General features: G+C 44.2%; 190 protein-coding genes, 1 tRNA gene, 1 other RNA gene and 1 pseudogene (2 of these 193 running past the window's edge). 85 read left to right on the top strand and 108 right to left on the bottom strand.

Annotated elements, in window-relative coordinates:
- The 3 genes in view from kynU to HYN43_RS09395 are tightly spaced (at most 12 nt apart) and all read left to right on the top strand, a layout consistent with a single transcriptional unit that may run on beyond the window.
- On the top strand, positions 1-800 hold the 3' portion of the coding sequence (gene kynU / locus HYN43_RS09405) for a kynureninase (RefSeq protein ID WP_119411455.1). The gene continues 484 nt to the left of window position 1, outside the view; the window shows 800 of its 1,284 coding nt (coding positions 485-1,284); its start codon lies beyond the left edge, outside the window; its stop codon occupies positions 798-800.
- A 12-nt stretch (positions 801-812) separates the two neighbouring features.
- Positions 813-1,661: a bestrophin family protein gene (locus tag HYN43_RS09400; RefSeq protein ID WP_119411454.1), complete on the top strand. Its 849-nt coding sequence runs from the start codon at positions 813-815 to the stop codon at positions 1,659-1,661.
- An 8-nt stretch (positions 1,662-1,669) separates the two neighbouring features.
- Positions 1,670-2,572 carry a histone deacetylase family protein gene (locus HYN43_RS09395; protein ID WP_119411453.1) on the top strand — a complete coding sequence of 301 codons (903 nt, stop codon included), beginning with the start codon at positions 1,670-1,672 and terminating at the stop codon, positions 2,570-2,572.
- Here HYN43_RS09395 and HYN43_RS09390 read toward each other — a convergent pair.
- From HYN43_RS09390 to HYN43_RS09375, 4 genes are read right to left on the bottom strand one after another with little or no spacing between them, the layout of a single operon-like run.
- Positions 2,569-3,948: an MATE family efflux transporter gene (locus HYN43_RS09390; protein ID WP_119411452.1), complete on the bottom strand. Its 1,380-nt coding sequence runs from the start codon at positions 3,946-3,948 to the stop codon at positions 2,569-2,571. The two genes, HYN43_RS09395 and HYN43_RS09390, sit on opposite strands and share 4 nt — an antisense overlap.
- Before the next feature lie 49 nt (positions 3,949-3,997).
- Positions 3,998-4,630, bottom strand: a complete 633-nt coding sequence (locus HYN43_RS09385) for an AlbA family DNA-binding domain-containing protein (RefSeq protein ID WP_119411451.1) — start codon at positions 4,628-4,630, stop codon at positions 3,998-4,000.
- Positions 4,631-4,645: 15 nt separating this feature from the next.
- Positions 4,646-5,107 carry a GNAT family N-acetyltransferase gene (locus tag HYN43_RS09380; protein WP_119411450.1) on the bottom strand — a complete coding sequence of 154 codons (462 nt, stop codon included), beginning with the start codon at positions 5,105-5,107 and terminating at the stop codon, positions 4,646-4,648.
- A 6-nt stretch (positions 5,108-5,113) separates the two neighbouring features.
- Complete coding sequence (locus HYN43_RS09375) at positions 5,114-5,557, bottom strand: DUF4442 domain-containing protein (protein WP_342633831.1); 444 nt, start codon at positions 5,555-5,557, stop codon at positions 5,114-5,116.
- Between the two features lie 204 nt (positions 5,558-5,761).
- Between HYN43_RS09375 and HYN43_RS30265 the strand changes: the two genes are divergently transcribed.
- Positions 5,762-5,959: a hypothetical protein gene (locus tag HYN43_RS30265; RefSeq protein ID WP_162996396.1), complete on the top strand. Its 198-nt coding sequence runs from the start codon at positions 5,762-5,764 to the stop codon at positions 5,957-5,959.
- Between the two features lie 91 nt (positions 5,960-6,050).
- Here HYN43_RS30265 and HYN43_RS09370 read toward each other — a convergent pair whose 3' ends face one another.
- The 9 genes from HYN43_RS09370 to HYN43_RS09330 form a co-directional block, all read right to left on the bottom strand.
- A complete protein-coding gene (locus HYN43_RS09370) occupies positions 6,051-6,845 on the bottom strand; it encodes an SDR family NAD(P)-dependent oxidoreductase (protein ID WP_119411673.1) in 795 nt (264 codons plus the stop codon).
- A 251-nt stretch (positions 6,846-7,096) separates the two neighbouring features.
- The gene (locus HYN43_RS09365; RefSeq protein WP_119411448.1) at positions 7,097-8,359 is read right to left on the bottom strand and encodes a tetratricopeptide repeat protein; all 1,263 of its coding nucleotides are present in this window, start codon (positions 8,357-8,359) and stop codon (positions 7,097-7,099) included.
- Between the two features lie 9 nt (positions 8,360-8,368).
- Positions 8,369-9,487: a tetratricopeptide repeat protein gene (locus tag HYN43_RS09360; RefSeq protein ID WP_119411447.1), complete on the bottom strand. Its 1,119-nt coding sequence runs from the start codon at positions 9,485-9,487 to the stop codon at positions 8,369-8,371.
- Positions 9,488-9,490: 3 nt separating this feature from the next.
- Complete coding sequence (gene gyrA / locus HYN43_RS09355) at positions 9,491-12,088, bottom strand: DNA gyrase subunit A (RefSeq protein WP_119411446.1); 2,598 nt, start codon at positions 12,086-12,088, stop codon at positions 9,491-9,493.
- A gap of 160 nt (positions 12,089-12,248) precedes the next feature.
- Positions 12,249-12,647, bottom strand: coding sequence for a hypothetical protein (locus HYN43_RS09350; RefSeq protein ID WP_119411445.1), 399 nt, complete (start codon positions 12,645-12,647; stop codon positions 12,249-12,251).
- Positions 12,648-12,702: 55 nt separating this feature from the next.
- On the bottom strand, positions 12,703-13,617 hold the full coding sequence (gene hemF / locus HYN43_RS09345) for an oxygen-dependent coproporphyrinogen oxidase (protein WP_119411444.1): 915 nt from the start codon (positions 13,615-13,617) through the stop codon (positions 12,703-12,705).
- Between the two features lie 279 nt (positions 13,618-13,896).
- A complete protein-coding gene (locus tag HYN43_RS09340) occupies positions 13,897-15,129 on the bottom strand; it encodes an MFS transporter (RefSeq protein WP_119411443.1) in 1,233 nt (410 codons plus the stop codon).
- Positions 15,130-15,248: 119 nt separating this feature from the next.
- Positions 15,249-15,446 (bottom strand): cold-shock protein, encoded by a 198-nt coding sequence (locus HYN43_RS09335; protein ID WP_090525558.1) that lies wholly within the window; start codon positions 15,444-15,446, stop codon positions 15,249-15,251.
- Between the two features lie 140 nt (positions 15,447-15,586).
- Entirely contained in the window at positions 15,587-16,222 is a 636-nt protein-coding gene (locus tag HYN43_RS09330; protein ID WP_119411442.1) for a peroxiredoxin, read from the bottom strand.
- A 146-nt stretch (positions 16,223-16,368) separates the two neighbouring features.
- On the opposite strand from HYN43_RS09330, the gene HYN43_RS09325 reads away from it, so the two are divergent.
- A complete protein-coding gene (locus HYN43_RS09325) occupies positions 16,369-18,153 on the top strand; it encodes a glycoside hydrolase family 15 protein (RefSeq protein ID WP_119411672.1) in 1,785 nt (594 codons plus the stop codon).
- 145 nt (positions 18,154-18,298) lie between these two features.
- Here HYN43_RS09325 and HYN43_RS09320 read toward each other — a convergent pair whose 3' ends face one another.
- The 7 genes from HYN43_RS09320 to ppk1 form a co-directional block, all read right to left on the bottom strand.
- Positions 18,299-19,147: an N-acyl homoserine lactonase family protein gene (locus tag HYN43_RS09320; RefSeq protein ID WP_119411671.1), complete on the bottom strand. Its 849-nt coding sequence runs from the start codon at positions 19,145-19,147 to the stop codon at positions 18,299-18,301.
- 181 nt (positions 19,148-19,328) lie between these two features.
- A complete protein-coding gene (locus tag HYN43_RS09315) occupies positions 19,329-21,536 on the bottom strand; it encodes a bifunctional alpha,alpha-trehalose-phosphate synthase (UDP-forming)/trehalose-phosphatase (RefSeq protein WP_119411441.1) in 2,208 nt (735 codons plus the stop codon).
- A 156-nt stretch (positions 21,537-21,692) separates the two neighbouring features.
- A complete protein-coding gene (locus HYN43_RS09310; protein ID WP_119411440.1) occupies positions 21,693-22,169 on the bottom strand; it encodes a hypothetical protein in 477 nt (158 codons plus the stop codon).
- 224 nt (positions 22,170-22,393) lie between these two features.
- Positions 22,394-23,206, bottom strand: coding sequence for an SDR family oxidoreductase (locus HYN43_RS09305; RefSeq protein WP_119411439.1), 813 nt, complete (start codon positions 23,204-23,206; stop codon positions 22,394-22,396).
- 122 nt (positions 23,207-23,328) lie between these two features.
- Complete coding sequence (locus tag HYN43_RS09300) at positions 23,329-23,892, bottom strand: UbiX family flavin prenyltransferase (protein WP_119411438.1); 564 nt, start codon at positions 23,890-23,892, stop codon at positions 23,329-23,331.
- A gap of 175 nt (positions 23,893-24,067) precedes the next feature.
- The gene (locus HYN43_RS09295; protein ID WP_119411437.1) at positions 24,068-24,946 is read right to left on the bottom strand and encodes a Ppx/GppA phosphatase family protein; all 879 of its coding nucleotides are present in this window, start codon (positions 24,944-24,946) and stop codon (positions 24,068-24,070) included.
- 4 nt (positions 24,947-24,950) lie between these two features.
- On the bottom strand, positions 24,951-26,993 hold the full coding sequence (gene ppk1, locus HYN43_RS09290; RefSeq protein ID WP_119411436.1) for a polyphosphate kinase 1: 2,043 nt from the start codon (positions 26,991-26,993) through the stop codon (positions 24,951-24,953).
- Positions 26,994-27,186: 193 nt separating this feature from the next.
- Between ppk1 and HYN43_RS09285 the strand changes: the two genes are divergently transcribed.
- Both HYN43_RS09285 and HYN43_RS09280 read left to right on the top strand, forming a co-directional pair.
- Positions 27,187-27,678, top strand: a complete 492-nt coding sequence (locus HYN43_RS09285) for a YajQ family cyclic di-GMP-binding protein (RefSeq protein ID WP_119411435.1) — start codon at positions 27,187-27,189, stop codon at positions 27,676-27,678.
- A gap of 181 nt (positions 27,679-27,859) precedes the next feature.
- Positions 27,860-28,633, top strand: a complete 774-nt coding sequence (locus tag HYN43_RS09280; protein WP_119411434.1) for a hypothetical protein — start codon at positions 27,860-27,862, stop codon at positions 28,631-28,633.
- Positions 28,634-28,707: 74 nt separating this feature from the next.
- On the opposite strand, the gene bioB is transcribed toward HYN43_RS09280, so the two are convergent.
- Both bioB and HYN43_RS09270 read right to left on the bottom strand, forming a co-directional pair.
- Positions 28,708-29,712 carry a biotin synthase BioB gene (gene bioB, locus HYN43_RS09275; RefSeq protein ID WP_119411433.1) on the bottom strand — a complete coding sequence of 335 codons (1,005 nt, stop codon included), beginning with the start codon at positions 29,710-29,712 and terminating at the stop codon, positions 28,708-28,710.
- Positions 29,713-30,259: 547 nt separating this feature from the next.
- Positions 30,260-30,364 (bottom strand): GxxExxY protein, encoded by a 105-nt coding sequence (locus HYN43_RS09270; RefSeq protein WP_245447273.1) that lies wholly within the window; start codon positions 30,362-30,364, stop codon positions 30,260-30,262.
- A 63-nt stretch (positions 30,365-30,427) separates the two neighbouring features.
- Here HYN43_RS09270 and HYN43_RS09265 point away from each other — a divergent pair, with 63 nt between their 5' ends.
- Positions 30,428-31,573, top strand: coding sequence for an IS481 family transposase (locus HYN43_RS09265; RefSeq protein WP_119409009.1), 1,146 nt, complete (start codon positions 30,428-30,430; stop codon positions 31,571-31,573).
- 17 nt (positions 31,574-31,590) lie between these two features.
- Here HYN43_RS09265 and HYN43_RS09260 read toward each other — a convergent pair whose 3' ends face one another.
- From HYN43_RS09260 to ribD, 5 genes are all read right to left on the bottom strand, one after another.
- Entirely contained in the window at positions 31,591-31,890 is a 300-nt protein-coding gene (locus HYN43_RS09260; RefSeq protein ID WP_119411432.1) for a GxxExxY protein, read from the bottom strand.
- A 750-nt stretch (positions 31,891-32,640) separates the two neighbouring features.
- Complete coding sequence (gene mgtE / locus HYN43_RS09255) at positions 32,641-33,993, bottom strand: magnesium transporter (RefSeq protein ID WP_119411431.1); 1,353 nt, start codon at positions 33,991-33,993, stop codon at positions 32,641-32,643.
- Between the two features lie 82 nt (positions 33,994-34,075).
- Positions 34,076-34,690 carry an IMPACT family protein gene (locus tag HYN43_RS09250; protein ID WP_205589906.1) on the bottom strand — a complete coding sequence of 205 codons (615 nt, stop codon included), beginning with the start codon at positions 34,688-34,690 and terminating at the stop codon, positions 34,076-34,078.
- Between the two features lie 8 nt (positions 34,691-34,698).
- Entirely contained in the window at positions 34,699-35,574 is an 876-nt protein-coding gene (locus HYN43_RS09245) for an EamA family transporter (RefSeq protein ID WP_119411429.1), read from the bottom strand.
- Positions 35,575-36,630, bottom strand: a complete 1,056-nt coding sequence (ribD, locus tag HYN43_RS09240) for a bifunctional diaminohydroxyphosphoribosylaminopyrimidine deaminase/5-amino-6-(5-phosphoribosylamino)uracil reductase RibD (protein ID WP_119411428.1) — start codon at positions 36,628-36,630, stop codon at positions 35,575-35,577. It lies immediately after the preceding gene.
- Positions 36,631-36,663: 33 nt separating this feature from the next.
- Between ribD and prmC the strand changes: the two genes are divergently transcribed.
- Entirely contained in the window at positions 36,664-37,548 is an 885-nt protein-coding gene (prmC, locus tag HYN43_RS09235) for a peptide chain release factor N(5)-glutamine methyltransferase (RefSeq protein WP_205589905.1), read from the top strand.
- Between the two features lie 64 nt (positions 37,549-37,612).
- Here prmC and xerD read toward each other — a convergent pair whose 3' ends face one another.
- The gene (gene xerD / locus HYN43_RS09230) at positions 37,613-38,512 is read right to left on the bottom strand and encodes a site-specific tyrosine recombinase XerD (RefSeq protein ID WP_119411426.1); all 900 of its coding nucleotides are present in this window, start codon (positions 38,510-38,512) and stop codon (positions 37,613-37,615) included.
- A 40-nt stretch (positions 38,513-38,552) separates the two neighbouring features.
- On the opposite strand from xerD, the gene aroQ reads away from it, so the two are divergent.
- Both aroQ and HYN43_RS09220 read left to right on the top strand, forming a co-directional pair.
- Entirely contained in the window at positions 38,553-38,969 is a 417-nt protein-coding gene (gene aroQ, locus HYN43_RS09225; protein ID WP_119411425.1) for a type II 3-dehydroquinate dehydratase, read from the top strand.
- Positions 38,970-39,144: 175 nt separating this feature from the next.
- The gene (locus tag HYN43_RS09220; protein ID WP_119411424.1) at positions 39,145-41,691 is read left to right on the top strand and encodes a mechanosensitive ion channel family protein; all 2,547 of its coding nucleotides are present in this window, start codon (positions 39,145-39,147) and stop codon (positions 41,689-41,691) included.
- Here HYN43_RS09220 and HYN43_RS09215 read toward each other — a convergent pair.
- Both HYN43_RS09215 and HYN43_RS09210 read right to left on the bottom strand, forming a co-directional pair.
- Positions 41,663-42,700 carry a glycosyltransferase family 2 protein gene (locus HYN43_RS09215; protein ID WP_119411423.1) on the bottom strand — a complete coding sequence of 346 codons (1,038 nt, stop codon included), beginning with the start codon at positions 42,698-42,700 and terminating at the stop codon, positions 41,663-41,665. The two genes, HYN43_RS09220 and HYN43_RS09215, sit on opposite strands and share 29 nt — an antisense overlap.
- The gene (locus HYN43_RS09210) at positions 42,697-43,581 is read right to left on the bottom strand and encodes a lysophospholipid acyltransferase family protein (protein ID WP_119411422.1); all 885 of its coding nucleotides are present in this window, start codon (positions 43,579-43,581) and stop codon (positions 42,697-42,699) included. Before HYN43_RS09210 ends, HYN43_RS09215 begins: the two co-directional genes overlap by 4 nt.
- A 14-nt stretch (positions 43,582-43,595) precedes the next feature.
- Here HYN43_RS09210 and HYN43_RS09205 point away from each other — a divergent pair, with 14 nt between their 5' ends.
- Both HYN43_RS09205 and corA read left to right on the top strand, forming a co-directional pair.
- Positions 43,596-44,228 (top strand): WbqC family protein, encoded by a 633-nt coding sequence (locus tag HYN43_RS09205; protein ID WP_342633827.1) that lies wholly within the window; start codon positions 43,596-43,598, stop codon positions 44,226-44,228.
- Entirely contained in the window at positions 44,229-45,353 is a 1,125-nt protein-coding gene (gene corA, locus HYN43_RS09200; protein ID WP_119411420.1) for a magnesium/cobalt transporter CorA, read from the top strand. It abuts the gene before it with no gap.
- 219 nt (positions 45,354-45,572) lie between these two features.
- On the opposite strand, the gene HYN43_RS09195 is transcribed toward corA, so the two are convergent.
- Genes HYN43_RS09195 through HYN43_RS09185 form a run of 3 tightly spaced genes read right to left on the bottom strand, consistent with a single transcriptional unit; the run spans position 45,573 to position 47,899 of the window.
- Positions 45,573-45,827, bottom strand: coding sequence for a DUF3820 family protein (locus tag HYN43_RS09195; RefSeq protein WP_119411419.1), 255 nt, complete (start codon positions 45,825-45,827; stop codon positions 45,573-45,575).
- A 34-nt stretch (positions 45,828-45,861) separates the two neighbouring features.
- Positions 45,862-46,557 carry a response regulator transcription factor gene (locus tag HYN43_RS09190; protein WP_119411418.1) on the bottom strand — a complete coding sequence of 232 codons (696 nt, stop codon included), beginning with the start codon at positions 46,555-46,557 and terminating at the stop codon, positions 45,862-45,864.
- Positions 46,550-47,899 carry a sensor histidine kinase gene (locus tag HYN43_RS09185; RefSeq protein WP_119411417.1) on the bottom strand — a complete coding sequence of 450 codons (1,350 nt, stop codon included), beginning with the start codon at positions 47,897-47,899 and terminating at the stop codon, positions 46,550-46,552. Before HYN43_RS09185 ends, HYN43_RS09190 begins: the two co-directional genes overlap by 8 nt.
- Before the next feature lie 132 nt (positions 47,900-48,031).
- Here HYN43_RS09185 and HYN43_RS09180 point away from each other — a divergent pair, with 132 nt between their 5' ends.
- Complete coding sequence (locus HYN43_RS09180; RefSeq protein WP_119411416.1) at positions 48,032-48,709, top strand: peroxiredoxin family protein; 678 nt, start codon at positions 48,032-48,034, stop codon at positions 48,707-48,709.
- A gap of 174 nt (positions 48,710-48,883) precedes the next feature.
- Here the strand turns inward: HYN43_RS09180 and HYN43_RS09175 are convergent, their stop codons facing one another.
- Positions 48,884-49,828 (bottom strand): MBL fold metallo-hydrolase, encoded by a 945-nt coding sequence (locus tag HYN43_RS09175; protein ID WP_119411415.1) that lies wholly within the window; start codon positions 49,826-49,828, stop codon positions 48,884-48,886.
- Positions 49,829-49,987: 159 nt separating this feature from the next.
- On the opposite strand from HYN43_RS09175, the gene HYN43_RS09170 reads away from it, so the two are divergent.
- Positions 49,988-50,227 (top strand): hypothetical protein, encoded by a 240-nt coding sequence (locus HYN43_RS09170; protein WP_119411414.1) that lies wholly within the window; start codon positions 49,988-49,990, stop codon positions 50,225-50,227.
- A 58-nt stretch (positions 50,228-50,285) separates the two neighbouring features.
- On the opposite strand, the gene HYN43_RS09165 is transcribed toward HYN43_RS09170, so the two are convergent.
- The 7 genes from HYN43_RS09165 to HYN43_RS09135 all read right to left on the bottom strand — a co-directional run bounded on the left by HYN43_RS09165 (position 50,286) and on the right by HYN43_RS09135 (position 59,648).
- A complete protein-coding gene (locus HYN43_RS09165) occupies positions 50,286-51,578 on the bottom strand; it encodes an MFS transporter (RefSeq protein WP_119411413.1) in 1,293 nt (430 codons plus the stop codon).
- A gap of 21 nt (positions 51,579-51,599) precedes the next feature.
- Positions 51,600-52,262, bottom strand: coding sequence for a bifunctional 4-hydroxy-2-oxoglutarate aldolase/2-dehydro-3-deoxy-phosphogluconate aldolase (locus HYN43_RS09160; RefSeq protein WP_119411412.1), 663 nt, complete (start codon positions 52,260-52,262; stop codon positions 51,600-51,602).
- Positions 52,259-53,290 carry a sugar kinase gene (locus HYN43_RS09155; RefSeq protein ID WP_119411411.1) on the bottom strand — a complete coding sequence of 344 codons (1,032 nt, stop codon included), beginning with the start codon at positions 53,288-53,290 and terminating at the stop codon, positions 52,259-52,261. Before HYN43_RS09155 ends, HYN43_RS09160 begins: the two co-directional genes overlap by 4 nt.
- Positions 53,291-54,691 (bottom strand): glucuronate isomerase, encoded by a 1,401-nt coding sequence (uxaC, locus tag HYN43_RS09150; RefSeq protein WP_119411410.1) that lies wholly within the window; start codon positions 54,689-54,691, stop codon positions 53,291-53,293.
- A gap of 305 nt (positions 54,692-54,996) precedes the next feature.
- Positions 54,997-56,703, bottom strand: coding sequence for a sodium/sugar symporter (locus tag HYN43_RS09145; RefSeq protein WP_119411409.1), 1,707 nt, complete (start codon positions 56,701-56,703; stop codon positions 54,997-54,999).
- Between the two features lie 47 nt (positions 56,704-56,750).
- On the bottom strand, positions 56,751-58,079 hold the full coding sequence (xylA, locus tag HYN43_RS09140) for a xylose isomerase (protein ID WP_119411408.1): 1,329 nt from the start codon (positions 58,077-58,079) through the stop codon (positions 56,751-56,753).
- Between the two features lie 90 nt (positions 58,080-58,169).
- Positions 58,170-59,648: a xylulokinase gene (locus HYN43_RS09135; RefSeq protein ID WP_119411407.1), complete on the bottom strand. Its 1,479-nt coding sequence runs from the start codon at positions 59,646-59,648 to the stop codon at positions 58,170-58,172.
- 121 nt (positions 59,649-59,769) lie between these two features.
- On the opposite strand from HYN43_RS09135, the gene HYN43_RS09130 reads away from it, so the two are divergent.
- The 3 genes from HYN43_RS09130 (at position 59,770) to HYN43_RS09115 (ending at position 63,828) form a co-directional block, all read left to right on the top strand.
- On the top strand, positions 59,770-60,801 hold the full coding sequence (locus tag HYN43_RS09130; protein WP_119411406.1) for a LacI family DNA-binding transcriptional regulator: 1,032 nt from the start codon (positions 59,770-59,772) through the stop codon (positions 60,799-60,801).
- Between the two features lie 696 nt (positions 60,802-61,497).
- The gene (locus HYN43_RS09120) at positions 61,498-62,805 is read left to right on the top strand and encodes a cytochrome ubiquinol oxidase subunit I (protein WP_119411405.1); all 1,308 of its coding nucleotides are present in this window, start codon (positions 61,498-61,500) and stop codon (positions 62,803-62,805) included.
- Between the two features lie 12 nt (positions 62,806-62,817).
- Positions 62,818-63,828, top strand: a complete 1,011-nt coding sequence (locus HYN43_RS09115; protein WP_119411404.1) for a cytochrome d ubiquinol oxidase subunit II — start codon at positions 62,818-62,820, stop codon at positions 63,826-63,828.
- Between the two features lie 192 nt (positions 63,829-64,020).
- Here HYN43_RS09115 and HYN43_RS09110 read toward each other — a convergent pair whose 3' ends face one another.
- Positions 64,021-65,679 carry an alpha-L-rhamnosidase-related protein gene (locus HYN43_RS09110; protein WP_119411403.1) on the bottom strand — a complete coding sequence of 553 codons (1,659 nt, stop codon included), beginning with the start codon at positions 65,677-65,679 and terminating at the stop codon, positions 64,021-64,023.
- Between the two features lie 140 nt (positions 65,680-65,819).
- On the opposite strand from HYN43_RS09110, the gene HYN43_RS09105 reads away from it, so the two are divergent.
- Positions 65,820-66,848, top strand: coding sequence for a GntR family transcriptional regulator (locus tag HYN43_RS09105; RefSeq protein ID WP_119411402.1), 1,029 nt, complete (start codon positions 65,820-65,822; stop codon positions 66,846-66,848).
- A 242-nt stretch (positions 66,849-67,090) separates the two neighbouring features.
- Here the strand turns inward: HYN43_RS09105 and HYN43_RS09100 are convergent, their stop codons facing one another.
- The 3 genes from HYN43_RS09100 to HYN43_RS09090 form a co-directional block, all read right to left on the bottom strand.
- On the bottom strand, positions 67,091-68,452 hold the full coding sequence (locus HYN43_RS09100; protein ID WP_119411401.1) for a 3-keto-disaccharide hydrolase: 1,362 nt from the start codon (positions 68,450-68,452) through the stop codon (positions 67,091-67,093).
- Between the two features lie 130 nt (positions 68,453-68,582).
- Positions 68,583-69,911 (bottom strand): Gfo/Idh/MocA family protein, encoded by a 1,329-nt coding sequence (locus HYN43_RS09095; RefSeq protein ID WP_119411400.1) that lies wholly within the window; start codon positions 69,909-69,911, stop codon positions 68,583-68,585.
- 448 nt (positions 69,912-70,359) lie between these two features.
- The gene (locus tag HYN43_RS09090) at positions 70,360-71,391 is read right to left on the bottom strand and encodes an aldo/keto reductase (RefSeq protein ID WP_119411668.1); all 1,032 of its coding nucleotides are present in this window, start codon (positions 71,389-71,391) and stop codon (positions 70,360-70,362) included.
- A gap of 149 nt (positions 71,392-71,540) precedes the next feature.
- Between HYN43_RS09090 and HYN43_RS09085 the strand changes: the two genes are divergently transcribed.
- From HYN43_RS09085 to HYN43_RS09070, 4 genes are all read left to right on the top strand, one after another.
- Positions 71,541-71,768 carry a hypothetical protein gene (locus HYN43_RS09085; protein WP_162996395.1) on the top strand — a complete coding sequence of 76 codons (228 nt, stop codon included), beginning with the start codon at positions 71,541-71,543 and terminating at the stop codon, positions 71,766-71,768.
- 98 nt (positions 71,769-71,866) lie between these two features.
- Positions 71,867-72,091 (top strand): CDGSH iron-sulfur domain-containing protein, encoded by a 225-nt coding sequence (locus tag HYN43_RS09080; protein WP_119411398.1) that lies wholly within the window; start codon positions 71,867-71,869, stop codon positions 72,089-72,091.
- 97 nt (positions 72,092-72,188) lie between these two features.
- Positions 72,189-72,986 carry a tRNA pseudouridine synthase A gene (locus HYN43_RS09075; protein ID WP_119411397.1) on the top strand — a complete coding sequence of 266 codons (798 nt, stop codon included), beginning with the start codon at positions 72,189-72,191 and terminating at the stop codon, positions 72,984-72,986.
- A gap of 81 nt (positions 72,987-73,067) precedes the next feature.
- Positions 73,068-74,363, top strand: coding sequence for a DEAD/DEAH box helicase (locus HYN43_RS09070; protein WP_119411396.1), 1,296 nt, complete (start codon positions 73,068-73,070; stop codon positions 74,361-74,363).
- 158 nt (positions 74,364-74,521) lie between these two features.
- Here HYN43_RS09070 and HYN43_RS09065 read toward each other — a convergent pair whose 3' ends face one another.
- On the bottom strand, positions 74,522-74,734 hold the full coding sequence (locus HYN43_RS09065) for a VF530 family protein (protein ID WP_119411395.1): 213 nt from the start codon (positions 74,732-74,734) through the stop codon (positions 74,522-74,524).
- Between the two features lie 176 nt (positions 74,735-74,910).
- Between HYN43_RS09065 and HYN43_RS09060 the strand changes: the two genes are divergently transcribed.
- From HYN43_RS09060 to HYN43_RS09010, 10 genes are all read left to right on the top strand, one after another.
- Positions 74,911-79,215, top strand: coding sequence for a hybrid sensor histidine kinase/response regulator (locus HYN43_RS09060; RefSeq protein WP_119411394.1), 4,305 nt, complete (start codon positions 74,911-74,913; stop codon positions 79,213-79,215).
- A gap of 239 nt (positions 79,216-79,454) precedes the next feature.
- Positions 79,455-80,810 (top strand): Gfo/Idh/MocA family protein, encoded by a 1,356-nt coding sequence (locus HYN43_RS09055; protein WP_119411393.1) that lies wholly within the window; start codon positions 79,455-79,457, stop codon positions 80,808-80,810.
- 65 nt (positions 80,811-80,875) lie between these two features.
- Complete coding sequence (locus HYN43_RS09050) at positions 80,876-81,922, top strand: DUF6807 domain-containing protein (protein WP_119411392.1); 1,047 nt, start codon at positions 80,876-80,878, stop codon at positions 81,920-81,922.
- Between the two features lie 286 nt (positions 81,923-82,208).
- Positions 82,209-89,297: an IPT/TIG domain-containing protein gene (locus tag HYN43_RS09045; RefSeq protein ID WP_119411391.1), complete on the top strand. Its 7,089-nt coding sequence runs from the start codon at positions 82,209-82,211 to the stop codon at positions 89,295-89,297.
- Positions 89,294-89,995, top strand: a complete 702-nt coding sequence (locus tag HYN43_RS09040; protein ID WP_119411390.1) for a fibronectin type III domain-containing protein — start codon at positions 89,294-89,296, stop codon at positions 89,993-89,995. Before HYN43_RS09045 ends, HYN43_RS09040 begins: the two co-directional genes overlap by 4 nt.
- A gap of 207 nt (positions 89,996-90,202) precedes the next feature.
- Complete coding sequence (locus tag HYN43_RS09035; RefSeq protein WP_119411389.1) at positions 90,203-90,775, top strand: RNA polymerase sigma-70 factor; 573 nt, start codon at positions 90,203-90,205, stop codon at positions 90,773-90,775.
- Between the two features lie 345 nt (positions 90,776-91,120).
- Entirely contained in the window at positions 91,121-92,095 is a 975-nt protein-coding gene (locus tag HYN43_RS09030; RefSeq protein ID WP_162996394.1) for a FecR family protein, read from the top strand.
- 202 nt (positions 92,096-92,297) lie between these two features.
- Positions 92,298-95,639, top strand: coding sequence for a SusC/RagA family TonB-linked outer membrane protein (locus HYN43_RS09025; protein WP_245447220.1), 3,342 nt, complete (start codon positions 92,298-92,300; stop codon positions 95,637-95,639).
- A 14-nt stretch (positions 95,640-95,653) separates the two neighbouring features.
- Positions 95,654-97,456 carry a RagB/SusD family nutrient uptake outer membrane protein gene (locus HYN43_RS09020; RefSeq protein ID WP_119411386.1) on the top strand — a complete coding sequence of 601 codons (1,803 nt, stop codon included), beginning with the start codon at positions 95,654-95,656 and terminating at the stop codon, positions 97,454-97,456.
- Between the two features lie 288 nt (positions 97,457-97,744).
- Entirely contained in the window at positions 97,745-98,629 is an 885-nt protein-coding gene (locus tag HYN43_RS09010) for an AraC family transcriptional regulator (protein WP_119411384.1), read from the top strand.
- A 178-nt stretch (positions 98,630-98,807) separates the two neighbouring features.
- On the opposite strand, the gene HYN43_RS09005 is transcribed toward HYN43_RS09010, so the two are convergent.
- Entirely contained in the window at positions 98,808-99,467 is a 660-nt protein-coding gene (locus HYN43_RS09005) for a YceH family protein (protein WP_119411383.1), read from the bottom strand.
- 99 nt (positions 99,468-99,566) lie between these two features.
- Between HYN43_RS09005 and HYN43_RS09000 the strand changes: the two genes are divergently transcribed.
- Complete coding sequence (locus HYN43_RS09000) at positions 99,567-100,379, top strand: MBL fold metallo-hydrolase (RefSeq protein ID WP_119411382.1); 813 nt, start codon at positions 99,567-99,569, stop codon at positions 100,377-100,379.
- On the opposite strand, the gene HYN43_RS08995 is transcribed toward HYN43_RS09000, so the two are convergent.
- Both HYN43_RS08995 and HYN43_RS08990 read right to left on the bottom strand, forming a co-directional pair.
- Positions 100,372-101,163 (bottom strand): M90 family metallopeptidase, encoded by a 792-nt coding sequence (locus HYN43_RS08995; RefSeq protein WP_119411381.1) that lies wholly within the window; start codon positions 101,161-101,163, stop codon positions 100,372-100,374. The two genes, HYN43_RS09000 and HYN43_RS08995, sit on opposite strands and share 8 nt — an antisense overlap.
- A 4-nt stretch (positions 101,164-101,167) precedes the next feature.
- Positions 101,168-101,872, bottom strand: a complete 705-nt coding sequence (locus HYN43_RS08990) for a DUF92 domain-containing protein (RefSeq protein WP_119411380.1) — start codon at positions 101,870-101,872, stop codon at positions 101,168-101,170.
- 160 nt (positions 101,873-102,032) lie between these two features.
- On the opposite strand from HYN43_RS08990, the gene HYN43_RS08985 reads away from it, so the two are divergent.
- The 3 genes from HYN43_RS08985 (at position 102,033) to HYN43_RS08975 (ending at position 104,715) form a co-directional block, all read left to right on the top strand.
- Positions 102,033-102,725 carry a class I SAM-dependent methyltransferase gene (locus HYN43_RS08985; protein WP_119411379.1) on the top strand — a complete coding sequence of 231 codons (693 nt, stop codon included), beginning with the start codon at positions 102,033-102,035 and terminating at the stop codon, positions 102,723-102,725.
- 67 nt (positions 102,726-102,792) lie between these two features.
- Complete coding sequence (locus tag HYN43_RS08980; protein WP_119411378.1) at positions 102,793-103,647, top strand: pirin family protein; 855 nt, start codon at positions 102,793-102,795, stop codon at positions 103,645-103,647.
- Positions 103,648-103,740: 93 nt separating this feature from the next.
- Entirely contained in the window at positions 103,741-104,715 is a 975-nt protein-coding gene (locus HYN43_RS08975; protein ID WP_119411377.1) for a YeiH family protein, read from the top strand.
- Positions 104,716-104,865: 150 nt separating this feature from the next.
- On the opposite strand, the gene HYN43_RS08970 is transcribed toward HYN43_RS08975, so the two are convergent.
- Together HYN43_RS08970 and HYN43_RS08965 are read right to left on the bottom strand one after the other, a co-directional pair.
- Entirely contained in the window at positions 104,866-106,458 is a 1,593-nt protein-coding gene (locus HYN43_RS08970; protein ID WP_119411376.1) for a SusD/RagB family nutrient-binding outer membrane lipoprotein, read from the bottom strand.
- A 25-nt stretch (positions 106,459-106,483) separates the two neighbouring features.
- On the bottom strand, positions 106,484-109,540 hold the full coding sequence (locus tag HYN43_RS08965; RefSeq protein ID WP_119411375.1) for a SusC/RagA family TonB-linked outer membrane protein: 3,057 nt from the start codon (positions 109,538-109,540) through the stop codon (positions 106,484-106,486).
- 455 nt (positions 109,541-109,995) lie between these two features.
- On the opposite strand from HYN43_RS08965, the gene HYN43_RS08960 reads away from it, so the two are divergent.
- Together HYN43_RS08960 and HYN43_RS08955 are read left to right on the top strand one after the other, a co-directional pair.
- Positions 109,996-110,769 carry a ThuA domain-containing protein gene (locus HYN43_RS08960; protein WP_119411374.1) on the top strand — a complete coding sequence of 258 codons (774 nt, stop codon included), beginning with the start codon at positions 109,996-109,998 and terminating at the stop codon, positions 110,767-110,769.
- A 254-nt stretch (positions 110,770-111,023) separates the two neighbouring features.
- Complete coding sequence (locus HYN43_RS08955) at positions 111,024-113,936, top strand: ligand-binding sensor domain-containing protein (protein WP_119411373.1); 2,913 nt, start codon at positions 111,024-111,026, stop codon at positions 113,934-113,936.
- A gap of 18 nt (positions 113,937-113,954) precedes the next feature.
- Here the strand turns inward: HYN43_RS08955 and HYN43_RS08950 are convergent, their stop codons facing one another.
- A complete protein-coding gene (locus HYN43_RS08950) occupies positions 113,955-116,609 on the bottom strand; it encodes a glycoside hydrolase family 78 protein (protein WP_119411372.1) in 2,655 nt (884 codons plus the stop codon).
- 239 nt (positions 116,610-116,848) lie between these two features.
- On the opposite strand from HYN43_RS08950, the gene HYN43_RS08945 reads away from it, so the two are divergent.
- The 4 genes from HYN43_RS08945 (at position 116,849) to HYN43_RS08930 (ending at position 120,357) form a co-directional block, all read left to right on the top strand.
- A complete protein-coding gene (locus tag HYN43_RS08945) occupies positions 116,849-118,117 on the top strand; it encodes an Hsp70 family protein (RefSeq protein WP_119411371.1) in 1,269 nt (422 codons plus the stop codon).
- Between the two features lie 66 nt (positions 118,118-118,183).
- On the top strand, positions 118,184-118,738 hold the full coding sequence (locus HYN43_RS08940) for a dihydrofolate reductase family protein (protein ID WP_119411370.1): 555 nt from the start codon (positions 118,184-118,186) through the stop codon (positions 118,736-118,738).
- The gene (locus HYN43_RS08935) at positions 118,731-119,096 is read left to right on the top strand and encodes a DUF2200 domain-containing protein (protein ID WP_119411369.1); all 366 of its coding nucleotides are present in this window, start codon (positions 118,731-118,733) and stop codon (positions 119,094-119,096) included. The genes HYN43_RS08940 and HYN43_RS08935 overlap by 8 nt, the downstream gene beginning before the upstream one ends.
- Positions 119,097-119,721: 625 nt before the next feature.
- Positions 119,722-120,357 carry a substrate-binding domain-containing protein gene (locus HYN43_RS08930; protein WP_162996393.1) on the top strand — a complete coding sequence of 212 codons (636 nt, stop codon included), beginning with the start codon at positions 119,722-119,724 and terminating at the stop codon, positions 120,355-120,357.
- Between the two features lie 528 nt (positions 120,358-120,885).
- On the opposite strand, the gene HYN43_RS08925 is transcribed toward HYN43_RS08930, so the two are convergent.
- From HYN43_RS08925 to HYN43_RS08915, 3 genes are all read right to left on the bottom strand, one after another.
- Entirely contained in the window at positions 120,886-123,312 is a 2,427-nt protein-coding gene (locus HYN43_RS08925) for a tetratricopeptide repeat-containing sensor histidine kinase (RefSeq protein ID WP_119411367.1), read from the bottom strand.
- A gap of 572 nt (positions 123,313-123,884) precedes the next feature.
- On the bottom strand, positions 123,885-124,115 hold the full coding sequence (locus HYN43_RS08920; RefSeq protein ID WP_119411366.1) for a hypothetical protein: 231 nt from the start codon (positions 124,113-124,115) through the stop codon (positions 123,885-123,887).
- Between the two features lie 316 nt (positions 124,116-124,431).
- Entirely contained in the window at positions 124,432-126,612 is a 2,181-nt protein-coding gene (locus HYN43_RS08915; RefSeq protein WP_119411365.1) for a tetratricopeptide repeat-containing sensor histidine kinase, read from the bottom strand.
- 1,340 nt (positions 126,613-127,952) lie between these two features.
- Between HYN43_RS08915 and HYN43_RS08910 the strand changes: the two genes are divergently transcribed.
- Together HYN43_RS08910 and HYN43_RS08905 are read left to right on the top strand one after the other, a co-directional pair.
- Positions 127,953-129,353: an ATP-binding protein gene (locus HYN43_RS08910; RefSeq protein WP_119411364.1), complete on the top strand. Its 1,401-nt coding sequence runs from the start codon at positions 127,953-127,955 to the stop codon at positions 129,351-129,353.
- A gap of 41 nt (positions 129,354-129,394) precedes the next feature.
- Positions 129,395-131,059, top strand: a complete 1,665-nt coding sequence (locus HYN43_RS08905; RefSeq protein ID WP_119411363.1) for an NAD(P)/FAD-dependent oxidoreductase — start codon at positions 129,395-129,397, stop codon at positions 131,057-131,059.
- Positions 131,060-131,535: 476 nt separating this feature from the next.
- On the opposite strand, the gene HYN43_RS08900 is transcribed toward HYN43_RS08905, so the two are convergent.
- From HYN43_RS08900 to HYN43_RS08840, 13 genes are all read right to left on the bottom strand, one after another.
- Positions 131,536-131,940, bottom strand: coding sequence for a DoxX family membrane protein (locus tag HYN43_RS08900; RefSeq protein WP_342633830.1), 405 nt, complete (start codon positions 131,938-131,940; stop codon positions 131,536-131,538).
- A gap of 336 nt (positions 131,941-132,276) precedes the next feature.
- Complete coding sequence (locus HYN43_RS08895) at positions 132,277-132,819, bottom strand: nuclear transport factor 2 family protein (RefSeq protein WP_245447218.1); 543 nt, start codon at positions 132,817-132,819, stop codon at positions 132,277-132,279.
- Positions 132,816-133,475: a YoaK family protein gene (locus HYN43_RS08890; RefSeq protein ID WP_119411361.1), complete on the bottom strand. Its 660-nt coding sequence runs from the start codon at positions 133,473-133,475 to the stop codon at positions 132,816-132,818. Before HYN43_RS08890 ends, HYN43_RS08895 begins: the two co-directional genes overlap by 4 nt.
- 30 nt (positions 133,476-133,505) lie before the next feature.
- Positions 133,506-133,940, bottom strand: a complete 435-nt coding sequence (locus HYN43_RS08885) for a DoxX family protein (RefSeq protein WP_119411360.1) — start codon at positions 133,938-133,940, stop codon at positions 133,506-133,508.
- A gap of 10 nt (positions 133,941-133,950) precedes the next feature.
- Positions 133,951-135,726 carry an amidohydrolase gene (locus HYN43_RS08880; protein WP_245447216.1) on the bottom strand — a complete coding sequence of 592 codons (1,776 nt, stop codon included), beginning with the start codon at positions 135,724-135,726 and terminating at the stop codon, positions 133,951-133,953.
- A gap of 168 nt (positions 135,727-135,894) precedes the next feature.
- Entirely contained in the window at positions 135,895-136,650 is a 756-nt protein-coding gene (locus HYN43_RS08875) for a M17 family peptidase N-terminal domain-containing protein (protein WP_119411666.1), read from the bottom strand.
- Between the two features lie 11 nt (positions 136,651-136,661).
- A complete protein-coding gene (locus tag HYN43_RS08870) occupies positions 136,662-138,047 on the bottom strand; it encodes an alginate export family protein (protein WP_205589903.1) in 1,386 nt (461 codons plus the stop codon).
- Positions 138,048-138,078: 31 nt separating this feature from the next.
- Positions 138,079-138,711, bottom strand: coding sequence for an isochorismatase family protein (locus tag HYN43_RS08865; protein WP_119411357.1), 633 nt, complete (start codon positions 138,709-138,711; stop codon positions 138,079-138,081).
- Positions 138,712-138,917: 206 nt separating this feature from the next.
- Entirely contained in the window at positions 138,918-140,543 is a 1,626-nt protein-coding gene (locus HYN43_RS08860; RefSeq protein WP_162996391.1) for an amino acid ABC transporter ATP-binding/permease protein, read from the bottom strand.
- 1 nt (position 140,544) lies between these two features.
- Positions 140,545-142,248, bottom strand: coding sequence for a thiol reductant ABC exporter subunit CydD (cydD, locus tag HYN43_RS08855; protein WP_119411355.1), 1,704 nt, complete (start codon positions 142,246-142,248; stop codon positions 140,545-140,547).
- Between the two features lies 1 nt (position 142,249).
- On the bottom strand, positions 142,250-143,518 hold the full coding sequence (gene cydB, locus HYN43_RS08850; protein ID WP_119411354.1) for a cytochrome d ubiquinol oxidase subunit II: 1,269 nt from the start codon (positions 143,516-143,518) through the stop codon (positions 142,250-142,252).
- A 3-nt stretch (positions 143,519-143,521) separates the two neighbouring features.
- Positions 143,522-144,910, bottom strand: coding sequence for a cytochrome ubiquinol oxidase subunit I (locus tag HYN43_RS08845; RefSeq protein ID WP_119411353.1), 1,389 nt, complete (start codon positions 144,908-144,910; stop codon positions 143,522-143,524).
- 129 nt (positions 144,911-145,039) lie between these two features.
- On the bottom strand, positions 145,040-146,170 hold the full coding sequence (locus tag HYN43_RS08840; RefSeq protein ID WP_342633826.1) for an NADH:flavin oxidoreductase: 1,131 nt from the start codon (positions 146,168-146,170) through the stop codon (positions 145,040-145,042).
- A gap of 364 nt (positions 146,171-146,534) precedes the next feature.
- On the opposite strand from HYN43_RS08840, the gene HYN43_RS08835 reads away from it, so the two are divergent.
- Positions 146,535-146,771: a hypothetical protein gene (locus HYN43_RS08835; RefSeq protein ID WP_119411352.1), complete on the top strand. Its 237-nt coding sequence runs from the start codon at positions 146,535-146,537 to the stop codon at positions 146,769-146,771.
- A gap of 383 nt (positions 146,772-147,154) precedes the next feature.
- Here the strand turns inward: HYN43_RS08835 and HYN43_RS08830 are convergent, their stop codons facing one another.
- Complete coding sequence (locus HYN43_RS08830; RefSeq protein WP_119411351.1) at positions 147,155-147,628, bottom strand: Dps family protein; 474 nt, start codon at positions 147,626-147,628, stop codon at positions 147,155-147,157.
- A gap of 93 nt (positions 147,629-147,721) precedes the next feature.
- On the opposite strand from HYN43_RS08830, the gene HYN43_RS30260 reads away from it, so the two are divergent.
- Positions 147,722-147,964, top strand: a complete 243-nt coding sequence (locus HYN43_RS30260; protein ID WP_162996390.1) for a hypothetical protein — start codon at positions 147,722-147,724, stop codon at positions 147,962-147,964.
- 122 nt (positions 147,965-148,086) lie between these two features.
- Here HYN43_RS30260 and HYN43_RS08820 read toward each other — a convergent pair whose 3' ends face one another.
- Both HYN43_RS08820 and HYN43_RS08815 read right to left on the bottom strand, forming a co-directional pair.
- A complete protein-coding gene (locus HYN43_RS08820) occupies positions 148,087-149,082 on the bottom strand; it encodes an SLAC1 anion channel family protein (RefSeq protein WP_119411349.1) in 996 nt (331 codons plus the stop codon).
- 382 nt (positions 149,083-149,464) lie between these two features.
- A complete protein-coding gene (locus tag HYN43_RS08815) occupies positions 149,465-150,406 on the bottom strand; it encodes an alpha/beta fold hydrolase (RefSeq protein WP_119411348.1) in 942 nt (313 codons plus the stop codon).
- 531 nt (positions 150,407-150,937) lie between these two features.
- On the opposite strand from HYN43_RS08815, the gene HYN43_RS08810 reads away from it, so the two are divergent.
- The 3 genes from HYN43_RS08810 to HYN43_RS08800 all read left to right on the top strand — a co-directional run bounded on the left by HYN43_RS08810 (position 150,938) and on the right by HYN43_RS08800 (position 154,154).
- Complete coding sequence (locus tag HYN43_RS08810) at positions 150,938-151,729, top strand: alpha/beta hydrolase (protein WP_119411347.1); 792 nt, start codon at positions 150,938-150,940, stop codon at positions 151,727-151,729.
- Between the two features lie 108 nt (positions 151,730-151,837).
- Positions 151,838-152,962: an alkene reductase gene (locus HYN43_RS08805; protein WP_119411346.1), complete on the top strand. Its 1,125-nt coding sequence runs from the start codon at positions 151,838-151,840 to the stop codon at positions 152,960-152,962.
- A 190-nt stretch (positions 152,963-153,152) separates the two neighbouring features.
- Positions 153,153-154,154: a zinc-binding alcohol dehydrogenase family protein gene (locus HYN43_RS08800; protein ID WP_119411345.1), complete on the top strand. Its 1,002-nt coding sequence runs from the start codon at positions 153,153-153,155 to the stop codon at positions 154,152-154,154.
- A gap of 77 nt (positions 154,155-154,231) precedes the next feature.
- Here HYN43_RS08800 and HYN43_RS08795 read toward each other — a convergent pair whose 3' ends face one another.
- Positions 154,232-155,380, bottom strand: coding sequence for an alkene reductase (locus tag HYN43_RS08795; RefSeq protein ID WP_119411344.1), 1,149 nt, complete (start codon positions 155,378-155,380; stop codon positions 154,232-154,234).
- Positions 155,381-155,515: 135 nt separating this feature from the next.
- Here HYN43_RS08795 and HYN43_RS08790 point away from each other — a divergent pair, with 135 nt between their 5' ends.
- Positions 155,516-155,950 carry a winged helix-turn-helix transcriptional regulator gene (locus HYN43_RS08790; RefSeq protein ID WP_119411664.1) on the top strand — a complete coding sequence of 145 codons (435 nt, stop codon included), beginning with the start codon at positions 155,516-155,518 and terminating at the stop codon, positions 155,948-155,950.
- A gap of 22 nt (positions 155,951-155,972) precedes the next feature.
- Here the strand turns inward: HYN43_RS08790 and HYN43_RS08785 are convergent, their stop codons facing one another.
- The gene (locus tag HYN43_RS08785; protein ID WP_119411343.1) at positions 155,973-157,124 is read right to left on the bottom strand and encodes a sensor histidine kinase; all 1,152 of its coding nucleotides are present in this window, start codon (positions 157,122-157,124) and stop codon (positions 155,973-155,975) included.
- Positions 157,125-157,191: 67 nt separating this feature from the next.
- Positions 157,192-158,211 (bottom strand): class I fructose-bisphosphate aldolase, encoded by a 1,020-nt coding sequence (locus tag HYN43_RS08780; RefSeq protein ID WP_119411342.1) that lies wholly within the window; start codon positions 158,209-158,211, stop codon positions 157,192-157,194.
- 442 nt (positions 158,212-158,653) lie between these two features.
- Between HYN43_RS08780 and HYN43_RS08775 the strand changes: the two genes are divergently transcribed.
- From HYN43_RS08775 to HYN43_RS08710, 14 genes are all read left to right on the top strand, one after another.
- Positions 158,654-159,199, top strand: a complete 546-nt coding sequence (locus HYN43_RS08775; RefSeq protein WP_119411341.1) for a carboxymuconolactone decarboxylase family protein — start codon at positions 158,654-158,656, stop codon at positions 159,197-159,199.
- Positions 159,200-159,255: 56 nt separating this feature from the next.
- Positions 159,256-159,684 carry a nuclear transport factor 2-like protein gene (locus tag HYN43_RS08770; protein WP_119411340.1) on the top strand — a complete coding sequence of 143 codons (429 nt, stop codon included), beginning with the start codon at positions 159,256-159,258 and terminating at the stop codon, positions 159,682-159,684.
- Positions 159,685-159,732: 48 nt separating this feature from the next.
- Entirely contained in the window at positions 159,733-160,692 is a 960-nt protein-coding gene (locus HYN43_RS08765; protein WP_119411339.1) for an MBL fold metallo-hydrolase, read from the top strand.
- 100 nt (positions 160,693-160,792) lie between these two features.
- A complete protein-coding gene (locus HYN43_RS08760) occupies positions 160,793-161,227 on the top strand; it encodes a DUF983 domain-containing protein (protein ID WP_342633825.1) in 435 nt (144 codons plus the stop codon).
- Between the two features lie 29 nt (positions 161,228-161,256).
- Positions 161,257-161,820, top strand: a complete 564-nt coding sequence (locus HYN43_RS08755) for a DUF417 family protein (protein WP_119411337.1) — start codon at positions 161,257-161,259, stop codon at positions 161,818-161,820.
- Between the two features lie 9 nt (positions 161,821-161,829).
- Positions 161,830-162,318 carry a DUF302 domain-containing protein gene (locus HYN43_RS08750; RefSeq protein WP_119411336.1) on the top strand — a complete coding sequence of 163 codons (489 nt, stop codon included), beginning with the start codon at positions 161,830-161,832 and terminating at the stop codon, positions 162,316-162,318.
- A 251-nt stretch (positions 162,319-162,569) separates the two neighbouring features.
- A complete protein-coding gene (locus HYN43_RS08745) occupies positions 162,570-164,804 on the top strand; it encodes a sigma-54-dependent Fis family transcriptional regulator (protein WP_119411335.1) in 2,235 nt (744 codons plus the stop codon).
- 34 nt (positions 164,805-164,838) lie between these two features.
- Positions 164,839-167,133: a tetratricopeptide repeat-containing sensor histidine kinase gene (locus tag HYN43_RS08740; protein ID WP_119411334.1), complete on the top strand. Its 2,295-nt coding sequence runs from the start codon at positions 164,839-164,841 to the stop codon at positions 167,131-167,133.
- An 81-nt stretch (positions 167,134-167,214) separates the two neighbouring features.
- Positions 167,215-169,506 carry a histidine kinase dimerization/phosphoacceptor domain -containing protein gene (locus tag HYN43_RS08735; RefSeq protein WP_119411333.1) on the top strand — a complete coding sequence of 764 codons (2,292 nt, stop codon included), beginning with the start codon at positions 167,215-167,217 and terminating at the stop codon, positions 169,504-169,506.
- A 295-nt stretch (positions 169,507-169,801) separates the two neighbouring features.
- Complete coding sequence (locus tag HYN43_RS08730) at positions 169,802-172,147, top strand: sensor histidine kinase (RefSeq protein WP_119411332.1); 2,346 nt, start codon at positions 169,802-169,804, stop codon at positions 172,145-172,147.
- 170 nt (positions 172,148-172,317) lie between these two features.
- On the top strand, positions 172,318-173,697 hold the full coding sequence (locus tag HYN43_RS08725) for a sigma-54-dependent transcriptional regulator (protein ID WP_119411663.1): 1,380 nt from the start codon (positions 172,318-172,320) through the stop codon (positions 173,695-173,697).
- 851 nt (positions 173,698-174,548) lie between these two features.
- A complete protein-coding gene (locus tag HYN43_RS08720; RefSeq protein ID WP_119411331.1) occupies positions 174,549-175,547 on the top strand; it encodes an alpha/beta hydrolase in 999 nt (332 codons plus the stop codon).
- Between the two features lie 54 nt (positions 175,548-175,601).
- Positions 175,602-176,663: an alpha/beta hydrolase gene (locus HYN43_RS08715; protein ID WP_245447214.1), complete on the top strand. Its 1,062-nt coding sequence runs from the start codon at positions 175,602-175,604 to the stop codon at positions 176,661-176,663.
- 31 nt (positions 176,664-176,694) lie between these two features.
- Complete coding sequence (locus HYN43_RS08710; protein WP_162996389.1) at positions 176,695-177,129, top strand: nuclear transport factor 2 family protein; 435 nt, start codon at positions 176,695-176,697, stop codon at positions 177,127-177,129.
- Positions 177,130-177,181: 52 nt separating this feature from the next.
- Here HYN43_RS08710 and HYN43_RS08705 read toward each other — a convergent pair whose 3' ends face one another.
- From HYN43_RS08705 to HYN43_RS08680, 6 genes are all read right to left on the bottom strand, one after another.
- Positions 177,182-179,629, bottom strand: a complete 2,448-nt coding sequence (locus tag HYN43_RS08705; RefSeq protein WP_119411329.1) for a tetratricopeptide repeat-containing sensor histidine kinase — start codon at positions 179,627-179,629, stop codon at positions 177,182-177,184.
- A gap of 211 nt (positions 179,630-179,840) precedes the next feature.
- The gene (locus HYN43_RS08700; RefSeq protein WP_119411328.1) at positions 179,841-182,105 is read right to left on the bottom strand and encodes a sensor histidine kinase; all 2,265 of its coding nucleotides are present in this window, start codon (positions 182,103-182,105) and stop codon (positions 179,841-179,843) included.
- An 87-nt stretch (positions 182,106-182,192) separates the two neighbouring features.
- Complete coding sequence (locus HYN43_RS08695; RefSeq protein ID WP_162996388.1) at positions 182,193-182,669, bottom strand: cytochrome P460 family protein; 477 nt, start codon at positions 182,667-182,669, stop codon at positions 182,193-182,195.
- Between the two features lie 4 nt (positions 182,670-182,673).
- Positions 182,674-183,621 carry a heme-binding domain-containing protein gene (locus HYN43_RS08690; RefSeq protein ID WP_119411661.1) on the bottom strand — a complete coding sequence of 316 codons (948 nt, stop codon included), beginning with the start codon at positions 183,619-183,621 and terminating at the stop codon, positions 182,674-182,676.
- A 64-nt stretch (positions 183,622-183,685) separates the two neighbouring features.
- Positions 183,686-183,991, bottom strand: coding sequence for a hypothetical protein (locus tag HYN43_RS08685; RefSeq protein ID WP_119411326.1), 306 nt, complete (start codon positions 183,989-183,991; stop codon positions 183,686-183,688).
- 35 nt (positions 183,992-184,026) lie between these two features.
- Complete coding sequence (locus HYN43_RS08680) at positions 184,027-184,914, bottom strand: pyridoxamine 5'-phosphate oxidase family protein (RefSeq protein WP_119411325.1); 888 nt, start codon at positions 184,912-184,914, stop codon at positions 184,027-184,029.
- A 1,050-nt stretch (positions 184,915-185,964) separates the two neighbouring features.
- Here HYN43_RS08680 and HYN43_RS08670 point away from each other — a divergent pair.
- From HYN43_RS08670 to istB, 5 genes are all read left to right on the top strand, one after another.
- Positions 185,965-186,273 (top strand): hypothetical protein, encoded by a 309-nt coding sequence (locus HYN43_RS08670; protein WP_162996387.1) that lies wholly within the window; start codon positions 185,965-185,967, stop codon positions 186,271-186,273.
- Between the two features lie 319 nt (positions 186,274-186,592).
- Positions 186,593-188,008 carry an aldehyde dehydrogenase family protein gene (locus tag HYN43_RS08665; RefSeq protein WP_119411322.1) on the top strand — a complete coding sequence of 472 codons (1,416 nt, stop codon included), beginning with the start codon at positions 186,593-186,595 and terminating at the stop codon, positions 188,006-188,008.
- Positions 188,009-188,151: 143 nt separating this feature from the next.
- Positions 188,152-188,955, top strand: a complete 804-nt coding sequence (locus tag HYN43_RS08660) for a helix-turn-helix domain-containing protein (protein ID WP_119411321.1) — start codon at positions 188,152-188,154, stop codon at positions 188,953-188,955.
- 415 nt (positions 188,956-189,370) lie between these two features.
- On the top strand, positions 189,371-190,900 hold the full coding sequence (gene istA, locus HYN43_RS08655; RefSeq protein WP_245446919.1) for an IS21 family transposase: 1,530 nt from the start codon (positions 189,371-189,373) through the stop codon (positions 190,898-190,900).
- Positions 190,901-190,920: 20 nt separating this feature from the next.
- Positions 190,921-191,682: an IS21-like element helper ATPase IstB gene (gene istB / locus HYN43_RS08650; protein ID WP_119407387.1), complete on the top strand. Its 762-nt coding sequence runs from the start codon at positions 190,921-190,923 to the stop codon at positions 191,680-191,682.
- Positions 191,683-191,761: 79 nt separating this feature from the next.
- On the opposite strand, the gene HYN43_RS08645 is transcribed toward istB, so the two are convergent.
- Both HYN43_RS08645 and HYN43_RS08640 read right to left on the bottom strand, forming a co-directional pair.
- Complete coding sequence (locus HYN43_RS08645; protein ID WP_119411320.1) at positions 191,762-193,027, bottom strand: tyrosine-type recombinase/integrase; 1,266 nt, start codon at positions 193,025-193,027, stop codon at positions 191,762-191,764.
- Positions 193,028-193,211: 184 nt separating this feature from the next.
- Positions 193,212-193,285, bottom strand: a tRNA-Ile gene (locus tag HYN43_RS08640).
- Positions 193,286-193,534: 249 nt separating this feature from the next.
- Here HYN43_RS08640 and HYN43_RS08635 point away from each other — a divergent pair.
- Positions 193,535-194,167: an HAD family hydrolase gene (locus HYN43_RS08635; RefSeq protein ID WP_205589901.1), complete on the top strand. Its 633-nt coding sequence runs from the start codon at positions 193,535-193,537 to the stop codon at positions 194,165-194,167.
- 19 nt (positions 194,168-194,186) lie between these two features.
- On the opposite strand, the gene HYN43_RS08630 is transcribed toward HYN43_RS08635, so the two are convergent.
- Positions 194,187-195,392, bottom strand: a complete 1,206-nt coding sequence (locus HYN43_RS08630; protein WP_121540030.1) for a proline dehydrogenase family protein — start codon at positions 195,390-195,392, stop codon at positions 194,187-194,189.
- A gap of 58 nt (positions 195,393-195,450) precedes the next feature.
- Here HYN43_RS08630 and HYN43_RS08625 point away from each other — a divergent pair, with 58 nt between their 5' ends.
- The 10 genes from HYN43_RS08625 (at position 195,451) to HYN43_RS08580 (ending at position 205,684) form a co-directional block, all read left to right on the top strand.
- Positions 195,451-195,657, top strand: a complete 207-nt coding sequence (locus HYN43_RS08625; protein ID WP_119409057.1) for an RNA-binding S4 domain-containing protein — start codon at positions 195,451-195,453, stop codon at positions 195,655-195,657.
- A gap of 2 nt (positions 195,658-195,659) precedes the next feature.
- Positions 195,660-196,715, top strand: coding sequence for a 3-dehydroquinate synthase (gene aroB / locus HYN43_RS08620; protein WP_119409056.1), 1,056 nt, complete (start codon positions 195,660-195,662; stop codon positions 196,713-196,715).
- Position 196,716: 1 nt separating this feature from the next.
- On the top strand, positions 196,717-197,643 hold the full coding sequence (locus HYN43_RS08615) for a sterol desaturase family protein (RefSeq protein WP_162996386.1): 927 nt from the start codon (positions 196,717-196,719) through the stop codon (positions 197,641-197,643).
- Positions 197,644-197,690: 47 nt separating this feature from the next.
- The gene (locus HYN43_RS08610) at positions 197,691-198,527 is read left to right on the top strand and encodes a PH domain-containing protein (RefSeq protein WP_119409055.1); all 837 of its coding nucleotides are present in this window, start codon (positions 197,691-197,693) and stop codon (positions 198,525-198,527) included.
- Between the two features lie 281 nt (positions 198,528-198,808).
- Positions 198,809-199,717 carry a prephenate dehydratase gene (locus HYN43_RS08605; RefSeq protein ID WP_119409054.1) on the top strand — a complete coding sequence of 303 codons (909 nt, stop codon included), beginning with the start codon at positions 198,809-198,811 and terminating at the stop codon, positions 199,715-199,717.
- Positions 199,718-199,809: 92 nt separating this feature from the next.
- Positions 199,810-200,940 carry a chorismate mutase gene (locus tag HYN43_RS08600; protein ID WP_119409053.1) on the top strand — a complete coding sequence of 377 codons (1,131 nt, stop codon included), beginning with the start codon at positions 199,810-199,812 and terminating at the stop codon, positions 200,938-200,940.
- Positions 200,941-200,947: 7 nt separating this feature from the next.
- Positions 200,948-202,249 (top strand): 3-phosphoshikimate 1-carboxyvinyltransferase, encoded by a 1,302-nt coding sequence (gene aroA / locus HYN43_RS08595; protein ID WP_119409052.1) that lies wholly within the window; start codon positions 200,948-200,950, stop codon positions 202,247-202,249.
- A gap of 287 nt (positions 202,250-202,536) precedes the next feature.
- A complete protein-coding gene (gene aroC / locus HYN43_RS08590) occupies positions 202,537-203,631 on the top strand; it encodes a chorismate synthase (RefSeq protein ID WP_119409051.1) in 1,095 nt (364 codons plus the stop codon).
- A gap of 180 nt (positions 203,632-203,811) precedes the next feature.
- Positions 203,812-205,044, top strand: coding sequence for an MFS transporter (locus HYN43_RS08585; RefSeq protein WP_119409050.1), 1,233 nt, complete (start codon positions 203,812-203,814; stop codon positions 205,042-205,044).
- Positions 205,045-205,054: 10 nt separating this feature from the next.
- A complete protein-coding gene (locus HYN43_RS08580; protein WP_119409049.1) occupies positions 205,055-205,684 on the top strand; it encodes an HAD family hydrolase in 630 nt (209 codons plus the stop codon).
- Positions 205,685-205,877: 193 nt separating this feature from the next.
- Here HYN43_RS08580 and HYN43_RS08575 read toward each other — a convergent pair whose 3' ends face one another.
- Positions 205,878-206,393 (bottom strand): DinB family protein, encoded by a 516-nt coding sequence (locus HYN43_RS08575; protein ID WP_119409048.1) that lies wholly within the window; start codon positions 206,391-206,393, stop codon positions 205,878-205,880.
- Positions 206,393-207,403, bottom strand: coding sequence for a glycosyl hydrolase (locus HYN43_RS08570; RefSeq protein WP_119409047.1), 1,011 nt, complete (start codon positions 207,401-207,403; stop codon positions 206,393-206,395). The genes HYN43_RS08575 and HYN43_RS08570 overlap by 1 nt, the downstream gene beginning before the upstream one ends.
- A gap of 128 nt (positions 207,404-207,531) precedes the next feature.
- Here HYN43_RS08570 and HYN43_RS08565 point away from each other — a divergent pair, with 128 nt between their 5' ends.
- Positions 207,532-209,073, top strand: coding sequence for a L,D-transpeptidase scaffold domain-containing protein (locus HYN43_RS08565; protein ID WP_119409046.1), 1,542 nt, complete (start codon positions 207,532-207,534; stop codon positions 209,071-209,073).
- Positions 209,074-209,136: 63 nt separating this feature from the next.
- On the opposite strand, the gene HYN43_RS08560 is transcribed toward HYN43_RS08565, so the two are convergent.
- From HYN43_RS08560 to HYN43_RS08550, 3 genes are all read right to left on the bottom strand, one after another.
- On the bottom strand, positions 209,137-209,928 hold the full coding sequence (locus HYN43_RS08560) for a murein L,D-transpeptidase catalytic domain family protein (RefSeq protein WP_119409045.1): 792 nt from the start codon (positions 209,926-209,928) through the stop codon (positions 209,137-209,139).
- A 222-nt stretch (positions 209,929-210,150) separates the two neighbouring features.
- Positions 210,151-210,732 carry a nitroreductase family protein gene (locus HYN43_RS08555; RefSeq protein WP_119409044.1) on the bottom strand — a complete coding sequence of 194 codons (582 nt, stop codon included), beginning with the start codon at positions 210,730-210,732 and terminating at the stop codon, positions 210,151-210,153.
- A gap of 73 nt (positions 210,733-210,805) precedes the next feature.
- Positions 210,806-213,241, bottom strand: a complete 2,436-nt coding sequence (locus tag HYN43_RS08550; RefSeq protein WP_119409043.1) for an alpha-ketoacid dehydrogenase subunit alpha/beta — start codon at positions 213,239-213,241, stop codon at positions 210,806-210,808.
- Positions 213,242-213,377: 136 nt separating this feature from the next.
- On the opposite strand from HYN43_RS08550, the gene HYN43_RS08545 reads away from it, so the two are divergent.
- From HYN43_RS08545 to ssrA, 3 genes are all read left to right on the top strand, one after another.
- Positions 213,378-213,776: a DUF1573 domain-containing protein gene (locus HYN43_RS08545; RefSeq protein ID WP_119409042.1), complete on the top strand. Its 399-nt coding sequence runs from the start codon at positions 213,378-213,380 to the stop codon at positions 213,774-213,776.
- Between the two features lie 134 nt (positions 213,777-213,910).
- Positions 213,911-215,140, top strand: coding sequence for a pyridoxal phosphate-dependent aminotransferase (locus HYN43_RS08540; protein WP_119409041.1), 1,230 nt, complete (start codon positions 213,911-213,913; stop codon positions 215,138-215,140).
- Between the two features lie 122 nt (positions 215,141-215,262).
- Positions 215,263-215,631: a transfer-messenger RNA gene (gene ssrA / locus HYN43_RS08535) on the top strand.
- Positions 215,632-216,203: 572 nt separating this feature from the next.
- Here the strand turns inward: ssrA and HYN43_RS30950 are convergent.
- The 20 genes and pseudogenes from HYN43_RS30950 to HYN43_RS08435 form a co-directional block, all read right to left on the bottom strand.
- Positions 216,204-217,142 (bottom strand): annotated as a pseudogene (locus HYN43_RS30950) (recombinase family protein); the annotation flags it as partial.
- Entirely contained in the window at positions 217,126-217,401 is a 276-nt protein-coding gene (locus tag HYN43_RS08525) for a hypothetical protein (RefSeq protein ID WP_162996385.1), read from the bottom strand. The pseudogene HYN43_RS30950 and the gene HYN43_RS08525, both read right to left, overlap by 17 nt.
- Before the next feature lie 144 nt (positions 217,402-217,545).
- Positions 217,546-218,157, bottom strand: a complete 612-nt coding sequence (locus HYN43_RS08520) for a GNAT family N-acetyltransferase (RefSeq protein ID WP_119409039.1) — start codon at positions 218,155-218,157, stop codon at positions 217,546-217,548.
- A gap of 114 nt (positions 218,158-218,271) precedes the next feature.
- A complete protein-coding gene (locus tag HYN43_RS08515) occupies positions 218,272-218,577 on the bottom strand; it encodes a hypothetical protein (protein WP_119409038.1) in 306 nt (101 codons plus the stop codon).
- A 46-nt stretch (positions 218,578-218,623) separates the two neighbouring features.
- Entirely contained in the window at positions 218,624-219,085 is a 462-nt protein-coding gene (locus tag HYN43_RS08510; protein WP_119409037.1) for a PH domain-containing protein, read from the bottom strand.
- The gene (locus HYN43_RS08505) at positions 219,057-219,665 is read right to left on the bottom strand and encodes a hypothetical protein (RefSeq protein ID WP_119409036.1); all 609 of its coding nucleotides are present in this window, start codon (positions 219,663-219,665) and stop codon (positions 219,057-219,059) included. Before HYN43_RS08505 ends, HYN43_RS08510 begins: the two co-directional genes overlap by 29 nt.
- Positions 219,665-220,441 carry a DUF4099 domain-containing protein gene (locus HYN43_RS08500; protein WP_119409035.1) on the bottom strand — a complete coding sequence of 259 codons (777 nt, stop codon included), beginning with the start codon at positions 220,439-220,441 and terminating at the stop codon, positions 219,665-219,667. The genes HYN43_RS08505 and HYN43_RS08500 overlap by 1 nt, the downstream gene beginning before the upstream one ends.
- Positions 220,442-221,617, bottom strand: a complete 1,176-nt coding sequence (locus HYN43_RS08495) for a zincin-like metallopeptidase domain-containing protein (protein ID WP_119409034.1) — start codon at positions 221,615-221,617, stop codon at positions 220,442-220,444.
- Positions 221,556-222,038, bottom strand: a complete 483-nt coding sequence (locus HYN43_RS08490) for a M23 family metallopeptidase (protein WP_119409033.1) — start codon at positions 222,036-222,038, stop codon at positions 221,556-221,558. The genes HYN43_RS08495 and HYN43_RS08490 overlap by 62 nt, the downstream gene beginning before the upstream one ends.
- Positions 222,035-222,442 carry a hypothetical protein gene (locus HYN43_RS08485; RefSeq protein ID WP_119409032.1) on the bottom strand — a complete coding sequence of 136 codons (408 nt, stop codon included), beginning with the start codon at positions 222,440-222,442 and terminating at the stop codon, positions 222,035-222,037. Before HYN43_RS08485 ends, HYN43_RS08490 begins: the two co-directional genes overlap by 4 nt.
- A gap of 54 nt (positions 222,443-222,496) precedes the next feature.
- A complete protein-coding gene (locus HYN43_RS08480) occupies positions 222,497-222,910 on the bottom strand; it encodes a hypothetical protein (protein ID WP_119409031.1) in 414 nt (137 codons plus the stop codon).
- 1 nt (position 222,911) lies between these two features.
- Complete coding sequence (locus tag HYN43_RS08475) at positions 222,912-224,909, bottom strand: type IV secretion system DNA-binding domain-containing protein (RefSeq protein ID WP_119409030.1); 1,998 nt, start codon at positions 224,907-224,909, stop codon at positions 222,912-222,914.
- A 77-nt stretch (positions 224,910-224,986) separates the two neighbouring features.
- Positions 224,987-225,214 carry a hypothetical protein gene (locus tag HYN43_RS08470; protein WP_119409029.1) on the bottom strand — a complete coding sequence of 76 codons (228 nt, stop codon included), beginning with the start codon at positions 225,212-225,214 and terminating at the stop codon, positions 224,987-224,989.
- 13 nt (positions 225,215-225,227) lie between these two features.
- On the bottom strand, positions 225,228-226,022 hold the full coding sequence (locus HYN43_RS08465) for a DUF4138 domain-containing protein (protein WP_162996384.1): 795 nt from the start codon (positions 226,020-226,022) through the stop codon (positions 225,228-225,230).
- A 46-nt stretch (positions 226,023-226,068) separates the two neighbouring features.
- Positions 226,069-227,259 carry a conjugative transposon protein TraM gene (traM, locus tag HYN43_RS08460; RefSeq protein WP_119409027.1) on the bottom strand — a complete coding sequence of 397 codons (1,191 nt, stop codon included), beginning with the start codon at positions 227,257-227,259 and terminating at the stop codon, positions 226,069-226,071.
- A 6-nt stretch (positions 227,260-227,265) separates the two neighbouring features.
- The gene (locus tag HYN43_RS30255) at positions 227,266-227,676 is read right to left on the bottom strand and encodes a hypothetical protein (RefSeq protein WP_119409026.1); all 411 of its coding nucleotides are present in this window, start codon (positions 227,674-227,676) and stop codon (positions 227,266-227,268) included.
- Entirely contained in the window at positions 227,654-228,268 is a 615-nt protein-coding gene (traK, locus tag HYN43_RS08450) for a conjugative transposon protein TraK (RefSeq protein ID WP_119409025.1), read from the bottom strand. The genes HYN43_RS30255 and traK overlap by 23 nt, the downstream gene beginning before the upstream one ends.
- Before the next feature lie 108 nt (positions 228,269-228,376).
- Positions 228,377-229,534, bottom strand: coding sequence for a TraJ family protein (locus HYN43_RS08445; protein WP_245447210.1), 1,158 nt, complete (start codon positions 229,532-229,534; stop codon positions 228,377-228,379).
- Positions 229,531-230,307 (bottom strand): hypothetical protein, encoded by a 777-nt coding sequence (locus HYN43_RS08440; protein ID WP_119409024.1) that lies wholly within the window; start codon positions 230,305-230,307, stop codon positions 229,531-229,533. The genes HYN43_RS08445 and HYN43_RS08440 overlap by 4 nt, the downstream gene beginning before the upstream one ends.
- Positions 230,304-230,686: the 3' portion of a hypothetical protein gene (locus HYN43_RS08435; protein WP_119409023.1), read on the bottom strand. Its footprint extends 295 nt past the window's final position; the window shows 383 of its 678 coding nt (coding positions 296-678); its start codon lies beyond the right edge, outside the window — the gene reads right to left on this strand; its stop codon occupies positions 230,304-230,306. Before HYN43_RS08435 ends, HYN43_RS08440 begins: the two co-directional genes overlap by 4 nt.

Genomic DNA, 230,686 nt, shown 5'->3' with positions numbered 1-230,686 from the left:
AAGGCGAGTTTACATTACGCACGGAAGATATCATCAGCACAATCCACCAAAACCAAAATGAACTGGCTTTGGTACTGTTTGGCGGAATTAATTATTACACCGGTCAGTTTTTTGATCTGAAAGCCATAACCGACGCCGCACACCAGGCCGGAGCTTATTCAGGTTTTGATTTGGCCCATGCAGCGGGCAATGTGCCGCTAAAACTTCACGAATGGGGTGCCGATTTTGCCTGCTGGTGCTCGTACAAGTACATGAATTCGGGCCCCGGCGGCATCAGCGGTATTTTTGTACACGAAAAGCATTTCACCGATGGGCAGCTTAATCGCTTTGCAGGCTGGTGGGGATACCGGCAGGATAATCGTTTTTTGATGGCTCCCGGCTTCGATCCTGCTCATGGTGCCAATGGCTGGCAGGTAAGCACCAGTCCTATTTTGCTTTTGGCGCTATTTAAAGCCTCTATGGCGATTTTTGATACCGCGGGCGATATAAGTATCCTCCGAAGAAAAAGCGAGTCTCTAACGGGCTATTTGGAGTTTTTAATAAATGATATTAATACAAACCAAAACGAGGAAGTTTTCAAGATTATCACTCCTGCCGCTCCGGAAACCCGTGGCTGCCAGCTCTCGGTGGTTTGCAAGCGGAACGCAAAGGCTACTTTTAACTTTCTTGCCGAAAATGGCGTGATAGGAGACTGGCGCGAACCCGATGTTATCCGCTTAAGCCCGGTGCCGCTGTACAATACTTTCGAAGATGTTTACAAGACGGCTGCGTTATTAGCCACTTCAATTACTACTTTATAAAAATATCATAACATGGTGTATTACAATCCAAAAGAGTGGTTTTTCTCGATTTTTAAAATAAACAGGGCCGATACTTTACGGGAGCTCTTTCCGCTTATCGTAGCCGTAAGTGCCTATGCAGGTCTGGTTACTTATCTGTTGATCGACGTTTGGGAGCTGCCCGATACCAGCCTGCTGAAAAAGGTGAGTTTTATACATCAAACCATCGGCTTTGTGTTTTCATTGCTGCTGGCTTTCCGTATCAACTCGGCTTATGACCGGTGGTGGGAAGGGCGAAAGATTTGGGGGAGCCTGGTAAACAACAGTCGTAACTTTGCTATTAAGTTAAAGCATTTGGTTAGCGAGCAGGATCTGGCTTTCTTTAAGTTTGCCATTCCGTTTTACGCCCGGTCGCTAAAAAATCATTTGCGCGACGAGTATGTGCATGAAGAACAGCAGTTTGTTTCTATCGATTCAACTAAGCATGTGCCAAACCAGATAGCATCTGCCATGATCGAAAAAGTTTATAAACTAAACCGGGAAGGCGTGATAAACCCTGAGCAATTGTTTAGTATAACTACCGAAATAACTTCTTTTACAGATAATTGCGGCGCCTGCGAGCGAATCAAAAAAACGCCCATTCCGTTCTCGTATAATGTTTTTATCAAGAAATTTATCTTCACTTATATCATGACCCTGCCTTTTACCTGGGCTTTTGAACTTAAGTATCTCATTGTACCCATCATCGGTTTTGTGCTTTTTGTATTCGCAAGTATCGAGATCCTGGCCGAGGAGATTGAAGATCCGTTTGGTCGCGATGCGAACGATTTGCCGCTGGAGGGAATTTGCGATACCATCAGAAAAAACGTTGAGGAACTATAAGGTAACAGATGCTTAAAATTGCTTACGACCCGATTTATGCTCATCCTTTACCTGAGGGTCATCGCTTCCCGATGTTAAAGTATGAGTTGATTCCGGGGCAATTGCTGCATGAAGGGATAATTACGCCGGCCAATCTGTTTTCACCGGGATTACCGGATGAAGATCTTATCACTCAAACGCATGATGTTGCTTACTGGCATCAATTACGTGATTTAACGCTGCCCGATAAAGAACAACGCCGAACAGGCTTCCCGTTATCGGCAAGGCTTATTGAGCGTGAAATGAGGATAGCCAAAGGCACAATCGATGGCTGCAGGTTTGCATCCGAAAGCGGGGTAGCATTCAATGTAGCCGGCGGCACTCACCATGCAGGCAGCAACTGGGGCGAAGGATTCTGTTTACTTAACGACCAGGCTATAGCTGCTAACTATTTATTAAATAATAGCTTATCTAAATCTATCTTAATAATTGATTTAGATGTGCACCAGGGAAATGGCACTGCAGAGATCTTTGAAAAAGAGCCCAGGGTATTTACATTTTCAATGCATGGAGCCAATAATTTTCCATATCGTAAAGAACGATCAAATTTGGATATCCCTTTGCAGGATGGTGTTTCGGACGACGAGTACCTCGGTATTCTTGTTAAAACTTTACCTCAGTTAATAGCAAACCGTAAACCTGATTTTATTTTTTACCTATCCGGTGTGGATATTTTAGCCACAGATAAACTCGGCAAACTTGCATTAAGCAAGGAAGCTTGTAAAGCCCGCGATCAGTTTGTTTTTGAACAATGCATAAAATACAGCATTCCGGTGCAGGTAAGCATGGGTGGGGGATACTCGCCCGATATTAGGGATATTGTGGAGGCGCATTGCAACACCTTTAAGGTTGCTGTTGATTTGTATTTTTAACCGGCAACTAATTTTGGTTCTTCGTCGGGTTTACAGGTTTTACTGATGATATTGAACCGGATAAACAGCAACACCGAGGCCGTTGCCAACCCCAACACCAACCCATACCAAACACCGTTAATACCCCAATGAAGTGTAATACCCAGCAGGTAACCAATAGGCAAGCCAATCACCCAATACGCTAAAAAGGTGATGAGGGTTGGAATGTTAACGTCGCCCATACCACGAAGTACACCCAAGCCAACAACCTGTGCGCCATCAAATAACTGAAAGAATGCAACAATGATAAGTAATTGTACTGCAATGCTTATTACCTCCTTATCAGAAGTATAAATCCAGGGCAGATATTCCCGGAAAAAAGTAAACATCAGCGCCGTAATGCTCATAAAAATTAATACAATATGGTAGTTGGCAATTGCGGAGTAGCGTAATTCCTCACGTTTGCCTGCTCCGAAATAATTTCCCGATTTGATAGCAGCTGCAGCAGAAACACCACTTGCCGTCATGTACGTCATAGACGCCAGGTTGATGGCTACTTGATGTGCAGCTTGCTGCACAAGCCCGATGGTACCGACCAGAATGGCGGCCCCGCCAAAGGCACTTATTTCAAAAACGTATTGCAAGGCCACGGGTGCACCAATTTTCATAATCTGTAAACCCCTCATCTGATCGATGTTTTTAAGGGCAAAATCATACAAGTATTCTTTAAAGTTCTTTGATCTCAAAACATAAATTGTCATCACGGTAGCCATCACGCAACGGTCTATCAGCGTGCTGTAACCAACGCCCTTTATTCCCATTGGATGGATGCCGAACATCCCTTTAACAAAAATAATCCCAAGGCAAATATTGAGCACATTGCCCCAGATGGATATCATCATAGCCTGCCGGGTAAAGCCCAGGCCCTCGGCAAATTGTTTAAATGTATTAAATACCAAAAGCGGGATCAGCGACAAACTTAACAACAACAAATATGGCTTGGCTTCGGTTACCACCGCCGGCGACTGGTCAAGATGCCCGATGAGCAACATGGTGCCGAAATAAATTAATGCAAACAACGAGATGCCGCTAAGCATGTTCAAAAACAAACTATTTGAAAGCAGCATGCCGCATTCGCGCTTATCACCCCGGCCATTGTTCTGAGCAACAAGGGGAGTCAGACCATACGAAATCCCCATCCCAATTACCAACGGCACCATAAACAAACTGTTTACCAGCGCCACTGCCGCCAACGATGAAGTGCCCGCAAAATGACCTACAATAATTGTATCAGATGTTTGTACCAGGGTATGGCCCAGGTTTGAAAAAACAACCGGAATAGCCAGTTTCAAACTCTCGCTATAAAAAGGTTTATATTTCGAAAAGATGCCGGTCATTACATTTGGTGTGGGGCGCCAAAAGTAACAATTTGCCTGCTAACAAAAGTCAGCAGGCTGTATAATATTCTTCTTTCTCGGTGGTGTTGATTTTTATGATGCCCGAAAGAATTAAATCTACAAGCAAACCCTGGGCCCTTCGACGGCCAACTTTTAAAAGCTCTGCGCACTCTTTTATAGTAACGCGGCCAGCCTTTTCAAGGTGGCCTAACAAGGTACGTTCATTATCTGAGTATTCAATTAAAACGCCCTGATCATTTGATGAACGCTTTAGCACTTCCAGTACAATTTTGCTGGCTAATACACTTTTATCCTTCACGCGTACGTAAGCCCACCATTTGCCGTCTTCGGCTAAGGCGTAGTGAGGTTTAAGGTCGCTCGCGGCAATATCAACAAGCAGCACTACCTTATCATCAACATAAATCTCTTCAAATACAGGGTCGAGGGCCGGGCGCGAAAAAAGATGCGCGGCACGGGTGATCATGTACTTTTCTTCCTCTTCAGATTTTACACCTTTTATAGTGCCATCATCGGCAACACCGATCAATAATTTGCCGCCTTTATTGTTGGCGAATGATACCATGGTGCGGGCTATTTTTTCGCAGCTTGTAATTGTTTTTTTAAAGTCGAGCGTTACGCTTTCTCCTTCAAATATCAGCTTCCTTACATTGGTTTTGTTCATAGCCGTAGGGTTAAATTATTGAGGTTTGATGTATGGGGTATAAATCTCCATCCAGCTTTCGGGCTTGGCAAGCGGCGAAAAGCCAAACTGGTTGTACAAATTGTGCGCATCTGCCGTAGCGAGCGACCATCGCCTTAAACCTTTCAAATCGGGATGTTTGATGATAGTTTGCACCAGCCATTTTGATAAGCTTTTACCACGGTAGTCCGGCAAAACAAACACATCGCAGATATAGGCAAATGTGGCATTATCGGTAACCACGCGGGCAAAGCCTGCCTGCTGGTCGTTAAAATAAATTCCAAAACACATGGAGTTTTCAATGGCACGTGCCAATTTCTGACGGGGGATACCCTTGGCCCAGTACGAATCGTTATTCAAAAAATCATAAATAACATCAACATTGAGCAGGTTTTTATCGGTAGATATTTTAAAGCCTCGTTTTTCAAAGGCATCGTCATTCATGATCACTGTAGTCATCAGTAGCTATATATTAGTATCAATAAAGTTTAAGTTCCGCACGTACACCTCGTTCATCAGGGATACGCATATTTCGCCATCTTTATTGTAAATGTCAATAGGGAAGGTGCTAATAAATTTCCCGCTGGTATTTAAAATGGTTTCTGCATCGTCGATATCATTGTCGCTCAGGCTGATATTGAAAAATAAATTTGTAGTGGCCGGTTTGATATATTGTATCGATGCCGATTTTGACCATACCATCAGTTTATATCCCTTACCCGTAAAAATCTGGTGAAAGAGCAGGGGATAGAAAGGATCAGCAGCCGAGAAAAGCGTACCCCCGAAGATGCTATTATTGTAATTTTTATTCAGAAAACTTTTACGTATCCTTACTTCCACGCCACGGTATCCTTTTAAAAATTTAACAACCCAAATACGTTGAAAGAGGAGAGGGGGGTATAACCTCATCACCCATTTCAATAATCGTTCGGATACAACCATAACGCTTAAATATCAGAAAAAATGCCGGATTATGCCCGCCAATGTTAATCAAAACAGGCAATGTTAAAAAAAATACGGGCTTTTTAAACATTGGTTAAACAATAAGCTACCGGGAGGGTTTATAGTATGGTTCACAACATATTGATAATTAATTTTCTAAAACAAATAACTATGAAAAAGCAAATTTTAAGCTTCGCGCTTGTCGCGGCAATGATTGGTGGAATTGCTACGGGCTGCAGTTCTGAAAAAAAGGCAGGCGACGGATCTGATACCACCAAAATGGATACTGCAAGCCAAAGCACTCCGGCACCTGCAGCCACCGATACTGCTAAAAAAGACACAAGCAAAAAAGATACTACCAAAATGTAATCCGGATAGTATTTCCATAAAAAATCCCGTATCCATGTAGGTACGGGATTTTTTTATTTCGTCAAATGACGATTTAAAATGAAATGACGATTTAGAATGCCGTTTTTATAACGCCGCCGTCGGCACGCAAAGTAGCGCCATTAGTGGCTGCCGATAACGGGCTGGCTACATAAGTTACCAGGTTGGCAATTTCATCGGTTGTAATAAAGCGTTTTAACAACGATGTACCACGGATATTGGCGAAGAAATCTTTTTCAATTTCGCTTGTGGTAACGCCCTGGCCATCGGCTAAAGCCTGCACAAAATCGCCAACACCTTCAGACATTGTTGGACCTGGCAATACGGTGTTTACGGTTACGCCGGTGTTTGTGGTAAGTTCGGCAAGGCCACGTGCAACAGCAATTTGCGCAGTTTTGGTCATACCATAATGAATCATTTCTGTAGGGATCTGGTAAGCCGACTCGCTGGAAATGAAAATTATACGGCCCCAGTTTTTGGCCAGCATTTTATCAAAATATGCCCTTGATAAGCGTACACCGCTTAAAACGTTCACTTCGTAAAATTTAAACCAGTCCTCGTCGGTTATTGCGGCAAATTCTTTAGGTTCAAAAATGCCAACGTTGTTTACCAAAATGTCAACCTCCGGCAATTGCTCTGTTAGCGCAGATATCTGTGCAGTATTCGCAAAATCAGCCGCGATGCCTTTAATATTTTCATTTCCTGTTTCTTCAATCAGTTTCTTTGTGGCTTCATCAACCTTGGCCTGGCTGCGGCCATTTATATAAACGTTAACACCTTCGGTTGCTAATGATTTTGCAATAGCATATCCAATGCCGGCTGTTGATCCGGTAACGAGCGCGGTTTTGTTTTTTAAATTAAGATTCATGGTTTGTTTGTTTTTTGGTTTGGCTTTTACAAGTGTAATGCCGTTTTGTAGCATTGCCAGATTTTGTACTTACAAAATTAAATTCGCTTGACAATCGTAAACTTTTCTTACGCTGATATGCGTTGAAAATTCCAAATAACGGCCTCGTAATATCGCTCTGTTTTGATTTGTTTTATTTTACTATAATTAACATTATGTTAAATAGCTATTTTAAAGAGAAAGGCTTTTGTAAGCCTCTCCTCTTATTTTTGTTATTGGTTAGCTGGTAAAGCGTCAATCTGCGCTTTAATTTTGGCAGCATTAGCATCATCCCTTACACCTTGATAGTAAGTTCTTAAGTTTTGTAATGCATCTAACGATTTTGGCTGAAGCTCCGCAGCTTTAACCAGGTACGGTTTAGCCAAATCAAACTGTGCTTTTGCTTTGGCAACAGCGGCATCATATTCTTTTTGCTTGTTGGCCGGTAATTTATTAGCAGCGTTGTAAGCATCAATTGCCGGGCTTAAAATAATGTAACCAAGGTTCAAATTCGCTTCAAAATAGTTAGGATCAATTTCCAGTGCTTTTTTGTACATCTCACCCGCTTTGCCGTAAGCTTCGGCTTTTGATGCCTGCAATTTTGCTTTTGCAGCCGGGTCTTTTGCAGCTTTTTGCGCGTTTAAATAACCATCACCTGCCTGTGAGTAAGTCAGGCCTGCATAGTAATACAAAGTTTTATTTTTTGGATCGTTAACCAAAGCAGCCTGGATTTTATCAACAACCTCTTTTTCTTTACCTGTTTGCAAACTGATCTCAATTTCGCGTTTACGCAATTCGCTGTTGGCCGGATATTTTGCTACACCATCGCTTGCGGTTTTTAACGCATTAACAGTATCCCTGTTGGCTAAATACAACGACGACAGATCAAGATATGTAGTTTGGTTTTTTGAAAAATTGGTAGTAAGTAACTTGCTGTAATTGGTTATTGCTGCAGGATAATTTTTAGCGTTTGCAGCGGCCAAACCGGTATAATAAATGGCGTTAGTATCTTCAGGAGCTACAGTGCGGTAAAAATCAAAAGCTTTGTAAGCCAGATCGTATTTACCGGCCGAATATTCTTTTACACCTTTGGTAAGCTGGTATTGAGCAAGGTTTAAATAAGCTTCGTTAATCATTTTGGTATTCTCACCTTTTGAATCAACTTCTTTAGCTTTTTTAAGAGCTTCTTCGGCGGTGTTAAATAATGGCAGCGAAGTAGCCGCTACGGTATCCTGAACGGCAAGCGCAGAATAAATTGATCCTTTAACGGCATAGGTTAACGGCAAAGTGGCTGTTTTTTCGTTAACGGCTGCTTTATCGATAGATTCTTTAGCAGTGCTCAGGCTTTTACCTGCCATTGATGCCATTGCCGGCTGTCCTCTTAAGCCAGAATATTTTTCGTATTCTTCTTTAGCTGTATTAAGCTCGCCTTTTTGTGCAAACGCCGTTGCTGAAACTAAGCCTAACAGGCCTGCCATCAAAAGTTTGATTTTCATGATGCTTTATTATTGATTGGTTAACTGTTTTAGTTTATTGTTTACTCTGTCTAACATGTCCTGGTTTTCCGACTTTTGATAAGCCAGTTGCAGCGCCTGTAAGCTTTTTACATTGTTGGGTGATATCTCATTAGCTTTTTCAAGCCATTGAATAGCCCTGCCCAGATCCTGGATATCGCTCCCCTCCTTTTTACCGGCAGTTTGTTTCAAATATAACAAGCCGAGGTTAAATGCCGGATCGAAATCGGTTCCGCTTAGTTCAATCGCACGTAAATATAGTGATTCGGCCAATTCAAATTTATTTAAATGATCGTAGCAATTTGCGGCAACAAATGCAATATCGGCGTTATTGGCATTGATATCAAGCAAGGGTGGTATCAGGGGTTCTAACGCTTTATAGTTTTTTTTGTTGTTGTAGATATTGGCCTCATCCAGCAATAAAAACCGGTCGTTAGGTAACAGCTTCCTTCCCTTTTGCAATATTTGTAAAGCTTTTGCGGTGTCGCCCAGGGCTTTATAAATGTTGGATGCCGTTTCGATATATTCGGTTTTTGCGCTATCGGTTTTTAATAAAGTGGTGTAATATTTTGCAGCGTCCTGTAAATTGCCCGCTTTATTATTGGCAAATGCTATGTAAGTATTGATCTGGTTCATGCCCGGAGCATACTTTTTAGCATTCTCAAACGATGTTTTGGCATTGTTAAAATCCGAATTGTTTACATATTCAAAACCCTTGCGGATATAAGTATTTGCCATACAGCGCTTAGTATAATCAAGCTCGGATTGATATTTGAAGATCTTATTTTTTGCTGATAACTTATCAATTAGCTGCGAGGTTTGGGTAATCAATTCAGACGGCATACCCAGTTTATTCAGCGAATCGACATACAAAATGCTCGAATTTACGATGGCCCTGTACAGGTTTTTTTCGATATCAGCGGTGTCTGATTTAGTGATGATCAAACTATCGGCCGACTTTTTTGCTGCTGCGAGGTATTTGAGATCGCCTTTTTGTTTGTAAAAGGCCAGGTTGTTAACCACAACCTTCAGCGCTTCCTTTTGGGCAAACGCGAAGGTTGTAGTAACAAATGATATTAAAACTGTTAAAAAGATTTTGCGGTAGTGCATAGTTTATTCAGTTGTATCGTCGGATGATGTTTCTGTGCTGTCATCGGCCGTATTGCTTTCACCGGTTGTTTCGCCGGTAGCATCAGTGCCTTCAGCCGCGTCAACATCGCCCTCGCCTACTTCTTCCTCTTCTTCATGCTCTATTTTGGCTACTGAAGCAATTTCGTCGTCGTTTTTAAGTGTGATGAGCCTTACACCCTGTGTGGCGCGACCCATTACCCTCAACTCGCTAACTGCAATACGGATAATAATGCCCGATTTATTGATAATCATCAGGTCTTCTTTATCTGTAACACCTTTTATGGCTACAAGGTTTCCGGTTTTTTCAGTAATATTTAAAGTTTTTACACCTTTACCGCCGCGGTTGGTAACGCGGTAATCTTCAATATCGGTACGTTTTCCATAGCCTTTTTCTGATACTACCAGTACTGTAGTGGTCTGTGTATCATCAATACTGATCATGCCAACTACCTCATCATTCTCATCATCAAGAGTGATACCGCGTACACCTGTAGCTGTGCGCCCCATCGGCCTCACAGTTGATTCGTTAAAGCGAATTGCACGGCCCGATTTAAGTGCCATTACAATTTCGCTGTTACCGCTGGTTAAGCTTGCTTCCAACAGCGAATCGCCCTCATTGATATTAATAGCGTTAATACCGTTTGAACGCGGACGAGAGTAAGCCTCAAGCGAAGTTTTCTTGATGGTACCTTTTTTGGTACACATGATAATGAAGTTGTTTTCGAGGTAGGTAGTATCTTTTAATGAAAGCAACTTAATATATGCCTTGATCTTTTCTTCTTTAGGGATATTGATGATATTCTGGATAGCACGGCCTTTTGAAGTACGTGTGCCTTCCGGAATTTCAAATACCCTGAGCCAGAAACATTGCCCCGACTCGGTGAAGAACAACATATAGTTATGGTTGGATGCGATTAACAGGTGCTCGATGAAATCCTCATCACGGCTGTTACTGCCAATAGCACCCTTACCACCCCTACCCTGGCGGCGATATTCGGTAAGCGGTGTACGTTTGATATAGCCTTCGCGCGAGATGGTGATTACTACGTTCTCGTCCTCGATGAAATCTTCAGTCTGCATTTCGGCAGATGAGTGAACCATTTCGGTGCGGCGCTCATCGCCATATTTTTCTTTAATCTCGGTCAACTCGTCCTTGATGATCTGCATCCTCATGCCTTCGTCGCTCAGGATGTTTTTCAAATGTTCGATGAGTTTCATTAAAGCAGCATATTCATCTTTGATCTTATCACGCTCAAGTCCTGTTAACCTCCTTAATGTCATATCGAGGATAGCGCGGGCCTGGATATCTGTTAAGCCGAAGCTGCTCATCAACCCTTCCCTTGCTTCATCAGGTGTTTGCGATGCGCGGATCAGGCGGATAACTTCGTCCAAATGATCTAACGCGATCAACAAACCTTCAAGGATGTGTGCACGTTTTTCAGCCTCGTTAAGCTCAAATTTGGTACGGCGTATAACAACCTCATGGCGGTGCTCAACAAAGTGATGGATCAGATCCTTCAGATTAAGCAACATAGGGCGGCCATTAACCAATGCGATGTTGTTTACACTGAATGAAGTTTGTAAAGCAGTGTATTTAAACAGATTATTTAAAACAATGGCTGCATTAGCATCACGTTTTATTTCATAAACAACGCGAATCCCTTCCCTGCTCGATTCATCGCGGATTGCGGAGATGCCTTCAATTTTTTTCTCGTTAACCAGTTCGGCGGTACGCTCAATCATCAGCGCTTTGTTTACCTGGTAAGGTATTTCGCTAACAATGATACGCTCGCGCTCGCCGTTATAAGTTTCAATTTCGGCACGGGCACGGATCACTACACGGCCACGACCGGTTTCCAGCGCCTCACGCGGGCCATCGTAACCATAAATGATACCACCAGTCGGGAAATCCGGGCCTTTTACATATTTCATTAACTCGGCAACCTCAATCTGGCGGTTATCAATCAATGCTACAGTAGCATCAATAACCTCCGAAAGATTGTGCGGTGCCATATTGGTAGCCATACCCACCGCAATGCCCGAAGCACCGTTAACCAGCAGGTTAGGGAATTTAGAAGGTAGTACGGTTGGCTCCTGTAAAGAATCATCAAAGTTTAACTGGTAGTCGATGGTATCTTTGTTGATATCGGCCAGCATCTCTTCAGCAAGCTTTTGCAGGCGGGCTTCGGTATAACGCATTGCCGCAGGTTCGTCACCGTCAACAGATCCGTAGTTACCCTGGCCTTCAACCAAAAGATAACGCAAGCTCCACTCCTGGGCCATACGTACCATGGTATCATATACCGATTTATCGCCGTGAGGGTGGTATTTACCCATTACCTCACCTACTATACGAGCCGATTTTTTATAGGGCTTGCCGTTGGTAAGGCCCAGGTCAAGCATGCCGTATAATACACGCCTGTGTACCGGTTTTAGTCCATCGCGGACATCGGGCAGCGCCCTTGAAACGATAACCGACATTGAATAATCAATGTAGGCCGATCGCATTTCCTCATCAATATTTATCGAAATTATCCTGTCTTCTGCGTGTGAATTATCGTTTTCTGTTCCTTCAGCCATTTTTAATTATTTGTAGAGCCTTCTCTTATAATTGCGTGTTAAAATTGATTTTTAAACGACCTGCGAAGTTAAAAAAATAGTTGACACCCCGCCACTTTTAGTAATAATAAACGGCGTTTTTAGGGTGTAGTATGTTAAATTTTTGTTACACTTTGCAGGTTTATCTAAGCTTAACCCAATAGTCTTCAACCTTGTTTCCGTTTGGTAAAACTGAAAGCAGTTTAAGGGTATCATTGCTTATAATATAGTTGTATTTTATGGTTTTGTTAAGCAGTTTTGACTCCTGCATGCAATAGGTTTGCGTTTCGAAGCAGGTATCGGCATTCAGACGGTAGTCGCCTTTTTCATATATCAGCGTTTTCTCGCCATCCTCTATTACTTTGGCTTTATAATGCTCATTATCGTAAACCCGCTGTAGTTTGTAATCTTTCGGCGCACCATCAAGTTTACCATTAATGATGCCGCCTCGATACTCCCAGGTACCTTTTAACGGACTGTCATCAAACCGAAAAGCGCATAGCAACAATGCAAAGATTATCGATAGAAAAGTTTTTTTCATAGGTAACGATATCAGCCAGGCTTTCCGCTTTCAGCTTTCTGCCTTCAGCTCAAGCCTAAGCCCAGTTAATTCCTTTTTTTAATAAAGATAGTGTTTTTTCTTCATCGCTGCCGGGTTGCGGATGGTAATCGTAAACCCACTTTGCGGTTGGCGGCAGGCTCATCAGTATCGATTCAATGCGGCCATTGGTTTCCAGGCCAAATTTGGTGCCGGCATCATAAACGAGGTTAAATTCGGCATAGCGGCTGCGGCGCTGGTATTGAAATAATTGCTGAGCTTCTGTAAATTCTTTACTTCGGTTACGGTTTACCAATTCGGTATATAGCGGAGCGAACGAGCGGCCAACTGATTTTGAAAACTCAAAAATCTGCCCCCAGCTCAGGTCGTCGTTGGCGGTAAGCCTGTCGTAAAATATGCCGCCTATGCCGCGGGTTTCGTTGCGGTGTTTGATGTAGAAATAATCATCAGCCCACTTTTTAAAGCGGGGGTAAAAATCGGCATAGTATTGATCGCATACTGCTTTTAAGCCACTATGAAAATAGCGGGCATCATCCTCAAAAACATAATGCGGTGTTAAATCGATACCGCCGCCAAACCAGCGTACGGGCTTGCTTTCGCCGGCCATGGTTGATGGCATTTCGAAATAGCGGATATTCATGTGGATGATGGGCACCAGCGGATGATTGGGGTGGATCACGATGGATACGCCGGTGGCAAAAAAATCGTCCTGCTCAACCTGCAGGGCTTTTTTCATGGTATCGGGCAAATGACCGTGAACTGCCGAAAAGTTAACTCCTCCTTTTTCGAGGATTGTACCGTTTTGGATAACGCGGGTACGGCCTCCACCCCCACCTTCGCGCTCCCAAAGTTCCTGCTCAAATTTGGCTGCACCGTCTAATTGTTCAAGCGCGGTGCAAATTTCATCCTGTATCAGTTTATAATCTTCGGCTATTTGTTCTTTGCTGATCATAGGGTGTAAAAGTAGTGAATTTTGAGGATTGCCGGGGAAGTATCACAAGCTGTAAAACAGGTACAAAAAAATACAGGTGTTCCAATTTTTGGGGTGGAACACCTGCGAAAAATCAATACATTGATAATCAATTATTTAAGTGTTCCACTTTTTTAAGTCGAAAATACAAGTGACTGATAATCAATATTTATCATTTTCGGCAATCAGTTGTGGAACACTTTGGAACACCCCGTTTTTAAATTGGAACACTTGTTTTTTGAAAATGGAACACGGGGGTTTTTAACTTATTTCGAGGTAATCCAAATCTTTACCAAAGGTTTCTTTAAGCTGGCTTAATGCAAACAAGGAAATTACGGTAAGTATCGCCATCATAATATAACCGGCATGGATATATCCGTATTTGTCTTTAAAAGCATTAAATGCAAATGTGATTGGAATAAGCGATCCGCGTACAAAGTTTGGTACGGTAGTGGTAACCGTAGAGCGAATATTGGTGCCAAACTGCTCGGAAGCGATGGTAACAAAAGTTGCCCAATAACCAACCGTACAACCCATAAAAAAGCTCAGTACCGCAAACCTTTCGGGAGTGATGCCGGTATCGCTCAGGTAGAAATGAACGCTTACCAACGAGAGTATTAAAAATACAGCCATGGTTAATTTGCGCGACCTGGTAAATTGGGCAAGCAAACCAGCTACGATATCACCGATAGCAATACCTATGTAACTGTAAAATATTCCGTCGCCGGGTTTAATTACTGTTGTCGCCCCCAGGGCTGCACCAAATTTATCCGAAAAACTGATCAATACACCAACTACATACCATAATGGTGCACCGATCAAAATACAAAACAGGTATTTTTTCAGGCGTTCCCAACTGGTAAAAAGCATCCACATATTACCCTTGGATACATCACTTTTTTCTACGTTTTTAAACATGCCCGATTCGAAAGTGCCCATGCGTAACAAAAGCAAGAGTATGCCTAAGCCACCGCCTACAAAATAAGCGTTACGCCAGCCAAATTTGGCAACTGCATAAGCGGCCGTAGCGCCAAACAAACCTATTACGGCCACCATCATAGTGCCGTAACCGCGGTTCTCTTTGCTTAACGTTTCGCTTACTAAGGTAATTCCTGCTCCTAATTCACCGGCAAGGCCAAGCCCGGCTATAAATCTTACCAATGCGTAAGTATTAACATCGTGCACCAAACCATTAGCAAAGTTGGCCAATGAGTATAGCAATATCGAACCAAAAAGTACTTTAATACGGCCAAGTTTATCACCAATAATACCCCATATAATGCCACCAAGCAGCAATCCGGCCATTTGTACATTAATGATAAACAATCCCTTATCTGTTATTTCCTGTTCGCTTAAACCAATGCTTTTTAAGCTGGGGATCCGCACTATCGAAAAAACCAAAAGGTCGTATATGTCAACAAAATAACCCAGCGAGGCTACAAGCACTAAAAAAAATGCATTCCGCGAAGCTTTGGAAGCGGCAGTATCAGTCATATAAATTATAAAAATTGGTTGGCTAAAGTAGGCGATTTATACTACAAGCAAAAAAATTTCGGCACAAAAAAAACCTCCGACAAGGCAGAGGTTCCTGTGAGTAAAGTTTATCAATAATTTTATGCTTTTTTTACGTTAACGGCCTGTAATCCTTTTCGTCCTTCTTCCACATCGTACGTAACGCTGTCGTTATCTTTTATGGCATTTACGCCGCCCTGTACATCTTTAAAGTGAACAAAAAGGTCCTTACCTTCTTCGGTAATAATAAAACCATATCCCTTTTGTGTGTTAAACCATTTTACTTTTCCAGTTTTCATAATTATAATAATCGTAATAAAAAATTCAATTTAAGATTGACTAAAACCAAACTGAAAATAACTTAGGTTTATATTGTTCAGGAGAATTAGATATTCAGTCTTTACCAAATATATAAAATTATTAAATAAACCAAATAAAATTATTTATTTGGTTGAGGTGTTATGCGTAAATAGGGCTTAACTGCAGTATAACCTTTCGGAAATTTGGCCGGGATGTCTTCAGTTTTGATTGCCGGAACCACTACTACGTCCTCTCCTTCCTTCCAGTCGGCAGGTGTGGCTACGCTGTAATTGGCAGTTAACTGTAAAGAATCTATCACACGTAAAATCTCCTGGAAATTACGGCCGGTTGAAGCAGGATAGGTAATAATAAGCTTCACCAGTTTATCCGGACCTATGATAAACAACGAACGCACGGTGGCATTTACCGAAGCATTAGGGTGGATCATATCATAAGCTTCAGAAATTTTGCGGTCTTCATCGGCAATAATCGGGAAGTTTACTTCAACGCCCTGCGTTTCGTTAATATCATTGATCCAGCCATGGTGCGATTCTACCGAATCAACACTCAGCGCCAATACTTTAACGTTGCGCTTTTCAAACTCGTTTTTCAAGGCAGCAGTTTTGCCCAGCTCGGTAGTACAAACCGGTGTGTAATCGCCGGGGTGCGAGAACAATACGCCCCAGCTATCGCCTAAATATTCGTAAAAGTCAATTTCGCCTGCTGATGTTTTTGCCTGGAAGTTTGGCGCTTTATCGCCCAATCTTAAACTCATAATTGATAGATTTTAATGTTGAATTAATACGACTAAGTTACTATACATTGTTAAACAAATGCAAACAAACTTTAAATAATCCTATTATTTACGCCAACATTACAAAGCCTGTGTTGTTGACTTTTGAAAATAACACAAAGCTACCAATGAGCAAACACACCTATGATACCGGCATTATTGGCAATTGTGCCTTTTTAGCGCATATCAACAAAAACACCAATGTAGATTGGCTTTGCTGGCCCCGTTTTGATAGTACATTTATCTTCGGCGGGTTGCTTGATAAGGAAAAAGGCGGCGAGTTTTCTATCCGTCCCGAAGGCGAATACCAATCGCAGCAGCATTACCTGGAAAACACCAATGTACTAATTACCGAAATTACGCCCGAAAGCGGCGGCAAATATCGCATAACTGATTTTGCTCCACGCTTTTATCAGCATCAGCGTTATTATAAACCCCTGATGCTGATTCGCCGGATTGAGGCCATTGAAGGCTCGCCCCGTGTTGTTGTTAAATGCGAGCCGGTATCTGAATACGGCGCAGTTAAATTGAGCGTTAACCGCGGCAGCAACCACATTCAATACCAGGGCGGCGAAGAAAACATTCGTCTTACCACCAATATCCCCATCAGTTATATTTTTGATGAACAGGCCTTTGTGCTTAATGAAACCAAATATTTGGTAATGACCTATGGCGAACCGCTCGAAGCCCCGCTAAACAGCACTGCCGAACGTTTTTACTCAGAAACCGTGCAGTACTGGCGCACCTGGATCAAGCACTCATCCATCGCCACGTATTTTCAACCTTTTGTGATCCGCTCGGCTTTAGCTCTTAAAATACACCAGTTTGAGGATACCGGCGCTATTATAGCGGCCAGTACCACAAGTTTGCCCGAATCGCCGGGGAGCGGCCGCAACTGGGATTACCGCTATTGTTGGCTGCGTGATACCTATTACGTGATTACGGCGCTTAACCACATAGGCCATTTTGAAGAGATGGAAAAGTATTTCAGCTATGTTACAGATATCACTTTTTCTGAAATGGAACGTTATCAGCCGCTATATGGCATTACCGGGCAAAAAGATCTGGTAGAAAGCATTTTAACCGATTTAACCGGCTATATGGGCAACCAGCCGGTGCGTATAGGCAACCAGGCATCCGAGCACATCCAGAACGATATTTACGGACAGGTGCTCATTTCCCTCCTGCCCCTGTACACTGATCATCGCTTTGTATTTTCGGAGCGGAAAGACTCGGTGCACTGGATTGAATTTCTGCTGAGTAAAATTGAACATACCATTGATGAAAAAGATGCCGGCATCTGGGAGTTCAGGAATATGGCCAATATTCATTGTTACAGCAACCTGTTTCAATGGGCCGGCGCTTCGGCTGCCGAAAAAATGGCACGAACCATTCAAAACCAGGATTTAATTGATAAGGCTATCTCATTAAAAGAACGCGCCGCCGCACATATTGAAAGCTGTTACGATCCGGTTAGGAAAGTTTATACCAATTCGGCCGGCAGCAGCAACCTTGATGCCAGTACGCTGCAACTCATTATGATGAATTACCTTGATCCAAATTCGCAAAAAGCCAGGGATCATTTAGCTGCACTGGAGAAAGAATTAAGAACACCCAATGGTTTATTTTACAGGTATTTATATGCCGATGATTTTGGTAAACCTAAAACCACTTTCCTGATCTGCGCTTTTTGGTATGTTGAGGCGCTGGCGGCTGTTGGGCGTTTGGATGATGCACAGCGCGAGTTTGGTAACTTATTGCAATACTCAAACCATTTGCAGCTTTTTAGCGAGGATGTTGATGAAAACGATGGCAGCCAATGGGGCAATTTTCCGCAGGCCTACAGTCATGTGGGCTTGATGAATGCGGCCTACCGGATTGCGATGAAGTTGGACAGGCCGATATTTTTGTAGGTACTTGATGCCGCTGTTATATTGCATTCTTCTTGCGGTTGTTTGCAACGGGTGCTTGATATGGATTGGCGATTGTATCGCCCGTTGCGTTTTAAACGCGAACCCACATTACTCACCCGTTGCAAACGAGCGCGGTTTTTTTTGGCTACCTAATCTCCACCACCCCATCCGCAACTTTAGGAAAAACCTCCAATTGCTTCCCGTCGTGCCCCGGAATAATGTATTTTACATCACTGGCAAGCGTTTTCATCCGCTGCATAGCCTTAACATATCCTTTCGGATCGAGCGTACCGCCTTGCGAAGGCGGAACTAAATGTTGAAGGCTGTAATAAATCCAGATATTATCTGATGCCAGTATCACTTTTTTGCTCCCCGATTGCACCAGTACATATTGCGAATCATAGGTATGTTTTGAACCTGTATAAACTTTTATCCCTTTAATGATCTCCTTGTTATCACCATTAACTAACTTAAGCCTGCCAGCTAAATTTAAGTTTACAGCGGTAATTACATCGCGCTTTGCAAAACCGCCTGCTTCACCCTTTTTTTGCCAGGCTGCCCCGGTAAAAAACTCATAATCCAGCTTTTGCATCCAAACCTTTGCTTTCGGAAAAAGGCTTAAGCCATCAAAATGATCCCAATGGGGATGACTTACAATAATATCGGTAATATCATCCTGCTTTACCCCGAGCTTTAACAAGGCCGAATCCGGTCGCTGGTATGTTTTTAGCTGAAAGTTTTTGGCATCTTCTATATCACCTAAAAAACCGGCATCAACCAAAATGTTTTTACCATTGCTCCCTTTGATGAGCCATACCATGAAATCAATTTTAACGGGCTGGTTTTTAGGGCCGTTCAGCGCCCAGTCGCCTACTTTAAATGGGTAGCCAGATTCGGCAAATTTCACGGCGTAAACTTTATAAGTTGGCGTTTGCGCACAAGCCGCCAGGCTTACAAATGAAAGAATGAGAGTGAACAGGTTAATTTTTTTCATAAAAATAGCAGGATAGTGCGCCATCAAACCTACATTGATTTCCGGATTAAACGCGTTCCCGAATATAAAAAATGCCCGCGGCTAATTGCGGGCATAAATTAATTATCTGAATAATTGCTGTCATGTCCCCGACGACGAAGGAGTTGAAAATACTGCCACTTAAAAATGCAACTGCCACTCCCTACTTCTCCACGTCCATTTCGGCAGGGGTATATCTGGCAAAACTGGTTAAAAGCTTCCTCACCTCAGCCGGGTTACGCAGGTAAAATTTAGCCGCTGATAAGTTACTGCCTACCTTAATGGTGATGGCACTTTCGGGCAGGGCCTTAAAAATATCTTCGTCGGTATAGTCATCGCCAAAGGCTATTACAAAATCATAATCTTTACCCTCGGTAAGGGTTAAAGCTGCCTTGCCTTTGTTGATATCCATATTCTTCACTTCCAGCACTTTATCACCTGCCAGCAGTTGTAAGCCTTTATCACTTGCCAGGTACTTGAGGTTGTTCATCAGTTCGTTTGCCCTTAGTTCACCAAGACCGGCCTGGGCTTTGCGGTAATGCCAAACTAATGAATATGTTTTTTCTTCGATGAAAGAACCGGGGGTGCGGTCAACATAGGTTTCCAGTATGGGGTAAATGTCGTGCTTCCACTGGTCGCTCAGCCCTCCTATTTTATGCCACGATGTGCCCTGTTGTTTAAACCATGAGCCGTGTTCGGCAATCAGGTAAATATCATTATCCTTAAACCAGGAATCCAGGTTTTCGTGCTTGCGGCCGCTTATTAAAACCAGTTGATTTGCAGGATCTTCCGCCAGTTTATTAATAATGTTATACAACTCCTTATCCGGACTGGCCTGATCTATATTCGATTTAAAGTTTACCAGCGTACCATCATAATCTAAAAATATAATGCGCTTTTTGGTTTTGATATAGCGGTTGATAATGCTTTGCTCGGTGGTGTTACTTACATGCCGGGCCTGGAGCGAGCGCTGCATCAGTTTCACTTCCTTCAGCCTGTCCATAAAAATTTTCACCCAGTGCGATGTGTTGAACTTGGCCACCAGTTGCCGCATCGGGATCATGCGGCGGCGCTGCTCTTCCGGCTTCATGTTAATGGCCTGCAAAATAGCGCGGCAAACCTCGCCCATGTTGTTGGGGTTTACAATAATGGCTTCTATCAGCTCTTTAGATGAGCCCGCCATTTCGCTCATAATCAGCACACCATCGTTATTGATCCGGCTGGCTACATATTCCTTGCTTACCAGGTTCATACCATCCCGCATGGGCGTAACAAGGCACACATCGGCCGAGTAGTATAGCGCCGAAAGCGTTTCAATAGGGAACGAACGGTAGTAATAATGCACCGGGCTCCAATCCATGGTGCGATACAGCGCATTAATTTTGCCTACCTTTTTATCTATTTCGTCGCGTAGGTGGGCATACTGCGGTACCGTATCGCGCGAGGGTACCACAATCATATACAGGGTGATATTTTCCTTACATTCCGGGCACATTTCCAGCAAAAGCTGAAAGGCTTCGAGGCGCTGCAGGATACCCTTGCTGTAATCAAGCCTGTCGATAGAAAGAATGAGCTTTTTGTTTTTGAAATTTTCTTTGATTAACCCTATCTGTTCTTTTACTTCATCCTGCAGGGGCAGCGAAGCGTATTTTTTCTCGTCGATCCCCATCGGAAACGATTCTATCACCACCGAACGTTCGCCGTTACTGATGATATTGGCGTTTGAGGATACCGGCAACAAACGTGTTGCTGCCCCCAAAAAATGACGCACATCGTCAAAAGTATGGAAACCGATCAGATCGGCGCCTAACATTCCTTCCAATAATTCCGAACGCCATGGAATCAGCCTGAACATCTCGTTGGATGGAAACGGGATGTGTAAGAAAAAACCTATCGAAACATCAGGCATTTGGGCACGCACAAGTGCAGGCAACAATAAAAGCTGGTAATCATGAATCCAGATTACATCGCCCGGTTCGGCCACACTCAGGATCATATCCCTGAATTTTTTATTTACCGTTTGATAATAATCCCAGTTTGATTGCTTGTAAGCCGCGTATGTTGAGGCATAGTAATGAAAAACGGGCCAAAGCACCTCGTTACTAAAACCTTCGTAATATTGGTTAATCTCTTCCTGGTCTAAAAAAACAGGAATCAGATTTAGATCTTTTAATTCGGCTGTGATCTGATCCCGGTCGTCCTGCGCGGTGATTTCTACGCCAGGCCATCCTATCCACACATTATCGCCTTGTTTATATATTGAACCTAAACCGGTTGCAAGTCCACCTTCGCTGGGCGATGAATGATAGGCATCATCAACTCTCGAGATTTTAACGGGCAATCGGTTTGATACAATTATCGTTTTCGGCATATCATCTAAATATTAATTAATATTTATTTAAAGGCGAAAACAATGCTTTTGTTTTGACACAAAGCCCCTGATGAGGCTAAAAGCGTGATTTTTAAGCACAAAAAAGCCGCTCCCGGTATCAGGAGCGGCTTTTTTGAAGATCGTGTGCAGACCGAATTATTTCACTTGTTGGAAAAACTCGATGTTAGCTTGCTGAGTGATCCTTACCAATACTTCGTGGTTGTCGTTTTTCAGGTCAACAAAGTATGAAGTTGGTTCGATAGAATCGTTAACGTCTGTGTTAGCCTGGTAAACGATAACTTCGCCTACTTCGTAACCTTTGTATTCTTTAGCAATTTGTTTAAGGGCTTTAGCAGGGATAGCTTTGTTATCAACACGTTGAGTAGTACCTAAAAACTCACCTTGCAGGTTGTAGAAAGCAGTTTTTTGAACGCCGTCAACAGTGAAAGTAGCTTTTTGAGTGTTTTTAGTTACAGTCCAGTTTACGTTGGTAGCATCAGCAAAATCAGCGGTGAAACCGTGAAGAGCGATGTAAGAAACGTTGGTGCCACCATCAGCTTTTTTGCCACCATCGGCGAAAGCGTTAACAGTAAATAATGCAGCAGTTGCGATTGTTAAAAATATCTTTTTCATGTTCGTTTAAATTTTAAATCCGCAACAAATATACGCCTGTCTTATCAATATTTAAAATTTAGCTGAACTTTTATGAATATTTAATAATTACAGGCTTTTATAGCCTCAAAATTTTCATTTTGTTAACTACCTTAGTGTATATTTTACAATATGCCAAACAAAAAACGCCGTATAAAAGGCGTTTTGGTTTTGCTAAACCGATTTTTGTGTCATAAAAAAGTCATTTAGCCATTATCTGCGAAGCCCGGATACAAGGTCATGCCTCCATCCGAGAAAATAGTTGTGCCGGTGATGTAATCCGACTCATCAGAAGCCAGCCAAACCGCCAGTTTGCCGATGTCATCGGGCTGGCCTATGCGGTTATAAGGTATGAGCGTCAATAGCTTATCAAGTGCTTCGTGTGTTTCCCAGGCTGCTTTATTTATCGGCGTTTGAATGGCCCCCGGCCCTATTCCGTTTACGCGGATTTTATGCGGAGCCAGTTCCTGGGCTATGCTTTTCATAAACATCATAATGCCGCCTTTACTTGCTGCATAGTTTACGTGGCCGGCCCAGGGTATTACCTCGTGCACACTGCTCATGCAGATGATCTTGCCGGCTGCTTTGCTTCTCTCTTCCACAACACCGCGCCTTATAAACTCACGCGCTGCCTCGCGGGCGCACAAAAACTGCCCGGTAAGGTTAACGCTGATCACCTTATTCCAGTCATCGAGCGACATATCTATAAATTTTGAGTCTTTTTGCAAACCTGCATTGTTTACCAATATATCAATGGTTTGGTAACGGGCATACATGGTGGCAAACATTTGTTTAACCTCCTCTTCATGGCTCACATCGGCCTGAAAGGCAAAGGCCTCGCCTCCAGCCGTATTAATTTGCTGTACCACATCTTCGGCCGCATCATGGTTGCGGGCATAATTAATAAGCAGTCGGGCGCCTGCGGCGGCCAATGCAAGGGCCACTCCTTTACCTATGCCGCTATCGGCACCGGTTACCAGCGCGGCCTGCCCTTTTAATAATTGTGTATTGTTGCTCATGGATAAACGTTTTGGTGTTTAATATAAGCAATGAAATTGGCGGGATATGGTTTTAATTATTTTGTGACGGTTTTGGGATAAACAGGTAACATTTTGGCAGAGCTTTATGAATGGAAAGAATTCTATATCCCCTTCCACTCGTAACTCTCGTTTTCCAGGCCTGCCAAATCAATAACGCGGTTAACTACCGTCATAGCCAGTTCTTCGATGGTTTGTGGCTTGCTATAATAAGATGGTATGGCCGGGCAAATGATACCACCTGCCTCGGTAACCGTGGCCATATTGCGGATATGGATCAGGTTAATCGGCGTATCGCGGGCTACCAATATCAGTTTACGGCGTTCTTTCAGGATCACATCGGCGGCACGGGTAATCAGATCATCAGAGATTCCGCCGGCTATGCGGCCGAGCGTGCCCATAGAGCATGGCACAATAATCATGGTGTCAAACTTTGCCGACCCAGATGCAAAGGGCGCCATGAAATCATTTTTGGCGTAAAATTTAAAGGGGAGTTGGGTGTAATCGTCGTTATCGAGCTCAAAACGCCAAACGTCTTTGGCATTATCCGACATTACAATGCCCACTTCGGCTACCTGATCCCGTAACTGAACAAGCTTTTTTAACAGCAAACTTGCATATATCGAACCACTGGCCCCGGTAATAGCAATAACTATCTTTTTCTTCATCGATTTTCCTTCAGCAACACTGCAAACGCACAAAATTCAGGGGCACAAAAAAGGGTCGAATAACTTGTACCCGACCCTACATCTACCTATGAAAAACATGCCCTTGAGAGGGCAATACAAATGTACAAACAGTTTTTAAATTATTAAACAATTTATTAAAATAATTTTAACCTGTTTATTGAAGATTTTTTTCTATTAAAGTTTGGATAATACCATCAACCATACCTACCCGCGGCACGTAGATGTTTTTGATGTTGGCATTCTTCATTACGGTAAGGTAAATTTCGCAGGCAGGAATGATCACATCGGCCCTGTCCTGGTTGAGGCCCAGCACGTTAATGCGGTCTTTCAGCGAGAATGAACTCAAGTACGTATACAACTGCCTCAGTTTGGCAAAGCTAAGCGGCAGGCCCTCCTTTTCTTCAGATAAACGGAACAATTTGTTAATGTTACCGCCGGTGCCTATGCCTGATAGCTGCTTAAAGTTGCGGGTATTATCGCGCACAAAATCGCGCATATCATTCCAGGTCTCTTCGGTATCCTGGTTATCGAGGATACGGATGGTACCAATATTGAATGAACGGGATACAATCATCTCGCCGGCAGAGAACAATGACAGCTCGGTGCTGCCGCCGCCGACATCTATATAAAGGTAGTTTTTGCTCTTGTCGATATTTTGATCTATATGGCTGGCGTAAATTACGCTTGCTTCCTTTGAGCCGTGTACAATTTCAAGGTCGAGGTTGGCTTGCTCTTTAATGGATTTAACCAGTTCGTCGCCGTTATCGGCTTCACGCATAGCCGATGTGGCGTAGGCCAGGTAATCGGTAACCTTATAAACATCCATCAGATTGCGGAATGCCTGCATTGCTTTCAGCAGTTCGGCAGCTTTTTTATCAGAGATATGTTTCTGGATAAAAGCATCGTCGCCAAGGCGCAGCGGTACACGGATCAAAGTGTTTTTTTTGAACGAAACCGAACCCGTGTTTTCAATTATGTCGGCAATTAACAGCCTCACGGCGTTCGAACCTATATCAATGGCGGCGTATCTCAATGTTTTATTTTTTGTTTTTTAGATAATTATATATTTCAATCTGCGCCCTGTGGCTTTCGGGGGCATCTGTTTTATGATACTTATTGGTGTTCTGGCTGTTGATCTCGCGAGATTTGGTGTTATCCGCCAGTTGGATATCAATAATATCCCTTATCTCTTTCTGTAATTTAGGGTCGTATATCGGGAAACCAACTTCCACCCGGTTATCAATATTACGGGTCATAAAATCGGCCGAGGTAAGGTAAATCAACTCCTCGCCGCCGTTACAGTAAACATGTACCCGGGCATGCTCCAGGTATTTATCAACTATACTGATCACCTGTATGTTTTCGCTGTAGCCCTTCACCCCTGCTATTAAACAGCACATTCCGCGGATGATCATTTTTATCTTTACCCCGGCATTGCTGGCCTGGTAAAGCTTGTTGATCATGTCCTCATCGGCAAGGCTGTTCATTTTTAATATCATGTAGGCCTGTTTACCGGCTTTGGCATTTTTTATCTCGTTATCAATCAGCTTATAGATTGCCGGGCGCGAATCAATTGGCGATACAATAAGGCTTTTCAGGCCTTTAGGCAATAATCCCCTGTTAACTGCTTTGAAAACATTCACCAAATCGTCGGTGATTTTTTTGTTGGCCGTAAGCAGCGTATGATCGGCATAAATACGTGCCGTTTTTTCGTTAAAGTTACCGGTTGAAAGGCAGGCATAGTAAGCCGGCTTTCCTTTTTCGGTACGGCTCACGAGGCATATTTTAGAGTGTACTTTATATCCGGGGATCCCGTAAAGTACGTTTACCCCCTCCTCTTCCAAACGGTTGCTCCAGTGAATATTGTTCTGCTCATCAAAGCGTGCCCGCAGCTCAACAAGGCAATTCACCTTTTTACCGTTTTTTGCAGCATTAATTAAGGCATGGATCACCCTCGAATCTTCGGCCAAACGATACACAGCTATGCTGATCTCTTTTACTTTCGGATCGATAGCTGCCTCACGTAAAAAATGGATCACATAATCGTACGATTGATATGGTGTGCTAACCAGGTAATCTTTTTTTGCGATAAGATCGATCAAACTTTTGCCAAACGAAAGATCGGCCACCGGAAGCGGTATGTACTTACTGTATTCCAGCTCAGGCCCGCCAACGTTTGGAAACGAGATGAAATTTTTGAAGTTATGATACCTGTTGCCGGGTATAAGGCTCTCGCCATGTAAACCCATTTTGTTAACCAGGTATTTCAGCATATCCATCGGCATATCCGAATCATACAGCAAACGCATGGGTTTACCCTTTTTACGTTTCTGTAAACTTTTGGATAATGAATCGATAAATTTATCGCTTACTTCTTTATCCAGATCAAGCTCGGCATCGCGGGTTAGCTGTATGGAAAAAGCCTCGATACTATCGTGCTCAAAAATGAAAAAGATATCTTCAAGGCTATACCTGATAATATCATCCAGCAGGATAATAAACTTCAGGTTATTGGTATCAGGCAACTTAATAAACCTTGATAGGTTATCCGGAAACTCGATCAAAGCATATCTTACCTTTTTATTGGTGGTTAGCTTCACAAAAAAGTAAATCGCCCTGTCTCTAAGCTCGGGCAAAGGCAGCGCATCATTAAGCATGATGGGCACCAGCGTAGCCAATAACTTCTCCCTGAAATAGTCCTTTACGAAAGCACCGCGCGTTACGTTAAGCTGCTTGTCGTTCAAAATAAAAATCTTCTCTTCGGCAAGCTGCTTTACAATAATATTCTCGTACAGGTTGTTAAACTTACGCTCCTGCCTTACTACAATGTTTTTAATCTGGTTGAGGATCTTTTTAGGATTATAACCCAAAATCTCCTTCGATTTTTCGTTCAGCGCAGCAAGGCGACTTAAGGTGGCTACCCTTACACGGTAAAATTCGTCCAAATTGGACGAAAATATGGCCAAAAACCTGATTCTGTCTATCAGCGGAACTGTTGGGTCGGCAGCTTCCTGCAAAACCCTGTCGTTAAAGTAAAGCCAGCTTATTTCTCTGTTAATTAAGGGAGCCTGTTTATCCATAAGTATTGTTGCCTTCCGGCCACATATTTACAAAACTGCTTATTTATTTGTTAACTTAATATTAACTCCTTTGCAATTCAGCAGTTTTTATTCATTGTAATTTATTGCAGAAGTTAAACAAATTGTTGCAATATTGCACCTATTGTTAACAATAGTTTAGCTTTGCAAAGTATTTATAAACAACACACTACTTATGCCAACTTTTGATATAGTAAGTAAGATAGACGGACAAACGCTGGATAACGCTATCAACACAGCCAAAAAAGAAATTCTGAACCGTTATGATTTTAACGATTCGAAAAGCACAGTTGACCTTGATAAAAAAACCAACACGATAACTATAGTTACCGAAAACGATATGCGCCTGAAAGCCATCCAGGATAGCATCATCAGCCGTATGGTAAAGCAACACCTCGACCCTAAAGCGCTTGATTTTGGTAAAGAACAATACGCATCGGGCAATATGGTGCGTAAGGAGGTAAAGATTAAGGAAGGTATTGATAAAGAAGCAGCCAAAAAGATAGTGAAGAAAATAAAAGACAGCGGCCTTAAAGTACAGGCTTCTATTATGGACGACCAGGTACGCGTTCAGGGCAAAAAAATTGATGACCTGCAGGCCGTGATCAGCCTTTGCCGCGCCGACGATTTTGGCCAGCCACTACAGTATATCAATATGCGCGACTAAACTACATTAACCCGGACGATAGAAAAGGACGCATCGGACATGTGTCCTTTTCTATTTGAAAAATATTCGGCTGTTAATCAGCATACTATTACTTAGGCGATAGGCAGCTTTAAACTTTTACGCCGGTTTGTGCATCATATAACTACAAACCGGTAACAAGCCGGATAAATTTTAACACAACATGCTATCTAAACCTTTATTAATAATAGCCTTCCTTTTGAGCATTGGCGCATTTTGCCAGGCACAGATCAGTTCAGACACCCGCACCGAGCTCAGTAACCGGGGTAAACGGCCAACACGCGGCGAGATCAGCAATGACGACGTTATCCTGTATCTTTTTATAAAAGGCCAGATCCCGTTAAAAGGCGACGACCGACGAATTACTTACCGCTCGCAATATGATGGCTTTGACAATGTTGGCCGTGTAAAATCTATCGGCAATATTCAAATCACTTATTACGACCGGTTTGACATGGATAACCAGGGCAAGCTGAAAACGGTTGGCGATACCCGTTTTACCTATTACGACAGGTTTGACATAGATAACCAGGGCAAACTGAAATCTGTAGGAGACATCGCCATTAAATGGTACGACAGGTTTGACGCACAAAATCTGTATGGCAAATTAAAATCAGTAGGCGGCCTGCCCGTAATAAGATATGATGAATTTGACGGCCGCGAACTGGCCGGCAAAATAAAGGCCATTGGCGATACAAGGTTTACTTATTACACCCGCGCCGATGGTTTTGACAATGCAGGCAGGTTAAGATCAGTTGGCAGCACCCGGATCCGCTGGTACGACCGCTTTGACGACCTGGGCGAGAACACCGGAAAAATCAAATCAATTGGCAACGCCCGCTTTATTTACTTTGACAGCTATGATGTTGACGCAAAAAAAGGCGAGCTGAAAGCAATTAAAGGAGATCTTACTCCGGATGCAGATGATTATAATTAATGAACTTATTAGGCATTAAAAAAACGAGGCTATCCTGTTCAGGATAGCCTCGTTTATTATTATAAATGAGGTGATTAGCCGGCTACTTCAGCTTCTTCTTTCACCGTATTCGGTCGGCCATTTTTGAACGCTTTACGTGGCGTTAAACCAAGCAGTTCAAACATTGCCATATCTGTATCAAACGATGGATTTGGTGTGGTTAACAATTTCTCACCTGCAAAAATTGAGTTGGCTCCGGCCATAAAGCAAAAAGCCTGTTCAACGGTACTCATCTCGGTACGACCTGCTGATAAACGAACCACAGTTTTAGGCATAATAATACGCGTGGTAGCCACCATACGCACCATATCCCAAACAGATACACGTGCCTGATCGGCCAGCGGGGTTCCTTTTACAGGTACCAGGGCGTTAATCGGCACTGATTCAGGGTGTTTAGGCAGGCTTGAAAGCGTTTTAAGCATCGAGATCCTGTCAGCCACTGTTTCACCTAAGCCAATAATACCACCACTGCATACAGTGATTTTTGCTTTACGTACGTTTTCGATGGTTTTTAAACGCTCATCATAGGTACGGGTGGTGATAATGCGTTTGTAATCTTCTTCGGATGTATCAAGGTTGTGGTTGTAGGCATATAAACCGGCATCGGCCAAACGTTGTGCCTGGCTTTCGGTAAGCATACCCAGCGTACAGCACACTTCCATATCCAGTTCGTTCACTGCTTTTACCATATCAATAACCTTATCAAAGTCGCGGTTATCGCGTACTTCGCGCCAGGCTGCACCCATACATAAACGTGAGGCACCACCGGCTTTAGCTTTTTCGGCAGCGGCTATTACTTCGTCTTTAGGCATGATGGCGTGTACGTCTACCCCGGTGTTGTAGCGGGCAGCCTGAGGGCAATACGCGCAATCTTCAGAGCAGCCACCGGTTTTGATAGAGATCAGTGAGCTGATCTGCACTTCCGAGTAATCCTTGTTTTCGCGGTGGATGGTTGCGGCTTTATAAACAAGATCGAGTAGTGGTGTATTGTATATTTCTGCTATTTCTTCTTTGGTCCAGTCGTGTCTAACTTCAGTCATTAGTTTCAGATTAAATTCTTCCCAATAGTGTTATTTAGTAATTGCGAAAAAGCAAATATCAAAGATTATTTATAAATATAACATTTTTGGTTGGTTAATGTGTGGAAGGTGTTAAGAGGCAATGGGTTTCGTTTTGATTTTGTTTGGTGGGGTTGTGAGTTTGGGCGCGCAAAGGCGCAAGGGCGCTAAGATTTTTTTGTGGTTGGTGGGTGAGTTTTAGGCGCGCAGAGGCGCAATGAAGCTAAGATTTTCTTGTGGTTGGTTGGTGAGTTTTAAGGTCGCAAAAAGGCTAAGGACGCTAAGTTTTTTGTGGCTGGTTGGTGGGTTTTAGTCGCGCAAAGGCGCAAGGGCGCAAAGATTTTTTTGTTGTTGGTTGGCGAGTTTTAAGGTCGCAAAGAGGCTAAGGACGCTAAGTTTCTTGTGGTTGGTTGGTGAGTTTTAGGCGCGCAGAGGCGCAATGACGCTAAGATTTTCTTGTGGTTGTTGGCGAGTTTTAAGTTCGCTAAGAGAGCTAAGACGCAATGTTTTTGTTTAGAGGGGTGCGCTGCTATAGATTGTTTACTATTCTGGTAATTCCTGATTTGATTAATTTATCGTTGAAATTGATTAGAAGGCCAAGTTTACAGCCGGATAATTTTAGATAGGTTAATATGAGATAGTCACAATTTAATCTGACAGTTACGATTAATTAACGCACGTAACAGAGATTAGCATTATGACAACCCAAGCAAAGATCATCAAAAACAAGATGGGCATATTGGAGCTTGCCCAGCATTTAGGTAACGTATCACAGGCCTGTAAAGTGATGGGCTATTCCCGTGATAGTTTCTACAGGTTCAAGGAACTTTACGAACAAGGTGGCGAACTGGCCTTACAAGAGATTAGCAGACGGAAGCCGATTTTAAAGAACCGGGTAGAAGAGCATGTAGAAAAAGCCGTTGTTGAAATGGCTATAGACCAGCCGGCCTTAGGTCAGTTGCGGGTATCCAATGAACTAAAAAAGCAAGGCATATTAATATCTCCGGGAGGCGTAAGGAGCATATGGCTTCGCCACGATCTGCAAACATTCAAGCTTCGTTTAAAGGCATTGGAAGCTAAGTCGGCACAGGAAGGATTAGTATTAACCGAAGCACAGGTAATTGCTTTGGAGAAGGCTAAAGAGGAAAAGAAAGCCCATGGCGAAATAGAAACGCATCACCCCGGCTATCTGGGTGCACAGGACACTTACTATGTCGGTAACATCAAAGGTGTCGGCCATATTTATCAGCAAACATTTATCGATACTTATGCTAAAGTAGCCTTTACCAAGCTATATGACCGCAAGAATGCACTCGTGGCGGCAGAGATGCTCAATGATAAAGTGGTGCCGTTTTATGAGCATCATGACCTGCGCTTATTAAGAATACTCACCGATAGAGGTACAGAATATTGCGGGTCAAGAGAGCAGCACGAATTCCAGTTGTACCTGGCTATAGAAGATATAGACCATACCAAAACAAAGGCTAAAAGCCCTCAAACCAATGGAATCTGTGAGCGCTTCCACCGCACTATCCAGGATGAGTTCTATGCTATCGCTTTTCGAAAAAAGATCTATCGCAGCATAGCTGAACTCCAGGCAGATCTGGACAGATGGATGTACAATTATAATAATGAACGGACACACAGCGGGAAATACTGCTTTGGTAAAACGCCCATGCAAACGCTCATCGACAGTATACCAATGGCACAGGAAAAGTTATTGGAGAGGCTCGCCGATGACCAGATTCTTCAGAGCCCTCACAAAAAGGGCTCTGAAGAATCTGAGTCGATGCATTTACACGAGAAAAAACTATATTCACAAATTCAATCTGACAACTTATAAAACACACAACTGTCAGATCAAATAGTGGCTATTACAGTTAATACCTGTTTGGGATGAACCGGTAATATTTCTGAAACTGATTTTATCTCGATGATAACTTTGTTTTCAACTATTAAATCGGCGCGGAAACCAACTTCCATTTTAATTCCTTTCCAAAGTACGTCTATGGCTTTTTGTCGTTCTGCTTTTAAGCCCTTGCTTGTTAGCTCAAAATATAAAATTTCCTCATAAACAGATTCTAATAGTCCCGGCCCCAATTTCGTATGAATCTCGTAGGCCGCATGTACTATTATTTTTGAAATTTCATTTTCGTCCATAAAAAAATCTTTAGGTACTTAAATCTCAAACTATTTACCTTAAAAATCTTGGCTTTTTTGCGAACTCAAAACTCACCCACCATCCACAAAGAACCTTGGCGTCCTTAGCCTCTTTGCGCTCTTAAATATTCTTAAACTATTTATTCTTAAAATCTTTGCGTCCTGGCGTCTTTGCGTGCCCAAACTCACCCACCAACCACAAAAAACCTTAGCGTCCTTAGCTTCTTTGCCTCCTTAAAAATCTCAAACTATCTATTCTTAAAACCTTTGCGTCCTGGCGTCTCTGCGCGCCCAAACTCACCCACCAACCACAAAAAATCTTGGCGTCCTTAGCTTCTTCGCGTCCTTAAAAATCTCAAACTATCTATTCTTAAAACCTTTGCGTCCTGGCGTCTTTGCGCGCCTAAAACTCACCCACCAACCATAAAAAATCTTGGCGTCCTTTGCTTCTTTGCGTCCTTAAAAATCTCAAACTATCTATTCTTAAAACCTTTGCGTCCTGGCGTGCCCAAAACTCACCCACCAACCACAAAAAATCTTAGCGTCCTTAGCTTCTTCGCGTCCTTAAAAATCTCAAACTATCTATTCTTAAAACCTTTGCGTCCTGGTGTCTTTGCGCGCCTAAAACTCACCCACCAACCACAAAAAATCTTGGCGTCCTTAGCTTCTTTGCGTCCTTAAAAATCTCAAACTATCTATTCTTAAAACCTTTGCGTCGCTGCGTCTTTGCGTGCCTAAAACCCACCCTGCCTACTTCAACAGCAACTTGGTAGCCAAATACAAAGGCAATAAAAAACCAATACAGTCGGTAAATGTAGTAATGATGATGGACGATGCCACAGCAGGATCAATCCCTACCCTTTTCAAAATTAAAGGAATAGAGGCACCCGTAAGCCCGGCGATGATGAGGTTGCCGGTCATGGCTAAGAAGAGTACCAGCCCAAGCAGCGGGTTGGCATCGTAAAAGAAAGCTACTATAAAAACGATGAGTCCGTTGGCGGCACCGTTAATCATGCCTACCAAAAACTCTTTTAAAACAGTGTTATAGGCCTGTTTATCGGTTAGGTCGCTTAGTGAGATACGACGGACGGTTACCGCGAGGGCTTGTGTGGCCGCATTGCCGCCCATGCCGGCGATGATGGTCATGTAGGCAGAGATAATAGATAGTTTGGCAACTGTAGAGTCGAACGTACGAATGATGGATGCAGCAAGGAACGCAGTACCCAGGTTAATCACCAGCCAGGGTAAACGGCTTTTAACGGCCTCAAGCCAGTTACCGCTCAGTTCCTCGTCTTCAGATACACCCGAGATCTTCAATAAATCCTCGGTGTTCTCTTCCTCCATTACGTCGATAATATCATCCACCGTAACGCGGCCCAGCAGTTTCATATCGTCATCTACAACCGGAACGCTGGTGAGGTTATACTGTTTAATAAGGCGGGCTACTTCTTCCTGGTCCAGATCGGCCTTAACAAAAACAAAATCGGTGTTAACCAGGTCGCTCACTTTGGCGTCGGCGCGGGCTTTGATCACAGTTTTGATCGAGAGGATACCTTTTAGTATATCGTTGTCATCTACCACGCAAATGGTATAAAATTCCTCCATCTCTTCCGATTGACGGATAATCTCGTCTAAAGCATCCTTTTTATCCAGGTTGATGTTTACTTTGATGATCTCGGAGTTCATCAAACCGCCGGCGGTATCCTCGGCGTAGGTCATCAAGGCGCGGATATTGCTTGCGTCTTCCTGGTCAAGATCTTCTAAAATCTCCTGCTGATCTTCCTCATCAAGCTGCGAGATGATGTCGGTAGCATCATCATAATCAAGCTCCTCGATGATCTCTGTACGTTTTTCCGGTTCGAGGTTTACAAGTAGTTCGGCCGGGCCGTGCTCCTCGTCCATTTCCGACAAAACTTCCGATGCCACATCGGTGGGAAGGATATTAATGATCCTTTCCTTTTCTTCCTGCTGAAGTTTCCCGAATAGTATAGCAATCTCCGAAGCGTGGTATTCCTTCAGAACAAGCTCTAACTCAGCATCATCGGCTTCGAGGGCCGTTTTAATGCGGAGCAGGTCGGTTTTATCTAAGTCGAAAGATTGCATACCCGACTAAATTAAAACAAATAAGGCACAATCAAGGAATTAAATCGGCACAAAAACAGCGCCAAAAGTAAGGGGGCAACCGTTAAAGACTATAATCGTATTTTACCTTTACGCCGTTCACTTTGCCCAATTTAAACAATGCCTGCTCCACCTGGGTTTTGCGGATAGAAAGCTGGATGTTGCAATCATTATCAAACTGTTGGTTCAGTATCAAAAGATTTTCTTCCTTAATTACCCGCATTACATCATTCATCTGCAAATACTCAAACGAAGCCGTGTAAACATCATTAACGGTTTTACTGGTTACTACAGCTTGAGCTAAAGCCTCTTCGGTAGCAACTTTATAAGCATTGATCAACCCCGGAACACCCAGCAGCGTACCGCCAAAATAGCGCACCACAACCACCAGGATATTGGTGAGATCTTTTGATAACAGAGTGTTCAGAATAGGCCTCCCCGCGGTACCGGATGGTTCACCATCGTCATTCACCCGAAATACCGATCTGTCAATGCTCAGCCTCATGGCCCAGCAATGGTGGTTGGCCTTGGGGTGTTCGGCCTTTAGTTGGGTAACTATGCCCTTGATGTCGTTTTCGGAGCTGATGGGATAAGCGTAAGCTAAAAACTTGCTGCCGCGATCGCGAAAAATACCTTCGGCGGGTTTCTCTATCGTTTTATAAGTATCGTCAAAAAGCATTATTACAATTACAGGTGCAAAAAGCCCAATGTTTGCGGGAAATAAATAATTACAATAGCCAATACCGCCACCGCGATGCCAATTTTATTAAGCAGGCTTAGCTTCTCTTTAAATATCAGGGTACCTATCAGGGTGCCAACTATAATAACCCCGATATTCATAGACGAGAATACTGCCGAAGGGCTGTTGGCCAAAGCTTTGTGCGCTTTTAGATAAAACAGGATATTGCCAAAATTGGCGGCACCTAAAATCCAGCCGATAAGGATATGCGGCCACGAAAATTTCATTTTTTTGGTGGCTACCTGGTAAAGCAAGCCAATAAAAGTTAATGCAAATGCAATGATAAAAATGGCGAATATGGCCGTGGTAAACGGCACGTTGTTAACCTTGGTGAGCTGTTTAAGCAGTACATCAATAACACCGAAACCGATAAAAACAATAAGCAGGTACCCCCAGGCACCCTTTTCGGTTTTACTGCCCGATTTTTGCCAAGGTATGGAGCATACAATAGCAATAAATGCCAGCATTATACCAATAACCTTCACCGTACCGGTTGCCTCCCCAAATATCAGGAACGCCGCTATGATGGGGATGAATAATGACAGACGCTGGGCGATATCTGTACGCACAATACCCGCTTTGCGCACCGAGGTTGCCATAATAATAAACAAGGCCGGAAACAGCACACCTAACGCTGTATAACTGTACACAGGCGCACTTTGCAAAGCCCCCAATTGCGGCTTGTAAAAAATCCAGGTAAGCAGTATCGCCATCGAATAATTCCAGGTGATGGCCTGGTAAACATCGATATGGTACCGTTTAGCCAGTTTTAATAAAACGGATACAAGTACACTACAGCAGATACTTAAAAAAACGAACAGCATTTATATAGCAGGTTTATGATAAAATAATTGCAGGCGGTCGGCACCCACGGTGTCTTCGGTTGCAAGTATACCTGTTATTTGCGGTGCTTTTATACCCTTTGTTAAAACTTTGTTACCTGTAAACACCCTGGCTTCATCCCAAAGCCCGGCTTCGATAAAGGTATTAAGTGTATGCGCGCCACCCTCGATAATAACCGACTGCACATCCTGCAGGTATAACTGGTACAAAATATATTGCGGCACAAAGCGCTCAAAATCTTCAAGTGCTATGTATTTGTTGTTCCCGTCCACATCAAACTTAACCTCATTAAATATCAGGGTTTCTGCAGAGTTATCGAAAACATTTAACCCCTTATCCAATTCCAGTCTGCGGTCAATCACCACACGTTTTGGCGATGGGCCATCCCAGTAGCGGGTGTTTAATTGCGGGTTATCGGCCAGTACGGTGTTCTTGCCTACCAGTATGGCATCTTCCTCGCTGCGCCATTTGTGTACCAGCTTGCGGGCTTCCTCGCCGGTTATCCAGAATTGGCTGCCATCGGCCGGGGCAAAAAAGCCGTCCTGGGTTTGCGCCCATTTTAATATAATATAGGGCCGATGCTTTTGCACTTTGGTAAAAAAACGGCGATTAAGCCAGCGGCATTCTTCTTCTAAAACTCCGGTAATTACTTCAATACCAGAACGCTGCAATTTTTCGATGCCTTTGCCATCTACCTGTGGGAACGGGTCACGGCAGCCTACCACAACATTGGGGATGTGATGTTTAATGATCAGATCGGCGCAGGGTGGCGTTTTGCCGTAATGCGCACAGGGCTCTAACGAAACATATATGGTTGAGTTTTTAAGCAGTTCGGCATGGTTATCAAAACGTTGGGTAACCTGGGCAATGGCATTTACCTCGGCATGGGCCTGGCCGTATTTACGGTGATAGCCCTCGCCTATTATTTTGCCATCATTTACTACCACTGCGCCAACAATGGGGTTCGGGCTAACATAACCCGCGCCTAATTGGGCAAGTTCCAAACAGCGGCGCATATATTTTTCATGTTCAACCATGCTGCAAAAGTAGCTTTTATGTTACTTTGTTGCATGATGAAGATTAAGGATGTTTTTGAAGATTACCGTAAACAGATAAACGACGTGTACGATGCCAATGAAAATGAGGCTATTACCCTGCTTGCTATTGCCGAAATTACAGGTATGTCGAACGCATCTATCAAAGCCTTCCCCGATAGGATATTGAGCGAAGAACAGGTCGAGCGGGCGAAAAGCGTACTTGCCGAACTAAAGACCGGCAAGCCCATCCAATATATTTTCGGCATAACCGAATTTTATGGCCTGCCGTTTAAAGTTAACCCCTATGTGCTCATCCCCCGGCCCGAAACAGAAGAGTTAGTGGAGTGGATTATTTCATCAGTTGGCAGTTGGCAGTTAGCAGTTGGCAGTAACCAAGCGCAGAAAACTATACTGGATATTGGCACCGGCAGCGGTTGTATCGCTATCAGCCTGAAAAAGAATTTATCTGAGGCTGATGTTTCCGCTATCGATATTTCGAAAGGTGCTTTGGAAACGGCTAAAAGTAATGCTGAGTTGAATAAGGTAGTGGTTAATTTTATTGAGGCTGATATCCTGAATGTAGAGTCCGAAATCGAAATTCCCAAATTCGATATTATCGTAAGCAATCCACCGTACGTTACCCTTGAGGATAAAAAGCAGATGCATACCAATGTAACAGATTTTGAGCCGTATACTGCTTTGTTTGTGCCCGAGGATGATCCGTTGCTGTTTTATCGGGCTATTGCTGATTTTGCATTAGGGAATTTAAATCCTGGTGGGCAATTGTTTTTTGAGATAAATGAAAGCTTGGGCAAGGAAACTGTTCAATTACTGGCTGATAAAGGGTTTAAGAATATTGAATTGAGGAAGGATATGAGCGGCAGGGATAGAATGATTTTTGCAGGTTGGCAGTTTTGAGTTAGCAGTACGCAGTAGCTTTTTAATTGTTTTAACTGCGAACCGCCCACAGCAAACGGCAAACTCAAGACCGCGGATGGAACTGGCTTATTGTACTTTTTAAATATTCCCTATCCAAATGGGTATAGATCTCTGTAGTGGTAATACTCTCATGCCCTAACATTTCCTGCACCGCACGCAAATCTGCCCCGCCCTCAACCAGATGTGTAGCAAAAGAATGCCTTAGCGTATGCGGACTTATCTTCTTTTTAATGCCAACCGTAGCTGCAAGACTTTTCAAGGTCAAAAATATCATCTGCCGGGTAAGCTTCGCTCCGCGCCGGTTTAAAAAAACATAGTCTTCCTGCCCTTTTTTTATCGGGGTGTGCACACGTACCTGCTCAATCCATATTTTCAGCGCTTTGATGGCCTCCGTGCCAATGGGCACCAAACGCTCCTTATTGCCTTTGCCGGTTACTTTTATAAATTCGATATCGAGGTACAGATTGGATAATTTCAAATCGACGGCTTCGGATACACGGAGACCGGAGCCGTACATGGTTTCGAATATGGCTTTATTACGTGGCCCCTCGGGTTTCGACAGATCGATAGCGGCAATGATGCTGTTAATCTCATGAAAGCTTAAGGTATCCGGCAAAGTGCGCCTTATTTTGGGCGCCTCCAACAATTCGGACGGATCGATGCTGATCATGTTCTCCATCAGCAGGTATTTAAAAAACGCCTTGCAACCCGATAAGATCCGCGCCTGCGACGATGGGATCATGCCAATTTCAACCACCCATACGATAAAATCGCGCAGGTTGGTTAGCGTGATGGTTTCCGGTTTTAGTTTAACCTCACGCGATTCGGAAAACTGGTATAGCTTTTCAATGTCGCGGCTATAGGCCTCGACCGAATTAGCCGACATGGATTTCTCTAACCGGAGATATGCCTGGAAACCTTTTATTGCCGAACGCCAATCCAAATTGATTTATTTTTGATGATTTATAGCTAAGTTTGAACTGATGAAGATACAAATTATCAACGGCCCAAATTTGAACCTGTTAGGCGTTCGCGAAAAATCCATTTATGGCGATGCCAGTTTTGAAACCTACCTCGAAACTCTTCGCGCCCGTTTTGCCAACATCAGTATCGATTATTACCAAAGTAATATCGAAGGCGAAATTATAAATAAACTGCATGAAATTGGCTTCGGTTACGATGGTATTGTGATGAATGCCGGCGCGTATACCCATACTTCTATCGCCATTGCCGATGCTATCGCCGCTATCAATACGCCGGTTATAGAGGTGCATATTTCTAACGTGCATAAACGTGAAGAATTCAGGCATAAATCAATGATTGCCGCTAATTGCAAAGGGGTTATTGCCGGTTTTGGGATGGATAGTTACCGTTTGGCGTTGGAGCATTTTATTTTGTGATTTTTTTTGTGATTTCATTGATTTTTTTGATTACACAGATTACGTTGATTGTTCTCTATTTTTAATAACTACTCCAAAAAAATCAGTGAAATCAAAAAAATCATCCTAAATCAAAAAAAATAAAAACGGTTTGCCGCCTATATTGTTAACTCGTTGCTTTCAGCTTTAACTGCAGATGAACAAAATATTCAGAGTTGCCGCGTTTAGCGTGTTGTTTTTTTCGATGTTGTTTAGTTTAACAGCATCGGCACAAACCAAAAAGAAAAAAACACACTCCGTACGCGACTCCCTGCGGGCAGCCATCCTTGCCCGCGATTCGGTGATGCGCTCGCTTAAGCGCTCAGATACCTCGGTGAATAACCTGCTTCAAAAAGTTGAATATTATACATCTGCTTTTAACCAGATTAAGGCCAACCTGTCTAAAAAGCTCGATACGTTAGAAATCAGCACCAAACTCACCTCGTATGAAAGGCGGATCATCCTCATCAAATCATTAATTGATAACGATAAATCGAGCACTTTAAGGTACCTGTACACCATCCGCGATATCCTTACCCGCAGCGATGATCAGCTGGATATATGGCAGGAACAACTGGCCGATATCAACAGTAAATTAACTCAAAATCAAAATGATCTGGATGCTATTTCGAAGGATAGTGTTTTGAAAATCCTCCCTGCCGATAGCTCACTTGCCACAACTTATCTAATTCAAAAAATAGCTATTGATAGCAAATACCACCGCCTGGATACCACCAATAAAAAAGTAACTGTAAAAGTAGGTTTGCTGCAAAACCGGGTTTCGGCGGTTTATATTTCGGTGCTTGATATGAAAGATCAGATCGATTCGAAGATCAGGGATTTCAGCGAGCGGGCCGTTTCGCAGGAGTTTAATAATATTTGGGCGATGGAAGCCGATGAGGGGAACAATTTCGGAACAGCCACAAAGGCAACGAGTGATATGAATATTAAGCTATTCAACTTTTTCATCGGGCGCGATATTCTTATCCATATCTCGGGTTTGATTTTATTGTTTGCCTTTTTTGCCTGGGTACGCACCAGCAGGCGCAGAATATTGCGGGACAATGAATCGGCCGATGATGTTTTAAGTCAGGCGAATTATGTGGTGAAACATCCCTTCGTATCATCGCTCATTGTAACTTTTACCCTGTTACCCAATTTTTACGATCATCCGCCCGTAGTTGTGCTTGAAACTTTCTTCGGTATTCTGATGCTGGCCATCCTCTACCTTGTTAAAAAGGCTTGTCCGGCAACTATGTTCAGATATTTGGCTGCCATTTTTGCCATCACTTTTGTTTACAGCCTAAGTAATTTGTATATCCAGGTAACCATTATTGATAGGGTGACTATTCTTGTTTTAGCGTTGGCGGCCTGTGTAGTTAGCATCAGGTTTTTGCAACAGGTGCGCAAGGCTAAGGATGAGTACCTCCCTTACACCGCTTTTATATTAAAGGCTTTCATCTTTCTGCAGGCCGTGTCGTTTTTATGCAACGTATTTGGCCGGGTGAGCCTGGCTAAAATTATTGGGGTTACCACCATGTATAACCTTTGGCTGGCGCTGGCTATGTATTATATAGTGCATATCGTGATGGAGGCCCTGTTTTTGCAACTGGAAGCCGGCAAAAACAGCAATAATCTTACTTCATTTATCGATTACAAATTACTCAAAAACAAATTCAGGAGTGTATTAAGCGTTTTGGTTACCCTGCTATGGCTGGTAATGCTTACCCAAAACCTTAGCATTGAAGATACGGTTTTTGATTTCCTTGGCAATTTTCTTACCAAAAACCGCAGTATAGGTGGCACCAATACACAATTCACCTTTCAAAGCGTAATTATATTTGTCGCCGTGATCTGGCTCTCGTCCATCGCTTCAAAAATTATCAGTTACCTGTACGATGTATCGGCCAAACACGCCAACGATATTGATGTGGCCAAGAAAAAAAACCGCACCTCTACCCTGCTCATCCGCATTGGCGTCATCGCTTTGGGCTTCTTTCTGGCAGTTGCGGCATCAGGTGTCCCTATCGATAAAATCACAATCATTATCTCAGCATTTGGTATCGGTATCGGTTTTGGTTTGCAGAATATTGTAAACAACCTGGTATCGGGCCTTATTCTCGCTTTTGAAAAACCGATACAGGTAGGTGATATTATAGAGGTAGACAGTCGCTCGGGTACAATTATGGACATCGGTATCAGGGCCAGTAAAATCGCTACATCCGATGGCGCGGAGGTGATTATCCCCAACGGCGATTTGATATCGCACCACGTAATTAACTGGACGCTAAGCAACAACAACCGCCGCGTTGAACTGCTGGTAAGTGCGGCCTACGGCTCGGATATTGAGCAGGTAAAAGAAATACTGCTTAACTTGCTGCGCGGCCACGAAGGTATTATGACAGAGCCCGCCCCTTCTGTATTTGTACATAGCGTTAGCGAAACTTCGGTTGATTTCAGGGTGTTTTTCTGGGCTGATGACATTAATACGTGGCTTGGGCTCAGGAGCCGGGTATTGGTGAGTGTTCACGATGAATTTAGCAAAGCAGGTATAGAAATTCCATCTACCAGGAAAGACATAAAAATTGTTTGGCCCGACAATATGCCACCTATAAAAATAGACGGCGCGTTGGTATCAGAAGCTAAACCAGAAAAAGATCAGACTAAAAAGCACACTAAAGCTCCGAAGGATCAAGATCAGTAAAACGGGTTTTCTTTTTAACAAAGAAAGCCCAAACAATACTGGCCTTGAAAATGCCTTTAGTGTTTGGCTCGGCAACACCTTTCGGCTTTAACCTTTCGCCTTTTGCCTTCTTAAAAAGGCTTACCACAATGCTTTGGTGCGCGCGGCTCACTGCCCAGGCATCTTTGCGTTTACCTTCCATTAAAAAGCGAAACAAGGCCAGCAGGTCCATTATAAAACGGAGACTGATAACGTAGAACGCCCTCCAAAATGGCAGGTTCTTTTTAATAAGCAATAGGTTGTTCCTGAAGTTAAGATAAGTTTTAAATGGATTTTCTGCATTGAGCGTTCCTCCGCCAACATGGTAAATGGTTGATTTCGCACAGTACATCACCTTATAACCCATATTTTTCAACCGCCAGCAAAGGTCGATCTCTTCCATGTGGGCGAAGAAACCTTCGTCAAAGCCGCCCGATTCATCCCATACCTGTTTTTTGATGAATAGCGATGCCCCGGAAGCCCAGAAAACCTCGCCCGATTCATCGTACTGTCCATTGTCTTTTTCCAGCTCGTAAAAAATACGACCGCGGCAAAACGGGTAGCCATGCTTATCAATAAAGCCACCGGCCGCACCGGCATGCTCAAAATATTCTTTTTGCGCGTATGAGCGTATTTTAGGAGCAGCGGCAGCTATCAGGCTATCGCTTTCCATCAATTCGATAACGGGCTCAATCCAATTTGGGGTTACCTCTACATCCGAATTAAGCAGGATGTAGTAATCGGCCTCCACCTGCGCCAGCACCCGGTTGTAGCCGCCCGTAAACCCGTAATTTTTATCGTTTTGAATGATCCTTACGGATGGATAATTCTCGCGCATAAAAGCAACGGAATCATCCGACGAAGCATTATCACCCATCACAATATCCAGGTTGGGCCAGGTAGATGCTAAAACCGAGGGGAGGAATTGTTTAAGATATTTTAGGCCGTTCCAGTTTAAAATAACTACAGCAACTTTGGGTTTATGGGTCATCTATGTAAATCCTCCGGCTTAAACTTCCACCTCCTGTGCGACCATAGCCAGTACTGTGGTTCCCTCCTGATCACTTTTTCCAAATATTGCACGTGCATAACAGTTATTTCGTATTCGGCTGTTTGTTTAGGCGTTTCTGTTAAGGGTATCAGCGTATATTCATAATATCCGCGTTTTACCCGGCGCATGTCGTAAAAAACAACGGCTGCATCAATAGTTTTGGCAATTTTTTCAATCCCAAGAAAAACCGCTGTTGGCTGGTTTAAAAAATTGGTAAAATAGTTTACTTCGCTCATTACCGGGGTTTGGTCGCCCACCAAAACACTTACGGTAAGCTCCTTGCGATACTCGATCATTTTGCGCAAGGTTTGCTTCATGGCTATCGGTTGGCCACCAAAACGCGAACGGATCTCGATAAAAAAATCATTAAACGTTTTATTGGTAAGCGGCTTGTAAACAATCATAAAGCGCTTATCGGTAACAAAATTAAAGTTAAGCGCCGCCATTTCCCAGTTGCAATAATGACCGGCCACTGCTATAATGCTTTTACCTTTTTCAAAATATTCAAAAACCAAATCGGAGTTGGTAGCCACTACCCTTTTGCGCATCTGCTTTTCTGATACGGTGATCATCTTAATAGTTTCCACCATCAAATCGGAAAGATAGCGGTAGTATTTACGTTCGATATCCTGGCGCTCTTTTTCTGATTTTTCGGGGAAAGCGTTACGAAGATTTTGCTGTACCACATCCCGGCGGTAATGCACCAGGTGATAGATGATAACGAATGAAATATCGGATAAAATATATAAAAACCAAAAGGGAAGCAGCGAGATCAGATATAAAATTAATATACCTAACTTATCAAGACCCTTTTTTATCATTATTTTAACCAATTTTGAACACAAACATAAAATATATGATTGAAAAAGGTGCTGTGTTACCCATGTTTTATCTTCCGCCGATAGAGTATTTTGTACAGTTAAACACGTACAAGCCTGATATACTGATAGAAAGAGAAGAGCATTTTCCTAAACAAACTTACCGCAACCGGGCAAACATTTATACCCCCGATGGCGTACTGGCCCTGGTGGTACCCGTTATAAAAGGTTCAAAGAACCATACCGTTGTAAAAGATGTAAAAATAAGTTACGATTTCAGGTGGCAGCGCCTGCACTGGCAAAGCCTTCAGGCCTGTTACCGCCGCTCGGCTTATTTTGAATATTATGAAAACGACTTCGCGCCGTTTTATGAAAAACAATTTGAGTTTTTATTTGATTATAACCAGGAGCTTTTCAACCTGCTGCTAAAGCTCACTAAAATAAAAACAGAAATAACGTACACGGATGAGTACAAAGCTGATTACGCCAACCTGCACGATTTTCGGCATGCTATTCACCCTAAAAAAGAAACGGAGATGCAGCAGAAACCCTATTTCCAGGTGTTTGAAGACCGTCAGGGCTTTAAAAAGAACCTAAGCATTGTGGATTTGCTGTTTAACCAGGGACCGCAAACCATAAACTATTTGTAAATGAACGGGATGAAGCGTTTACGCTTTAAAAAACACAAGCGTGCAGGCGAAGTTGGCGACAGGCCAGGCATGATCAGGGTGGCCGAAGATGCCCTGAAGCCTATAATATCAGCTTATTCGTACAATAAAGATGAACTTGTAACCTGCGAAGGCCGGGATATTAAAGCTGTTTTAAAGCAATTAAACAAATGCGATAACCATACCCACTGGATAAAAATAAACGGACTGGGCGATGCATCATTAATTGAACAGATTGGCGAGCATTGCAGCATCAACGCGTTGGTTCTGGAGGATATTGCCAACACCCACCAGCGGCCAAAGTTTGATGAGTACGATGAATATGCCTTTTGTACCAGTCGTATAGTTCATTTCAGTAAAGAGGGTGAGATTGTTAACTGCCAGTTTTCGGCTATCATTAAAGATAACATCATCATCAGTTTTGAGGAGGATCATGACGATAATCGTTTTGAGGCTGTAAAAGCACGATTAAAAGCTGGCAAAGGTTCTATCCGCACGGCTGGTCCGGGTTACATGTGTTATGCGCTTACCGATACCATTATTGATAACTATTTTGTGTTGCTGGCCGAAATTGGCGACCACCTTGATGCGCTTGAAGACAAGCTTTACCTGAGTGCCGATAAAACCATTATGTTTAATGCCCAGCAACTGAAGCGCACCCTTATTGTGGTACGCCGCGCCAGCTGGCCCGAGCGGGACAAGATCAATGATATGATCCGGTCGGAAAGTCCGCTGATTACGCCTGAGGTGAAACTTTACCTGCGCGATGCTTATGACCATTGCATCCAGGCTATGGATTTGATTGAGAATTATAAGGAGGTTACTTCAAGTATTATCGATCTGTACCTATCGATGGTAAGCAACCGCATGAACGAGATTATGAAGGTGCTCACCATTATCTCGGTAATTTTTATCCCTCTTACTTTTATAGCAGGTATTTACGGGATGAACTTTGCCCGGCAGGATGACAAAGGGCATATCATTCCGGATAATATGCCCGAGCTTTACTGGCATCATGGGTATATTTATGCCATTGTATTTATGCTGCTGATAGCCGTTGTACAGATATTTGTGTTTTGGAAAAAAGGATGGTTTAACAGGCTTTGAGTTTAGTTTGCGGTGTTCAGTATCCAGTTTGCAGTAAGCAGTATCCAGTTTGCAGCATTCAGTTTGCGATTTTTTTGCCGATTTCCTTTTTATTATAAGGCTACCGCAAGCGTCCCCGCTTGTGGTCATCGTGCTAAGCTATACAACAGGTTTATCAGGTTGTCCACTTGACTAAACGGCACACGCGGCACGCGTGCACCAGCAACGGACGCGGTAAAATTACTTTGAACCTTTATTTGCCTGGGCAAGGTTTTTCTTCACCATAAACAAAATCTCGCTTAGGCCATTGGTTTTGATCTCGAACGTAGTTGAAAGCAGCATGCCCAGCTTGTCTTTGGTAAATCCTTTGCCGGCCATCCACTCTAAATAACTGATAGGGATATCGGCAATAATAGTGCCTTTATACTTACCGTAAGGCATGCGGGTTTGTACAATATCAATTAATACCTGCGGGTTGGGTGTAATGTTTTCCACGGAGGCAAAGGTAAGTTTTAATCGCTTTTACGGGTTATTTACTTTCCAACAGCTTATAGCCGTGGCCACGGATATTAATAATTTCGAGCGATGAATCGCCTTTGATGAATTTGCGGAGGCGTGTGATATAAACATCCATGCTGCGGGCGTTAAAGGGGCTGTCATCCCCCCAAAGTTTCATTAATGCAGTTTTCCGTTCAAGGAGGCGATTTTTATGATCTATCAGTAATAACAGCAAATCAGCTTCCCGTTGCGAGAGGTTGCAGAAATTTTCGTGGCAGTAAAACTGGAGTTTTTGATAATTGAAAAAACTATTGCCGATGCTGATTTCCTCGGCCGTATTATGCAGTACGGGGCGGGCTGCCTTACGACGTACAAGGGCTTTTAAGCGCACTATCAGCTCTTCCATGCTGAATGGCTTTTTCATATAATCGTCGGCACCTATTTCAAATCCTTTTAAAACATCTTCCGTTTGGGTGCGGGCCGTTAAAAATATAACCGGTACCAGCTCATCAACCCGGCGAATATCCTGCACCAGCGAAAAACCGTCTTTACGCGGCATCATTACATCTACCACGCATACATCTGGTTTGTTTAAATTGAACATGCTCCATCCTTCCACCCCATTGCCGGCCACCGTTATGGCAAAGCCCCGGGTTTCTAACGATTCGCGCACTATCGAAGCCAGCACCGGCTCATCCTCAACCAATAACACTTTTATCTTATCCATTAAGCGGGAATTGAATGGTGAACGTGGTGCCTTTGTTTAACTTGCTGGCTACGGCGATAGTTCCGGCTAATGTATTAACCAGTTGTTTAACATAACTTAGCCCGAGGCCATACCCTTTTACATCATGCAGGTCGCCGCTTTGGATACGGTAAAACTTGTCAAATATATACGGCAAATGCGCAGCTGATATGCCAGGGCCGGTATCAGCAACCTGCAATTGCCAGCCGTTGGCAAGCGCGGTTACGTCGATTCGGATCTCTACCTCTGCACCTCCGTACTTGATGGCGTTATCAATAAGGTTACTCAATATGGTATCAATTATAAAGGCATCAGTTACCAGGTGATCGCTTTGAATATCATATTGCAATTTTATCGTACTATCGTACAAATTAAAACGCTCAATAACCCGCGTTATCAACAGGCAAAGGTTTACGCTTTGCAGGTTTGCCGGTTTCACGCCCTGTTCGTAGCCGGTAATTTCAAGCACCCTATCTACATTACTTTCAAGCTTATCTAAAACTGCCGTGTTTATTTTAAGGTACCGCTCAAGTTTCTCCGGATCGGCAGCGGCGCCAAACTGGGCCATCGCTTCGTTTGATGACTTGAGGATGGTTATAGGTGTACGCAACTCGTGGGTAATGTTGTTGATGAAATCATTTTTGATACCATCCAGTTGCATCTGCCGTTTAATAACAACACCCATATAAAACAGGCTCCCAGCCGAAAGCAGGATGAGCACCAGCGAAACCAGGGCAGGCATAACATTTTGGGCCAGCAACAGGCTATTGCTATTTACCTCTGCTTTAACAACTACCGGCGACTTATAGAAATTAACAACTGCGGCAATTTCGCCGGGAGGTATTTTAAGCTGATTACGGAGAATGACCAGCTTAAAAGGAATATTGATATTTTCTTTTTTCAGCTCGCCTTTAAAAACATGGGTTAAAGTATCCAGGTTAAGTGGTTTATGTAGTTGCTGCGACAACAGACGCGCTACCATTGCTTTCACTACTTGTAAATTATTTTTATCTATTGCTACAGTTAAAAACTCGGCATTAAACCTCTTGAGTACCTTTGATGAATCGAGGGCTATTGCATCGCGATTAGGTATTGTTCGCCTAAAAAATGTTAAGGTGGGCACTTTGTATTTTAACGAGGTGGGTAATTCGTTTTGTTGTAACTGATACGTTTCAATGCTGCGTACCAAGGCATTGGTAGCCGTATTTTTAAAGTTACGTTCGCCGGTTTTATACGAATTATAAACCCAGTACACCTGGAACAGGATAATACCGAATGCCGTTGATGCCGCCGCTATAAAAATAAATACAAGTCTCTTTTTCACTATACACAAAGATATGGCTAACAGTTCGTTATTTATTTAGGGTTAACATTAGTTAACACTAAACTTTGCACTGTTAACATTGCAGGCTGCCACCGGTGGTAATTTTGTATCAAACAAAATCAAATTAGCACCATGAAAAAAATTCTTTTACTTGCTTTATGCAACTGTTTAATATTAGGCGCTATGGCCCAGGGCCTGCCCGATAATGCTAAATACATTTTGCCAGATGGTAAGGTGGTAACTGCTAATAAACTCGACAGTGTTGAAAAAGCCTGGGGGAACCGTGGTTTTATGATGAGTCATGACGATAAACATCCTGATGAAATCCACATTACGCCCATGACGGATGAGTTTTTAAAAGAGGCTGCCGCAAAGAAAGCCAATCTCGAAAAAATGCTTAACCAGCCAGCCCCCGATTTTAGCCTTACTGATATCAGTGGCAAAAAATGGTCGATGGCGGCGCTTAAAGGCAAAACTGTAGTACTTAATTTTTGGTTTACTACCTGCGTGCCCTGCATTGAAGAGATGCCAAAGCTAAACGAAATTAAAAAGCAATACAGCGCAGCCGGTGTTGTTTTCCTGGCAATGGGGCGTGATGACAGCGCGGCTATAAAAACATTTTTAAAAGCCCATCCGTTTGAGTATGCACTGATTCCTAAAACAACCGAGATTGCCAGGGCTTATCATGTATCAAACTACCCTACCTCGATGGTAATTGATGCTAAGGGGATTATCCGCTTTTTGCAGTTAGGTGGAAATGATATTGGCAAATCATTACCGGCGGCTATTGAGGCGGCTCAGAAATCGTAGTCATTACAAAATATTGGCTTCAAGTAACGCAGCGATTTTACTCACTCCGACATCGCTGCGCTTGTCACCCTCTTCTACGCTGGCGCGTAAAGAGGGGATTTTTTTTCTTCGTTCCCTCAGGGTCTCTCGGAGAGCACCCTTAGGTTCTACGGCGGGCGAGTAGTTATTATTGGATTATAACTTATTCTGTAGCCCTCTTATAACAAAAAACGCCGTTAAAGCCGCCGCCACTCCCACCGTTGCCTTCAGCAAACCGCTGCTTACACGCGGCGGAATAAACTTCACCCCCATTTCATCTGCTGTAGCCGGATGCCCTACATAACGCCCAACGGCAGGTATGGCTATCTCCTCAAAATAATCGGCAAGCTCGCGCAGGTCATCCTGAAACTCCCGCCCACGCATCACCGGGCCGTGGCCAGGGCCAACTGTACGCGGGTGTAATGCCGCCAGTTTACGTACCGCTTCGGCAGCTGCCTCCCAATCACTTGTAAGGTATCTTGGCGGGCCGGTGAGCTTTTTGATAGAGCCGAATGAATAAATGGCCGATTCGGCTTTGGTGGTTGAAAACGCATCGCCAACTATCAGGGTTGAGTTTACCGGCAAAAACAACGAAATATGGCCCGGCGAATGACCGGGCGTATGTACAACTCTCCACTCCGGCAGTTCGGGGATGCCCTGCTCCATATCAATAGCCTTTATCCTGCTGCCAAAATTAAAGGGAGTAAGCGGAAAAAATGCCGATAACACACTCATTAAGCCATCTTTTAATGACGGATCGGCGGGCGGATAGGATGACAAGCCGGTTAAATAAGGTAATTCCATAGCATGCGCATAAACCGGAACGTTATTCCATATTTTTAAAAGCTCGTCAAGGCCGCCTGCATGGTCGGCATGCCCGTGGGTAAGTACAATGGCTGCAGGGCGTGTGCCGGGGCCAAACAAATTTTCGGCCATTGTAATGATTTTATTGGCCGAACCTTTTAAACCTGTATCAACCAACACCCAGCCTTTTGCTGCACCGGGGCGGTTGGCTATCATATAAATGTTTACAAATAAGAGTTTGGTTCCCCATACCCTCTGTGATACCTGGAAATATTTTGTACCGAGCCTGCTGTTCATGAGGTTTATAATTGTTAACCTAACGTAAGCAATATATTAAAAGTTTTGATTTGCATAAATTTTCAGTTTTTAACATTTACACAACCAATACAATACAAATGATAGTTTGGCTGTAAAACAGAAGCAAAGGATGCTTGTTAAACTGATAAAACAGATACTATGGAACAACAATTTGAAGCCGCCCTTACCGGCACCGACAGTACAATAGATGGAATAGTAAAGCCGGTAAGTACAACGGATTACAAGGAAGCTTATGAATTTAAATCGATAGATGAAACGCTGCACCTGGTTATAGCTAAAGACAGTGATGGAGAATGGATCAGGATAGATGGTACAGAACCGTACCTTTCAAGCTGGATAGATGAGCTTGCTGAGCAGGCGGTAGGCCTCTTCTTATAAAAAGGAAAATCGTCGTTGATTTACTCAGGGACGATTTTTGTTTTTATGAATTTGAGGGTTAAAGATTAACCGGTTTCATTTTTGGTGATAAAAGATGCATTATAATCCAGGCCAATAAATATGCGCAACCACAGATAATGAAAATAATATTATAACCTACGGTGATATGCCCTGCCTTTTTGTAAAATTCCAATATATTTCCAACCAGTAGTGGAAATAATATACCTCCTACAGAACCGGCCATCCCTCCAATTCCCACTACCGAGCTCAAAGCTTTTTTAGGAAACATATCCGATGCGGTAGTAAAAATATTGGCACTCCAGGCCTGGTGAGCAGCTGCTGCCAAACCAATCAAAGCCACAGCCTGCCATACATTAGTGGCATACATGGCTAAAATTATGGGCAGCACGCATAATGCGAATATAAACATAGCTGTTTTACGGGCTTTAAATACCGGCCAGCCTTTTTTAATAAAATATGAGGACAAATAACCGCCCCCGATACTGCCAATTGATGTGGCAGTATAAACTAAAATGAGCGGCAGGCTTGGCTTTTTAAAATCAAGATTAAAGGTACTTGAAAAGTAAGAAGGCAGCCAAAACAGAAAAAACCACCAGATAGGATCGGTAAGCAATTTACCAATAATAAAAGTCCACGTTTGCCTGATTCCAAAAAGACTGATCCATTTTACCTTGCTTTCATTTTCGCTTGTCGAAGCAACCTGTTCGGCATCACTATGTATATATTCATATTCGGCCTCTTGTATTTTGGAATGCCTGGAGGGAATTTCATAGCAAAACCACCAAAATATTAGCCATACAAAGCCAATGGCGCCGGTAACTATAAAGGCCATTTGCCAATTATAAGCTCCAAGCAGCCAGGGTACCATTATTGGCGCTACCACGGCCCCAATATTTGCTCCGGAGTTAAAAATGCCTGTTGCAAGCGCCCTTTCCTTTTTTGGAAACCACTCGGCAACTACCTTTATAGCTGCCGGAAAGTTTCCAGATTCGCCAAGACCCAACACGGCGCGGATGGCACCAAAGCCAAAAGTACTGGTAACTGCGGCATGCAGCATAGCCGCTAAGCTCCAAACAATAAGCGATATGGTATAGCCCAGCTTGGTACCAATTTTATCAATAAAATTACCAAACAGCAGCAGGCCAGCAGCATACGCTGTTGCAAACGCCATCACAATATAACTATAATCTGTTTCAGTCCAGCTAAACTCCTTTTCAAGTGTTGGCTTAAGTAGGCCGATAACCTGTCTGTCGAGATAATTGATTGTGGTTGCAAAAAATAACAGGGTAACTACAACCCATCTGTAGTTACCAACTTTTCCTTCTCTCATTTATATATTGGTTTTAACTGGCTATTTACTGGCTTTTACTATTTCAAGCAGTTTAACGGTATCGGCATACAACTGATCGTACTGTTGGTTTTCCAGTACCGCTTTGCTGATGAGTTTACTGCCCATGCCCACCGCGCAAACCCCGGCTTTAAACCAGGTACTGATGCTTTCGCTGCTCAAATCAACCCCACCTGTTGGTATGAACAATTGCCCGGCAAACAAATCGCGGATAGATGATACAAACTCCGGCCCTAAAATATTGGCCGGGAATATTTTTATTAAGGCAGCACCATTTTGCTGCGCGGTATAGATCTCGGTTGGCGTCATACAGCCGGGAATCCAAAGCAGGTCTTTTTCGGCCGCCAGCTTGCCAACCTCCGGGTTAACTATGGGCGATACAATAAAATCGGCACCCGCCTCAATAAAGGCTTCGGCTTCTTCAATGCTTTTTATAGTACCAATACCCAGCACTAAACCCGGCATTTCGCCATCGGCCAGGGCCTTTTTCAGGATTTTGAAATTTTCAAGCGCAGCTGCCCCGCGGTTGGTGTATTCAAATATCCGGATGCCGGCTTTGTAAAGCGTACGGGTTATCTGCAGGCTCACCTCCGGATCTTTATAAAAAAATAAAGGGAGTGTACCTTGCTCAACTATCGCGGTTAATGCAATATCTTTTTTACTCATTGTTTCATTATGTTATAAATTTCATCAACTGTTTGCGTTGTGGCATCGCCCAAAATGGATAGTTTACCCCAGGCGGCGGCGGTTGCAAAATCAAGCAGTTGCTGCGGATCCTGTTTGTTGTAAAAACCATAAATTAAACCGGCCATAAAACAATCGCCGCTGCCCACTTTATCAACCACGGTATCGGTTGTGTAGGTTGGCGAGTGATAAAAACGGTTACCGGTGTAAAGTGCAGTATAGTATTCGATGCCCCTGCCTGCATCAAAGCGGAAAGTATTGGCAACGGCCCTGCAGCGCGGATAAGCATCCATTATTCTTTCGGATGAGTAAAGCGCTTCTTTTAAATACACACTTTGCTGGCCCGATTCATGCATTTCGGGAGTTACTTCAATGCCCAGCATAGTTTCTTCGGCCCATACATTGCCCATAATGATATCAGCATATTGTATCAGCTGGGGCATAATTTCAACCGGTTTTTTGCCGTATTGCCATAATTTAGGGCGATAGTTAAGATCAACCGAAATGGCGATATGTTTGCGGCTTGCGGCCTGTAAAACCTCCAGGCAAACATCGGCAGCCTGCTGGCTCAAGGCCGGGCATATCGCACTGAAATGGAACCAGCTTACGCCTTCCAGTACTGCATCCCAATTAACCATACCAGGTTTAAGATCGGCAAAGGCCGAGTCTGCACGATCATAAACAATAGCATTGTTCTTTACATCCTTGCCCTGGGTTAAATAATACAAACCCACCCGCCTGCCATGTTTGTAAACGGCAGACGTATTGATTTTTTTGGCCTCGAGAAAATCCAGGATCTGGCTGGTTAACTCATTTTCGGGCACGGCGGTAAAGTACTTAACAGGTAAATCCCATAAGGCAAGGGCATTTGCCACGTTCAGTTCGGCTCCTCCTATAAAACAAGGCAGTTTGCTCTCGGCCAGCCATTGGCCGCCGCCATCGGGACACATGCGCAGCAACAACTCGCCAAATGATAAGATGCTGCCTTTGGTATTTTGATTATCGCTCATTTAAAAATCGAAATAGTTTTTGGCGTTAAAATAGCAAATATCACTCACTATCTTACCTGTCCATGCTATATCATTCGGCAGCTCGCCGTTCTCGATATCGTCCCCTAACAGGTTGCACAATAGTCTGCGGAAATATTCGTGCCGCGGGAACGACATAAAGCTGCGCGAATCGGTAAGCATCCCCACCAAGCGGCTCAGCAAACCCATATTTGACAGAGCATTCATCTGCTTAATCATCCCATCCTTCTGATCCAAAAACCACCAGGCCGAACCAAACTGCATTTTACCGGCTACCGAACCATCGTTATAGTTACCCACCATGGTGGCAAAAAGCTCATTATCGGCCGGGTTAAGATTGTAAATAATGGTTTTAGCCAGTTGGTTGGTAGTATCCAACCGGTTAAAGAATTTAGACAAGGCCCTACCCTGCGTAAAATCGCCTATCGAATCCCAACCGGTATCCGGACCTAAATTGGCTAAGGCACGTGCATTATTATTGCGCAAAGCCCCAAGGTGAAACTGCTGTACCCAACCTTTTTCATGATCCCAAACAGCAAATTGATACAACATGGCCGATTTAAATTTCAGGATCTCCAGCGGTAACAATACTTCATTGTTTCTTATTTTATTGAAGATGGAGGCAATCTCAACATCAGTATAATCCTCGGCATAAATTTGCTCCAAACCGTGATCTGATAACTTACAGCCGTTTTCGGCAAAGTAATCATGCCTTGCTTTCAGTGCCGATAAATATTCATCGATGTTGGAGATTGAAACGTTTGCAACTGCCTCCAGCTGATCGATGTATTTATTTAAACCGGCAACATCATCGGCATTCATAGCTTTGTCCGGGCGGTAGGCCGGTAATATTTTTACGCTGTAGTTGTCCTGTTTTAGCTTCTGATGATGAGCAAGATTATCCAGCGGATCATCAGTTGTGCCTACCACCTCTACATTTTTACTTTTTAAAATATTACGCACACTAAACTCAGGCGAACGCAGTTTCTCATTACACTCAGCATATATTTTTTGTGCCGATGCAGGGCTGAGTAATTCACTAATCCCGAAATACCGTTGTAATTCAAGATGCGTCCAATGGTACAAGGGATTCCGTAATGTATACGGAACGGTTTCAGCCCATTTTATAAATTTCTCCTGGTCGGTTTTATTTCCGGTGATGAAAGCTTCATTAACACCGTTGGCCCGCATGGCCCGCCATTTATAATGATCGCCATAAAGCCAGATGCGGGTGATGTTTTCAAAGTTGACGTCATCTGCAATCTGATCGGGCGGCAGGTGGCAATGGTAATCAATAATAGGCTGATGGGCGGCGTACTCATGATACAGGCGCTGTGCCGTTGGGGTATTGAGCAAAAAATCCTGGTCTAAAAAGTTTTTCATGGGCTGTTAACTGGTACTGTAGCGCGGTTAGCGGTACATAGGTTATGCTTGTTGAAGGGGCAAATTACATATCATAACACTTAGTTTAAAGTAACCGGGCCAAACAATCAACGAAAACGTTTGCGTGAGGGTGCAATTAACATTAAATGTCATGCCGAACTTGTTTCGGCACCCCACACGTGATGCCGCAATGCATGTAGACGACCTGTGGGTTCCTGAAACAAGTTCAGGATGACGGGAGGGCAGTAAACAAAAACGGCGATGAAACTTAATCCATCGCCGTTGTATACTAAAGTAATGATCTGCTACCAGAAAATTGAGTACAATGCCACAACAATACCGGTTACAATTAAAGCACCGGCTGTAAAGGCACGTGACGTTTTAAACATCGAAGTATCAACCACCAGCCCGTTTGGCACAACACCGCGGGCGTTTTCAATTTTTGAAATGATATACATACCAACAACACAAAGCACAAATACAAAACCCATACGATCAAGGAATGGAATTTCGTAAAGCTGGGTCACTTTATCATCCTGTAAAGCCAGTTTAGAGAAACCGTAAGGCGACAGGAAGCTCAGATCAATAAAACGTGGACAAAGTTTAAAGAAACATGAAAAGATAAACCCGCCGATGGTTGCAAACAGCGCGGCATTTGAGGTAGCCTTTTTCCAGAAGAAACCAAGGATGAACATGGCAAAAATACCCGGAGATACGAAGCCTGTATACTCCTGGATGTACTGGAAGCCTTGTTTACCCTCGCCCATCAGTTTTTCACCAATCAGGAACGATAACAGGATGCCTAAAACCATAGCCACCACAACCGACCATTTACCCAAGCTAACCAGTTTTTTATCGGTAGCCTCGGGGTTGATAGCTTTTTTGTAGATATCTAAAGTAAAGATGGTAGCAATACTGTTGGCTTTACCAGCTAATGACGCTACGATGGCAGCTGTTAAGGCAGCAAACGATAAGCCTTTTAAGCCGGTAGGCAACAGGTTAAGCAAGGCCGGATAAGCCTTGTTAGGATCGGTTACGCCCGAGTGGCTCATCATTTCCTGATGGAACATACCTTTTTGGTACAACAGGTACGCAGCAATGCCCGGCAATACTACGATAACCGGCATTAACAGTTTAAGGAAAGCCGCGAACAGGATCCCGCCACGGGCAGTTTTAAGGTTTGCACCCAAAGCACGCTGGGTAATATACTGGTTACAACCCCAATAGTTAAGGTTGGTGATCCACATACCGCCAATCAATACAGTTAGGCCCGGCAGGTCCATGTAGTTAGGATTATCCTTTTTGAAGATCATGTGGAAATGATCAGGAGCTTCTTTTTTCAGGATAGCGAAACCGTTTAATAAGCCATGGGTACCTTCTTTTTCGCTTAAGAGCGTCAATGCAAGGTATGAGGCCATTAAACCGCCCAAAATCAGTACCGCAACCTGGATAACATCGGTATAACCGATAACCTTCATACCGCCCAGCGTAATGATAACCGAAAACGCAGCCAGCGCGATGATACAGAAGTTGATATCCAGACCAGAGATACCGCTGATAGCCAAAGCACCAAGGTAAAGGATTGACATCAGGTTAACCACGATGTAAAGCAGCAACCAGAATATCGCCATAATCATGGCTACCGTACCGTTGTACCTTTCGTGCAGGAACTGCGGCATGGTGAAAATTTTGTTGCGCAGGTAAACCGGGATAAAGAAAACTGCCACAATAACCAGTGTAATTGCCGCCATCCACTCGTAAGTTGATATGGCCAAACCCATTTTAAAGGCCGAGCCGCTGGTTCCGATAAATTGTTCTGCCGAGATATTTGAGGCGATGAGCGAAGCTCCGATAGCCCACCAGGTGAGCGACCCTTCGGCCAAAAAGTAATCTTTCGAGGTGGCATCAGCGTTGTGCTTTCGCTTATACACCCAGAAGCCGTACCCGGCCACAATAATAAAGTAAATGAGGAACACAGCGTAATCGCCGATAGAAAGGGTTTTTTGGTTCATTGTTTTGGTTTGTCTTTGGTTTAATATGTATGATTGACAATTATAAACTATATATATCGATTTATCAAGTTTTCGATATATTCTTGTTTACCGCTTGTCACGTTAGGTTCGCCGTTAGCTATCGCATAGTTACGCAAATCTTCCAAAGAAACATTACCGTTTTCAAAATCTTTTCCGGTACCGGCGTCGAATGAAGCATACCTGTCGGCACGCAGTTTTTTGTATTCTGATTTTTGCAGGATGTTATCGGCAGTTACCAAAGCCCTTGCAAACAGATCGATACCGCCTACATGCGCGTAGAACAGATCGGCAGGATCGGTAGAGTTACGACGGATCTTGGCATCAAAGTTAATACCACCGCCCTGGAAACCACCTGCTTCAAGGATAATCAGCATGCACTCGGTAATTTCGTTGATATCGTTCGGGAACTGATCGGTATCCCAGCCATTTTGCGAATCGCCGCGGTTAGCATCTATCGAACCCAATAAACCCGAATCGGCAGCTACCTGCAACTCATGCTGGAAGGTGTGACCTGCCAAAGTAGCGTGGTTAACTTCCAAATTCAGTTTAAAATCATTGATCAGATCGTATTTCTGTAAAAAGCCTAATACGGTAGCGGCGTCATAATCATACTGATGTTTGGTTGGCTCGCAAGGTTTTGGCTCGATAAAGAAAGTGCCTTTAAAGCCTTGCTTACGGGCATAGTCTTTAGCGGTATGTAAAAATTTAGCCAAATGCTCCTGCTCGCGTTTCATATCGGTGTTCAGCAGGCTCATATAACCTTCACGGCCACCCCAGAAAACATAATTTTCGCCGCCTAAAGCGATGGTAGCATCCAAAGCAGCTTTTACCTGCGCGCCTGCATGGGCCAATACATGAAAATCAGGATTGGTTGAAGCGCCGTTCATGTAGCGTTTATGGCTGAACAGGTTGGCTGTACCCCAAAGCAGTTTTACACCACTGGCAACCTGTTTCTCTTTAGCATAATCAACCAAAGCCTGTAAACGGCGTTCGTTTTCAACTACGTCGTTGCCGTAATCAACCACGTCAACGTCGTGAAAACAGTAGTAAGGCATGTTCATTTTGGTGATGAACTCAAACGCGGCATCCATTTTATCTTTAGCGCGCTCAACAGCATCCGCCTTTTCATCCCATGGGAAAACATGCGTAGCACCACCAAACGGATCGGCACCGTTACCGCAGAACGAGTGCCAGTAAGCACAGGCAAAACGCAAATGATCTTTCATGGTTTTACCGGCCACTACCCTATCCGCATCATACCAGCGAAACGCCAGCGGATTGTCTGATTCAAGGCCTTCAAATTTGATCTGGCCTATTCCTTTAAAAAATTCTTTTTCGCCTGTTATTATGCTCATATTATTTTAATTAGTGAATTAGTGAGTTATTGATTTAGTGAGTTGTTTTGTTTGATAGTTGTAAGTGTTTTTAGTTTTCAGCCTTTTGCTTTAAGCTTTCAGCTTCGCTTCAAGCAGTAATTTCCAATCCTGGTAAACCGGTTCAAAAGCATCAGTTGTCGGTTCGATAAGCTTTATTGCCTGGATATTGCTGAATGCTTCGGTTGCTGATTTAAAAATGCCCGCACCAATCCCTGCGCCTAAAGCCGCGCCTACGCTGCCATCGTTATTGTAAAGTTCAACCGGTACACCTGTGGCGTTAACAAAGGTTTGGGTAAAAAGGTCGCTCAAAAACAGGTTGCTTTTGCCTGCACGGATTACGGTTGGATTCATGCCGTTGCTGCGCATAATATCAAACCCATAGCGGAATGATGATGCTATACCCTCCTGTACAGCCCGGAAAATATGCGCCGGGGTATGCAGGTTTAAATCGATATGCTGGAAGTGCGCGCCTATCTGCTTGTTGTTCAGCATTCGCTCGGCACCATTCCCAAATGGTAATACCTGTAAGCCTTCACTGCCTAATGGAGCTTTTTCGGCTTCGGCATTCATTTGGTTATAGCTGTAGCCGGTGCCAAAAGTGTTTTTTACCCAGCGATACAGGCTTCCGGTTCCGTTAATACACAACAAAACCCCAAGTCTTTTCTGCTCATCGGCGTAGTTAACGTGGGCAAATGTGTTGATGCGCGATTGCTGATCGTAGGCCAACTGATCGCTCACACCATATATAACGCCCGATGTACCGGCCGTAGCGGCCACCTCTCCGGGGTTAAGTACATTTAATGATAAAGCATTATTTGGTTGATCGCCCGATTTATAAGTCACCGGGATACTGGTTTTTAACCCTAATTTCGTGGCGATAGATGCCTGTAATGTTCCGTGCGATGAAAACACCGGGTTGATAACCGGAAAAAGCGCCTCGTCAAAACCAAAGTATTCTACAATCTCTTTGGAGATACTGTTAGTTTTAAAATCAAAGAACACCCCTTCAGACAAGGCTGATACGGATGTGGTGATCTCTCCGGTAAGTTTCATGGCGATGTAATCGCCGGGCAACATGATCTTATCTATCTTCGTGTAAGTTTCAGGCTCATTCTCCTTAACCCAGGCCAGTTTCGAGGCGGTAAAATTACCGGGCGAGTTAAGCAGGTGCGACAGGCAAAACTCCTCGCCTATTGCTGCAAACGCTTTATCGCCAATTTCAACGGCGCGGCTATCGCACCATATAATGCTGTCGCGCAAAACGTTCTGGTCTTTATCAACCAAAACCAATCCGTGCATCTGGTAAGCTATACCGATTGCAGCAATATCCTGCGGGTTGTACTCTCCTCTGGCGTGACAAAGCCACAAAGCTTTTTGAAACTGCTCCCACCACATGGATGGCGACTGCTCGGCCCAACCCGGGTGCAATGCTTTTATTGGCGATTCCTCATCCGGGTATTGTGCCGAGGCAAGAGCTTTTTGTGTGGCAGCGTCAACAACGCTCACCTTTACCGACGAGGTACCTATATCGATCCCTAATAATAGCATAGCTTTTTAGTATGAATTTTGGTTGTTTTGTTTAATTGGTAACTTAACGCAACGAAAATATGTAAATAAATGAAAATTGCAATCGATTGCGTAAAATATTTTTTCCAAATTGCACCTATCAATGAAGAAAGTTAAACGCACCACCATTTACGACATTGCCGCCAAACTCGGCATCACCGCCTCGTCGGTATCCCGCGCGCTGAACAACAGCAGCCAGGTGAACGAAAAAACCCGCGAGCTCATCATCAAAACAGCCGATGAACTGAACTACAAGCGCAACACGCTGGCCTCCAACCTGCGTAAGGGGCATTCAAAAACCATTGGCGTGGTGGTGCCGCGCATTAACCAAAACTTTTTCAGCAATGTGATTGCCGGTATTGAAGAAACTACCTATCAAAAAGGGTATAACCTCATCATCTGCCAATCGGGCGAAGTGCACGATAAGGAAATTCAGTGTGTTAACACGCTCATTAACCAACACGTTGATTGTATTGTGATCTCAGTTTCGGCCGATAGCTATGATTACCAGCACCTGCAAAACGTAATAGACCACGGCATCCAGCTTATCCAGTTTGACCGTGTGGCCGAAGAACTGGAAACTCTTAAAGTAATTAACGATAACGAGCAGGCTTCCTTCGAGGCGGTATCGCACATGATAGATAATGGTTACAAGAGAATCGCACTATTGGAAGGCCCGCAAAACCTCAATATTTTCCGCCAGCGTAAAAACGGCTATCTCCGGGCTTTAGCTCATCATAAAGTGGCTGTTATTGACGAGCTGATAGTTGAAAACGCCTGGACAAAAGAGTTAGGTGCCGAGGCCACCCGCAAACTCCTCAACCTCCCCCAGCCTCCCGATGCTATATTTGCTTCAACTTCAGATTTCTCGGCGTTAGGTGTATTAGAGGTTGCTAACGCGATGAGTATTAAAGTACCATCAGAATTAGGCATCTGCGGATACTCGAACGAGGCTTTTACACAAATCACCAGTCCGTCGATCACTACTATCGATCAGTTCAGTGTTTACATGGGCAATACTATTGGTAACCTGTTTTTCCAGGAAGTAGCCAACAGCGATGTTGCGGTAAAGCCGAAAATCATCAGCATTAAACCGGAGTTGATTATCAGGGGATCGACAGCGAAGAAAGCATAGAAATACATACTTTAGCCCAACAAAGCAATCGGTTTGGGCTGAAGCCCCTTTTTTTTATCACTGCGCATAATTCCGTTGGTTAAAACCAACGGCAATGAAGTATTGTATACCTGCAAATGGCCCTAAACATTTAAAAAAAAGGCTTTGTCACTTTTGCGCACTTAAATTCTACAACTATCCGCAAAAAACCTTTGCGACATGGCTCCTTCGCGCGCTTAAAACTCTCAACCATCCACAAAAAACCTTTGCGGCTTAGCGCCTCTGCGTGCTTAAACCTCTCAAACTATCCGCAAAAAACCTTGCGACTTGGCTCCTTTGCGTGCTTAAAACTATCAAACCATCCACAAAAAAATCTTTGCGGCTTAGCGCCTCTGCGTGCTTAAACCTCTCAAACTATCCGTAAAAAACCTTTGCGGCTTGGCTCCTTTGCGCGCTTAAAACTCTCAACCATCCACAAAAAACCTTTGCGGCTTTGCGCCTCTGCGTGCTTAAAACTCTCAACCCTACATAAAAATCAAAACTTTGCGACTCAATTACTTTGCGTGAAAATCAAACACCAATTTCACTACTAAATATTCCCCACTAATCCAATTCATCCCCACAAAAAATCCTATTTTAAATTCAATATCGATAAGCAATTAGTTACAAATTTGTTACATTATGCTTTAATTTCAGCCATTATTTAAGTATACTCCTATGGATGATTTTTTAGCGGCCAGATCCCAGATGGCTTTATCGTTAGGGTTTCATATTATATACTCCTGCATTGGGATGGGGATGCCGGTTTTTATGGCCATATCACACTTTAAATGGATTAAAACTCAAAACCCGGTTTACAAAAACATTACCGTGGCCTGGAGCAAGGGCGTAGCTATTTTCTTTGCCACCGGTGCGGTATCAGGCACCATGCTTTCGTTTGAGCTTGGGCTGCTTTGGCCTGGCTTTATGAAACACGCCGGACCGATTTTCGGGATGCCTTTTTCGCTGGAAGGCGTTGCTTTTTTTATTGAGGCCATTGCCCTGGGATTGTTCCTTTACGGCTGGAACCGTTTAAATAACTGGGTGCATTGGACGGCCGGAATAATTGTAGGCGTAAGTGGTGTTGCATCAGGCATTTTGGTGGTTTCGGCCAATTCGTGGATGAACAGCCCTTCGGGCTTTGATTTTGTGAACGGACAATACATTAATATCGATCCTGTAAAAGCCATGTTTAATGCGGCCTGGTTTTCCGAATCATTGCACATGATCATCGCGGCGTTTTCGGCAACGGGTTTTGCTGTGGCGGGGATCCACGCGCTGATGATCTATCGTAAAAAGAACATTCAGTTTCATACCAAAGCATTTAAAATAGCCATCATATTCGGCGCGGTAGCAGCAATCATCCAACCATTAAGCGGCGATTTATCGGCCAAAAATGCTGCTAAACGCCAGCCGGCCAAGCTTGCCGCGATGGAAGCCTATTTCCACACGCAGGAGTACGCCCCGCTGGTTATTGGCGGCATCCCGGATACGGCTGCTAAAAAAGTGAACTACGGCATCGAAATCCCTGGTTTATTAAGCTTCCTGGTGCATGATAATTTTAAAACACCTGTAAACGGCCTGGATAAAATCCCGGTAAAAAACCAGCCGCCGGTAGCTGTAACGCACTATGCCTTTCAAATTATGGTGGGTATTGGTGTTTTGATGATGCTGATAGCCATGGTTTATTTTTATGAATTATGGAAAAAGAAGGATCTGCTCAGCAAGCCATGGTTCCTGAAATTATTTATCTGGGCAACCCCGCTCGGTTTTATAGCCCTTGAGGCCGGGTGGACGGTTACCGAGGTGGGTCGGCAGCCCTGGATTATTCAGGGTGTAATGCGCACAAGCGAAGCCGTTACGCCCATGCCGGGTATTCAGTACTCGTTTTACCTGTTCAGCTTTATTTATTTTACGCTGAGTGTGGCCGTTATATTTTTATTGAAAAGGCAGATCCAGATGGTGCCTGAATTGTACGACCGTTAAAACCCCGAGATCATGCTTTACATCGTCATCCTTTTCCTTTTCGCCGCCATCACCCTCTATTTTTTACTGGGCGGGGCCGATTTTGGTGCCGGCATTATCGAGCTTTTTACCTCGACAGATAATAAGCACCGCACCCGCAAAATTATGTACCAGGCCATAGGCCCCATTTGGGAGGCTAACCACATGTGGCTCATTATTACCGTGGTAATCCTGTTTGTGGGTTTCCCTGTTATTTACAGCGAAATGTGTATTTACCTGCACATCCCGCTGCTTATTATGCTGTTAGGCGTAATTGCCCGCGGCACTGCCTTCTCCTTTCGTAATTATGATGCGGTGAAGGATGAGAAAACACAGGCTTTTTATACCCAGATCTTTGTTTACTCAAGCTTTGTAACACCGCTGTTTTTAGGCATCATAGCAGGCAGCGCACTCTCGGGCCAGATCAACCCCAAAGCAACCGATTTTGCCCATGCATATATTTTTAGCTGGCTTAACTGGTTTTCGGTAGCGGTGGGCTTTTTTACGGTGGCACTGTGCGGCTTCCTCGCTGCCATCTATATTGTAGGCGAAACTGATGATGTAGACGAGATTAAGCGTTACATCCGCAAAGCCAAAATCATGAACATAGTGGCCGTAATTTGCGGCGCACTGGTATTCCTGGCTTCAGGTTATGAAAAAGTTCATTTAGCCAACTGGATTTTTGGAAACCCCGTAAGCTTAGTTGCGGTAATTGCGGCAACTATTTCATTAGGAGTACTTTATCTGATTATATCCCACAAACGCAACCGGCAATGGATCAGGCTTCTGGCCGCTTTCCAGGTGTGTATGATTTTGATATCGGTAGGTTTTTCGCGCTTCCCGAGGTTTGTTATTTTTAAAGATGGCAGCTCGATGTCGCTGCTTACCGAGCATGCCAACGACAACAGTATTGACGATTTGGGGATAGGTTTGCTGGTGGGTAGTTTATTTATTTTGCCGGCGCTGGGGTATTTGTACTACGCATTTAAAAAGAAAGACCGTTGATTGAGTTTTGATTACGTTGCTTCCGCACCGTTGATTTAGTTTTGATTACGTTGCTTCCGCACCGTTGATTCAGTTTTGATTACGTTGATTTCGCTGATTCCTTGCAAGTGAAGTGTGGGTTGAATCAAGTTTAAATAGCAGGTTGCCTTTTTAAAAATCAGCGAAATCAATGTAATCATTCCTATCAACGGTTCAGTTTTGAAATGTATCCGGGTATTTCCTGATAAAATACACCGGCGTACAGCTCCAGGCATGGCAATAGCTATTCACTGGGTAAAAATTATAAGGCGATTTCAGCTCATCGTTGGGGTCGTATACCTCCCAAAATGTATCGGCGCCTTTTTTTACCATATCGCCCCAGTAGTTTTGCAGTGCTTCTTTTGCTTCTGTTTTTAATCCGCTTTCAATTAAGGCCGCCATATAATAGTGATACATGTATGGACCGCCCGGGTGCACTGCATTGGCCACACCGGGTAAAGCTTTCAGGGCTTTTTGGGCTTCAGCTTTTGATGCTACGCCGCTCAATATCATCCAGGCCTGCGTTCCGTACGAGATTTGTTTATCCGTACCGCTTACAAATAAGCCCTGCTTTTTATCGTACAGGTTTTTATGGGCGGCATCTTTCAGCTTTTTTGCCAATGCAGGAATATCGGCTACTTCATTTTCCTTGCCTAATAATTTTGCCAGCTGGTAGGTTTGGTTGAGGGCATAAACGGTTAATCCCTGCAGCGGGCCTTGTTTATCCAGCCCATCCTTCCAGTCAAAAAACACCCACCATTCCTTGCCTGCCTTTACATAATCCATCATGCCGTCTGCCCCGGCATATTTACGGGCAATGTCGAGTTGCTTTTTTGCAACAGGCCATAACTCCAGGCCGGTTTGCTTATCATTGGTGGCTGCTACGTACTCCTTTAACGCTACATTATAAAGAAAACAATAATCAAGCAGGCGGTTACCAACCTGTGCATGCGGTTCGGGCGTTTCAAACACGTTGGAGATCAGGATGCCGTCATCGCCTGATAAACCTGCCAGCAGGTAAAAACAACGGCGGGTTAGATCATAGTTTTTAAACGAATACATGTTGGCGAGCGATTCGAGGTACAGGTCGCCTATCCAAAGGCGGCGATCGCGTTTGGGGCCGTCTTCATACACGGTTTGCATACACTCCTTCAAAGTAGTAAGCCCTACCCTGTCAATATCATTAATCATTGGTGATGTACCTGCAGCTAAACCGGCCGGCGTGGTTGTAACCGAAGTAGTTGCTTTAAACTGGATTTTGGTGATATGGAAATCAAAATATGATGAAGCACCCAGCAGTTCAATTTTCACGTAACGGCAAGCCAGCCTGCGCGGTATGGTAATAGTGGCAGGCATTTCGGTAACGGTTATAATTTCGTCCTGCAGCCATGCCCGGCTTAAGCCGCCGGGGTACGGATCAAACGGTACCGAAAGCTCGGCCGGTACCTCTCCAAAAGTAAACTTCAATCGCACCGGTGCATCCTGGGTTCCCCTTAAGGTGTTAATGGTAAAAGTGCAATAGCCGGTTAAATGCTCGCCAAAATCGGCAACAACGCCGCTTTGTTTTTTGAATGATTGGTTATAAAGCGAATCGATACCGTTGCCTTTTACAGCTTTCCAACCCTGAAAAGCTGATGCATCCTTTTCCATTTTTACAAGGCCGATGGGTTGTTTTACCGTTTCGGTGAGTTTGGGTTTAAAGTCTTCCGCTTTTTTTAGCCAGCTTTGCCGGTATTGGGCATAAATGTCCTGGGCTTTTACGCTTGCGGTAAAAAGCAGCATGCAGGTGACGGCTACAAAACAAATTTTGCTGTGGTTGTGGTTTAATGCCATTGGTTTAAATTAGGTTTATCCGCAATAAGTAGCTGCGGATGATAATTGGTTAAGCAAGATAAACACACCTTGCGGCTTAACTATCTCTATCTGTCTTTTTTACACAATGAGAATGTGCGGGCAAATATTACATTTGTGATGTGAAGAACTATCTGAAAATATTATCTATCGATGAGTACTCCATCACCCCGAAGTACCTGCAACTTTCTAACGCCATTATCAGGGCTATCGAAAGCGGGCAGATAGTGAAGGATGATATGCTGCCATCTATCAATGATTTGAGCTATGCGCTGGATACTTCACGCAATACTATAGAACGCGTTTATAAAGAACTGAAAGACAAGGGAATTGTAAGTTCAGTTCCAGGTAAAGGTTTTTTTATTTCGAATACCGATTTTCAGAAACCGCTCAAAATTTTCCTGCTGTTCAATAAATTAAGCGCCCATAAAAAGATCATTTATGATGCCTTTGTGGCTACCATAGGCGAGCAGGCGGCTGTAGATTTTTATATTTATAACAACGATTTTTATTTTTTTAAAAAGATTATTGCCGAGGGAATCCAAAGTGATTATGCCAAATTTATTGTCATACCCCACTTTTTGGATAATGAAACCAAGGCTCACGAAATCATCAACACCATCCCCAAGGATAAACTGATTTTGCTGGATAACCTGGTGCCGGGCGTTACGGGCAAATTTGCGGCGATATATGAAGATTTTGCCACCGATGTTTACGAAGCCCTTAAAAGCATGCTCGAAAACCTGAGCAGGTATCATACGCTCAAGCTGATCTTCCCCGGCAAAACCTATCACTCAAAAGAGATTATGAAAGGCTTTGTAAATTTTTGCCGCCAGTATGCTTTTGAGTACGATGTGGTTGAAACTTTAGCTGCCGAAAATATCCACAAAGATACCGTTTATATCAGTCTTACTGAAGATGACCTGGTTGAACTGGTAAAAAAGATCATCGCTTCAGATTTAAAAGTAGCCCAGGATGTAGGCGTGATATCTTATAACGAAACCGCGCTTAAAGAGATCATTCTCGACGGTATTACCACCATATCAACCGATTTTAATCTGATGGGCATCAAAACTGCCGAATTTGCGCTGAGCAGCTGCCACGAGCATTTTGCGGTGCCGTTTACGGTGAGGTTGAGGAAGTCGTTGTAGCCCCCTAACCCTCTAAAGGGGGAACAATAGTTTGTGCTTCAGCAGGCTGCTGCTCATAACATAACAGTAATTAAGGTCATGCTGAACTTGTTTCAGCACCCCACTGGCTAAGCAGCCTTGCTGAGCAAGCGGGCTACCTGTCTTGTGGGATGCCGAAACAAATCGGTATGACGGAGAAATATGTCATCTCATCTTCAAAGGTCCCGGTTTTCACTACCGGCAAAGAGATGGCAGGGGTTTTCTTACTTCAAATTCCTCACCTTAATACTCCTGAAAAACACCTCGTTGCCATGATCCTGTAACAACAAATGCCCCTCAGCTGCTTCGCCAAAGTTTTTCCAGATTTTGTATTTGCTGATGGCTACGAGGTCGCGGTAGGCTTGTGAGCCGCGGTCGTATTCAAGTACTTTAATACCGTTCAGGTAGTGTTCAACATGGTTATTAGGATAAACCACTACCCTGCCTGTGTTCCAGGCACCAATCGGGTGTACAAAGCGATCCTGTTTATTGGCTTTAATCAAATCATACAGCGAAGCAAGTGTGCGGTCGCCGTCGCGGCCCAGCTTGGCATCGGGATGCAGTTTATCATCAAGCACCTGGTATTCCAAACCGATGGCCGAACCTTTGGTAACTTCAGAAAGGGTGACAAAATATTTAACACCGCTGTTGGCACCCGGCGTAAGCTTAAACTCGAACGAAAGATCGAACGCGCCGTAATTATCATTGGTTACGATATCACCACCGCCCGATTCTTCCTGCCCGGCCGAAGGCAGCACGTGCATAGTACCGTTGGTATATTCCCAGCCTTTGTCGGGGAAGCCTTTTAATGTGGCTCCGCGCCAGCCTGTATTGGTTTTACCATCGTACAGCAGTTTCCAGCCGGCAGCTTTTTCGGCTCCGGTGATGCTGTTTGGGGTAAGGTTTACCACGTACACATCTTTAGGAAACGGCGTTGATTTTAAGTTGGTGGTTTTAAGGTTGAGGTTTTTAAAGTACACCTTTTTACCGGCCTGTTTTTCTTCGCTCACGGCATGCACCTGCAGGGCTATAAAACCTTTGCTGTCTATGGTGTCAACCACATCTCCTGCAGGTACCCCGTTTATCCAGGTTTTCATTTCGTTGCCTATGCATTCAATTTTAATGTGGTTGTACTCGCCAACTTTAAAGGCATCTTTTGCTTTCGGGTTCAGATCGAGGGGGTACAGCCAATCGCGGCGGCCTTCGTCGTAAATACCGCCGGTCCACTTACGGCTCGAAGGGTCAATTTCAAACTGGCGGCCGTAAACTTTCCCTTTGCCTTTGTTGCCTTCGGGATCATAATGGCTGCGGGTTTGCACACCCGAGTTACTCAGGTCGCTTTCAATTTTGGCATCCAGCTCCAGGATAAAATCGCCGTATTCCTTTTCAGTAACCAGGAATGAGTTGCCCGAGTTTAATACGGTGGTGCCAACGATGGCACCGTCTTCAACTTTATAATCGGCAGTGCCGGCAAGACGTTTCCAGCCGTTAAGGGTTTTGCCATCAAATAATTTGGTCTGGGCCTGTGCGGGCATAAATGCCGCCGAGGCAAAAAGTGCAATTGCAGGGTATAGTATTTTTTTCATAGTTGATTGTTACTTTAAAAAATCGTCATTGCGAGGAACAAAGCAATCCCCGATAAGCAGAGCGGCCATGCGAGTTCCCTGTATAGTTTGGGATTGCTTTGTTCCTCGCAATGACGTGTTTTTTTATTTCTTAAACTTTCACTTCCCACCCTTTCTCATACTCACGGCTCCAAAGCTTTTGCGCCTCGGCATCATTTAAAATATGACCGTTATTGGGGTCGATATGCAATACACGGTCAACCCGGTACGAGATATTGCCTAATTGTGGCAGCAGGGTTGATTTAAAGCCGGTTTCTATCGGGCAGTTCAACTTATCAGTTCCTCTAACCGAGTCGGCAAAGTTTTTTAAATGGAAGCCGTCTAAAGCCTCGGTGGGGCTTACTTTGTTGGTGGCATCCACTTTGGTATCATCCTTAATTTCCTTTACCAGTTTGCTATCGCCATCGTAAACACGGTAGCCATTACCTCCATCATAAAACAAGGTGCCTTTATCGCCATAAAATATCACGCCCCTGCCCAATTGCTCAATATTGTAGCCATTGCAGCTGCGGCTTTCCCATTCGGCGGCTGTATTGTTGGGGAAATTAAAAAGAATGTTCTGGGTATCGGGCGTTTGCCAATCATCATTAAAATGAAAACGGCCTCCGGTTGATACCACCTTGCTGGGGTAATCAACCCCAAGCCCCCAGCGAATCACATCCAGCTCATGCGTACCGTTGTTCAGGGCCTCGCCGGTTCCCCAGTTCCAAAACCAGTGCCAGTTGTAGTGAATAAGGTTATCCTGGTAGGCTTTGCGCGGTGCCGGCCCCTGCCACAGCTCATAATTTAAATTTGCAGGAACAGGCACCTGCTTACCTTTGCCTATGGTAGCCCGGTGATTGGTATACCAGCCCTTGGCATAATAAGCCCGGCCGATAACACCATCATGCAACTCTTTCACCATAGCCTGCACGTTTGAGAACGAGCGGCGCTGGCTGCCCATTTGCACCAGCCGGTTATATTTTTTTGATGCGGCAATGGCCAGTTCACCCTCGTGCGGGTTATGACTGCATGGCTTTTCTACATAAACATGTTTACCCGCCTGGCAGGCCATAACGGTGGCCGGGGCATGCCAGTGATCGGGCGCGGCAATAACTACGGCATCAACATCTTTTATCTCCAGCATTTTGCGGATATCGGTAATACCCTGCGGCTTTTTGCCGGTTTGCTTGTAGATGGCCTCAATTGTTTTAGCAACAACATTTGCATCAACATCGCATATATAGCCTATCTCTACATTGGGTATTTTGGCAAAGCTTTGGGCCAGGTACAGGCCGCGGCTGTTGGTACCCATCATACCTAACACCACTTTATCGTTTGGCGAGCCTTTAAATATTCCCGAAGCATTTGATAACTGCGGCGCAAGCACAAAGCTGGTACCGGCAAGGGCTGTTGACTGAATAAATTTTCTTCTATCCATAGATAGGAACAGGTTAGTTGGTTTATAGATAGCCTGGCGGGCCGGGCCGCAAATTAGCTAAGTTTTATAAAGGGTTGAAGAAAAGGGCAGGATTTTTTTAAGTGCAATTGTAATTTAACTGTTACTTAAAAAACAAAAGCCCCGGTCAGGGGGCTTACGGGGGTATTAATAACTGAATTAGCTTTGCACATTACAGGATAAAAATCAGGTGATATACTGTGCCTTTATATTGAATCTTCGGTGATTTATGCTGTATACTGATTTAATACAAATCAGTATCGTAATAATTAAAGGCAATTATCTACCAGGCAAATATAAACCGGAACCTATCATTAACACTGCGTGCTGGTACGGAAAAAGCCATGATGGCTCGCGTATTTCTACGCATTTTAGGAATACGACGTACAAGTGGTCTCAGCCCTTTGCACATCGTAAAATTAAGTCTCTCTTAGTATTGTATCGGCAGCGGAACCAGTTTCAGGTTTTGGCGCTGGTGCCAGTACGGATATATCGGGTCAACCTCGCTGGCGGTATCCAGTTTTTTAACCTGTTCGGTGGTTAAATTCCAGCCTATGGCACCGAGGTTTTGTTTTAATTGTTCTTCGTTGCGGGCGCCTATTACAATGTTGGCAACGGTTGGGCGTTGCAGCAACCAGTTCAAAGCTACCTGCGGTACTGATTTACCGGTTTCTTCGGCAACCTCATCCAAGACATCAATAATATTATATAAATGCTCAAAATTGGTAGCCGGGCCGTGAGCACCGCCCTTTACTGTTCTCGAGTCGGCGGGGATAGGTTGCCCTCTCCTGAATTTACCGCTAAGCTGGCCTGATGACAGCGGGCTCCATACAATAGTGCTCACTTTTTGATCGATACCAAGCGGCATTAGTTCCCATTCAAACTCGCGGTTTAATAAGGAGTAATAAGCCTGGTGAGCAACATAACGGCTCCAGCCATATCTTTCGGACACAGATAACGATTTCATGAGGTGCCAGCCCGAAAAGTTGGAGCAGGCTATGTAGCGCACTTTGCCGCTTGTAACCAGGTCATCAAGCGCACGCAGGGTTTCTTCAACAGGTGTGGTGGCATCAAAACCGTGCATGTGGTAAATATCAATCCGGTCGGTATTTAAGCGTTTCAAACTTTCTTCGGCCGATTTAATGAGGTGGAAGCGCGATGATCCAAAATCGTTAACGCCGCTGCCCATGGTAAAAGTAGCCTTGGTTGAGATCAGCACTTCGTTCCTGATCCCCTCAATGGCCTTGCCCAAAATTTCTTCAGAAATACCGTGCGAATAAACATTGGCGGTATCAAAAAGGTTAACGCCGGCATCGAGACATAGGTTTACCAGCTTTTTGGCTTCATCAAGCTGGGTATCGCCCCAGGCTTTAAAAAATTCGTTACCGCCGCCAAAAGTGGCCGTGCCAAAGCTTAATACGGGCACCCGCAATCCTGATGCTCCTAATTGTTTGTATTCCATAGTGTAGTTTTTATTTTTTTGCAGGCGATGTTGCCCCGGTAACAAATTTATAATTATTGTCTTCGGGATGTCCAATTTTACAGATCATATAAATGTCATTTGTGCCCGGAGCTGCTGCCTCATAAAGCAAAGAAATATTAGTTTTGGGTATGACTGCCGACCCAATCAGTATCTCTCTTTTTGAAATGAGGCTGGAAGAAATTTACCACCGCGACCCGGTACTGAAATACCAGATTGGCCTGCGCGATTTTATAGCCCTGTTTCCTGTAAAAATTAAAAACGACAAATTGCTAAAGCCCGAACCACCGGCCACTCTCGCATTAGACCGTGATGTTTTCCTGCAGATCCTGGTTGCTTTTAATCAATCTTTTGCCTGATCCCCCTGCCCTTTTTAGTCCAATCAGGAACACTTCTAAATAACAAATAACCCATTTTGGCGTTACCTCAATCTTTATTTTTGGCCAAAATTTAATTCATGGAAAAAACTAAACTTACTATTAATAATAACGGCTCGGTGAAAATTGAGGGCGATTTTGAAATTGTAGATATGCAGGGCAATGCTTATGGCTTGCAGGGTCGTACGGTAGTTTCGATATGCCGCTGCGGCTTATCGCAAAACAAACCATTTTGCGATGGTTCGCACAAAGGCCATTTCGAGCATAACGCTATTGCTTTTGATCTTCCTCCAAAAAAAGTGTAAACAATTGTTATTTATATACAAAGCCTGGTGTTTAATTGCGCCGGGCTTTTGTTTTATAAAATAATCTGCATTTTTGGCCTTTATACCCTGATAAATTATGCGCTACTTTTTTCATATTGGTTATCACGGCACACGATATGCAGGCTGGCAGAAACTATCCAGCGCATTAACCGTGCAGGAAGCCATTGAAACGGCACTCAAGCGCATTTTTAAATATGAAGTAAATATAGTGGGCTGCGGCCGCACTGATGCCGGGGTACATGCCAGCCAGTTCTTTTTTCATACGGAAATAAACGCTGAGCCTGATTTTGATCTGCTGTTTCGCCTTAATAAGGTGCTGCCCGATGATATAGCCGTATTTGATATTATCCCGATGCAGGGCGATCCGCACGCGCGTTTTGATGGCGTAAAGCGCAGTTACGATTACTTTATCCATAATTATAAAGACCCTTTCCTGAGCAAATTCAGTTCTTTTTATCCCGATCAGGACCTAAACTTGGAAGCCATGGCTAAAGCGGTTTCCGTGTTGCCAAAGTATAACGATTATCGTGCGCTATGCAAAATGCCCGACAGGGTTGACAATACCCGCTGCAATGTAATGTCGGCCGGGTTATATATCGATGAAAACGGGTATAAACTCAGGTTCAGTATCACTGCCAATCGTTTTTTAAACCGGATGATCAGGATCACAGTTGGTCGCTTACTGGAAATTGGCCGCGGTGAAATGAGTGTGGATGAATTTGAGTTTTATATCGCCAATAAACAAACCCCAAAAATCATTATACCGGCAAAACCCGAAGGCCTTTACTTATCTAAAGTAACCTACCGTTACCTGGATTTGGAGCCGCGCTCGGCATTTTCGTTGCTTAGTAATAGCGAGTGGCAGCCTTTATAAGCCTTATCCGTCGATTTTTATAAATCACAACTATTAAATTGGTAATTTTGCACCCTCGTTTTAAATTTTAATAGTATCCTGATGGCGTGGTCTGATAAATTGAAGCTTAACAAGCAACTGGTACGTTCGGTAAATGAAGCCGGCTTTGCAAACCCTACCGAGGTTCAGCTTAAATGTATTAACCGCATTATTGGCGGGCAGGATATTATTGTTGTTGGCCCCGAGGGTTGTGGCAAAACCACTACCTATGTTTTAACTGTTTTAAACCGCTTTAATTACGCCCCGGAGGGTGTGCCCCGCGTTTTAATCCTGGTGCCCGATAAAGAGCAGGTATTTGAGGTGATTGAACAGTTTAATAAACTGAATAAAAACCAATCCATCAGGATAGTGCCTTTGTACGTAACACCGGGCACCGAAGCGCAGATGGACGACCTGGCCGATGGTGCCGATATTGTAGTAGCTACTCCTGATCGTGCCCGGGCCATTTATCTTAAATTAGGTCTCAATCTTAATAAAGTGGACATGCTGGTTGTTGACAACGCCGATCAGATTGTAGCCAAAGGCCTGCAGTTACCGGTTGTTGAACTGGCCAACAGTATTGATAAAGGACAGCATTTAATATTTACTGAGGTACTGCATGCCAAACTCGAAAAAATGATCGATCCGTTTATGAGGCAGCCGGCCCTGATTGAAATAGATGAGTTTGGCGATACCGCTATCGAAACCAATGAGCAGTTGCTGTACAACGTACCTAATTTTGGCACCAAGCTTAACCTGCTTAATTTATTTATGTATGATGAGGAGCTGTTTACCAAAACAGTTGTATTTGTAAATACCCAAACCACTGCCGAAACCATATTTCAAAGCCTTAAAAGCCGCCTGCGCACAGGCGTGGCTTACTTTAACCCTAAGTTTTTTGATATTAAAGGTTTTAAAAACATTGGCGATTTTAAGGCCGATAGCGCATCGCGCATCCTGATAGCAGTTAACGAAAACCAGGATGAAATTGATCTGAGCGGAATCCCGTTTATTATCCAGTTTGATATTCCTGAAGATCCTGATCAGTTTATAGGGCGCATTAATAAGGCCAAATTTTCAGACGCGGTCGAAACCATGGCTATTACCTTTGCCACGGATATAGAAATGAGCGCGCTCAAGAAAATTGAGCAGCTGATAGGCAAAAAAATACCAGCCACCGATTTGCCTGAAGACCTGGTGATTGTAACTGAACCCAAGGTAAAAAAAGCAGAAAAGGAAGATAAAAAGCCTTCGTGGGCTGGCGAAGCTTTTCACGAAAAAAAGGCATCAAACGCAAAGGATTATAATTTTAGCGCCGGCACCAAGGCTAAAATGAATAAGAAGAAAAAGCACGGGTAATATTATTATTCACTTTCTATTGCTGTCCGAAGTAATTGCTGTCTATTGCTATCCGAAGTCTCCGACTTCGGAGGAAACCTCAGGGTCCTCTGTGAGAGACCCTGAGGGGAAAAGACTAAATATGTTTGCAAAACACATCAGGCAATCAAACAATCCCGTCAATCACGGTTCAAATATAATTCTTCAACCTTTTTCCTCGCCCAATCAGTCTTCCTTAAAAACTTCAGGCTCGATTTAATGCTCGGGTTATCATTAAAACAATTGATGCGGATGCGCGCGCCCAGTTCCTTCCATCCATAATGTTCTACCAGTTCGGTTACTATAGCTTCGAGGGTTTTACCGTAGAGCGGATTGTTGGGCTGTTGCTGCATGGCGCAAAGGTATATGTTTGTTTTGTTAAAATAATATAACCAAATCTGTTAACATTCCGTTTAAACATGAAATGCTTATCAGTTGATATTTAATAAATAATTAAATTTTATTAAATTTAGAGCAGCGATAGCACCTGATTAAACCGCGTCTTTCAAAGTTGCCCAAATATATTTTAATGAATAGCTTTAAGTGTTACCTTGTTTTGCTGTTGCAGGCTGTTTCACTATGCGCGTTTTCGCAAAACCGTCCCCTCCACTTTCAACATATCGGCAGTAATGAGGGGCTTTCCGAATTAAATATCAACTGCATTATACAGGATAGCCGCGGCTTTATCTGGGTGGGTACCCGCGATGGGCTAAACCGCTACGATGGCAATAAATTCAAAATTTTTAAAAACATTGTTAATGATGCCACCAGCCTGAGCAATAGTTTTGTACAGGACATAGTGGAAGACCCAAAGGGCAACCTCTGGATCTCGACCAGCGGCGGCGGCCTCAATATGTACGATCGTAAAAAGGATCGTTTTATTCATTATCGTCACAACGAAAACAACACCAACTCCCCTGCCAGCGATATCCTGGTTAAAATAGCACTTGATAAAACCGGCAGCCTCTGGATCTGTAACCAGAAAGAAGGGCTTGACAGGTTTGACATCAGCAAAAATAAATTCAGCCATTATAAATATAACCCGGCCGATAACAGCAGCCTGAGCGATAATAATACCCGCGTACTTTGTGTTGATAAAGCGGACAACGTTTGGGTTGGCACAACCTATGGCGGGCTTAACCTGTATAACCGGCAGGCCAATAATTTTACCCGTTTTATGCAGGATGCAGGTAATCAGGCTTCACTGTCATCCAACAAAATAAATACAATTTTTGAAGATAGTGGCCGCCGCCTGTGGATAGGCGTTAGCGATGGCGGTCTTAACCTGTATAACCCCGATTCCAAAACATTTACGCATTTTAAAAACGATCCGTATAACAATAACTCACTTTCGTACAACAGCGTGCAGGGTTTGGCCGAGGATAGCGGCGGTAACCTTTGGATAGGCACTGAAAACGGAGGGCTCAGTATTTTTAATTATGCCGCCAATAAGTTTAATAATCATTTTCAGGATGATGTAGATAACAGTAGTATCGCCAATAACTCGGTTGATGTTATTATGCGCGATAAAAACGGCAATATGTGGATCGGGGCTTTCGCATCGGGCCTTAACTTTTATAAAAAAACGCGCGAAAACTTTGTTCATTATAAACATAACGCAGCCAAAACCAGCCTGTCGAACAACTTTGTGCTGAGTGTTTACAAGGACAAAAAGGATAATGTATGGCTGGGGACCGATGGCGGCGGCCTCAATTTGTTTGATGAAGAAACCGGTAATTTTAAAGCCTACAAACACAGTGATAATGATAAAAGCACCATTTGCGGCAATTATGTACTTGCCATAAAGGAAGATGCTAAAAACAACCTTTGGATAGGCACCTGGGGCGATGGCGTAAGCATGATGAACCCGCAAACCCGCACGTTCCGCTCATACCGGCATAATGATAAGGATACGGGCAGCATCAGCGGAAATAATATTTACGCCATCGAGAAAACACCCGATGGTAAGCTGTGGTTCGGCACACTGGGCACCGGGCTTGATCGCTTCGATCCTAAAACCAATAAATTTATCCATTACCGGCATAGTGCCGCTAACCCTAAAAGCATCAGCAGTGATAATATCAACTCGCTGCTTGCCGATTCAAAGGGCAACTTGTGGGTGGGTACCAATGATGGCGGTGTTAACCTATACGATACCTTAACCAACTCGTTTAAACCGGTACAATACGAAAAACTGAACAGCGCCCTTGGCAATAATACCGCGCTCGATCTGTTTGAAGATCATCTGGGTAATATCTGGATCTGTACTTACGGAGGCATTTATCGCTTAAATCCGGCTACGGGTAAGGTTGCCAATTTTAAAATGCAGGATGGTTTACCGGCCAATTACACCTATGCTGTTGAAGAAGATAACAGCGGCAATATGTGGATCAGCACCAATAAGGGCCTTTCCCGCTATAACCCAAAAACCAATAAAATCAGGAATTTTACTATTGAGGATGGCTTGCAGGCCGAAGAGTATAAGCCTCATTCGGCAATGAAGGGGCGCGATGGGATGCTTTATTTTGGCGGGGTTAACGGCTTTAATATGTTTAGCCCGGACAGCATCAGGGATAATGTTTACGATCCTACCCTGGTACTTACCGATTTTCAAATTTTTAATAAATCCATCAGGGTGGCTCAGAATAATGACGATTCCTCTCCGCTAAAGGAAGATATATCTGAAACAAAATCCATCACCTTATCGCATGCCCAATCTGTAATCTCGTTTGAGTATGTATCGATGGATTATGCCCTGAGCAATAAGAAATCGTATGCCTACATGCTGGAAGGGTTTGACAAAACCTGGAACTATGTCGGCAATAAAAATTCGGCCACGTACACCAACCTCCCTGCGGGCGATTACACCTTCAGGGTAAAAAGCCAGGATGCCGAAGGGCGCTGGTCTAAACATGAAATAAGCCTTAAGGTAACCGTATTGCCTCCGTTTTGGCTTACCTGGTGGTTTGTAAGCCTGGCTATGTTATTTATCGCAGCCCTTATTTACGCGGTTTACCGGTACAAGGTTAATTTGCTCATCAGGCAGAAAAAACTGCTGGAAGAACAGGTTACCGAGCGCACTGCCGAGGTGATGCAGCAATCGGAAGAGTTAAGGGCTCAATCAGAAAACCTGCAGGTGCTTAATGTGGAGTTACAAAACCAATCGGAAGAGTTGCAGGCCCTGAATGAGGAACTGCTTGCCCAATCAGAAGAATTGCAGCTGCAAAAAGAACAGGAACAGGAGGCACGCGAAGAAGCCGATAAAGCCAACCAGGCCAAAAGCATTTTCCTGGCCACCATGAGCCACGAGATCAGGACACCTATGAACGGGGTTATAGGCATGGCCTCCTTATTGGGCGAAACCGAACTGAATGCCGAGCAACGTGATTATACCGATACCATCATCTCCTGCGGAGATAGTTTGGTGAACGTGATCAACGATATTCTCGATTTTTCGAAGATTGAATCGGGTAAGATGGACCTGGAGCAGGAAGATTTTGATTTGAGACTTTGCATTGAGGAGGTGATGGACATTTTTTCGCAAACTGCTGCCAAACGCGAGCTGGAACTGGTTTACCAGATTGACCCTGCCCTGCCCCATCAAATTATAGGTGATAGCCTGAGGCTTAAGCAGGTGCTTACCAATTTAACCGGCAATGCCATCAAATTTACCGAGCGCGGCGAGGTATTTATAAAAGTGTTCCTGTCAAAAACCATAAATGATAAAGATATTGAGATCGGTTTCAGCGTGATGGATACCGGCATCGGCATTCCCGAAGATAAGTTAACCACCCTGTTTAATGCTTTTACGCAGGTTGATTCGTCAACCACGCGCAGGTATGGCGGCACCGGGCTTGGCCTGGTGATCAGCGAGCGCCTTGTTAAATTAATGGGCGGCGAAATTTGGGTGGAGAGTGTTTTTGGCGAGGGATCGGTATTTGTGTTCACCATCAAAACAGCCATCAGTAAAAAACAATCTAAAAACGTACCGATAGCTTTTAACGCCGCCGAACTGGAGGGTAAAAGTGTATTAATAGTTGACGATAACAAAACCAACCGTTTTATATTGCAAACCCAGCTTGAGCAATGGGGCATACAAACAGTGGCAGTACCATCGGCCAAACAGGCTTTGGAAATTTTAGCCGATACGGAAGGCTTTAACCTGGTAATAACCGATATGGAAATGCCCGAGATGGATGGTGTAGGGTTGGCCAAAGTTATTAAAGAGAAACATAAAGAACTGCCGGTTATTATGCTGAGCTCCATTGGTGATGGATCAAAACGTAAATATCCCGGTCTGTTTTCAAGCATATTAACCAAACCTGTAAAACAGGCGCAACTGGGTAAAAGCATCCAGGCCGAATTTCAGGGTAAAGTATTTAACCCTCCCGCTGAGGTTAAAACCGATAAACTGCTTGATGCAGATTTCGCGGCCGAACATCCCTTAAACATCCTGGTGGCCGAAGACAATACCGTAAACCAAAAACTCATCAGCCGCATGCTCGAGAAATTGGGTTATCACTTTACATTAGCCCAAAATGGTTATGAAACCCTCGAAAAATTAAAAGCCAATCCGGAAATTGATGTTGTTTTTATGGATGTGCAGATGCCCGAAATGGACGGGTTTGAAGCCACCCGGCACATTCGCGAATACGCTTTTAAACAGCCCTTTATCATAGCCATGACTGCCAACGCAGGCCCCGACGACCGCGATTTATGTATTGCCGAAGGCATGGACGATTACATTGCCAAACCCATGAAAACCGAGGCGCTGATTAACGTATTAAAGGCGGCGTACAAAATGATGAAACGACCTAACGGTAAATACGTTTAAACCGGGCATTGTTATATCTGCTTATCGGTTTATGAAGGATAAATTTATACCTCACCACAATTGTTACATTAACAGTTAAAAACGCTATTGCTTTTCAATCCAATTCTTCGATATTTGATTTAGATGTGTGTAAACGCATCGGTTAAACCAATTTACCTTTAATAATAAGCAAAATAGCGGGTGGGCTTAGTCTTTGCCATTAGAGCTATATCAAAACCTGCAAACCAAAAATCTACCGTATGGAAAAATCACGTCGCACATTTATCAGGCAGGCCGCTTTGGCCGGAGCCGGGGTTATTGTTACTTCAAAAGGTTGGAGTGCCCAAAGTTATAAACGCATTATCGGCGCTAACGACAGGGTGCGGGTTGGTGTGGTGGGCTTTTCAGATCGCCATAAAAGCTCGCATGTACCCAGCTTTATGAACCACTATAAGGAACTTAATTTTGATGTGGTGGCTGTATCCGATATATGGAGCAAACGCCGTGAAGAAGGAGCCGCCCTGTGGACGGATAAAATGCAGCACGACGTAAAAGCCTATCGCAATAACGAAGAATTGTACGATAGTAAAACGGTTGACGCGGTTTTTATCAGTACCGCCGATTTCCAGCACGCGCGCCATGCAATAGAAGCCGTTAAGGCCGGATGCGACGCCTACGTTGAAAAACCCTTTGCCGAGACCATGGAAGATAACCGCGCCGCTTTGAAAGCGGTTAAAGAATCGGGTAAAATAGTGCAGATTGGTTCGCAACGGCGCAGCGGGGCCAATTATCATGCCGCTAATGAGTTTATCCGCTCGGGCAAATTTGGCCCCATAACCATGGTTGAGCTTACCTGGAACGTGAACCAGCCGGGCCGCTGGCGTAGACCAGAGTTGCTGAGCCAGCTTAAAGAACAGGATACCGATTGGAAACGCTTTATCATGAACCGCCCGTATGAGGCTTTTGACCCACGTAAATATCTTGAATACCGTTTATTCTGGCCTTATTCGTCGGGTTTGCCGGGGCAATGGATGAGCCACCAGATTGATACCGTACACTGGTTTACCGGTTTAAAACATCCGCGCAGCGTGGTTGCCAACGGAGGCATTTATATGTGGAAGGACGGCAGGCGTAACTGGGATACCATTTTGGCAGCATTTGATTACGGCCCGCTTGATGACCCTAAAACAGGTTTCCAGGTTACTTTCGGCTCGCGCATGCACAACGGGGATGAACACCCTGCCGAGATCTATTACTCTAACGGTGGCGAACTTAACCTCAACACCAACAAAGTATCGCCCGAAGGCGGGCTTACCCAAAAAATGGCCGATGCCATGCACATGAACGCCAACCTGCTGCCCGAGCTTAGCCTGGCCAATACCGAAAAGGTAGTAGCCTCGGCCAATACCGGCGGCGATGTGCTTACCTCCAACCACGTACGCAACTGGATGGAATGTGTGCGGAGCCGTAAAGAACCCAATGCCCCGGTTGAGGCAGGCTACAGCCACTCTATTGCCAATATCATGACCAATGCCGCCGTACATACCGGTTATAAAGCCACTTTTGATGAGGCTACACAGGAGGTAATGGCTAACGGCAAAGTATTTAAATATTAATTCTGCGCTCTTTCCCGGATCGGGTTGTTTCTGATAACCCGATCGGGTTTAACCTTGCATCACCAATGAAAATATCAAGCAAACCTGTTCTTGCTTTTGCTTTAAGCATGACTGTCGCGGTTACTGCCCGGGCGCAAAAGGCGGAGACAGTATCCATCAGGCAAACTGAAAAAAGTAAAATTGAAATTGTAATAGGCGGCAAGCCATTTACCAGCTTCCTTTATCCCGATACACTGGAAAAGCCTGTGCTCTACCCTATCCGCTCGGCAAATGGCACATTGGTAACACGCGGCTTTCCGCTGACAACACGCCCCGGCGATCCTACTGATCATCCTCACCACATCGGTTTATGGTTCAATTTCGAAAACCTGAACGGGCTCGATTTCTGGAATAACTCGTATGCCATCCCCGCCAATAAAAAAAGCGGCTATGGCTGGATCCGTACCGACCGCATTACAAAAATACAAAGCGGCAAAAAAGGTATCCTCGCTTATCATGCCAACTGGACCAACCAGCAAAAACAGGTGATATTAGAAGAGAGCACCCGCTTTGAGTTCAGCGGCACTGCTGCAGACAGGATCATTGACCGCATCACTACCTTAACCGCCGATACCGACGCATTTTTTAAAGATGCCAAAGACGGCATGCTTGGCCTGCGCCTGGCTCATGATCTGCAAATCCCAGATACTGCCGATCAGAAATTTACTGATGATAAGGGCAATGTAACCGTGGTGAAAGGCGGTGCCGATAAGGTAGCCAACGGCACCTACCTCACAAGTGCAGGCAAAATGGGTAACGATGCCTGGAGTACCCGCAGCGTATGGTGCAAGGTATACGGCAAAATGGGGACCGACTCGGTAAGCATTACTATTATCGATCATCCTCAAAACCCTAATTATCCTACCTTTTGGCATGCCCGTGGCTACGGTTTGTTTGCGGCCAATCCGCTGGGTGAAAAGGTGTTTACGAATGGTAAATCAGAGAAAAACCTTAGGCTAAAAAAAGGAGAATCGGTTACGTTCAGGTACAGAATTGTGGTGCATAGCGGAAAGGGAACCAGTAGTACCGAAGCTTTAAACAATGAAGCAGCGATCTTCGGAAAAACTAAATAGCAAGAATACAACTACCTTGAGGCCCTCTTTTACTGTAGGTTAAAAGAGGGCTTTTTATTTTACGGTGCCATGAGTTGTTGCAGGCAACTAATCTTTAATTAACGGGCAGATATCGATTTAGTTAAAACAATCGGCTTATTTTTGTTCTCATATTTTGCGTTAATTTGCGGCGCTAACAGTATATTTACGCTAAATAATTAAATCTTTATCACACAAAATATTATAAATGCGCCCGTTACCAATGTTTAAGTAACATTGTACTCAACCTTAACTTTTTCACAATTCCATGTATAAATCACTGTTATCCGCGTTTATTTTAACGCTGTTGTTTTCGGCTAAGCTGTTTGCGCAAAAGCCGGTTATCAGCTATCCGGCCGTACAAACGCTTTACCTCGGCAAAACCATCACCCCTATTTCTGTAACCAACACCGGCGGTGCGGTACCAAATGTATATTATCCGCAGGTAATCCAGGTAAATAAATGTATTGGCGGGGTTCAGTACTTTGTTAAAGCGCCCTCGGGCGATTACTATGCCTCATCATACGGATCCATCCTCCACATAAAACCCGATGGCAGCTATACCAAACTGGCCGGCAACAGCGGCAACTATGGCTATGCCGACGGCAAAGGAGCAGCAGCTTTTTTTGGCGAAACCGGAGGTATAACTATCGACAAAGACGGCAATTTATACGTAACGGATCTGAACATGCGCGATGGGGAGAACTCGCGGGTACGAAAGATCACTCCCGATGGTGTGGTTAGCACCTATGCGCAAAAATTAATAGCACCCAGTGATATTGTTATAGATCCAAACGGTATAATTTATGTTTCTGAGCCCACCGGCAGGATAATGAAAATTGCCAAAGATGGCAAAACATCAGTATTTGCCGGGAAAATAGGAACCGGGGCAGCCGACGGGTTGGGCACCAACGCATCTTTCAATAATCCCAAAGGTTTGGCGATAGATAAATCGGGGAACATTTACGTTGCTGATTTTGCGAATAATATGATCAGGAAAATAACCCCTGCCGGACAGGTTACAACCCTTGCAGGTACTACCAGGGCCGGCAGTGCCGACGGTTCGGGCGCAAACGCCTCATTTAATCTGCCTGAAAGCATCATCATAGATTCGAAAGGATATATTACTGTTGGCGAAAAAGAAGGCTCGCTGCGAAGAATTAATCCGGCCGGACAGGTTACAACCTTGCCTACACCTTATTATGATGATAAGGGCGATATATATCCTCCTCCCCTAACGCACATGATGATAGCTGATGAAAATGATGATTTGATCGTTTTTGGCTCTAACGGCAGCATTAACACCGGCTTTTATAAAATATCAACCGCAGGCTATCACGTTGCCCCTTCATTGCCCGCCGGCTTGGTATTGGGCCCCGATGGCACAATAACCGGCACGCCAACATGGCTTACGTTAAAAAACAGGTATAAAATATCGGCGGCCAACCAATCGGGTGTTGGTGCGTTTCTCATCACGCTGGAGGTTGTTTTACCTCCCGATCCGCCGGTTATCAGCTCATTTAGCCCCGCTGCCGGTTATCCGGGTATGGCAATAAACATCACCGGTAGTTACCTATCGGCAACAACGGCTGTAACAATAGGCGGTAAACCAGCGGGTTTTACCAATATATCCCCCACAAGCGTAACGGCTTATGTACCCGAAGGAACCACCTCCGGCGATATTACGTTAACAACGGCAAAAGGGACATCCCGCATTTCGGGGTTTACACTTATCCCCCCACCGGCGATATCATCGTTTTCGCCAACTACGGGCTGGAAAGGGGCAGTAATCACTATAACAGGTACAGGTTTTTCAGATGCTACAAGAGTAACATTTGGCGGTACTAACGCTACATTTAAGGTTACTTCACCAACTACGATCGAGGCAGTTGCGACCGAAGGCTCGTCCGGAGCGGTTTCGGTTACCGCACCAAGCGGTACAGGAAGCCTTCCGGGCTTTACTTATATCAGTGCGCCTGTTATATCATCTGTATCTCCTTCGTTTGCTGCTGCCGGCAACACGGTAACCATTACAGGCAGTAATTTCAGCAATGCCACATCGGTTAAGTTCGGCAGTGTGGCGGCAACTTCTTATACAGTTGTCTCGCCAACCACAATCTCTGCAGTTGTTGCCGCCGGTTCATCCAACGGCGTTACGGTAACCACCCCGGGCGGATCATCAACTTATAATGATTTTAATTTTATCCCACCGCCGGTTATCACCTCCATATCCCCTTCAAAAGGCGGTAATAATTCATCTATTTATATTTATGGATCAAATCTTGGCTCCGCCCAGGTTACCATAGGCGGCGTAGCGGCTGCAATAAGTTCTAATTACAACGAGTGGATAGTTGCCATGGTTGGCGCAGGCGCTACCTCGGGCAACGTTACCGTAACTACAAAAGGCGGAACAGCCAGTTTACCGGGCTTCATTTTTGTACCGGCTCCGCAAATTACCTCATTTACGCCGCAAAGCGGAGGAGCCGGAGATAAGGTAACCATTACCGGAACTAATTTAACCGAAGTGGATAACGTTTCCTTTGGCGGAGTAAGCGCGGCTTTCAATGTATTGTCGTCAACCACTATCGAAGCAACTGTTGGCAGCGGTGCCAGCGGCGATGTACGGATAGCATCTGAAGGAGGAAGCGCAAGCCTACCCGGATTTACACATAGCGGACCATCAATTACCTCGTTTTCGCCGGATAACGCCGGTTCGGGTGAAACGGTAGTTATTAAAGGGATTAATTTTACGGGAGCAACCTCGGTAGATTTTGGTGGTGTACCGGCCACGTCGTTTACTATAACCTCGCCCACCGAGATCAGTGCAGTAGTAGGCGCCGGAAAATCTGGAAATGTGACAGTAAAAACATCTAAGGGAAGTGCATCGCTTGCCGGTTTTAAACATCCCGGCCCGTTTATCCAGGCGTTCAATCCAACCTATTCGGGGCCCCTGGCAACAACACCGGTAACTATTACCGGCAGTAATTTTGGCGAAGCTACGGGTGTAAGTTTTGGTGGCGTTCCGGCAATATCGTTTACTGTTGTATCTGCAACTACCATTACCGCAATACCTGCTACAGCCACCACATCGGGTAATGTTGTTGTTACTACCCCCAAAGGCACTGATAGCGCACCCGGCTTTACCTGGGTACAAAAGCCAACTATCAGCTCGTTCACGCCTTCATCGCAAAAAAACGGCGGCACGGTCACCATCACAGGCGAAAACTTTATCGGCGTTACCTCGGTTAAATTTGGCGGACAGCCGGCCCGGTATTTTTATGCACTTTCGGCAACTTCAATAACCGCTAACGTGGGCAATGGTGCAAGCGGCGATGTATCAGTTACAACCGTTGGTGGTACAGCCACCATGAGCGGCTTTAGTTACACTTCGCCTGTAATTACGGCTATCAGTCCTGTTTTGGCGGCGGCTGGTCAAACGGTTACAATAACCGGCACCAACCTGGATGTTGTACAATCAGTACGATTCGGATCGGCCAATGCTGCATCATTTTCTATTATATCGCCAACAAAAATTCTTGCTGTTGTAGCCACCGGCGAAACCGGCGACGTTACTGTGGGCAGTCCGTTGGGTGATGCCTCAATAGGCGGATTTACTTATTTGCCCCCTCCTTTTATTTACTCATTCTCGCCAACAGAAGGAGGCATGGGCACGCCGGTAACCATCAGCGGTATTAACCTTTTAACCACTTCGGAAGTGACTATCGGTGGAATACCGGCAATCATAGTAAGCGTTGGAAATTACCAGGTTACTGTTAAGGCTGGTGCCGGAGCTACGGGTAAAATATCCCTTAAGACCATAGCAGGTACGGCAGAATTTAACGGCTTCACCTGGTACCCCGCTCCTGCTATAACTTCGGCAAGCCCGATGAAAGCTAATGCAGAAACGACGGTAACTATTAACGGCAGCAACTTTACAGGTGTATCGCAGGTTAAATTTGGATCGTCGTTTGCTGATTTTACCGTTGTTTCGCCAACCGTAATAACAGCAAAACCTATAAACGGCGAATCGGGCGATATTACGGTAATAACCCCCGGTGGCACCGCAACATTACCGGGCTTTATTTTTATACCTGCACCTGTAATCACTTCGTTCACAAAAACCGGCGACGGTTCAAGTGCTCTTGTAACTGTTACAGGCAGCAACTTTACTGATGTTACCGAAGTGTCCTTTGGTGGCGTTGCTGCAAAATCATTTAAAGTTTTATCCTCAACAAGTATTACTGCTACGCCTGGAGCAGGAGCAACCGGTGCTATTACTGTTAAGGCGGCAGGCGGTATTGGTACAAAAAGAGGCTTTTTGTTTATTGATCCTCCGGTGATAACGTCTTTTTCGCCTGCTTTCGGCCCTATCGGCACCACTGTAACTATCAAAGGCGATAATTTTAATCCTGTGGCCGATAAAAACGTGGTTTACTTTGGCCCCGTAAAAGCCCAGGTTAAAAGTGCAGCCAAAAATCACCTGGAAGTGATTGTACCTGCCGGTGCCAATAAATTAATTACAGTAACAAATACTGATAAAAAATTATCTGCGAGTTCAAACCTTCAGTTTATCGTAACCAGCGATAAGGGTGCCACCAGTTTTTCAAATAAATTTGTGGTGAAAATTAACGGAGGTTTTGATATCGACGATTTTGATGGCGACGGAACCCCCGATTTCCTGGTGAACAGCGGCGACTCACTGTATATATTGAAGCATGGTCCTGATCCTTTATTATCTAAATCCTCGTTTACTCAAAAATTACTAATTCCCACGTCCCGACACGTTAACAGTAAGGTTATAGGTGATGTAGATGGGGATGGTAAAAAAGATATTTTATTTAGCAGCGGAATCATTGTTTTCATGCATAATACTTCGACAAATGGTAATGTCTCGTTTGAAGAAAAAGTATTGGAAGATTTGGATGGCAATTACGATAAAATGGAGCTCAGGGATATGAACGGAGACGGGCGACCGGATCTGATCATGTATGATAGCGCGTTCGATTTTTATTATTATCCCAATACTACCAATGGTTCAAACGTATCATTTGGGCCAAAAATGCGGCTTACCGAATCGTCATCGGGCACTAATATTTCGTTAGCTATTACTGATATCGACGGCGACAATAAGCCGGATCCTATTTATGGCTGCTCATCGGCCGGGATATATTTGTATGAAAACAATTCGTTGCCTGGCGATTTGTCGAGCAATGATTTCTCAGTTAATTATATTACCGGTCCGGTATACAACTACACCGCTTGGTATACGGCGATCGCCGATTTTGACGGGGACGGTAAAGCTGATTTGGCGGAGAATGATATTTTTTCCGAACAGTTCCTTGTATCCAGAAATGTTTCGGAAAATGGTATCATCAATGGTCATTCGCTCGAACCTCCCAAGGCATTCTCAAATGCTTCGATGGTGGGTTATACGGAAGTTGGAGACATGGATGGCGATGGAAAAATGGATTTACTCGGGTTGTCTTATGATGGGGTTTATTATGCCCGTAACCAGTCCGTTAAAGGTAATATATCAATGGCCACACCTGCGCGGCTCATAAATATCTATGATTTAAGCGAAAAAATCACCTTAAATGATATGGATGGCGATGGGAGAATGGACTTGATAGTGTTTGTTATTGGTAGCAAAAACCAACTTACAATATACCACAACGGCCCGGTTACTGAAACACAAATTACCGCAGTAACCCCATTGGCAGCCACCACCGGCACCAAAGTAACCATTACCGGCAAAAACTTTAGCGGAGCAACCGTAGTGAACTTTGGCAGCAAAGCAGCAAAATCATTCACTGTCGAGTCGCCGGAAAGCATTGCCGCTATCGTTGGTGAGGGCGAAACAGGTGCAATATCAGTTCAAACCCCGAATGGTACCGCCACGTTCGCGGGCTTTAAGTTTGTGTTACCGCCGGTAATAACAAAAGCCGAGGCATCGCCAAACGGTAATGGCAAACTGGTGATAACCGGCAGCAACTTTACAACTGCCACAGGTGTAACCATTGGCGGACTTGCCGCACTATCTTACACCGTAGATTCGGATACCAAGATAACAGCCACCTTTGCCGGTGTAAGTGGAGATTTGGCTGTGACCACCGCAGGCGGTACAGCAACCCTACCCGCAGTTACCGTTAAAATAAACCAGGTTATTACCTTCGATGCTTTGGCAACGCACACTTATGGCGATGCTGATTTTGCATTAGCCGCCACAAGCAGCAATAACACCATACCGGTTACCTACAGCGTAGATAACAACAGTATAGCCTCTGTAACCGATGGTAAAATACATATCCTTAAAGCGGGGACGGTTACCATTACCGCATCGCAGGCAGGCGACCTGCTGAATAACGCTGCTGCCGATGTGAAACGCGTGCTTACTATCAGTAAAAAAACTTTACAGGTAAAAGCTCTCGACCAAACACGGGTATTTGGAAAAGCTAACCCTGATTTAACGGCCAGCTACGATGGCTTTGTAAACGGCGAAAATGAAAGTAATCTTACAAAGGCACCAATTGTAGGCGCTACCGCCACAACGCAATCGCCTGCGGGGATTTATGATCTTACAGTCAGCGGAGGCCTTTCTGATAATTACACGTTTGTTTATGGCGCCGGTAAGTTAATGATTACCCAGGCTGCAAATAACTTAAAAGTAGCCGCCAATAGTGTAACCTGCAAGGGCCAGAATAATGGATCAGTAAGTATAACGGCAGAGCAAACTGCAAATTATACAGCCGTGATTACCGGCAACGGGATAAACAAGAACTATACTTTTACAACCGCTACAAGTATCAGCAACTTATTGCCCGGAACATACAATGTATGTGTAACCAACGCCGCACTGCCCGAAAACAAGCAGTGTTTTGACCTGGTTATTACCGAACCTAAAGATCTTTCGGTTTATACAACTGTAAACAAACTTAATAAAGTAGTGAACATTACCCTTGACGGCGGTGCTGCCTATAACATCAGGCTAAACGGGGTTAACTATCAAACAACACAAAGCAGTATAACATTGCCGCTTAATACCGGCAGCAACAGTTTATCGGTAAGCACCGATAAGCTTTGCCAGGGTGTTATAGATCAGGTTATCAACGTAGCAGGGATTATTCCATACCCTAATCCGTTCCAAAACACCATAAATGTTAATATCGGGCAAAACGTAGCTGCAAAGGCTACCATAAGGATTTATGAAATAAACAGCGGTGCGCTTAAGCTTACAAAAGATTATTTCAATCAATCGGGAGTGCTTAGCATCGATGTTTCAAGCCTTGGCAGAGGTATTTATTCTCTTAACTTAACCATTGACGGTATCAATTCAGTTTATAAAATCATCAAACAATGAGAAAAGTAATATTCTTCTTTTTCAGTATAGCCATTTTATCTGCCTGCGGATCACATAAAACCGATAATCCGGCTCCTCCTCCGCCGCCGGCCGGCCCGGGTAAGCCAACGCTCATTGCGCCTGCAAGTAATGAAGTGTGTACGCAGGGCACCGTTATATCAGCAACGCAAAGCACGGTAACGCTTAAGTGGAGCGCAGCCGACAATGCTACCGGTTATGATGTGACCATTAAAAATCTTGATGACGGTACCAGTGCTTCTTTAAGTACAGCCGCTACCCAGGTTAACGCTATTTTAAAAAGAAATACGCCCTACTCATGGACGGTTTCGGCAAAATCGGCAGCGGCAGCAACCAGCAAAAGTGATACATGGAAGTTTTATAATTCGGGGCCTGCAACAGTTAATTATGCACCTTTTCCGGCCGAGATTGTTGCCCCGGTAATGAACCAGACGGTAACTGTTACTAACGGTAAAATGGATCTATCGTGGAATGGTTCGGATGCGGATAATGACACTATTTTGTACGATATTTATTTCGGCGATTCGTCTTCACCGGCTTTACTAAAAAACAAAGCCTCAGAAAATATACTGAAGGACGTAGCCGTGGTGGCCGGGAAAACCTATTACTGGAAGGTAATAACTACCGATTCGAAAGGAAATACTTCAGATTCGGGAATTTATAAGTTTACTACAAAGTAGCATTAGTTAATGTTTGTAAAACCCCATCAGGCATATTGCCCTGATGGGGTTTTATTTGGTTTTAAATTTTGGAAGATCCCGTAAATCAACATAATATCCTGAATACAAAAACTGATCAAACTACAACCGGCTATTAAATTATTTTTAACAAAACAGATATTTAGTGTTAAACTTCGTAATTTAGGGAGATCAATAACGCCCTATTTAATGATCAGTTATAATAAACTATCCGACGAGGAATTACTGCAACTTTTGGTTGAGCAGGATACCCTCGCCTTTAGTGAAATTTATAACCGGTATTGGAGCAAGCTCATCGCAATGGCCTATAGCCATACCAAAGAAAAATTTGCGGCCGAAGAAATTGTGCAAGACATTTTTTTAAGCGTTTGGACAAGGCGGGATATAATCCGGATCGATTCGTTAAAGGCATACCTGGCAACGGCTGTTAAATTCTCGGTGTTCAAGCATCAGTATAATAAAAACCGCCAAACCAAAGTGTTAGGCGAACTCCCACACCAGGCTGCTCCCCTTACCGACGAAATTGTGCACGCCAAATTTTTGGAAGAGTACATTAACGGCATAGTTGAAGAATTACCCGAAAAATGCCGCCTGATTTATAAACACAGCCGCCACAAAGGCATGTCGGCAAAAGATATCGCCCAGGAAATGTCTATTGCCGAAAAAACAGTGGAGGCTCATCTCACCAAAGCCCTGAAAACTTTGCGGCTTAACTTAAAAGGTTTCTTATTTTTGCTGACGATATTGCTGAAGCTGCTTTAAATCTTTAGTTTTAAATAATCCAGATTCCACCAAGGAGTTTTCTCAGATAATCCAGATTCTACCAAGGGGTTTTCTCAGAAGCAGCTAAAAACGATTGAATACAACCGCTTTATCCCACACGTCATTGCGAGGCACGAAGCAATCCCCGACTTTACAGGGCGGATTTGCATAGCCTCCTCGCCTCTCGGGGATTGCTTCGTGCCTCGCAATGACGACTTTTATATACATTCAAACAACCTATCAGATATTTTCAAAATAAACCGGGCGTTAACAAATTTTTATTTTTTTCATTTTACACTAAGGGTAAACCGGCGGTTTAAGTACTTCCATATAATTACACAGAAAATGGAAAGCGCTAAACTGAACGAGCTGATAAAAAAATACATGGACGGTACCGCCACAGCAGCCGAACAGGACGAGTTGCTGCAATGGTATCGCCGGGATGAAGCAAGCGAAGATTTGCTATCACCTTATGAAAACGTTAGCAAAGAAAACGAAGCGAAAGCAAGGCTTTTAAACAACCTTTTTCCGCAACTTGCCGGTGACGCTCGTCCGGTACCTCGCATAGGCCGCAACAAGCCTGTTTGGTATAGCGTTGCAGCAGCAGTTTTGATTATGATTGGCGCGGCGGCGTTTTTCATTTCGAAAAACAGCGGCAATAATAATGCAGATAACCTAAGCTATAGTGTAATTAAAACCGCGCGCGGCGAGCATAAAAAACTTACGCTTGCTGATGGTTCAGTAATTTGGCTGGGACCGGAAGCCAGTGTAAAATACCCGGTAGCATTTTCGGGTGATACCCGCGAGATTGACTTTAGCGGTGAGGCCTTTTTCGATATCGCTAAAGACAAACACCACCCCTTTATTGTGCACACCGGCAATACCAGTGTAAAAGTGCTTGGTACCACCTTCAATATCAACACTTACCACAACCTTACGGTATCATTACTAACCGGCAAAGTGGCCTTTGAGGCAGGCGCGGCTAAACAGCAATTAACTCCCGGACAAAGAATTGTTTATACACGCGAAACAGGCGCGATCAAAACAGAAAACATACCCGATGCCGAAAGCATCGCCGCAAGGCGCGATGGCTATTACGAGTACAAAAACATACGCGTGGCCGATGTGATAGAAGACGTTAACAGGAATTTTAACACCAATATTAAGGTAGAGGGAGGTGTTAAAGACTGCCTGTTTTACGGCAGGTTGAAAACCGGCGAAAGCGTGAACCAGTTTGTAGTAAAGCTGGGGAAAATTGTAAACGCCCAGGTAATTAACGAGCCTAACATTTACATGATAAAAGGAGGAGGTTGTAACTGATAAAAATTTACAGATAAGATAAACTCCGGCAAGGTGACCCTCAGAGGGCCACCACCGAAATCAAAAAATGTCGAATTCATGATAGCGGTATACTCCAAAGGTTTGGTCGCCAGAAGTATACGCTAATTTTTAAACATTTTATTGAAGTGAATATATGAAAAATATAGTCCCCGGCCAACGGGTGCTTAAGTTTATCCATTTTATGAAAATCAGCACACTGGTTTTAGCGCTATTGTGGTGTTTGAGTTTTACCATTATTGCAGGCGATGCCAGCAGCCAGGAAGTGCTGAAAAAGCACCTTACCATCAGCTTTAAAAACGAGCGGTTGGGCAAGGCCCTGGATGGCATATCCAAAGCAACAGGCGTAAAATTTACCTATAACGGCTCGGTAGCGAATAGTACGGTTAAGGTTTCGGCTGCTGTTAATAACCAGTCGCTTAACATACTGTTGGATAAACTTTTACTAAGCACCCCCTATAACTATGAGGCTTTGGGCGACGAGATTTTCATCTACTTTGATAAAAAGAAACCTGCCGTAAAACCAACCAGGCTTTTAACCGGCTTTGTATTTAACGATCAGGAACAGCCGCTTGCCGGTGCCGGCGTTAAAATAACAGCATCGGGCAAAGGTGTGGTTACCGATGGTAATGGCAGTTACCAGATAGCGGTGGAACATGACGACGACTTACTAACATTCACCTACGTGGGTTTTAAACCCCGGCAGGAAAAGGCCGGGCAAAACCTTACACTCAACGTTAAGCTTGAAGCCGATACACAGCAAAGCAAACTAAACGAAGTGGCCGTGGTAGCCTACGGCACACAGCGTAAAATAAGCCTGATAGGCGCGCAATCAACCGCCGATATTGATGACTTGAAACAACAACCGGTTGCCAGTTTTACCGGTTTACTTGCCGGCAGGGTTTCGGGCATTGTGGGCCTGCAACTATCCGGCGAACCGGGCAAAGATGCCTCGAGTTTTTACATCCGCGGGCTTTCCAGCTTTATATCCAGCAGCAATATTTCGCCTTTAACTATGGTTGATGGTGTTGAAAGGGGCATTGATATGCTGAATATTGATGATGTTCAATCCATCACTATTTTAAAAGATGCCTCGGCAACGGCGGTATACGGCGTAATAGGTGCCAACGGCGTGGTTTTAGTACAAACCAAACGCGGCAAACCAGGCAACACCCGCATCAATGCCGATTATTATGAGGGCCTGAGCAAATTTACCCGCACCCCGGCTATGGCCGATGGCATTACCTATATGAATGCCGTAAACGAAGCGCTTACCACCCGCGCGCAGGCACCGAAATATGCGGCCACCTACATAGCCAATACCCAAAGCGGTACAGACCCGCTGCTTTACCCCAACGTAAACTGGCTTGATGTTTTGTTTAACAAAACCAGCCATAACCGCAAGGGCAACGTCAACATCAGTGGCGGTTCGGCCAGTATGGGGTATTATATTTCGGCCAGCTATCTTAACCAGACGGGGCTGCTTAAAAACGATATGCGTACCGGGTATAACTCGGGTATTGATTATAAGCGGTACAACTTTGTAGGCAATTTTGATTTTCAGGCCACCCAAACAAGCCGCATAGCGGTTAGCATTAATGGTTATGCCAACAAGGGCAACTACCCTTCACAAACACCGGCAGCTATTTTTGGATATGCCATGACGGTGCCGCCAACCGAGTTCCCGGCCGAATATCCGGGCGGCTTTGTACCCGGTCGCACAGCCAACGGCAGCGAACCTAACCCCTACGGGCAATTAACCCAAAGCGGCTACTCGGTTGAAAACGACAGCCAAACCAACGCGCAGGTAAGGTTTACCCAGGATTTAGGAGTGTTGACCCAAGGCTTGAACCTATCGGCCATGTATGCTTATGACGTTAACAGCGCCACATCCATCAACCGGTACAAAAACCCGGATACCTGGCACCCCGATCAGCAAAACCCGTACAATGCCGATGGCTCCCTAAACCTGGTAAAAACATCAACCGGCACAGGCGATGCGCTAAGTTTTAATTCGGTAAACAGCGGTTATCGCAACAGCTACGCCGAGGCATCGTTAAACTATGATAATACCTTTGGCAAAAGCCGTTTCGGTGCCCTGGTCTTGTTTAACCAGCGTTCGGCGGGCGTATACCCGGCAAGTGCCTTTGGCGATTACATCCCTCAGCGCCGCAGGGGTTTAGCGGGCAGGATTACTTACGCGTATAACAACAGGTACTTTGCCGAAGTAAACGTAGGCTACAATGGCTCCAATAACTTTGCCCCCGGTAACCGCTATGGATTTTTCCCCGCTTACGGCGCAGGATGGATGATCTCGGAAGAGAGCTTTTTCTCAAACTTAAAAAAAACGGTTTCGATGCTGAAAATCCGCTATTCCGACGGTTATGTGGGCAGCGATGATACGGCTGGGCCAAGGTTTGCCTATTTAACTATTTTGCGCGAGGGAAGCAGCGGCTACACCTTTGGGCTTAACCGCGAGGGGCTTGCGGGCATTTCGGTAGATACTTATGGTACCAACAGCAGCTGGGCTACATCGCACAAACAAAACCTGGGTATGGATATCGAACTGTTAAACCAGCTCAATTTATCGGTCGATTTTTTTAAGGAGTACCGCGATAAGGTAATTATGCAACGTACCTCCATCCCTCTCTTCGCGGGCCTTACCACACAGCCTTTTGCCAATGTGGGTTCGACAAGGAATAAAGGCTTTGATATAACCCTGTCGGGCCGGTTTAAACTGGGCAAGCTTACAACGCAAATTAACGGCACATTATCATACAGCAACCCTAAAATAGTTAACAATGATGATCAGCCCCCGCCCTACCCGTGGATGGATAAAAGGGGGCACTCGCCCATTGCTACCTATGGTTATATTGCCGATGGCTTGTTTACCAGCCAAAGCGAAATTGATAACAGCGCCGTGCCGGTTGATAAAACGCTGATAAAGCCGGGCGATATCAAATACCGCGATCTTAACCACGACGGCAAGATAAACGCCTATGATGTCACCGCCATAACCGATGGCGGCTTGCCGCCCTTAATCTGGGGGCTGGGCTTTAACTCAGCTTATCAGAACTTTTTTCTGAGCGCTTTTTTTGTTGGCAACCAAAATATCCGCAAATATCTTGGCGGCACAGCCATTCAGCCATTTTCAACCAACGGGGGCATCAGCAATGCCTACGCCAACATTACCGACCGGTGGACGGAAGCCAACCCGCGCCAGGACGCGTTTTATCCGCGCCTTGCCTATGGCAACGCCCCTAACGTAAACAACACCGTGGTTAGCAGCTGGTGGGTTAAGGATCTGGGCTTTATCCGCCTTAAAACACTCAATTTTGGGTATAACCTGCCAAAACTGTTGCTCAGCAAACTTAAACTTAAAAGCGCTGCGGTTTACCTGGAAGGTTACAACCTGCTAACCTTCAGTAAATTTAAACTGTGGGACCCGGAAGAGGGAACCATAAACGGTACCCAGTATCCTAATGTTAAAACCCTTGCCCTGGGCTTAAGAGCGGCGTTTAATTAAATTTTAGCCGGCAAATGAAATCGATAAAAAAAATAGCACTGGTATTGTTGCAGGTAAGTTTAAGCTTATCATGCGGCAAAGGCTATTTTAATGAGATTCCGGACGATCAGTTAACCATCGAAAAAACGTTTCAAAGCAAAGCTACCGCCGAAGAGTTTTTGGCCAATGTATACTCGCAAATGCCCGATGAAGCACATGCGCACAGCGCCCCCGATAAAAACGCGGGCCCCTGGATTGCCGCAAGCGACGAGGCTGAATATTGCTGGGGATATATGGTTAGCAACAACATCAATATCGGTGCTTATGATGCTTCGAGCAATTTTGTGGCTGCTTATTGGGGCAATTTTTACCAGGGGATAAGGAATGCCAGCGTGTACCTGTTAAATATTGACAAGGTTACCGATATGACATCGGCATTAAAGGTAAAACGCAAGGCCGAAGCAAGGGCGCTGCGGGCCATATACTATTTTAACCTGATGCGCATATACGGCCCGATAGTTTTACTGAATAATGTTATAGCACCCGATGAACCTTTAAGCAGCATGCAGCTATCACGCAGCTCGTTTGACGAATGCGTAAGCTACGTTACCGCCGAACTTGATAACGCGGCCAAAGATTTACCCGCACGACCCGATGCCGACGAATACGGACGGATAACCAGCGGTTACGTTCTGGCCATCAAATCGGAAGTGTTGTTGTTTGCGGCAAGTCCGTTGTTTAATGGCAACCCGGCATTTAGCGATCTGATTAATAAAGATGGGAAGCGACTAATATCCGGCCAGTACGATGCCAATAAATGGAAACTGGCCGCCGATGCTGCAAAGGCATTTATGGATGCCTACGTACCATCGGTTTATAACCTGTACCGTGAAAATGATACTAAAGGAAACTACAGTCCCTACCTATCCTGCCGCGATGTTTTCCTGGTTGACTGGAACCCGGAAGTGATTTACGCCAGAATTGAGGCCAGCATTACCGACAGGCAATACGACACTACACCGTACCACCAGGGATCGCCGGACGCGGTGCGGGGGGCAAGTTCGTTAGGGGCTACCCAAAACATGGTCGACGCTTATTTTATGGCGAATGGCCGCCCGATTGACGACCCGGCATCAGGCTACGTTTCAACCGGCGAATCGATGTTTAAAGCCCCGTTTGACGATCAGCAACGGATGACTTATAACCAATGGGCCAACCGCGAGCCTCGGTTTTATGTAGGTATCACCTATAATGGTGCCAGGTGGCTCAATCCGAACGTACCGGGCTTAATTACCGGGTTATATGTTGATGGCAATTCGGGCCGTGCAACGGGCGGTAATGATTACTCGGCTACCGGCTACATTGTACGCAAAAACACCACCACGGGCGACAGGACAGTTGGTGGCCGGACATGGGTAATGTTAAGACTTGCCGAGATTTATCTTAATTATGCCGAAGCACTTAACGAATATAATCCCGGCAATCCCGATATTTTGAAATACCTCAACCTGATTCGCAGCCGGGCAGGCATTACCACCTATGGCGATGGCATCCCGGTACCGGCAAGCCAAACCGAAATGCGTGAGGCCATCCGCAAGGAGCGCCGTGTTGAGCTGGCTTTTGAAAATAACCGCTATTTTGATGTACGCAGGTGGATGATAGCCCCCGAAACCGATAACGGCCCCATCTACGGTTTAAACATCAACGCCCGTCTGCCCGAGTTTTACCAGCGCACGGCCTTTGAATACCGGGTATTTCAAAAACGAAACTACTTTTTCCCTATACCACAAATAGATATAAATAATGATAAACAGCTTGTTCAAAACCCCGGCTGGTAATCATTAACCCATTTTTCTGTGAGCAATTAGCCGATCTGACCAAATCGGCCTAAAGCGTTCATTTTAACAAAACAGTTTACCCAAAGGTAAAAGCAATGCAGGTTCCGGCTGCCCAAAACGGCCGGAGGTGGCCACGCCTTTACCCTAAAAGTTCAGAAAAACTATTGCAAACTATTACTAAAAGAATCAACATGAAAAAGATATTAATGTTCCTGGCATTTGCATCGATAACCAGGGAACCAGGTAGTTACGTATTTATTAACCGTGTTAATTGAGGAGGACGTAGCTATGAAACCAAAGTTTTTAAAACTCTCAACCGATCCGGTTTACTCATTCAGTTGCCGCCGTGATAAGATGCCCAACGTAAATAATTACTGGCACTGTCACCCCGAGCTTGAACTGATTAAAATTGAAAAAGGGGCTGGCAGGCTTTATATCGGTAATAAGATCATCAATTTTCAGGATGGTGATATGATCCTGATCGGCTCGAACGTGCCCCATTACTGGAAATTTGAGGATAAATATTTCGAGCAATACGATGCCGGGATCATCGACCTTGTTGTCGTTCATTTCGGTGAGAAATTCTGGGGCGAAAGTTTTCTAAACCTGCCCGAAAACCGGGCGCTGAAAACGGTGATCCAAACATCAGGACAAGGCATCCTGCTCCGAAACAAATTTAAAACAGAAACCGCCAAGCTATTCAACGCCTTGCATGGCGCCATCAATACCGAAAGAATCCTTTATTTACTCCAGGTATTGCTTTTATTTGCCAAAGCGGAGGTATCCTATATGATGCCCGTAAGCTATAAGCCAGAAACCACACGCTTTGTAAACGAACGCATTTCGGTAATTTATGATTACCTGCTTAAGAACTTCAAAAACAATATCCAACTGGTTGATGTGGCCGGCATAGCCGGTATGACGCCCAACGCCTTCTGCAGGTATTTTAAAGCAGCCACCGGAAAGAAGTATTCGCAGATAGTGATCGAACTGAAAATTGAGTACGCCTGTAAGCTGTTGATAGAAAACAACCTCAACATTAAATACATCGGCTTTGAAAGCGGCTTTAACAACCTGGCCAGCTTTTATAAAAACTTTAAAACGGTTACCGGGAGTAGTCCGCTCAGTTATCAGAAACAGTTTAATGTGAGTAATAAAACTACGGCTGCATGAGGGAGTGTTTCCTGCATGCCTGGAAACGTTATTGTCGCAGTTGAATCCAGGAATTTTGAATAGAAATGATATATCACTCGCTATATCATTTCTATTTCACCATTGTCGGGTAAAAAAAGACAAGACCATTCGGAAATGACGGGCTTGCTGTTCAAACGCTCAGAGTCTTTTTTCTGATCTACTCAACCCCTAATTCCTTCATCAACCTGGCCACAGTCTCCTTCAAACCTGACAATTCCTGTTCAACCGCAGCAAGCCTTGCCTCAAGCGCCGAAGACGATCTGCCTGAGGATGCTTCAACCTCCGGTTCGTCTTCATTATATTCAGGCGTGCCGCCAAGCAGGTGGGCATAACGCACTTCCTTTTGCCCGGGGCGTTTTGGTAGTTGTACAAGGTAGGGTACTTCTTCGCCGGCCAGTTTATCCAACACTTCCTGCACTTCCTCTATCGATTCAAACTCGTACATCCGGCCGCTGTTTGTATTTAGCTCGCCGGGAGTTTGCGGGCCGCGTAATATCAGCAGGCAAATAATGGCAACTTCGGATGGGATTACCGGGTAAACAATAGCAAAATTGTGTTTGTATTTTACTGCACGGATAGAGCCACCGGTAGCTGTCGAGATCAGTCCGCGTTTTTTTAACGAGTTAAGAGCGTTAATAACCGTATCATCATCATAATTAACCACGGGCTTGCGCGATGTTTTCTGGTTGCAGGCAGCTACAAGGCTGTTAAGCGTCATGGGGTAATAATCGGGCGTGGTTTTGGCTTTTTCCATCAGGGTGCCAAGCACGCGTAATTCTTCGGCATCAAGTACGGGTAAAGTTTGCGGTGAATCCATGGCTAAATATAAGCAGGTTTTTATAGCGTCAAAAAAAATCGCAAATTTTTAAATGCTAAAACCTTTAGGATTTTAAATATTTGCTTACTTTGTATCTTCATGGGGTTATTCATTACATCATTAAATTCGGGAAGTAACGGCAATTGCTATTACGTGGGGAACGATCAGGAAGCGGTATTGGTTGATGTAGGCATCTCCTGCCGCGAAACAGAAAAACGCATGGCACGCCTTGGCCTGTCCATGCAAAAGGTTAAAGCTATTTTTGTATCTCACGAGCATTCAGACCATATCCGCGGCATTCCTGTTTTGGCAAAAAAATACAATTTACCGGTATACATCACACCGGGAACTTTGCTGCACCTAAGCGGTACAGATTATTTTATGGTTCATCATCTCAGCGCCTTTCAAACCGTTTATATCGGAACACTGGAAGTTACTTCTTTTCCTAAAATGCACGATGCTACCGAGCCTCATAGCTTTATAGTGCAATGTAACGATGTAAAAGTGGGTGTATTTACCGATCTGGGCATAGTGTGCGATCAGCTGATCCGCTATTTCAGCCAGTGTCACGCTGCTTTCCTCGAAGCCAATTATGATGATGATATGCTGGATAAAGGCGGTTATCCTTACCATTTAAAACGCCGGATCCGGGGTGGCAAAGGTCATTTATCAAACAAACAGGCCCTAAGCTTATTCACCACGCATCGCCCGGCGCACATGACCCACCTGCTGCTCTCCCACCTCTCCAAAAACAATAACGACCCCAAACTGGTGGAAGACCTGTTTAAAGCCTGTGCCGAGGGCGTGGACATTATTATCGCTTCGCGTTACGAAGAAACACCGGTATACCATATCAGTGCCAATGTAATTCAGCACGAGCCCTTGGGGCAACTGGATCTCGGTTTTAACTAATCAACATATCATCGCCACCTGCAGGATCCTGCGAAAAAATGCGGCTCAGCATATCATACAATTCAGGGTGTTTATGTTTAAGCTGATCAGGCTTCTGGAAAAAGTATTCTGATACCACAGCCAGAAATTCGGCCTCGTTGGTAATGGCATAGGGATTGATATCCGATTTGCCACGCTCTATTTTATTGATCTCCCTGTGGATCATTTTTACCCAGGGCAACACATATTCATGGGCCAGCAGGTTTTCGGGCACGCCATCGGTAGCACCATCGGCCTTATCCAGCAGGTGCACAAACTCATGAATAGCGGTATTCTCCTTTCCTGCCGATTTGCCGAAACCTTTTAATAAAGCTGCCCGCGAGAGGATCATTTGCCCGTTCATATAACCGGTACCAACCATGCCCAAAATGCTCCGGTTTTCGCCCTCAAACTGAAATTCACTGTCGAACGTATCCGGATACAGGATCACATTGGTAAGATTGCGGTATTTCCAATCGTTAAAACCAAAAATCGGGATCACCGCGCTTGAGGCTATCATGATCCTGTCTGCGTCATCAACCGTTGTGCCTACACCTTCAATGGTTATTCCGGATAAAAATTCTACGACTTTTTGCTCAAATACAGCTTTGTTTTCATCATCAAGTTTTTGATAATAAGGAATATGTGTGCTTAAAAGCTGCTTAATATTAAGGGGCGGCAATGATAGTATATCCGCTTTCTTTTTATTCCTAAAAAAATAAAAAACAATGAAAATCAGAATAATAGCGATAATTACCGGAAGCATTTCTTTAAAAAATTAAATAAAATAATAACATAAAAAGCGCGGCGGCAAGGGTGTTTAAAAAGTTAACCATATTGTTGCCTATAATGCCTCTGCGCTCTAAAACCGCTCCCAAAACCGAATCGGTGATATTGCCAAGCGCTCCGGCCAAAATTATCAATAACAGGCATATGCTCCATCCGTGCCCGATAGCATAAATGAGCGCGATCACAACCGCCCCGCCAATGCCTGTTAAAGTTCCCTCTATACTTATAACACCATCAAGCCCCCTCACATCCGCCTTCAGCGTAACGATATTAAAGAAACGGCGACCGTAAACCATACCAAGTTCTGAAGAAAGCGTATCGGCAGTTGCCGATGCCAGGCTGGCAGCCATCATCAGCTGAAATAAAACTGCCTGAGGTGGAATGAGTAAAACCAACACTCCGCAAATTCCGGCGGTACCGGCATTGGCCAAAACCTGCCCCGCTGTACGCCTGCCCTTCTCTTCGGCATTAATGGTTTGCTTGGCTTTAAGCTGCCAGGATGTTGCGGCCGAACCTAAAATAAAAAAGGTGGTCATCATAGCCAAACCGGTAAAACCTCCGCCTGCAAAAACCGAGCATGCTACCGCGGCACCGGTTAAGGCGGCAACTACCGTTAACTTGCGGGCCGCAATGCTGTAAGTAATGCCTGTGAGTAAAACTATGGCCAGGATTAGGTAGCTTAACATGGTTTTGTATTTAGTTTTAAATCTTCAGTCGAAAGTCCTAAGTCTTTAGTCAAAAAATTAAAAACCTCGCTACTTTCGACTGAGGACTTATGACTACCGACTTAGTACTTTCCACTTAACAAGCGGCTAAATTAAACTTTCAATTCATACTTTTGGGCACATGAAGGATATACTTGGCCAGGCCATACATGATCATTATCATCAATTGGCCAATCATAAGCTTTGGATCAATAATCAATATGGCCCTAAGGAAGAAATGCCCGTTGATATTTATTTCAGGGATGAAGATGATATGCCCGATATTGAATGGCTGGCCATGAACGAATGCCGCGGAACTGTGCTGGATATCGGCGCGGGTGCGGGCAGCCACGCGTTGATATTGCAGGAGCGCGGCTTTGATGTTACGGCACTGGATATTTCACCGATGGCCTGCGATGTGATGACTGCGCGAGGTGTTCAAAAAGTAATTAAAGGCGATATATTCAGGTACGATGAGGAAAAGTTTGATACATTGCTATTGTTGATGAACGGCATCGGCTTGACGGGCACACTCGAAAATTTAAAAGTGTTTCTGCATCATATTAAGTCGCTGCTTAATCCGGGCGGGCAAATGCTGTTCGATTCATCAGACATTGCTTACCTGTACGAAGAGAGCGGCTTACCGGAAAAAGGGTATTACGGCGAACTGCTATATCAATACCAATACAACCGCCAAAAAACCGACTGGTTCCACTGGCTTTATGTTGATGAAAAAACGCTCGAGCCTATTGTAAACGAAGCCGGGTTTGATATGGAAGTTTTATTGGAGGATGAGTTTAAGCAATATTTAGTGAGGTTAATCCTCAGTAAATAAGTTGATATACATTGGCTATTTGAATTGAATACATAACAACCTATTTTTATCAGGATAATATCCTCCCATGAAAAAAGCCATCACCCATATACTTGCCGGTCGCGAAAAAAAAATTACCGCCGAAGAAACAGTTAGGCAGCCGCTTCCGCATAAGGATTTCAGGTTTGCCAATCCATTTATAGTATTACACCATATGGGGCCGCAAGTGATTGAGCCGGGGCAAACATTACGGATCCACCCTCACCCGCACCGCGGGTTTAGCCCGTATACTATTATGTTGCAGGGCGAGGGTTATCATAAGGATAATGCCGGCAACGATAAAATAATTAAAGCCGGTGGTGTACAATGGATGTTTGCCGGCAAGGGCATTATGCACAGCGAGGGGCCAACAGAACAATTACTAAAAAACGGCGGCGTAATGGAACTGATCCAGCTTTGGATTAACGCCCCTGCTGCTAAAAAATGGGATGAGCCGTTTTACCAGGCGGCCACTGCAGATGAGTTGCCCATAGTTTTACAAGGCGATGGGCTCGATTTTAAACTGGCCAGCGGCAATTACGAAGACCAAACCGGGCCTATTGAAAACTTTAGTCCCGTTATTTCGATTGTTGGTACAGTTGCAGCCGGAAAGCAGGTTGATTTTAAAGCAGAACCCGGCTATTGGACATTACTTTATATTATTCGCGGATCAGTTATTGTAAACGATGAAGCGGTTTCCCAATACAACCTTATTGTATTTGATAAAGAAAATGAGGATATCACTGTAATTGCCGCCGAAGATTCACAGGTGCTTTTCCTTTCAGCCGAACCTATTGAAGAGCCTGTTGCAGCTAAAGATAATTTTGTAATGAACACAGCCGAAGAGGTGGATCAGGCCATTGCCGATTATCACAATGGCGTATTCGGCACATTGAATTATTAGCTACTCATTACTTTTGGTTATTGAACATTGCGTTTTATGATAAAAACGCAATCATGATTTCATTCACCTTTGTATCATCAAAACAAAGGAAAAATGAATACTCAACAACAAATAACCAATACAGGTGGGCTGCTGCTAAACCTCAATCAAAATGCACGCAAAATAATTTTCGCCGTTTGTATAGTGCTATGCCTGATGCCTTTTATGAGTCCCGCGATAGCATTATTCATGGGCCTGATTGTGGCCCAATTTTCGGGCCACCCCTATCTGCATCTCAATCACAAAGCTACTCATATATTATTGCAGGTTTCGGTAGTGGGTTTAGGCTTCGGGATGAATGTGCATAGTGCGTTGCAAGCCGGCAAAGAAGGTGTTTTGTTCACTATCGCTTCTATTATCGGTACGCTTTTGTTTGGTACGCTGATGGGCCGCTGGTTAAATATCGAAAAGAAAACTTCTTACCTTATCTCATCAGGTACAGCCATTTGCGGCGGCAGCGCCATTGCAGCCATATCTCCGGTTATTAAAGCCGAAGAAAAGCAGATCTCAGTGGCCCTGGGTTGTGTGTTTATACTTAATTCAATCGCCTTGTTTGTTTTCCCGCTAATCGGTCATTACCTCAATTTATCACAAACACAGTTTGGTTTGTGGTGCGCTATCGCCATACATGATACCAGTTCGGTGGTTGGGGCGGCAAGTAAATATGGGGCACATGCCCTGGAAGTTGCTACTACAGTTAAACTGGCGCGGGCTTTATGGATTATACCGGTGGCATTCATATCTACCTTTATATTTAAAAACCAATCGCGCAAAATTAGTATCCCCTACTTTATCGGTTTGTTTGTGCTGGCAATGCTTGCCAATACTTATCTGCCGGTTGTTAAACTAATCAGCCCGTATATAATTCACATCGCCAAAACCGGATTAACGCTTACATTATTCCTGATTGGTGCTGGGCTATCCCGCAAAGTACTGGCATCGGTAGGATTAAAACCTTTATTACAGGGTGTTACGCTTTGGGTTGCCATATCAGCAGCGGCGCTGTATGCTGTAGTGCATCTGGCATAGAAAGAATTGAGCAATGGCATGATGTGATTGTGGGTACCGATCATGACGATGTGGAACATGCCTAAGCCTAAACAGTCCAGCCACACACAACAAAAAAGCGGGCAACCATAACCGGTTGGCCCGCTTTTTATTAACCAATAAACTGATCTGTTATTTTACATCCCACCAAAGTTTTTTGGCAGGGCTGTCAACACCGCCAAATTCTTTGGCCACAGCTGCATCAACCTGCGCTTTTGACGAGTTGGTAAAAGTTGTGGTATAAGGGAAACGCCTGATGAACGCACCATTGGCTATTTTGCCGCCACTGTTATTAACCGTAATAGGATAAAGCTTTGGATAACCGGTACGCCTGAATTCGGCCCAGGCCTCGCAACCTTCAGGGAACATTGCTATCCATTTTTGGGTAATGATCCGCTCCACCTTTTTCTCGGTGGCATCGCCGTCATTCCATTTAATGGTGATGTCTGATAACGGCGGTGCGTTGTTTTTGCTGTTTTTAGGATCAACATAGGCCTCGGGGGTTGAAGTGCCATCTGCCAGGTAAGCATCGGCTCCGCTTGCACCAAACTCCGAAAATGAGGTTTTCACACCGGTTTCATAAAAGCTTTTCGCGGTACCTGCTCCCATGTTCCAACCACGCACCGCACCTTCCGAGCGTAAAAAGTAACTTTCGGCGGCGTCCATAATTTTCATTGGCGCGTTGGCAGGTACATTTATTTTTGAGAAATTGCTGTAGGTGTTAGCTGTAAGTTCGATGCCTGTGCGGATGCCCTGAATCTTTCCGCCCAGCGCTGCATCAGTAGCCGGAAGCGCCATAATTGGCAAACGCGGATCTTTGTAGCCGTTTAAGATAGAGCCTACAGGTGCACCCAAACGTAAATCGCCCCAAACATTGGTAATGGTATTCAATGGGTTTACCGTTAATACATTCATCAAAAATGAACCATCGGCAGCCTCCAGTACACCGTATTTATTACTCACGGCAGCCTCGGCCTGTTTTTTTGCTGTTGTAGGGTCAACATTTGAGATGCGCATTGCCAAACGCAGTTTTAAAGTATTGGCCGTTTTTATCCATTTGGCATAATCGCCGCCAAAGGTGCTTTTATCAACCGGGGCAAAAATAATCTGGTCTACATTCGGGGTTTTATCTTCAACTGCCGAAAGCAGGGTGATAGCCTGGTCCAGATCGGCAAAAAAAGCATTATACTCTTCCTGTACGGTATCAAAAGTAACATTGCTTGAGTTACCGAATTTGCTGTAAGGGATAGGTCCGAAAGCATCTGCCGCGCGGCTCGCACCAAATACTTTTACAATCAGTGCAATACCATATAAATCAGGATATTTTTTATCAAGGCCCTTCAGTTTCCATTGCAGCCAGGTGTTGAGGATATTACTCGACGGGGTATCCCAGATGTAATTAACCCAATCATCCACAAAAGCATAGGTTACGTTATTTACATTACCCAGAAATACCGATGGGATACTCATATAACCACTGTAATCATCGGCACCAAGGTTTTGCTGTAATTGGTAGATCCAGTCGGTTTGCGATTGGATGTTGGTCATCATACCGGGTAACAAAACGCTGGCTTCCTTTCCGTCAATTTCGAGCGAGGTTTGCGGCAAGGCTTTCAAATCCTGGTTAAGGCCATTCATATCTTTACGACACGATGTTGCAAGCGACAGCAACACCATGGTGCTCAATGCAATTTTTGCACTTCTTTTATATCTTGTTTTTTTCATTGTTGTAATCGTTAATAATTAAACATTAAAGTGATGCCTTAACACTAAAGCCGAACGAGCGGGTAGCCGGCACACCAAACGCATCTATACCCATAGTATTGGTGGTGGTTGAAATGGACTGCTCCGGATCAAACGGCGAGTTTTTGTGGAAGAAGAACAGGTTACGACCAATAAACGCCACGTTAAGGTTTTTAAATGATTTATCACCAAGTTTAAAGGTGTAGCCAAGGGTAAGTTCGCGTAAGCGGATATTGGTTGCGCTGTAAGTATACTCAGGCACCGCACCGTTATCAGCACCGCCAGATACGCGGCTGTAATAATCATGCGCGTTAACTTTCTTGCCGTTCACCAAAACACCACCTGCATCGCGCGCATCGGCCGAACGTTGTGAAGCACCTTTGTAATCCAGCCAGGTTTCGGTGTAAGAAAACACCTGTCCGCCAAAACGACTATCTACCAAAAACGATAAATTGATGTTTTTAAAACGGAAATTGTTATTGAAACCCGCAAGGAATTTAGGGTTAGGATTACCTACATAAGTTGAAGCTGCATCGGTTAATACCGGCAAACCCTGGTCATCAACCTTAATGCTTCCATCCGGGTTTTTGATGATTGCACGACCGTAGTAATCACCGAATGCACCGTATTTACCATCTTTAGGTTTGGTTAAATAGGTACCTACCAACCTCGAATCATCCGAGCTTGCAATGGTATACCTATCGGCAGTGAACAGCGGGCTTAACTGCCTTACCTGGTTAATATTGCGCGAAAAGTTTAACGCCGGAGTCCATTGCAGGTCACCAAAACGGGCGTTATAACCAATGGTGCCTTCAAAACCAAAGTTACGGATCTGGCCACCGTTCAGGATAAAGTTCTGCGCGCCCGAAGCGGTTGGCGCTGCAATGGTGATGATCTGATCGTTGGTATGGGCATCGTAATAAGCCAGATCGATATCCAGTTTATCAAACAGCTTTAACTGGGCACCAAACTCGTAGGTTTTGGTACGCTCGGGTTTTACGCTTGGATAGTAATTTTTTTCCTGGTCGAAGTACGGCAGGTTGTTGATGGCATTTGTACCGCCTGTAGTGTGATTGATTGAATATGGCGGGTTATAGTTGTTTGCTCCCCTGCCCGGTGCTTTACCTACGTTGGCATAAGTGGCGCGCAACTTGGCAAAAGACAAAATATCAGATGTACCGATAGTTTTGGTTAACACATAAGATAAACCTACCGAAGGATAAAAATATGATTTAGGCGTAGTGTACGACCATTCGTTACGGCCGGTTGCATTCAAAAACACAGTCTCTTTATAACCGATAGTAGCGGTGCCGAATACGGCCTGGTTAATACCCTTACCTTCATTTTCGTTAATATCGAAAGGATGATCCAGATCGTAATTGTTCAACGAGAAATAGTTGGCATAAGGCATACCGAACGAGTAGCTGCTACCTGTATAGGTGCTGTAATCAAAACTCCTGTCGTCACTCACACCAACGGTGGCCTCTAACGAAACATTTTTGGTGATACTGGTATTTGCCGATGCAAGGAAATCTGAATACAGGTGTGTACCATAGCCCTGGTTTACGTTGTAGGCACCGTTCCTGCTGCCCAGATCGCCGAGGATAATGGCGTCGGTGGTAGCGTAAGCCTTAAATTCGTTACGGTAATTGTAAGCGTCTAAAGTGGTACGTGCCTGGATAAATAACCATTTGGCGATATCGTATTTGGCTTTGAATGAAGATATGTAACGTGAAGAGAAATTTTCAGACAAATCGCGGTTAGCTATCCAGTACGGATTCTGGTTTGATGAAAACTCGTTTTTCATGTAAGGCCAGTTCTGTACGCTAAGTTTGCGCGACGGATCATATACCTCGAAATGATCTTTATCATACTTTGAAAAATTATCATCCGTAGGGAACAGGTACAAACCGAACATCGGGCTGTAATAACGGCCTGCTTTAGGCGGATTTTCCTGTTTCTGGTAGATGTAGTTTACAGAACCATCCAAAGTCAGTTTATCATCCAAAAATTTACCGGTACCGCGTAAAGTGAAGTTGTGCTTCAGCAGCGAATTGTTGGGAACTATACCGTTAGCTTTTGTGTTGGCATAAGATACATAAACCTGTGCCTTTTCACTGCCTGATGATAAGGAAACACTGTTTAAAAAGTTTTGACCGGTATTGTAAAAACCCTTAATAAAAGCGTTGGTAGCTCCTGATGATTTACCACCCCACATATCATTGGCACCTGGAGCAGTACGGCCGTAACGGGTTTGTGTTACCGGCAAACCAACAGCGGTTTCAAATGATGATGATGAGTTGAAATCTATCCGGGTTGCACCGGCTTTGCCTTTTTTGGTGGTGATCAACAAGGCACCGTTTGCCGCCGCACTACCATAAAGCGCCGCCGCCGAAGCACCTTTCAACACCTGGATACTTTCAATATCATCGGGGTTGAGGTTTGATAATGGATCGATACCTGCGCCATCGCCCAAACCCGAGTTTACACCGCCCGCGCCCTGGCCGATGGGAATACCATCAATCACATAGATCGGCGCACTGTTACCGCCGATTGATTTAGCACCACGAAGCTCAATCCTCGAGGCGCTACCAGGGCCGCCGGTACCTTTGGTGATTACCACACCCGCAGCTTTACCTGCAAGTGAGTTAACAAAGTTGGCGTCCTTCACTTTTTCCAGCTCGGCACCGCCAACATTTTGGGTAGCATAAGTAAGTGTTTTTGTTTTTTGCTCGATACCGAGGGCGGTTACGGTAACCATTTCGAGCATTTTTGAATCATTGGCCAGCGTAACGTTTACAACCGTTTTGCCGGAGATACTTACAGTCTGGCTAACATAGCCAATGTAAGAGAAGGTTAAAGTTCCGTTGCCCGGGGCCTGCAGACTGAACTTACCATTTACGTCGGTAGAGGTACCTTTGGTTGTTCCGGTAATTCGTACGTTAACACCCGGGAGGGGTGAGTTTTGCGAATCGGTTACGGTACCTTTAACGGTAATTTCCTGGGCTGATGCGTACATAATACAGCATGCCAGAAAAACCACTAACATGTAGAGTTTTTTCATAAACAATTAATTTTAAGAGGTGAAATGAGATATGTTGTACAGACCGAACTTACAATGAAAAACTAATGCTTACACACGTTTTGAAGGCAGGTAGTGGTAATGTAGTGGTGTATTGAAATAATAATTGTAATGGAGATGTTACAAGAGAAGACTAAGTAAAAAATTGCACTAAGCCTCCGGAAAAACCCAAGTTGTTACATTTATTTAAAAAGCATTAAAACTTGTTGTTTATTTTTAAAAACTTAATCCGAACGCACATTAAATTCAGGCAGTTAGAGTACTTCAAAATTTAATTTTGATTGTCCCTGTCCAAGGCCTTCTATTTCACCACTACTTTTCAGGGCTTTAACCATCAAATAAAAAGTTTCATCTATCATTGCAGCACCCCGCAGGTAAACAATATATACTGTGCAGGTTAAACCAATATTACCAAAAACTATCTTCGTTAAATTACTATGAAAAAACCTATTGCCTTAACACTATTATGTTTGCTGCTATTATTATATAGTATAACAGGCTACACCCAGCAGGCTGCCAAACCCAGCTTCAAGGCAATAGCTATAGCCGAAAACGGCGGAGGGCATGCCTTATTTGACGTAGCAGCTAAATCCTGGCTAAATAAGCTGGCTGCCGACAGCAATTTCACCGTCGATTACATCAGCGACACCAAACAAATTAATAAAGCGTCCCTGAAGCAATACCAACTTTTTATCCAGCTGGATTACCCTCCATATCCCTGGGAAAAGGAAGCGCAGGATGCCTTTACAGATTATATTGAAAATGGCCGGGGCGGCTGGGTAGGTTTTCATCATCCTACGCTGCTTGGTGTTTTTGATGGGTACCCGATGTGGCAATGGTATTCGGATTTTATGGGCGGTATCGAGTTTAAGCTGCATATCCCCGGCGGCACAGCTGCCGAGCTCCATGTAGAGGATGCGAAGCACCCGGTGATGAAAAACCTCCCATTAAGCTTTATAACCGAAGATGAGTGGTATATCTACAACAAGAGCCCGCGGGCCGGGGTGCACGTTTTGGCCAGTATTGATGAAGCTACCTATCTCCCCAAAAAAGATGTAAAAATGGGCGATCACCCGGTAATCTGGAGCAACGAGCATGTTAAAGCCCGGAATGTGTACATCGCCATGGGCCATTTTCCGCAGCTTTTTGATGATGTAGCCTTTACCACCTTGTTCCGGAACGCCATATTCTGGGCCGCGGATAAGCCATAGGTTGCTCCCATGGCTAAAAAACTGCCGATACGTGTTATTTTAACATTATTTTTTTGTACCACTACAATACCACTACAGCAATCCATTGCGGGTTTAAAACCAGCGTAATAAGGCAAACTGCACTTGGTTTACAATATTTAACTGTGTAGTATATGTAAAATGTTGATTAAATTACGGCTCACAATCAGCCGGCTATTACATGGCCGGGCTGTATTATTAACTGAGTTTTACTCAACCACCACAGTAATTGGTTAATGAAGAAGTGCATTCTGTTTATTCTTGTTCTACGTGCTTCTATCTGCACTTCCATCGCCCAGGTAACGCTTGGTACTCCCGCTATCAAAAACTACACCCACAATGAGTACAATGCAGGCAGCGAGATGTGGGATCTTAAACAGGGCAAAAACGGGCTCCTGTATCTTGCCAATGAGGATGGCTTACTCACCTTTGATGGCAGTTACTGGAAAACCTATCCCCTGCCCAACCGCAGCGCCATTAAATCGGTAGCTATTGACGCTGCCGGCAGAATTTACGTTGGCGGGCAGGACGAGGTTGGTTATTTTTTTCCGGATGATGCAGGCATCCTGAAATTTCATTCGCTTAAACAACTGCTGCCCCAAAAGGCAAGGCAGTTTGCCGATATCTGGGATATTGTAATTTATAACGACGAAGTTTTTTTCAGAACGATTGAGTGCATTTTCGAACTGAAAAACAACACCATGCGCACCTTTGATGCTCCGGGCGGCTGGATGTTGCTGAGCCAGGCAAGCGGGCGCCTGTTTGCGCATGATAAAGACATCGGCCTTGTTGAGTTTAAAAATGCCCGCTGGCAGGCCTGCGTGGCGCGGCCAACCAATACCATCAGGGTTACCGGCATCACCGAATTTAGCCGCGATACCTTGCTGGTCACCACACGTAAAAACGGCTTATTTTTTTTTAGTGGATCAAGCCTGTATAAAGCTCCCACAGCTATCGATGCTGCCCTGCATACCGATCTGGTAAACTTCAGCAAAAAAATAAGTAATGATCGTTATGCGATAGGTACCGCTGCCAAGGGATTATTTATTATAGACAGCAAGGGCAGCCTCATTGAACAGTTTTCCATCCGGCAGGGACTGCAAAACAACAATATCCATTGTGTTTTGCCGGATGGCGACCATAACCTGTGGCTTGGCCTCGAAAGCGGGCTCGATTTTATCAATTATAATACATCTGTTAAACACATTTATCCAAACCGCGAAAACCAGGTAAAAAGCAATGCTGTAAGTATTTTTAATAATAAGCTGTATATCGGCACATCCAATGGCTTGTATACCGCGCCGTTAAATGCTCAGCAAAAGGATATCAGCACTACAACAGGCGTATTTACCGAGGTGGAGAATACCCGCGGGCAGGTTTTAAGTTTAGCGCAGATTGGCGGGCATTTACTGGCCGGCCACCAGGATGGTATATTACAAATTGATAACAACCAGGCTAAGCCCGTAACTCCCGGCCCGGGTGCCTGGATGATGAAGAGCTTTCCCGGCTCGGCCGATATTATTGCGGGTACCTACACCGGTTTCCAACTCTTAAAGTACAATAACGGCAGCTTCAGTTTTGAGGGAAAAATAGGCGGCATTTACGAATCATTAGGCAACCTTGCCCTGGACAATAATAGCTTTATCTGGGCAACTCACCCCTACCGCGGAATTTTTAAGGTACAACTATCGGCAGACAGAAAAAAGGTTGCCAGATATACCCAGTATGTCAATAAAAGCGGGCTGCCATCCGCCCTTAATAATCACGTATATTTTATTAAAGGCAAAATCATCGCCGCAACCGAAAAAGGAGTATATGAATATAATGCCAACAGGAATAATTTCCGCGTTTCATCCTTCTATCAGCCCATTTTTACCGATGCCCGCATTGAATACCTTACTGAAGATGGCAGGGGCAATATCTGGTTCATCAGCAATCAGCGGGTAGGCGTTATTGACTTCAGCAAAAAAACAACGCTTACGCCTTATACGGTTATTTATTTCCCTGAGCTTGCCGGGCAAACGGTTAAGGGGGCCGAATACATTTACCCGCACGATCAGCAAAATATTTTTATAGGATCGAACAATGGTGTGTTTCATTTAAATTACCGGCAATACGTATCCTCAGAAAGCAAACTGAATGTTTTGCTCACCTCGGTAAAAGCCATAGCCGAAAAGGATAGCCTTATTTTTGGCGGATACTTTGTTAAAAATGGCCAGATAGTACCGGCTCAAAACACCAAACAAATAACCAGCCTATCCAACCATTGGAACTCCTTTCATTTTGAATACACTTCCACCTTATACGCACAAAAGAGTAATGAAGAGTTTACCTACAAGCTGATAGGTTTTGATAAGGAATGGTCGAAGTGGTCGGTTAAAACAGAGAAGGATTATACCAATTTGCCGTACGGTAAGTATACATTTTCGGTGCGGGCGCGGAATAACCTGGGTGCCGCTTCGGCCCCCGTTAACTATACTTTTATTGTTGAACCGGCATGGTATCAAACCATCTGGGCTTATTTAATTTACCTTATCATTTTTGGCTACCTGGTATACCTCGGCATAAAATATCAGCAAAAAAGGTTCGATCTGCACCGGCAAAGGCATGAGGAAGAGCAAAAGCGCCTTAACTACCTGCACAGCCTTGAGCTTGACCGGAATGATAAAGAGATCATGGCCCTTAAAAATGACAAGCTTGAGGCCGAGCTCAATTATAAAAACAAGGAATTGGCCACCCTTACCATGCAGATGGTTGACCGTGGTAAGCTGATGCTTAATATTAAGGATGAGTTGATGGTGCTGATTAAAAAATTGAATATCCCCGATGCATCGTACCAGTTCAGGAGCGTATTTAAATTACTGAGCGATACCGAAAAAAGCGACGACGACTGGGATAACTTCTCGATGTATTTTGACCAGGTACACAACAACTTCCTGACCACCATGAAAGCCAAGTTCCCGGGCCTCAGTTCAACCGATTTGAAATTGTGTGCGTACCTGCGGTTAAACCTCTCATCTAAAGAAATAGCCCAGCTGCTCAACATCTCCTTAAAAGGTGTCGAGATCAGCCGGTACCGGGTACGTAAAAAATTGCAGCTCGCTACCGAAACAAACCTTTATGATTTTTTAATAGAAGTAACAAAGTAACCTTGCTACTTCCGGTTGCTAACGGCTATAATGGTATTCGCCGCTGTTTACGGTAAATTTTTTATAGGTTTTGCCTAAGGCGTCCGGCACAAAAATATCGGCTACGGTATTTGGGGGAATAGTAACTGCCATATCAAGTTTGTTCCCTTCTATTTTCCATTTGCTATTAATGTGCCCATAAACACTATCATAACCGGCTTCGGCCCAGGTGAGCCCGCCGCCAATAACAGGTTTGATAATGATCTTTTTATACCCGGGTTCTGCCGCCTGTATGCCTGCAATGTTTTGATACATCCAATCGCCGATAGCGCCGTAGGCATAATGGTTATACGAGTTCATGGATGCCTCCTCAAAGCTTCCATCGGTACGGATGCCGTCCCATCGTTCCCAAATGGTGGTGGCGCCTGCCTTTATAGGATACAGCCATGATGGGTAGGTATCCTGCAGTAACAGCTTGTAGGCTACATCGGCATGATTAAATTTACCCAACACATCACATAAATAAGGCGTGCCTAAAAATCCGGTAGTAAGGTGGTAATTGTATTGCTTTATGTTTTTAACCAACCTATCAGCAGCCTGCTGACGCAGGTTTGCGGGTAGCATATCAAATTCAAGCGCAAGCACGTAAGCGGTTTGGGTGTCGGACGAGATCAATCCGTTAGGTGTAACATACTCGCTTAAAAAAGCCCCTTTAATTTTTTGCAGCAACCGGCTATAAAACTGTTCATCGGCCTTTTTATTTAAAAGTTTGGCACTGTTTATTAAAATTTGGGTTGAGCGCGCGTAGAAGCATTGGGCTATCAGGTATTTATTGGTAATGGCCGATACTCCGTCTCTGTCGTCGTTCACGCTGTAAAACAGCCAGTCGCCAAAGTGATTGCCTGATACCCATAAATTATTACGGGTTTGTTTGGTAATAAAATCAACCCAGGCTTTCATGCTTTGGTATTGATTTTCCAGTACCTGCTTATCACCATAGGTCGTATAAACAGTCCACGGTACAATGGTGGCTACATCTCCCCAGCCCGAGCTGCCTCCTACCTCGTTATTACCGGTTTTGAAAATATCGGGGATAATATAGGGGATACTACCTGATTGATATTGATCTGCTGCTACATCCTTAAGCCATTTGGTAAAAAAATTATGCACGTTCATATTAAACGATGCTGTTCGCGAAAAAACCTGCGCATCGCCGGTCCACCCCAATCGTTCATCCCGCTGAGGGCAATCTGTAGGTACATCCAGAAAATTACCACGCTGCCCCCACTGAATATTGTGCTGTAATTGATTGAGCAATGGGTTTGAACAGGAAAAGCTACCTGTAACTTTCATATCTGAGTATAAGGAAACGGCAGTAAAATCATCCGGATTCAGGTCGCCTTTGATACCCTGTACTTTAATGTATCTGAAGCCCTGCCAGGTAAACTGCGGTTCGAAAGTATGCTTTTCATTATCGTTTAATATATAAATGTTTTGAGCTTTGGCCGCCCGTAGGTTCTCGGTGTAAAAGTTACCGGGTTTATCCAGTACTTCGGCGTGTGCTATTTTGATCGAATCACCGGCATGGCCTTTAATGGTTAGCCGTACCCAGCCTACCAGGTTTTGGCCAAAATCAATAATTTTTTCGCCTTTGGGTGTGGTTATAATTTTAATCGGTTTAAATGTTTCATGTTGCCTAACCGGCTCATTAACGGTAGCTACGAGGTTACTGTTGTTGCCGGGCAGCACTTTTACATTTTGCCAGTCGTGGTCGTTAAAGCCGGCAGTGGCCCAGCCTTTTTGGTCCAGGCGGGTATCAAGCGTGCATCCGTCATAAATTTCGGCAAAGCGTAAAGCACCTGTTGATGATTTCCAGCTTTCGTCGGATACAATGAGCTTTTCTGTACCATCTGCATAAACTATTTTAATTTGTAAAAGCAGCCCAAGGCTTGTTCCATAAAAATTTGGACGCGGTACAACCGGCCCCAGCGGACTTCTATACCAGCCGCTGCCCAATGTTACCCCAATGGCATTATCGCCCTGTTTTAATAACTGTTTTACATCATAGGCCTGGTATTGCAGGCGTTTGTTATAGCTTGTCCAGCCGGGTGTGAGATACGCATCTCCCACTTTCGCACCGTTTATCTGCGCTTCGTAAAAACCGTGCGATGTAATATATGCCGTTGCCTCGCGAACCTCGCTATTTATCGAGAAAGAAGTGCGCAGCAATGAAGCAGGCCCGTTAACTACATCTGGGGCGTATGGGCCTATCCATTTAGCTTTCCAATCGGCGGGCACCAAAAGCCCCATCTTCCATGAAGCTGCTTCGCTCCAGGTCGATTGTTTACCCTTACTATCCCATACTCTCACCTTCCAGGAATAAGAACCTCCCGATTGCAGTGTTTTCCCTTTATAGGGTATATACAATGACTGAGCGGTCAACACTTTACCACCCGACCAAAATTTCCCAAGCCGGCCATGCACTACATCGGGCGTATCAACCTCAATTTCATAGGCCGACTGACTAATGTTTTTGTTATCTGCTGTAACCAATTGCCAGCTAAAACGCGGATTTGGGTTATCGATACTGATGGGATTTTTCTGCCCTTCAGTTAACAGATTGGTCACCGTTAATTGTGCCGAACAGATTTTGCAAGCTAATAAAAGGCCGAGCGTGATAATAGTTGATCTCATAGTTTTAAGACAGGGTAAGGAGTAATTGGCTACCGAAGCTAAATGAATGGTGTAAATAAACTATCCCCCTCTGTCTGATTTGTGGAAGATTAACTCTGTCGCTATCCGGAGTCCGGACAATGGCAGTAAAACAGGCAATATGCAGTAATATTTATTCAACTACATTACTGTTAGTTTGTTAGCAGCATTCTTTTTTTTACCTTCGCGGCCCTCTTGTTTTTATCACTATCTCCCCTGTTATGAATAAGTTCTTATATGGCATTGATTTCGGGACAACCAACTCGGCACTGGTTATCTACAATGAAGAAACCAACCAGATCCACAGCACCATTATCATTCCCTCGCTCATTTATTTTTATCAGCAATCCGGCCCGGGCAATACACCCAATTATGTAGTGGGCGAAGCTGCCATATCGGCTTACCTTGAAGATGATATGAAAGGGCGTTTCATCAAATCGGTTAAGCAAATTTTACCCAGAAGCAGCTTTACCGAAACCCGCATTCAAAATAAAAAGTATAATGCATCCGATCTGGTTGCGATTATTTTAAAGGAGCTGAAAGGCCGGGCCGATCAATTAACCGGGCAAGACTGCCGGAAGGCTGTAATTGGCCGCCCTGTTTTTTTTGATGACGACGACGTTAAAAAAGACACGCTTGCGCAAACCAGGCTTAACAAAGCCGCCGAACTGGCCGGTTTTGAAGAGATCCGTTTTCAGTTTGAACCTATCGGGGCCGCTTTTGCTTACGAAAAAAGCCTGTTAAAAAAAGAAAACGTATTGGTTGCCGACCTCGGCGGCGGCACCACCGATTTTACCTACCTGATGCTCGATCCTGAAAGAGCAGGGCTGAAAGACAGGCAGCGCGATATACTGGCCAACGGAGGTATTTATATAGGCGGCGATAGCTTCGATTCGGCCTTTATGTGGGAAAAAGGCACTCCTTATTTTGGCAAAAACACGCAATATGAGGCTACGCCGGGTAAGGTATTGACGGTACCGAAATCACTTTTTGCCAATATCTGCTCATGGGAGCAGATGAATTTTTTTAACAGTCTGCGCATTCAAAGAGATATTGAAGATTACTATTATTTTTCGGGCAACGATCCGCAATTCAAAAACCTGATCACGCTTATTGAAAACAACCTTGGTTACTCGGTATTTCAATCAATCGAAGAAACAAAAATCACGCTTACTACCGAAGATAAGGCCCCGTTTAGCTATCAGAAAATGGATATCACGATAGACGAAGCGATAAGCCTGGCAGATTACGAGCAGATTATTGCAAAGGATGTAGACCGGATTGCAAGTTACCTGGATGATTTTATGCAACGAAATAACATTAAACCTGAGCATATAGACAGCCTGTTTTTAACCGGCGGTACCTCCATGGTGGGCAGTATCCAAAAACTGTTTAAAAACAGGTTTCCTGATGTTAAGCTTAATTCGGGCGATAATTTTAAGAGTGTGGCTACGGGTTTGGCTTATAGTGGTTATTTGTTTGAGGAGTAGAAACCATTCGCAGGGTATGGTATGATCCTTGAATTTAATTTCTAAATTTAACTCAAAATCAACGCCATGAGAAAAGTTATGTTCGCCATGAATATCAGCATCGACGGCTGTTATGACCATACGCTTTTTATGCCCGATGCAGAACTCATGGCGTATTTTACCAACCTGATGCTGGATACCGGTGTAATAGTTTACGGCCGTAAAACCTACCAGCTAATGGTGCCCTACTGGCCCGATGTTGCCAAAAGCCAAACCGGCCCGCCCGAAGATATCGCTTTTGCTAAAGCAATGACGCCCATCCCCAAAATAGTACTGTCGCGCACCCTTAAAGTTGCTGATGAAAATACCGGTATTGTTAATGACGGTCCGGAGGACCTGATACGCCAACTGAAGCAACAACCTGGTAAAAAGATAGCTTTGAGCAGTACAAGCCTGCTTGCTGAAATGCTTGCACTCGAACTGATAGACGAACTTTACCTGATAGTACATCCAATACTTGCAGGAAGCGGCGAACGCTTATTTGAAAATTATATCTCGCCGCAAAAGCACAATTTTAAACTAACGGCATCTCAACCATTTAACTCAGGCGCTATTGCGCTTCATTACCATAAAAATGACTAACAGCAGCACACACGACGAACGCATCGCTAAAATGATATTCGGATCTGTATACCCCTTATATCTAACCAAAGTAGAGAAAAAAGGCCGCACAAAGGCCGAATTGGATCAGGTGATAACCTGGCTGACCGGATTTACTAATGCGAAGCTACAAGATTTAATTGCGCAAAAGGTGAGTTTCGAGGCTTTTTTTAGCCAGGCTTCGCTAAATCCCAATGCATCGCTTATCACGGGGCTTATTTGTGGTTATCGCGTTGAAGAGATAGAAAATCCGTTAACACAGCAGGTGCGGTATTTGGATAAGTTGGTGGATGAGTTGGCTAAGGGGAGGAAGATGGAGAAGATATTGAGGGGGAGTTGAAGAATATAATACAGAAAACGTGTTATAGCGAAACTGAGACGGTCAAAATCATTTCCATTTATGTGGATAACATTCAAGAACCTTACAATAAAAAAGGGGACTCGCTACTACGGGTTCATTTCAATGCGCCCACCTGGGCTCGAACCAGGGACCAAAAGATTATGAGTATTTTATGCTATGCTTACGAAGTAGAGTAAAAATCGCGTCCTACGATTTACAGAGGCCAATTTAAGACTATTTTTCGATTTGGTCAACATGGCTTCGTTACATATTTGTAACATGACTTGTTGGATTAATCGAATACATTAAGCTGTGAACCCGAAATACACCACGTCGAAACCATCGCTGATAGCGGCTATTTCTTACTCGCTGTTCGGCCCGGCCGCATAGGATGGGCTAAATAAGGGCTTTCCAGCTGTACTTGATACAGCAGAACCACCGATGGCCACGAGGCCGACCAAAGCCTGCTGTCAACTGTTTCGTTCATTTTGAATGGGAAAGCTAAAGAAAAGCGCATCAGCGATGAGTTGACTGAAAAGTACTACAATTTGTAAAGGAAAAAGGCTACCAACCTAATCAGCTGGCTAAAAGCCTGAGCACCGATAAAACAAAAATGATATGCCTGATGGTCGAGAAGATCTCTGATTACTTCTTTTCCCATATCGCTTTCCACTTACTTATAAGCGATGGCCTCCCGATTGTGCTTTTCGACCGTTACCTGCCAAACATTCCTACCGATTATGTGGGCCTCGATAATTATAACGGCACGTATGAGGCGGTAGCATTTTTAGTTGAAGGTTCCCGAAAAAATATTGCCCTGGTTACCCTCTCCTCCGACCAAACACAAATGGCCGAACGCCAATCGGGTTACCTCGCAGCCATGGAAGAACACGGGCTAAGTCCGATTATACTAAAAGTATCTTTTGAAAACGATACGGAAACTACAGTAGCACAATGCGTGCAATTCATCAAGGAACATCCCGGGCTCGATGCTATCATATTCGCTACCAACTACCTGTCCCTGAGCGGTATCAAGGCTATCAGTGATCGGGAACTGAAGATCTCTGCCGATATTTCGCTGATCGATTTTGACGATCATGACGTATTTAAAATCTACAACCCAACCATCAGCGCTATATCCCAGCCGCTTGATGAACTGACCAAACAACTGTTCAAAACGTTGCTTGATAAGCTCGAGAACAAAGTACGGCTCAAAGATATAAGCAAGGTGATCATACAGCCAGAGCTTAGCCGGGGTTAAACCTAAAGTCGCGGCGCTTAGCAATGTCAACGCGCTTCAGCCTGACCTCGGCGAAAATACGGTAACGCTAGCCTGCAGCCTTTCTCCTAAACCAGAAAATGGCTTGTTATTACCCGATGCCAGTAGCGGCGTTTATTACTATAAAAATAAATTTCACACTGGTTTCAGTGCAGATGTATCCTATGAGTTAACCGATTTAATGTTCGCTCCCCAAGGATTTTTTCAAGGCGCTGCATTCGGACACCCGTAGCCAGTCTGGCATGGAAGACCAAGTCAACTTTGGCATATCCTCGAATGACGATAAAAGTTTTAACCTGGAAATTATAATGAATAAATATAAATGATCGAAAAGTATTACAATCCGTCTTAAAGGCAGCCATGCGTTTTTTATATCGCACCCGGAAGAAGTTTTGGACGCAATTATCACAGCTTCAAAAAAAGTGGCCTTTAGAAAGCAACCCATGCCCGGCAATAAAACATCAGTAATTACAGCTCCTTCAATGGCAAAAATGAGATATGATTAAAAGATCAATTTTCACTGACTAAAGTTTTTGCCAAAAAAACGTTATCATGATTAAGAGGGTCAATACTAAATGCTATAGTTATTTTAGTTCCGTTATCATTATCTATACGGAAATCAGCACCAATATCCTCGCTCAATCCTTTCATGAGCTTGAATCCCAAAGAACCTGGTCTTGCCGTTTCAGTTGAATCGATCCCAACCCCGTTGTCACTTATCATTAATATTATTCTTTCAGAGATTTTGTTCATCGTTATTTCAACTAACCCGTTGCTGCGATTTGGAAAAGCATACTTGATTGCATTGGTTACAGCTTCATTGATAATTAGAACCAATGGCATTGCTTGTGAAACACCAAGTTTAATAGACTGGACTTCTAAATGAAAAGTTATCTGGGCCTTAGTTTCAAAGCTATCCCGAAGATAACCAATGAATTCATTGAGATAAGGAGACATATCGATAGTCTTTATATCTGCTGACTGGTAAAGCTTCTGATGGATCAAAGACATGGCATAAATCCGGCGCTGGCTGATCTCTATCGCCTTTAAAGCATCATTTTCCAAGTAAACGGCCTGAGATTCCAATAGGCAAATTACTGTGTGTAAACTATTTTTCACCCGATGATGCACCTCTTTCAATAACCATTCTTTTTCTGTAACCAAATTCTCCAGTTCCTTGTTCTTCCTGCTGAAGGTTTCGTTTAACTGTTGCTTTAGTCGAAATCTATTATAAAGTAATGCCGATATAAATAACAACAACAGAGATCCCGCTAACGTGATATTTTTGATGAGTCTGCTTTGCTTCAATTCGCTTTGTTGAACAAGCCCCTTTTGCTTCAGTAACTTTATATTTTCATTATTTTTCTCGGCCGCAAACTTCACACTCAGAGCGTCCAATTTTGTCCTGACGTCCACATTAGTCAACGAATCGTTATAGAACTTATACAGGATATGATTTTGGAAAGCAGATTCATAGTTCCGCGATACAGAATCGATCTTATACAGTAATAAATACTTATGATATTTTGCGTAGGCATCTGTGCGCGGGCTTGCAAGTGCTCTTTTCACGAAATATCTGGCTTTGTCTGCCTGCCCGTTTGAAATGTAGAAGCTTGCTATAGCGTAAAATGGATCCGAAAGTTCAGAAAAGTTATTGTCGTAATTCTGTGTTTGCTTAATTATCGCAGTATATTTTTCGTCCGCCTGTGTCGTTTTTCCAAGGCGGTCATAACACATCCCTTGAATATATAATGACTGGACCTTTTGGTAAATAGTTTTCGGCGGAAAATCTTTAGTTGTATTTTGGATAAGGGATATTGCTTCTGCATATCTTCCTAGATTCGTCAGGCAATAGGCCGTATTAAGTAAGCATGTAAACCAAAATAGCTGTGTATCGCTGGTTTCGTTTTCTAGGCCCTTTTTATACCAAACTAATGCGTCCTCGTATTTTCCGAACGTGACATAAGCTGAACCTTTACGCATATAAAAATTACTGGACAGTGCAGTAATTCCAGACCATTTCATATTTTCCAGCGCGGCATCAGCCATTTTGAACCCATCCAGAAACTTAGCTTGCAGTAGCAACACGTATGATAACATCGACTGCGCATAAAGGGAGTGTTTAAATCCATCCGTTTTCTGAAGCAGCAAAATGTGACGTAGGTCTCTTTCCATCAATTTTGTGTCATACTTAAAATTGCACCCCAAAATATTCCAAAGCAATTCAATTTGCTTATCTTTTATCTTTAATTTCTGGTAGATTTCCAGCGACCTGTGGTACGAACTAAGCTTCAGAGTGTCACCAAATGTCAAAACATTCCCAAAAGCCTGCCAGGTGCGGGCTAAACTTTCCATATCAGCTTCGCTCTTCTCCTTAGTGATAAGTTGAAAAAATATTTTTTTCCCCGCCAGCGTATCGCCTTTTTGAAAAGCGTATTCGCCGGTCAATTCAGCTATAACGTTTTTCCAATGGCCATAACTTTCATTTGATATTGATGTCCGCGCTTTTTGAATATAATAGTTGGCGGTATCAAGGTCTTTTTGATGATTCCCCGCCTTATGGATGTACCATATCCCCAATTCGACCAGTATTTGCAACGTCTTTTCGCCACTTTGTTTTTTAAGCATTGCCCGAGCTTTTGAAATATCCCCTGAATTTGCCCAACCTGCACCTTCGGAGACATAAGCATTCGGGAAGCTCTCATTATATGGTAAAAGGTATGACAGTCCTGTTATTTGGGAGGCCAGAATCATGACCGTGTCACGATCCAATTTACTTTGCGTAATAAAGTTTATAAACTGTGCTGTGCTAATTTCGAGCAGCCTTTTCTGAGAAATTGAATAGTTACTTAAGGTACGCCGGGCCGAATCGGTTTGACCATCAACATGCAATGTGATGAATAATAAAACAACACTCATAAATATACGTCGTGCCATAGGTAAAGCTTGCTTTAGAGAAGATCAAATTCGACTAAGCCGTGGCAAGATTTTCATTGATTGTTCATCAATTCATTAATCCCATCTTACGTGAGTACTACTTCTGCTCCTATTTTAAAACTTGTTCGTTTATCTGCCTTGATTTAACGGGCAGTAATACCCATGTGGATTAAACGTACCCTTTCAGACTTTAGCTAAAAAACGTCTACTCATAATCTCTACGCTGATGAATAAACCATAAAACCATGTTTATTTGTGGATACATATCAATTAATTTACCGGTAGAGTGGAAATCTCAATACAATTTAATTTTATTTCATCCTTAAAGAAAGTTGAACGCAAATAACACAGTTACTACCAATAGCATCAATAATGCAAGCTGATTGAAACATCGACTTCAAAGTCATTGCAAAAGCTATATGAAGATAAGCAATAAAATGGAAAAATGGGAGCCAAATGGTTGAAACCGGACACTACATTATTTTTAATTGGACGAAGTTATCCACGGGCATTTAAGATGCGATCGATAGGCGTTAATTAATGCGAAGTCAACAAATTAATTTGTGAAATAATCAATCCTTTTCCGGTGGCAATTCAGCGTCATCTAAAAATAGCGTAAAAGAAGATTCAGCAGCATCAAACGATTGCTTTAATAAATCGATAGGCGGGTCGACACTTTCTTTCCCGGGAATTCTTTCTTCGTTCAGACCATTTGAATGCACATCTTGTTGGCTTAACTGATCATCTTTGTCAGCTCCTTCCGAATCGTCAAGAGAAATCTGATCTTCAGGTTTTTTTATCATTGTTACGTTTATTAGTTAAAATAATTTTCGTTGCCACACTTCTGGCAATTTAATCATAAATAGTTTACATTCCAAATTACAACTAACTATATGTAAGCCAATTAAAAGTATTAACCCACAAACACAATGACGAATTATCATCAAAAAACGAAAAAACGATCAAAAGGAGACAGTTAGTACAAGTCACATGACTCTTTAATTTCGTTGCGTTGTCATGACTCCAGAAGACCGCTATTAACAATTAACCATGGCCGCCCCTTTGGTTTCCTGTGAGAATGTTTTATCAGATTTTTTTTTGCATTAGTTATATCAGAATTTAACCCTGATTGTACGGAAAGGTCACTTTGATTTTGGTGCCGTGGTCGTTCTCAAATAAAATTTCGCCATTGATATCCTCGCATAATCCTTTCATCAGGCTTAGGCCCAGTGAGTTCTTTTTTGGAGTGGAGTTTATGTTCATCCCTATTCCGTTATCTTCCAATGTTAAACATACCTGTCTGGCATTACAACTCATCTTAATGCTTATTTTTCCTTTATAATTGGGGCTAAAAGCGTGTTTAATAGCGTTAGAGATTGCCTCGTTGATGATTAACGCTATTGGTATGGCCTGCCCTGCATTGAAATTCAGGGGCTCAATGCAGTATGTGAACTCAATATGGGTGCTGCTTTCATGACTTTCAGAAAGGTATTTGATCAGTTCAGGCACATAAACCTCCATATTTATGGTTTTAATATCTTCGGATTGATAAAGCTTTTGGTGGATCAACGACATGGTATAAATGCGATTCTGACTTGTTTCAATAGCCTTCAGCGCATCCTTTTCAAGAAAGACGGCCTGCGATTCTAACAGGCAAATTACGGTGTGTAAATTATTTTTAACCCGATGGTGTACTTCTTTTAAAAGCCACTCCTTTTCTTCAAGCAGGTGCTGTAACTGAATGTTCTTTTGAGTAATCATTTCATGGCTTTTAAGAATGATCTTATTACTTCTTTGCTTTTGGCGATAGCTGTAATAAAATTGCCCGGCGACATGGACCACTACGATGATGCCGGCAATAGTGAAATTTCTTTGCAGATTGGCCTTCTCCACACGAGCCTGCTGTGCCAGGGCATTACTTTTCAGGGATTTTATGGTCTGTTCCTTTTGACTAGTTTCATATTTAACATTAATCTCGTTTAGTTGCCTTACTTTATCTACTGTAAACAGGGAATCTGTGATCCTTTTATGTAATTCGAAGTGATCTATGGCCGCAATAAAATTACCGGTTGCGGAATCCACTTTAAACAGTTCGTGCTGGATCTTTGCCTGCTGGATCGGTGCTATAATTTCGTTCGGGTATTTTTCAATCAGGCCGAGGTAGTATCCGGCCTTTTCATATTTACCGGCAGTGACGTAAAAATGCCCTATGCTTTGGATCAATTGCGCATACAAAAATTTCTTCTCGTGCCGTTTATCAAACTGGTTATATGAATTCAGGGATCTGGCATAATATTTCTCAGCAAGGTCATACTTTTTAATCGCAGTAAAGTAATTACCCGAGGCCTGGTTGATATATATACGGGCAGCAAAACTTTTATTGCTATTAGCGCGCTGCTTTATTAAAAACGAATTTGCCTCGACAAACTCAGCCTTACTGATTAAGGCGTCGGTGCGATATAATACCGCGGAACAATACAACATCGTTCCTACTACATTTTCACCCGCATTCAGGATCTTATTTATCCATAGCAAAGCATGGTCATAATCGCCCATAAGCTGGTGAAGATGGTCTACCGATAAATACCTCCAGTATCTTTCCGGTGCTTCCGGGTGCGCCGCATCTATTTCTGCAAGTACCGTCAACCTGTAAAAAAGTTCTTTTGGCTGATTTCCTTTTCTATAATTCACCTCTGCCAGGAGGTCATAAGGATAAGTTAAGTTGGTATAACCTACAGCCTTGAATTGTTTAATAACCTGTATCAGTTCCCGTTCGGCATCATCAAGTTTTCCCATCTGCATGTGTGTATCTGCCAGGTTCCTACGCGTTTCGATCGCATTTACCTTTTGGCCCGTCTGCAAAAATAATTTCAGCGCTGTTTCGTGATAGGCGGCGAGTTGTTTTAAAAAGGCAGGATCTGTACTGGTATAATTTAATTTCAGGGCATAATCTTCATAAATTTTTGCTTCCTGGAATTTTTCACCCTGTTTATGGTAAAAGGATACCAATTGCTCAAACGCCAATCTTGTTTTTTTCGGATCACGGCTTTCATAATAATAACCCATGAAGCAGAACAGCGTTTTATTTTGCCATGTTGCTGACCTGATACGATGGCTCAATAGATCCGCTAATGTGTAATATTTGTTGGCGCTATCCAGGTCCTGTTTATACTCATTGGGTTTAAATAGGTAATAATTGCCTAATTGTAGCAAGTAACCTATCCTGTCAGTATCTGATTTAGCAAGGTGGATCTCTCTTAACAACACGTCAGGGTTGGCAGTCTTATTTTGGGCGCTCAATGAAATAGCGAAGCATTGCAGGAAACCAAATAGAATTAGCTTATGAATCGGTCGTTGGGAGAAGTTGCTGACTATTCAAATGTATTTAAAATTTCGATAAATAAAACCTATCTAACAGATAATCAGACGATTTAAGCACTTAGTAAAAGACAAAATTTTCTGTATACCACTTTCTACGATAACAAAAAACGTGTATATTTTTTTAAAACAAATCTGTATTTTTTCAGGTATTGCTGATATTTGAAAGGATTGAAGAAAAATAGCAATGTATCATAGGCTTATACGGTCAAAATGTCGATATATAAATGACTATCAAACAATTAAATAACGATATATGATCTGACCACAAAGGAAATTACAATTCTTTTAATCATGTCCCATGAAACTGACCTATCGTGACCATTCCTGCCTTACATTCTTCGCCGGCGTTAAAAACCGATTCTTCGATGCGTTCAAACGCCCAATCATTGCCGCGCAATCAAAGTTGATGAGATCAGGCCGATTTTTTTTGCTTCGCACGCCGCTTCGACCATATACCGATGAAGTTCGCGCATTGTGGACATACTGTTACGATGGAGCCCGTCAACCGGGAACTATGACGGTTGCTCAATAAACAAGGTACCGAAATCCCCATCCGGTCAACTTGGACGGCAAATTTACTTTTAACCTTATTAAAGATCCGGTTAGTGGAAGCTCAGGTCCAACCATCAACTCGAACCTTTACGCCACCGAATGCAAAAAAGATGAAATAAAAGCAATCAGCTGTAAATCGTACGAAAGGGATGGCAATAAGATGCTTTGAAAAAGATGAGCATGTACAGCCCGGGCCAAAGGTAATGGTAAATAGCTAAACTCCTGCCTGCCAGATCCGCGGACCAAAGGCAAAATCAGGTATTAAATTAATATGAAGGTAACTGCTTATATAGAACAGAAAACACGCAGGGTTAAATTCACTCTTGTTATTTCATAAATAAGCTGGCGATCGGCGAGATATCGCAATAATAATTTCACCAACAACTAATTACTACACTCAAAATCAACCACTTAAACAAAGGCACGGGCTTTGGTTCGCTAAGGAAACTATGCTGCATACAACTAAGCTGATCCTGTTCTTAATTTTTATTACGACTTGCACTGCCCCGGGCGCAGAACCGGGATATGGTAGTCAGGCACAACTTCCCGGATAGTTTGACCCTGAATGTCCATCGTTCCTATGATGAGGTAAACGGCATCCGCCGCTGGCTGTCCGGTGAAAAGTATCGTAGAAGATGGGCTGACCGGCATTGCGTCCCGGTGAGAAATTAATACCGAACCAGATAATGATACGAGAGAGCGAAACAATGATCAAAGTTACAACCGGATCACTACAGGTGATCGACGCCCTTAAGGATGTGCCGGCAGATCAGCTGGAATGGCTGTTATCGAACAGTTATGAACAATTTCTGCCGGCAGGTGAGTTATTATTCGAACCGGGAACGCCCATAAATTTTACATATATTTTTATTTCGGGTAAAGTTAGCCTTTACGTGCTGCGTAATAATGAAGCCCGGGAATTTGCACTTGCAGAAGCATCTGCAATCCACGGTTACCTTCCTTTCTCCCGCGGTAAGATTAACTTTGCCTATGGCAGGGCACTGGAGGATACCCGCCTGCTGTTATTCCCGGCAGCCCTGATGAATGAGATGATATGTAATCATTTTGAACTTACGCAGGCACTTGTTCATGTCATGAGCAGCAGGGTTCGCGACCTGGCCACCCGGCAGCAACAGGATGAGAAAATGATGGCGCTTGGCAAACTTTCCGCCGGGCTGGCGCATGAGCTGAACAACCCGGCCACCGCGATCATGAGGGGCGGAGCAATAATGAAAGAACATCTGCAGTCGATCCGACTGACTTTTTATGAGATCCTCAAAGACAAGGTCAGCCCGGAGATGGTTGAGATCGTAAAAGCCCTTTTATCGTGTATCCAGAATGAGAAACAACGGCCTACTCCGGGCATGATGGAACGCAGCTCCAGGGAGCAGGAACTGACCGGTTGGCTGCAAAAATGGAACATCACGGCTGCTGGGGATATCGCGGATGACCTTATCACCTTCGGCCTGAATATCAGCGATGCAGAAAAGTTCCTGAACTGTATTCCGGAACCTTGGGCCTCTCAAGGCATGAACTGGCTGCGTGACAACCTCGTCATGGAACGGGTGGTAAGGGATATCGAAGAATCCTCCAGGCGGATTACAGACCTTGTTGGTTCAGTGAAGACATTTACACATATGGACCAGGGCCGTGATAAAGAATACGCCGATATCCATGACGGAATCCGGAATACGCTGGTTATGCTGCAGTACAAGTTCAGGAATAATAATGTCCGGATCGTTGAAAAATTTGATGCCGCTTTACCGCCTGTTAAAGCAATGATCGGCGAACTCAACCAGGTATGGACCAATCTGATCGATAACGCGCTGGACGCGATGGAAAGAACGCCCGGGGGGGTCCTGGAGCTCAGCACCAGGAGTGACGGCCTTTCTGTTTTTGTAACTATCGCAGATAATGGCCCCGGTATCCCGGAGGATATCGTATCGAGCGTATTCGACCCTTTTTTTACGACCAAAGCGATCGGCAAAGGAACCGGGCTGGGGCTGGATGTTGTATTACGGATCGTCAGGCAACATCGTGGTACGGTCAAGCTGGCCAGCGTTCCGGGGCGCACAGAATTCGTGGTCTGCTTTCCGATTAACGGGTAAACAGAACCGTCAGGAGTATATAAACAATTAATATTTAAGCTATGAGCCTCCCTGTGATTTTATGCATTGATGATGATCCCCATGTTCTAAGGGCGATCAGCCGCGACCTTAAGGACCATTACCGCGAAAGCTATCGCATACTGAGCACGATCTCGGTTGAAGAAGCGCTGGGCACGTTACTTGAGCTCCGTAATAAAGGGGACGCTGTGGCACTGTTCCTGTCGGACCAGCGCATGCCCGAGATGGAAGGTGTTGCGTTCCTGAAGCAGGCTGTTAAATTTTTTCCCGATGCCAAAAAGGTCTTACTGACCGCTTATTCCGATAAGGACGCAGCCATCCATGCTATCAACGAATTGCACCTTGATTTTTACCTAATGAAACCCTGGGACCCACCGGCAGAAAAGCTGTACCCTGTCCTGGACGGCTTACTGGAGGACTGGCAGCTGAGCTATCGGCCAGCTTTTACCGGGATCAAGGTGGTCGGCTTCCAGTACTCCAGACTATCACATGAGATCAAGGAATTTTTATCCGGCAACCTCTTGCCTTACCAATGGGTAGATATTCAGGCGACGGAAAACGGAGAAGAACTCTTGTTGCTGAACAAACTTGATCTGAAGGACCTGCCGGTCATATTTTTTGAGGATGGCACTTTGCTGATCAAACCGGGCATCCGGGAAATCGCTGAAAAGACAGGCCTGAGCCCGGAACTGAAGAACGATGTATTTGATGTGGTGATTATCGGCGCTGGTCCTGCGGGACTTGCGGCCGGCGTATACGGAGCTTCAGAGGGATTGAAGACTTTGCTGATCGAACGGTATTCCCCGGGGGGGCAGGCAGGCACCAGCAGCCGGATCGAGAATTACCTTGGATTCCCGGCAGGGATCAGCGGAGCGGAGCTAACTACGAGGGCGCTTACCCAAGCCAAACGTTTAGGAATTCAATTCCTCTCACCGGCAACGGTAACCTCCATCACCGATAACCAGAGCTATAAAAAACTGGAACTGGAAGATGGCAGGACCATCGATACCCGGAGCGTGATCCTGACTACCGGGGTAGAATATCGCCAACTGGAAACCAAAGGTGTGGAAGAATTTACTGGGGCCGGTATTTACTACGGATCGGCTATGACAGAAACAATGGCCTGCAGGAACAAGGACGTTTACCTGGTTGGCGGCGGAAACTCCGCAGGCCAGGCAGCCATGCACCTGTCAAAGGTAGCCAGTAATGTCTATATCATCGTAAGAAGAGATACGCTAGTGGGAACGATGTCCACCTATCTCATCGACCAGATCAAGGAAACCCCGAACATTCATATATTTGGCAAATCAGAGATCATGGAGGCAAGAGGAACCGACCGTTTGCAGGAACTGGATATCATCAACTGGAACACCCGGGAAAGAAAGATATATCCGGCCGCTGCACTGTATATTTTTATAGGGGCAAAGCCGGCCACAGATTGGATAGCCTCCGGCATCATCAAGGACCATAGGGGATTTATCGCGACGGGGCCTTCACTGAAAACCTATGAAGGTTTCAGTCAAAACTGGAAACTGCACCGTGAACCCTACGTCCTTGAAACCAGCTGTCCGGGTATTTTTGCGGCCGGGGATGTCAGAGCCGGCGCAATGAACCGGGTAGCCTCATCGGTCGGAGAAGGCTCGATGGCCATCAGCTTGGTTCACAGGTACCTGGGCGAAGTAAAATAACTTTAGGATTAGCAACTGATAATTGGCATGCTCTTTTCAACAGGTAATAATGTCAGCGAATATTTACCTGTGCGGCAGGTGGTGAGCGATCATTTTGGTAATGATCCCATAACGACCACGCTTTAAACTGCACAATCATTAGTTTTTTTCGCACCCGGGACCGCTCCTTCCATATCTTCAGACGCACGTTCCCTCCAGATATGGTTTAGATCATGGTCACTTTCTATTTCCCGTTTGAAATATCCCCGGACAGTTGCCGGTCGCGGCCGGCGGACCCGGTATATTTGTGCCATGTGATACCTGATCCTGATTATCCTCGACGTCTGGCTTAGTGTTGAATGGTGGCACAGGAATAAACTTATCCCCTGCCCATATAAATCGGTTCAAAAGCGCCGTTGTTTACCATCATTACCTGATCCTGCTGATACACCTGCCAGGCAGCATTAACAACATTTTAAATTTCCGGCGAATAAAATTTAAGCGTTGAGCCTGCGCCGATGTCTTCCGAACTTAAACCCGCCAATAAGTTTGTCCAGTGATACGGGACCTGAACCAATGACCATAAACTGGACCTGCAGGGCCATCACGAGCCCGTTCACCCAAATATCGGTATTCATGAAAGGGGAAAGAAAATCTGCAAATAATATGGATGCTGTAATAACCAGCAGCCCTATTAAAGCTGCTGCCCGTGTCATTAATCCCAGGAATATAAGTGAGCCGCTGATAAGGTAGGAATATATGGCACTATTGAGGATCAGGTTAACGTTGACGGGATCAGGATGGCCTGAACCTGACGCCATAATGACATCCCTGATATAAGGAAACTTCATCATAATCACCCATCCTTTGGCGATCAATGATAGCCCAAGGAGTATGCGGATCAGGTCTAATATCTTGGGGTGGTGTAAATCTCCCCAGCGTTACATTTTGTTTACCATATTCATCATAATGACCTCTTCAATCTTTTTAATAACTTAACGAAAACCCGGCACCTGGTTCCATATCACTATGGTAATGGCCCGATGCTGAAAATATTCAGTAATTCTATAGCTCAGAACTGCGGCATATTCCTTATCGGAATTCTCCATAAGGCAGTAAAATCCCAGGTACCCGTGAAACCATTGAGCCTGCTGCGGGTGTCTGCCTGCCGTTGCCTCGCTTTCATGTCATTTCCTCCTGCTCTGAATTATCATTTGCCCTGAAATTGTCTTAATAAATTAAACAATGTGGCGTTCTTGTTCTTTGATCGCAAGGTCGTTGATACAGGCAAAGCGTCTCCGCATCAGGCCATTATCATCAAACTCCCAGTTTTCATTTCCGTAAGCACGGAACCACTGGCCCTGAATGTCATGGAATTCGTACTCGAACCTCACGGCTATCCTGTTGCCGGTGAAGGCCCACAATTCTTTTTTTAGTTTGTAATTCAATTCTCGCTGCCACTTACTGCTTAAAAATTTGACCACGTTTTCCCGTCCGTTTATAAATTCGGACCGGTTTCTCCATTCGGTATCTATGGTGTATGCCAGGGATACCCTGATTGGGTCCTGGCTGTTCCAGGCATCTTCGGCAAGCTGGACCTTTTCAAGTGCCGTTTCCAGGCTAAAAGGCGGAATAGGGTTTCTGATTTCCATAATAAAATTTTTAAAAGTGAAACTATTGGCTACATGCGGCTCGATATCCTCCATTTCCCTTTTTAAGGATCGGCGGCGGATAGCGGGGATGTATAACCATTTTTTAACAATAAATTTGCTCAGATTCATGCCGCTGTGTATCGATAGCAAATGATGACCGTTATACCGGCCAGGGCCACGGTCCCGAAACCAAATGCTTTTCCCAATAATGCTCCGAGGATACAGCCTATTAGAAAGCCGCCTATCAAAACCAATCCCTTCCTGATATTTTGCCGGCTTTGCAAATCCTTAAATCGGTATTTCAGCAGGTTACCGAAATCCAGCGAGGCCTGGGTTACATTCCCGGTCATCATTGTGGTCGGGCCATAGATCTCCCTGGCGAATAATTTGTTAAACGCATTCTGTAAGCCCATGGCAACAACAACACACATGACCAGCGGGTAAATTCCAGGGGGCTGCCTGAAGAAAATATTAAGCAGCCACCAGGAGATGCCTGCTGCCAGCAGTACCAGGCCTTCTATTAATAGCAAATTCCGGCCGCCGTTCAGGTCCGCGGCCGCACGGCCTCCGGCCATGACGGACAGGATAAAAGTGGGAAAGGTGATCAGCTTGATCCAGGCGTTCGCATCCTGCGCATTGATGACCTGGTAAGCAAAAACAACAAAATTTCCGGTTACGTGCGCAGAAAAGATCGTGTCAGCGGTCACGAAGGTAACAGTATCACAATAGCCTGCGACGGCAGCTAATACCAACGTAAGCTGTCCTATTTTTTTGCTTTCTTCCATGATCTGATTTCTTAAATTGAATTCAAATGTTTACTTAGTCAGTGTACTCAGCAGGTAATTATCCAAAGAATAGGTTCCCGGCCCGATAATAAATAATAACAAAAAGCAAAGGGTATACATGTAAGGGATATCTCTCCGTTCTGCCGGATCATTCCGGTGGACCCAAAAATATCCTACCGCTGTGACACCTATCGTTGGCAGTATTGCCAACCTTGTAAACAAACCTAAAATGACCATCATCGGAGCAACAGTATCGGCAAATGCAGCGATCCCCTGGTTGATCGCCTTGGGGAAATGAAAGGGATTAGGAACTTCCTCTGGCTGGCCATTATTGCCTTTGAATTTTTTCAGCCCGTGAACCCTAAACAGTTCAACAGCAAGCAGTACACGGAATACCAGCATAGCCAGGTTATTCAGTGAATTTCCGGCGGTGCTCTCTAATAGAATTTTGAATAGATCGTTCATGGTGATGTTCTTAAAATGCAAAACAGGAACAGCCCAGGACGCCCCAAAAAGCTGTAAAATCGCTTACCGGCACATTGCTCAAACGGGCATATTGATGATGATGTCCATGTATGTTACAGCTGCCTGCGCATTGGTGGATAGCGGAAGCCAGATTTTTTCCGCGGCCATTTTCGGCTGCGGCAGCGGTGCCCTCATTGATCAGCGATATATCGCCTGATGGGAAGTAGCCGCTCCGGATCAGGGTGGGTGACCAGTCGGGCAATACCGGTATAGCCGGCGGACTGTGATGAGCAAAATCACCTGTAGCGTAAACGATCTTGCCGTCGACGATCGTCAGCTCGGCTTCGATATTTTTGATATCATCTTCCCTGATCTTCAAATAATCGGCGTTTAATACGGTCAGATCGGCCATGTAGCCCGTTTTAATACTGCCTTTATGCTGCTGTTCGCCGCTAAACCAGGCGCTTCCCCTTGTATAAATTTCCAGCGCGGTTTCGCGCGACAGCTTTTGCTGATCGGGATAAAGCTGTAACCCTCCGACTGTTTTGCCGGCCGATAGCCAGTAGAGCGCTATCCAGGGGTTATAACTCGCTACCCTGGTGGCATCGGTACCACCGCCCACGGGGATATTTCTTTCCAGCATTTTTCGGACCGGCGGGGTTTGCTCCGCCGCCAGGTTCCCGTATCGTTCAGAAAAGTATTCACCCTGAAAGGCCATCCGGCTTTGGATGGCAATACCGCCATTCAAAGCCTTGACCCTATCTAAATTGCGCTCGTCAATGGTTTCTGCGTGGTCAAATATCCAGGGTAACCCGTCAAACGGGATTTCTTTATTGACCTTTTCGAAAATGTCCAGGAACCTGCTGATGCTTTCATTATAGGTCGCATGCATCCTGAAAGGCCACCTGTTGGCGACCAAAAGCCGGACGACTTTCTCCAGTTCGCTCTCCATATTTTCGGGCAGGACGGGTCGGGGCTGAAGAAAGTCTTCAAAGTCGGCAGCCGAAAAGACCAGCATCTCACCGGCACCGTTATGGCGGTACATATCATCTCCCTGATGCAGCTTCACAGTCTTTGTCCAGTTCTCAAAGTCTTCAAATTCCTTTTTGGGATGCTGGGTGAAAAGATTGTAGGCAATTCGCACGGTCAATTGTTTTTCCTTATTCAGTTCATCAATGATCCGGTAGTCTTCCGGGTAATTTTGAAAGCCGCCACCGGCATCAATAACACTGGTTATACCGAACCGGTTCATTTCTCTCATGTAGTGGCGGGTAGAATTCAGCTGATACTCATAGGACAATTTAGGTGCTTTGCTTAACGTAGCGTAAAGGATCATCGCATTAGGCGCTGCCAGGATCATACCTGTCGGTTCGCCTTCCGCGTTCCGCTCGATCTGACCGCCCGGAGGTTCAGGTGTATTTTTGTTATATCCCACTGCCCGCAGCGCGGCGCGGTTCAAAAAAGCGCGGTCATAGAGGTGGAGGATAAAAACCGGTGTATCGGGCGATACGGCATTGATCTCTGCAAGTGTAGGCATGCGCCTTTCCCTGAACTGATACTCCGACCAGCCGCCCACCACCCTGACCCATTGCGGTGAAGGTGTCCGAAGAACTTGTTCCTGTAACAACCTCATGGCATCCGCAAGGGAAGGAACGCCATCCCATCTGAGTTCAAGATTATAATTGAGCCCGCCGCGGATCAAATGGGTATGGGAATCATTGATACCGGGGACCACTCGTTTTTGCCGGAGGTCGATCACTGTCGTGTTGGTGGATAATAGCTGCATGACGGTTTTGTCGTCCCCAACTTCGATAAATTTACCGTCGGCGATGGCCACCGCGCTTGCCGCGGGATTTTGATGATCAACAGTGTGGATCTTTCCGTTGAACAATATCATGTCTGCCTTTTTCATTGGACCGTTTTTCTGATAATGAATGGATAAGCCTTGAACTATTTATTTTTTGCTTGTTTGGAGCACTTCGCTGATCGCAGATGCCGAAGCATCGTAAAATGCCGGGCCGGCTAAAATGGTCATTTTTTCCAGTGGGGGAAATGTCGAGTAATTTCCGGCTTTTAGGAACTGTGCTGTCCGATAGGCATCTATGGCTCCTTTTAACACGTTTTCTACAATGAGCCCGGTTGGTGAATCCAGGCCACCATCTTTCAGGTCGCTGGCGTGGGCATAACTCCTCACGCCCAGGCGCAGGGCCTCTCCCATGCCCACACGGCCAACATCCGTCATGAGGTCCGGTGTGAAATGATTTCGGTCACCCAGTCCGATGATCAGTAGTTTTTCGGCCGGAATGGTACCCTTTGGCGGGCTGATCAACAAAGTTTCGAGCGCGTGGCCTTTGAATTTTCCTGTTTTGCGAAGTTCCGTGATCAGTCCCTTCATTTGCTGGTCAACATGTACCATCCCGTTCAAGTTCGCCGGTAAGGCCGGTGGAGAGGTGTAGATATCCCCTTCTACATATTCAAAAACGCAAACAATCTGTAAAGGGGTAAGTTCCGCCGATGGGCTCTGAACTTTCGCTTCTATCTTTATGCCTTCTATCTCCCCAAGTATAGCTGAGGTGCCGATTGCCGGCAGATTGTTAGTTGCTTTTTGCTGGGCGCTTACTTTGTTCCCGTAACTAATCAGTAAGGAACATACCAAGAGGCTAAAAAAGCGTAGCCCTGATTTAAATCGTGCTGTCAAACCCTTTTTCATAATCATGGTATTTAAAATTTATAGGATATTCTTGAATTGGTAAAAAAAGCGTTTTTAGCTACAGGCAGTTCCGTTTCGATAAAAGGCCCGGTATCAAAATACTGGATGCCGATGTCCATGCTCAGGAATGGATTGACGTTGTAGCTTATCTTACCGAGATAACTGGTTCCGATATAACGCTTATCGGATGCGGAGCCTGAAAAATTTAAGTACCCGCTTGGGCGATAGATCCCATCGCGCAGTGAATAGCGCCAGTTGAGTACCACGTCGACCTGCAACGTGAACTTAGGACTGATTAATAATGAACCATAAGGGTGTACATCAATGAGATTGACAGGGCCGACCTGGGGATCGAACCCGAAATAACCACCTTTCGGGTAAACAGGATTAAATGTTTGCAACCGCCCGTCGCCTTTTCTGCTATCGCCAGATATGTAGTCGTTCCGGATGCCAATTGCCGGTTTGGCGGCCAGGTCGCTGAATATATAACCCACGTCAAAAGAAGCGGTCCATGCGCGAACGGACTCTTTTTTAAATGAACCTGTTTGCCAGGCGGTTTCGATATCGTACACAAAGTATTTGTCGCTTTTCCAGGCCCTCAGGCCAAAAGTGTGCCTGATATCTTTACCCTGACCGTCATCAAAAACAGCATGATCGTTCCGGCTGCCGATGTAATACGTGTCGAGATGGACAAACACATTGGTACCGAAAGTGGCATAAGCGCCCCAAAGGTTCAGCTGGTGAGTGGGTTTATTATCAAATACGCCCGGATTAAATTCATCTGCTTCCATGGCAAACGCGTCCAGCGATACGGTAGGGTTACGATAAAGGAGTTTACCCCCGGTAAAATATATACGAGCGTTCGGCCCTTCCCGTACTGATATGAGCCTTCCGGCACCGTAATTCAATTCCTGCCTGCCAGCCCTGATGACCAGAGAGTCTGTGTGATTGCGGGTTATCGTATAATCGGTAAACAGGTTTTGAATACTTAACTTATCTTCATCAATCGGGCGGGGACCGTCCCTGCGCCCGTTTTCCAGCGCACTGCGCAACTGCGCAAATATCCTTAGCCGATTTCCAAAGTGCAGATCGGCATGGAGGTCATAACGCTGAAGCTGGAAGTTATTATGCCCGGTGCCAATTCTTCCCCAGTCTTCATTGTTAAAGACATCATATTCAAGTCTGGCCTCTCCCCCGAAGCTTAACCATACCCGCTGGTTTGCCGTTAGCGGATCAAATTTGAGGTGCCGGTAAAAGCATTTTGTGGTATCGCCATGGAGATAGCCATAGTTTTCGTCATAGCGCATCAACTTGAAAGTTTGCGCAATACCCTGCCCGATGAGCAGGATATTACAGCAAAACAACCACAACAACGATATGAAGAACTGGCGTTTCAAAGGTGATGATTTAACAGGTGGAACCACCGGATTAGTGTTTTAGCATGTTTTTCGCATAGTGTACGCCCAGGCCATAACCGCCGCCATATTTAACGATCAGTGCAGTAACGGCATCATAGGTTTCCAGCCTTGCCCAATCACGCTGTAATTCCAACAGGTATTGCATCGCGGTCATCGGCCTGATCCCGTAAATCAGCATCCGTTGTATGGCCCGCTCGTGCGCTTCCTTAGAAACATCCCCACAGACATCGGCAATAAAGTAAACTTCAAATCCGTCTTCAGCGGCCGAAAGCGCGGCATCCACAATACAGACGCTCGTCCAGAGACCTGCGAATACAATTTTTTTCTTACCGGTGGCTTTAATGGCCTCACATGCTCTTGCGTCTTCCCAGGTGTTCATGGTGGTCCGGTCAATATAACCGCAAGCGACCTGCGGGTAATATTCTTCTACTTCCGGAAATACCAGGCCGGAAAAGCCTTGTTCAGCCGCCGTGGTGATGATCGTCGGCACATTAAAGATTTTTGATGCACCGGCGACAATGGCGGTGTTAGTTCTCAGTTCGTTTCTGGAAATGCTTTCGATAGCGAATCCCATCTGTCCTTGTAAGTCGATCATGACCAAGGCATGGTTCTCAGGCGTTAAAAGATCTGATGCTGGTTTCATAAAAGTGTTTTTCCTACTTCGTTGCAGGTTTCATACCAGCCAATAAACTCTTATAAATCAATGATTTAAACAAATAAACACCACTTATTCGCTGGTGATATACCGCTGAAAGATATCAGTTTGTCGAATATTAAATAATTGCCTATCCCCAGGTCAGGCGACAAAAAGCTTACAAACTTTATTCATTTTTTGCCGGGCTAATTTTGTCAGAGGCTTATCCGGTGGTCAGCGATGTCAAGAAGCGCAGTTTTATGTGTTACGATCAGGATGGTCTTGTAACCTTTCCAGGACCTGATCAGTTTCAGAAAGTTATGTTCGGCCGTTTGGCTCAATCCTTCAGTTGGTTCATCCAATAAAATGATCGGCGCATCCTTCAAAATGATCCTGGCCAGAGCGATCATCCTGGATTGTCCGGTTGAAAGGTGGCGGCCGCCTGTACCCACCGGTTTCTTTAAAAATGCCATGGCGTTTTTTTCCGCTTTGAAGAGCCCTGATTTTATTGCCGCGTGAATAACCTCAGGGGTTGTGCAGCATGTTTTTGCGAGCGCAATGTTCTCAAAGATACTGCCTTCGAACAGCGCGGGCCGCTGCTCCATGTAAGCGATCTGCTCATTAAGTTTTGCGGGCTCAATTTGACGCGCAGGTGTCCCGCCAATATAGATCATACCCTGCGAAGCCTCCTGCAATCCTGCGATAAGATCCAGTAAGGTTGATTTGCCTGCGCCGTTAACCCCGGTGATTACGCTCACCGTATTTTCATGGATCTTTAAACTTAACTTGTCAAAAATACAATGCCGGCCATAAGCAAAGTTGACCTGTTCCAGTTGAATAGCATTTCCTTGAGGTAATGAACCGTATTTTCTTGCCGGTTCACCGTCTGATGAAGCCAGTAATATACGGCTGCCCGCGAGCAGGGTCCTTGCAAAACGGGCCGCCGTTTCCGGCATGGCATACAGCGTTTCATAGAGCGCCAGCAGGATCAATATGACCAGTACCTTTTCGGCGCTGCTAAATACCAGCCGGCCGGGCCCACTGATGATCAGAATTCCTATCGCAAAAAAAGCTTGAATACATATCCCAGTAATAAGGGTACGCGTGGCAATCTTTTTTAAAAAGCCAATTCGGAATGATTCGATGGAGCGGATATGCAGCAGTAAACTTTCATGATAGCGACCAAGGCAGCCAAATAGTTCCAGGTCTTTCAGACCGTCGAGATATTCCGCAAGCTCCTCCTGTAGCGCCTTCAAATGGCCAGCCCGTAGTAATTCGTGTTTTTTCCCTATTCTTAATGAAATATAGGGGATCAGGGCCCCACAGGTCATGAGCAGCAAAAACATTGCCCACGTTAACAGCGGGAGATAATAACTGATCGTCAGCGCCGTGATAGTAAAAACAATTAAGGTGCTGAGCCATGGCAGGACTGCGCTCAGGTAAAAGTTATCCATCTCGGCAACGTCACCCGTAATCCTCGCGGCCAGGTCGGTACTCCGGAATTTGACAAGTTCCTTTTTCTTTATATTCAGCAGATATTTGAATATGTTTACCCTCGCCTCACCGGCAAGACGAAGTGTGATCCGATGGGTAAACAAGCGTTCCGCGTAGCCGATCAGCGGACGGCCTACCGCCAGCATCCGGATCAATGCACCAGGTAAAAACAGGTTATAAGTCAATAAGCTGAGTACGCCTGAACCGGTCAAAGCCGTGGTCGTAATAAACCAGCCTGATATTCCGGTTAGCATCAGGCCGGCAGTCAGGTTAACGACCGCCAGTAATACGCCGGATACCTTCCCAAGGTCCGCCCTCTTATACATGTCCGGTATTTGCTTCAGCATGCTATAAATTAATTTTACGGTAACCTTTAAAAGCTTCATAACGGGCACCATGACCGGTAATGATGACCGTCATACTTTGGGTGGTTTGCTCCAGCATGCCGATCAGCTCGGCTGCCGATGTCCCATCCAAATGGGTAAGCGGTTCGTCCAGCAGCAATATTTTCGCATTTTTTACCAGTGCCCGTGCCAACGCTATTTTTTGGCGTTCACCACCGGATAAACACTTGCCGTCTTCGGCGACCAGGGTATCCAGGCCCCTGGGCATATTGTTGATCCGTTCGGCAAGCGATACCTGTGGCAGGATGTTTTCATAAAGATAGGCATCACTTTTTTCGGTTCCCATCAGGATATTCGAACGGATACTTCCGGTAAAGAGTGCCGCATGCGGTCCCACCCAACTGACCAGGCGGTAAAGGTCTTGTTCCCGCATTTCCCCTAAGGGTTGCCGGTTGAGTTGGATGCTGCCCGCGACAGGCGTCAGCCAGCGCATTAATAAAGAAAGAACGGTCGTTTTGCCCGCACCATTTTCGCCGGTAATCCATATTTTCTCGCCGGGCAGGATACTGAAAGTGATATCATTCAATACCTTCTGCCCGGGGACATAACCGAAAGTCACTTTTTGAAACATGATCACAGGAGCAGTGACTTCAGCGTCCTGCCCAGGCCTGCTGTCCCGCCCGGATGGTAGCGGGAAACTGGAATTTTCCTTAAGCAGGTCATAAGCCTGGAAGTGCATGACCGCACCAATGGCCTGCGCGCGGTCATGATAAATAACACCTAATTTTTTAAGCGCATTAAAAAATTCTGGAACCAGCAATAATATGACCAGGCTTCGTTGCAGCGTGAAAGCAGATGCAGGGCCCAGGTGAATGTAGCCGACCAGATTCAACCCGGTATAGATCGCCACGCCCGCGATCGCCACCGCGGTAAAAAAATCAATGACTGCGCTGGAAAGAAAGGCTGTCTTCAATACCTCCATAACGCGTTGGGCATAAATTTCAGAAGATCTTCCGATCAGAGATACCTCGGTATCAATGCGGTTAAAAAGCGAAAGGGTGGTAATTCCGCGTAACCGGTCCAGAAAATAATTACTCAGGAGCGACAAAGTTTGCCATTGCGCCCGACTTTTCGTTTCCGTGCCTTTTCCGATGATGACCATAAAAACCGGTATGACCGGCGCGGTCAGGAGTATCAGGATTGCGGGCAACCAATTGATCCAGGCGATATAACTGATGGTGATAAAAGGAATGGCCAGGCACTGGATGACCTGTGGAAGATAGCGCGTATAATACAGTCCGATCGCATCAGCTTCACTCATCATTTCTAAAGCAAGACCAGCCGTTATTCCGGCGTGTTTCCGGTGTTTGCTTTTGGCGTTCAGGCGCGCGATGATCCGAATGCGGAATTCTGCAACCGACAATTCAGTTAACCTTGCGGCCATGACATCCGAAAAGTAACTGATCAGCGTTCTTCCTGACCCAAATAGGAATAACCAGATCACGGGCGATAAAAGCCCGGCCGTATTAACCTGCCCAACAATTAATGTTAATATTCGGGCCAGAAAATAGAGCTGGACCGCGACCATGCAGAAGGAAGCGATCCGTAGCAGGGCGATCAGCGCAATTTTGAATTTCCATTCCCGCGCGTAAAAGTTGAGCAATTGCTGCGCTTTTTTTGCATGGTTTTTTTCGGGTGGCAGGCGCATATTAACGTTTATTTCCGGTTCTGGAAGAAACGGACTTTGAGGTATTCAGCCACCAACAAAACAGGAAGATTACCGCGAACAGGAATATCGCGGCCAACGCTGCCGCATTTCCGAGAAACCCCAGCACGATAAAGAAAAAGATCATTCCTGCCAGTGAGATCACCATCCGGATCGGCCAGGAAAGATAAACAGGCCGCTCCGGAACCAGGAGGTTTGTTTTTCTTGCACCGTTGCCCAACTGATGCAAGAATGGTGTATTGGGTTCGTAATTATTCTGACGGATCACTTTTCCGCGAAATACGGTATAGGAATAAACCAGGTACGTAAGGATGACCGGGATGATGACAAAAGCGGAGGTGAGCAGCACCGCATTTCCATAAGCGGGCGAGCCTGCATTATAAATGGTCAGGTCAGGAGGAACGATAAACGGCCAAAAACCTGCTAATATGTATATCGCTGAGATCAGCGTGAATATAATATTAAGGGTAAAGGGTAACCAGTCAGGCTGCTTACCTAAAGTCCATAACATCACAGCCAGCAACAGGGCACCGGAGAAATACCAAAGCAGTGAGGGTAACGTTAAGACGTTTTGCAGGCCGAACACGCCGAACCGGGGATTAAACAAAGGAAAATGGAACCTGCCGTAAACGATTAACAGCAGCAAAATGCCCAGTGTAAAGATCAGGATGCGGGCTATCTTTCTGGTCTTTTTTTGTAAGATTCCGCTGGTCTTAAAATTTAGCCAGGTAGCGCCAATCAAGGCATAACTTACGATAAGTACGAAGCCGGTGACCAAGGTAAAGGGCGAAAGGAAATGAAATACAGGCACCAATTTGCCGGGTGTATTCGTGTGAACTATTCCTTCCATTAAATTTCCCAATATTATGCCCTGACAAAAAGCCGCCATGACAGAACCTGCGGTAAACGCCAAAGTCCAGGAGTTCTTAAAACCTGCTGTAATAAAACGGTATTCCATGGCCACTCCCCGCAACGCAAGTGAAATGACCATCAGGATGACCGGCAGGTAAAGAGCCGGCAGCAATAAGCTGTAGGCGTTCGGAAAGCCGCCGAACATGCCCACTCCCATCAGGACGATCCAGGTTTCGTTACCATCCCACACCGGAGTAATTGAATTAACGGCAATATCACGCTCCTCTCCCTGTTTAATGAAAGGTAACAAAATACCGACCCCAAGATCGAAACCGTCGAAAATGGTATACATCGTAACTGAAAAGGCCATGATCAAGGCCCACAAAATGTGACTTTCCATATTTTATTTTATCTTTAAAGGGCCGGGAAAACCGGCAACAGAGTCGGGGTGGTTATCTTTATCTGACCGGAGGGTCCGATGGAGCTCCCCGGGGCCTTTTCTTGTCATCCGGGCAATATGACTGATATAGGCAAAGAGAAGGATCAGGTATACCACCACAAATAAAGTAAATGAAAATACAACCGCGTTGCTGTTCAGCAAAGAACTACCTTCAACCGTTTTTAACTTGCCATAAATGATATAGGGCTGCCGACCCGTTTCCGAGGTGATCCAGCCCGCTACTGTGGCGATTACCCCGGCAGGGGTCATCCACAAGCAAAGTTTTAAGAACCAGCGCTTATCATATAGCCTGCCGGTAAAGCGAAGTGCCACGCTTGTCAGGGCCACAAAAAAGATCAGCACGGCAATAAAAAACATCACTCTGAAAAAATAAAAGGTCATACCCATGCTGGGCTGTAATTCTGGCGATGTTCTCCTTAAACCCGGAACTGCACCATGCAAAGTATGGGTGACCAGGATACTGCCCAGATACGGTATGCCTATCTGCGTTTTATTGTATTGATTTTTACTGTCCGGGTTAATATAGATCAGATACGGGGCGTTGGGCGTGTCGGTCCAGAACCCTTCCAGTGCCTGGGTTTTAGCTGGCTGAAATTCCGACATCTTCATATAAAGCGTGTCACCCACCCATAGCTGCAGCGGGATCATAACGGTGATCACGGCCATCGCGATAGAAAAACTCACACGTCCGAATTCAAGATGACGCCTTTTAATGAGGTACCATGATGAAATGCCGGCGATCAGGAATGCTGATGAAAAAATGGAAGCCAGCAGCATGTGCGGATAACGAATTACAAACGCCGGGTTGAATACGGCATGCCACCATTCCGAGATAAAGAACTGGCCATTGCGAACGGTATAACCGGCTGGTGTTTGCAGCCACGAATTTGCCCCTACGATCCAGGTTGCCGATATCAATGTACCCAGCGCGACCATAAACGTGGCGAAAAAGTGGATCCCGGGCTTGACCCTGTTCCAGCCCAATAACATGATGCCTAAAAAACCGGCCTCAAGAAAAAAAGCGGTCATTACCTCCATACCGATGATACTGCCCAGTACCGGCCCTGCGGCATAAGAAAAGCGAGACCAGTTCAGGCCAAACTGGAAGGACATGAAAATTCCCGTAACCACACCTATCGCAAAGTTCAGGGCAAATATGGACGACCAGAATTTATAAATACTGAAGTAAACCGCTTTGCCTGTTTTGAGATATAACGCGTGGATCAGGACCAGGAACCAGGCGAGACCGATGGACAGCGAGGGGAAAATAATATGGAAGGACGCTGTAAATCCAAATTGAAAACGGGATAGAGATTCTGCAAGGTCTTTCATAAATCTAAATGTTATTACGGGTAAAATTGTCCTTTGCCGTTAAGGCTGTCTAACGACGATAAAAACCGGATGATATTCGATAAATTGACCCGCCGCTTTCCATCTACAAATGCCGTTCACCGGCTATGTTCAGTAATATCTGCCCAGGCTTTCCCTGCTAAAATCCCTTAATTCATCATATCTACCATCCCTCATCTTTTCTATCCAACAGGGATCCTGTAATAAAGCCCGCCCAACTGCAACCAGATCAAACTCACCGCGGTCATACCTGCGCATGAGCTCGTTAAAATCCGCTTTCCGCGCGCCCTCGCCGTGATAAAGCGATTGCAGGAATTCACCGGAAAGCCCAACCGAGCCTACCGTGATGCTGGGCTGCCCGGTGATCTTTTTTGCCCAGCCGGCAAAGCTCAGGTCGGAACCTTCAAATTCCGGCTGCCAGTATCTTCTTTGCGAACAATCAAAAATATCGATGCCTGCCTCCGCCAATGGCAATAACCAGGATTCCATTTCATTGGGTGTTAAGGCGTTTTTCGCCTCGTAATCTTCCAGCTTCCATTGCGAGAGCCGGATCAGGATGACAAAATTCTCCCCAACCACTTTTCGTATGGCTTTAACAACCTCGACCGCAAAGCGGGTTCTCTCTCCAATGGTTTTCCCGCCATAGTCGTCTTTGCGGTGATTAGTGTGGCTCCAAAAAAACTGGTCGATCAGGTAACCATGTCCTCCATGTATTTCCACGCAATCGAAACCGAGATTCTTTGCATTTAATGCCGCATTGGCAAAAGACTCAACAGTTGCCTGGATTTCCCCACGGGTCATCATATCCGGTCCTTCAAAATGCAAGGAGGGCAACCAACCTGATGGATCGGGTTTGGCTATACCGACATGCCAGAGCTGCGGCCCCATTACTCCCTTATGCTGATGAACCAGGCGAATCACCCGCTCCCAGCCTTCTAATGCCTCAGCATAAAAGTTTGGGATATCCTTAAAATGCTTGGCGGCCGGTCTTTCGATAGCCGTACTTTCAGACAGGATCAGCCCCGCGTCCATCGCGCGCCTGGAATAATACTCGGCTACATCAACTGACGGTATGCCATCGGGGGAATGCTTCCGGGTCATTGGAGGCATAACGATCCTGTTCTTCAGGGTTAAGTTTTTATAAACAAACGGGCTGAAAAGTGGCTGGATATTCATGAGACTGCGATGTTGTTTCTTTTCTATTTGATTTTCCTGCGACCCATCATTCAAAGCGAATACCATATCACAAGAACCTGAAAGTCAAAATATTACATACAACCGCACAGGTAATTTCCTCACGCCATTTCAAGAAACGGAACCCAATTGTTGAAATATCACTTATATATCATTAAATGAAGAAATAGTCTTTCTACCAACCCGGATTCCCACCATTCAACTGTTGAGATTTCTATCCGGCAAGTGCTGTTTCCATTACCATCTCAAAAGCTGCCGGCACTGTATCGAAACCGCCGCGAAATTTACTGTTGAGATTTCAATTTCCAATCGCCATTCGGCGGGATAGCATAAATCGTCACCATCGAAAACACAACAAATGCACTCATAATCAAATAATTGACACATGGCACTTAGTATGCCTGCTTCAAGTATGGATAAACGACTCAAAGTAACACCGCTGATTACAGCTATGGCCGGTAATGTTTACGGAGCCGCCGAAGCTACCGCAGCCGGGAAAACCAATAACCCCGACGGGCTGCTGATCATTGCCGTACTGATCATTTTAGGGCTGGCAGGAACCATCGGACTGCTGATCTATGCGCTGACACGTATCGCCGGGAAAGCGCGCCCGCGCTTCACCAAGAACTCACTCAATCATTTAACATAATACCTTAACATACATGGAAAGAAAACCTTCATGCAATCTCAATCCCTGAGTGCTCGAGTCAACAGTATCAAATTAGGCAATGCGTTCGGTGAAAAATTAAGGAGAACCATTTTTGATTGAACATTGTGTTAAAAGACTTTACAACCCATCCTCCCCCCCACTTGGAGAAAGCGCATTTAACTGCATTTTTAGCCCGGTTGAAAACACACCGCTGAAAACAGGGAGGCGATCAAGGCATCCGACCAAGCAATTGGCGAGATTCTGCAGTCAGACATCATCGTCATCGGAGCTCGTTAAGAGATAACGCGCTGCACAAAGAGATTGATAGTATAGAGGTATGATGCACATAAAAAGAAGGGCTGAAAAACCCTCCTTTTTTATTGTTATTTTAAATGCGCCCGTAACATCCAGGCCATTTTTTCGTGCGTTTCGGCCAGGCCGGTCATGTAGTCGCTGGTGCCCATATCGTGGAGTTTGTCAGCGGTGTAGTCGATCTTACCGCGTAGGTTGATTATCAGGCTTTCATGGTCTTTTAACAATTCATGAATAAAACCATCGCCTGTATTCTTTTCATGCAGTTGTTCGCTAAGGCGGGTCAGATCCAAAAAGCTTTTTAAGCTGGCTGGAGCATAATGCCCCAAGGTACGGATGCGCTCCGCCACGCTATCTAATATTTCATCCAATTGTTGGTATTGTGATTCAAAGAATAAGTGCTTACTATGAAAGTCCGGCCCCTCCACGTTCCAGTGGGCGTTGCGGGTTTTGGTGTACAGCAGGTATTCATCTGCCAGGACGCTATTCAGGGCGTGGGCTGCTTTTTCGAGGTTCTCGGCCGACAGGCCAATTGTTGGTTCCATATTTTATTGAATTAATGGTGAATATATGTTAGTTGCGGTTCAGGCGTCTGTCTATTAACATGCTGAAAAACGACATCCAATCCTTCGTTGTCGATGGCATATTCCCTGCCATGGTATATTTTTTTAAAATGGATAACGCTTCAGCATGGTATCCAGGCTACCTCCATTATCACCATATTAAAAATGATCGCTATCGGTCATAACAAGTTGACGATTTTCTTTGGCTGTTTTAAACAGATGACGCCGGTATTAAAATCAAGGTTTTCTTGCGGGCCCGGGTCGATAGCCGAAATGTGGTGGATATCCTTTATTAAGTGTTTCACGGGCTTTGGCTGAGTTTGAATGCCATCGTTTAAAGATATCGGGCCGGCAGCCTGCACAGCCAATTGTTACGATGCATAAGCGTAATAATAGAATTCCTCCAAAAATCAGGATCGCGGTTTTAAATGAGCATGCCATTATTTTATGAGATTAACTGGGGGTGAAAAGGTGCCTGTGATGATCTGATAAACCGTGATGATAAAAATGTAGATGATTACCAGTGTGGTTACAGCCAACAGGATACCTGCCAATAACTGGTGCACCAAACCTGTATGCGCACCTGCGTAGATCAGGGAGGTAACAGTTACCGCCGTCAGGGGGAAACTTACCGACCACCAGGAGACCTTGAATGGACAGACTTTCGGAATCAGCATGATCTTGCTGCCAAACAAAACCAGCAGGAATAAATTAAAATAAAAAAGGACGCCTGAAAACAGGTCGAGGTTTCCCGTCAGGCCGTGGTATACTGAAAATGCCAGAGCCAAAGGCCCTGTCAGGATCATGAGGGTAGGTTGCACAGCCTCGGGTAAAGGAACCTGAAACAACAACCTGGAGAAGATAATGGTCAGCAGGATTATAGAAAAAAATATCCCGATACTAAAGGCGATCAGCGAAATTTCATGCGCTGAGGGTACCGCAAGTTTATAGCCCACAATAGGGATATCCAGCGTACCGACCACCGGAAGGACCCATGAGGGGTTCGCGGTTTGCGGTTGTTGTTGATGGTCGAACCATTTTCGCAAAACATACCAGGCAAAACAAAACATCATCAGTGCGCCGATACACCATAGGGCCGTAGCGAATGCCGGGAAATAAGGTAATATAACCCCGGGTAACAGTAGCAGGCACACGATAAATGTGGCAAAAAAACAAACGGCCACCGGATCTTGCATTTCCTGGTAAATAAGTGATGGAAACCTGATTATTTTGACGGTATAAGTTATGGTCAGGGCAATAAAAGCTAATACAGCTATCAGACCTATAGCTTCCGGTAACCAATGGTTCAGCGCCCAGTGATCTGCCGCCATCCGCCAAGCAAAACATAAGCCGGTCAATCCCATAACGCCACCAAACAGGCTCACCGGTAAAAACTCAAGAAAGCGAATTCGTGGTGAAGCAGTGCTATTCATCATTTGATAATTAAATGGTAAATCTGAAGCGTAAGCATAGCCTAATGTCGGAACCAGACTATGCCTACGCTGAACATTGATTAAACAAACAGGCACTTCCTGGCTTTGACAGGGATCTTGTTGATTCGCTCAATCTTCTTCCATCAGCCAATAATTTCCGGTTCTCACAGCCATATGCGCTTTTGGAAAGGAACCTCAAGCCGCCTTGCGGCCATTTGGGAAAGTGTCGCGATTTCGGCACTCCTCAATCTTGCTGAAGCACCGGATATGATTGGGAATCCCAGCTATTGCATATATCCTCGCCTACCTGCATTTTTTTTACGGTGGTCTTCGGTGAAAACGGTTGTTATGGCCCTTTGTCACATGGTCTTTTCTGGTTTGGTCATTACTTTATGTTGTTCTTGGCTAAGAACCGGTCGATATTCTTGGCCATCTCAAAACCGTATTCCTCCAGTGCAAAGTGCCCGGTCGGCAAAAGATGTACTTCGATATTTTTCAGATCTCTTTTATAAGGTCCTGCACCCGAGGCCGGGAAAATATAATCGTTCTTTCCCCACAGGATAATGGTTGGTGGCTGGTATTTCCTGAAGTATGCCTGCCATGAAGGATAAAGTGGTGGATTGCTACCATATGAATAAAAGAGTGCCAGTTGTATATCCACATTTCCAGGGCGGTCCATACCAGCTTGGTCGATGATCCAATTGTCGGGACTGATCTTTGTTGTATCTCCCACGCCGTTCATATACTGCCATTTGGTAGCGGTTATAGTTAATATTTTTTTCATCCCGTTGATGGCATCCTCATTTTTAGGATCCTTCCAGAGCGCGCGGAATGGTTTCCAAAAATCTTCCAATCCTTCATCGTAGGCGTTACCATTTTGAATGATCAGCGCCTGCACTTTTTCTGGGTGCATGACTGCCAGCCGATAACCAATAGGAGCACCATAGTCCATTACGTAAAGGCTGTATTTATTTAGGCCTTTGGCGATGGCGAACAGGTCAACGATCTTTGCAAGATGGTCGAAGGTGTAATCAAATTCAGTTACCAAAGGCATAGAACTGGCACCATAACCTGGATAATCCGGGGCGATCAGGTGGTATTTGTCCTGAAGGGCCAGCATGAGGTTGCGAAACATGTGCGATGAAGTTGGAAACCCATGCAGTAAGAGCAACGTAGGTTTATCGGGCGAGCCCGCTTCCCTGTAAAAAATATTCAGGCCTTCGATCTTTACCGTGCCATACCTGACACCCGTAATGTTCGGGATTTGCGCGCTTACCAGGTTTACCGATAGTAAAATCGCCAATAGCATCATTAATTTCGTTTTCATGATTTTCTTTTTTGTAATAGTGTACGGATATAAATGTGATTAAATAGCCAGCTGTCACCATTCTCCGGTTAACAGCAATGGAGAACAGGTGAACATTCCCTGTTAAAGAATTTTGATGCCAAAATACAAATCGCTGTAAAATAACAAGTTACGCAAAGCTTGAATTCTTAGCGGATGCGACATATCAAGATTTAATCCGATAATCTTGAAATAACAACAATTCATCGCGAACGAAATAAAGTCAGCCGGGGCAATGAATGAACGTCAGCTAAATGACCATCAAATCAGGTTGTCCAATCGGGTTTTTAATAGCTTACCCTCAGGGCGGACCTGACGCAAGTCAGGGCGATAACCTGTTCTGTTTTCACCTTGATATTTAAACAATAACTGGATTATTATTGACATACCGTGACCAAATTTCAAGAAATAACACCATAACTAACTGAAATACAAACATATAAAAGCTGGCGTTTCATTTGAATAATTACGACTAAATGAATTCAATCAGTAACCATTCTTAATTTAATTAAAATGAAAACAAACCAATTGATCCGATGGTCAAGATTCATGATCCTGGCGGCAGCTATGTTTTGCAGCCTTGCCATTTCCAGCCCGGCGGGGGCACAGGAGACGCCAGTTAGAAATGTGGTAATCGTACATGGCGCGCTTGCCGATGGTTCCGGCTGGCAGGGCGTATTTAAAGTGCTCTCCCAAAAAGGGTACAACGTAACTGTCGTGCAAAACCCATGTACTTCTCTGAAGGAAGATGTGGATGCTACCAATTTCGCTATAGACAAAATGGATGGGCCGGTCGTTCTTGTCGGGCATTCCTGGGCGGGAACAGTGATTACCCAGGCGGGTGTTAATCCTAAAGTGGTTGCCCTGGTATATGTTAATGCGTTCCAGCCGGATATCGGTGAAAATACGGTGACCTGGGCCGGTAGCTTGCCTCCAAAGCCTGAAAATGGTTTGCTGCCGCCGGATGAAAAGGGGAATGTCTATTATGATAAGGCAAAATTCCATGCCGGTTTTTGTGCCGACGTATCTAAAGAACTGGCAGATTTTATGTTTGCTTCGCAGGGATTTATTCCCGCTGCGGCATTCGGAACTCCGGTAACAGAAGCCGCGTGGAAAACAAAACCCACATTTGGCATATCCTCCACCGGTGATAAAAGCATCAATCCGGAAATTACCATGAACATGTACAAAAGGTCAAAAAGCATTATTACGCAAATGGCTGGAAGCCATGTTGTATTTATAACACATCCGAAAGAAGTTGCGGCGGTAATTATTGCGGCAGCTGAAAAGGGTGGGACTCAATAGCCAGGCTATTGTAAAACCCCTACTAAGCATTAATTCACAGAACAGCACAGAGGGGCCTTTTCAAGTATAATTATCAATAAAGCAAATCACATTATTAGTACTTAAATTATGGAAAATACTCGGCGAGCAAATAAATTACTGGAGCCATTTGATCTCCACGGCCTTAAATTACCAAACAGGGTGGTCATGGCTTCTATGACCCGGGGAAGGGCCGCTAATATAGACCTCGCACCGGGTAAAATACAGGCCGCTTACTATGCGCAAAGGGCTTCCGCGGGCCTGATCATGGCAGAGGGGACGTGGGTAAACGAAATGTCTGTAGGCTTCATAAACGTACCCGGCCTATATACAGACAAACAGGTTGAGGGTTGGAGCCTGGTAACAGAGTCAGTCCACAAAAATGGTGGAAGGATTTTTGCCCAGTTAGGGCATGCCGGCGTCCTGTCCCACCCCGACCACCTAAATGGCTTGTTACCTGTAGGGCCTTCTGCTGTTAATCCCAAAAAGGTGGTATTTACAACTCAGGGCCCATCGGATTCAATCACCCCACGAGAATTGTCAGTTCATGAAATTAAAGAAACCGTTAACGATTATAAAAAAGCGGCGGCTAATGCAAAATTAGCCGGTTTTGATGGGGTGGAGATACATGTTCAGAATCCGTCGTTGATAAGCCAGTTTTTAAGTGACGCGCTAAATCACAGAACAGACGAATATGGCGGCAGTATTCCTAATAAAGCCCGTTTCTTTTTTGAGATTCTCGATAGTGTTTTGGAAGTCTGGGGCAGCGGAAAAGTAAGTGTAAAATTTAACCCTTACCTAAAATATCAGACAGACAAGGACGAATGGGATGATTCGCTTCCTACTTATGAATATCTCGCCGACCAGTTAAATAATTATCCATTAGCATTTTTGCAACTGCTGGACTATGCGGAAGAAGGGCTCGATCCCAAAGTACACGCCAGCCGGAATTTATTTGGAAACTTTCGTAAGATCTACAAAGGCACCATAGTAGCAAATGGTGGGTTTACATTTGAAAAAGCTAACGCCATCATTGAAAAGGGAGATGCCGATCTGGTCTCTTTTGGAGTGCTCTATATTGCAAACCCTGATCTGGTGGAAAGGATTGCCGCGAATGCTCCTTTAAATGCCAGCCAGGCGGAAACATTTTATTTTGGTGCAGAAGGGGGATATCTGGATTACCCAACGCTCAGGGAACAAAGCAATAAGATATAAAAAGGTTGATCCAGATTATAAAAACGGTTTAAACGAGCTAAAAATAAATTCCGGTTAGCCGGTCATTTATAAGAAAGATTTTGGATCATGAACGGATTTTTTGGCCCGTTTACTATTACTAACAATACTAATGATTAGCTGCAATTCGACATACCACAGCCACTGACCCTATCATTAAAAAACATGAATTATGAAAGCGCTGATCTATCGTCATAAAAACACAATGGAAAATTTCGGCCTCGAACTGGCAGATGTACCTGAACCGGAGCTCAGAGATACCGACCTGTTAATCGAATTAGTTGCGATAGGTATCAATCCGGGTGACACACAAATCCGGCAAAATACGGAGCCTGAGCCGGGCGGGTACATTATTCTCGGTTACGAATTTTCGGGAATTGTTAAGAAAGCAGGGCGACACACAAAAGGGTTCCAAGCAGGTGACCGGGTATTTGGCATTGGGGATTTCATGCGGAACGGTGCCTACGCTGAGCAAATGGCCGTTGATTACCGGAATGTGAATACATTTCCCTCCGGTTCACCTTTTGATCATGCCGCAGCTGTTCCCCTGGTTACGCTAACGGCCTGGCAGTCTATTTTCAGAGTTAACGGTCAGTTGCCCGAAGACGTCAAAAATATCATGATCGTTGGTGCGGCCGGCGGTGTTGGCTCAATGGCTCTCCAACTGTTAAAAGCTCGATCGTCAGTACGGATCATTGCAACGGCGTCCAGACCAGAATCTTCAGCCTGGTGCAGAAAAATGGGCGCTGACGAGGTGATCAACCATCACGAAGAAATCCTGCCACAGTTGCGGGCCATCGGTTTGGAGGAAGTAGACATGGTTTTTTCAGTTAACGGATTGAAAGACAGCATTCGCTGGGTTCCGGAAGTAATCAGGCCCTATGGCTATTTTGCAATTATCGATTTGCAAGGCGCAGTGGACCTTGGCAAACTGATGCAAAAATCTGTTACTATTTTCCTTGAAATGGTTTTTACAAGAAGTATCTATCATTATCAGTCCGAACTACCGGCCAAAGTGCTTGCAGAACTCATTGAATTAGTAAAGGCCGGGAAAATTAGCGCCCCGGGAACAACAATTTTCAGAGGGCTGACTGTGGAAAATATGAAAGAAGCGCACGCGATGATTGAAAATGGAAATGTGATCGGCAAAATCGTGTTGATGGTAGCGGAATAACTTCTTATCATTAAAGGCGTCAAGGCAATGCGTTCCCGTATTTGATCAGGAAGGCATTGCTTTAAAATTTCAGTTATTTACTCAGGATCAGCTTCATGAGGTATTGCGATAGCACCATTGTACCCGGCTCCCGGATAATCAGTATATCCCTTCTCTTCTCCTGTATAATAGGTGTCCGGATTACTCTCAGACAGCGGTAGTTGATATTTAAAGCGCTCTACCAGATCCGGGTTAGCAATAAATAATTGCCCAAAAGATATCAAATCGGCTTTGCCATCTTTCAGGATCATATTACCGCTCTGTTGCGTAAAACCCAAGTTAGCCACTAGCCTACCACTGTAATGATGACGGAAATGGCTGAAATAATCGTCTTGCAATGCAGCTACAGGTGTCCCTGTTAAGTCTTGTGCGGGTCCGGTGATGTGCAGGAAGGCAAGATTGTAATCGTTCAGCTTTTTCAAAATGTACTGGAACATTGGGATTGTTTCTTCATCAGGGGTCACAATGCCTACATGGGTATACAAAACCGGTGTAAACTTAATTGATACCCGGGCGCTATCCCAAACTTCTATGATCGCGTCCAGAATTTCAAAAATAATGCGTGCGCGGTTTTCGATGCTACCTCCATACTCATCCCTACGCTGATTAGTAGCTAAGCTTAAAAATTGCGGAATTAACATACCTGCCTGCGCATGTATTTCTACACCGTCGAACCCGGCATCCTTAGCATTTTGGGCAGCTTGTTTGTAATCCTGTATCGTTTGCTTTATTTCAGCAATGGTAAATTCCCGAGGTGTAAGTGTAGCCTTAAATCCTTCAGGCGTATAACACTGTGATTGCGGGTTAATTGCGGAAGGACCTGCAGGCAATTCGCCACCGAAGAAATCAGGATGGGAAGCAGAACCTATATGACCAAGCTGCGAAAAAATCAAACCGCCATGCTCATGTACGGCTTTAGTGATCAGCTTCCATCCTGCGATTTGGTTTTGCGTATAGATACCCGGTACATTAATAAAGCCAATAGCTTTCGAACTTACCCAGGTGCCTTCGGTTATGATTAAACCAGCTGATGCCCGCTGTGCATAGTATTCTGCCATAAGAGGAGTAGGTACTAAGCCGGCGTTGGTGGCACGCCCACGTGTCATTGGTGCCATCACTACCCGGTTTTTTAATTTTAAATCGCCCAATGGATATTCCTCTAATAGAGGTTGTGCTGTATTTTTCATTTCTATTTTTTAGCAAACCTCAGGAATGTGCGGCGATAACACAATATGGGGTAAACAAATGGCATAGGGATAAATTTATCCCTTATAACGAATTGAAATACAATGCCTACCTTTGTGTTAAGGTTAAACCAACATATGTACGAAAGAAAGATTCCACTCACCATCGATTGCGGCCTGCACCTGACAAAAGAGGTGCTGAACGGCAAATGGAAGCCTGCGCTACTGAACGCTATTTCCATGGATGTAAAACGTCCCAGCGAGATCCTGCGCCTACTATCAGGCGCGACCCGCAGGGTGTTGAACGTACAACTCAAAGAGTTGGAAGAGCATGGCATGATAGAAAAAAAGATCTATCCGCAATTACCGCCGAAGGTGGAGTATTCGTTAACGGAGATAGGTTGGTCATTAATGCCTATCATCGATGCGATGAACCAGTGGGGTGATACCAACAGGCAGTTCCTGGAGACCGTAATAGAGCAAACCCCCAAAACAGCCCAGGTTTCAAAATCGCCCTGCCACATTTACCGGCATATGCATGTAGCGCGTAAATCGGATGAGGTTGCTGTATAAGTGAAAAGGCTATTTGTAATAATTAAACAGGCAAACAGAAAAAGAAAGTGGAGCCTTTATTTGCTTCGCTTTTGAACCAGATCGTACCCTCGTGTTCATCGATGATATTTTTACAGAGGTACAGGCCGATCCCGTAACCGGTTATTGCCTTTTCCAGTTTATTAGCCACACGGTAATATTTATCAAAGATCTTGCAGTGTTCATTATTCGGAATTCCGATGCCATGGTCTTTAACGGATACCTGCAACCGGCCTCCTGACATTTTACAGCTGATCACAATAGCGTCAGGTTCGGGAGAATACTTTATGGCATTGATCAGCAGATTATTCACCACCTCCCCTATCCTGTCCCTGTCCGCCTGTATCATAATACCCGGAGCCGGCCGCAGGATAAGTTGATGTTCAGGATGTTTGATTTGGACCTCATCTACTACCTCCCTTAAAAGAGCCTGAATATTAAAAGCTGTTTTGGTGATGGGCATCCGGCCGGTTTGCGAATTCGGGCCTTTCAGAAAATAATCCAGCAGATTATTCGCTTTATCAACCATATCGTTGGCGCTGGTTAAAAATTTGACGATCTGTAAATCGTCCATTTTGAGCGCGATGGCGCGGCTTAGCTGTACATATAGCTTAATGGATGATAAAGGCGATTTCATTTCATGGCTGATCAGCGACAATAATTCCCGGCGACTGTTCTCCAAATTCCTGTTGGCGCTGACATCTGCCAGCGTTCCGTAAAGTTTGGTGGCCTTACTGTCAAATCCCGACACGCTAATGCCGGTAATCGCTAACCACCGTTGCTGAACAGCGGAACCGGAAAGGAGCGGAAATTGGTAATCCAGCGACCCGCCTTTTTCCCAGACAGCCCTGATCGCATGAAATATGGCGGGGACCTCGTCCCGGGGCAACAATCCGAGCACGAGATCCATTGAAGCAACCTGCGATTCAGGAATGCCAATGAGCTTTTTACATCGTTTGCATATCTTTAAAACTTTGCTTTCAAAGTCATAGCTCCAGATTCCCAATCCTGCCGATTCAAAAGCATAATCCGCATGCATGGCCATGATCGCATAACGATGTGTTATCCGACCTTTCTTTATCCGGTTATTTTGCATGAGCGGTTCCTCCTCTATCACTTTGATAGTGTTGCTGCCGGAGTTATTAAAATGAGGCATGATCAAGGTGGTGGTATGAGTGGTCTGAAATCCGTGCGTGCCTTATCGGCAGGTATGCCGGCATTATTTATCCTTCCATTGCGGCGCTATAAACGCCGCGGTTAGCGCTGCAATTCAGGGCAGCCCTTTTAACCAGCTCCTGTTGCGCGGCAGGAACATTACTTGTCTCACCTTTCCAGCATTCAAGCGCAGGCTGTTGTAAAGCCCGTGAATAGGAATAGGTGAGTTTCCAGGGCATAGAATGTTTAAACCTTTTATGCATGACATTTAAACGCGCTGTTGCCTGTTCAGGCGATTGTCCTCCGGATAAAAATGCAATACCCGGTACAATAGCCGGTACGGTTTCTAACAGGCAAAGAACGGTTGTATCGGCTATTGTTATCATGTCCGATTGATCAACAGAGGTAAGTCCGGGCAATATCATGTTAGGTTTTAAGAGTATCCCTTGCAGGTTTACACGGTGCTTATATAACTCTTCAAAGAGGAAATTTAAAGTTCGACGGGTAAACCTTTCACTGATATACAAGTTATGGTCCCCCGTCATAAGCACTTCCGGTTCAACGACAGGTACCAGGCCGACTTCCTGACAAAGTGCGGCATAGCGCGCTAACAAGTGGCAATTCGTATATATAGAAGAAGAGGAAGGCAGGTCACCTCCTATAGTGATCACCGCACGCCATTTTGCGAAGCGGGCTCCCAACCGGTAATATTCCGCTAACCTCTCACGCAAACCATCCAATCCTTCCGTCACCCTTTCGCTGGGAAAAGCTGCCAGGGGAACGGTGCCCAGGTCTACCTTTATACCCGGTACAATACCTTTTTCCAGGAGCACATCAATGAATAATTTGCCGTCTGTTACCTGCTGATGAATTGTTTCATCAAAAAGTATGGCACCGCTGATATATTCATCCAAATGCGGTGCTGTTACGATCAATTCCCTGTAACGCCGCCTCATTTCCAATGTCTGAGGGATCCCGAGCGCTTCAAACCTTTTATTACAGGAGGCAATGCTTTCGTCCATGGCAAGAATACCTTTATCCCCTGCCAGTAGTTTACTAATCGTTTTTTGTAATACCTGAATGTCCATTGACTTAAATTATAGCTACTGATATGATGAGTTAATTGGCTAAGGCTAACGAAAACAACATGCCACAATACAAAGCATTGATAATTAATTTTTTATAAAACAACCAATGACCAGACAGATTGCGATATTTCAAGAAATCCTGCTTTTTAATGAAATAACATCAAGATAAATAGTGCTCTTCCGGCCCGGTTTCCGCGTCCCCTGGTTTCCCTACCGCCATAAACTATGGCCACCAAATCCTTCGAAACCTTGCTATTTCAAGTTTTGGTAACAAAATGACGAAATGCCGCATCCATAGAGAATCAAATAAACATACAAACAGTTCAATATCAGCAAATTAACAACTGGCATCAATATTACTTCAAGCTATCCGCCGTATCAGGCAGCGATCTTTTGATCAGCGGGGACAACTTTACGTTCAACAAGTTTTATTGAAGAAAATATGAAAACTATTAAAGTACCTACACGGGATGAGGTAAAACCGGAATCGCAGTTATTATTTGACCAGGTCACCAAACACCTGGGGATGCTGCCCAATTTATACGCAACTATGGGTTATTCTCCAGGCACTTTGAAAGGTTACCTGCAGTTTGAGGCAGCTATGGTTGGCGGCGTATTCACTGTCAAGGAAAAGGAGGCGATCAATCTGGTGGTATCGGAAATAAACAATTGTAACTATTGTCTTGCGGCTCATACAATGATCGCCAAAAGCAAGGGCTACTCCCATGATGAAACCATCGGTATCAGGAAAGGTTATTCCGCCGAAAATAAACTGGATGCTGTTGTCAAATTAGCGAAAAGCATTACGGAAAATCGTGGTGAGCCGGATGCGCAACTGCTGGAGGCTTTTTTTGAGGCAGGTTATCGGGAAGACGCTTTGGTCGAACTCATCGGATTGATCACCGCTAAGATTTTCACCAATTATCTATATGCGATAACAGGTGTGCCGCTGGATTTTCCAAAAGCGGTCAGCCTGGAAAATGCCTGATCAAGTGAGCTATTCTCAGGGGTATCGATTGGATACGAAATTTTAAACCAATATTTATGAGCGCGATAACAAAATATGCTTATTCAACCATCTCCTGCGAAGAGGATAAGCTTAAACTGGGAAACCAGTTTTTATTAGCCTTCAGGGATCGTGACTGGAATCTGCTGAGGTCTATCATTACGGAGGATTGCACCTGGTGTTTGCCGGGTGAAGGGGAACTGGCCGGTGAATCAGAAGGTGCCGATGAGGTAATTGACAAAGCGAAGCAATTTGCAAAAAAGCTCAGCCTGGAACTGGATCATATACAATATAGCCTGAATTGTGTGGCCCTGGCTATCCAAAACCGTTCCCTTAGTAAAGAACCAACTGCTGATGAACATATCGCCACGGTGAACACCATACGTGATGGCAGGATCTCGGGCATCTATACCTTTTTCTCGGATGTACCGGGTATGCGTACCTATTTCGACGGAGTAGCGCATTAGGGCGCTGAAAATGATTAAATATTCACCTATATTTTTAAAACCCATATCATGGATTCAAATCAAAACAACATCAGCCGACGTAATTTTTTAGGCACCGCCGGTATGTTAACCGCTGGCGCATTATTAGCTCCCAAATTTTTATTCAGCCAGGCAAAAGCTGAAGGTCCCGTGGAGATCATCATTAAGGCCGCTGCCACTGCCAAGATCAATGTGACCAAGCTAAGAGGTAATATCTTTATGTTAGAAGGTTCAGGGGGCAATATAGCCGTTTTGAACGGCCCCGAAGGTAAGTTATTAGTAGACGGCGGTATAGGTGTTTCCAAACCACACGTACTGGCGGCGCTTAATTCCATCAGCAACCAACCGATCAAAGTGCTGATCAACAGTCACTGGCATTTCGATCATACCAGCGGCAATGAATGGCTGCATCAAGCAGGTGCCACTATCATTGCGCAGGACATTACCCGTGAACATTTAACCAGAAGTATCCACCAGGAAGACTGGAATTACACTTTTGCACCCCTGCCAAAAGCGGGCCTGCCAACCGTGCTGTTTAAAAAAGAGCACACCCACCATTTCAATGGCGAAAAAATCCATGTCGAAACCTATCGGCCGGCGCACACGGACTGTGATTCATCTATTTATTTCCCCAACGCCGACATTTTGCATGTGGCAGATACCTTTTGGAATGCCTATTATCCTATGATAGATTATTCAACCGGTGGAAGTATTGACGGAATGATCACTGCAGCCGCGCGTAACGTTGCCAGGACAACCAATCACACCGTAGTCATTCCGGGGCACGGCGCTATAGGTAACCGCGCTCAGCTGATCGAGTTTCATGATATGCTGGCAACAATCCGCGAACGCGTGAGCAAATTAAAAAATCAGGGTAAGACCCTGAATGAGGTCATTGCCGCCAAACCGACTGCTTCGTATGATCAAAAGTTTGGTGGCTTTGTGATCAAGGGCGACTTCTTTACCAAACTGGTTTATAAGGGCGTATAAAACTGGCTTAATGCGCATTGGTTATACCGGCCGGGGCTTAACTTCCTGGTCGGTCATTAAGCGTATCAAACGATTGCTTTCACCCGTTGTCAGCTAATTTATGATGGAAAAATTAAAAAAATGGCCGCTTTGGCCGGCATTGGTAAATGCAAAATGCCCACGTTGCAGAAGGGGTGATATGTTTGCAAACCAAATGTACGGGTTCCATGGCCAGGTCATGTTAAAAAAATGCAGTCATTGTGATCTGACCTATGAGATAGAGCCCGGTTATTTTTATGTCGCCATGCTTATTAGCTATGCGATGAATGTAGCCGAAATGGTCACGCTGGCCGTTGCAATTTCTGTACTGACCGGTAGTCAGAATCCCTGGCTGTACGTCATCATCATTTTATCGATAGCCTTAATGCTATCTCCCTTTAATTTCAGATATTCCAGGATCATCCTTTTATACTGGCTCACCCCGGGGTTAAGCTACCGGCCTGAAATGAGCGCGGATAACTGGCTTCAGCATGATTCGAACATTGCGCGTTCATAATTAACCCATGGCCAAAAAATCAAAAAAAGATGAAACATTCAATTATAAAATTTATCGCGGGCCTCGATCAGGCAGGGAAAAATTTGACCAGACTCGCCATAGTCATTATCTTTTTATGGATTGGCGGCTTGAAATTTTTTACTTATGAGGCTGATGGTATCGTTCCATTCGTCGCCAATAGTCCTTTCATGTCCTTTTTTTATAAAAATCCGTCGGAATATAAAAAACACCTGAACAAGGAAGGGGAATTAATCGCAACTAACCATCTTTGGCAAACCGATAACAGAACTTACTTATTCTCGAAGGGTTTAGGCATCTTTCTGGTCCTGATGGCTGTACTGGTAGCTTTGTATAAAGTGGCCCCGATCTCCAGTATGATCGCCAGCATGCTGATTATTTTATTGACGGCCGGCACCTTGTCATTTTTGATTACAACCCCCGAATCATGGGTACCCCGTTTGGGAGATGCGGATTGGGGCTTTCCTTTCTTATCAGCCAGGGGCAGGTTGGTTTTAAAGGACATTGCAATCATGGGCGGCGCTATGATAACCATGAGTGAATCGGCCGTGTTGTACCTGCGCCGCCTTAAATAACCAAATCTTATGCAGAAAAACCATATTACGGACAATGCCCGCCGTTGTTTTTTACATCAGGCCACGTTTGCCTGGCTCTGCCTTTATTTACCCACAAATATTACGAAAATGTCAGACCCAAAGGGCGTCATTATTGACGTCAGCCACTTTTCAGTTGATTTAACCGTTCAACGCTTAATTGAGTTATTAAAAAATAAAGGTGCAAAAATCTATACGGTTATCGATCAGCGGGAGGAGCTGAGCCACGCTGGCCTCCAGATTCCGCCGATGAAGTTCGTGTTATTCGGCAATCCCAAAACCGGCGGCCCGGTGATGATGGCCAATCCTGTTGCAGGTTTAGACCTACCATTAAAAGTCCTGGTTTGGGCCGATGAAAAAAACGTCGTCAGGGCTGCCTATCATGATCCGGCTTATCTGAAAGAGCGTTATAGTTTAAGCCCGCAGCTGGTAGGGATGCTGAATCTTGAACCCCTGCTAAAAGCGGTTTTGAAGGCTTAATTATCCGTCAAGATGCCCTAAACGTTTTCCGGCCCATTCTGTAATATTTCCCGTAAGCAATGAAATTAGTGATATATCCACAATGCGATCGCGCGGTTAGTGACATATCACTAAAGACGCTGACAACAAAAGCCATAACACATTGATTATCAAATAAAAATGCATGGCATTCGGTTTGCAATCTGTTTTGTGGTCACCTGACGCCTAACAGACAGACGTTTAGTTTTAATCACAATTCAAAACGCACCCATATGCCTGACACCGACAACGTAATTTCAGCTTACCCTTCAAAGATCAAAGATCTTTCTACGCTGTTTAATGAACATTTTGAATGCATAGACGGACTTGCCGAAAAATTCAAGGCGGCCTTAAAAGAGCACATCGTTTCAGATTTTTTTCAGGGTGATGAAGATGAGAAAACTATTCTGCTCGATCTGAGCAACCAAATAGCTGCTATAAAAAATAAAGACGACCTGTTCGGAGTTGTTCATGCAAGTTTAGAAACCTTATTTAATGTCCAGGGATTTGCGATCATCGTTGTCAATAAGACAAATAATATTCACCGTGTTTATGAATTCGGCCAGGAAACCTACCACCCAAACGGAAAGAGCTTAAACGACACGGCATTTGAAACCGTGTCTATTTCCAAATCTGTCTTAATGCAATTGGCCGCTATCAGCGGACCGGTTGTCATCGAACTGGCCGAAGCGATTGACTTGTTTCCGGATATGGCCTATTTACATACCTGCAAGAATAAGGGCGTGGATAAATTCGCTGTTATTACCCTGGAAGCAGCCGGCGATATCTTAGGGTATCTGTTATTAACAACGGAATTACTTGCTACCGAGGCATTGCGGATCAATCTTTTAGCGGGTGTTTGCTCGCAATTGTCCATCGCGCTTTCTAACATCATCCTAATCGAGGAAGTTTTGCGCTGGAGGAATGAAATGGAACTTTTATTGTCCGTCAATACAGCTATCGCCTCTGTCAGAAGTACGGAAGAACTGGCAAAGGTAATCAAGGATCAACTCAAGCAATTATTAGGATGCAGCCATACACTGATCGCCGTCCGAGATGCCAATAAACATACTGTCAGCGCATTTCTGCTGGATGAAGATGCCAGAGCCAAAGCTCATCCTGCCTATTCTGATGCTAAAGATGGTCAATATCCCTTAAATGACAGCGTGTTACAACAAGCGATGAATTCGGATCTGCCGGTATGGTTTGACCTTGATGAACTGGTATCACAGCCCGATGTACCGCTTTACATAAAGATCAATCATGAAAGTGGGCTGAAAGAGTTAATAATCTGCCGGTTTTCTAAAGGTGAAGATGTTTTCGGCTTTTGGCTGTTATACTTTGAAGAAAAACAACTGATCACGGAAAGTAAACTGAAACTCATACAAAGTTTGTCCTATCAGCTTTGCATTTCGGTTGCCAATATTATTGCCAACCAGGAGATAGATCGTTATAAGCGGCAGCTTGAAGAGGAAACTATTTATTTAAAGGAAGAGATAGAGGTGAATCAAAACTACGCAGAAATTATCGGCGAAAGCCCGGCAATGCAAAGGACCTTCCGGCTTGTGACACAGGTCTCCCGATCTGACAGCACCGTGCTGATACTGGGAGAAACAGGAACCGGCAAAGAATTGATCGCACGTGCTATTCACAACAATTCTCCCCGGAAAAATAAATTGATGGTCAAAGTCAATTGCGCGGCGCTACCTGCTAATCTGATCGAAAGTGAGCTTTTTGGACATGAAAAAGGCAGTTTTACAGGGGCTACTGAACGGAGGCTCGGTAAGTTCGAACTGGCCAACAACGGCACCTTGTTTTTAGATGAGATCGGCGAAATGCCATTGGAACTTCAAGTGAAGCTTTTACGCGCCTTGCAGGAAAAGGAGATCGAACGCGTTGGCGGGCGGGGCACGATCAAAGTGGATGTGAGGATTATCGCGGCGACAAACCGGGATCTTGAAAAAGAGGTGGACGAGGGACGGTTCAGGAGCGACCTCTATTACCGTCTGAATATATTCCCGATTCACCTGCCTGCGTTAAGAGACCGCAAGGAAGATATTCCGATGCTGGCTACCCATTTCATACACCGCTATTCGAAAAAAACAGGCAGGCAAATTACTACCCTCGGTAATAAGGCGCTGCAAGACATGATGCATTATAGCTGGCCGGGAAATATCCGGGAGTTGGAGCACTTGATCGAACGCAGCATTTTATTGTCGAGCGGCGATGCGCTGAAACAAATTCATTTACCAACTACCAAACCCGGCCATATAATCACCACCACTAATTGGGAGGTCCCGTTAAAGACAATTGATGAAAACGAGTGCGAGCACATTTTAAGGATCTTAAAGTATTGTCAGGGCAGGATATCCGGCCAGGGAGGTGCGGCCGATATACTGGGCGTACCGGCAAGTACGCTAAATTCTAAGATCAAACGGTTGGGAATCAAAAAAGAACATCTGGTTTAGTCCTTACATAATTAACTCAACTGCTGGATTAACTATGAAAATATTCTCCGCCATCATTGCCTTTTTGATAGTCCATTCCTGTCAGGGGCAAGATATTACCCATAATATTTCAAGGCATCAGGTGGATTCCGTAAAGCAGCATTTAGCCGGAAACAAAGCCGATACCGTCCGGATTAATGCGATGCTAACTTTAGCATCATTTAACATTTTAAAGCCCGGCGAATATAAGGCCGACCTCGACACTGCAGATTGGTATCTGTCAATGGCGGAAAAGTTAAACCTGGGAACGGCCCTACCACAACTTCAAGGAAAAATCTATTTAGTTAAAGCAAGCTTATTTCGCGAGAGTGGTAACAGAGCTGAAGGTAAAGCCGCAGCAAAAAAGGCGATTTTAATATTGAAACTAACCGATGACAAAAAGGACCTCGGGCTGGCTTACTACGAATTGGCACAATATTATAATTTCAATAATCCCATCGAACTACCTGAGAAGATCAATTTAACAGAGCTTGCAACGTCCACATTTGAACAATCAGGAAATGTAGAATTAAAGGCGTTCTGCCTTAAATTGCTGGCTGATTTGTATAACTACAATGACGATAGTTACAAAGCGTTAAAAGCGATCAACACATCGCTGAAGGCTTACCAATCCATTGGTCATAAAGAAATCCAGGGGGTCTATGATCAGCTCGGTTCGATCTACTATGTAAAGGCTGATTTTATTCAGGCCCTGAAATATGAACTGGCGGCCATCCAAACAGCACTCGGTGTGCGGGATACAACGATGCAGGTATGCGAGATTAATAATAATATAGGGTTGATCTATACCAAGCTGGAAGATAACGAAAAAGCAATTGTTTACTTCAAGAGCGCACTTGTAATTGCGGAAAAATATAATGACAACCCCAGCATTGCATTATTGATACATAATACAGTAAATAGCTATATTTTTCTTAAAAGAGCGTCCAATGCCTTAGAGTTTATTAAAAGCGTTCCGCAAAAATATATCGGATCGACGGGTATGTCGATTAATTATTATATCCCGAGAGCATATATTAATATTTATACAAGCCTTAAGGAGTTTAATGTCGCAAAGGTTTACGCAGATCAGTTACACGACATTTTGCGGCATAATAAATTCGGAGTTCACGACAAGAGTAATATTTACACCGCGCTGATACGCTATTACATCGCTTCAAAACAATATACCCGGGCTCAAAAATATTTAAATAAAAATGATACTCTTCTACAAAGTGTAAAAGACCCTAACACTATCTCCCGTAATTATGACCTGTGGGTGAGCCTGGACACCTCGCGGGGATACTATAGGGCTGCATACAACCATTTATTGTCTAAGAACAAATTGAATGACGCTGTTCTTAATGAAAATAAAATCAGGCAATTAAAGCAGATCACAGCTTTTTACGAAAGTGAAGAAAAGGAAAACGCTATACAATTACTGAAGGCCCAAAACAGGCTTCAGCAAAATAGAATTGTTCATGGCGAAACGATCCGAAAGTGGGCTATCGCCCTCGTTGCACTATTAATTGTCCTCCTTGCAGTAGGAATTGACCGCTATCGCGTTAAACGACGAATCAACAGACTTCTAGAGGCGCAGCAAGTTAAGATCAAATCAGACAACAATACCCTGGTGCTTGAAAAAAATGACCTTTTGATCGAAAAGGATGATTTGCTGACTCAGAAAGAATGGTTGCTGTCAGAGATTCATCACCGGGTAAGAAATAACCTTCATACAGTGGTTTCCTTATTGGAATCCCAAGCGATTTTTCTGAAAAACGATGCCCTGAAAGCGATCGAGAAAAGCCAGCACCGTATTTATGCCATGTCGTTGATCCATCAAAAGATATACAGCGATGAGCACCTGAAAGCGGTTGATATTTCGGCATTTATCCCTGAACTGGCCCGTTACCTGACCGATAGTTACAGAACGTACTATGAGATACTTTTTAAGTTAGCAATTGATCCGGTAAAAGTTAGTGTCGCCCAATCGATCCCCTTAGCCCTCATTATCAATGAAATTATAACCAATGCCATTGTGCATGCCTTTCATAAAAAGGCATCAGGGATTATTTCGATCAGAATGCATCAAACTGATAATCTGGTGACGTTAGTCATTGCCGATAATGGCGTAGGAATAGACCCGGGTAAATGCAGCCATCCCCCGGACACCCTGGGAATGGTACTGATCAACGGATTAAGCGAAGATATCCATGCAGAAATCAACATAAAAAATGATCACGGAACAAGTATCACCCTGGTTTTTCCTACTGAAATAGTACTTGAGCAGAAGGGCGATAATTATTCCTGAAATAGCAAGCCTAAATAACCAGAATGAATAGTTTCTAAACCTCGTTTCGCTACTAATCCTTTAAATTTTAAACTCGGTTAAATGAAAATAAGTAAAATTTTTATCTGTTGGATAATCTCACAATTGTTGTTGGTTTCCGCGTATGGACAGGATGTTACCGGCAATTTAACAGCAAATGAGGCAAATCATTTATTATTATTATTAAAGAAGAGTCCGCAGGACAGCGCAAAATTCAATTTGCTATTGCAACTCGCTCAATATAACATCCTAAAGCCAGGCGAATTAAAGGTGGATCTGGATAACGCTGCAGATTTTATCAACCAAGCGAAAAGATTGAATAAAAGACTTTTGAATGACGAGTCGGAAGGTTACATATTACTTGTTCAATCCATGCTTGTCAAAGAACGTGGTGATAAGAAAAGAGGACTAGAATTGGCTGAACAGGCTGTATCACGCCTAAAAAAAGTTAGTTTTAGCCATCATCTTGGTGATGCCTATATAGAACTTTCTACGTACTACACTTATTTTATTCAAGAGCAACTGAATAAAAAGATACAAATAGTGGAACTTGGCGTGAGTGCACTAAAGCGTGAGGGCAAAATTTTAAAATTAGCTTACAGCCAGCAACTACTCGCAGACCTTTATACTAACAACGCTGCTCAGGCGAAAGCCTTAGGTGTCCTAAACTCTTCACTTGCCAATTATAAAGCTGTTCACTATAAATCACTACAAGGTGTATATATAATTTATTCAACTGCCTATTCTCTGATGTCCGACTACAAAATGTCATTGAAATATGGCCTGCTGGCATTAAGGACAGCCGAAGAACTCCAGGACACCACAATGCAACGTTGCGAGATCAATAATATATTAGGAGTAATATTGGTTAAGATGAAGGAGTACGAAAAATCTATTGAGTATTTTAAAAATGCTTTACAGATAGCAGAACGATATGATGATCGAAACAGTATTCTGTTGGTCATTTCTAACACAGTAACAGCTTACAATAGTTTAAAGAAATATAAAGAATCATTGCATTTTATCAAAGGTATTCCATTAAGGTATTTAAATACTAAAGATCCGGCATTTTCATCAGTCATATCCTATATCTATTGTAGTATCTATATATCGCTAAAGCTTTATCCGGAGGCCAAACCTTACGCGGAACGCCTCTCCCTAATTGTCACAAACCAACCCAATATGATTGCCAATATCAATAATGCATATTTAGTATTGATAAAATATTATACGGCGACAAAACAATACAGCGCTGCGCGTAAATATTTAAATTCAGGAATGGCTAAAATAAAAAGCAACGGAGGTGAAGTCCCCTTACAAATGCAGCGATATTACGGGTTATCGTTTAAGTTAGACTCAGCAGTTGGTAATTACAAATCGGCGATCGAAAATATATTAAAGTTCAATAAGTTGAAAGATTCGATCTTCAATCAAACTAAAACAAAACAACTTAAGCAACTAGAAATTGAATACGAAACGGAAAAAAAAGCTAGTGAAATCAAGATTCTTCATCAGAAAGCTGTAATTCAACAGGAAGCATATCAAAAGGTAAGCCTGCTTAAAAATATTACGCTCGGCGGTATCTTAGTCTTGTTTGCATTTATATGCCTGCTCTACCGGCAATACAGATCAAAGCAAAAAAGTAACCGGATTGTTAATTTGAAAAATTTCCAAATTAGTGAAAAGAATAAGTTACTTGAGCATCTTCTGAAAGAAAAAGAATGGCTCTTAAAAGAAGTGCACCACCGGGTAAAAAACAATCTTCATACCGTAATTTGTTTATTAGAATCTCAAGCCCTTTACCTGGAGAATGATGCCTTGAAAGCCATTGAAAACAGCCAGCACCGGATCTATGCGATGTCGCTGATCCATCAAAAACTCTACCAGGCAGAGGACGTAAAAACCATAGATATGTCAATCTATTTGCCGGAATTTATTCAGTACCTGAATGAAAGTTTTGGCACCCAAAGACAAGTACGCTTTCATCTGGAGATCGAACCGATTCAGTTGGGCGTGTCACAGGCGATCCCATTGGCGCTGATCATTAACGAGGCGGTGACCAACTCGATCAAGTATGCTTTCACTCCTGATGTAATCGGCATAATCTCAGTTTCCATGAGCCAACACGGGCAAGAGATCACTCTGATTGTGGCTGATAACGGGATAGGGTTAGATCCCACCATTACTAATATGCCTTCGGAGTCATTGGGCCTGAAATTAATGAACGGATTAAGCGAAGATATAAATGCTCATATCTTCTTCGAAAATTACAATGGGACAAGGATAACGATCTTATTTAACGTCGACCCGCTCAATAATGAACATCATTTTTCAGGAACCTTAAATCAGGAATAAGCATGAAAAACTGTTGGGTATGGCCAACAGTTGGAATACGAACCCTTAAAAAAATAGATGTGCGGACGGAGAAGTGTAATGCGTTAAAATGTGAATAAACAGTTATATTTAACATAAATCAACCACGTAAAAATTTCAGGTTCAATTGGTTAATAAAACAATCTCTAAATTTTATGCCAAAATAAGTTGAGGATAAGCGAAAGGAATAGAAACAGGATTTGAGAAAAATACTTTTGCGGTGACGGTGGATACCGGATTAGGATGAACGATATGATATTAAATAATTAGGGTGAATATGAAAAGACCAATTTTTACCTTCTTCATGTTGTTATTTACCATAATCGCGCGTGGCCAGTATTTTTCCCGGCATGATGCAGACTCTATACGTGCAACGCTTATAAATATAAAAGCAAATAATAGCAGGATCCATTCACTGCTCAACTTAGCTAATTATAATATTACGAAAGCTGGCGAATATAAGGCCGATCTTGATAGCGCTGCGGAATTTATCAGGCAGGCTGATGCATTGAACAGGCAGCCGAGGTCGAACCATTTTTTTGGTTATTCAAACCTCCTGAAAGCAAAAATGTATAATGAATACGGCCAAAAAGCTATTGCAAAAAGTTACGCGGAACAGGCGACCACTATTTTAAGTGGTCCTGAAGACAAATTCTACCTGTTCATCGCATGCATCGAATTAACCAAGTACTATAACGTTACCGACGCCGCTCAATTAAAAACGGTTGATAGTTTAATAAACAAAGCGTTTATGCTGCAGTGGCAAAGTTTGGCTGATCAGAAAGAAACGGCTTACGGCATCGTTGAGTTTGCTAATATCTTTATACCCCGCTACAGTATTTTCAGCAAATCGTGGCAAGAAAGTTTTCTGAATAAGATGGCTGCGCTTGCCAGGCGTGTGGGCGATAAGGCCGACGAGTTATGGGCGCGACAGCAAGTATCCCAGATGCATATGAGTGATGGCAGAGTTGCCCTTGCAGAAAAAGAGGTGCTGGAGATATTGAAAGGTTACCAGGCAATACACCACCCTGATGTTTATTTCACCTATGATCTGCTGTGCCTGGTGTACATGAATAAAAGGGATTACCACAAAGCCCTTTACTATGCCTATGAAACAATAAAAAGCCCCGATGCAAAAAAAGACACGGCTGCTTTGATCAATTATTTCGCAAGATTCACAACGATTTATTCAGCTTTGGACAATCAGATTGAAGGTGTCAAATGGCTGAGAAAAATGCAGGAACTTGCCATCGCCGCCAGGCAAATACACTGGATTTATGAGACCGAACGCCAATTAAGTGCGTTCCAGATCAAGAATGGCAAAGCGGAAGATGCCCTGAAACACGTACTTTTCCTTAAAAGAAAATATCCGCCGACAACTAATGAGGACAAAAAGCTGGTAGCCGCAATTATGGGTAAATGCTTTGCGGCAAAGAAAAACTACGCGTTGGCAGAGAAATATTTTATGGAGGTTGTCAGATTATACAAACTCCAGATAAAAAACAAGGAAGCGCAAAATGGCTATTTGTTTGACTATAGCATAGCCATGTTCTATTTAGATTGGAAGCATTACACCCAGGCGGAAAAATATTTCAAACAAGTATTGTATGGCGACCCGGGCGTAAATACCAACCCTTCTTATAAAAACTTGTTCAAAGGCTTGTTTAAGGTTGATTCTGCTGCGGGAAGGTTTTCTTCAGCTATAAACTATTTACAACGTTATCAACGCCTTAATGACTCTGCATTTAATATTGCCAAAAACAGACAGGTTGAGGAGCTGGAAATAAATTATGATACCGAACAAAAGAAAAAAGACATCAAACTATTGCAGGAAAAAGCAAAATTGCAGCAGGCGATCTTGAAACATGCTGAAAATACGAAAAATTGGATCATAGCGGCTGCCGGAATACTTTTGTTGCTGCTGGGTACCATTTACAATATGTACTTACAAAAGCAAAAAAGCAATAACTTGATAACCTATAAAAATAACCTTTTGCAGCATCTGCTGACGGAAAAGGAATGGCTTTTAAAAGAAGTCCATCACCGGGTTAAAAACAATTTGCACACCGTAATATGTCTATTGGAGTCTCAAGCAGTTTACCTGGAAAATGACGCTTTGAAAGCTATTGAAAGCAGTCAGCACCGAATCTACGCCATGTCACTGATCCACCAAAAGCTTTACCAATCGGATGACATCAAGACTATTGATATGTCATTATACCTGCCAGAATTTGTCCAATACCTGAATGATAGTTTTGGCACTCAGCGACAAGTGCGTTTCCAACTGGATATAGAACCAATCCAGTTGGGCGTATCACAAGCTATCCCGCTGGCGTTGATTATCAACGAGGCTGTGACCAATTCAATCAAGTATGCTTTCGCTCCTGATACAATTGGTATCATATCCATATCCATGAACCAACGAGGGCAGGATATCTCGCTGATCATTGCGGATAATGGCATCGGTTTGAACCCCATTTTGGTCAACATGCCGTTAGAATCCCTTGGCTTAAAATTGATGAACGGACTTAGCGAAGATATCAACGCACGGATCAAGATCGAAAATAATCAAGGCACAAGAATAAGCATTGTATTTAATATCGACCAACTTCAGACGGTATGAAATATTTTAGGAATATTTAATAAGGAATTAAGCACAAGAAGCGCTATTAAATTTAATAATAATCCTTTAAACATCGAGTCAGCATTACAAACACATAGTTACCCGATAGATTCATAGTGACCTGAACAAATACACTTGTATGCACTTTAATTACGCTAATGAAAATCCAATTGAAAACTAAAATATTAATCGTTGAGGACCAGTTCATAGAAGCCAACAATATGCAGGGCATACTGGAACGTGCAGGCTACAAGGTTACCGGTATCGCGCGCTCTGTACCTGTAGCCTTAAAGGCGATCGAAAAAGAAAAGCCGGATATGGTCATGCTCGATATTCTGTTGCAAGGTACGTTAACGGGTATCGACCTGGCTGCACAACTCCGGGCGATGAATATCGCCTTTGTATACTTGTCGGCAAATTCCAATAAACAAATTCTGGATGCAGCCAAGGCCACCAAGCCCTATGGCTTCCTGGTTAAACCATTCCGGGCGAAGGATGTATTGGTTATGCTCGATGTAGCCTGGTACCTGCATAGCCAGGCCGGGGAAGAAGTGAAAAACAGGGAGGCTTATCTAAAAAGTGGAGAGCATGCTGCCGCAGGTGATCTAAAAAGTATCATCGGCAACAGCCCGGTGATGTTGGAGATCCTGAATAATGTCAAGATCGTCAGCCAGACAGATACTGCTGTTTTGATCCTGGGGGAAAGCGGCACCGGCAAGGAGTTGATCGCACAAGGCATCCACCGCCTGTCTAACAGAAAAAACAAACCTTTAATCGTTGTCAATTGCGGTGCTTTGCCGGCCAATCTAATCGAATCCGAGCTTTTCGGGCATGAAAAAGGCTCATTTACAGGGGCATTTAATAAGCGTGTCGGCAAGTTTGAACAAGCGGACGGGGGAACGATATTTTTGGACGAGATAGGGGAATTGCCGCTGGATCTGCAAGTCAAATTTTTACGGGTATTGCAGGAAAAGGAGATCGAGCGGATTGGGGGTAATGCCAAAAAAGTAGATGTGCGCATCATCGCGGCTACCAATCGCAACCTGGAGGAAGAGATCAGCGCTGGCCGTTTCCGGCTTGACCTGTACTACCGACTTAATATTTTCCCGATCCTTTTACCACCGTTACGTGAAAGGCATAATGATATCCTCCTGCTGGCCGACTATTTCCTGAAAAAATATGCCGATAAGCAGGGCAAAACAATCACCGGATTTTCAGATGAGGTGATCAGCATCATGCGCAAGTATAGCTGGCCGGGAAATGTACGGGAGCTGGAGAATATGATGGAAAGAAGTGTTTTGTTATCAATGGGAACGCTAATTAATACGTTAGTCCTGCCTAAAGATAAAGGCGCTCCTATCATAGATATCGAAGAAGATAAAGTGAAAACAATGGAGGAAAATGAACGCGACCACATTCTGGCTACGCTGGCCAAATGCGACTGGAAAGTTTACGGCGAAGGCGGTGCAGCAGAGCTTTTAAATATCAATGTATCCACGCTTAACTCCCGGATGAAAAAATTGGGGATTGATAAGAAACGTTATCATTGATAAGGCCAATTGGATTAACTCCCTGTTATCAAGTAACTGAATTAAAGTAAGCTTATCTGCAGTATGCCGCTGTCAGGAATAATGATGTCAGTTTAATCGGTCTAAAGCAGCCAGCCTGTAATTGTTTTTCACGGAGGCAATACTTATGATGGTAAACGCAGCAGGCAGAGCATTGTCCCATTGCAACCAGCGCATTTCCTAAAATACCTGAACAGGTCTTTGACGGACCGAGGATCTCCTTGTGGCCTGTAGCATCAGTGATATGCATAATAACCAGCTTGAATTTACCACTACAAATCCTAAACCCGTGATGGCGATGCCTGTTCGCCCCCGGCACGAATCTACATTGACCGGCTAAATAATCCGGGGTACCGGTCAAAGACGTTTAAGCTATGCATTTTTTTACCTTGTTTCTGATTTTTATGATCCACTCACAAATAATTAAAACCATCCTCGTTCGTAAGTAACCCGCTGTATGAATGTTCCCCCCTACCCTCTCTGAGCCAGCGACATATCGGATCTATATGGTTTAACCTTGAAATTTACACATGTTTAAGGAAACCAGTTTTGTAATTCTCTTAAAATACCTGTTACAAAAGGCAGTGCAAAAAGTATCCACAGGGACCGAATACCCGGTATGAACATGATATTTAAACAAAAACCTTCATATAGGTGATATATCGCAACCTGCCGCCGCCTCCATAAGTTATAAAATACTGTTAATCAATCGATTTAAATATGGCATCACATTGGTTTAATGAAACCGGCCATTACCGCTGCGTGAGTCTTAACAGCCGGTTATCCCTCCTACGGTAAGCCGAAAATCATTATTAATTAAAAAAAACAAAAAGATGGACACACAAAAAAATGAAGGTAAAGTCATCATACCACCATTTGCAGAAGACCCGATGTTGTCGGTTGAAGTCAGAGAATTTTTAAAGGCGCTTAATGCACCCGGGGGCGTGCCGCTCGAATCACTTCCTCCTTTAGAGGCGCGCAAAGTGCTCGAGGGAGCTCAGTTGTCCGTAGAGGTGGATATGTCCGCCGTAGATGAGTCGGAGCATACAGTCAACGCCGACGGTTTCGAGATCGTGCTGAACATCGTGCGGCCCCAAGGTGTCGACAAAACATTGCCGGTTTTTATCTTTATTCACGGCGGCGGCTGGGTGTTAGGAGACTATCCGACCCATAAAAGAATGGTACGCGACCTGGTAGTACTTTCAGGGACAGCGGGCGTTTTTGTCAATTATACCCGGACCCCCGATGCGGTTTACCCGCGGGCCATAAATGAGATTTTTGCCGCAGTTAAATGGGTGGCAGCCAACGGTTCCGAGATCAATGTCGATGGAACACGGCTGGCGGTTGTCGGCAACAGCGTTGGTGGTAATATGACGGCGGTAACCGCCCTGAAAGCTAAAGCAAACGGCGGGCCGGAAATTAAGTTGCAGATCATGATGTGGCCCATTGTAGATGCAAATTTCGAAACCTATTCATATCAGCGGTACGGCGAAGATCGGTTTTTAACTACGTCATTAATGAAATGGATGTACGATATGTATATCTCTGATCCTGAAAAAAGGAAGGATATCTATGCTTCGCCCTTGCAGGCCACCAAAGAAGAATTGACCGGTTTACCGCCTGCACTTATTCAGGTAGCAGAAAACGATGTTTTAAGAGATGAAGGAGAATCTTATGGCAGAAAACTGGATGAGGCCGGTGTGCGTACGACTGTAGTCCGTTATAACGGCGTGATTCATGATTTTGGGTTATTGAATCCGCTGGCTACCATCCATCCGACACGCTCTTTATTTGCACAGGCCGCGGCTGAACTTAAAAAACACTTGATGTAGATCAGGTGAATAAAACAACCAAGGAATGAATTTAACTTCGAAAAACACAAGAATATGAAAAATCAAAACAAAAATACATTTACAGCAGCCATCAATTGGTTTACCGGTATCCTGCTGCTGATGTTGGCCGGCAGCTTAAATACGCAGGCCCAGGTAAAGGATTATGCCACGGACGAACACCTGAGCCCGGCAGTTAAAACTTTCCTGAAAACTTTAAACACCGGTGGCCCGGGTTTGGAAACACTTAGCCCTGTGAAGGCACGTCAGGTGTTGGTCGACGTTCAGAGCGCCTATAAGGTCGATCTGTCCGGTATTAATGTATCCGAAAAAACGATTAGCAGCGGAGGTTATAAAATCAAGCTGAACATCGTGCGTCCGGCGGGATTAAAAGGCGTGTTGCCCGTATTTATTTATATCCACGGTGGCGGCTGGGTTTTAGGTGATTTTCCTACTCACGAGCGCATGGTAAGGGATCTGGCTGTGCTTTCAGGTTGTGTGGGCGTATTCGTCAATTATACCAGGACACCTGATGCCGTTTTCCCTACGCAGATCAATGAGATCTATGCTGCCACCAAATGGGTTGCAGAGCACGGGAGCGAAATCAATGTGAATGGTAAAAAACTGGCTGTGGTAGGCAATAGTGTTGGCGGTAATATGACGGCCGTAACCGCGCTTAAAGCGAAAGAGAACAAAGGGCCGCACATCAGCCTGCAGATCATGATGTGGCCTATATTGGATGCAAACTTCGAAACCGAATCCTACAAATTATATGGCGACCAAAGGTTCCTGACCACGCCTTTGATGAAATGGATGTATGATATGTATATCCCTGACGCAGGGAAGCGTACAAACATTTATGCTTCACCACTGCAGGCAACTCACGAACAGTTGAAGGGCTTACCACCTGCTTTGATCCAGGTTGCTGAAAACGATGTATTAAGAGACGAGGGAGAGGCATACGGCAGGAAATTGGAGCAGGCAGGGGTCATTGTTACCGCTGTACGTTACAATGGGGTGATCCATGATTTCGGTTTACTGAATGGCCTGGCGACTATACCACAAACCCGTTCTCTGTTTGTACAGGCGGCCGCTGAAATGAAGAAATATCTGAAATAGTTTTAAATCACCTATTTTGTATTAAATGCGAATGGAAGCTAAGGCACAAATACCATCGACCCAGGAAGTGATCAATGGATTTTTTCAGAGTGCGGCCCAACTTGATGCAGAAGCCGCGGCTTCGTTTTTTGACGAAGAGCCTGATTATTACATAGCAAAATCTCCCTTTATGCCCTGGACCGGTAAGCGCAACAAACGCCCGGAAGTGGCTGTCGCACTAAAACAGCTTTTTGATGCGCACGTACCGGGGGAAGAAAGCTTTACTATCGACCATCTTTTTTTTGATGGCCAGGAAGCCGCCCTCTTTGCCGTCGCAAGCCGGGTAGTTAAAGACACCAGGAAAAAATATTCAGCTAAGATCTGCATGCGCTTTACCGTAGTGGATGGCCTGATAACCAGGTTCCTCATCCTGGAGGATTCACGCGAGATTGAAAAGGCTTTCAATAAGGATACCGGCTACTGTTAATCCTAAACTTGAATTAAGCAATAATAACGGGCCTGGACTTCAGGTCCGTTACCTATACATTTACTGCACCTGTTTCGGGAATAAAGGAATCCATTAAAGGATCGATTTCAAATTCAATCCTGATCGTAGTTCCGTTTTCATTGGAGATTGAGATGTCTCCCTGTATGTCTTCCGTCAATCCTTTCAGTAGTTTGAGGCCCAGGGAACTTGAAGCGTAATTAATTTTCTCTGTACTTATCCCAATGCCATTATCAGCGATGATCAGTTGAACTTTCTGTTCAATATTTTTCATCGTAATCTTTATCATGCCTTTTCTACTTTTCGGAAATGCGTATTTAATTGAATTGGTTACTGCTTCGTTGATGATCAGTGATAAAGGGACAGCATAAGATACGCCTAGCTTTATCTGCTCAATGGCCAGTTCAAAATAGACCTGATTTCCAGTCCCGATGCTATCGTTGAGATAACCAACAAATTCCGGAAGGTACGTTGACATGTCCACGGTTTTGATATCTTCAGACTGGTATAGTTTCTGATGGATGAGTGACATCGCGTAAATCCGGTGCTGGCTGTTTTCAATGGCCTTCAACGCATCCTTTTCCAAATAGGCGGCCTGTGATTCCAGCAGGCAAATTACTGTGTGGAGGTTGTTTTTCACCCGGTGATGCACCTCTTTTAAAAGCCACTCTTTCGACTTTAATAATTCGTCTTTTTCATTGATCGCTTGTTGCAACTGATTGTTCTTTTTGTCCATTAGCCGCTTTTGCTTATTTTTAATATGATAGCGGTTATACAACATTCCAATGACCAACAACGATATAACTAAACCGATAATTATGAATTTTCTGATGGTATTCGCTTGTTGGATTTGCAGGGCATTTTTGGCCTGTAGTAGCTGAAGGTCTTTTTCCTTTTTCGTCATCAGCAATTGTAATTTCAGTCCCGCAAGGTTTTTCATATCCATGGAATCAACCTGGGCCTGATTATAGCGGATATACTCTTGTAAATGCCTGGCCGCCGACTCATAATTTCCACGGACAGAATCAATTTTATAAAGGAATATATGAATGTCTGCCAACGTGGCTATTTCATCCGTTTTTGGACCGGGAATTTTCAGGGCCTGCTGAAAGTACCCTTCTGCTTTATCGTACTTTTTCGTATCAAAATAGAAACGGCCTATTTTAAATTTCACGTACGCAGCACGGAAATCTTTGGTGATCATCGTGTTTTTGTCACTCAATTCATCTGCAATCAAGTAATTTTTTTCGGCTTCAGGGTATCTCTTTAAACTTTGGTAGTTTTCGGCAAGTGACATATACAAAAAGATTTTGTCCCTGGTATTACCTGGTACGTTTTTTTTGAGCGTGCTTTGCAAAAGGCCGATTGCCACGGTCGATTTACCCATTTGATTGTAGTTTTCCGCCAGGTTGAAAAGGATCGGAAAGACATCAGGATTTCGCGTTCTGTTGAATTCCTCTAACGCTTTACCGAGCCAGTAATTGGCGAATGGATAGGAAGCAGCTTTGGGTCCGTAAGTCGTATGGCCGACCCTCGCATAAAAATAAGCCAATCCTAAACTATCCCGTGTTGCAAGGGAAGACTTGACCGCCTTTAAAGCGTACTCCAAATCTTTACTGGCAGCATTTGTCGTCGCGGAGATCAGTGAAATAATATCATAAGTATAATGGACAAAAGGAAAATCGAGAGTCTTTTGAATCTGAAGCGCACTGATTGCGGCAGCTTCCGCCACTTTCATGTTTTTCATTAAAAAGTTCAAATAGGACAGGTTTAGCAAAGTATTTACTTGTTTTGCAGGCTGATTGAGCTGTTGATATAGTTCATTGGCCTTGCTAATGCTGGTTACTTTGAGTAAAATGGTGGCCGCGGACGGCGGGATGTAGCTACCTTGGTAATCCCACGCCTTCGCTTCCATTACTTTATCCTTCGTCTTTTTGCAGTTATCAAAAATTTGTGCGAAGCAATCTGTTCCTTTTTTTACCTCGTTAGCTTTGAAGTAGTTTTTACCCAATAAGCAAAGCGTCTGATTGGTCCAGAATGTCGAGTACAGTTCCGCACTTTGCTGCCGGGCCTGCAACAAAAAATGCTGCGCTCTTTCCCGGTCACTTTGATGGTATCCCGGTTGGAATGCATAATAGGCACCTAACAAAACCAGTAGTTGAACACGATCAATTCCCTTAAGAGTGGCAAGCCTTTTTTCGGCAATAGCGGGCTCCCGGGTATCTATCCATTTATTATCGGATTGAACAAGCGCATTGCCGAAATTATCGGTAATGACTGTCCAGCGGCTTAAACGATCTTTTTGGCTTACCAGCAGAAGGCTGCTATCCTGATCAACTTGGCCCTCCTTAACAACAGTATAATAATTCAGGCTCAATTGCAGTAAGAGCTGCTGTTTCTCCTGGCTTAATTTGCTCATTTGCGCGTTTGACGGAACAGTAAGCCAGAATAAAAAGTATAAGAATATTACTGTTTTTGCCATGATTTCAGCGCTATAGGAGTGATTAATCGCACGCCATGTATAGCTGAGCCCACTAATAATAAAAGGGGACGGAAGAATCTAACCTGCGATATTAATCGAATCTAAAATAAATTTAGATGACTAACAAATTGCAATCATTTTAAAGCACTAAAAATCAAGTTATTATTATTGGCTCCTAATTCAAGATATTCAGCCCTCTTAAAATGTAATATCAGGAAGCCAGGCTGTTCATAACCGTATCTATTTCAAATTCAATCAGAATTCTGGTTCCGTTGTCATTGGTAATACCTATCGTTCCCTGGATATCTTCGGTCAATCCCCGAAGTAACTTCAATCCCAGGGAATTTGACGGGGACTCGATTTTTGCAGGACTAATTCCAACCCCATTATCTGCAATGATGAGTCTGATAATTAAACCGGTTCTATACATATAGACAGTAATTTTGCCCGCCCTGTTATCAGGGAAGGCGTATTTAAGGGCATTGGTAACGGCTTCATTAATAATCAGGGATAAAGGTACTGCATAGGAAACACCCAATTTTATTGGTTCGATATTTAATTCAAACAGAATTTGGCTCCCAGTTCCGAAACTATCCTTAAGGTAGCCGATGAATTCGGGCAGATAGATGCCCATGTCAATCGTTTTGATATCCTCAGACTGATAAAGTTTCTGGTGGATCAGCGACATGGCGTAAATCCGGTGCTGGCTGTTTTCAATCGCTTTCAAAGCATCATTTTCCAGATAAACGGCCTGCGACTCCAACAGGCAAATCACCGTATGCAGGTTGTTTTTTACCCGGTGATGTACCTCTTTTAACAACCATTCCTTTTCCGTCAGCAAATGTTGCAGTAAATCATTTTTCTGAGAAATCACCTGATTGTTCTTTTTACGTTGCGCACTTTGCCGGTACAATAAGAAGGCGATAAAAAGTGTCAAAAGGATCCCTCCTATCGTTACATTTTTTACCAGCGTCAGGCGTTGCATATCGCCTTTTTCCAATGCTGCCTTCTGATTTAGCATTTTGATCTGATCTTCTTTTTTCTTCGTCTCATATTTAACATCGAAATCTTGCATATCGTGCTCTCTTTTTTCGGTTAAATACAAGTTATCAAGCGCTTTATTTTTACTCAGGTGGGTCAACGCGGACCGGTAATTGCCGGCAGCAGAGTCTACTTTATAAGCTAAATATTCTAAATTACTGCGTCGGGACAGTGGAAGTTTCTGCTTTACAGTTTTAAAAATACGGTCAAGATAGGGCTTTGCCTTAGCATAAGATCTCGTCTCCACATAAAACTGCGCCATTTCGAAATGATCGTTTTGAAATGCCTGTTTTTTTTTAAATAAATAATTATAAGACTTGAGCAAATATTTTTCCGCCTGGCTGTTATCGATCTTTTGATAACACCTTCCAAGTTCCTGTTCATATCTTGCGGCTTCTGCCGCGTCGTCCGCCGGGAACTCCCTGATGCTTTTTTGCAAAAAAGCAAGCGCTTCACGATCTCTTTTCTTATAACGAAGCATGCTGGAAATGACAGTTACCGTTTCCGGGATCTTGTTGCCAAACATACTCGGGTGAATTTTCATCTGTGTAATAGCGAGCTTTAAAAAGTCGATGCTTTTTTGCTGTTGTTTCGCATTGGCGTAAAATCGTGATAAGGCAGAATAACAATCTGCCAGTGCCAGCGGATCTTTATTTTTTTTCTCCAACTCAAATGATTTTTGAGCAAGTTCAAAGCCTTTCTCATAAAGACCATTGTCCATATAAAAGATATACATAGGTAAATAGATGTACTCCAGGTACGGGTAATGCACCTGGTTACACTCATTTATGATATCGTTATAATCTTTTTCAATTCCAGGATAGTTGCCATAATGCCTGTAATGCGTCAGGATTGTCCTGGCGATGATCTCCTTTACTTTCTGGTGCAGGCTTTTTGATGAATCCCTGGCTTGCTCTGCATATTTTAATGCATTTTTATAGTAATTGTCCGTTATATCATCGGCGGCATAAAAACTTTTATAACTCAACGCAAGTAATAAGTTAATCCTTGTCGTATCGGTAACTGTGGGCAATAAATGTTCAGCTTCTGTTACTTTACCTTTGTCGCTTAATATTTCCGCCATTCGGACCTGGGCCTTTCCAAAACCCGGCCGATAATTAATTTTCGCAGACAACTGCCTGGCCTGGTCTGCATAACGCGTGGCTGTATTTAAATCTGCGTCTTTCCTTTGCTGTTTATTATAATAAAGGTTGCTGAGATCTAAAAGTATGTTAACCCGGTCACTATCCGCTTTACTCTTTTTTAACCCTGTCAATAATTCAGCTCCTCTATTCGCAGGAACAGGTCTTGGAAACCCATAGTATTGTGCTCTGGTTATAAAAGGGCATAAAATAAAGAAAATCAGAAATGGCACAGCTGTCACGCAGCTGTATAAAATACGATTATTCCCTGATGTTTTGATGGTGCAAATCATTGGCGAATGGATTCTGCTAACTATCCAGTGAGCTATTTTCCAGTTACAACAAGCAATGCGTATATGAACAAAAACGAGGACAGATCTTTAGGGCATTATAGATGGTTTCTGATCGAGAATGTAGCTGATCCTTTTTTCAGGATGTGAGATACCGGGTTTGAACCTGAGTGTTTTACCCTCGAAAAGAGCATAGGTTATTTCCCCCTTTTTTCTATCGGCTGTTACCATCTCCACCGAAAGTAATGTTCCGGGGATCTTATTTCCATACCAGTAGCGATTGGATTGCTGCTGCCACGTAACCAGGGCCATTACTAATCCCGGTGCATGCAGCGGATCACTGGTTTTCGCAGCATTTAGTGCGATATCATTGCCGTAAACTGTTGCCATGGTAGCTTTTTTTTTGTCTATCAGCGTGCTGATCACTTTAAATCCTTGTTTGGAGAAATTAAAGTCAACAGGAAGCGAGGCTTCCACATTAACGGGTTCGTCAGCGATCGTAGGACCGGCACAGGCTGCCAATATTAGCGAATAAGCGGACAGTACCAAATAGGTTTTGATTTTCATGGCGTTAATGTTTAATAGGGATGGTAAATACATAATCTTCATCTTTCATGGGGCGGTGGCAATTGATACATTCTGAAGCGAATGAGATAGTCTTGCCATACGGTACCATCTTGAGTGTTTTAAACCGGGCAAAACCCCAACCGCCTGTAGATCTGTATTTTTTCGTATTCTTAATCATCAGATCCAACTGGACAAATGCACCGGTGCGGGTGTTCCCGGCTGTATCTATGATCTGTGTCCACAAGGCTTTGGCGATCCGCGTCCCGTCCGGCCAGGGCCGCGTATGATTGTTTTTTACCGCCTGTACGGCAATGTCATTCCCAAAAATGACCCGCATAGTTCCGCTCTCAAAACGATCACTGGTACTCAGCGGTTGCCAGTTCTTATAATCCGGGTCGTAGGAGATGCCGTTTAAAGCCACGGGTAAGGCTGTTATTTTTTGATCACCCCGAATCCATCGTTGGTATTGCAGGGCATCAGCATTGACTTTCGCGGTATCGGATGGTTTATGATCGACCAAACCCGCTAAGTAGTTTTTTAATGTGGCGACATCAGCAGCCGATACTTTTGCTGATGGATGAATAAATGTATAATTCGGGCGAGGCATAGCCCCCAGCGCAGCATGATTGATCGCTTCCCATAATTTTGTCTTTTGCTCGGCGGGCGTTAATTTATCCCATTCCGAAAAATTAAGGTGTGCCCTCGCCGTATTGATGTGCCTGGCCACCAGCCAGTAAACAGGGACGATCTGATCGGCCCAGCCTAATTCTGTTTCGTTGGAATGACAGTCGTAACAGGCCCTTTTGAAGATAGCCTTGACATTGGCCGGAACGGGAATATCCCCCGTCACGGGTCGTTTTTTTATTTCGGGGCGTAGAAACTGGATAGAGATAAAGATGATCAGTAAAATCAGCCCGATACTCACGAAAGTCTCTTTTTTAAATAGGCTCATGGTTTTAAGGATTAAATGTAAGTGCTGCATGCAGTGGAAACGATCTTATAATGATACAGCGCAGTTAAGCCTGCTTTTTGAGGCGTTCTATCACCTGCGTTGTTATTTGATCTGTTGAACTTCCATAGGCAGCTACGAAGATTCCTTTGTCACCGGTCCCGGATTCGATCGCATAAATGATCACCTCATCGGCTGGATCTGAATCACCTTCGTAACGATAGATATCCCTGATCTCAAAGTTGTCTATATTATATTTATTGCCCGGCCCGATCAGGCGGTTGGCCAGCAGATTAAAATCGATAATAAAGCCCTGGCGTTTAAGTTCGCTGATCGCTATTGCCGCAGTGTCATAGTGAAAGTTCCTTTCCATAGTTGATGTATCAGGCCGGTTAAAGGCTTGGCCCGTTAAGGGTTAAAAGTCGAAAAATCTATAAAGCGTGAACTGAAATCGAACAGGGACTGGCTATAAACCGATTTTTCGATCTTAAAATCCCAAAACCGGTGGGTGCCACCGGTAATCACATTCCCCGGCTCCTCATCCAGGTGGACTACAGCTTTCCCGCTTAACTGCAGTGTTTGACCATTGGTAAAATCCACCACCAGGAGCCCCGCGGCAGGGTTAACATGGAAGTTGCCCAGGGTGTTAAACATGCTGTTCCCGATATAGTCCGGTATGCGCAGTGTTTGTTCATCGATATATGCTATAAAGCCGGTATCACCACCCCGGTGAGAAACATCCAGGTCTCCGTCCGTGTCTGCGCTGGCCACGAAAATCGTATCTGCTTGTTTCATCCAACCTTCAAGCTCTCGGGCGGGAGGCGGGGATTCCCCGTGGTTACTGATCAGCTGGCGGCGTTGAATATATTTAGGGCAATTAGGATAGGCCTGATCAATCTGTATCCGCCAACGGCCAGCTTCGGCGAAGATGTGCCCGTTCACCCGGAACCGCCGCCGGGTAAGCAATTCGATAAAAAGAAGGCCGACACCCCGTCCGTTGCGGACGTTAGTCCAAAAGATATCCCCCGGGCTGGATCGAAGCAGCGCAGGGTCAAGGATCAAATGGTGATCCTCGTCCAATTTTAAAAAGCCAGGTTCACCGGTCAATACCGAAGCCCAAACCATACCCCGGTCATCCATGGATGACGCAAAAAAGATCTTTTGGTTTTGTATAAATATCACGGCACCTTCCGCCAGTTGGTTACTTATAATCCCCTCATTGCGCAACGCCATTGTCCTTTCGCCGGATTGCTCCTGAACAAATTTCTCTCCCAAATGAAATATGGTTCCCGACATGTTTTTTTATTTTAATATGCAATGGCCATTTATATAAGGTAAACATAGTGCCAACATTTAAATAATTAACAATCAAATAATTACATTAAAATATAATAACTACGACCTGCGATATTTCGCTTATCACCGGATGCAAATTGAAATGTCAACAATTTGAAGGGGAGCTTAGTCCGGTTATTGCCTAATAAATATTCCAGTCGGCGAGTGTGTTCTCTTTCTGCAAAGCGCAAGTTTGCCTTAAAACAATTGCCATGCAGATAAACATGATCAGCCGGGTGAGTAAAAAGATGATCGTTTCCATAATTTCGGTTAAGAGCGTTTAATTGATTCAAGCGCTGCTGAAGCGATTTTAACTGCGGAGATTTTTGTAAAACCTTTCATAATTTTAACATTTAAATGGATCATTATTCATTTATATAGTGTATAAAGCAGTTCCAGTGCATACATATAAATGACAAACATTTGTCCCTTCAAAAACCGTAGTGGTGCAGCAAGCATTGGGGCTGGCCAACGGAACAATCTCCATGACTTTCCAACAGTACTCCGGCAATCTGCCCTTGTTCCCATCGCGGCTTGTTCAGCGATTATTCTCGGCAATTCTGTCCCTGGTTCGTTGTTTGTGATTTGCATGGCTTATATCATTTTATCTGATGAAGGCAACGATTAGGCACATGCCATGCCACCAGCTCAACTTACTCACAATCAAATAATTATAAATAGAAGTAACGCCTACGAGCTTATGTCATTTCGGGAATCGGCGAAATCATAATGAAATATGAACAACTCTCGATTATTTGATGGGAAGGCGTGAAAGGCACCTCTTTCCAGTATTTAACAGATCTCTATCGGCGTTGCCTGAACGCTTTACTTATATATCGCTAATGCTGCTCCTATTTGGCGAAATAAGGCCGGACAGCAAAAACCAAGCAAGAGCATAAACACCAAACAATCAATCCATTAACTATTGGTATATCCTTTGAATGGTAGCTAATGATTGTGCAGATGGGTAAGTGGCAATTAATCTAATCATCAACATTAACAATGGTAAACATGAAAAATTCAGACGCTAAAGCCGAAGTGATCATCGATTTGCAAAACAAAGGATACGACCTTGATTTTACGCTTAACAATGAATTTCTGCGCTGTGTGCAGGATGGTGAACTGATCAGCCCGGATGATTTTGAAATTGCCGAAACCTATTTAATTCAAAGTGAAGCACAAGCCGGTATGCCATATGTCATTTATGCGATCAGGTCCCTGCACAACGGGATCAAAGGTATTTTAATGACTTCCTATAGTGGGTTTATGCATGGTATGTCCATCCGCCTGTGGTCAAAGCTTGCGGCCAATCTTAATTAATAATCACACACATTTAAAATACCTAAGTCCCCACGGTCTAACAAATCAGATTATGGAAACAGTAAATAACGAAGCAGCGACTGCCTGGCGGGTTTGTTAGATACAATTAATCGTCCACGACCACTTTTTAAACTTTCATCTTGGGGCTTATACTAAGCTATCAAATACGAGCCCGACTATTTTGAGGAAAACAAGAAGAAATTTTTATTTGGACTTCTCAGACAACAAAGATTGAACTTTTCAGACAAGTACCGGTTTCAGTTTCACAGTATTTTTGTACATGCCAAAAAAGTACTGGCAATTTTAAATTGTTAACAATATGAAAACGATAAATAAGATTTATATCAATGGGGCTTTTACAAATCCACACGGAAAGGAAATTCTCCCATTATTTAATCCGGCGACTGGCGATCGCATTGGCGACGTCTACTTAGGTGATGAAACGGACGTTAACGAAGCAGTAAAAGCTGCTAAGGCGGCCTTTAAAACTTTTTCTAAAACATCTTTGAAAGAACGCGGTGATATTCTTGTAAGGCTTTACGAAGCCATGATTGCGCGCGAAGATGATTTGAACGCCGCAGCAGTTGAAGAATATGGTTCTCCAATAGCAGCAACAAAAGGGCGTACGCGTTATTCGGCACAGCTTTTTTTGGATGCAAAAGAAGCTATGGAGAATTTTGAATTCGAGACAAAGCTTGAACATGCGCTCGTTGTTAATGAGCCCTTAGGTGTAATAGCAGCAATTACTCCGTGGAATGCAAACTATACTCATATATGCAGTAAACTGGCACCGGCAATCGCAACAGGCTGTACAATGGTCATCAAACCAAGTGAATTAAGTGCCATTCAAACACAGATATTAACAGAATGCTTTGCTTCAGCAAACGTGCCTGCAGGCGTAATAAATATTGTTAACGGTACGGGAATAACTGTCGGGGCTGCCCTCACAGGGCATAAAGACGTGGCTCTTGTATCCTTTACAGGCTCTACTAACGTGGGCAAGTTAATTGAACGCAGTGCAACAGAAACACTGAAAAGAGTCGTATTGGAACTTGGCGGCAAATCACCAAATGTATTATTGGAGGATGCAGACCTGGAGAAAGCAATTCCCCTGGCGATTGCAATCGCCTTCAGCAACAGTGGCCAGGCCTGCCATGCGGGTACGCGTTTGATCGTTCCGGAAAGAAGGATCGAGGAAATAAAACCACTGCTTAAAAAATATACTGAGGATTTAAAGATTGGCGATTTACACAGTCAGGAAACTTATATCGGTCCAATGGTAAGTCAAAAGCAGTATGAAACTGTCCAACGATATATCAAATCCGGTATTGAAGAGGGTGCTGAATTATTAGTGGGCGGCCCTGGTCATCCTGATGGATTGGAAGGTTTCTATGCAAAACCAACCGTTTTCATTAACGTGAACACAAAAATGACAATCGCTCAGGAGGAAATCTTCGGCCCTGTGCTGGCAGTTATTACCTATAAAACGGAGGAAGAGGCAATTGAGATTGCCAATGACACTATTTATGGATTATCCGCATATGTAAGCTCTTGCGATATTGATAAAGCTCGTGAAGTAGCAACTCAAATCATATCAGGCAGAGTTTTGGTTAATACTGCTATAAACAAAGAAAACAAAGCGCCTTTTGGCGGATTTAAACAGTCCGGTATAGGAAGAACCTCCGGCGCGTACGGTTTGGCAGAATATGTAGAGCCAAAAGTTATCGCTGTTTAATAAAATGATTTGATGTTTGATAAGAGGCTGCATCACTTTGGTGGGTAGCCTTTTTTTGAGTGCAAAACTATAGAGAACAGACGTAAATAAAAATCATACTTTAGTTTATAGTTAGACGGCAGTTTGAATGTAAATACCATCTTATGCAATTGACAGACCAGGGTTATAGAATTTTGTCATCAACCTATGCCACGAGTAATTCCAGCGGTGAAAATTTTATTGATGAATTTCTCTTCACTTTTCAAATATCCGGCTCTTTAATAATTAACGATGGCAAGGAAAAAAAAACGTTTAAGGAAGGCGAATTCAGATTAAGTATCAGGAACAAATTGGCGAAATTCACAAAACAGGTTCCTGCTTATGGCGTTTACCACTCGGTGTCTGTAGTATTCGACCAAACACTACTGAGAGAGTTCGCTTTGGAATATAATTATAACGCACACCCGCACTATAGTACCGAACCTGTCCTGTTGCTTAAACAGAATTCTCACTACCTGGATTATTTTAATTCTCTTACGCCATTTTTGCAGCCTAGCGCGGACTTTAGTGATTCGATAGTTAAGTTAAAAATAAAAGAAGCACTTCTGACGCTGTTGAAATTACAACCAGAGCTTAAGGATATTCTTTTTGACTTTAACGAGCCCGCAAAAATTAATATTGCCGTTTATATGGAACAAAATTTTCGGTTTAATTTAAGCATTCAGCGTTTTGCATATTTGACGGGTAGAAGTATTTCCTCCTTTAAACGGGATTTCCAACAAGTATTCGGTGTATCTCCGGGCCGCTGGCTACTTTCAAGGCGACTTAAAGAGGCTTATCATTTAATCAGCCAACAAGGGCAAACGCCTTCCGATGTATATATCACGGTAGGTTTTGAAGATATCTCTCACTTCTCACGCGCTTTTAAAAGCCAATTTGGTATTCCGCCTTCAAGATTAAATGCCTGAAGATAAGAAAGTCTATAACGAGTTCAGGTGTAGATACAATGCGATAGGTAACTAAATCATAGAAGCAAATGAATATGATAAAAACTCATTTGATGATATTTCGATAATGTTAAATTAATCATCTATATATCCTTTTCTTAAAAAGACATCATTTTCCATAATCACCAAACAATCAACAAGTTAATTTCTGGCACAAATTTTCTGAAGGATGATAATCGATATAAACGATACTCAGTCTGGAGAATTCGCTGATATTGACCACCTGATTTCGGAGGAAACTGACCACCGATTCCGCGGGAAAGTGACCACCTGATTCCGCGGGAAAGTGACCACCCCGAACGAGCCACTTATGCTGTAGAAGCAGGCCTATTTTTGAGGTTTAACAACTTCACTAATGGCCAACACTACGATAAGCATGAGTAAGATAAGACAGATCCTAAGGATGTACAGCCAGGGCCGCAGCAAGCTATCGATAGCGGCCCAGTCCGGCGTGTCACGCAATACCGCAAAGAAGTACCTTGTTGCGTTCGATGCCAGCGGCTTTACGTTCGAAGAGATCAATACCCTTAATGATAAAGAGCTGGAGGACTTCTTTGGCAAAAGCAGTGAACGCCCCCCGGACAAGCGCATGGTGGCCCTGCAGCGCTGTTTCCCGCAGATAGATAAAGAGTTAAAGCGTGTCGGCATGAACCGCCGCATCCTGTGGGAAGCTTATATCAAAGAGTTCCCTGACGGGTTCAAGTACACCCAGTTCTGCTTTTATTACAACCAGTGGAAAGCCCGCGTGAACCCCACGATGCACCTGGATCATAAAGCCGGTGATAAGCTGTATGTGGACTTTGCCGGTGAAAAGCTAAGCATAACGGACAAGGATACCGGTGAGGTCATCGAGGCCGAGGTGTTCGTTGCTATCCTTGGTGCCAGTCAGCTAACTTACGTAGAAGCTGTGCTGAGCCAGCAGAAAGAAGACTTTATAGCAGCCTGCGAGAATGCCCTGCACTTTTATGGCGGCGTACCTGCCGCCATCGTTCCCGACAACCTGAAGGCTGCCGTTACCAAAAGCAACCGCTATGAGCCAACACTGAACGAGACCTTTGCCGACTTTGCCGACCATTACGGAACGACCATCTTACCAGCGAGGGCGTACCGCCCTCGCGACAAAGCACTGGTAGAAGGAGCTGTTAAGATCGTTTACAGCCGTATCTACGCACCTGTTCGCAAAGAGGCCTATCATACCCTTGCAGAACTGAACACAGCGGTCAAAGCCGCTTTAGAAGCACATAACAGCCAGCCGCTGAAAGGCCGCAATTACAGCAGAAAGCTCCAGTTCGAGGAGATAGAACGCCAGGCTCTCTCGCCATTACCGGCATTACGTTATGAGTTCAAACGGCAGCACCAGGCCACCGTAATGAAGAACGGGCATGTTTGTCTTGGTATCGACAAACACTACTACAGCGTACCGTACCGCTTCATCGGCAGGAAGGTCAAACTGCTGTATTCCCGCACCAACGTAGAGGTCTATTACCACTACGAACGCATTGCCATGCACAGGCGTATCAAAAGCCCTTACAGCTATACTACGGATAAAGACCACCTGGCTTCGACACACCGCTTTATGACCGAATGGACACCAGATAAGTTCCTGGAATGGGCGGCATCCATTCATGAGGATGTGAGGCTTTACATCCTGAAGATACTGGACCGGAAGCAACACCCGGAACAAGCTTACCGCTCCTGTATCGGTATCCTCAGCCTGGCGCGTAAGGCAGGTAACGAAAGGCTGGCCAGCGCTTGCAGGCGTGCACTCGGTTATGGCGTTTATAACTACAAGACCATACAGCAGATACTGGAGAACAAGATGGACAGCTACGAGGATAGCTTATTTGCTGACGAACTGCCTATGCCCAGCCATGACAATATCCGTGGAGAGAACTACTATAAATAACCATTAATAAATAGATCGATATGAACACGAACACCTTGGACAAACTTCGCAAGCTGAAGTTCTTTGGCATGTACCATGCCTTTAAAAGCTGCCTGGAAACGGGCCAGACCGCTGAATACACTACTGATGAACTGCTGGCCCACCTGGTAGAGGCCGAATGGGACGACCGGCAGAACAGGCGCATAGAGCGTACGATCATGTATGCTAAGTTCCGCTATAAGGCCTCGGTAGAGAACATCCACTACCATGCCGACCGTAGTATCGACCGCAATCAGGTAATGCGCCTGGCAGACTGCCACTTTATTGACCGGAATGAGAACCTGTTGATCACAGGCAGCACCGGTATCGGCAAAAGCTATATCGCTTCTGCTATCGGACACCAAGCCTGCATACTGGGTTACCGCGTGTTCTATGCCAGCACACCCAAGCTCTTTGCTAAGCTGAAGATGGCTAAGGCAGATGGTTCCTATATGAAGGATGTCGCCAAACTGGAACGCCAGCAACTACTGATCCTGGATGACTTCGGTATACAGCCTTTTGATGCGCAGAGCAGGGCTGCACTGATGGAGATCATTGAGGACAGGCACGGTAAAACGTCATTGATCATTACCTCTCAACTGCCGGTCAGTAAATGGTATGAGGTCATTGGTGAAAAGACGATCGCTGATGCTATCCTTGACCGTATCGTGCATGATGCGCACCGGATGGAACTTAAGGGAGAGTCGATGAGAAAAAGAAGGCCGGCAGAGCCCGAAAAAAGCTATCTGCAAAACACACTTTAAATAACTACTTTTGACAACGCTTCTACAGCGTTCGCTGCGCTCGTTCGCCAGCACTTTAGGTGGTCAATTTGCCACGGAATCACCTGGTCAACTTCTCCGTATTATACACTCTAAACAGGTTAAGAACGCAGTTTTGTACTAAATCTGCCAGGCTCCAATCCTTATCTAAGTAAATGTCCGTCGTTGGATGTTCTTCATCCACATGGTTCAGGGCGAGGCCAATATCATCAGTATGCATACCGCCCTTATTGCGCGCGATATTGGCAAAGGAATGCCGTGCCCAATAAAATGTAACACCTGCTAAACCTGCAATTTTGCACAAGTCTTTCATACCGATACTCAAGGCGGTATTCAGACCATTATGAGATACGAATTTTGCCTGTAGCTTTCCGGCGTATTTTTCCAAGATGGGCCTTGCCTCATCCGGGATATAAATGCTGATAAATGCATTATCCTCGCGTATGTCGCGTGTCTTAGAACGATTATATTCCAATCGTTCCTGACCAGGCAAAAGAGGTTCCAATTGATACATATCCACGGCATTTAACCCGCACATATAAAAACTAAGCATAAACAAGTCCCTCGAAAGTTCTGACCAGCTTCCAGGTTGTATTTCGCAATCGCAGACAATCTTTACCTGTTCAAGGCTAATATTCCTTTTCCTGGTTTTGGGAGCAGCACCGAGCTTATACTTTTTAAAAGGATAGTGCTTGATTTTTAATATACCGCGTTCCTCGTCATTGTACTTTTCAACTGCAGCATTGAACAGGGTTCGCAAATCCCGCATGATGGTATAAAGTCCACCTTTTTTCATGCCTTTTACGGTTGAAATAACCTCAACGCCGCTTTTGCCTACGCGGACCTGTTCCCGATCAGTCTTCAGGTACCGTTCCCAAGAAATCAACATGTGGGAAGTAATTTCATTAATAGATACAGAATCTTTTTTGAAATAGTCGATCAGGCTGTTTTTAACCCTACGATGGTTATTTGCAGAGCCATCCCGCTTATCTTTCCTTTCCTGTCTAATGTGTTCCGTACAAAACTCAATAAAATCAACTTCCTTGTCTTTATCCCTTAAATAATCCCGAAGTTCTTCGCAGGTAAAAAAATCCAGTTTAGTTCCGAGGTTACTGATGGTAGTCCGATAATCATCGAGGGTGTCATCAATAATCTTGTTCAGGAATTTATCCTTGATTTCCAAATCAGGAGTTAATTGCCTTTTGGAAACAAAATGAATAGTATCAATATGTTTCCGGTCTTGCTGATGGTAAACAATGATCTTAACATTGAAGGTGCCATCTTTTTTCTTGTGGTGTTCATAAACTTTTGCGCTTACGGTTGCCATGATTTACATTCATTAGCACGCCGATTTGTTGTAGCATATTTGTAACAAATGGACGTGAAATTCAACAAAAAAACATGTAAATCCTGCTAAAAAGGTGCTCTAAATTAGCAGTGCTGCGAAGGTTCCTATTCCGCGTTTAGAAACAAAAAAAGCCGTCCCAATACAGAAACGGCTTTTACTGAAGTGCGCCCACCTGGGCTCGAACCAGGGACCAAGAGATTATGAGTCTCCTACTCTAACCGACTGAGCTATAGGCGCTTACGGTTTTAATCTTTTGGCCGGGGCCAAAATTTTAAGGTCTTATTTTTCTATTTGTTAATCAGAAATTTTCAAGGGTTATTTGCAAATTTCTGTGGCTAACAATCGCCAAATTTAACCTTTTTTCGCCTATTATTCAGCAAGATTATGAGTCTTCTACTCTAACCGACTGAGCTATAGGCGCGGTTATTTTGTTTTTGTTTGCGGGTGCAATTTTACATATTTGCGCCCATATCTCAAACTCTTTTTATGGAAAATATTAAAAATATCATCTTCGATTACGGTAACGTTATCTTCAGTATTGATTTTAAACGGGTTCAACAATCATGGAATCAGTTAGGTATCGCTAATCCCGAAACCTTTTTTGGCCATAAAGAGCAGGATGCAATTTTTGATAAATTTGATCGCGGCGAGGTTACCGCGGCCCAGTTCAGGGAGTATGTGAGGGAAAAAACCAATAACCCGGCCCTTACCGATGAGCAGATCGATGCCGCCTGGAACAGCATTTTAGTTGGAATTGCAGAAGGCAACCACGATTTGCTGCTCCAACTAAAAGATAAATACCGCACCTTTTTGCTCAGCAACATCAACGCCATCCACTACGATTATATCATGAACTACCTTAAAACCGATTTTGGTTTTGATGGCAACGATCACCTTTTCGAAAAAACATATTACTCGCACCTTACCGGCAAACGCAAACCCGAGCCCGCCATTTTTGAGCAGGTATTGAAAGAGAATAACCTGAAACCGGAGGAGACGTTATTTATAGATGATAGTCCGCAGCATTTGGAGGCTGCCAAAAAACTGGGTATCCAAACTTTTTTAATGACCGCACCGGATACCATCCAGCTATTTGCAAAACGGGAGCATTTAATTTAATAAATACTCCCGTTTATAATTAAGCGCTTTTGCGGCGTTTTCTTTCTTTACTGATCAGGCTTAGCTCGCGGCTCATTTGCCCGGCTATGGCCGTGTTTTCCTGCGCCCGGCGGAAAAGGTATGGTAATACAGCTTTTACCGGTCCGTAGGGTACGTATTTAGCTACATTATAATCTGCATGTGCCAGGTTAAAGCTCAGGTTATCGCTCATGCCCAGCAATTGCGAAAAGTAAACGTGAGGGTGCTTATGATCGATGCCTTTGGTGTTAAGTAATTCGGCCAGCAGGCGGCAGCTTTCTTCGTTATGCGTACCGGCTATAAAGGCTATTTCGTTGATATGGCTGGTACAATAATCAAGCGCCGAATCATAATCCAGATCGGCCGATTTTTTATCAGGTTGAATTGGCGATGGGTAGCCTTTTTCTTCGGCACGTTTACGCTCTTTTTCCATATAGGCACCGCGCACTATTTTGGCACCTAATATAAAGCCCTCGCTTTGGGCTATGGCATGGTCGTTCAGCATGGAAGCCAGTTTATCATGCCTGTACATTTGGTAAGTATTATATACTATAGGCTTTTGCTTGTTAAAGCGGGTCATCATGGTAAGGGCCAGCAGATCGATAGTATCCTGGATCCAGCTTTCCTCGGCATCAATCATTACCGGTACATTGGCTTTATATGCTTTATCACAAATAGCCAGCACCCTGTTCTGTACCCTTCTCCACTCCTCTTCTTCGGTATCGCTCAGTTTAAGGCGGGCATCAAGTTTCTCCAGCAAACCGAAACGCCCCACACCGGTTACCTTAAATACGGTAAGCGGAATGGCTTTGTCTTTGGCTGCACGCTCAATGGTGCGGATAATTTCGTCACGGGTGTTATCAAATACCGTTTCTTCCTCCTCTCCCTCTACCGAGTAATCTAAAATGGTACCTACCCGGCCGCTGTAAAGGTTTTTAATGGTATTATCGCATTCGGCAATGGTTTCGCCGCCGCAAAAATGTTTAAATATGGTAGCTTTGATAATGCTTTTAATAGGTAAGCCAACCTTCATGGCAAAATTGGTAACCGGCGGCCCAATCTTTACCAAAAAATTAACGTTGATCATTTTGAACAGCCAGTAAGCGCGGTTCAAATCAGTATCGGACGAATGGCGGAAAGCTATCTCTGTATTTTCGAAAGAGGGCGTATTTTGCCCTTGATTATTGTTATTTTCGTAAGAGGTCATCTGCAAAATTATAAAATGATAACTCATAATTGCACGAATAGTTTATTTTTGCCATCCCATGATCGAATTTAAGTTAGAAGGGGAATTTATCCCCATGATTCAGCTACTCAAAGCTGCAAACTTAGTACAAACCGGCGGCGAAGCGCAAATAGTTGTTACCGAGGGCCTTGTGAAATACAACGGCGAGGTTGACTATCGTAAACGCCTTAAAGTAAAACGCGGCGATACGGTTGAGTTTGATGGGAGTAAAATTATTGTAATATAACAATGAACACTATCCAAAGCGATAATTACGCGGTTTATTTTGATAACGCTCTTGACGAATTAGTAAAATTTATTGAAAAAGGTAAGTACACCAAGTTCTTCATCTTAACCGACGAAAATACAGGCGAACACTGCCTGCCTTTACTTACCAGCAAACTTGACGGCCTTACTTATGATCTGATCGAGGTTCAATCGGGCGAGGAAAATAAGAATATTGATTTTTGTGTTGGCGTTTGGAAAATGCTGATCGATTTTGGCGCCGACCGTAAAAGCCTGATGGTAAACCTCGGTGGAGGTGTTATTACCGATATGGGAGGTTTCGCGGCTTCAACCTATAAACGGGGGATTGATTTTGTGCAGGTACCCACTACCCTGCTTTCGCAGGTTGATGCTTCTGTAGGCGGCAAAACAGGTATTGATGTTGATGGGATCAAAAACATTATAGGCACTTTTACCATGCCTAAAGCCGTTTTTATGGCGCATGAGTTTTTGCAGAGCCTGCCGCCCCGCCAGGTACTTTCGGGCCTGGCCGAGATGTTAAAACATGGTTTAATTGTTGATGCCGGTTACTGGAACAACCTTAAATCAAGCAATCTTAAAAACCCGTCGGTTGAGTTGGTTCATCGTTCGGTGGAGATAAAGAATGAGATCACGATAGCAGATCCTCACGAAAAAGGTATTCGGAAAGCTTTAAATTTTGGTCATACTATTGGCCACGCGGTTGAAACTTATTCGTTATTGCACGATGAAGACAGCCTTACACATGGCGAAGCCATCGCAATCGGCATGATCTGCGAATCGTACCTCGCCTATAAAAAAGCTGGCCTGCCAGTGGATGAGCTTAACGAGATTGTTAAAGTATTAAGTGATCTGTATCCGAGGTATACAATTAAAGAAGAAAGCTTCGACGAATTGTTGCTCAACATGCAAAAGGACAAGAAAAACGTAGGAAACGAAATTAATTGCACCTTATTGACACACATAGGCCGCTACAGTATTGATAATGTGTGCACAGCCAACGAACTTTGCGATAGTTTAAGATATTACATTAACCTGTAACATGCTGCAACATTTAGATTCGCGAAATCAGGCTGCTTTAATGCTGATGGGCTTGCTGGTGGTTTTAACCCTGATTGAAATGGCCCTGAGCTATTGGGAAGACCGCAAATATTATGAAACCCGCGATACGCTTACAAATATCTATCTTACCTCGCTGGCCGTTGTTACCAACCTGTGTGTAAAAGTATTTACCTTTTTTGTGTTGGATTACACGTATCAGCACTACAGGCTGTTTCAAATTCAAAATGTTTTCTGGTACTGGTTTGTGCTGGTGGTAGTTCAGGATTTTTTGTATTGGGTGTTGCATTACACCGGTCACTACTGTCGTATGTTTTGGGCTATGCATGTAACCCACCACTCGTCTGAACATTTTAATTTTACAACAGGTTTTCGCTCTACGGTATTTGAGCCGCTTTACAGAGTGTTTTTTTATCTGCCGCTTGCGCTGATGGGCTTTACCGCTTTAGATATTCTGTATGCGTATCTCATCACCCAGCTTTACGGCAACCTGGTACATACTCAATATAAAATCCCACTGCCAAAATGGTACGGCTGGATTTTTGTAACCCCTGCACACCACCGGGTACACCATGCTTCAAACATTCCCTACCTTGATAAAAATATGGGGATGGTGCTGATTATATGGGATAGATTGTTTGGCACTTTTAGAGACGAGGACCTGCCCGAGCCTGTAAAGTACGGTTTAACCAAACAACCCGACGATATGGGGCCTGTAAACGTGCTGTTTCACGAGTGGAAGGCTTTGTTGCACGATGCCAAAAACGCTCCCGATCTGAAATCAAAAATAGGTTACTTCATCCACCCCCCGGGTTGGAGCCATGACGGCAGTACGCAAACAGCCCGTGTTTTGCAAAGAGAATACGAAGAGATGGAAGAGGCGCATAAAAAACACGAAACCGCCGCGTAACATTTTAAATTGGCAACGGTCTTAAACTATATAAATTACCTAAACCGATGCTTCAGCTCGTATCTAAACTACAACATAACACCTACGAAAAAGGTGAGTTTTCTGATGAACAACCGCGTGATCTGGATGAAACCATTCGTCTTATCAAAGATTTTCCCTGGGACGCCGAGCGGGCTTTGACTGATATTCAATTAACCGGGCCTTCGGTAACTATTCAGGATAACGATTTGAATTATCTTAAACTGGGATTGTTTTTTAATGGTAAGTTTTGCGTTTATTATCTCGATAATCATAATCATCTGTACGAATACCATGCCCCATCCATCGATGAAGCCTGTAACCAGATAGAAGCTTTCTTTAATCAAACCTTAGACTTAAAATCGTACGAAAAGCATTTTTTTAATATCGGCAATCAGCCACATTTTAAAACCGCCAATTTTATATATCGTGTAAACCCGTTGAAAATTTTTGCAATGGCTTCAGGGGTTTCTGTTTATATATTATCATTTATTGCTTTTACTTCTGTTGGTGTTTTTAAACCGGGTGATAAATCCGCATTAAATTTTTCAATAGTAGGTGTTATTTTGGTGGGAATGCTGATTGGTTATATTTTTCTTAGGCAAATGGAGGGCCGGCATCAATATCTGCAAATTTCGCGCGGCAAAACCTCATTCTTGTATGGCAAGGATAAAGAGCACATTCAAACTTATGATAAATTAGATATCGAGGTGATTAATTATAAAGTAGGTAACAAGGGAGCAATCACCAATATTGAAATAATATTTAAAGATGGCAGATTTATCAAACCGAGACACCTAATAGATGGGAATACGCTACTTGCAAAGTTTCCGGAAAAACTGCACATCAGGTTAAATGCAAGATAATTTAACTGTTAGCGATATAAAACAGGAGCACCAACCAAATTAAATTTGGTTGCCCTATTATTTTTAACAAAAAATAAAATTATCTATTGACAAACTCTTTTTTTACCGTACATTTACGGCGTAATAAAAAAACAACAAATGAAATTAACAGGTGCATACTTTTTTGGTTACTACTTTTACTTTACCAGTAAGAGCCGGGACTGATATGTACTAAACAAAACATATAAAACACTAAAAAGTCCCGGCCCAAAAAGCCGGGACTTTTTGCTTTAACAGGGTTTATGAAAATAGAACGACCAAAAGTTGCAATTCAGGGTATCAGGGCTTCCTTTCATGAAGAGGCCGCGATAAGGTACTTTGGCGAAGGCGTAGAAACCATCGAATGCAACTCTTTTAAGCAAACATTTGAGAGCCTGAAAAAACGCGAGGCCGATTATGTGGTTATGGCCATCGAAAACAGCATAGCCGGCAGCATCCTGCCTAACTACACCCTGCTGCTTGATTATGGCTTCCCGGTTGTGGGCGAAATCTACCTCCCTATCCAGCTGCACCTGATGGCTTTGCCGGGTGTTAAGTTTGAGGATGTAAAATACGTAACCTCGCACCCCATAGCCCTGCGCCAATGTGTTGATTTTTTTGATGAGTACCCACACCTTAAAATTGTTGAAAGTAGCGATACTGCCGCCTGCGCTAAACGCATCAGGGATGAGCAGCTTACAGATACGGTAGCAATAGCCAATGCGCTGGCTGCCCAGCTTTACGGATTGGATGTACTGGAGCGCCGTATCGAATCAAACAAAAGAAACTTTACCCGCTTCCTGATCCTTACCCAGCATGATAATATTGAAAAAAAACCTGCTAATAAGGCTTCACTGTGTTTCCAGGTAAGCAACAAGGTTGGCGCGCTGGCCAAAGTGCTTAATATTTTTGCCGAGGAAGGCATTAACATGAGCAAAATCCAGTCGATGCCGATCCTTGGAAAACGTAACGAATATAATTTTTATGTGGATGTGGAGTGGGAAGAGCAGAAACAATATGATTCGTCGATAAGACAAATCCTGAAGTACACCCACAACTTTAACATCCTGGGCGAGTATGAGCGGCATGATGATGAACCATCCTCTCCGCCAAAACAACACCGGGCCGAGCGAAGCATCCGCAAATACATAAATATCCGGAGAAACGCTTAACTCTGCGATAAAACAGAAACCAAAAAAGATCAGCATAAATAAAATTTAACAAAACTATCGGCTTTACAACCAGCCGTTTAATACAAAACACAATGAAACTAAATTTAAACATCCAACCGCTTAGCAGCTGGATCAAAACCAACAACGAACCATTAGTAATTTCGGGCCCCTGCAGTGCCGAAACCGAAGAGCAGTTAGTAGCTACCGCTCATTTATTAGCCCAAACAGGTAAAATTTCGGCTTTACGTGCCGGCATCTGGAAACCACGTACCCGTCCGGGCGAGTTTGAAGGCATCGGTAGCATTGGTTTGGAATGGTTAAAACGCGCTAAAGAAGAAACCGGCCTTCCAACTGCTGTAGAAGTTGCAACTGCTAAACACGTTGAAGAAGCCCTTGCTGCCGGTGTTGATATCCTTTGGGTAGGCGCGCGTTCAACTGCTAACCCGTTCACCGTTCAGGAAATTGCCGATGCCCTTAAAGGTGTTGACGTGCCCGTAATGGTTAAAAACCCGGTAAACCCTGATCTTTCGTTATGGGTTGGTGCTTTAGAGCGTATTAACAACGCGGGTATCACTAAACTGGCGGCTATTCACCGCGGTTTCTCATCTTACGAAAAATCTGCTTTCCGTAACGAACCAATGTGGGATGTTGCCATCAGCCTTAAAACTTTGGCTCCTGAATTGCCTATCATTAACGACCCAAGCCACATTACCGGTAACCGCGACCTGATTGGTTATATCTCGCAAAAAGCTTTAGACCTTGATATGCAAGGCCTGATGATCGAATCGCACATCGACCCAAGTGTAGCATGGACTGATGCCAAACAACAGGTTACCCCTGCTGCCCTTGCCGATATCATCAACCACTTAGCTCTACGTAAACCCGAAGTTAAAAACGCTGATGTAAACGATAAACTGGCCGAACTGCGTAACCAGATTGATAAAATTGACGACCTGGTAATCCAGAAAATTGCCGAGCGTATGCAGATTGCCGAAAAAATCGGTCAGTACAAAAAAGATAACAACATTACCATTTTACAAGTTGGCCGTTGGGACGAGATCCTGCAAAAACGTACTACTTATGGTAAAGCCTTAAAATTAAGCGGCGAGTTTACCGAAAAATTACTCGAATTAGTTCACAGTGAATCTATCCGTCGCCAAACCGAGATCATGAACGCAGAAGCTGGTCAGGGTCAGGCTGCAGAAAAACTTACACACGCTTAATTTGACAATGATGCAAAACATCATTCTTAAAAGAAACAACAAACTCGTTAATGGTACGGTTAACCTCACCGGTTCAAAAAGTGAGTGTAACCGTGCCCTCATCATCGAGGCGCTAAGCAGGGGCGCGGTAAGGGTTGAGAATGTATCTGATGCTGCTGATGCTGTGTTGCTTGCCGGAATTTTGAGAAAGAATCAGGAGATTTTAGCGGGCGATGCTTCTCCGGATAATTCCGAAATTGAAAATTGCAAATCGGATATCGTTGATATCGGTCCTGCCGGTACAGCAATGCGCTTCCTTACTGCTTACTATGCTATTCAGCAAGATGAAGTGATATTAACCGGCAGCAAACGCATGAAAGAGCGCCCGATAGGCATATTGGTTGATGCCTTACGTGTGCTGGGCGGCAATATCGATTATGAAGAAAACGACGGCTACCCTCCCATCAAATTAAAAGGTGGCTTTAAACAACAAACCAATCAAATCAGCATAAAAGGCAATATCAGCAGCCAATACATTACTGCATTGTTGCTGATAGCCTCAAGCTTGCCCGAAGGTTTGGAATTACACATTGAAGGCGATTTAACCTCCCGCCCGTATGTTGAAATGACCTTAGCGATGTTAGAAACCGCCGGCATTAAACACAATTGGGAAGGCAACGTAATTTCGATAGCCAAGCAGGATTTTGCAACTACAACGTTAAGCGTTGAGCCGGATTGGAGCGCAGCTTCGTACTGGTATGCTATTGCTGCTTTGGCTGATGAGGCCGAACTGTTTTTAACGGGCCTTACACCGTACAGTTTACAGGGTGATAGCGTCATCACCGAGATTATGGCTAACTTTGGGATCACCTCGCAGTTTAAAGATGGCGGCGTTCACTTGAAAAAGGAGAACAAACCTATCGCCCGCCGCGAATTTGATTTGAAAGAATGCCCCGATCTGGCACAAACCGTAATTGTTGTATGCGCGGCCTTAAGCCACGAAGCATCATTTACCGGCCTCGAAACCTTAAAGATCAAAGAAACCGACCGCATTTTAGCCTTACAAACCGAGCTTGGCAAAATGGGCGTTAAACTGATTGAAAAAGATGAAGTTTACACCTTAGATTGCAGCGAAAAATTTATCCCGGATAACATCTTCATCAACACTTACCATGATCACCGCATGGCTATGGCCTTCGCGCCGCTGGCTCTTGTTCTTCCAAAAATGGAATTTGAGAACGGTCCGGTAGTTGATAAATCATACCCCGCTTTCTGGACTGATCTGGAAAAGCAAGGGTTTGAAGTGGAAGAAGTTGAGGTGAAAGGATAAAGGCAAAAGCTGAAAGGTTTCCCCGTAAGATACTGAGTAGTATCTTTTGTCATCCTGAGGAACGAAGGATCTTCTACGACAAGCATGGCCGCTATGCAGGGCGGAGAAGATGCTTCGTTCCTCAGCATGACAAGGTGGCTAATGCCATTTTACTTTCAGATGCCGCGGCTTTTACTTACTCGACATGACAAACTAAATGGTCATTCAAAAAATGACCTAATGACAAACGACTTAATGACAAACAAATCGGTGTAATCAAACCGCATCGGTGAAATCCCAAAAAACACATGGCAGGTAACTCATTCGGGCAATTATTCAGGATAACCACTTTTGGCGAATCGCATGGTGAGGCCATTGGTGTAATTATTGATGGATGCCCGGCCGGTTTGCAGGTTGACCTTGACTATATTCAGGGCGAACTGGATAAACGTAAACCCGGTCAATCAAAAATAACTACTCAACGTAAAGAGAGCGATACGGTAAAGATCCTGTCGGGCACGTTTGAGGGCAAAACTACAGGTACGCCTATCGCAATGCTGATCCCTAACGAAGATCAGCGATCAAAGGATTACAGTCATAACGTGGATGTTTTCCGCCCATCGCATGCCGATTATACCTATCAAACCAAATACGGGATCCGTGATCACCGTGGTGGCGGCCGTTCATCAGCCCGCGAAACGGCGGCCCGGGTAGCAGCAGGTGCTTTGGCAAAATTGTTACTTAAAACACAAGGCATCGAAATTGTTGCCCATGTAAGCAGTGTGGGCAAGATAAATGCGCCAAACGTGTTTATTACTGATCCGCTGGAGTTTATTGAGGAACGCGAAAAAAACATTGTACGCTGCGCCGATCCGGCCACGGCCGAAGAAATGATCGAATTTATCGACAGCGTACGTAAAGATGGCGATACCGTTGGTGGCAAAATAAGCTGCTATGTAAAAAACTGCCCGGTTGGCCTTGGCGAACCCGTGTTTGACAAGTTGCATGCCGATTTAGGCAAAGCCATGTTGAGCATCAATGCCGTACACGGCTTTGAATTTGGCTCGGGCTTTGAAGGCAGCGAAATGCGTGGTTCAGAGCATAACGACATTTTTGTAAAATCGCATTTGGGCGATGTGCATACCATTACTAATTTTTCGGGCGGCATCCAGGGCGGTATCAGCAACGGTATGCCTATCGAGTTTAAAGTTGCTTTTAAACCGGTTGCCACCATCATGAAAAACCAGGCAACCATTGACAGCCAGGGCAACGCCGCCGAAATATCGGGCAAAGGCCGTCACGATCCTTGCGTGGTGCCCCGCGCGGTACCTATTGTTGAGGCCATGGCAGCCCTCGTTTTAGCCGATCATTGGCTGAGGAATAAAAACGCTAAATTGAGCTGAAAGCTGAAGGCTGAAAGCAGAAAGCAAAAATTGGGCTGAAAGCAAAAAGCTAAAAAGGCCGAAAACTTAACGCATTAAATAGGATGCTTTAAGCTTTCGGCCTTTTGCTTTAAGCTCAAATAAAAAGCTTTATGCTTTCAGCCTTCAGCTTTCAGCTCAATCCCCTATCTTTGTAAGGCTATGTTTACCACTCTTATCCAATTATACAAACAAGCCTATAGCGGACTTTCAAAAAACAGCTGGTACCTGAGTATTGTGATGCTTATTAACCGCAGCGGCACCATGGTTGTACCTTTCATGACTATCTATACTATCCGAGAACTGCATTTTACCATCGAGCAGTCGGGTTATATTATGGCCATTTTTGGGGTTGGCGCTGTATCAGGCGGATTTATTGGTGGTAAACTGATTAATAAAATCGGGTTTTATGATTTGCAGGTTGGCGCTTTGCTTACCGGTGGATTGCTCTTTTTGATACTTGGTTATCAGCGTAATTTTATCAGCATGGCCATTTTTACATTGGTTTTGAGCATCTGTAATGAATCGTTCAGACCTGCAAACTCAACGGCCATAGCTCATTACAGCACCGAGGAAAATAAAACCCGCTCCTATTCGCTCAACCGGCTGGCTACTAATTTAGGCTGGGCTTTTGGCGGTGGCTTAGGCGGATTACTGGCCTCAATTAATTATCATTTACTTTTTTGGGTTGATGGCTGCACCAATATTGCCGCAGGCGTATTGCTGTTGATATTGATGCCGCGATCAAAGGTGGCAAAAACTATTAAAGAAGCCGCCGCCGGTTTTGATGAGGTGTTTTCGTCGGCCTACAGAGATGGTGTTTACCTGGTATTTATACTATTGGCTACACTTTTCGCCACCTGTTTTTTCCAGTTTTTTATTATGCAGCCGGTGTTTTACAAAGTACAATGGCATTTTAACGAACGGCTTATAGGCTCCCTGCTGGCCTGGAATGGTGTACTGATTGTGCTGGTAGAAATGGTATTGATCAACTGGCTTGAGGGCAAAAGGCAGCCGTTAACATACATCGCATCCGGCATATTGGTTACCGGCTGCAGTTTTGTTTTGCTGAATGTTATGCCGCATGTGCCCTGGGTAGCCCTGCTTATTGTAACCATGGTTACACTTGGCGAAATGCTGAGCATGCCTTTTATGAATACGTTTTGGATAGGCCGGTCGAACGTGCGTAACCGGGGCGAGTATGCAGCATTGTACAGCATGTCGTGGGCCGGTGCGCAGATCATTGCGCCATTTTTAGGCAGCCAGGTAATTGCCTACGGTGGGTTCGAAATGCTTTGGTGGTTGTTGGGTGGTGTTTGCCTGTTTGTAGCCTGTGGTTACGTGGTGATGAAAAAGTCTAAACCGACAGATAAAAAAGTGCCGGTTTTGCCTTAAAATAGATACTATGAAAAAAGCGCTCATTTTAGATCTTGACAATACGATATACCCGGTAAATTCCATTGCCGGCAATTTGTTTAATGAACTGTTCAGTTTTCTTGATGAGCATATCAATGATATTGATCTCATCCAAAGTATTAAAGAAGACCTGAAGCGGATCCCCTACCAAAAAGTTGCCGATAAGCACAATTTTAGCGAGGACATAAAAAACAAAGGACTTGAGCTGTTAAACAATATCGAGTACAACCTGCCAATGCAGCCTTTTGATGATTACAGCCATATCCGCGAGGCAAACATCACCAGGTTTTTGGTTACCACCGGCTTTACCAAACTGCAATGGAGCAAAGTTAGGATGCTGGATATTGAAAACGATTTTGAAGCGATTCATATTGTTGATCCCGAACTTTCTCCCCTAACCAAAAAAGCCATCTTTGCACTGATATTGGAGAAATATGATTACCGGCCCCAAGACGTGTTGATTATTGGTGATGATCCGGAATCGGAAATAAAAGCCGCAAGTGAATTAGGTATCGATACGTTTTTGTACGATCCGGAAGATAAACATCCGGATGCAGAAGTAACTTATCGTTCAAAAAACTTAAGAGATGCGGCTACGATAGCTGAAAGCCGGCCATAAATCGGCAGAATACACGAGGTACCTAACGGAGCCCTCAACTATTTTTTTCCTTAGCTATAAACACATTACTCATACGGAGTGATGTCCCTACACAAAGCATACTCCGTAGGAGTAACGTGTTTATAGAGACTTAATGAAAACGTCCCGACTCCGTAGGTGTCACGTTTCTGTAAGCGACCTTACGGCCATCTTATTATCTCGCCCTAAGCACCTTTACAGTTACGATAAGCTGGCCCAAATGTCTCATCGTATGCTCTGCCGAATGGGTATATAAACCCATAACCGTAGATGGTAATTGCGCCCGCCCTACCCCACGCCATTCGGTTAAAACTAATTCATCGGTAGTTTTAAGTTGCCCAATTACCTCATCGATCTTATTATTAAAAGCATTAACTAAAGTGGTAACGGTTATCGCTTGGCCATTTGGTTTTCCTTCGGCTGCCAGATACGCCAATTGTTTTTCGCTTAATGACTCTCCTTTACCATAAGTAAAAAGCCTGTCCAGCACACCTGTTAAATGCTGTAAATGAAACCCGGGCGATGCCATACCGGCAACTTTTTCCCAAAGCAAATTATCAGGAAAACCCGTCATCAATTCGTTCAGCTCCTCGCGGGCTTGCAGCAAAGCGTGTGCAACGGGCTGTAATAAAGCAGGCACGTCATTTAATGCGCCGCGCAGCCATACTTCGGGTAGTTTATCGGCAGACATTATTTTTTGTTTAGCAAGGCTTTTACCTCTTCATGGTTAAGGGTTTGCGGTAAGCCGTAAATGGTTTTTACCCGCTCGTGTGTATTATCTGTCCACAGCCAGCTTGTCCATACCATAAACCAGGCCCATTCGGGTTGGGCGGCCAGTATTTCGGGTTTTGGCAATTCGCCGGTTTCGGTTAGGGCGATGATTTTTCCGTTGGCTACTTTGATCAGATCGTTATAATCTTTTTGCTCGTAATCAAAATGGTAAATATCGGCACCTAAAATATCAACGTAATCGGCACCTGGGTAAAAATCTTTGTAATCATACGCTTCATCTAATGGAATATCGCGCAGGCCATTGGGTCCCCAAACCCAAATCAGGTTGTTTAAATGGTGATAGTTGGTATACCTGTCGTACATCATCTTCCAGAGTTTTATAATCCCGTTGCTACCTTTTTTATTTCCCCACCAAAACCAAACGCCATTCATTTCGTGGTAAGGCCGCCATAGTACGGGTACGCGTGCATCTCTTAATTGTTTAAGGTAACCGGCAACCACATCTATCTGCGCCAGCCATTTTTTATTCAGCGCGGTATTAGGGGTAACCAATTCCTGCCATTGGGTATCGGTTAGTTTACCCTGGATGCTTTGCTTCCAATCGTACGGAGGGTTATCAGTTGGCCTGCCCTGGTGCCACATCATGGTAACAAGGTAGCCATCCTGCCATTTTTGTTTGGCCGTTTTTACCAAATCCGGCCCGAGGTCTTTATCTCCCCAAAGCATGAAATCTGAACCCCACACCGCGGGGAACTGTCCGGTAATTGCTTTGGCACTGTCTGAAAAAACGTCACGGTCGCTGTTGTAATTTTGCTGTCCCGATAAAATATGTTTGCCTTTTATGCTGTACAAAAAGCCGAGCAATTTATTTACCTCAGGCGATGCTTCTTTATTTACGGGTTTAAAACGCTGTGCTAAAGCCATGAAAGGCAATAACATGATGAAAGCAAAGGGCAACAGCTTTTTCATTTTAATTAATACAGGTTACTACTATTAAAGTTTATAAACGAATGTGTTCAAAAATAATTAAAAAGGATGGCGTTTTATGGTATGGCTATTGCTATTCATGTGCAATATTTAACTATCTTCAAAGCAATATGATACCTATCCCTATAAGAAAGCATTTTTTACCCATTATACTTTCCACGTGTTTTGTCTTGTTGCTTGCCTTACAAAGCTGTAAAAAAAAGCACTCGGTGATAGCCGATGAGATGTTCAGGGTTACTAAAAACGAAATTTTTAAGAAAGCAGATACCGCCGATTACATCCCGGTTTTCAACAAAGTATTTGCAAATTATCGAAAGAAAATAGCCAACCCGCTGGTTATCGAATCCTTCTTCAAAAAAAACGGATACGAACCTATTTTAGTGGTAAACCACCTCAACAACGGTGATCTGGACGCGCTACCTGAGTACATCAGCAGAATAAATGAACACGGCCTCGACCCATCCTCTTATCCAACGGAAGAAATTAAAACCCTCGTAGCTAAACTTAAGGATAAAGCGGCGATCAAAACCATCGAAGAGGGTTACGAAACATTGGCCAAACTTGAAATTCTCACTGCGGGAGCCTTCGTAAAGTATTCCAACGCGCTCCAGTACGGCGTAATGAACCCTAAGAAGCTTTACTCGAGATACTTTATGGCAACCCGCCGCCCGGATAGCGTTGGGATGCTGGCTACTTTGAGTACCGCTAATTTCAAAACCTACCTGGACAGCATTCAGCCTAAAAACCCTCAGTACTTAGCGATACAGAAAGCTTATCGCGATAGCGTTACGCTGAATGGCTTAAGCCGTGAGGAAAGCAAGCGATACCTACTGGTAGCCCTTGAACGCCTGCGCTGGAGAAACAAACCGTATGAGCCAAAATACGTAATTGTTAATATTCCTGATTATCGGCTTGATGTGATGGAAGATGGTAAATCTGTTTTAAACATGAAGGTTTGCGTTGGCCAGGGCCGTAACATGGAAAACCAGAACACATTGGCGCATTTTGAGGATACAGCAAGAGTTGATAAACCATACCCTCGCGAAACACCTTTGCTAAATAGCATAATTCACAGTGTGGAGGTAAACCCGGTATGGAACATTCCGCGCAGTATTGCTACCAAAGAGATCATTGTTGAAGCGGCAAATGACCGCTATTACCTCGCTAACAAAAATATTGATGTATTTAAAGATGGTAAGAGAATAGCCGACCCGGAAACGATAGATTGGTTGCAGGTTACGCCTGATAATCTTGAATATGAGTTTAAACAGCGCCCCGGCGAAGAAAACTCATTGGGAAAAATTAAATTTTTGTTTAAAAACCGCAGCAGCGTTTATTTGCATGATACACCTAACAAATTAGCTTTCAGGCACGCTATGAGGGCGGTGAGCCATGGTTGTGTGCGTGTCGGAGATCCGCTTGGTTTGGCAAAAAACCTGTTTGGCGAAGGTGCAGACCTTGATACCATTGCTAACGATATGGTAATTAATAAGCCCGAGCCAACTAATATCGGTCTGCCTAAAAAAACGCCGATATATATTACCTATGTAACCTGCTGGGCCGATGAAAACGGAGCTATCCAATACAGGCAGGATGTGTATGGATTAGATATAGTGCTTTATGCACACATGGAAAATATTGTGGCTAAATAAAAAATGCCCGGCAAACTGCTAAGTAAGCCGGGCTTCATGATTTGGTTTATATTTGGTTTGGATTTAAAATTTAACCGAATCAAATGCTGTAGTATCGGCATTGGCCATTAAGCTGAATGGCCCTGCCTCATCAAGGTACTTTGAAGTGTATGACAAATCATTTCCGTTGATAAACATCACCGTTTTACCTTGTATTGTGTTAATTATTTTATTGACCAATTTAGGCGATACCGCCGGGCAACCGAAACTACGACCCAAAAATCCCTGTTCATTGATAGCAGCCTGGCTTACGTAATTTGCGCCATGTAATACAATGCTGCGCATGCGGGCGCTGCTGTTAAAGCCCTCGTCCAATCCATCCAGGTATAATGAACGGCCGTGCCTGCCAATGTATGGCTTATCTGTAACATAAAAACCGAGGCTGCTTTGATGCGAATCATTCCTATCCGAAAAACTGTTGGCCATTTCTTCACCACTGCCCGATCCATGAGCAACCCATGTATTTAATAGCAATTGCTTACTAAACAGATCAACAATCCACATCCTCTTTTCGCGGCTTGATTGCGTAAAATCAATCACGGTTAATATCGAGCTGCTTTCCGGTACAACGTGGTTTAATTTCAGATTGGTATAACCTGTAACTGCCTTTTCAAATACATCAAATGCTAATCCGGCCTGCTGTAATTGCGCAGCCTGGTAAAGGGTATTTACATATTGATCAAATAATTCTTTAGGAGTAAACCTTCCATTTCGTCCCGCTTTCACTGATCTGTTTGCACCATCCGATTTCCAGCTTAAAATTGTTGCCGAGAAAAAGAAAACCGCCATGGTAACCCACAAAAAATGTTTCCTCATACGCTTTGCCTGAGTTTAATTTAATTTGATTAATTAGGGTATAGTAACAGGGTTTGGATATTCGGTTAACCTGCTGTTAACAGGCCGACACAAAAATATAGTTTAAAACTTAAAATGCAAGTTAATAAAACAGTATTTTTTACTAAAATGAAAATAAGTTAAAATCTAAGCAACAAACCCGGGTTTTATACGGAGCGTAAAAAGAAAAAGTTATAGGTTAAATTATTTAACCCATTTTATCTTATCCTCTAACGGAATGGTACGTTTTCCTTCGGGATATTGATCGGCATAACCAAGGTATAACACACCCATAACCACGTCTTCTTCCCTCAGTTCCAAAAACTCTTTGAAAGCCGGTTTCAGAATAGCGCCTCCTGTGCTCCAGAAAGATGCGATATTTAAGGCAGTAGCCCCTAAAAGGATATTCTGAATAGCGCTCGACGCTGCAGCGATCTCTTCAAACGGTGGAATTTTTGGCAAATCGCCACGTTTCATGATGGTGATAATGGCATGCGATACCAGGTTACCCAGGTTTTTTAGATTGTTATAAGTGGTTTCGTTAAAATCATCAACAGATACACTTTTCCTGTACACTTCAGCATGCTCGGCAGCAAATACGGTGGCGTCTTCGTATACAACAAAACGCCATGGCTCGGTAAAGCCGTGTGTTGGCGCCCAATCGGCCAGTTCAAGCAGCGCGGCAACCTGCGCATTAGGTATTTTATGACCGTTCATGGCAGCTGGTTTAACTGAACGGCGTGTTTTTATAATTTGGGCAATGGTTGAAAATGTTGCAGAATCCATAAGTAAGTCATATAGAGTTAGCAAATTAATGATATTGATCACTAATTCGCTAACTCACTAATTCAATAATTATTTAATAGATGGCCGGATATTTTGACGGATTAGCCTCGTTCATCATGGCGTAAACAGTCTCGATCACATCATCAACAGATGGCTTGCTAAAGTAATCACCATCTGAGCCATAAGGCGGCCTATGCTCTTTGGCAGTTAATGTTTTCGGCTGTGCATCCAATGAATAATATCCGCTTTGGGCTTCCAGTATTTTTTGAAGGATATAGGCAGAGCCTGCTCCGGGAAGATCTTCATCAACAACCAACAACTTGCTGGTTTTCTTTAACGAAGCACCACAAATACTCTCTGTATCAAACGGATATAAAGTTTGAGGGTCGATAATTTCAATATTGATCCCCATAGCTGCAAGCTCTTCTGATGCTTCCTGAACAATGCGTAACGTTGAGCCATAGGATACAACTGTAATGTCTGGACCTTCACGCAAAATTTCGGCCTTGCCCAAAGGAACAGTGAATTCGCCAACGTTGGCAGGCAATTTCTCTTTCAGGCGGTAACCATTAAGGCATTCAACAACCAATGCAGGCTCATCCCCCCTCAATAAAGTATTGTACATACCGGCAGCCTGTGTCATGTTGCGCGGCACGCAGATATGAAAACCGCGCATCGAACCCAAAATAACACTCATCGGCGAGCCTGAATGCCAGATACCCTCCAGCCTGTGGCCACGGGTGCGGATAATTAAAGGTGCCTTTTGGCCGCCCATAGTACGGTAGCTTAGGCTGGCAATATCATCACTAATGATCGTAATAGCGTAGATCAGGTAATCCAGGTACTGAATCTCGGCTATCGGGCGTAAACCACGCATGGCAAGGCCCATGCCCTGCCCAATAATACTGGTTTCGCGGATGCCGGTATCGCTGATGCGGATGTCGCCATATTTGGCCTGCAAACCGGCAAAGCCCTGGTTTACATCGCCTATCATACCTAAATCCTCGCCAAAGGCTACGATGCTCTTATCGCGGGCAAAGTTGGCATCAAAAGCGGCGTTAAGCACTTCACGGCCATCCATTACTTTTGAATCATCATTATAGATAGCAGGCACAACCGGCACATACAGAGGTGATTGCGGAGTACCAGTGAATAATTTCGAGTTATAACGCTCGGTGTTTTTATCTTTTTCGGCTTTTAGCCAATCAGTTAAACGCTGGCGTTCGGCATTATTTTCGTGCGTTGTTAAACGTAAAGTTTTGCGGATGGCTGTAAAGATCTCGCGCCTGCCGGCATCAAAGGCAGATCGTAAAGTTGCAGAAGTTGCTAATACAGCATCTTTTTTTGCCGGTACGGTTTCAGCAAACTGATCTATCAAATTAGCGGCTTCTTCAATCTCCGCTTTCAGAACTACGGCAAGTTCGTTTGCGGCTTCGCGCTGGCATTCGCGTACGTAACGCTTAGCCTCGCCTTCAAGTTCCTCAAGTTCAATTTCGGTAATAATGGCCGAGGCTATCATCCATTCGCGCATTTTAAGCAGGCAGTCGTGCTCCTCTTCCCAGGCCAGGCGCTCCCTGCTTTTATAGCGCTCGTGCGAACCTGAAGTTGAATGCCCCTGCGGCTGCGTCATTTCGGTAACGTGGATCAGTACCGGAACATGTTCTTCGCGGCAAATGTTAATAGCCCGCTCGTAAGTTTCGCAAAGGGCAATATAATCCCATCCCCGTACTTTAAAGATCTCGTAACCATTGCTGCCGTTTTCACGCTGAAAGCCTTTCAATACTTCCGAGATATCCTCTTTGGTAGTTTGCAGGCTTGCCGGAACCGAAATGGCATAGGCATCATCCCATATAGAAAGCGCCATAGGCACCTGCAACACGCCTGCAGCGTTAAAAGTTTCGAAAAATGAACCTTCGGAAGTTGCACCGTTGCCTACGCTGCCAAAAGCAACCTCATTACCATTAACCGAAAACTGTTTCAGGTAATCAAGCTCTTTATTTTGGCGATATAATTTTGACGCGTAAGCCAAACCCAACAAACGAGGGATTTGCCCGGCCGTGGTAGATATATCCGATGAGCTGTTCATCGTTTCGGCCTGGTTAACCCAACTGCCATCAGTATTTACAAAACGGGTAGCATAATGACAGTTCATTTGCCTGCCGCCCGAAGCCGGATCTTTTTCGATATCGGGGTTGGCATAAAGCTGCGCAAAAAACTCTTTTAGGTTGCTCATGCCTGTGGCAAACATAAAAGTTTGGTCGCGGTAATAGCCCGCGCGCCAGTCGCCGGCACGAAAAGCTTTGGCCATAGCCAGCTGTGCAACCTCTTTCCCATCACCAAAAATACCGAACTTTGCCTTGCCCGTTAGTACTTCGCGGCGACCGATTAAACTGGCCTGACGGCTCTCATAACCAATACGATAATCATCAATAACAATCTTCTTGAAATCATCAAAACTGAGCTCGGCAGCGGTAAATTTGCTGGTAGCTCGTGTTGTAGTTTCAGGCATATAAAATTTTGTTTAGACGGTAAAAGTATAAAATTCTATTTTGTATTTGGCAAACTAACAGATAAAACCCGGAGTTTGAGTAATAGTTTTGTAATTACATTAAACCTTTTATATTTGTAATAATCAAATATAACATATGAAAAAGATATTAATGATTTGCGCGGTAATATTAGGCTTTGCCTTTACCGCCTCGGCACAAGATAGCGGTAAAGCTGAGTTCAAATTTAACGAAGAAAAACACGACTTCGGCAAAATTCCGCAAGGCACACCGGTTACTACCGTATTTGAATTTACAAACGTAGGTAAAGAGCCGCTTATTTTAACAGAAGTAAGGCCAACCTGCGGTTGCACCATTGCCGATTACACTAAAACCCCGGTAAAAAGCGGTGATAAAGGTGTAATTAAAATTACTTACAACGCTGCTGCTGCACAGCCATTTAACAAAACTATCGTGGTTAAATCGAACGCGGTAACACCAGAGAAATATTTGAACATTATTGGCGAAGTTGTAGCTAAACCCGCGGCAAGCAAGTAAACTTGTATACTGATATATCCCGCCTATATCAGCCGGGGATATTTAAATAATATTTAAAAAGACCCGAAACCGGGTCTTTTTTCGTTTACAAAGGTTTTACATAACCATTATTGCATTTTTAGTAATTTTGCAGGATGCCAAAAATATCTGACAAAGGGCAACGGATGCCCGCATCACCGATACGTAAGCTAACACCTTACGCTGATAAAGCCAAGCAGGACGGGAAAAAGGTGTATCACCTCAATATCGGGCAACCTGATATTGCTACTCCAGATGGGATGCTTAGCGCCATTAAAAACATCGATTTTAAAGTTTGGGCTTATACTCCAAGTGAGGGCACACTAAGCTATCGTAAAAAACTTACCGAATATTATAATAAAATCGGTTACGGCATTACGCCTGATGATATTATTGTAACCACCGGAGGTTCGGAAGCCATCACCATTGCTATGATGGCCTGCCTTGATTCGGGCGATGAGGTGATTATTCCTGAACCTTTTTATGCCAATTATAATGGCTTTGCCAGCCAGGGCGATATTGTGGTGAAACCGATTTTATCCTATATCGATAATGGCTTCGCGCTCCCTCCTGTCAGCGAGTTTGAAAAACTGATCACAGAGAAAACCAAAGCCATCATAATCTGTAACCCAAACAATCCAACGGGCTACCTATACTCGAAAGAAGAAATGGACGCGTTGAAGGAGTTGGTTTTAAAACATGATCTGTACCTGTTTTCGGACGAGGCTTACCGCGAATTTTGCTACGATGGCCGCACGTTTATTTCGCCCATGCATCTGGATGGATTGGAAGAGAATGTGGTTGTGATGGATACGGTGAGCAAGCGCTACAGTGCGTGCGGTGCCCGCTTAGGCTGCATGATCACCAAAAATAAAGAGCTACGTACAACTGCGTTAAAATTTGCCCAGGCCCGCTTAAGCGCAGGTATGGTTGAACAAATTGCAGGCGAGGCAGCAGTTGATACCCCCGATAGCTATTTTGAAGCGGTAAATAAAGAATATACCAGCCGCCGTGATACGTTAGTTGCCGCATTGAACAAAATGGATGGCGTTTACTGCCCTAACCCGGGAGGTGCATTTTATGTGGTAGCCAAACTACCTATAGATAATGCTGATAAATTTTGCCAATGGATGCTGGAAACCTTCAGCTTAAATAATGAAACTGTGATGATGGCACCGGCCACCGGTTTTTATAGTACACCGGGCGCGGGAGCTAACGAAGTGCGTATGGCATACGTTTTAAACAATGATGACCTTGCCAAAGCCATGGCCTGTTTGGAAGAAGCTTTGAAAGTTTATCCGGGCCGTACAGTTGGCAGTGAGCAGTTATCAGTTGGCAGTTTGTAAAAGAAAAATATAGCAGGCAGCTTAAACAATATAAGCTGCCTGCTGTAAACTGAAAACAAAATCTGTATATTTGTAACCGCTTTACTGCAAACTGCCCACCGGCTACTGCAAGCTCAAAAAATGGGGTCGACCGGAATTGACAGGATGGAGATAAGTAGGTAAGCATGCAGCGCGTTGGGTGAATTAGCGCTTTAATCTGAACGCTCAAACTTACAAATGGCGAAAATAACTACGCCTTAGCTGCCTAATTTAGAATTAGCATAGCTTTTGTCCCGCCGGTTTTCTGTTTTGTTGGATCGGCAACCGGGGCATCGAAAAACGAAACTGGTTTGCTTAGGGTGTGATAAGCGAATAAGATAAAGCACCTAAGGAAGACGGTACAGGTAAGCGACTGACCTTCCCCTTCCCTACAATTAAACAGAAGCTAAGCATGTAGAAAGCTTACCTTATACCATGTTTGGACGAGGGTTCGAATCCCTCCGGCTCCACCCGAAGGGATTTTCTCAGGAAAATCCCTTTTTTTGTCTATTATCAACAGCTCTTTATCTCTCATTATCAGTTCGTTATGTGCAAGAACGGGTACCAGTGTAGGTGTTCGATAGATACCGTTTTTGTAGTACAAATTGCTGTCGAACACCTTAGAAACCAAAACTCTTTTCTCAATCGTATCTGACTGATTATAAACAGATTTCAGGTCACCTAATTGATGTAAATGCTTTTTAAGAATTTTATAACCCTGATCTTGGTTTCGCGCATACCGCTCTAGATAAGCTTTAATTGCAAATATCTCGGTGTTATAGGTCGATGACCAACGCTCATAGGTATCACGACCGATCTGGTTACCAATCCATTTTTCTTCCAATGAATGCAATTTTTCTTCCAATGTTGCCAGCTCCGATTTTTTTTGATTAATGGTTTCCCGTTGTTGTTTGAGCCTGTTTTCTAATGATTCATCGGCAGTATCTTTAATTCTATTAATTTGTGAATTAGTCAAGCTGATATACTCCAGGATCTGTTGGAACTGATCATGAGCCTTAATTGCGCTTATGTTATTATGCTTCGAATGTTTGCACTTATAGTAATAATACCAATTGCCGGCCTTTCCCCTGGAGGGGGCACCGGTAAGTGGCTGACCACAGTGACATTTAAGAATACCCCTTAATGGAATTTCATCGTCTAAAGTTTTTTTGCTCCTGTCCGGCTTTTCTAACTTCTGCTGAACTATCTGCCAGGTCATTTTGTCAATTAATGGCTCATGCCGGGCGGGAAATAAGCCTCCGGGGTGTTCCTTAAAAGGCTTCGCACGCACCATTCCTGCATATGCAGGATTAGCCAGTACTTTCTCGACAGCCGAATTTCCACCTCTGTTGAAACCCATTGATTTCGATTGCTCTTTGATGATTACCAAAGGAACATCCCTCAAAAAGGACTGAAATATATAATGTACTATCTTAGCTTGCTCTTCATCAACTTCAAGGGTCCTGTCTTTTCCCTCCCCAACTTTTCTATATCCAAACGGAGGCACGTTGCTCAGAAAACGCCCTTCCTTGGCTCTGGCGGTATAATTTCCGCCCCGGATTTTAATACTCCGATTGATATTATCTTCTTCGGCGAGCAACAGTTGCAAACCTGTTCTGAAATAGCTGCCGGGGGTATCGTAATCGAAGATTATACCCTCAGTAACGCTCACTATTTGAATGCGATATTGCCGCTGATAATTTTTTACAAGAGTCATTGCCTCGCCTGCATCCCGGCTAAAGCGATCCAACTGGTCTACGATCAGGTAGTCAACATGGCCCTGATGTTTTTTAATAAATTCCTGAAGCTTCTTAAAGTCAGGCCGGTCAAAAGTCTTGGCACTATGTCCTCTGTCCGTGAAAGTATCCACAAGTAGAACATTATTATTTTTGACCCACTGATCAGTATAGAGCTCCTGACGTTCGATTGAACCATTACTTTGCCCTAAATGACTAAATCGTAAATATCTAATTGCCCGTTTCATATAATTCTCTTAAAGTCGCATTTACAATTATTTCTGCTATTAAATTTAGCAATTCTGTTTCTTTTTCCAACTCATTTTCTGTAAAATGTGTTACAATTTGTTCGTCAAGATCCAGACGGGCCTTTCTTCGATAAATACGTTTCTTCTCGCCCGGAGGCGTAGCGATTTTTCTTTTACCACCCATTTTTAATAAAATAAAGAATTGGCCGATTGTCAACAGCTCAGATAAAAAACAATCCGGACCAACTGGAAACGGCATGAGGATTAACTTGTCGAACTGGCAGTGAATAAGCCATTCGAAATCTGGGGACACATAAAAGCGAAGTCACCGAAAACAGAGCCTTTAGCTCCGGCGGGACATTTTTTAGGATTCGTGAGTAGTTATTAAATCCCTGTATACAGGTTAGGCAGCAATAAATTTTGCTGGCCGAAAACGGTAAATATCCTGCGTAGGATCAAAAAAGTTATGATAGCTAAATCCGGAACGTTGCAGGACTTTTTGAGCTGCAATGTTCCGCCTGTTTACAACAGCTGCTATATCGCCTATTTGCTGGCTGATTAGCGATTCCAGAAACATCGGTAAAAGTGATGACATGAGCTTTTTGCTGGCATATTCTGTTTTAAGACAGAACTCGATAAAATAGGGATACTGCTTTAAATCGTAGTGTTCCCTGGCCAGGTCCGGCGAAATAATATCAATGATTCCGATGATGCGACCGTCTTCCTTTTTACGAATAAAATGAAGATAATTTCTTCCGCAATGAAGACTTATCAATGCATTTTTTAATAAAGTATCCGCGTCGTCAATGGAGTTTAGTCTTTTAAACGGCAAGTATTTTAAAGATTGTTTGTCCGAAAGGATCGCATAAATGTCGCTTACCATAGTCGGCCATCGTTGAAAATCGAGGGCGTTAAAGGATTGAATAAGTAATGTATCGTTTTCAAGATGAACAGGCTCCAGCATAGGTTGCGAATATATAGGGAAATGCATTTTAATCGCAATGACATTAAGCATAGAAGAGAGAAATTGTTTTAAAAAACAATCTTGTTGCGGGAATGATTTTTGTTTGGAGGATAATTCTAAATGGTTTCGATCGAAAAGTGCGTTAATCCTTCAGGAACCATGAATTTAAAATTGACGATAAAATGCAGAATTGCGCATGTAGTCATTAAATCTGCGCTGATATTCCCTTTCTATGGCAAGCCTCCGGTTAATAGCAGCACAGCGCCAAAAGCAGAATACCCAGGCAAGAATGGCTACTGAAAGGCAAGTCAATGTTTCCTTTCTCCTTTCAGTCATAAATGGCTCTTGATGCTTTGCAATAACAGTTTGTTTGCTATGGATGCGGGATTGCTGACTATTGCCCAATGCGCCAAATAACGCAAAAGTAGAAATTAGGCAAGCCAATAAAACATTTCTGATAATCGCTTTCATAAATCAATGTGATAAATTTACTAAATAATTTAGTAACAACCAAGTTTTAATCTACTATTTCCCAGATGGCATTATTCTTCCTGGCATCCTGAACCCGCATTCTTATGGTATCTAAAAGATCAGAGGCGGGTATACCGGTCAGTCGGCAAACCTTGCTGGTGGCATCGCTTGTAATCAAAGTCAGGTCCATGAGTTTGAAAACCTGAAAAAGCAAAGATTGTGTAACGATAAAATCTTTGATCCTGAACATCTCCAGCTGATCCGTGCGTTTAAAAAGAATCCCTGTTGTTACCCGGATAAATTCACCGGAGATAAGGAAGCGACGGCAACGGATCAGGCATAACTTGTACAGGGCCATGTTGCAGGCAGCAAGGCTCAACCAAATTAAGCAGGGAGAAAACCGCCATGCCAAAAGTAACAATGCGATTGCGGCAAGCAGATATGGTAGCGCTTTTATCAATGCGAAAATCTTTGCCGGTTTAATCTGTATGTCTTCGTGATGCATCATATTTGATTTGTTCTAAAAAAGTATTGAAGAGCTTCGGTTTCATTGTCCGGAAGTTATTCCTGATGCCAAACATGCGCTTATAAGCCACCAGGGTCAGTGATTCTGCATTGAAAAAACGAGTAGTTTCATTCTTGGAAATGGTGACCAGCTGATCATGGTAGCTTATGCGCACGTAATGTTGCTGCAGCCAGGCGGCAGCTTTTATATCAGTTATCCGGGCAGCCAGGTCATTCCCGAAAGCAAGAACGATTTTTCGCCGCGGAAAAGCCTGTCTGATCCAATCCATTTGTTCTCTACGCACCCGCGTTCCCAGGGCGATCACTGCCAAATTGTCAAGATTACTGAAGCGCTGAAAGTTTATGGTCAGCATTGCGACAGCTTCGACGACCGAATAAACGACGATCAAAGTCTGTGCATGCCGGTTTCCACCTAGCCAGACATTCCGGGTAGAGGGAACCCGGTGACCTTTTTCGTCGAAAGACTCCCTATCATTGCCATAGTCAAAAACAGCCTCAGTTGTCAAAGCAAAAAAGCAGCGGACTTCCGTGGAAATTTCGAGATCCGAGAGGACAATTGGCATCAGCGCGAAAATTCGTTACGGGAATAAGAGCGTTCGGCCTGATTTGGAGGGCCGGACCTCTGATCTTCTACGTCCCTTATTGCCGCGTAATATCCGGGGCTCAGCCTTCCGGCGGTCTTCTCATCCCGCTTTTTGTTGAACAAAGCATTGAGCCCTTTGTAGATCATATATGAAAGCCCGCCATCCATCAGTACAGAGGCTACAAGCGCAAGCCTGTCTGACCGAATGCCTTGGCGGTCGGTCCCTGAATAGTTGAACCTTGTGCCGTCTGCGATCTGCACTTCTTTTCCCTTCCGATAATTTTCTTTTTGGGCGGGTGTCAGGAATTCATTGTTCACCATATCCGGTGCCAGGATCTTTTCAGTATCCGAGACAATGAACTCCCTGGTTTCCGCATCATACTCGACCAGCAATTCCGTTTTATTCCCTTTATCGTCCTGCAATATCCGCAAGAGGTTTTGTACCTCTCCTTTCTCTAAGCGCTGCGCCTCGTTCTCTGTCAGAAAATCAGGTACTAAGGGCGTATGGTATATTGGATGGATCATCAGGTCGGTCTTTCCGCTCTCGTTCATTTTCAGGGAGATTTTGGCATGCAGGGATTTGATCCTGAGATTTTCAGCTTGTAGGTCATGCAATTCAAGTAGTTCTGTGCGGCGCCCGGAAAGCAGTGCTTTCAGATCGTCAACATTTAAAAGTAGCTGGCCATCCGAAGCGAGGCCGATGGTTTCCAGGTCTTTGACCGGAAGATCCTTTTCTTTAAAATTTAAGAGGTTCATCTATCTTTCCAGTTGAAATTCTTGTTCAGTTGTTGTTGATTGTGACTTAGTCTGATCAATAGCCTGGCCGTTACCCAGAGGGTCTCGTTTGGCTTCCAGGAGCGACTTATACAGGCCATAGTCGGGTTTCAGCGTTTTACGTGCACCATCGCTATCCTCTACGCGAATGCTTTTATTTTTATAGGTTTCCAGCACTTTATAGGTAGTGTCCATATAATCTATCCGGTCTCCCTGTTTAAAAGCGACTTCAGTCTGCTGTTTCTGTTCGCGTTTTAGGTTGGTTCCCAAAAGCAGGTTAGCTATTTTCTGTGCGTCGCGTGAAGCTTTGGCAATTTCGAATGGATCCTCCCGGAGGATCTTAGTAAAATTGTTCATGTATGCAGCCTGGTGGCCGAAGTTATGACCGACTTTCAGTTCACCTCCGATGATAATAGCTGCGATCGCTGCCCGCATTTCCTCCTTTGCGTATTCCATGGAGCCGAATTTACCCTCCATTGGCCTGTTGAGGCGGCTTTCATGCCCCGCCCAGTGAGAAAGTTGGTGTATCACCGCCTGGGCATATTTGGTCTCATTTTCAAAATGACTTTTTTCCGGAACAAATATGGCATCCCTTATTTTGTCATAATAAGCTTCCTGCCCTCCTTCAATGATTACAGCCTTGCTATCCGCAATCAATTTTTCCGCTTTTTGCAAAGGTGTAAGTGTATCGCCTTCCTGTTGCCTGGCCAAAAAATCCTTCAGGGGGGTAACATCCTTCATTTGTTCTGCATTGAAAAGAAAAGATTTAGTTGACTGAGGTTTGTCGAATTCCACGGTTTTCGTTTGTGTAACTCCTGCTCCGTCCTTGATCTTTTGTCCTTCCGCTGTGCGTATCGCTTGTATATCACTCGTTTTCTGGAACTCAATCATCGTACCCTTCTCCCCTTCCTTGACCCAGCTTCCGGCAAATCGTGCAGCATCGGCGGTTAACCATCGTGGATCATCATACCGTTTCATACCCAGGATCAGCGCATTCATAGCACTGTAGCCCTTTCCTGTTGAGGGATTAAGCGGTTTTACAAAGGCCGGCATACCATTCTCTTTTACCGGTTTCTGAAAAAGGGGTTTACCCTCTTTAATTTCCGTGATCAGCTTCTCCGAAAGCTGAACCGGAAGTGATTTGAAGTTTTTGCTCATTTTCCTTTTTGATTAGCAGTTCATATAAAAAATTGATAGGATCTATTGGTCTTCCTCTATACTTCAGGCAGAAATGCAGGTGTTCTCCTGTCACCCGTCCTGAGGAACCGGAAATACCGATGGGTTGTCCCGCCCTGACACTATCTTTCGTACCGACCATAATCTCCCTGAGATGGCCGTAGGTAGATTGAATATTTCCATGTTGCAGGCAAATGTTAAATCCCAGGTCATTGTTAAATCCGGCGGACCGGACAGTGCCATTAAGAATGGCGAAGACTGTATCGCGGCGGGCTTGAAGGTCAACTCCACCATGCAGCTGATACTTTCCTGTCACCGGGTTTACACGGTAGCCAAAGGCCGAATTGATATGCAGATGTCTTAACGGAAGGCAAAGCATTAAAATGCATACATAAGCTTTCATCGGCCAACAGCGGTGTCTATTTCCTGCCTTTGTTGAGGTATCAGCGGTTCAAGAACCCGGTCCTGCATACCAGGGTTGTCACGCGCGATGGCCAGTGCGGCAATTAAAGCCTGCGAAGTTCCCCGGTCCTGTAAGAGCATCACTTTATACATCGCTTTGAAATCGGCGATTTCCATCGAAGAACCGTTCTTATTCAGATCATTGAATACCTTTTGCTTATCTTTTAGTTGAGATATTTCGTTTGCATGGTAGTAAGCTTCACCTCCGCCCGGAAAACGAACATAGTTTTCAGAGGCGGACCTGGTATAGGTCAACACGCCGATGAGCGCAGTCGCTTGTCCTGTATCATTTCCTGGTACCGGCTTTACCAATACCGGAGTACCGTTCAGATTTTCGTTCTTCATTACTTTGTGTTTTTAATTTATCTATGAGAGGAGGCGATCCGGTGCGGCGGGGCTTCAACGTTCCATACCCGGCTGGCGGTCAATGCCGAGCAACAAGTCCAGCCGGATGGTGGCAGCATCGCGGATATGCTCATTTTTGACAACCAGTTCCATCGCTGTGCGATGATGTTTTATTGTTCCGTAGTCCAGCAGGAGTGCTATATTTTTAAGATCTTTAAAATCATTTACGGATAGCGTATGTGGTTTATCCCGGAGCAGGTCATATATCTCCGTAGATTTTCTTAATGCAAGCAGGGCATTCGCACCATGCCAATGTTCTTTGGTCCCGCCGTAATCCACAAAGAAATCGTCCCGTCTGGTATCCGCTTTGGTTATTTGCCCGATAACGCCCGCTTCATCCGAGTGCTCTGCCCACATCTTTGGGTTCATCATCACGATCTTTCCATTCAATTCCTGATCTGGTATCATTTTAGTTCAATGTGGTTTTTACCATTCCCGAAGTAGCCGGGGGCTTGAAAGCCATGACCATCTCGTGGATTTCACGGCTGATCCTGTCGAAATTGCGGCGCAGTTTTTCGTCTGCTTTCCCGTTAAAATCGTAGAAAGAGGGCAATGGCCGGTAAGCCTGCTCTTCCTTTCGGATTTCTTTGAGGTTGAGGTTAACCCGGCAGTTTATCGCAGAGGTTTCGAATTTTCCGGTATATTCTTCTTTGGCATCGGCCGCTACCATGCCAACCAGTTCGCCCGCATTAAGAGATGCGATCTTTCCTGCCGGAATCAACGCTTCAAGTTTTTCGTTCAGGGAGGTTGATGTTTTATTGCGGTCGATGGAAAGCCCCTCCCCGATCTGTTTGGATTTCCCGAGCAGGCGCTCTAGCCAGTCCAGTGTTTCCTTGTTCCTGACTGAGCCGGATAGCACCGTGCCGACCACGGCAGTTATGGTAGCAGCCGTATCTTTCCCATATTGCTGCTGAAATTGGGGCAGCTCCTGCAGGCCCATCAATACGGCAACCTTATTGCTTCTTGCTGTCGCGATGAGGTTTTCAACGCGGTGCACAAACAGCGTAGGCATTTCGTCAACGATCAGGGCTGAGGGATTATTCCCTTTCGTATTGATCAGCTTGGTGAGGCGGTTAATGACAATGGAATAACAGGCGGAGTTGATATTTTGCGTATTGGGATCGTTGGCCAATACGAGAATACCCGGACTTTCTTTATCCGATATCTTCAGGTTAAAATCGTCCCCGGAGAACACCCAATAAGTTTCCTTGGTCGCCAGGCGGCTGATAAAGATCTTGAGCGTACCGATTTGGCCTTCCAGTTGATTAAATGCTTTGGCATCATAGGCCGTCATGAACGGCGAAAGCAACGATTTTAGCTCCGGTTCTGAAATCAGGGCGTTAAATATCTCCTCGTAAGATCGATTGAGCAGCGCCAGCACATGAGGAAAGCTTGAGTAGATCCCTCCTTTGTATTTACTCATAAAGTAGATGCATGAGGCCAGAAAATTAATTGCCGATTGGGTGAAAAACTGATCGCTGCCTCCCGAGCGGTCACCTTTTTTCAAGGCTTCTACCAGCGCCTCGGCCGTTTCGGCGGCGTCGGCCAGTGACCGGATATAGTCCGATCGCCAGGGATTGATGCGGCGGCTTTTCTCTATGTCATTAAGATTGATCACATGAAAAGCAAAGCCTTTCAGTTTGCCGTTCTGTTTGCCAAGGAGATAGTGGTAATAAGCGATCTGGCCGAGGTCGGGGAATTTGAAATCATAGAGGCATATAGAGAACTGTTTAAAAATCAGCTGCCTGATAAAGGGATTGACAATACTAAACGATTTTCCACTTCCCGGAGTCCCAATAAGCATCACTGATCTGTAGACATTGCAGATATTGATCCAGCCTTTTCGGACCCGTCCCCCGTAGTAAAAGAGCATCGGAATATTAACCGAATAAGGTGTTTCAATTTTCTTAACCGGCTGCATGAAACTTTCCGCTTCCGAGTTCCATTTATCCTTACCCAGTCCCGATCTGATCAGCTTGGAAACATTGTCCATCGCCGTGCTGATCATTATTGCCCCGATAAAAGAACAACACATGTACAGCAAGTCATATCTTGTTGTATATGCGAATGCAAGCGGCGAAGCGCGCCCAGGAAATATCATGCTCCCGAAAAACAATAACAAACCCACCGTAAGGGGGTAACCGATATAGACTTTAGGATCGAAATCTATTTTCTTTTTTGCCAGCGTCCCCACACTGACCAGGCAAATGAGTCCCATTGTTGTCAGTTTGCTGTAGAGGAGCGTCGAATAAAAAACAAGATGGCCAAGCTTATGTAGTGGTGTATGAAAAATGCCCCAGAAAGGCGCATCTGGGTAAATAAAAATAGCTGCTTCCAGTAAAATCGAGACATAAATACCGCATTGAAAAAAACCATGCAGTTTTTGTTGTTCACGCGTTTCCTCCATGAATTAAGAGGTTGGAGATAAGAAAGACCACCGGCAACTGCGGGTGGCCCGATCATGCAGAAGCTAAAGCGCGGGATTTAGTTACCTGGCTCCAGTTCCTGCAGGTAGACCGCTATGATACCGATCAGCTCGTATCTGAGGAAAGGGTCATCTTCTTCAAGCCCGAGTAACAGCGGCGCGCACAATTCTATAATATTGGTGAGTTCATAATGCAGATTGCGCGTGTTGGTTAAGCAGTGATATCGGACCGGAAATTCCTGTTCAAGCACAAGTTTTACATAAGTGTAAGCTAAAGAATCAGTCATAAGCTAACATCATTTAATTGGGCAGGGTATCTGCATCAAGGATATCGTGATAAGGAATAGACAGCGTCAAAACACGGCCGGAAACCTGTTTTTCGCTTAATTCGACCTTTAAGACCTTATTTCCGGGGATAGAGAGCTTTCTGAGTACGAAAATATTCCTGTAGTTCCTTGAAAAAGCGGGAATGTCATACAATATCAGCTCTGGTGTCAAAGGAATTGACTGGCTATTTGCTGCCTTCGCGATCTTCTTGTCCTCTATACTGAAATTAAAATCAGCGATATCATACTTTATACGGGTTTTATTTCGATAAGAGATGTCCAGGAACAGGTAATCCCCGACGCTGTACACATGGTTTAAAAGCCCGCTGACCCCATAAGCCAGCGTGCGTTCCCTGGGATTTCCAGCTCTCATGGAGATCAGGTTGGTCGCCATTGACTTAAGCTGACTCTGAGAAAAACCGATGCCGGAAATATCCAGCGGATGGGTGTCCGGCGGAAGGATTTCAATCTCGGTTGGCACAGCGGTGTAACCGGGTACTAAGCGGTATTGTGCAATAAATTTTTCACCTGCCAGTGTCAGGATCGCGCTGTCGAAAGATTTTGAAGTATCTCTGAGCTTCAGGCGCAGGATATTTTTAAGCGGGAGGTCACCGGCGAGCTGTTTGCTCGAAATATCCACGTACTGGATCGGCTCTGGTGAAATAAAATGGATCGTGCCCTTTACAGGCAGGTACACAAGCGGCAACTTTTCCTGCGCACAGCATACAGATGCGAACAACATAAAATAGAGAAAAAGTATATTTTTCATAAAAAAGAGGGCATTAAATATTTGAATAGATAAGAGGTATTTCTGATTAAAGCTGTTGGGGCATTTTCCTGCCGGAGAGAATTTCCTCGTTTTTTTGAGCGGTATGCAGCGCATCCGGGTCGACGATAAACAAGTACGAGTTGTATTTCAGTTTAGCCTTGTTTTTGCGGATCAGTTCGGCAATGGCAGAAGATGTGGACTGAAACATTTTACTGACGGAGCTCATCAGGAACTGGTTGTTGCCGGTGCTGCCGTCAATAGAGAAGCCCTGTACAGTATTGCCGCCGAGATCTTTAGTAAAATCCCGAAACGCGGAGGATGGCACATAGAGACCGGGCATGCCGTCCATATCATAAATGTCCAGCTTTACCGGCAGGATCTTACCATGATATAAGATGGAAGTGATGGAGAGCGTCACGCGTTGTTCCGAAAAACCACTGATGAGGGCATAAAGGTAGGTTCCCTTGACGACCAGGTTATTCCCTGCCCGGATATCTTCCAGCAGCCTGATCCTTATCCGGGAGCCGGCATATCCGGTCAGGTTTTCATCTATGATGGCACTGATCAGTGCAGGTGGCTTTTCCGGGAGCACTGTATTAAAATCGTCCGATAAGGAATCAGCCTTGCTGACCGGAAGCCAGACCTGTTCCTCCTTCCGCCTTTTTATGGCCTCCCCGGCCTGTTTCTTCTTCATTTCATCTTTATAGTCGGGGTCATTCTGCCTGGAAATACTGTCCATAATTGCCATTTGCTGACGGAAGATTTCCATCGGGTCCTGTTCACGTACGGGGTGAGAAGCAGGCACACCTGATTGTTTCCTGCCCATGGACTCTATTGCCCTTGCCATAACCTGATCATTGCCAGGCCGGGCCGTCTTATCCGGTAAAGGATACGTTTTTTTGAGGGCCAGCTGTATTGAATCAAGCCGCTGCTTGCTACGGTCTGCAGTATTGTTGTTGAATGCTGGGTCAGATGAATTTTCTTTAGGTATTACCCCCACGGCGGTAATACCATTAGCCTCCTTATAAGCATTACGGTAAGCATCCAATTTGTCGGAAAGCTGCTTCCTGCTGATATCAGCAGACACGTTGCCTACTGTACCGTTAAATCCTGCCGACTCCTTAACTACCTTTTCAGAGCTTGATGAATTGCTTTGCCAGATATAAAAGAAAAAGCAAAGAAAGGGCAGCAGAATTGCAGGCAACACGTATTTGGGCTGTTTAAAGTTAATTTTCATAAATTTTCATTTTAAAGATTGCTTTAGCCTGGAGAGGCGATCAAGTGTACTGTCCAACAAAACACTGTCGGTTGGTGTCAACTGCTTTTTTGCAGAGAGGCTATCAACCATCCGTCTGAGCTCCAGACTCTGCCGGATCGATGTAGCTATGCTGGTGATCTGATCGAAGCCCTCCTGCACCCCCCTTGTCACCGGCTGATGTACCTTTTTTTCTGAGGGATGACGAAAAAGGGTAAAGGACAACAGAAACGACAGGATGATCAATACAGCCATGCAGCTGAACAAAAACTTCGGATAAGCTATAGATAACCGCTTAACCGCCTCTTCCCCAGCCAGGAAATAGGTACCGAACTCCCTTCTGAGTTCGCTGTACAGGGTATCCCTGGGATCCCTGTTAGAACGAATTCTTCTCAACATCCTGCAAGTCTTTATTTTCGAGCGTTTTCCAATTGGTAATTAAAACGCCGTGCGGATTATGATCACTCCTTGGTATATCCTTTAGATTACCTTCTGTAATGAGGGACCGTACCACGGTAGAGCTACGGCGATCGATTTTCAGCTTTCCATAGAAGCGGAAATATTGCTTAGGCATATTGACTACAATAGAATCCGTCTGTAGGGTAAGAACCGAGCTGGAGGAAAGGATAGAGTTGAAGAAGCCGTTCTCCTTCAAATTATTGTATTGCAGCATGCCGGATTCATCCACCAGGTACATGGCTTTTTTCATCTGGTATTCCATGTAATTATCATCCGGTGTCAGCGAAAAAAACAAGGAATGAAAGAGGTCGACGTCAGCCCTGTACTCCGCGGGCCGGTTCATCTGTACATCAGTCTGCCTGGCCAGTATAGGAATATTGTTATCCAGTATGTAAATTGTTTTTTGCGCGTTGGATACCAGCCTGAATGCATATAAGCAATTCATACCGACAATCACAAGAGAAGTAAACAGGCTTCCCGCGGCTATGAATGTCGCAAGCCGGATTTTGGCTTCGATATTTTTGATGATCATAATTTAATCTTTAAAAAAAACGCTCCTGAAACGGAACGGCTTTGGAAGTGGATTGCAAATGGCATACAATGCCAGAAAAATCAGGATTTCGGAGAAAGAACGCCTAACTCAAAAGAAGCTACCTGCGGCTTTCCTGGCAGCTGTTGTGACGGTACCGGCACTGCGCGCGAAGGTCGAAGTAGCAGAGCTGATCCCGGATGTCGAAATGATCCAGGTGGAGATACTTGGCACGGTAAACATGCAAATGGCTCCGATCAGGAAAACGATGATGACAGTACCAAAGGAAAGTACCCCGTTGCCTGCGAACCAAGCCATTTTTTCGAGGTTGGCATTGAGACCGTTCTCTCCTACCAGTTCCGTGTATTTGCTTATCTCTGATTTTAATGCATACTCCTGCATTAAGCCACAAATGTACATGATGAGGTAAGCAATGCCGCTGTACAAGTTAACCGAGATAAACCGGGCGATCCATGTGCTGAAACTATCGCGAAAAGCTGGAAGGATACTTACAGCGACAGCAAAAGGTCCTAGCATGATGAGGATCGAAGAATAAATAATCTGGATCATGAAAATCACATAAACAGCGAGCCGGAGTATCCATATCCCTAATAGCTCCAGCAATTGTGTAAACAAGAGCTGCATACTTACAGTAAGCCGGTTCTTTAGCTCAAGTAAAGGAGAAACGACACTGCTGATCCCTTCTTTAACTGTGCTGGTAACGGAATCCCATGCCTGCCCATACCAGGTATCGCTTTCTTTTTCGGCAACTTCAGTTTGCGCCTGATAGGTGTACAGGGAGTTGGCCACGGACAGCATTAGTGCTGACCTGTTAACGCGCAGGTTGTCAACAACCGTCTGTTCACTGTTAAACATTTCTTCGGTCTGGTTCGCTACCAGTTCTGTTGGAAAGGCAATCATTTGAGTAAACGGCCCCCACCAGAGGATCACCATTGACAAACCAAATGGCCTCAATAAGGGCATTATTTCCAATTGTTTATCACCTGCCATCATTTCATAAGACCTGATCGCGAAAAAGATGATCATAAATATCGCAGCGAGCGCCTTGGCATCATTAATAAAGAGATCAAAATGGCTCCATATGCTGCCTTTGAAGCCTTTTAAAAACGTCATGATACCGGATTCATATACACCGTCGCCCTGAAGATATTGTAAGGTCTTCGTGTTATCGGATGTACTGGCTACCTGCCCGAAGACTTGAACCATGGCGAGGCAGAAAAGGATCAAAAGGGCTATTTTCTTTTTCATTGAAGATGCTGTAAAACTTGTTTAGCAATCCGGACGTCGATATCAGGAGTCCAGTTGCTGACCGTCACCCGGCCAGCCTGAATGTGCTGCTGTTGAGTGGTCATACTAATCGCAGCACGGGCCGAGGAGGTCCTGATTGCCCATACCCCTGCAAGCCGCCGGTATTCCAGAAGGTATCTGTGGTAAGCCAGAATACGGGCTCCCCGGTCGACTGTGGTTGAACGCGCTCCCTCGATCCGTTCTTTCAGCATTTCCAGTTCGTTTTTATACCAATCGAAAAGCCCTTCACTTACCACCCTTTCACTTACCTCGGGTGAGAGCCCCGCAAGTATGGATGCATTGGTATAATTCAGCACCGGTTTAAGTTCGTTGCTATAGTATAATTGCCATAAGGGATCAACTTCAGAAAGTAAGCCTGACTGATTGGTGATTTCTGCCAGCGCAGTATTGCGGATGGTATCGGACTGTAATTTGTATTTACCGTCTGTGCTGTTCATGGCAGCAACCAGCGCCAGCCGCCGGGTCTGCGGCCCGTTTACGCTCAGCGGGCGCAGGTCTTTCTTGTGGTAGTCAGGATGGAAAAGGCCCCATGTCAGCCAGTATAGCGGATTGAGGCTGAGAAACCCCGCTTTTGGCGTAAATTTATTCTGGTCCCATTGAAGGTAAACCATGCGCTGCTGCTGGTAGCGAACACTTTCATCATTGACCTTTTTCTGCGCCAGGCAACGCTTATTAGTCAAAAAAGCGATCAGGATAAGTATGATATACTTCATTGGTGTAAATATTTAGCATTTTGAATGATCTGGCTGACATACAGCCTGTCCTGGCTAATCCAGCCGGAAAATGGTGTTGCAGCGCCTATGACACCACGTTGCTTTGCCCAATACATCGATTTCCATGTCCCATAAGCCAGGCCGTCCAGAATCTGTAATTGGGCGGTTACCTTCCGGAGTAGTTGGTCGCGGGAGTTGTAGTCAGCCAGGATGTTATCCCCTTCTTTTAATATGTAACCGGACACTTCAGATGCCAGGGCAAGCGCTCTCGATCGCATCTCGCCGGTCATATTGCCTGCAAAGGCCAGCAGGTAGGGATCACTTTCCGCCAGATTAAGAGCCTGCTCAATATAGCCGGACATATCGGCTATAATAAAAG

It is taken from the genome of Mucilaginibacter celer (genome assembly GCF_003576455.2).
Classification (GTDB): Bacteria; Bacteroidota; Bacteroidia; order Sphingobacteriales; family Sphingobacteriaceae; genus Mucilaginibacter; species Mucilaginibacter celer.
The sequence above is the reverse complement of the archived record's forward strand: the minus strand, read 5'-3'. Positions and strand labels throughout refer to the sequence as shown.

Bases quoted from the DNA above. Each gene is read 5' to 3' on its own strand.
- HYN43_RS08840 (WP_342633826.1), bottom strand. From the start codon at position 146,170: ATGGTATTCGCTTTGAATGATGGGTCGCAGGAAAATCAAATAGAAAAG.
- HYN43_RS08950 (WP_119411372.1), bottom strand. From the start codon at position 116,609: ATGAGATCAACTATTATCACGCTCGGCCTTTTATTAGCTTGCAAAATC.
- HYN43_RS08875 (WP_119411666.1), bottom strand. From the start codon at position 136,650: ATGAAAAAGGGTTTGACAGCACGATTTAAATCAGGGCTACGCTTTTTT.
- HYN43_RS08990 (WP_119411380.1), bottom strand. From the start codon at position 101,872: ATGTTAAGCTACCTAATCCTGGCCATAGTTTTACTCACAGGCATTACT.
- HYN43_RS08895 (WP_245447218.1), bottom strand. From the start codon at position 132,819: ATGAATCTGAGCAAATTTATTGTTAAAAAATGGTTATACATCCCCGCT.
- HYN43_RS08765 (WP_119411339.1), top strand. From the start codon at position 159,733: ATGGATTCAAATCAAAACAACATCAGCCGACGTAATTTTTTAGGCACC.
- HYN43_RS09070 (WP_119411396.1), top strand. From the start codon at position 73,068: ATGGCGTGGTCTGATAAATTGAAGCTTAACAAGCAACTGGTACGTTCG.
- HYN43_RS09155 (WP_119411411.1), bottom strand. From the start codon at position 53,290: ATGAGCGATAATCAAAATACCAAAGGCAGCATCTTATCATTTGGCGAG.
- HYN43_RS08440 (WP_119409024.1), bottom strand. From the start codon at position 230,307: ATGAAGTATATCATACTTATCCTGATCGCTTTTTTGACTAATAAGCGT.
- HYN43_RS08685 (WP_119411326.1), bottom strand. From the start codon at position 183,991: ATGGAAAGGAACTTTCACTATGACACTGCGGCAATAGCGATCAGCGAA.
- HYN43_RS08720 (WP_119411331.1), top strand. From the start codon at position 174,549: ATGGACACACAAAAAAATGAAGGTAAAGTCATCATACCACCATTTGCA.
- HYN43_RS08630 (WP_121540030.1), bottom strand. From the start codon at position 195,392: ATGACCTCTTACGAAAATAACAATAATCAAGGGCAAAATACGCCCTCT.
- HYN43_RS08835 (WP_119411352.1), top strand. From the start codon at position 146,535: ATGGATAAACGACTCAAAGTAACACCGCTGATTACAGCTATGGCCGGT.
- HYN43_RS09315 (WP_119411441.1), bottom strand. From the start codon at position 21,536: ATGCCGAAAACGATAATTGTATCAAACCGATTGCCCGTTAAAATCTCG.
- HYN43_RS08585 (WP_119409050.1), top strand. From the start codon at position 203,812: ATGTTTACCACTCTTATCCAATTATACAAACAAGCCTATAGCGGACTT.
- HYN43_RS08795 (WP_119411344.1), bottom strand. From the start codon at position 155,380: ATGAAAAATACAGCACAACCTCTATTAGAGGAATATCCATTGGGCGAT.
- HYN43_RS08920 (WP_119411366.1), bottom strand. From the start codon at position 124,115: ATGATAAAAAAACCTGAAGATCAGATTTCTCTTGACGATTCGGAAGGA.
- HYN43_RS08740 (WP_119411334.1), top strand. From the start codon at position 164,839: ATGAAAATATTCTCCGCCATCATTGCCTTTTTGATAGTCCATTCCTGT.
- HYN43_RS08755 (WP_119411337.1), top strand. From the start codon at position 161,257: ATGAAACATTCAATTATAAAATTTATCGCGGGCCTCGATCAGGCAGGG.
- HYN43_RS09100 (WP_119411401.1), bottom strand. From the start codon at position 68,452: ATGAAAAAAATACTATACCCTGCAATTGCACTTTTTGCCTCGGCGGCA.
- HYN43_RS09305 (WP_119411439.1), bottom strand. From the start codon at position 23,206: ATGAGCAACAATACACAATTATTAAAAGGGCAGGCCGCGCTGGTAACC.
- HYN43_RS09055 (WP_119411393.1), top strand. From the start codon at position 79,455: ATGGAAAAATCACGTCGCACATTTATCAGGCAGGCCGCTTTGGCCGGA.
- HYN43_RS08560 (WP_119409045.1), bottom strand. From the start codon at position 209,928: ATGAGGAAACATTTTTTGTGGGTTACCATGGCGGTTTTCTTTTTCTCG.
- HYN43_RS08815 (WP_119411348.1), bottom strand. From the start codon at position 150,406: ATGAAAACGAAATTAATGATGCTATTGGCGATTTTACTATCGGTAAAC.
- HYN43_RS08480 (WP_119409031.1), bottom strand. From the start codon at position 222,910: ATGATACCAGATCAGGAATTGAATGGAAAGATCGTGATGATGAACCCA.
- HYN43_RS08905 (WP_119411363.1), top strand. From the start codon at position 129,395: ATGAGCCTCCCTGTGATTTTATGCATTGATGATGATCCCCATGTTCTA.
- HYN43_RS08540 (WP_119409041.1), top strand. From the start codon at position 213,911: ATGCCAAAAATATCTGACAAAGGGCAACGGATGCCCGCATCACCGATA.
- HYN43_RS08525 (WP_162996385.1), bottom strand. From the start codon at position 217,401: ATGCCGTTTCCAGTTGGTCCGGATTGTTTTTTATCTGAGCTGTTGACA.
- HYN43_RS09280 (WP_119411434.1), top strand. From the start codon at position 27,860: ATGCTATCTAAACCTTTATTAATAATAGCCTTCCTTTTGAGCATTGGC.
- HYN43_RS08760 (WP_342633825.1), top strand. From the start codon at position 160,793: ATGATGGAAAAATTAAAAAAATGGCCGCTTTGGCCGGCATTGGTAAAT.
- HYN43_RS09330 (WP_119411442.1), bottom strand. From the start codon at position 16,222: ATGAGTTTAAGATTGGGCGATAAAGCGCCAAACTTCCAGGCAAAAACA.
- HYN43_RS08930 (WP_162996393.1), top strand. From the start codon at position 119,722: ATGGTCGAGAAGATCTCTGATTACTTCTTTTCCCATATCGCTTTCCAC.
- HYN43_RS08955 (WP_119411373.1), top strand. From the start codon at position 111,024: ATGAAGAAGTGCATTCTGTTTATTCTTGTTCTACGTGCTTCTATCTGC.
- HYN43_RS08830 (WP_119411351.1), bottom strand. From the start codon at position 147,628: ATGGAACCAACAATTGGCCTGTCGGCCGAGAACCTCGAAAAAGCAGCC.
- HYN43_RS08800 (WP_119411345.1), top strand. From the start codon at position 153,153: ATGAAAGCGCTGATCTATCGTCATAAAAACACAATGGAAAATTTCGGC.
- HYN43_RS09380 (WP_119411450.1), bottom strand. From the start codon at position 5,107: ATGACTACAGTGATCATGAATGACGATGCCTTTGAAAAACGAGGCTTT.
- HYN43_RS09085 (WP_162996395.1), top strand. From the start codon at position 71,541: ATGACTGCCGACCCAATCAGTATCTCTCTTTTTGAAATGAGGCTGGAA.
- HYN43_RS08860 (WP_162996391.1), bottom strand. From the start codon at position 140,543: ATGCTGAAGCAAATACCGGACATGTATAAGAGGGCGGACCTTGGGAAG.
- HYN43_RS09065 (WP_119411395.1), bottom strand. From the start codon at position 74,734: ATGCAGCAACAGCCCAACAATCCGCTCTACGGTAAAACCCTCGAAGCT.
- xylA (WP_119411408.1), bottom strand. From the start codon at position 58,079: ATGAGCATAATAACAGGCGAAAAAGAATTTTTTAAAGGAATAGGCCAG.
- istA (WP_245446919.1), top strand. From the start codon at position 189,371: ATGAGTAAGATAAGACAGATCCTAAGGATGTACAGCCAGGGCCGCAGC.
- HYN43_RS08545 (WP_119409042.1), top strand. From the start codon at position 213,378: ATGAAAAAGATATTAATGATTTGCGCGGTAATATTAGGCTTTGCCTTT.
- HYN43_RS08520 (WP_119409039.1), bottom strand. From the start codon at position 218,157: ATGCTTAATGTCATTGCGATTAAAATGCATTTCCCTATATATTCGCAA.
- HYN43_RS08960 (WP_119411374.1), top strand. From the start codon at position 109,996: ATGAAAAAACCTATTGCCTTAACACTATTATGTTTGCTGCTATTATTA.
- HYN43_RS08615 (WP_162996386.1), top strand. From the start codon at position 196,717: ATGCTGCAACATTTAGATTCGCGAAATCAGGCTGCTTTAATGCTGATG.
- HYN43_RS08820 (WP_119411349.1), bottom strand. From the start codon at position 149,082: ATGATGAATAGCACTGCTTCACCACGAATTCGCTTTCTTGAGTTTTTA.
- hemF (WP_119411444.1), bottom strand. From the start codon at position 13,617: ATGATCAGCAAAGAACAAATAGCCGAAGATTATAAACTGATACAGGAT.
- HYN43_RS09090 (WP_119411668.1), bottom strand. From the start codon at position 71,391: ATGGAATACAAACAATTAGGAGCATCAGGATTGCGGGTGCCCGTATTA.
- HYN43_RS08735 (WP_119411333.1), top strand. From the start codon at position 167,215: ATGAAAATAAGTAAAATTTTTATCTGTTGGATAATCTCACAATTGTTG.
- HYN43_RS08665 (WP_119411322.1), top strand. From the start codon at position 186,593: ATGAAAACGATAAATAAGATTTATATCAATGGGGCTTTTACAAATCCA.
- corA (WP_119411420.1), top strand. From the start codon at position 44,229: ATGAACGGGATGAAGCGTTTACGCTTTAAAAAACACAAGCGTGCAGGC.
- HYN43_RS09215 (WP_119411423.1), bottom strand. From the start codon at position 42,700: ATGACCCATAAACCCAAAGTTGCTGTAGTTATTTTAAACTGGAACGGC.
- HYN43_RS08515 (WP_119409038.1), bottom strand. From the start codon at position 218,577: ATGAAAGCGATTATCAGAAATGTTTTATTGGCTTGCCTAATTTCTACT.
- HYN43_RS08485 (WP_119409032.1), bottom strand. From the start codon at position 222,442: ATGAAGAACGAAAATCTGAACGGTACTCCGGTATTGGTAAAGCCGGTA.
- HYN43_RS08935 (WP_119411369.1), top strand. From the start codon at position 118,731: ATGACTAACAGCAGCACACACGACGAACGCATCGCTAAAATGATATTC.
- traM (WP_119409027.1), bottom strand. From the start codon at position 227,259: ATGAAAATTAACTTTAAACAGCCCAAATACGTGTTGCCTGCAATTCTG.
- HYN43_RS08470 (WP_119409029.1), bottom strand. From the start codon at position 225,214: ATGACTGATTCTTTAGCTTACACTTATGTAAAACTTGTGCTTGAACAG.
- HYN43_RS09035 (WP_119411389.1), top strand. From the start codon at position 90,203: ATGATCAGTTATAATAAACTATCCGACGAGGAATTACTGCAACTTTTG.
- traK (WP_119409025.1), bottom strand. From the start codon at position 228,268: ATGATCATCAAAAATATCGAAGCCAAAATCCGGCTTGCGACATTCATA.
- HYN43_RS08635 (WP_205589901.1), top strand. From the start codon at position 193,535: ATGGAAAATATTAAAAATATCATCTTCGATTACGGTAACGTTATCTTC.
- HYN43_RS09030 (WP_162996394.1), top strand. From the start codon at position 91,121: ATGGAAAGCGCTAAACTGAACGAGCTGATAAAAAAATACATGGACGGT.
- HYN43_RS09060 (WP_119411394.1), top strand. From the start codon at position 74,911: ATGAATAGCTTTAAGTGTTACCTTGTTTTGCTGTTGCAGGCTGTTTCA.
- HYN43_RS09350 (WP_119411445.1), bottom strand. From the start codon at position 12,647: ATGAAAAAAACTTTTCTATCGATAATCTTTGCATTGTTGCTATGCGCT.
- mgtE (WP_119411431.1), bottom strand. From the start codon at position 33,993: ATGCAATCTTTCGACTTAGATAAAACCGACCTGCTCCGCATTAAAACG.
- HYN43_RS08445 (WP_245447210.1), bottom strand. From the start codon at position 229,534: ATGAAAAAGAAAATAGCCCTTTTGATCCTTTTCTGCCTCGCCATGGTT.
- HYN43_RS09175 (WP_119411415.1), bottom strand. From the start codon at position 49,828: ATGAACAGCAGGCTCGGTACAAAATATTTCCAGGTATCACAGAGGGTA.
- HYN43_RS09390 (WP_119411452.1), bottom strand. From the start codon at position 3,948: ATGACCGGCATCTTTTCGAAATATAAACCTTTTTATAGCGAGAGTTTG.
- HYN43_RS08580 (WP_119409049.1), top strand. From the start codon at position 205,055: ATGAAAAAAGCGCTCATTTTAGATCTTGACAATACGATATACCCGGTA.
- HYN43_RS08465 (WP_162996384.1), bottom strand. From the start codon at position 226,022: ATGAAAAATATACTTTTTCTCTATTTTATGTTGTTCGCATCTGTATGC.
- HYN43_RS09165 (WP_119411413.1), bottom strand. From the start codon at position 51,578: ATGAGAGAAGGAAAAGTTGGTAACTACAGATGGGTTGTAGTTACCCTG.
- HYN43_RS08975 (WP_119411377.1), top strand. From the start codon at position 103,741: ATGAATACTCAACAACAAATAACCAATACAGGTGGGCTGCTGCTAAAC.
- HYN43_RS08880 (WP_245447216.1), bottom strand. From the start codon at position 135,726: ATGCAGCTATTATCCACCAACACGACAGTGATCGACCTCCGGCAAAAA.
- HYN43_RS09000 (WP_119411382.1), top strand. From the start codon at position 99,567: ATGGGGTTATTCATTACATCATTAAATTCGGGAAGTAACGGCAATTGC.
- HYN43_RS08670 (WP_162996387.1), top strand. From the start codon at position 185,965: ATGAAAAATTCAGACGCTAAAGCCGAAGTGATCATCGATTTGCAAAAC.
- HYN43_RS08745 (WP_119411335.1), top strand. From the start codon at position 162,570: ATGCCTGACACCGACAACGTAATTTCAGCTTACCCTTCAAAGATCAAA.
- HYN43_RS09335 (WP_090525558.1), bottom strand. From the start codon at position 15,446: ATGAAAACTGGAAAAGTAAAATGGTTTAACACACAAAAGGGATATGGT.
- HYN43_RS08845 (WP_119411353.1), bottom strand. From the start codon at position 144,910: ATGAAAGACCTTGCAGAATCTCTATCCCGTTTTCAATTTGGATTTACA.
- HYN43_RS08750 (WP_119411336.1), top strand. From the start codon at position 161,830: ATGCAGAAAAACCATATTACGGACAATGCCCGCCGTTGTTTTTTACAT.
- HYN43_RS08910 (WP_119411364.1), top strand. From the start codon at position 127,953: ATGATCAAAGTTACAACCGGATCACTACAGGTGATCGACGCCCTTAAG.
- HYN43_RS09400 (WP_119411454.1), top strand. From the start codon at position 813: ATGGTGTATTACAATCCAAAAGAGTGGTTTTTCTCGATTTTTAAAATA.
- HYN43_RS08710 (WP_162996389.1), top strand. From the start codon at position 176,695: ATGGAAGCTAAGGCACAAATACCATCGACCCAGGAAGTGATCAATGGA.
- HYN43_RS09120 (WP_119411405.1), top strand. From the start codon at position 61,498: ATGGATGATTTTTTAGCGGCCAGATCCCAGATGGCTTTATCGTTAGGG.
- HYN43_RS08495 (WP_119409034.1), bottom strand. From the start codon at position 221,617: ATGAGCAAAAACTTCAAATCACTTCCGGTTCAGCTTTCGGAGAAGCTG.
- HYN43_RS08785 (WP_119411343.1), bottom strand. From the start codon at position 157,124: ATGCCTCATTTTAATAACTCCGGCAGCAACACTATCAAAGTGATAGAG.
- HYN43_RS09285 (WP_119411435.1), top strand. From the start codon at position 27,187: ATGCCAACTTTTGATATAGTAAGTAAGATAGACGGACAAACGCTGGAT.
- HYN43_RS08730 (WP_119411332.1), top strand. From the start codon at position 169,802: ATGAAAAGACCAATTTTTACCTTCTTCATGTTGTTATTTACCATAATC.
- HYN43_RS08805 (WP_119411346.1), top strand. From the start codon at position 151,838: ATGGAAAATACTCGGCGAGCAAATAAATTACTGGAGCCATTTGATCTC.
- HYN43_RS08505 (WP_119409036.1), bottom strand. From the start codon at position 219,665: ATGCCAATTGTCCTCTCGGATCTCGAAATTTCCACGGAAGTCCGCTGC.
- HYN43_RS09385 (WP_119411451.1), bottom strand. From the start codon at position 4,630: ATGAACAAAACCAATGTAAGGAAGCTGATATTTGAAGGAGAAAGCGTA.
- aroQ (WP_119411425.1), top strand. From the start codon at position 38,553: ATGAAGATACAAATTATCAACGGCCCAAATTTGAACCTGTTAGGCGTT.
- HYN43_RS08490 (WP_119409033.1), bottom strand. From the start codon at position 222,038: ATGAAAGCTTATGTATGCATTTTAATGCTTTGCCTTCCGTTAAGACAT.
- HYN43_RS09210 (WP_119411422.1), bottom strand. From the start codon at position 43,581: ATGATAAAAAAGGGTCTTGATAAGTTAGGTATATTAATTTTATATCTG.
- HYN43_RS08945 (WP_119411371.1), top strand. From the start codon at position 116,849: ATGAATAAGTTCTTATATGGCATTGATTTCGGGACAACCAACTCGGCA.
- HYN43_RS09130 (WP_119411406.1), top strand. From the start codon at position 59,770: ATGAAGAAAGTTAAACGCACCACCATTTACGACATTGCCGCCAAACTC.
- HYN43_RS09095 (WP_119411400.1), bottom strand. From the start codon at position 69,911: ATGGATAGAAGAAAATTTATTCAGTCAACAGCCCTTGCCGGTACCAGC.
- HYN43_RS30265 (WP_162996396.1), top strand. From the start codon at position 5,762: ATGAAAAAGCAAATTTTAAGCTTCGCGCTTGTCGCGGCAATGATTGGT.
- HYN43_RS09145 (WP_119411409.1), bottom strand. From the start codon at position 56,703: ATGAACCAAAAAACCCTTTCTATCGGCGATTACGCTGTGTTCCTCATT.
- HYN43_RS09340 (WP_119411443.1), bottom strand. From the start codon at position 15,129: ATGACTGATACTGCCGCTTCCAAAGCTTCGCGGAATGCATTTTTTTTA.
- HYN43_RS09170 (WP_119411414.1), top strand. From the start codon at position 49,988: ATGGAACAACAATTTGAAGCCGCCCTTACCGGCACCGACAGTACAATA.
- HYN43_RS09040 (WP_119411390.1), top strand. From the start codon at position 89,294: ATGAGAAAAGTAATATTCTTCTTTTTCAGTATAGCCATTTTATCTGCC.
- HYN43_RS08565 (WP_119409046.1), top strand. From the start codon at position 207,532: ATGATACCTATCCCTATAAGAAAGCATTTTTTACCCATTATACTTTCC.
- HYN43_RS08940 (WP_119411370.1), top strand. From the start codon at position 118,184: ATGAGAAAAGTTATGTTCGCCATGAATATCAGCATCGACGGCTGTTAT.
- HYN43_RS09010 (WP_119411384.1), top strand. From the start codon at position 97,745: ATGAAACCAAAGTTTTTAAAACTCTCAACCGATCCGGTTTACTCATTC.
- HYN43_RS08605 (WP_119409054.1), top strand. From the start codon at position 198,809: ATGAAAATAGAACGACCAAAAGTTGCAATTCAGGGTATCAGGGCTTCC.
- HYN43_RS09005 (WP_119411383.1), bottom strand. From the start codon at position 99,467: ATGGATTCACCGCAAACTTTACCCGTACTTGATGCCGAAGAATTACGC.
- HYN43_RS09250 (WP_205589906.1), bottom strand. From the start codon at position 34,690: ATGCTTTTTGACGATACTTATAAAACGATAGAGAAACCCGCCGAAGGT.
- HYN43_RS09050 (WP_119411392.1), top strand. From the start codon at position 80,876: ATGAAAATATCAAGCAAACCTGTTCTTGCTTTTGCTTTAAGCATGACT.
- HYN43_RS08700 (WP_119411328.1), bottom strand. From the start codon at position 182,105: ATGATTTGCACCATCAAAACATCAGGGAATAATCGTATTTTATACAGC.
- HYN43_RS08775 (WP_119411341.1), top strand. From the start codon at position 158,654: ATGAAAACTATTAAAGTACCTACACGGGATGAGGTAAAACCGGAATCG.
- HYN43_RS09325 (WP_119411672.1), top strand. From the start codon at position 16,369: ATGAGCAAACACACCTATGATACCGGCATTATTGGCAATTGTGCCTTT.
- HYN43_RS08985 (WP_119411379.1), top strand. From the start codon at position 102,033: ATGAAGGATATACTTGGCCAGGCCATACATGATCATTATCATCAATTG.
- HYN43_RS09080 (WP_119411398.1), top strand. From the start codon at position 71,867: ATGGAAAAAACTAAACTTACTATTAATAATAACGGCTCGGTGAAAATT.
- uxaC (WP_119411410.1), bottom strand. From the start codon at position 54,691: ATGAAAAACTTTTTAGACCAGGATTTTTTGCTCAATACCCCAACGGCA.
- HYN43_RS08695 (WP_162996388.1), bottom strand. From the start codon at position 182,669: ATGAAAATCAAAACCTATTTGGTACTGTCCGCTTATTCGCTAATATTG.
- istB (WP_119407387.1), top strand. From the start codon at position 190,921: ATGAACACGAACACCTTGGACAAACTTCGCAAGCTGAAGTTCTTTGGC.
- HYN43_RS09180 (WP_119411416.1), top strand. From the start codon at position 48,032: ATGAAAAAAATTCTTTTACTTGCTTTATGCAACTGTTTAATATTAGGC.
- HYN43_RS09075 (WP_119411397.1), top strand. From the start codon at position 72,189: ATGCGCTACTTTTTTCATATTGGTTATCACGGCACACGATATGCAGGC.
- HYN43_RS08965 (WP_119411375.1), bottom strand. From the start codon at position 109,540: ATGAAAAAACTCTACATGTTAGTGGTTTTTCTGGCATGCTGTATTATG.
- cydB (WP_119411354.1), bottom strand. From the start codon at position 143,518: ATGGAAAGTCACATTTTGTGGGCCTTGATCATGGCCTTTTCAGTTACG.
- HYN43_RS08625 (WP_119409057.1), top strand. From the start codon at position 195,451: ATGATCGAATTTAAGTTAGAAGGGGAATTTATCCCCATGATTCAGCTA.
- HYN43_RS09370 (WP_119411673.1), bottom strand. From the start codon at position 6,845: ATGAATCTTAATTTAAAAAACAAAACCGCGCTCGTTACCGGATCAACA.
- HYN43_RS09160 (WP_119411412.1), bottom strand. From the start codon at position 52,262: ATGAGTAAAAAAGATATTGCATTAACCGCGATAGTTGAGCAAGGTACA.
- HYN43_RS08610 (WP_119409055.1), top strand. From the start codon at position 197,691: ATGCTTCAGCTCGTATCTAAACTACAACATAACACCTACGAAAAAGGT.
- HYN43_RS09190 (WP_119411418.1), bottom strand. From the start codon at position 46,557: ATGGATAAGATAAAAGTGTTATTGGTTGAGGATGAGCCGGTGCTGGCT.
- HYN43_RS08510 (WP_119409037.1), bottom strand. From the start codon at position 219,085: ATGATGCATCACGAAGACATACAGATTAAACCGGCAAAGATTTTCGCA.
- HYN43_RS30260 (WP_162996390.1), top strand. From the start codon at position 147,722: ATGGCATATTCCCTGCCATGGTATATTTTTTTAAAATGGATAACGCTT.
- HYN43_RS09300 (WP_119411438.1), bottom strand. From the start codon at position 23,892: ATGAAGAAAAAGATAGTTATTGCTATTACCGGGGCCAGTGGTTCGATA.
- HYN43_RS08705 (WP_119411329.1), bottom strand. From the start codon at position 179,629: ATGGCAAAAACAGTAATATTCTTATACTTTTTATTCTGGCTTACTGTT.
- HYN43_RS09395 (WP_119411453.1), top strand. From the start codon at position 1,670: ATGCTTAAAATTGCTTACGACCCGATTTATGCTCATCCTTTACCTGAG.
- HYN43_RS08475 (WP_119409030.1), bottom strand. From the start codon at position 224,909: ATGGAGGAAACGCGTGAACAACAAAAACTGCATGGTTTTTTTCAATGC.
- HYN43_RS09260 (WP_119411432.1), bottom strand. From the start codon at position 31,890: ATGGACGAAAATGAAATTTCAAAAATAATAGTACATGCGGCCTACGAG.
- HYN43_RS08970 (WP_119411376.1), bottom strand. From the start codon at position 106,458: ATGAAAAAAACAAGATATAAAAGAAGTGCAAAAATTGCATTGAGCACC.
- HYN43_RS09045 (WP_119411391.1), top strand. From the start codon at position 82,209: ATGTATAAATCACTGTTATCCGCGTTTATTTTAACGCTGTTGTTTTCG.
- HYN43_RS08790 (WP_119411664.1), top strand. From the start codon at position 155,516: ATGTACGAAAGAAAGATTCCACTCACCATCGATTGCGGCCTGCACCTG.
- ppk1 (WP_119411436.1), bottom strand. From the start codon at position 26,993: ATGGATAAACAGGCTCCCTTAATTAACAGAGAAATAAGCTGGCTTTAC.
- HYN43_RS08925 (WP_119411367.1), bottom strand. From the start codon at position 123,312: ATGGCACGACGTATATTTATGAGTGTTGTTTTATTATTCATCACATTG.
- ribD (WP_119411428.1), bottom strand. From the start codon at position 36,630: ATGGTTGAACATGAAAAATATATGCGCCGCTGTTTGGAACTTGCCCAA.
- aroC (WP_119409051.1), top strand. From the start codon at position 202,537: ATGGCAGGTAACTCATTCGGGCAATTATTCAGGATAACCACTTTTGGC.
- HYN43_RS09320 (WP_119411671.1), bottom strand. From the start codon at position 19,147: ATGAAAAAAATTAACCTGTTCACTCTCATTCTTTCATTTGTAAGCCTG.
- gyrA (WP_119411446.1), bottom strand. From the start codon at position 12,088: ATGGCTGAAGGAACAGAAAACGATAATTCACACGCAGAAGACAGGATA.
- HYN43_RS08570 (WP_119409047.1), bottom strand. From the start codon at position 207,403: ATGAAAAAGCTGTTGCCCTTTGCTTTCATCATGTTATTGCCTTTCATG.
- HYN43_RS09245 (WP_119411429.1), bottom strand. From the start codon at position 35,574: ATGCTGTTCGTTTTTTTAAGTATCTGCTGTAGTGTACTTGTATCCGTT.
- HYN43_RS08810 (WP_119411347.1), top strand. From the start codon at position 150,938: ATGAAAACAAACCAATTGATCCGATGGTCAAGATTCATGATCCTGGCG.
- HYN43_RS09020 (WP_119411386.1), top strand. From the start codon at position 95,654: ATGAAATCGATAAAAAAAATAGCACTGGTATTGTTGCAGGTAAGTTTA.
- HYN43_RS09310 (WP_119411440.1), bottom strand. From the start codon at position 22,169: ATGAAAAAGATATTTTTAACAATCGCAACTGCTGCATTATTTACTGTT.
- HYN43_RS08770 (WP_119411340.1), top strand. From the start codon at position 159,256: ATGAGCGCGATAACAAAATATGCTTATTCAACCATCTCCTGCGAAGAG.
- HYN43_RS09375 (WP_342633831.1), bottom strand. From the start codon at position 5,557: ATGAGGTTATACCCCCCTCTCCTCTTTCAACGTATTTGGGTTGTTAAA.
- HYN43_RS09220 (WP_119411424.1), top strand. From the start codon at position 39,145: ATGAACAAAATATTCAGAGTTGCCGCGTTTAGCGTGTTGTTTTTTTCG.
- HYN43_RS08715 (WP_245447214.1), top strand. From the start codon at position 175,602: ATGAAAAATCAAAACAAAAATACATTTACAGCAGCCATCAATTGGTTT.
- HYN43_RS08660 (WP_119411321.1), top strand. From the start codon at position 188,152: ATGCAATTGACAGACCAGGGTTATAGAATTTTGTCATCAACCTATGCC.
- HYN43_RS09265 (WP_119409009.1), top strand. From the start codon at position 30,428: ATGACAACCCAAGCAAAGATCATCAAAAACAAGATGGGCATATTGGAG.
- HYN43_RS09360 (WP_119411447.1), bottom strand. From the start codon at position 9,487: ATGCACTACCGCAAAATCTTTTTAACAGTTTTAATATCATTTGTTACT.
- HYN43_RS08500 (WP_119409035.1), bottom strand. From the start codon at position 220,441: ATGAACCTCTTAAATTTTAAAGAAAAGGATCTTCCGGTCAAAGACCTG.
- HYN43_RS08890 (WP_119411361.1), bottom strand. From the start codon at position 133,475: ATGGAAGAAAGCAAAAAAATAGGACAGCTTACGTTGGTATTAGCTGCC.
- prmC (WP_205589905.1), top strand. From the start codon at position 36,664: ATGATGAAGATTAAGGATGTTTTTGAAGATTACCGTAAACAGATAAAC.
- HYN43_RS08555 (WP_119409044.1), bottom strand. From the start codon at position 210,732: ATGGATTCTGCAACATTTTCAACCATTGCCCAAATTATAAAAACACGC.
- HYN43_RS08780 (WP_119411342.1), bottom strand. From the start codon at position 158,211: ATGGACATTCAGGTATTACAAAAAACGATTAGTAAACTACTGGCAGGG.
- HYN43_RS08865 (WP_119411357.1), bottom strand. From the start codon at position 138,711: ATGAAACCAGCATCAGATCTTTTAACGCCTGAGAACCATGCCTTGGTC.
- HYN43_RS08550 (WP_119409043.1), bottom strand. From the start codon at position 213,241: ATGCCTGAAACTACAACACGAGCTACCAGCAAATTTACCGCTGCCGAG.
- HYN43_RS08645 (WP_119411320.1), bottom strand. From the start codon at position 193,027: ATGGCAACCGTAAGCGCAAAAGTTTATGAACACCACAAGAAAAAAGAT.
- HYN43_RS09135 (WP_119411407.1), bottom strand. From the start codon at position 59,648: ATGCTATTATTAGGGATCGATATAGGTACCTCGTCGGTAAAGGTGAGC.
- HYN43_RS08980 (WP_119411378.1), top strand. From the start codon at position 102,793: ATGAAAAAAGCCATCACCCATATACTTGCCGGTCGCGAAAAAAAAATT.
- bioB (WP_119411433.1), bottom strand. From the start codon at position 29,712: ATGACTGAAGTTAGACACGACTGGACCAAAGAAGAAATAGCAGAAATA.
- HYN43_RS08600 (WP_119409053.1), top strand. From the start codon at position 199,810: ATGAAACTAAATTTAAACATCCAACCGCTTAGCAGCTGGATCAAAACC.
- HYN43_RS08690 (WP_119411661.1), bottom strand. From the start codon at position 183,621: ATGAGCCTATTTAAAAAAGAGACTTTCGTGAGTATCGGGCTGATTTTA.
- HYN43_RS08575 (WP_119409048.1), bottom strand. From the start codon at position 206,393: ATGTCTGCCGATAAACTACCCGAAGTATGGCTGCGCGGCGCATTAAAT.
- HYN43_RS08885 (WP_119411360.1), bottom strand. From the start codon at position 133,940: ATGAACGATCTATTCAAAATTCTATTAGAGAGCACCGCCGGAAATTCA.
- aroA (WP_119409052.1), top strand. From the start codon at position 200,948: ATGATGCAAAACATCATTCTTAAAAGAAACAACAAACTCGTTAATGGT.
- aroB (WP_119409056.1), top strand. From the start codon at position 195,660: ATGAACACTATCCAAAGCGATAATTACGCGGTTTATTTTGATAACGCT.
- HYN43_RS08995 (WP_119411381.1), bottom strand. From the start codon at position 101,163: ATGCTTCCGGTAATTATCGCTATTATTCTGATTTTCATTGTTTTTTAT.
- HYN43_RS09110 (WP_119411403.1), bottom strand. From the start codon at position 65,679: ATGGCATTAAACCACAACCACAGCAAAATTTGTTTTGTAGCCGTCACC.
- HYN43_RS09115 (WP_119411404.1), top strand. From the start codon at position 62,818: ATGCTTTACATCGTCATCCTTTTCCTTTTCGCCGCCATCACCCTCTAT.
- HYN43_RS09365 (WP_119411448.1), bottom strand. From the start codon at position 8,359: ATGAAAATCAAACTTTTGATGGCAGGCCTGTTAGGCTTAGTTTCAGCA.
- HYN43_RS09025 (WP_245447220.1), top strand. From the start codon at position 92,298: ATGAAAATCAGCACACTGGTTTTAGCGCTATTGTGGTGTTTGAGTTTT.
- HYN43_RS08680 (WP_119411325.1), bottom strand. From the start codon at position 184,914: ATGTCGGGAACCATATTTCATTTGGGAGAGAAATTTGTTCAGGAGCAA.
- HYN43_RS30255 (WP_119409026.1), bottom strand. From the start codon at position 227,676: ATGTTGAGAAGAATTCGTTCTAACAGGGATCCCAGGGATACCCTGTAC.
- cydD (WP_119411355.1), bottom strand. From the start codon at position 142,248: ATGCGCCTGCCACCCGAAAAAAACCATGCAAAAAAAGCGCAGCAATTG.